At 35.7% G+C, this 230,686-nt stretch carries 248 protein-coding genes, 1 tRNA gene, 5 pseudogenes, 5 riboswitches and 5 other annotated features (2 of these 264 only partly in view); of the genes and pseudogenes, 169 read left to right on the forward strand and 85 right to left on the reverse strand.

Annotation, left to right across the window (positions count from 1 at the left end):
- Positions 1-195 carry the final stretch of an RluA family pseudouridine synthase gene (locus tag EGX95_RS04905; RefSeq protein ID WP_001079095.1) on the forward strand. 699 nt of this gene lie to the left of the window's left edge, so the window shows 195 of its 894 coding nt (coding positions 700-894); the start codon falls outside the window, past its left edge; the stop codon is at positions 193-195.
- Between the two features lie 47 nt (positions 196-242).
- On the opposite strand, the gene EGX95_RS04910 is transcribed toward EGX95_RS04905, so the two are convergent.
- From EGX95_RS04910 to EGX95_RS04940, 7 genes are all read right to left on the reverse strand, one after another.
- Positions 243-1,631 carry a peptidase G2 autoproteolytic cleavage domain-containing protein gene (locus tag EGX95_RS04910; protein ID WP_000730497.1) on the reverse strand — a complete coding sequence of 463 codons (1,389 nt, stop codon included), beginning with the start codon at positions 1,629-1,631 and terminating at the stop codon, positions 243-245.
- A 198-nt stretch (positions 1,632-1,829) separates the two neighbouring features.
- Entirely contained in the window at positions 1,830-2,570 is a 741-nt protein-coding gene (gene prpE / locus EGX95_RS04915; RefSeq protein ID WP_000872720.1) for a bis(5'-nucleosyl)-tetraphosphatase PrpE, read from the reverse strand.
- Between the two features lie 74 nt (positions 2,571-2,644).
- Positions 2,645-3,805 carry an FtsW/RodA/SpoVE family cell cycle protein gene (locus EGX95_RS04920; protein WP_000655329.1) on the reverse strand — a complete coding sequence of 387 codons (1,161 nt, stop codon included), beginning with the start codon at positions 3,803-3,805 and terminating at the stop codon, positions 2,645-2,647.
- 142 nt (positions 3,806-3,947) lie between these two features.
- Positions 3,948-4,883, reverse strand: a complete 936-nt coding sequence (locus EGX95_RS04925; protein ID WP_000427737.1) for a glycosyltransferase family 2 protein — start codon at positions 4,881-4,883, stop codon at positions 3,948-3,950.
- Positions 4,884-4,889: 6 nt separating this feature from the next.
- On the reverse strand, positions 4,890-5,648 hold the full coding sequence (locus tag EGX95_RS04930; protein WP_001004740.1) for a class I SAM-dependent methyltransferase: 759 nt from the start codon (positions 5,646-5,648) through the stop codon (positions 4,890-4,892).
- 136 nt (positions 5,649-5,784) lie between these two features.
- Positions 5,785-6,630 carry a TylF/MycF family methyltransferase gene (locus EGX95_RS04935; protein WP_000428846.1) on the reverse strand — a complete coding sequence of 282 codons (846 nt, stop codon included), beginning with the start codon at positions 6,628-6,630 and terminating at the stop codon, positions 5,785-5,787.
- 122 nt (positions 6,631-6,752) lie between these two features.
- On the reverse strand, positions 6,753-7,640 hold the full coding sequence (locus EGX95_RS04940; protein ID WP_000069694.1) for a BclA C-terminal domain-containing protein: 888 nt from the start codon (positions 7,638-7,640) through the stop codon (positions 6,753-6,755).
- Between the two features lie 165 nt (positions 7,641-7,805).
- Between EGX95_RS04940 and EGX95_RS04945 the strand changes: the two genes are divergently transcribed.
- The 10 genes from EGX95_RS04945 (at position 7,806) to EGX95_RS04990 (ending at position 15,842) form a co-directional block, all read left to right on the forward strand.
- Positions 7,806-8,906, forward strand: a complete 1,101-nt coding sequence (locus EGX95_RS04945; RefSeq protein ID WP_000932900.1) for a glycosyltransferase — start codon at positions 7,806-7,808, stop codon at positions 8,904-8,906.
- 151 nt (positions 8,907-9,057) lie between these two features.
- The gene (locus EGX95_RS04950; RefSeq protein WP_001087862.1) at positions 9,058-9,747 is read left to right on the forward strand and encodes a class I SAM-dependent methyltransferase; all 690 of its coding nucleotides are present in this window, start codon (positions 9,058-9,060) and stop codon (positions 9,745-9,747) included.
- Complete coding sequence (locus tag EGX95_RS04955; RefSeq protein WP_001272381.1) at positions 9,744-10,430, forward strand: glycosyltransferase family protein; 687 nt, start codon at positions 9,744-9,746, stop codon at positions 10,428-10,430. The genes EGX95_RS04950 and EGX95_RS04955 overlap by 4 nt, the downstream gene beginning before the upstream one ends.
- Positions 10,431-10,442: 12 nt before the next feature.
- Positions 10,443-11,123 (forward strand): glycosyltransferase family protein, encoded by a 681-nt coding sequence (locus EGX95_RS04960; RefSeq protein ID WP_000654997.1) that lies wholly within the window; start codon positions 10,443-10,445, stop codon positions 11,121-11,123.
- Positions 11,124-11,137: 14 nt separating this feature from the next.
- Entirely contained in the window at positions 11,138-11,875 is a 738-nt protein-coding gene (locus EGX95_RS04965; RefSeq protein WP_123805459.1) for a sugar phosphate nucleotidyltransferase, read from the forward strand.
- An 8-nt stretch (positions 11,876-11,883) separates the two neighbouring features.
- Positions 11,884-12,429, forward strand: a complete 546-nt coding sequence (gene rfbC / locus EGX95_RS04970) for a dTDP-4-dehydrorhamnose 3,5-epimerase (protein ID WP_000451992.1) — start codon at positions 11,884-11,886, stop codon at positions 12,427-12,429.
- Between the two features lie 15 nt (positions 12,430-12,444).
- Complete coding sequence (rfbB, locus tag EGX95_RS04975) at positions 12,445-13,413, forward strand: dTDP-glucose 4,6-dehydratase (RefSeq protein ID WP_001024158.1); 969 nt, start codon at positions 12,445-12,447, stop codon at positions 13,411-13,413.
- 11 nt (positions 13,414-13,424) lie between these two features.
- Positions 13,425-14,234 (forward strand): dTDP-4-dehydrorhamnose reductase, encoded by an 810-nt coding sequence (rfbD, locus tag EGX95_RS04980; protein WP_123805461.1) that lies wholly within the window; start codon positions 13,425-13,427, stop codon positions 14,232-14,234.
- A gap of 153 nt (positions 14,235-14,387) precedes the next feature.
- Entirely contained in the window at positions 14,388-15,158 is a 771-nt protein-coding gene (gene fabI, locus EGX95_RS04985) for an enoyl-ACP reductase FabI (RefSeq protein ID WP_000421886.1), read from the forward strand.
- 141 nt (positions 15,159-15,299) lie between these two features.
- The gene (locus tag EGX95_RS04990; protein WP_002027253.1) at positions 15,300-15,842 is read left to right on the forward strand and encodes a spore coat CotO family protein; all 543 of its coding nucleotides are present in this window, start codon (positions 15,300-15,302) and stop codon (positions 15,840-15,842) included.
- A gap of 60 nt (positions 15,843-15,902) precedes the next feature.
- Here EGX95_RS04990 and exsY read toward each other — a convergent pair whose 3' ends face one another.
- On the reverse strand, positions 15,903-16,361 hold the full coding sequence (gene exsY, locus EGX95_RS04995) for an exosporium assembly protein ExsY (RefSeq protein WP_001277733.1): 459 nt from the start codon (positions 16,359-16,361) through the stop codon (positions 15,903-15,905).
- 125 nt (positions 16,362-16,486) lie between these two features.
- Between exsY and EGX95_RS05000 the strand changes: the two genes are divergently transcribed.
- Positions 16,487-16,846, forward strand: coding sequence for a DUF1360 domain-containing protein (locus tag EGX95_RS05000; protein ID WP_000899663.1), 360 nt, complete (start codon positions 16,487-16,489; stop codon positions 16,844-16,846).
- Between the two features lie 101 nt (positions 16,847-16,947).
- Positions 16,948-17,133 (forward strand): hypothetical protein, encoded by a 186-nt coding sequence (locus EGX95_RS05005; protein WP_002194706.1) that lies wholly within the window; start codon positions 16,948-16,950, stop codon positions 17,131-17,133.
- A gap of 78 nt (positions 17,134-17,211) precedes the next feature.
- Here the strand turns inward: EGX95_RS05005 and exsF are convergent, their stop codons facing one another.
- The 6 genes from exsF to EGX95_RS05035 all read right to left on the reverse strand — a co-directional run bounded on the left by exsF (position 17,212) and on the right by EGX95_RS05035 (position 22,431).
- Positions 17,212-17,715 (reverse strand): exosporium protein ExsF, encoded by a 504-nt coding sequence (gene exsF / locus EGX95_RS05010; RefSeq protein WP_000492930.1) that lies wholly within the window; start codon positions 17,713-17,715, stop codon positions 17,212-17,214.
- 167 nt (positions 17,716-17,882) lie between these two features.
- Positions 17,883-18,356 carry a spore coat protein CotY gene (cotY, locus tag EGX95_RS05015; protein ID WP_001277709.1) on the reverse strand — a complete coding sequence of 158 codons (474 nt, stop codon included), beginning with the start codon at positions 18,354-18,356 and terminating at the stop codon, positions 17,883-17,885.
- Between the two features lie 142 nt (positions 18,357-18,498).
- A complete protein-coding gene (locus tag EGX95_RS05020; RefSeq protein WP_000191166.1) occupies positions 18,499-20,565 on the reverse strand; it encodes an ATP-dependent helicase in 2,067 nt (688 codons plus the stop codon).
- A gap of 99 nt (positions 20,566-20,664) precedes the next feature.
- The gene (locus EGX95_RS05025; RefSeq protein WP_000543275.1) at positions 20,665-21,087 is read right to left on the reverse strand and encodes a GNAT family N-acetyltransferase; all 423 of its coding nucleotides are present in this window, start codon (positions 21,085-21,087) and stop codon (positions 20,665-20,667) included.
- A 1-nt stretch (position 21,088) separates the two neighbouring features.
- On the reverse strand, positions 21,089-21,607 hold the full coding sequence (locus EGX95_RS05030) for a YjcG family protein (RefSeq protein WP_000765876.1): 519 nt from the start codon (positions 21,605-21,607) through the stop codon (positions 21,089-21,091).
- A gap of 92 nt (positions 21,608-21,699) precedes the next feature.
- Complete coding sequence (locus EGX95_RS05035; RefSeq protein ID WP_001076847.1) at positions 21,700-22,431, reverse strand: alpha/beta hydrolase; 732 nt, start codon at positions 22,429-22,431, stop codon at positions 21,700-21,702.
- A gap of 203 nt (positions 22,432-22,634) precedes the next feature.
- On the opposite strand from EGX95_RS05035, the gene EGX95_RS05040 reads away from it, so the two are divergent.
- Both EGX95_RS05040 and EGX95_RS05045 read left to right on the forward strand, forming a co-directional pair.
- A complete protein-coding gene (locus EGX95_RS05040) occupies positions 22,635-23,546 on the forward strand; it encodes a DMT family transporter (RefSeq protein ID WP_000808259.1) in 912 nt (303 codons plus the stop codon).
- 76 nt (positions 23,547-23,622) lie between these two features.
- A complete protein-coding gene (locus tag EGX95_RS05045) occupies positions 23,623-24,018 on the forward strand; it encodes a PH domain-containing protein (RefSeq protein ID WP_000395650.1) in 396 nt (131 codons plus the stop codon).
- A 24-nt stretch (positions 24,019-24,042) separates the two neighbouring features.
- On the opposite strand, the gene EGX95_RS05050 is transcribed toward EGX95_RS05045, so the two are convergent.
- Both EGX95_RS05050 and putP read right to left on the reverse strand, forming a co-directional pair.
- Positions 24,043-24,441: an Ig-like domain-containing protein gene (locus EGX95_RS05050; protein ID WP_000878719.1), complete on the reverse strand. Its 399-nt coding sequence runs from the start codon at positions 24,439-24,441 to the stop codon at positions 24,043-24,045.
- Positions 24,442-24,712: 271 nt separating this feature from the next.
- Positions 24,713-26,191, reverse strand: a complete 1,479-nt coding sequence (putP, locus tag EGX95_RS05055) for a sodium/proline symporter PutP (protein ID WP_000107220.1) — start codon at positions 26,189-26,191, stop codon at positions 24,713-24,715.
- A gap of 456 nt (positions 26,192-26,647) precedes the next feature.
- Positions 26,648-26,885, forward strand: a binding site (T-box leader).
- Between the two features lie 42 nt (positions 26,886-26,927).
- Positions 26,928-27,172: a binding site (T-box leader), on the forward strand.
- Between the two features lie 52 nt (positions 27,173-27,224).
- Between putP and trpE the strand changes: the two genes are divergently transcribed.
- From trpE to EGX95_RS05110, 10 genes are all read left to right on the forward strand, one after another.
- Complete coding sequence (gene trpE, locus EGX95_RS05065; RefSeq protein WP_002080924.1) at positions 27,225-28,643, forward strand: anthranilate synthase component I; 1,419 nt, start codon at positions 27,225-27,227, stop codon at positions 28,641-28,643.
- Positions 28,640-29,227: an aminodeoxychorismate/anthranilate synthase component II gene (locus EGX95_RS05070; RefSeq protein ID WP_000636343.1), complete on the forward strand. Its 588-nt coding sequence runs from the start codon at positions 28,640-28,642 to the stop codon at positions 29,225-29,227. The genes trpE and EGX95_RS05070 overlap by 4 nt, the downstream gene beginning before the upstream one ends.
- Positions 29,224-30,249, forward strand: a complete 1,026-nt coding sequence (gene trpD / locus EGX95_RS05075) for an anthranilate phosphoribosyltransferase (RefSeq protein ID WP_001067336.1) — start codon at positions 29,224-29,226, stop codon at positions 30,247-30,249. Before EGX95_RS05070 ends, trpD begins: the two co-directional genes overlap by 4 nt.
- A 1-nt stretch (position 30,250) precedes the next feature.
- Positions 30,251-31,012, forward strand: coding sequence for an indole-3-glycerol phosphate synthase TrpC (trpC, locus tag EGX95_RS05080; protein WP_000536686.1), 762 nt, complete (start codon positions 30,251-30,253; stop codon positions 31,010-31,012).
- Positions 31,009-31,623, forward strand: a complete 615-nt coding sequence (locus tag EGX95_RS05085; RefSeq protein WP_000865103.1) for a phosphoribosylanthranilate isomerase — start codon at positions 31,009-31,011, stop codon at positions 31,621-31,623. Before trpC ends, EGX95_RS05085 begins: the two co-directional genes overlap by 4 nt.
- A complete protein-coding gene (gene trpB, locus EGX95_RS05090; protein ID WP_001105011.1) occupies positions 31,620-32,813 on the forward strand; it encodes a tryptophan synthase subunit beta in 1,194 nt (397 codons plus the stop codon). The genes EGX95_RS05085 and trpB overlap by 4 nt, the downstream gene beginning before the upstream one ends.
- Before the next feature lie 3 nt (positions 32,814-32,816).
- Positions 32,817-33,593, forward strand: coding sequence for a tryptophan synthase subunit alpha (gene trpA, locus EGX95_RS05095; protein WP_000537854.1), 777 nt, complete (start codon positions 32,817-32,819; stop codon positions 33,591-33,593).
- A gap of 74 nt (positions 33,594-33,667) precedes the next feature.
- Positions 33,668-34,027 carry a DUF4029 domain-containing protein gene (locus tag EGX95_RS05100; RefSeq protein WP_000946149.1) on the forward strand — a complete coding sequence of 120 codons (360 nt, stop codon included), beginning with the start codon at positions 33,668-33,670 and terminating at the stop codon, positions 34,025-34,027.
- Positions 34,028-34,143: 116 nt separating this feature from the next.
- Positions 34,144-35,643 carry an L-lactate permease gene (locus EGX95_RS05105; RefSeq protein WP_063246628.1) on the forward strand — a complete coding sequence of 500 codons (1,500 nt, stop codon included), beginning with the start codon at positions 34,144-34,146 and terminating at the stop codon, positions 35,641-35,643.
- Between the two features lie 90 nt (positions 35,644-35,733).
- The gene (locus EGX95_RS05110) at positions 35,734-36,417 is read left to right on the forward strand and encodes a DUF2278 family protein (RefSeq protein WP_001128585.1); all 684 of its coding nucleotides are present in this window, start codon (positions 35,734-35,736) and stop codon (positions 36,415-36,417) included.
- Positions 36,418-36,484: 67 nt separating this feature from the next.
- Here EGX95_RS05110 and EGX95_RS05115 read toward each other — a convergent pair whose 3' ends face one another.
- The 4 genes from EGX95_RS05115 to EGX95_RS05130 all read right to left on the reverse strand — a co-directional run bounded on the left by EGX95_RS05115 (position 36,485) and on the right by EGX95_RS05130 (position 39,585).
- On the reverse strand, positions 36,485-36,916 hold the full coding sequence (locus EGX95_RS05115) for a thioredoxin family protein (protein ID WP_000738240.1): 432 nt from the start codon (positions 36,914-36,916) through the stop codon (positions 36,485-36,487).
- Between the two features lie 106 nt (positions 36,917-37,022).
- Complete coding sequence (locus EGX95_RS05120; RefSeq protein WP_000354355.1) at positions 37,023-37,319, reverse strand: hypothetical protein; 297 nt, start codon at positions 37,317-37,319, stop codon at positions 37,023-37,025.
- A 27-nt stretch (positions 37,320-37,346) separates the two neighbouring features.
- Complete coding sequence (locus EGX95_RS05125) at positions 37,347-38,228, reverse strand: DUF2599 domain-containing protein (RefSeq protein ID WP_000838660.1); 882 nt, start codon at positions 38,226-38,228, stop codon at positions 37,347-37,349.
- A 523-nt stretch (positions 38,229-38,751) separates the two neighbouring features.
- Positions 38,752-39,585 carry a hypothetical protein gene (locus tag EGX95_RS05130; RefSeq protein WP_000424506.1) on the reverse strand — a complete coding sequence of 278 codons (834 nt, stop codon included), beginning with the start codon at positions 39,583-39,585 and terminating at the stop codon, positions 38,752-38,754.
- A gap of 349 nt (positions 39,586-39,934) precedes the next feature.
- Here EGX95_RS05130 and EGX95_RS05135 point away from each other — a divergent pair, with 349 nt between their 5' ends.
- Positions 39,935-40,720: a zinc ribbon domain-containing protein gene (locus tag EGX95_RS05135; protein ID WP_000649879.1), complete on the forward strand. Its 786-nt coding sequence runs from the start codon at positions 39,935-39,937 to the stop codon at positions 40,718-40,720.
- Between the two features lie 76 nt (positions 40,721-40,796).
- Positions 40,797-41,023: pseudogene (locus tag EGX95_RS05140) on the forward strand (YARHG domain-containing protein); the annotation flags it as partial.
- A 42-nt stretch (positions 41,024-41,065) separates the two neighbouring features.
- Here the strand turns inward: EGX95_RS05140 and EGX95_RS05145 are convergent.
- Positions 41,066-41,497: a hypothetical protein gene (locus tag EGX95_RS05145; RefSeq protein ID WP_000332405.1), complete on the reverse strand. Its 432-nt coding sequence runs from the start codon at positions 41,495-41,497 to the stop codon at positions 41,066-41,068.
- Between the two features lie 199 nt (positions 41,498-41,696).
- On the opposite strand from EGX95_RS05145, the gene EGX95_RS05150 reads away from it, so the two are divergent.
- The 3 genes from EGX95_RS05150 (at position 41,697) to EGX95_RS05160 (ending at position 44,180) form a co-directional block, all read left to right on the forward strand.
- Positions 41,697-43,031 (forward strand): FAD-dependent oxidoreductase, encoded by a 1,335-nt coding sequence (locus EGX95_RS05150; protein ID WP_001110200.1) that lies wholly within the window; start codon positions 41,697-41,699, stop codon positions 43,029-43,031.
- A gap of 102 nt (positions 43,032-43,133) precedes the next feature.
- Positions 43,134-43,625 (forward strand): GNAT family N-acetyltransferase, encoded by a 492-nt coding sequence (locus tag EGX95_RS05155; RefSeq protein WP_000470981.1) that lies wholly within the window; start codon positions 43,134-43,136, stop codon positions 43,623-43,625.
- Between the two features lie 144 nt (positions 43,626-43,769).
- Positions 43,770-44,180, forward strand: coding sequence for a DUF3908 family protein (locus EGX95_RS05160; RefSeq protein WP_000996791.1), 411 nt, complete (start codon positions 43,770-43,772; stop codon positions 44,178-44,180).
- A 32-nt stretch (positions 44,181-44,212) separates the two neighbouring features.
- Here EGX95_RS05160 and EGX95_RS05165 read toward each other — a convergent pair whose 3' ends face one another.
- The 6 genes from EGX95_RS05165 to odhA form a co-directional block, all read right to left on the reverse strand.
- A complete protein-coding gene (locus EGX95_RS05165; protein WP_000025740.1) occupies positions 44,213-44,803 on the reverse strand; it encodes a class I SAM-dependent methyltransferase in 591 nt (196 codons plus the stop codon).
- A gap of 92 nt (positions 44,804-44,895) precedes the next feature.
- Positions 44,896-46,437, reverse strand: a complete 1,542-nt coding sequence (locus EGX95_RS05170; RefSeq protein ID WP_001175521.1) for a SagB family peptide dehydrogenase — start codon at positions 46,435-46,437, stop codon at positions 44,896-44,898.
- Positions 46,438-46,453: 16 nt separating this feature from the next.
- A complete protein-coding gene (locus tag EGX95_RS05175) occupies positions 46,454-48,403 on the reverse strand; it encodes a TOMM precursor leader peptide-binding protein (protein WP_000192959.1) in 1,950 nt (649 codons plus the stop codon).
- Positions 48,400-50,319, reverse strand: a complete 1,920-nt coding sequence (locus tag EGX95_RS05180; RefSeq protein WP_000067616.1) for a putative thiazole-containing bacteriocin maturation protein — start codon at positions 50,317-50,319, stop codon at positions 48,400-48,402. The genes EGX95_RS05175 and EGX95_RS05180 overlap by 4 nt, the downstream gene beginning before the upstream one ends.
- Positions 50,320-50,443: 124 nt before the next feature.
- On the reverse strand, positions 50,444-51,700 hold the full coding sequence (odhB, locus tag EGX95_RS05185) for a 2-oxoglutarate dehydrogenase complex dihydrolipoyllysine-residue succinyltransferase (protein ID WP_000569909.1): 1,257 nt from the start codon (positions 51,698-51,700) through the stop codon (positions 50,444-50,446).
- 133 nt (positions 51,701-51,833) lie between these two features.
- The gene (odhA, locus tag EGX95_RS05190) at positions 51,834-54,701 is read right to left on the reverse strand and encodes a 2-oxoglutarate dehydrogenase E1 component (protein ID WP_000197153.1); all 2,868 of its coding nucleotides are present in this window, start codon (positions 54,699-54,701) and stop codon (positions 51,834-51,836) included.
- A gap of 825 nt (positions 54,702-55,526) precedes the next feature.
- On the opposite strand from odhA, the gene EGX95_RS05195 reads away from it, so the two are divergent.
- The 7 genes from EGX95_RS05195 to EGX95_RS05225 all read left to right on the forward strand — a co-directional run bounded on the left by EGX95_RS05195 (position 55,527) and on the right by EGX95_RS05225 (position 58,491).
- Positions 55,527-55,736: a helix-turn-helix transcriptional regulator gene (locus EGX95_RS05195; protein WP_000428510.1), complete on the forward strand. Its 210-nt coding sequence runs from the start codon at positions 55,527-55,529 to the stop codon at positions 55,734-55,736.
- Positions 55,737-55,738: 2 nt separating this feature from the next.
- Positions 55,739-56,116, forward strand: coding sequence for a hypothetical protein (locus EGX95_RS05200; protein ID WP_001109916.1), 378 nt, complete (start codon positions 55,739-55,741; stop codon positions 56,114-56,116).
- 28 nt (positions 56,117-56,144) lie between these two features.
- Complete coding sequence (locus tag EGX95_RS05205) at positions 56,145-56,327, forward strand: DUF3976 domain-containing protein (RefSeq protein ID WP_001178301.1); 183 nt, start codon at positions 56,145-56,147, stop codon at positions 56,325-56,327.
- Between the two features lie 134 nt (positions 56,328-56,461).
- Positions 56,462-56,821 carry a hypothetical protein gene (locus tag EGX95_RS05210; RefSeq protein ID WP_001036570.1) on the forward strand — a complete coding sequence of 120 codons (360 nt, stop codon included), beginning with the start codon at positions 56,462-56,464 and terminating at the stop codon, positions 56,819-56,821.
- A gap of 18 nt (positions 56,822-56,839) precedes the next feature.
- A complete protein-coding gene (locus EGX95_RS05215) occupies positions 56,840-57,109 on the forward strand; it encodes a hypothetical protein (RefSeq protein WP_001195370.1) in 270 nt (89 codons plus the stop codon).
- 81 nt (positions 57,110-57,190) lie between these two features.
- A complete protein-coding gene (locus EGX95_RS05220) occupies positions 57,191-57,736 on the forward strand; it encodes a hypothetical protein (protein WP_001267340.1) in 546 nt (181 codons plus the stop codon).
- Positions 57,737-57,894: 158 nt separating this feature from the next.
- Positions 57,895-58,491, forward strand: coding sequence for a hypothetical protein (locus EGX95_RS05225; RefSeq protein ID WP_001169478.1), 597 nt, complete (start codon positions 57,895-57,897; stop codon positions 58,489-58,491).
- Positions 58,492-58,554: 63 nt separating this feature from the next.
- On the opposite strand, the gene EGX95_RS05230 is transcribed toward EGX95_RS05225, so the two are convergent.
- The 3 genes from EGX95_RS05230 to EGX95_RS05240 all read right to left on the reverse strand — a co-directional run bounded on the left by EGX95_RS05230 (position 58,555) and on the right by EGX95_RS05240 (position 60,017).
- Positions 58,555-58,627 (reverse strand) — tRNA-Val (locus EGX95_RS05230).
- Positions 58,628-58,816: 189 nt separating this feature from the next.
- Positions 58,817-59,041 (reverse strand): hypothetical protein, encoded by a 225-nt coding sequence (locus EGX95_RS05235; RefSeq protein ID WP_000929649.1) that lies wholly within the window; start codon positions 59,039-59,041, stop codon positions 58,817-58,819.
- 220 nt (positions 59,042-59,261) lie between these two features.
- Positions 59,262-60,017 (reverse strand): class I SAM-dependent methyltransferase, encoded by a 756-nt coding sequence (locus EGX95_RS05240; protein ID WP_000858636.1) that lies wholly within the window; start codon positions 60,015-60,017, stop codon positions 59,262-59,264.
- 365 nt (positions 60,018-60,382) lie between these two features.
- On the opposite strand from EGX95_RS05240, the gene EGX95_RS05245 reads away from it, so the two are divergent.
- The 6 genes from EGX95_RS05245 (at position 60,383) to calY (ending at position 65,385) form a co-directional block, all read left to right on the forward strand.
- A complete protein-coding gene (locus EGX95_RS05245) occupies positions 60,383-60,610 on the forward strand; it encodes a hypothetical protein (RefSeq protein WP_000251858.1) in 228 nt (75 codons plus the stop codon).
- A 155-nt stretch (positions 60,611-60,765) separates the two neighbouring features.
- A complete protein-coding gene (locus EGX95_RS05250; RefSeq protein ID WP_000247020.1) occupies positions 60,766-62,052 on the forward strand; it encodes a D-alanyl-D-alanine carboxypeptidase family protein in 1,287 nt (428 codons plus the stop codon).
- Positions 62,053-62,246: 194 nt separating this feature from the next.
- Positions 62,247-62,816, forward strand: a complete 570-nt coding sequence (sipW, locus tag EGX95_RS05255; protein WP_000767807.1) for a signal peptidase I SipW — start codon at positions 62,247-62,249, stop codon at positions 62,814-62,816.
- 60 nt (positions 62,817-62,876) lie between these two features.
- Entirely contained in the window at positions 62,877-63,467 is a 591-nt protein-coding gene (locus EGX95_RS05260; RefSeq protein ID WP_000172846.1) for a TasA family protein, read from the forward strand.
- A 157-nt stretch (positions 63,468-63,624) separates the two neighbouring features.
- The gene (locus tag EGX95_RS05265) at positions 63,625-64,365 is read left to right on the forward strand and encodes a DUF4047 domain-containing protein (RefSeq protein WP_000917718.1); all 741 of its coding nucleotides are present in this window, start codon (positions 63,625-63,627) and stop codon (positions 64,363-64,365) included.
- Between the two features lie 426 nt (positions 64,366-64,791).
- The gene (gene calY / locus EGX95_RS05270; protein ID WP_000053739.1) at positions 64,792-65,385 is read left to right on the forward strand and encodes a biofilm matrix protein CalY; all 594 of its coding nucleotides are present in this window, start codon (positions 64,792-64,794) and stop codon (positions 65,383-65,385) included.
- A 74-nt stretch (positions 65,386-65,459) separates the two neighbouring features.
- Here the strand turns inward: calY and EGX95_RS05275 are convergent, their stop codons facing one another.
- Positions 65,460-65,783, reverse strand: coding sequence for a helix-turn-helix domain-containing protein (locus EGX95_RS05275; RefSeq protein WP_000578882.1), 324 nt, complete (start codon positions 65,781-65,783; stop codon positions 65,460-65,462).
- Positions 65,784-65,862: 79 nt separating this feature from the next.
- A complete protein-coding gene (locus EGX95_RS05280) occupies positions 65,863-65,997 on the reverse strand; it encodes an anti-repressor SinI family protein (RefSeq protein ID WP_000276223.1) in 135 nt (44 codons plus the stop codon).
- A gap of 341 nt (positions 65,998-66,338) precedes the next feature.
- Here EGX95_RS05280 and inhA1 point away from each other — a divergent pair, with 341 nt between their 5' ends.
- From inhA1 to EGX95_RS05335, 11 genes are all read left to right on the forward strand, one after another.
- Positions 66,339-68,726 carry a M6 family metalloprotease immune inhibitor InhA1 gene (gene inhA1 / locus EGX95_RS05285; RefSeq protein ID WP_001035931.1) on the forward strand — a complete coding sequence of 796 codons (2,388 nt, stop codon included), beginning with the start codon at positions 66,339-66,341 and terminating at the stop codon, positions 68,724-68,726.
- Between the two features lie 171 nt (positions 68,727-68,897).
- Complete coding sequence (locus tag EGX95_RS05290) at positions 68,898-70,265, forward strand: aldehyde dehydrogenase (protein WP_000116810.1); 1,368 nt, start codon at positions 68,898-68,900, stop codon at positions 70,263-70,265.
- Positions 70,266-70,503: 238 nt separating this feature from the next.
- Positions 70,504-71,487 (forward strand): spermidine/putrescine ABC transporter ATP-binding protein PotA, encoded by a 984-nt coding sequence (gene potA / locus EGX95_RS05295; RefSeq protein WP_000720319.1) that lies wholly within the window; start codon positions 70,504-70,506, stop codon positions 71,485-71,487.
- The gene (gene potB / locus EGX95_RS05300) at positions 71,484-72,332 is read left to right on the forward strand and encodes a spermidine/putrescine ABC transporter permease PotB (RefSeq protein ID WP_000715498.1); all 849 of its coding nucleotides are present in this window, start codon (positions 71,484-71,486) and stop codon (positions 72,330-72,332) included. Before potA ends, potB begins: the two co-directional genes overlap by 4 nt.
- Before the next feature lie 6 nt (positions 72,333-72,338).
- The gene (potC, locus tag EGX95_RS05305; protein ID WP_000714204.1) at positions 72,339-73,139 is read left to right on the forward strand and encodes a spermidine/putrescine ABC transporter permease PotC; all 801 of its coding nucleotides are present in this window, start codon (positions 72,339-72,341) and stop codon (positions 73,137-73,139) included.
- Positions 73,140-73,178: 39 nt separating this feature from the next.
- Positions 73,179-74,228, forward strand: a complete 1,050-nt coding sequence (potD, locus tag EGX95_RS05310; RefSeq protein WP_000772494.1) for a spermidine/putrescine ABC transporter substrate-binding protein PotD — start codon at positions 73,179-73,181, stop codon at positions 74,226-74,228.
- Between the two features lie 86 nt (positions 74,229-74,314).
- A complete protein-coding gene (locus tag EGX95_RS05315; RefSeq protein ID WP_002027288.1) occupies positions 74,315-74,932 on the forward strand; it encodes a phosphatase PAP2 family protein in 618 nt (205 codons plus the stop codon).
- A gap of 109 nt (positions 74,933-75,041) precedes the next feature.
- Positions 75,042-77,234, forward strand: a complete 2,193-nt coding sequence (locus EGX95_RS05320; RefSeq protein ID WP_000856416.1) for an MMPL family transporter — start codon at positions 75,042-75,044, stop codon at positions 77,232-77,234.
- Positions 77,235-77,335: 101 nt separating this feature from the next.
- Positions 77,336-77,752, forward strand: a complete 417-nt coding sequence (locus tag EGX95_RS05325; RefSeq protein WP_000490288.1) for a hypothetical protein — start codon at positions 77,336-77,338, stop codon at positions 77,750-77,752.
- Positions 77,753-77,850: 98 nt separating this feature from the next.
- The gene (locus tag EGX95_RS05330) at positions 77,851-78,774 is read left to right on the forward strand and encodes an RluA family pseudouridine synthase (RefSeq protein WP_000448365.1); all 924 of its coding nucleotides are present in this window, start codon (positions 77,851-77,853) and stop codon (positions 78,772-78,774) included.
- 91 nt (positions 78,775-78,865) lie between these two features.
- Positions 78,866-79,471, forward strand: a complete 606-nt coding sequence (locus EGX95_RS05335; protein WP_000598981.1) for a DUF1648 domain-containing protein — start codon at positions 78,866-78,868, stop codon at positions 79,469-79,471.
- Positions 79,472-79,511: 40 nt separating this feature from the next.
- Here the strand turns inward: EGX95_RS05335 and EGX95_RS05340 are convergent, their stop codons facing one another.
- From EGX95_RS05340 to EGX95_RS05355, 4 genes are all read right to left on the reverse strand, one after another.
- Positions 79,512-80,339 carry a CAP domain-containing protein gene (locus EGX95_RS05340; RefSeq protein WP_000747604.1) on the reverse strand — a complete coding sequence of 276 codons (828 nt, stop codon included), beginning with the start codon at positions 80,337-80,339 and terminating at the stop codon, positions 79,512-79,514.
- Positions 80,340-80,804: 465 nt separating this feature from the next.
- On the reverse strand, positions 80,805-82,133 hold the full coding sequence (locus EGX95_RS05345; RefSeq protein WP_000209636.1) for a (Fe-S)-binding protein: 1,329 nt from the start codon (positions 82,131-82,133) through the stop codon (positions 80,805-80,807).
- On the reverse strand, positions 82,130-83,542 hold the full coding sequence (gene glcD / locus EGX95_RS05350) for a glycolate oxidase subunit GlcD (protein ID WP_000890742.1): 1,413 nt from the start codon (positions 83,540-83,542) through the stop codon (positions 82,130-82,132). The genes EGX95_RS05345 and glcD overlap by 4 nt, the downstream gene beginning before the upstream one ends.
- Before the next feature lie 117 nt (positions 83,543-83,659).
- Positions 83,660-84,775, reverse strand: a complete 1,116-nt coding sequence (locus EGX95_RS05355) for a CdaR family transcriptional regulator (RefSeq protein ID WP_000898630.1) — start codon at positions 84,773-84,775, stop codon at positions 83,660-83,662.
- Between the two features lie 136 nt (positions 84,776-84,911).
- On the opposite strand from EGX95_RS05355, the gene EGX95_RS05360 reads away from it, so the two are divergent.
- The 9 genes from EGX95_RS05360 (at position 84,912) to EGX95_RS05400 (ending at position 93,067) form a co-directional block, all read left to right on the forward strand.
- Positions 84,912-85,886 (forward strand): YncE family protein, encoded by a 975-nt coding sequence (locus EGX95_RS05360; RefSeq protein ID WP_001232397.1) that lies wholly within the window; start codon positions 84,912-84,914, stop codon positions 85,884-85,886.
- On the forward strand, positions 85,879-86,550 hold the full coding sequence (locus EGX95_RS05365) for a response regulator transcription factor (protein ID WP_000049881.1): 672 nt from the start codon (positions 85,879-85,881) through the stop codon (positions 86,548-86,550). The genes EGX95_RS05360 and EGX95_RS05365 overlap by 8 nt, the downstream gene beginning before the upstream one ends.
- A gap of 3 nt (positions 86,551-86,553) precedes the next feature.
- Positions 86,554-87,954, forward strand: a complete 1,401-nt coding sequence (locus EGX95_RS05370) for a sensor histidine kinase (RefSeq protein WP_000494834.1) — start codon at positions 86,554-86,556, stop codon at positions 87,952-87,954.
- Between the two features lie 226 nt (positions 87,955-88,180).
- Complete coding sequence (locus EGX95_RS05375; protein WP_255254326.1) at positions 88,181-88,870, forward strand: FadR/GntR family transcriptional regulator; 690 nt, start codon at positions 88,181-88,183, stop codon at positions 88,868-88,870.
- Positions 88,871-89,038: 168 nt separating this feature from the next.
- Positions 89,039-89,758, forward strand: coding sequence for a (Fe-S)-binding protein (locus tag EGX95_RS05380; protein ID WP_000869149.1), 720 nt, complete (start codon positions 89,039-89,041; stop codon positions 89,756-89,758).
- A gap of 16 nt (positions 89,759-89,774) precedes the next feature.
- Complete coding sequence (locus tag EGX95_RS05385) at positions 89,775-91,196, forward strand: LutB/LldF family L-lactate oxidation iron-sulfur protein (RefSeq protein ID WP_000061914.1); 1,422 nt, start codon at positions 89,775-89,777, stop codon at positions 91,194-91,196.
- Positions 91,196-91,906 (forward strand): LutC/YkgG family protein, encoded by a 711-nt coding sequence (locus EGX95_RS05390; RefSeq protein WP_000147208.1) that lies wholly within the window; start codon positions 91,196-91,198, stop codon positions 91,904-91,906. The genes EGX95_RS05385 and EGX95_RS05390 overlap by 1 nt, the downstream gene beginning before the upstream one ends.
- Positions 91,907-92,018: 112 nt before the next feature.
- Positions 92,019-92,741: a prepilin peptidase gene (locus EGX95_RS05395; protein ID WP_063246735.1), complete on the forward strand. Its 723-nt coding sequence runs from the start codon at positions 92,019-92,021 to the stop codon at positions 92,739-92,741.
- A gap of 14 nt (positions 92,742-92,755) precedes the next feature.
- Positions 92,756-93,067 (forward strand): cyclic-phosphate processing receiver domain-containing protein, encoded by a 312-nt coding sequence (locus EGX95_RS05400; RefSeq protein WP_001103779.1) that lies wholly within the window; start codon positions 92,756-92,758, stop codon positions 93,065-93,067.
- A 27-nt stretch (positions 93,068-93,094) separates the two neighbouring features.
- Here EGX95_RS05400 and EGX95_RS05405 read toward each other — a convergent pair whose 3' ends face one another.
- The 7 genes from EGX95_RS05405 to phaQ all read right to left on the reverse strand — a co-directional run bounded on the left by EGX95_RS05405 (position 93,095) and on the right by phaQ (position 98,570).
- Positions 93,095-93,946: a formate/nitrite transporter family protein gene (locus EGX95_RS05405; protein WP_000893050.1), complete on the reverse strand. Its 852-nt coding sequence runs from the start codon at positions 93,944-93,946 to the stop codon at positions 93,095-93,097.
- Positions 93,947-94,148: 202 nt separating this feature from the next.
- The gene (locus EGX95_RS05410) at positions 94,149-94,943 is read right to left on the reverse strand and encodes a TerC family protein (protein ID WP_000383318.1); all 795 of its coding nucleotides are present in this window, start codon (positions 94,941-94,943) and stop codon (positions 94,149-94,151) included.
- A 91-nt stretch (positions 94,944-95,034) separates the two neighbouring features.
- A riboswitch (yybP-ykoY riboswitch) is annotated at positions 95,035-95,199 on the reverse strand.
- 38 nt (positions 95,200-95,237) lie between these two features.
- Entirely contained in the window at positions 95,238-96,557 is a 1,320-nt protein-coding gene (locus EGX95_RS05415; protein ID WP_063246736.1) for a TrkH family potassium uptake protein, read from the reverse strand.
- 114 nt (positions 96,558-96,671) lie between these two features.
- Positions 96,672-96,857, reverse strand: coding sequence for an alpha/beta-type small acid-soluble spore protein (locus EGX95_RS05420; protein ID WP_001140707.1), 186 nt, complete (start codon positions 96,855-96,857; stop codon positions 96,672-96,674).
- A gap of 148 nt (positions 96,858-97,005) precedes the next feature.
- Entirely contained in the window at positions 97,006-97,449 is a 444-nt protein-coding gene (locus tag EGX95_RS05425; protein ID WP_001067916.1) for a MaoC family dehydratase, read from the reverse strand.
- Between the two features lie 101 nt (positions 97,450-97,550).
- Positions 97,551-98,075: a polyhydroxyalkanoic acid inclusion protein PhaP gene (phaP, locus tag EGX95_RS05430; RefSeq protein ID WP_000448589.1), complete on the reverse strand. Its 525-nt coding sequence runs from the start codon at positions 98,073-98,075 to the stop codon at positions 97,551-97,553.
- A 42-nt stretch (positions 98,076-98,117) separates the two neighbouring features.
- Positions 98,118-98,570: a poly-beta-hydroxybutyrate-responsive repressor gene (phaQ, locus tag EGX95_RS05435; RefSeq protein ID WP_000903020.1), complete on the reverse strand. Its 453-nt coding sequence runs from the start codon at positions 98,568-98,570 to the stop codon at positions 98,118-98,120.
- Between the two features lie 198 nt (positions 98,571-98,768).
- On the opposite strand from phaQ, the gene phaR reads away from it, so the two are divergent.
- The 5 genes from phaR (at position 98,769) to EGX95_RS05460 (ending at position 103,976) form a co-directional block, all read left to right on the forward strand.
- Complete coding sequence (phaR, locus tag EGX95_RS05440; RefSeq protein ID WP_000566940.1) at positions 98,769-99,251, forward strand: polyhydroxyalkanoic acid synthase subunit PhaR; 483 nt, start codon at positions 98,769-98,771, stop codon at positions 99,249-99,251.
- A gap of 151 nt (positions 99,252-99,402) precedes the next feature.
- On the forward strand, positions 99,403-100,146 hold the full coding sequence (locus EGX95_RS05445; RefSeq protein ID WP_000250412.1) for an acetoacetyl-CoA reductase: 744 nt from the start codon (positions 99,403-99,405) through the stop codon (positions 100,144-100,146).
- Between the two features lie 82 nt (positions 100,147-100,228).
- Positions 100,229-101,314, forward strand: coding sequence for a class III poly(R)-hydroxyalkanoic acid synthase subunit PhaC (gene phaC, locus EGX95_RS05450; protein ID WP_000206335.1), 1,086 nt, complete (start codon positions 100,229-100,231; stop codon positions 101,312-101,314).
- 95 nt (positions 101,315-101,409) lie between these two features.
- Positions 101,410-102,603 (forward strand): NAD(P)/FAD-dependent oxidoreductase, encoded by a 1,194-nt coding sequence (locus EGX95_RS05455; protein ID WP_000772475.1) that lies wholly within the window; start codon positions 101,410-101,412, stop codon positions 102,601-102,603.
- A gap of 23 nt (positions 102,604-102,626) precedes the next feature.
- Positions 102,627-103,976, forward strand: coding sequence for a TrkH family potassium uptake protein (locus tag EGX95_RS05460; RefSeq protein ID WP_001204709.1), 1,350 nt, complete (start codon positions 102,627-102,629; stop codon positions 103,974-103,976).
- 38 nt (positions 103,977-104,014) lie between these two features.
- Here EGX95_RS05460 and EGX95_RS05465 read toward each other — a convergent pair whose 3' ends face one another.
- Positions 104,015-104,350 carry a DUF3905 domain-containing protein gene (locus tag EGX95_RS05465; protein ID WP_000725962.1) on the reverse strand — a complete coding sequence of 112 codons (336 nt, stop codon included), beginning with the start codon at positions 104,348-104,350 and terminating at the stop codon, positions 104,015-104,017.
- 138 nt (positions 104,351-104,488) lie between these two features.
- On the opposite strand from EGX95_RS05465, the gene EGX95_RS30245 reads away from it, so the two are divergent.
- The 11 genes and pseudogenes from EGX95_RS30245 (at position 104,489) to cbpA (ending at position 117,027) form a co-directional block, all read left to right on the forward strand.
- Entirely contained in the window at positions 104,489-104,650 is a 162-nt protein-coding gene (locus tag EGX95_RS30245; RefSeq protein ID WP_001997002.1) for a hypothetical protein, read from the forward strand.
- Positions 104,651-104,878: 228 nt separating this feature from the next.
- Positions 104,879-105,955, forward strand: coding sequence for a putative 2-aminoethylphosphonate ABC transporter substrate-binding protein (locus EGX95_RS05475; protein ID WP_000750888.1), 1,077 nt, complete (start codon positions 104,879-104,881; stop codon positions 105,953-105,955).
- Between the two features lie 20 nt (positions 105,956-105,975).
- Complete coding sequence (locus EGX95_RS05480) at positions 105,976-106,977, forward strand: putative 2-aminoethylphosphonate ABC transporter ATP-binding protein (protein WP_000006183.1); 1,002 nt, start codon at positions 105,976-105,978, stop codon at positions 106,975-106,977.
- A pseudogene (locus tag EGX95_RS05485) lies at positions 106,978-108,735 on the forward strand (putative 2-aminoethylphosphonate ABC transporter permease subunit).
- Positions 108,736-108,756: 21 nt separating this feature from the next.
- A complete protein-coding gene (phnX, locus tag EGX95_RS05490; protein ID WP_000687359.1) occupies positions 108,757-109,551 on the forward strand; it encodes a phosphonoacetaldehyde hydrolase in 795 nt (264 codons plus the stop codon).
- A 15-nt stretch (positions 109,552-109,566) separates the two neighbouring features.
- Entirely contained in the window at positions 109,567-110,664 is a 1,098-nt protein-coding gene (phnW, locus tag EGX95_RS05495) for a 2-aminoethylphosphonate--pyruvate transaminase (protein ID WP_046952039.1), read from the forward strand.
- A complete protein-coding gene (locus tag EGX95_RS05500; protein WP_000862142.1) occupies positions 110,661-111,845 on the forward strand; it encodes a saccharopine dehydrogenase family protein in 1,185 nt (394 codons plus the stop codon). The genes phnW and EGX95_RS05500 overlap by 4 nt, the downstream gene beginning before the upstream one ends.
- A 40-nt stretch (positions 111,846-111,885) precedes the next feature.
- Positions 111,886-112,668, forward strand: coding sequence for a DeoR/GlpR family DNA-binding transcription regulator (locus EGX95_RS05505; protein ID WP_000117662.1), 783 nt, complete (start codon positions 111,886-111,888; stop codon positions 112,666-112,668).
- Positions 112,669-113,081: 413 nt separating this feature from the next.
- Positions 113,082-115,400, forward strand: coding sequence for an NEAT domain-containing leucine-rich repeat protein (locus EGX95_RS05510; protein WP_079993962.1), 2,319 nt, complete (start codon positions 113,082-113,084; stop codon positions 115,398-115,400).
- A 248-nt stretch (positions 115,401-115,648) separates the two neighbouring features.
- On the forward strand, positions 115,649-116,278 hold the full coding sequence (locus EGX95_RS05515; RefSeq protein ID WP_000895995.1) for a class II aldolase/adducin family protein: 630 nt from the start codon (positions 115,649-115,651) through the stop codon (positions 116,276-116,278).
- A 125-nt stretch (positions 116,279-116,403) separates the two neighbouring features.
- Positions 116,404-117,027: a cyclic di-AMP binding protein CbpA gene (gene cbpA / locus EGX95_RS05520; RefSeq protein ID WP_001264219.1), complete on the forward strand. Its 624-nt coding sequence runs from the start codon at positions 116,404-116,406 to the stop codon at positions 117,025-117,027.
- A gap of 67 nt (positions 117,028-117,094) precedes the next feature.
- Here cbpA and EGX95_RS05525 read toward each other — a convergent pair whose 3' ends face one another.
- Positions 117,095-117,865, reverse strand: coding sequence for a divergent polysaccharide deacetylase family protein (locus EGX95_RS05525; RefSeq protein WP_000549803.1), 771 nt, complete (start codon positions 117,863-117,865; stop codon positions 117,095-117,097).
- A gap of 336 nt (positions 117,866-118,201) precedes the next feature.
- Here EGX95_RS05525 and EGX95_RS05530 point away from each other — a divergent pair, with 336 nt between their 5' ends.
- Complete coding sequence (locus tag EGX95_RS05530) at positions 118,202-118,483, forward strand: aspartyl-phosphate phosphatase Spo0E family protein (protein ID WP_000495540.1); 282 nt, start codon at positions 118,202-118,204, stop codon at positions 118,481-118,483.
- 29 nt (positions 118,484-118,512) lie between these two features.
- On the opposite strand, the gene EGX95_RS05535 is transcribed toward EGX95_RS05530, so the two are convergent.
- The gene (locus EGX95_RS05535) at positions 118,513-120,009 is read right to left on the reverse strand and encodes a DUF3149 domain-containing protein (protein WP_000669150.1); all 1,497 of its coding nucleotides are present in this window, start codon (positions 120,007-120,009) and stop codon (positions 118,513-118,515) included.
- Between the two features lie 191 nt (positions 120,010-120,200).
- On the opposite strand from EGX95_RS05535, the gene EGX95_RS05540 reads away from it, so the two are divergent.
- The 4 genes from EGX95_RS05540 to EGX95_RS30685 all read left to right on the forward strand — a co-directional run bounded on the left by EGX95_RS05540 (position 120,201) and on the right by EGX95_RS30685 (position 123,391).
- Positions 120,201-120,647 carry a MarR family winged helix-turn-helix transcriptional regulator gene (locus EGX95_RS05540; RefSeq protein ID WP_000203341.1) on the forward strand — a complete coding sequence of 149 codons (447 nt, stop codon included), beginning with the start codon at positions 120,201-120,203 and terminating at the stop codon, positions 120,645-120,647.
- Positions 120,648-120,808: 161 nt separating this feature from the next.
- Positions 120,809-122,503 (forward strand): M3 family oligoendopeptidase, encoded by a 1,695-nt coding sequence (locus tag EGX95_RS05545; protein ID WP_000008563.1) that lies wholly within the window; start codon positions 120,809-120,811, stop codon positions 122,501-122,503.
- 138 nt (positions 122,504-122,641) lie between these two features.
- On the forward strand, positions 122,642-123,175 hold the full coding sequence (locus EGX95_RS05550) for a DinB family protein (protein WP_000941973.1): 534 nt from the start codon (positions 122,642-122,644) through the stop codon (positions 123,173-123,175).
- A 99-nt stretch (positions 123,176-123,274) separates the two neighbouring features.
- Positions 123,275-123,391 (forward strand): DUF6254 family protein, encoded by a 117-nt coding sequence (locus EGX95_RS30685; RefSeq protein WP_000066280.1) that lies wholly within the window; start codon positions 123,275-123,277, stop codon positions 123,389-123,391.
- A gap of 11 nt (positions 123,392-123,402) precedes the next feature.
- Here EGX95_RS30685 and kinB read toward each other — a convergent pair whose 3' ends face one another.
- Positions 123,403-124,611 (reverse strand): sporulation sensor histidine kinase KinB, encoded by a 1,209-nt coding sequence (kinB, locus tag EGX95_RS05560; RefSeq protein WP_123805463.1) that lies wholly within the window; start codon positions 124,609-124,611, stop codon positions 123,403-123,405.
- Positions 124,612-124,818: 207 nt separating this feature from the next.
- Positions 124,819-124,862, forward strand: a riboswitch (PreQ1 riboswitch).
- 93 nt (positions 124,863-124,955) lie between these two features.
- On the opposite strand from kinB, the gene queC reads away from it, so the two are divergent.
- From queC to queF, 4 genes are read left to right on the forward strand one after another with little or no spacing between them, the layout of a single operon-like run.
- On the forward strand, positions 124,956-125,618 hold the full coding sequence (gene queC, locus EGX95_RS05565; RefSeq protein WP_000711607.1) for a 7-cyano-7-deazaguanine synthase QueC: 663 nt from the start codon (positions 124,956-124,958) through the stop codon (positions 125,616-125,618).
- Positions 125,618-126,109, forward strand: a complete 492-nt coding sequence (gene queD, locus EGX95_RS05570) for a 6-carboxytetrahydropterin synthase QueD (protein WP_000368413.1) — start codon at positions 125,618-125,620, stop codon at positions 126,107-126,109. Before queC ends, queD begins: the two co-directional genes overlap by 1 nt.
- Positions 126,102-126,818, forward strand: a complete 717-nt coding sequence (queE, locus tag EGX95_RS05575) for a 7-carboxy-7-deazaguanine synthase QueE (RefSeq protein WP_000036284.1) — start codon at positions 126,102-126,104, stop codon at positions 126,816-126,818. The genes queD and queE overlap by 8 nt, the downstream gene beginning before the upstream one ends.
- An 18-nt stretch (positions 126,819-126,836) precedes the next feature.
- Positions 126,837-127,334: a preQ(1) synthase gene (queF, locus tag EGX95_RS05580; RefSeq protein WP_000918895.1), complete on the forward strand. Its 498-nt coding sequence runs from the start codon at positions 126,837-126,839 to the stop codon at positions 127,332-127,334.
- 55 nt (positions 127,335-127,389) lie between these two features.
- On the opposite strand, the gene EGX95_RS05585 is transcribed toward queF, so the two are convergent.
- Positions 127,390-127,575, reverse strand: coding sequence for a YkvS family protein (locus tag EGX95_RS05585; RefSeq protein ID WP_001165081.1), 186 nt, complete (start codon positions 127,573-127,575; stop codon positions 127,390-127,392).
- Between the two features lie 232 nt (positions 127,576-127,807).
- On the opposite strand from EGX95_RS05585, the gene EGX95_RS05590 reads away from it, so the two are divergent.
- Positions 127,808-127,990, forward strand: coding sequence for a hypothetical protein (locus tag EGX95_RS05590; protein ID WP_001997014.1), 183 nt, complete (start codon positions 127,808-127,810; stop codon positions 127,988-127,990).
- A gap of 88 nt (positions 127,991-128,078) precedes the next feature.
- The gene (locus EGX95_RS05595; protein ID WP_000703126.1) at positions 128,079-128,681 is read left to right on the forward strand and encodes a histidine phosphatase family protein; all 603 of its coding nucleotides are present in this window, start codon (positions 128,079-128,081) and stop codon (positions 128,679-128,681) included.
- A gap of 33 nt (positions 128,682-128,714) precedes the next feature.
- Here EGX95_RS05595 and EGX95_RS05600 read toward each other — a convergent pair whose 3' ends face one another.
- A complete protein-coding gene (locus EGX95_RS05600; protein WP_000619530.1) occupies positions 128,715-129,293 on the reverse strand; it encodes a GNAT family N-acetyltransferase in 579 nt (192 codons plus the stop codon).
- A gap of 245 nt (positions 129,294-129,538) precedes the next feature.
- On the opposite strand from EGX95_RS05600, the gene EGX95_RS05605 reads away from it, so the two are divergent.
- The 14 genes and pseudogenes from EGX95_RS05605 to EGX95_RS05675 all read left to right on the forward strand — a co-directional run bounded on the left by EGX95_RS05605 (position 129,539) and on the right by EGX95_RS05675 (position 139,906).
- Positions 129,539-129,733: a hypothetical protein gene (locus EGX95_RS05605; RefSeq protein ID WP_000356683.1), complete on the forward strand. Its 195-nt coding sequence runs from the start codon at positions 129,539-129,541 to the stop codon at positions 129,731-129,733.
- 25 nt (positions 129,734-129,758) lie between these two features.
- A complete protein-coding gene (locus EGX95_RS05610; protein ID WP_000502208.1) occupies positions 129,759-130,076 on the forward strand; it encodes a hypothetical protein in 318 nt (105 codons plus the stop codon).
- A 476-nt stretch (positions 130,077-130,552) separates the two neighbouring features.
- Complete coding sequence (gene nrdI, locus EGX95_RS05620; RefSeq protein WP_000959450.1) at positions 130,553-130,912, forward strand: class Ib ribonucleoside-diphosphate reductase assembly flavoprotein NrdI; 360 nt, start codon at positions 130,553-130,555, stop codon at positions 130,910-130,912.
- Positions 130,899-132,026 (forward strand): annotated as a pseudogene (locus EGX95_RS05625) (ribonucleotide reductase N-terminal alpha domain-containing protein); the annotation flags it as partial. The gene nrdI and the pseudogene EGX95_RS05625, both read left to right, overlap by 14 nt.
- A 382-nt stretch (positions 132,027-132,408) precedes the next feature.
- Complete coding sequence (locus tag EGX95_RS05630; RefSeq protein ID WP_074543497.1) at positions 132,409-133,359, forward strand: ribonucleotide reductase large subunit; 951 nt, start codon at positions 132,409-132,411, stop codon at positions 133,357-133,359.
- 154 nt (positions 133,360-133,513) lie between these two features.
- Positions 133,514-134,092: pseudogene (locus tag EGX95_RS05635) on the forward strand (ribonucleotide-diphosphate reductase subunit beta); the annotation flags it as partial.
- Between the two features lie 201 nt (positions 134,093-134,293).
- Positions 134,294-134,389: pseudogene (locus EGX95_RS31025) on the forward strand (nuclease); the annotation flags it as partial.
- Positions 134,390-134,518: 129 nt separating this feature from the next.
- Entirely contained in the window at positions 134,519-134,920 is a 402-nt protein-coding gene (locus EGX95_RS05645) for a ribonucleotide-diphosphate reductase subunit beta (RefSeq protein ID WP_000864955.1), read from the forward strand.
- Between the two features lie 216 nt (positions 134,921-135,136).
- Positions 135,137-135,517 (forward strand): GntR family transcriptional regulator, encoded by a 381-nt coding sequence (locus EGX95_RS05650; RefSeq protein ID WP_000687513.1) that lies wholly within the window; start codon positions 135,137-135,139, stop codon positions 135,515-135,517.
- The gene (locus EGX95_RS05655; RefSeq protein ID WP_000137735.1) at positions 135,514-136,212 is read left to right on the forward strand and encodes an ABC transporter ATP-binding protein; all 699 of its coding nucleotides are present in this window, start codon (positions 135,514-135,516) and stop codon (positions 136,210-136,212) included. The genes EGX95_RS05650 and EGX95_RS05655 overlap by 4 nt, the downstream gene beginning before the upstream one ends.
- Positions 136,209-136,997 carry a hypothetical protein gene (locus EGX95_RS05660; RefSeq protein WP_000804798.1) on the forward strand — a complete coding sequence of 263 codons (789 nt, stop codon included), beginning with the start codon at positions 136,209-136,211 and terminating at the stop codon, positions 136,995-136,997. The genes EGX95_RS05655 and EGX95_RS05660 overlap by 4 nt, the downstream gene beginning before the upstream one ends.
- Before the next feature lie 14 nt (positions 136,998-137,011).
- Entirely contained in the window at positions 137,012-137,914 is a 903-nt protein-coding gene (locus tag EGX95_RS05665; RefSeq protein WP_000528797.1) for an ABC transporter ATP-binding protein, read from the forward strand.
- Positions 137,914-138,690 carry an ABC transporter permease gene (locus tag EGX95_RS05670; RefSeq protein ID WP_123805465.1) on the forward strand — a complete coding sequence of 259 codons (777 nt, stop codon included), beginning with the start codon at positions 137,914-137,916 and terminating at the stop codon, positions 138,688-138,690. The genes EGX95_RS05665 and EGX95_RS05670 overlap by 1 nt, the downstream gene beginning before the upstream one ends.
- A gap of 202 nt (positions 138,691-138,892) precedes the next feature.
- A complete protein-coding gene (locus EGX95_RS05675; protein WP_000558790.1) occupies positions 138,893-139,906 on the forward strand; it encodes a CPBP family intramembrane glutamic endopeptidase in 1,014 nt (337 codons plus the stop codon).
- A gap of 29 nt (positions 139,907-139,935) precedes the next feature.
- On the opposite strand, the gene EGX95_RS05680 is transcribed toward EGX95_RS05675, so the two are convergent.
- Together EGX95_RS05680 and EGX95_RS05685 are read right to left on the reverse strand one after the other, a co-directional pair.
- Complete coding sequence (locus EGX95_RS05680) at positions 139,936-140,118, reverse strand: DUF3913 family protein (protein ID WP_000707103.1); 183 nt, start codon at positions 140,116-140,118, stop codon at positions 139,936-139,938.
- A 100-nt stretch (positions 140,119-140,218) separates the two neighbouring features.
- The gene (locus tag EGX95_RS05685) at positions 140,219-140,671 is read right to left on the reverse strand and encodes an Lrp/AsnC family transcriptional regulator (RefSeq protein WP_001175495.1); all 453 of its coding nucleotides are present in this window, start codon (positions 140,669-140,671) and stop codon (positions 140,219-140,221) included.
- A 63-nt stretch (positions 140,672-140,734) separates the two neighbouring features.
- On the opposite strand from EGX95_RS05685, the gene EGX95_RS05690 reads away from it, so the two are divergent.
- The 3 genes from EGX95_RS05690 (at position 140,735) to EGX95_RS05700 (ending at position 142,258) form a co-directional block, all read left to right on the forward strand.
- Positions 140,735-141,226 carry a carboxymuconolactone decarboxylase family protein gene (locus EGX95_RS05690; protein WP_002027309.1) on the forward strand — a complete coding sequence of 164 codons (492 nt, stop codon included), beginning with the start codon at positions 140,735-140,737 and terminating at the stop codon, positions 141,224-141,226.
- Positions 141,219-141,773 (forward strand): cysteine hydrolase family protein, encoded by a 555-nt coding sequence (locus EGX95_RS05695; protein ID WP_001064625.1) that lies wholly within the window; start codon positions 141,219-141,221, stop codon positions 141,771-141,773. Before EGX95_RS05690 ends, EGX95_RS05695 begins: the two co-directional genes overlap by 8 nt.
- Positions 141,774-141,859: 86 nt before the next feature.
- Complete coding sequence (locus EGX95_RS05700; RefSeq protein ID WP_000435206.1) at positions 141,860-142,258, forward strand: SseB family protein; 399 nt, start codon at positions 141,860-141,862, stop codon at positions 142,256-142,258.
- A gap of 182 nt (positions 142,259-142,440) precedes the next feature.
- On the opposite strand, the gene EGX95_RS05705 is transcribed toward EGX95_RS05700, so the two are convergent.
- Positions 142,441-143,361, reverse strand: coding sequence for a S66 peptidase family protein (locus EGX95_RS05705; protein ID WP_000640088.1), 921 nt, complete (start codon positions 143,359-143,361; stop codon positions 142,441-142,443).
- A gap of 115 nt (positions 143,362-143,476) precedes the next feature.
- On the opposite strand from EGX95_RS05705, the gene EGX95_RS05710 reads away from it, so the two are divergent.
- Positions 143,477-144,571, forward strand: a complete 1,095-nt coding sequence (locus tag EGX95_RS05710; RefSeq protein WP_000495259.1) for an NAD(P)H-dependent flavin oxidoreductase — start codon at positions 143,477-143,479, stop codon at positions 144,569-144,571.
- A gap of 17 nt (positions 144,572-144,588) precedes the next feature.
- Here the strand turns inward: EGX95_RS05710 and dltD are convergent, their stop codons facing one another.
- The 5 genes from dltD to EGX95_RS05735 all read right to left on the reverse strand — a co-directional run bounded on the left by dltD (position 144,589) and on the right by EGX95_RS05735 (position 148,905).
- On the reverse strand, positions 144,589-145,764 hold the full coding sequence (dltD, locus tag EGX95_RS05715) for a D-alanyl-lipoteichoic acid biosynthesis protein DltD (RefSeq protein WP_001030285.1): 1,176 nt from the start codon (positions 145,762-145,764) through the stop codon (positions 144,589-144,591).
- A complete protein-coding gene (gene dltC, locus EGX95_RS05720; protein WP_000807310.1) occupies positions 145,761-146,000 on the reverse strand; it encodes a D-alanine--poly(phosphoribitol) ligase subunit DltC in 240 nt (79 codons plus the stop codon). Before dltC ends, dltD begins: the two co-directional genes overlap by 4 nt.
- Before the next feature lie 68 nt (positions 146,001-146,068).
- Positions 146,069-147,235 carry a D-alanyl-lipoteichoic acid biosynthesis protein DltB gene (gene dltB, locus EGX95_RS05725; protein WP_000127951.1) on the reverse strand — a complete coding sequence of 389 codons (1,167 nt, stop codon included), beginning with the start codon at positions 147,233-147,235 and terminating at the stop codon, positions 146,069-146,071.
- Complete coding sequence (gene dltA, locus EGX95_RS05730; RefSeq protein WP_000770524.1) at positions 147,232-148,746, reverse strand: D-alanine--poly(phosphoribitol) ligase subunit DltA; 1,515 nt, start codon at positions 148,744-148,746, stop codon at positions 147,232-147,234. Before dltA ends, dltB begins: the two co-directional genes overlap by 4 nt.
- Before the next feature lie 12 nt (positions 148,747-148,758).
- Positions 148,759-148,905 (reverse strand): teichoic acid D-Ala incorporation-associated protein DltX, encoded by a 147-nt coding sequence (locus EGX95_RS05735; RefSeq protein WP_000440293.1) that lies wholly within the window; start codon positions 148,903-148,905, stop codon positions 148,759-148,761.
- Between the two features lie 337 nt (positions 148,906-149,242).
- On the opposite strand from EGX95_RS05735, the gene amaA reads away from it, so the two are divergent.
- The 4 genes from amaA to EGX95_RS30250 all read left to right on the forward strand — a co-directional run bounded on the left by amaA (position 149,243) and on the right by EGX95_RS30250 (position 152,311).
- Positions 149,243-150,412: an N-acyl-aliphatic-L-amino acid amidohydrolase gene (gene amaA, locus EGX95_RS05740; protein ID WP_001082801.1), complete on the forward strand. Its 1,170-nt coding sequence runs from the start codon at positions 149,243-149,245 to the stop codon at positions 150,410-150,412.
- A 394-nt stretch (positions 150,413-150,806) separates the two neighbouring features.
- Positions 150,807-151,253, forward strand: a complete 447-nt coding sequence (locus EGX95_RS05745) for a flavodoxin (protein WP_000041150.1) — start codon at positions 150,807-150,809, stop codon at positions 151,251-151,253.
- A 24-nt stretch (positions 151,254-151,277) separates the two neighbouring features.
- Positions 151,278-152,051: a hypothetical protein gene (locus EGX95_RS05750; RefSeq protein ID WP_000544556.1), complete on the forward strand. Its 774-nt coding sequence runs from the start codon at positions 151,278-151,280 to the stop codon at positions 152,049-152,051.
- 98 nt (positions 152,052-152,149) lie between these two features.
- On the forward strand, positions 152,150-152,311 hold the full coding sequence (locus EGX95_RS30250) for a hypothetical protein (RefSeq protein ID WP_000651089.1): 162 nt from the start codon (positions 152,150-152,152) through the stop codon (positions 152,309-152,311).
- Between the two features lie 2 nt (positions 152,312-152,313).
- On the opposite strand, the gene EGX95_RS05755 is transcribed toward EGX95_RS30250, so the two are convergent.
- Positions 152,314-153,216, reverse strand: coding sequence for an aminoglycoside phosphotransferase family protein (locus EGX95_RS05755; RefSeq protein ID WP_000378999.1), 903 nt, complete (start codon positions 153,214-153,216; stop codon positions 152,314-152,316).
- Positions 153,217-153,299: 83 nt separating this feature from the next.
- Between EGX95_RS05755 and EGX95_RS05760 the strand changes: the two genes are divergently transcribed.
- Positions 153,300-153,818, forward strand: coding sequence for a hypothetical protein (locus EGX95_RS05760; RefSeq protein WP_000410671.1), 519 nt, complete (start codon positions 153,300-153,302; stop codon positions 153,816-153,818).
- Positions 153,819-153,881: 63 nt separating this feature from the next.
- On the opposite strand, the gene EGX95_RS30255 is transcribed toward EGX95_RS05760, so the two are convergent.
- From EGX95_RS30255 to EGX95_RS05770, 3 genes are all read right to left on the reverse strand, one after another.
- Positions 153,882-154,031: a hypothetical protein gene (locus tag EGX95_RS30255; RefSeq protein ID WP_000744620.1), complete on the reverse strand. Its 150-nt coding sequence runs from the start codon at positions 154,029-154,031 to the stop codon at positions 153,882-153,884.
- Between the two features lie 18 nt (positions 154,032-154,049).
- A complete protein-coding gene (locus EGX95_RS05765; protein ID WP_000343560.1) occupies positions 154,050-154,223 on the reverse strand; it encodes a hypothetical protein in 174 nt (57 codons plus the stop codon).
- A gap of 73 nt (positions 154,224-154,296) precedes the next feature.
- Positions 154,297-155,658 carry an MATE family efflux transporter gene (locus EGX95_RS05770; protein WP_000665524.1) on the reverse strand — a complete coding sequence of 454 codons (1,362 nt, stop codon included), beginning with the start codon at positions 155,656-155,658 and terminating at the stop codon, positions 154,297-154,299.
- Between the two features lie 187 nt (positions 155,659-155,845).
- Between EGX95_RS05770 and uppP the strand changes: the two genes are divergently transcribed.
- Entirely contained in the window at positions 155,846-156,637 is a 792-nt protein-coding gene (gene uppP, locus EGX95_RS05775; protein WP_000796248.1) for a bacitracin resistance undecaprenyl-diphosphatase, read from the forward strand.
- Positions 156,638-156,665: 28 nt separating this feature from the next.
- Here uppP and EGX95_RS05780 read toward each other — a convergent pair whose 3' ends face one another.
- Together EGX95_RS05780 and EGX95_RS05785 are read right to left on the reverse strand one after the other, a co-directional pair.
- Positions 156,666-157,253 (reverse strand): thioredoxin family protein, encoded by a 588-nt coding sequence (locus EGX95_RS05780; RefSeq protein ID WP_002027315.1) that lies wholly within the window; start codon positions 157,251-157,253, stop codon positions 156,666-156,668.
- A 33-nt stretch (positions 157,254-157,286) separates the two neighbouring features.
- A complete protein-coding gene (locus tag EGX95_RS05785; RefSeq protein WP_000503433.1) occupies positions 157,287-157,718 on the reverse strand; it encodes a YrvL family regulatory protein in 432 nt (143 codons plus the stop codon).
- A 162-nt stretch (positions 157,719-157,880) separates the two neighbouring features.
- Here EGX95_RS05785 and EGX95_RS05790 point away from each other — a divergent pair, with 162 nt between their 5' ends.
- A complete protein-coding gene (locus EGX95_RS05790) occupies positions 157,881-158,300 on the forward strand; it encodes a MarR family winged helix-turn-helix transcriptional regulator (RefSeq protein ID WP_000081439.1) in 420 nt (139 codons plus the stop codon).
- A 136-nt stretch (positions 158,301-158,436) separates the two neighbouring features.
- Positions 158,437-158,592 (forward strand): hypothetical protein, encoded by a 156-nt coding sequence (locus EGX95_RS05795; protein ID WP_000184931.1) that lies wholly within the window; start codon positions 158,437-158,439, stop codon positions 158,590-158,592.
- 22 nt (positions 158,593-158,614) lie between these two features.
- Here the strand turns inward: EGX95_RS05795 and EGX95_RS05800 are convergent, their stop codons facing one another.
- The gene (locus tag EGX95_RS05800) at positions 158,615-159,850 is read right to left on the reverse strand and encodes a dicarboxylate/amino acid:cation symporter (RefSeq protein WP_000814796.1); all 1,236 of its coding nucleotides are present in this window, start codon (positions 159,848-159,850) and stop codon (positions 158,615-158,617) included.
- A 994-nt stretch (positions 159,851-160,844) separates the two neighbouring features.
- Between EGX95_RS05800 and EGX95_RS05805 the strand changes: the two genes are divergently transcribed.
- Positions 160,845-162,188: a TrkH family potassium uptake protein gene (locus EGX95_RS05805; protein WP_000454133.1), complete on the forward strand. Its 1,344-nt coding sequence runs from the start codon at positions 160,845-160,847 to the stop codon at positions 162,186-162,188.
- Positions 162,189-162,221: 33 nt separating this feature from the next.
- On the opposite strand, the gene EGX95_RS05810 is transcribed toward EGX95_RS05805, so the two are convergent.
- A complete protein-coding gene (locus tag EGX95_RS05810) occupies positions 162,222-162,614 on the reverse strand; it encodes an imidazole glycerol phosphate synthase (RefSeq protein ID WP_001997037.1) in 393 nt (130 codons plus the stop codon).
- A gap of 112 nt (positions 162,615-162,726) precedes the next feature.
- On the opposite strand from EGX95_RS05810, the gene ytfJ reads away from it, so the two are divergent.
- The gene (gene ytfJ / locus EGX95_RS05815) at positions 162,727-163,188 is read left to right on the forward strand and encodes a GerW family sporulation protein (protein ID WP_001993741.1); all 462 of its coding nucleotides are present in this window, start codon (positions 162,727-162,729) and stop codon (positions 163,186-163,188) included.
- A gap of 114 nt (positions 163,189-163,302) precedes the next feature.
- Entirely contained in the window at positions 163,303-163,392 is a 90-nt protein-coding gene (locus EGX95_RS05820; RefSeq protein ID WP_000608225.1) for a hypothetical protein, read from the forward strand.
- Positions 163,393-163,754: 362 nt separating this feature from the next.
- Here the strand turns inward: EGX95_RS05820 and EGX95_RS05825 are convergent, their stop codons facing one another.
- A complete protein-coding gene (locus tag EGX95_RS05825; RefSeq protein ID WP_001062580.1) occupies positions 163,755-163,994 on the reverse strand; it encodes a YkuS family protein in 240 nt (79 codons plus the stop codon).
- Positions 163,995-164,119: 125 nt separating this feature from the next.
- Positions 164,120-164,359: a DUF3911 family protein gene (locus EGX95_RS05830; protein ID WP_000752502.1), complete on the reverse strand. Its 240-nt coding sequence runs from the start codon at positions 164,357-164,359 to the stop codon at positions 164,120-164,122.
- Positions 164,360-164,774: 415 nt separating this feature from the next.
- On the opposite strand from EGX95_RS05830, the gene ilvE reads away from it, so the two are divergent.
- The 20 genes from ilvE to EGX95_RS05930 all read left to right on the forward strand — a co-directional run bounded on the left by ilvE (position 164,775) and on the right by EGX95_RS05930 (position 183,008).
- A complete protein-coding gene (gene ilvE / locus EGX95_RS05835; protein ID WP_001005497.1) occupies positions 164,775-165,671 on the forward strand; it encodes a branched-chain-amino-acid transaminase in 897 nt (298 codons plus the stop codon).
- Between the two features lie 16 nt (positions 165,672-165,687).
- Positions 165,688-165,916: a binding site (T-box leader), on the forward strand.
- A 72-nt stretch (positions 165,917-165,988) separates the two neighbouring features.
- Positions 165,989-167,689 carry an acetolactate synthase large subunit gene (gene ilvB, locus EGX95_RS05840; RefSeq protein WP_000095851.1) on the forward strand — a complete coding sequence of 567 codons (1,701 nt, stop codon included), beginning with the start codon at positions 165,989-165,991 and terminating at the stop codon, positions 167,687-167,689.
- Positions 167,686-168,195 carry an acetolactate synthase small subunit gene (gene ilvN, locus EGX95_RS05845; RefSeq protein ID WP_000822948.1) on the forward strand — a complete coding sequence of 170 codons (510 nt, stop codon included), beginning with the start codon at positions 167,686-167,688 and terminating at the stop codon, positions 168,193-168,195. The genes ilvB and ilvN overlap by 4 nt, the downstream gene beginning before the upstream one ends.
- A gap of 26 nt (positions 168,196-168,221) precedes the next feature.
- A complete protein-coding gene (gene ilvC / locus EGX95_RS05850; RefSeq protein WP_001151717.1) occupies positions 168,222-169,232 on the forward strand; it encodes a ketol-acid reductoisomerase in 1,011 nt (336 codons plus the stop codon).
- A 1-nt stretch (position 169,233) separates the two neighbouring features.
- On the forward strand, positions 169,234-170,754 hold the full coding sequence (gene leuA / locus EGX95_RS05855; RefSeq protein WP_000809579.1) for a 2-isopropylmalate synthase: 1,521 nt from the start codon (positions 169,234-169,236) through the stop codon (positions 170,752-170,754).
- A gap of 77 nt (positions 170,755-170,831) precedes the next feature.
- Complete coding sequence (leuB, locus tag EGX95_RS05860; protein WP_123805467.1) at positions 170,832-171,896, forward strand: 3-isopropylmalate dehydrogenase; 1,065 nt, start codon at positions 170,832-170,834, stop codon at positions 171,894-171,896.
- Entirely contained in the window at positions 171,896-173,290 is a 1,395-nt protein-coding gene (gene leuC / locus EGX95_RS05865) for a 3-isopropylmalate dehydratase large subunit (RefSeq protein WP_000518108.1), read from the forward strand. The genes leuB and leuC overlap by 1 nt, the downstream gene beginning before the upstream one ends.
- Entirely contained in the window at positions 173,268-173,849 is a 582-nt protein-coding gene (gene leuD / locus EGX95_RS05870; RefSeq protein WP_000433210.1) for a 3-isopropylmalate dehydratase small subunit, read from the forward strand. The genes leuC and leuD overlap by 23 nt, the downstream gene beginning before the upstream one ends.
- A gap of 310 nt (positions 173,850-174,159) precedes the next feature.
- Positions 174,160-175,422: an ATP phosphoribosyltransferase regulatory subunit gene (hisZ, locus tag EGX95_RS05875; RefSeq protein WP_000170314.1), complete on the forward strand. Its 1,263-nt coding sequence runs from the start codon at positions 174,160-174,162 to the stop codon at positions 175,420-175,422.
- Positions 175,398-176,033 carry an ATP phosphoribosyltransferase gene (gene hisG / locus EGX95_RS05880; RefSeq protein WP_001244470.1) on the forward strand — a complete coding sequence of 212 codons (636 nt, stop codon included), beginning with the start codon at positions 175,398-175,400 and terminating at the stop codon, positions 176,031-176,033. Before hisZ ends, hisG begins: the two co-directional genes overlap by 25 nt.
- A gap of 11 nt (positions 176,034-176,044) precedes the next feature.
- The gene (gene hisD, locus EGX95_RS05885; protein WP_000407006.1) at positions 176,045-177,334 is read left to right on the forward strand and encodes a histidinol dehydrogenase; all 1,290 of its coding nucleotides are present in this window, start codon (positions 176,045-176,047) and stop codon (positions 177,332-177,334) included.
- Entirely contained in the window at positions 177,334-177,918 is a 585-nt protein-coding gene (gene hisB / locus EGX95_RS05890) for an imidazoleglycerol-phosphate dehydratase HisB (RefSeq protein WP_001209290.1), read from the forward strand. The genes hisD and hisB overlap by 1 nt, the downstream gene beginning before the upstream one ends.
- Positions 177,919-178,548, forward strand: coding sequence for an imidazole glycerol phosphate synthase subunit HisH (gene hisH, locus EGX95_RS05895; RefSeq protein WP_000560333.1), 630 nt, complete (start codon positions 177,919-177,921; stop codon positions 178,546-178,548).
- Positions 178,521-179,240: a 1-(5-phosphoribosyl)-5-[(5-phosphoribosylamino)methylideneamino]imidazole-4-carboxamide isomerase gene (hisA, locus tag EGX95_RS05900; RefSeq protein ID WP_000402310.1), complete on the forward strand. Its 720-nt coding sequence runs from the start codon at positions 178,521-178,523 to the stop codon at positions 179,238-179,240. Before hisH ends, hisA begins: the two co-directional genes overlap by 28 nt.
- The gene (gene hisF / locus EGX95_RS05905; RefSeq protein ID WP_000880081.1) at positions 179,234-179,992 is read left to right on the forward strand and encodes an imidazoleglycerol phosphate synthase cyclase subunit; all 759 of its coding nucleotides are present in this window, start codon (positions 179,234-179,236) and stop codon (positions 179,990-179,992) included. Before hisA ends, hisF begins: the two co-directional genes overlap by 7 nt.
- Positions 179,989-180,294, forward strand: coding sequence for a phosphoribosyl-AMP cyclohydrolase (gene hisI, locus EGX95_RS05910; RefSeq protein WP_000803967.1), 306 nt, complete (start codon positions 179,989-179,991; stop codon positions 180,292-180,294). Before hisF ends, hisI begins: the two co-directional genes overlap by 4 nt.
- Positions 180,295-180,304: 10 nt before the next feature.
- A complete protein-coding gene (hisE, locus tag EGX95_RS05915; RefSeq protein WP_000786132.1) occupies positions 180,305-180,628 on the forward strand; it encodes a phosphoribosyl-ATP diphosphatase in 324 nt (107 codons plus the stop codon).
- A gap of 11 nt (positions 180,629-180,639) precedes the next feature.
- Positions 180,640-181,656 carry a histidinol phosphate phosphatase domain-containing protein gene (locus tag EGX95_RS05920; RefSeq protein ID WP_000861822.1) on the forward strand — a complete coding sequence of 339 codons (1,017 nt, stop codon included), beginning with the start codon at positions 180,640-180,642 and terminating at the stop codon, positions 181,654-181,656.
- Positions 181,657-181,723: 67 nt separating this feature from the next.
- Entirely contained in the window at positions 181,724-181,891 is a 168-nt protein-coding gene (locus EGX95_RS05925) for a YozQ family protein (RefSeq protein ID WP_000043572.1), read from the forward strand.
- Positions 181,892-182,036: 145 nt separating this feature from the next.
- The gene (locus EGX95_RS05930; protein WP_001062823.1) at positions 182,037-183,008 is read left to right on the forward strand and encodes an NAD(P)-dependent oxidoreductase; all 972 of its coding nucleotides are present in this window, start codon (positions 182,037-182,039) and stop codon (positions 183,006-183,008) included.
- Positions 183,009-183,040: 32 nt separating this feature from the next.
- Here the strand turns inward: EGX95_RS05930 and pssA are convergent, their stop codons facing one another.
- Together pssA and EGX95_RS05940 are read right to left on the reverse strand one after the other, a co-directional pair.
- On the reverse strand, positions 183,041-183,742 hold the full coding sequence (pssA, locus tag EGX95_RS05935) for a CDP-diacylglycerol--serine O-phosphatidyltransferase (protein ID WP_000285422.1): 702 nt from the start codon (positions 183,740-183,742) through the stop codon (positions 183,041-183,043).
- 294 nt (positions 183,743-184,036) lie between these two features.
- Positions 184,037-185,923, reverse strand: coding sequence for an LTA synthase family protein (locus EGX95_RS05940; protein ID WP_000941733.1), 1,887 nt, complete (start codon positions 185,921-185,923; stop codon positions 184,037-184,039).
- 200 nt (positions 185,924-186,123) lie between these two features.
- On the opposite strand from EGX95_RS05940, the gene EGX95_RS05945 reads away from it, so the two are divergent.
- The 12 genes from EGX95_RS05945 (at position 186,124) to EGX95_RS06000 (ending at position 197,189) form a co-directional block, all read left to right on the forward strand.
- On the forward strand, positions 186,124-186,573 hold the full coding sequence (locus tag EGX95_RS05945; RefSeq protein ID WP_002080902.1) for a DUF3888 domain-containing protein: 450 nt from the start codon (positions 186,124-186,126) through the stop codon (positions 186,571-186,573).
- 89 nt (positions 186,574-186,662) lie between these two features.
- A riboswitch (Lysine riboswitch) is annotated at positions 186,663-186,844 on the forward strand.
- Between the two features lie 180 nt (positions 186,845-187,024).
- A complete protein-coding gene (lysA, locus tag EGX95_RS05950; RefSeq protein ID WP_000280639.1) occupies positions 187,025-188,341 on the forward strand; it encodes a diaminopimelate decarboxylase in 1,317 nt (438 codons plus the stop codon).
- A 117-nt stretch (positions 188,342-188,458) separates the two neighbouring features.
- Positions 188,459-188,567: riboswitch (SAM riboswitch) on the forward strand.
- A gap of 72 nt (positions 188,568-188,639) precedes the next feature.
- Positions 188,640-188,783, forward strand: a complete 144-nt coding sequence (locus EGX95_RS05955; RefSeq protein ID WP_000116161.1) for a YezD family protein — start codon at positions 188,640-188,642, stop codon at positions 188,781-188,783.
- 86 nt (positions 188,784-188,869) lie between these two features.
- A complete protein-coding gene (cysH, locus tag EGX95_RS05960) occupies positions 188,870-189,574 on the forward strand; it encodes a phosphoadenylyl-sulfate reductase (RefSeq protein WP_000958985.1) in 705 nt (234 codons plus the stop codon).
- A gap of 38 nt (positions 189,575-189,612) precedes the next feature.
- Complete coding sequence (gene sat / locus EGX95_RS05965) at positions 189,613-190,749, forward strand: sulfate adenylyltransferase (protein WP_000108788.1); 1,137 nt, start codon at positions 189,613-189,615, stop codon at positions 190,747-190,749.
- Between the two features lie 12 nt (positions 190,750-190,761).
- Complete coding sequence (gene cysC, locus EGX95_RS05970; RefSeq protein WP_000380508.1) at positions 190,762-191,355, forward strand: adenylyl-sulfate kinase; 594 nt, start codon at positions 190,762-190,764, stop codon at positions 191,353-191,355.
- Positions 191,356-191,366: 11 nt separating this feature from the next.
- Positions 191,367-192,989, forward strand: coding sequence for a nitrite/sulfite reductase (locus EGX95_RS05975; RefSeq protein WP_000119629.1), 1,623 nt, complete (start codon positions 191,367-191,369; stop codon positions 192,987-192,989).
- A gap of 10 nt (positions 192,990-192,999) precedes the next feature.
- Entirely contained in the window at positions 193,000-193,200 is a 201-nt protein-coding gene (locus EGX95_RS05980; protein ID WP_000366909.1) for a DUF3906 family protein, read from the forward strand.
- 86 nt (positions 193,201-193,286) lie between these two features.
- On the forward strand, positions 193,287-194,063 hold the full coding sequence (gene cobA / locus EGX95_RS05985; protein WP_000521273.1) for a uroporphyrinogen-III C-methyltransferase: 777 nt from the start codon (positions 193,287-193,289) through the stop codon (positions 194,061-194,063).
- 1 nt (position 194,064) lies between these two features.
- Positions 194,065-194,820 (forward strand): sirohydrochlorin chelatase, encoded by a 756-nt coding sequence (locus tag EGX95_RS05990; RefSeq protein WP_000644366.1) that lies wholly within the window; start codon positions 194,065-194,067, stop codon positions 194,818-194,820.
- Positions 194,795-195,412, forward strand: coding sequence for an NAD(P)-binding protein (locus EGX95_RS05995; RefSeq protein ID WP_000283343.1), 618 nt, complete (start codon positions 194,795-194,797; stop codon positions 195,410-195,412). Before EGX95_RS05990 ends, EGX95_RS05995 begins: the two co-directional genes overlap by 26 nt.
- A gap of 61 nt (positions 195,413-195,473) precedes the next feature.
- Positions 195,474-195,722, forward strand: a binding site (T-box leader).
- A 111-nt stretch (positions 195,723-195,833) separates the two neighbouring features.
- On the forward strand, positions 195,834-197,189 hold the full coding sequence (locus EGX95_RS06000; RefSeq protein WP_000665448.1) for a sodium-dependent transporter: 1,356 nt from the start codon (positions 195,834-195,836) through the stop codon (positions 197,187-197,189).
- A 30-nt stretch (positions 197,190-197,219) separates the two neighbouring features.
- Here the strand turns inward: EGX95_RS06000 and EGX95_RS30260 are convergent, their stop codons facing one another.
- Positions 197,220-197,381: a hypothetical protein gene (locus EGX95_RS30260; RefSeq protein ID WP_001095993.1), complete on the reverse strand. Its 162-nt coding sequence runs from the start codon at positions 197,379-197,381 to the stop codon at positions 197,220-197,222.
- Positions 197,382-197,483: 102 nt separating this feature from the next.
- Entirely contained in the window at positions 197,484-198,755 is a 1,272-nt protein-coding gene (locus tag EGX95_RS06005; RefSeq protein WP_000726429.1) for a murein hydrolase activator EnvC family protein, read from the reverse strand.
- Between the two features lie 494 nt (positions 198,756-199,249).
- Here EGX95_RS06005 and gltP point away from each other — a divergent pair, with 494 nt between their 5' ends.
- The 9 genes from gltP to EGX95_RS06050 all read left to right on the forward strand — a co-directional run bounded on the left by gltP (position 199,250) and on the right by EGX95_RS06050 (position 206,961).
- Complete coding sequence (gene gltP / locus EGX95_RS06010; protein ID WP_123805469.1) at positions 199,250-200,521, forward strand: glutamate/aspartate:proton symporter GltP; 1,272 nt, start codon at positions 199,250-199,252, stop codon at positions 200,519-200,521.
- Positions 200,522-200,587: 66 nt separating this feature from the next.
- On the forward strand, positions 200,588-201,106 hold the full coding sequence (locus EGX95_RS06015) for a ribonuclease FAU-1 family protein (protein ID WP_000824633.1): 519 nt from the start codon (positions 200,588-200,590) through the stop codon (positions 201,104-201,106).
- A 120-nt stretch (positions 201,107-201,226) separates the two neighbouring features.
- Positions 201,227-201,332: riboswitch (SAM riboswitch) on the forward strand.
- A 94-nt stretch (positions 201,333-201,426) separates the two neighbouring features.
- Positions 201,427-202,743, forward strand: a complete 1,317-nt coding sequence (locus EGX95_RS06020; protein WP_000665478.1) for a Na+/H+ antiporter NhaC family protein — start codon at positions 201,427-201,429, stop codon at positions 202,741-202,743.
- 228 nt (positions 202,744-202,971) lie between these two features.
- Positions 202,972-203,328, forward strand: a complete 357-nt coding sequence (locus EGX95_RS06025) for a lmo0954 family membrane protein (protein ID WP_000808648.1) — start codon at positions 202,972-202,974, stop codon at positions 203,326-203,328.
- 45 nt (positions 203,329-203,373) lie between these two features.
- Complete coding sequence (locus EGX95_RS06030; RefSeq protein ID WP_000814144.1) at positions 203,374-204,036, forward strand: PspA/IM30 family protein; 663 nt, start codon at positions 203,374-203,376, stop codon at positions 204,034-204,036.
- A 106-nt stretch (positions 204,037-204,142) separates the two neighbouring features.
- On the forward strand, positions 204,143-204,883 hold the full coding sequence (gene liaF, locus EGX95_RS06035) for a cell wall-active antibiotics response protein LiaF (RefSeq protein ID WP_000716087.1): 741 nt from the start codon (positions 204,143-204,145) through the stop codon (positions 204,881-204,883).
- Positions 204,883-205,938: a sensor histidine kinase gene (locus tag EGX95_RS06040; RefSeq protein WP_000744320.1), complete on the forward strand. Its 1,056-nt coding sequence runs from the start codon at positions 204,883-204,885 to the stop codon at positions 205,936-205,938. Before liaF ends, EGX95_RS06040 begins: the two co-directional genes overlap by 1 nt.
- Positions 205,935-206,567 (forward strand): response regulator, encoded by a 633-nt coding sequence (locus EGX95_RS06045; RefSeq protein WP_000598709.1) that lies wholly within the window; start codon positions 205,935-205,937, stop codon positions 206,565-206,567. The genes EGX95_RS06040 and EGX95_RS06045 overlap by 4 nt, the downstream gene beginning before the upstream one ends.
- Before the next feature lie 124 nt (positions 206,568-206,691).
- Positions 206,692-206,961 (forward strand): DUF3992 domain-containing protein, encoded by a 270-nt coding sequence (locus EGX95_RS06050; RefSeq protein ID WP_001997062.1) that lies wholly within the window; start codon positions 206,692-206,694, stop codon positions 206,959-206,961.
- A gap of 23 nt (positions 206,962-206,984) precedes the next feature.
- Here EGX95_RS06050 and brnQ3 read toward each other — a convergent pair whose 3' ends face one another.
- Positions 206,985-208,340 carry a branched-chain amino acid transport system II carrier protein BrnQ3 gene (brnQ3, locus tag EGX95_RS06055; RefSeq protein WP_001099146.1) on the reverse strand — a complete coding sequence of 452 codons (1,356 nt, stop codon included), beginning with the start codon at positions 208,338-208,340 and terminating at the stop codon, positions 206,985-206,987.
- 57 nt (positions 208,341-208,397) lie between these two features.
- Positions 208,398-208,656: a binding site (T-box leader), on the reverse strand.
- A gap of 268 nt (positions 208,657-208,924) precedes the next feature.
- On the opposite strand from brnQ3, the gene EGX95_RS06060 reads away from it, so the two are divergent.
- A complete protein-coding gene (locus EGX95_RS06060; RefSeq protein ID WP_000880630.1) occupies positions 208,925-209,134 on the forward strand; it encodes a hypothetical protein in 210 nt (69 codons plus the stop codon).
- A 39-nt stretch (positions 209,135-209,173) separates the two neighbouring features.
- Here EGX95_RS06060 and EGX95_RS06065 read toward each other — a convergent pair whose 3' ends face one another.
- Entirely contained in the window at positions 209,174-209,950 is a 777-nt protein-coding gene (locus EGX95_RS06065) for a class I SAM-dependent methyltransferase (protein ID WP_001122122.1), read from the reverse strand.
- Positions 209,951-210,058: 108 nt separating this feature from the next.
- Between EGX95_RS06065 and EGX95_RS06070 the strand changes: the two genes are divergently transcribed.
- Complete coding sequence (locus tag EGX95_RS06070) at positions 210,059-210,910, forward strand: YhfM domain-containing protein (RefSeq protein WP_001253243.1); 852 nt, start codon at positions 210,059-210,061, stop codon at positions 210,908-210,910.
- A 104-nt stretch (positions 210,911-211,014) separates the two neighbouring features.
- On the opposite strand, the gene EGX95_RS06075 is transcribed toward EGX95_RS06070, so the two are convergent.
- A complete protein-coding gene (locus EGX95_RS06075; RefSeq protein ID WP_001053353.1) occupies positions 211,015-211,212 on the reverse strand; it encodes a hypothetical protein in 198 nt (65 codons plus the stop codon).
- A gap of 151 nt (positions 211,213-211,363) precedes the next feature.
- Between EGX95_RS06075 and EGX95_RS06080 the strand changes: the two genes are divergently transcribed.
- From EGX95_RS06080 to hmpA, 3 genes are all read left to right on the forward strand, one after another.
- Complete coding sequence (locus EGX95_RS06080) at positions 211,364-212,461, forward strand: site-2 protease family protein (protein ID WP_000794508.1); 1,098 nt, start codon at positions 211,364-211,366, stop codon at positions 212,459-212,461.
- Between the two features lie 114 nt (positions 212,462-212,575).
- A complete protein-coding gene (locus EGX95_RS06085) occupies positions 212,576-213,094 on the forward strand; it encodes a hypothetical protein (RefSeq protein WP_000735215.1) in 519 nt (172 codons plus the stop codon).
- A gap of 163 nt (positions 213,095-213,257) precedes the next feature.
- Positions 213,258-214,466 carry an NO-inducible flavohemoprotein gene (gene hmpA, locus EGX95_RS06090; RefSeq protein ID WP_000947712.1) on the forward strand — a complete coding sequence of 403 codons (1,209 nt, stop codon included), beginning with the start codon at positions 213,258-213,260 and terminating at the stop codon, positions 214,464-214,466.
- 32 nt (positions 214,467-214,498) lie between these two features.
- Here hmpA and EGX95_RS06095 read toward each other — a convergent pair whose 3' ends face one another.
- Positions 214,499-215,011, reverse strand: a complete 513-nt coding sequence (locus EGX95_RS06095; protein WP_000600590.1) for a Crp/Fnr family transcriptional regulator — start codon at positions 215,009-215,011, stop codon at positions 214,499-214,501.
- A 169-nt stretch (positions 215,012-215,180) separates the two neighbouring features.
- Here EGX95_RS06095 and EGX95_RS06100 point away from each other — a divergent pair, with 169 nt between their 5' ends.
- Positions 215,181-215,408: a hypothetical protein gene (locus tag EGX95_RS06100; protein WP_000882907.1), complete on the forward strand. Its 228-nt coding sequence runs from the start codon at positions 215,181-215,183 to the stop codon at positions 215,406-215,408.
- Between the two features lie 294 nt (positions 215,409-215,702).
- Here the strand turns inward: EGX95_RS06100 and EGX95_RS06105 are convergent, their stop codons facing one another.
- The 3 genes from EGX95_RS06105 to EGX95_RS06115 all read right to left on the reverse strand — a co-directional run bounded on the left by EGX95_RS06105 (position 215,703) and on the right by EGX95_RS06115 (position 218,251).
- Positions 215,703-216,503, reverse strand: a complete 801-nt coding sequence (locus EGX95_RS06105; RefSeq protein ID WP_000455755.1) for a sulfite exporter TauE/SafE family protein — start codon at positions 216,501-216,503, stop codon at positions 215,703-215,705.
- A gap of 117 nt (positions 216,504-216,620) precedes the next feature.
- Positions 216,621-217,619: an inorganic phosphate transporter gene (locus EGX95_RS06110; RefSeq protein WP_000380271.1), complete on the reverse strand. Its 999-nt coding sequence runs from the start codon at positions 217,617-217,619 to the stop codon at positions 216,621-216,623.
- Between the two features lie 11 nt (positions 217,620-217,630).
- Positions 217,631-218,251 (reverse strand): DUF47 domain-containing protein, encoded by a 621-nt coding sequence (locus EGX95_RS06115; protein WP_000231448.1) that lies wholly within the window; start codon positions 218,249-218,251, stop codon positions 217,631-217,633.
- Between the two features lie 312 nt (positions 218,252-218,563).
- On the opposite strand from EGX95_RS06115, the gene EGX95_RS06120 reads away from it, so the two are divergent.
- Positions 218,564-220,606 (forward strand): transglycosylase domain-containing protein, encoded by a 2,043-nt coding sequence (locus tag EGX95_RS06120; protein WP_000769281.1) that lies wholly within the window; start codon positions 218,564-218,566, stop codon positions 220,604-220,606.
- Positions 220,607-220,701: 95 nt separating this feature from the next.
- Here the strand turns inward: EGX95_RS06120 and EGX95_RS06125 are convergent, their stop codons facing one another.
- The 3 genes from EGX95_RS06125 to EGX95_RS06135 all read right to left on the reverse strand — a co-directional run bounded on the left by EGX95_RS06125 (position 220,702) and on the right by EGX95_RS06135 (position 224,709).
- Entirely contained in the window at positions 220,702-221,130 is a 429-nt protein-coding gene (locus EGX95_RS06125; RefSeq protein WP_001265566.1) for a hypothetical protein, read from the reverse strand.
- 195 nt (positions 221,131-221,325) lie between these two features.
- On the reverse strand, positions 221,326-223,194 hold the full coding sequence (locus EGX95_RS06130) for a Gly-Xaa-Xaa repeat protein (RefSeq protein ID WP_014297731.1): 1,869 nt from the start codon (positions 223,192-223,194) through the stop codon (positions 221,326-221,328).
- A 243-nt stretch (positions 223,195-223,437) separates the two neighbouring features.
- Positions 223,438-224,709, reverse strand: a complete 1,272-nt coding sequence (locus tag EGX95_RS06135) for a PAS domain-containing sensor histidine kinase (protein WP_000937008.1) — start codon at positions 224,707-224,709, stop codon at positions 223,438-223,440.
- A 160-nt stretch (positions 224,710-224,869) separates the two neighbouring features.
- Between EGX95_RS06135 and EGX95_RS06140 the strand changes: the two genes are divergently transcribed.
- Positions 224,870-225,715 (forward strand): DUF72 domain-containing protein, encoded by an 846-nt coding sequence (locus EGX95_RS06140; RefSeq protein ID WP_000897343.1) that lies wholly within the window; start codon positions 224,870-224,872, stop codon positions 225,713-225,715.
- Positions 225,716-226,147: 432 nt separating this feature from the next.
- Here EGX95_RS06140 and EGX95_RS06145 read toward each other — a convergent pair whose 3' ends face one another.
- From EGX95_RS06145 to deoD, 4 genes are all read right to left on the reverse strand, one after another.
- Positions 226,148-226,342 (reverse strand): DUF3924 family protein, encoded by a 195-nt coding sequence (locus EGX95_RS06145; protein WP_001094859.1) that lies wholly within the window; start codon positions 226,340-226,342, stop codon positions 226,148-226,150.
- Positions 226,343-226,461: 119 nt separating this feature from the next.
- Complete coding sequence (locus EGX95_RS06150) at positions 226,462-226,992, reverse strand: tyrosine-type recombinase/integrase (protein ID WP_000806236.1); 531 nt, start codon at positions 226,990-226,992, stop codon at positions 226,462-226,464.
- Between the two features lie 107 nt (positions 226,993-227,099).
- The gene (locus EGX95_RS06155) at positions 227,100-228,911 is read right to left on the reverse strand and encodes a sensor histidine kinase (protein ID WP_000797491.1); all 1,812 of its coding nucleotides are present in this window, start codon (positions 228,909-228,911) and stop codon (positions 227,100-227,102) included.
- Between the two features lie 156 nt (positions 228,912-229,067).
- Complete coding sequence (gene deoD, locus EGX95_RS06160) at positions 229,068-229,775, reverse strand: purine-nucleoside phosphorylase (protein ID WP_000110707.1); 708 nt, start codon at positions 229,773-229,775, stop codon at positions 229,068-229,070.
- Between the two features lie 176 nt (positions 229,776-229,951).
- Here deoD and EGX95_RS06165 point away from each other — a divergent pair, with 176 nt between their 5' ends.
- Positions 229,952-230,686: the 5' portion of a hypothetical protein gene (locus EGX95_RS06165; RefSeq protein ID WP_000232625.1), read on the forward strand. Its footprint extends 54 nt past the window's final position; the window shows 735 of its 789 coding nt (coding positions 1-735); its start codon is at positions 229,952-229,954; the stop codon falls past the right edge of the window.

The raw sequence follows: 230,686 nt of genomic DNA on the forward strand, positions 1-230,686 counted from the left end.
CAAATTCGTGTGCATATGGCGTACATAGGACATCCGCTACTTGGCGATAATTTATATGGTGGAAAAAGAGATGAAATGAAACGACAAGCGCTTCACAGTACATCCTTGACGTTTTATCATCCTATTTTAGAGAAAGAAATGTCTTTCACTACACCGATTCCAAGCGATATGCAAGCGGTATTAAGACATACTTAAAAAGGGAACAAAATTCTTATGTAACGAAGAATTTTGTTCCCTTTTTCTTAGCGGAATAATATTAAAATTTGATTGTCGCCCGTGCGCTTTATAACGAAAAAGCCACTTTCAGATTTTGTAGCAATGCCATCGTTATTTGGACGACAATATCCATGCGTTTCGCAAGTACCGTCATCACGTACTAACATTTGTCCAATTAATCCGACAGGAAGCCACTCGTTACGGTCTTTTCTTGCTATATATTTGCAAGCTGGATCCCATTCTGTATTTAAAAGAGGTTGTATGTCTTGCGATTCCGTACGTACATATTGACGTTTTCCGAAGCTATCTGTTTTATAGCGTTTTTGCCAACTTAAAGCACCGCTATTTCCTATAAGAGCGGGGGTGGCACTAGATATTCCTAAGATGAATGAATCGTTTGAAGTAGCGATTCGAATTTTTTCTTCGCTACTAAATGTAACGAAGTAACCTACATCAATAAAAGTATTGTCTACTGTTTCAAACATTTGTGCAAAATCAGTTCCGCTTGCATTGTAAGAAGCGCCCTCAATATACATTTCTCCATTATGAGCAAGCCACTTTGCACCGATATTATGATCGGTTTCATTTGTGCCGTTTGCAATAAACCAAGAATAAGATTCATCTGCTGTGCCGAAGCGCCCCATAATATGGCTACCTGCAAAATGAGCTGTTGATGTATGATTACCTTCCGCATGAGAAGAGAATCCGTTAGCGATAGTCGCGGTTCCTTCTGCATGTGCTGCTTCGCCTAAAGCGATTGTATGTTTACCTTCCGCATGAGAATAGGAGCCACCTGCTGTCGTTTCACTTCCTTCACTATGGGAACTATGTCCAGTTGCTTTTGTTTTTGATCCTTCTGCATGAGAGAAAGAACCTTTTGCATGTGTCAGAAGTCCTTCTGCATGTGAAGCTGTACCCTCTGCATGAGAGTGAAGACCCTCTGCATATGCATACCGCCCATCTTTTTTTACTTTTTTATTTTCAGATGTAGGGGTCTGAATGATAATCGTTTTTTCTGTTTGTATATCACCTGATGGTACTAATGCTTCTTTAATTTTTTTTACTTGATTTATAATAGCAGCTGGAATTTCTGCTTCCGCTTTTTTATTTATTGCTACAGGGCTGTTTTCTTCTGTATTCTTCTCTACTTGCTCAGAAGGCACAATCTGTTCAATATGAGTAGAGAGAGGTTTATTTTTTTGCTGCATCTTTGCTTTTCTATTATCAATTATGCGGCTCATTACAGCATTCTGTAATGAGACATATTTTGGTCTATCTTTGTTTTTTGTGGAAGCCTCTTGTTCTTCCAGTTCTTCTACAGCTGCAGCTCGAATGCTGCACCAGTTGTTAATTCCGTACATGGGCAGATAAAAAGGCGGGCATTTTCTTTTTTGTTTAGAAGATTTTTTCTTCATTCTGTCACCTCCTGCGACAGTATATGCCGTGTCATTAAAAAAAGATGCACTTTATTGCATCTTTTTTTAATGACTTTACCCAATTTTTATCCCACTTTAATGGGCGGGCTGCCCATTAAAGTGGGATTGGTGAGGGCTGATTAAAGTTTCACTTTATATGAGAGACGCCTAAAAGGTACGGTAATCCTTACATATGAGTTATGAAATTGGGCGGAATTTCTCAGGGACAAAAGGCAGGGAGGAAGGAACGGAAACAATCTCCATTTCAGGATAACGTAGCCCAGTTAGTTTACCACCAAATACAGCGCCAGTATCAATATTGACTGTATGATTTACAAAGCGAGGTTCTTTTACGGGTGTATGTCCATATACAATCCAAGTTGTTCCTTTATACTCCTTCGCCCAGTCGCGGCGGACAGGTGAGCCGTCAGCATGTTTTTCTCCAGTGATATCGCCATACAATACAAAGGTTTGTACTTTTTTATCTTGTCTTCCTATGTAATCTTGCCGAATGCCGGCGTGACACACGAGTAACCTTTTCTCATCGAGTACGTGATATAAAGGGGATTGCTCGTAAAGTGTGATGAACTTTTCTTTTATCATGTTTTGTTTATGAGAAGGCAGTGCTTCATATTCAGCAACAGTTGTTTCGAGTCCATGAGCGATTGTCACATTACGTCCAAGGAAAAATCGATATAGTTTATTACAGTGATTTCCCGGAGCGTAGTAAGCTACTTTTTTATGTATGACAAGTTCCCATACAATTTCAATCATACGTAATGAATGAGGGCCGCGATCTGTAATATCACCAACAAATGCAAGTTTGCGTTGATCAGGGTGAACCGGTAGACCGCTACTCCAGTTATACCCTAGCTTCTCTGTTAAATTTTGAAACTCTTGTAAGCATCCATGTATATCCCCTATAATGTCATATTTCATATTTAAACCTCCATCATATTTTTCATTAGTATATCTAAAAAAGGATAGAGATAAAAATATACGGTTTTTGTGCTTCAGTTAAACATAAAGATTTTCGTTCTTGAGCGGACATTTAAAACAAATCCAATCGCTATCATGTATGTGAGTAAGGAACTTCCTCCGTAGCTCATAAGGGGTAATGTGATTCCTGTAATAGGTAGTAGTCCGATTGTCATCCCGATATTTTGAAATACTTGAAAAGTAAACATTCCGATTGTACCAGCGCAGATGTAACTACCGAAAGGGTCATTACTTTCTATAGCGATATGAATCATGCGGAAAATAAGTAGGAAAAAAAGTGCAATAATGACGCTTGCGCCTAAAAATCCGAATTGCTCAGCGACATTCGTGAAAATAAAATCTGTATGTGGTTCTGGAAAGTATACTTGTCCATTTTCCCAACCTTTTCCTTGCATTTCTCCTGATCCAGTAGCTAAGAAAGCTTGTCTTAATTGATAGCCTTGCGCATCATATTTGTATGGAGCTAACCAGCCGTAGAAGCGATTTAATTGATATTCTTGTAAAATGTGTGCTTTAAAGAATTTTGTATGAGTAAAAAAAATATATGTTAATGTAACGCCAGCTGCAAAGATACCGGAAGCTAACCCGAAAATAAAACGCCAACGTATACCAGAAACTAATATCATTGCTGCGAGCATAGCTGAAATTACCATTGTGTTTCCTAAATCAGGTTCCTTTGCAATCAGTAGTAATGGCGGCAAACTTGTTGCGCATATTTTTCCGAGTAATAGAAAATCGTCTTGTATTGTTCGGTAAAAATATTTCTCATTATGATTAGCTATAATTCGTCCGATGACGATAATTAAAAACAATTTCATAATTTCGGAAGGCTGGAAATTTCCGATGCCTGGGAGCCTGTACCAAGCGGTCGCACCTTTAATTGTAACGGCACCTGGTACTTGAAATTCTAGTCCAATAAGTAGTACCAATGCAAAGCTATATAAATACCAAGCAATTTTTTGATAACGATCGAAATCGATAATCATAATGATACCAATGGCTATGAATCCAATGAAGTACCACTGGATTTGCTTTAATACAAAATTTACATGTTGTAAAAATGATGGTAAAGAGGCTTGTGCACTTGCTATTGCGAAACAACTAACAATCCCAATGGCAAATAAAATGAATAGCAATACGTAGTCTATTTGATATTGAGAATTTGAATCTTTCAATGTGTGTATTCCTTTCTATCGCCTAGTAAGTATATGGATCATGTCATGATAAAAATAATATACAAGCAGACTATGCATACATTTATTCCACTATTTGTGGGAAGTCATACATCACAAGGAAGGAATTCCCCCTTGTGATGGATTAGATTGCATGGAGTTCTTTTGTAACTATATTCAAACAATGAGAAAGGCGAGTATGTGTATCGGTCGTTGGAATGAGTTCTGGATATAGCTGATAAAATGTTGTAGCGTTTTTATACCATTCGCAAGCTTTTAACAGACTCGTTTTGTAATAGTCAGTCTCTTGTAGAAAACCATATTTTTTTGAATGTAAAACGAGATGTGAAAAATCTTCGCAACCTTCAAGGTATTTGTGATGTACTTGCTGTCCCGTATGAAGGCGGAAAGAACTTAAAGGTTCCGTAATATAGATTGCATCACCTTTGGAAAGTAAACTGATCCAAGAAGCCATATCCACACTACAATTATAATTTCTACCATTTAAAGTACCGAAAGGTTCTGTTAATAGGCGTTTTCGAAAAAGTACAGTCGTAGGTTCACCAATAATATTTTGCCCTAGTATAAGCATATGGTTTCCAAGATCTTTCCCATTTAATAGAGTATCTTCATCATATAATCTGTTCATGGAGGGGTGTTGTTCAATTATCTCTCCATCATCATTAATCCAAGTACGATAAGATGTAATAAGTGCGAGATTTTGATCTAAGTCTTTTTGGAAATAAAACATCATTTTTTCAATTTTATTATTATAAAATATATCATCGTCCATTAAGAAATTTATGTACTCTCCATTTGATTGTTCTAAAAGCATAAGGGCGTTATGAAATTGTCCTAAAGTAGAGGGGTTTCGAATGTACGTTATATGTTTATGCTTATGTAAATAATCTCTGTATATTAATTTTTCTGTTTCATTATTTGTGCTATCGTCTCCTACAATAATTTCAATATTTGAATACGTTTGTGCTAATGCACTTTCTAGAGCAATTTTAAAATAATGTGGCCGATTATAGGTAGGAATAAGGATGGAAACGAGAGGTACATTTTTTATGTTTTCCATATACAACTACCTTTCAGAAATTTTCTGTGTAAGAATAATATCTTGATAACTTGTGTGTTCAGTTCTGCCACACCATGAACCATAATGGGGAGGAGTCTGCATTTCTAGCCCATATTTATTTAATAGAGTACGAATATCTTCCTCAAGATAGGCAACTGCGAAATTCGGGATATCTTTATTTAGAACATAACAATTGTCAATTTGATGGTAAAAACCTAACGGACTTAGTCCTGCATTTAAGTAATAGGAAGATTCAGGATTAATTAAAAAGAAAGTAATAAAACATCTCCCATCTTTTTTCAGAACTCGTGCAATCTCGCGTACGTAATGTTCTAATTCTTTCGGAAGAAGATGGGTAAATACAGACGTTAAAAAAATAAAATCGAATGATTCATCTTCATATGGAAACTTGTATTGGGAAGCATCTTCTTTTCCATCGGGATTGTAGAATTGGTTATATATATCGACATGTTCAAAATGGAAATTGTTACGGCGTGTTGAAATGTTATTTTTGCACCATGTAATTCCCTTATTAAATAAGTCAAATCCATAATAATTACCATCATCGCTAAAATAGTTCATTAATGGAACCGCCATCCGGCCGATACCACAGCCTACATCTAACACTGTTTCATTTGATTTTAAATTGCCAATTTCAATAAAATACTGCATAAACTCTTTTCCAACTTCTTCAAAATGACCACCTACATATTGAACAAGTTCTGGAGGTGGGATTAATGTGATTTTTTTCTCATTTTCGTTCAAAAAATTCACACCTTTCTTATAGTAAAGTAGGAAATTTCTACTTTATATTGAGGGGAGCTTTGCTTTTATTCATTACAAGATTGGTTTTCATGAATTAGTAGTATAATAGTACCCCTCAACTAAATATTTTTTTGTTCTATTCTTTTCTCCAAAAAATACCGAAATCATCGATTTGAGTCATAGGAGTTTTTATGTTTCTTTCACTTCTGAAATCTGTTACAGCCTCTGCGCATGTTATCAGTCCATAATCATCAATAATAATAAAGCCACCTATTGAAACTTTATCGTATAAATTTACAAGACTATCCATCGTTGATTCATACATATCACCATCAAGGCGTGCAATTGCAATTTTTTCTATCGGTGCTGAAGGCAATGTATCTTTAAACCAACCCTTTAAAAATTTCACCTGATCATTTAATAAATCATATTTTCTAAAGTTTTCTTGCACTGTTTCTAAAGAAACTCGTAAGTAATCGAATGTGTGCAAATAATCACCGTAATCTTTCGGATATTGTTCTAAGTTAGGTGCGGGTAGACCTTCAAACGAATCGGCAACCCATACAGTACGATCCTTAATGTTGTTTGCTTGTAAAAACCCATTCATAAAAATGCATGATCCTCCGCGCCATACACCAGTTTCAATAAAATCACCTTCTATATTTTCCTTGACTACAGTTTCCATCGCCTCTTGTAATTGATTCATACGTTTTCGCCCAACCATACTATGTGCAGCTCTTGGCCAATCCTTGCCACCTTGACGCTCATTGTTTGAAACGTTAGGATTAACGATTTTTAAATTGTGATTTTCTATATACTGCTTAAGAAATAAAGGAAGGGGAACTGTAACGGGTTCATATGATAGTTCTTTAGATATATGTAACGAAGCAGGTAAGTATGGTTCGTATTCCAACCATATTTCAAATAAAATTGTTTTCTTTAATAACTCGAGATAGAGCTGGACAGCCGATTTATTTTCCATATAAGTGCCTCCTGAAGAATGTCATACAACATTATGACTATGTAGAAAAGAAGGATTTAATGATTGAATTTACCAATGAAAAAGCAGTAAAACTGATATCAGTTTTACTGCTAAGTAAAAAATTAAGCGATTTTTTCAATAATAATGGATGCACTCGTACCAAGAGCTAATGATAATCCAAGCCCTGTAACAATTACTTCAACTAATGATGGAGTTGTCGTAATTTGCGTAATTGCTTGAACAACGATAGGTGCTCCAACTGAGATTAAAGTAGCCCCAGTACCTGGTACAGATACCCCATTTACTTGGATTGTAAGCCCACCTAATACACTTAGTGCTGCAGTATATACGATAACAGTGATTTTATAGAATCCAGTTTCACTAATTACGAAAGTATCAGCATCTAATTGAGAAATTGCTGTACCAAACTGAGATCCAACAGTATTAAATGGTACAGGAGCATTAAGTCCAAGATCCAAAGAAATCCCAGCGGAGTTAAATGCATACAATCCTGCTGGAAGTCCTAGCCCTGATGGTCCAGTCGGTCCAGTCGGTCCAGTCGGTCCAGTTGGCCCAGTTGGTCCGGTAGCACCAGTGTCACCAGTTGGCCCAGTCGGTCCAGTAGTACCAGTGTCACCAGTTGGCCCGGTTGGTCCAGTAGTACCAGTTGGCCCAGTTGGTCCGGTAGCACCAGTGTCACCAGTTGGCCCAGTCGGTCCAGTTGGTCCAGTTGATCCAGTCGGCCCAGTTGGTCCAGTCGATCCAGTCGGCCCAGTTGGTACAGTTGGCCCAGTCGGCCCAGTTGGTCCAGTCGGTCCAGTCGGTCCAGTCGGCCCAGTTGGTACAGTTGGCCCAGTCGGCCCAGTTGGTCCAGTCGGCCCAGTTGGTCCGGTAGGAAGGGTAAACGGTGGTATTGGTGGTAATGTTGGTCCTACAAGATTAGGATCAAATGCACTAGCTGATAAAGATTCATCGGGATTCAATCCATCTGAATAATTATTATTTGACATAAATTCACCTCCATAAAGCGTTCATTATATAGTAGATGCAAAACCGGAAGAAAATGACACGGACATTTGAATTATTGAAAAGAAATCTTAAACTGCTTGTGCAAGTTAAAAAAGTGGAAAGTTTATTGTATGTATAACATATGATTGATTTGGAAGAGGGTGATTATGTTGAACAAGCAAGGAATTACAATTAGTTTATGTATGATTGTTCGAGATGAGGAAGATACAATAGGCCGATGTTTAGATGCAGTCGAAAAAATTGTTGATGAAATTATTATAGTTGATACAGGTTCCATTGATCGAACGAAAGAAATTGTAGCTCAATATACCTCTAACATATATGACTTTCCATGGATTAATGATTTTGCAGCAGCAAGAAATTTTTCTTTTTCAAAAGCAACGCAAGAGTATATATTGTGGCTAGATGCAGATGACGTATTATTAGAAGATGCTCAAGAAGCATTGAAACTTTTAAAAAGAGAATTAGATCCTAAAATTGATGCTGTTTCAATGCCTTATCATCTGGCATTGGATTCTAGCGGGAAACCTTTATATTGTACAAAAAGAAATCGACTTGTAAAGCGTGAAAAACAATTTCAATGGTTTGGAAAGGTTCATGAGTATTTAGCTATTTCTGGTGAAACTTTTAGTAGTAATGTTGCTATTACACATAAAAAAGAAAAAAAGGTAACAAATCGTAATTTGAAAATTTTTCAAAATGCTGTAGCTGCAGGAGAAGAATTGAGTCCGAGAGATTTATTTTATTACGCTAATGAATCTATGGATAACCAAAAATATGATGATGCAGTTATGCTATATGAAACATTTCTTAATCAAGATGAAGGATGGTATGAAGAGAAAATTTATGCATGTGGTAAGTTAGGAGATTGCTATGCAAAGCTTGGATCATGGGAAAAGGCAATTGAATCTTGCGTGAAGTCGTTTCGATATGATGTTCCTAGAGGGGAGAATTGTACAAGAATAGGATATATATATATGGAACAACAAAAATATAACGAAGCGATATTTTGGTTTAAACTTGCAACGGAAGTACCAATGGCGACGGAGAGTCCATTTCATAGTCCAGCGAGCTACACATGGCTTCCCTATTTACAAATGTGTATTTGTTATAGCAAGTTAGGAGATCAAGACAAAGCTTATTATTACAACGAATTAGCGGCTGCTTATGTTCCAAATAATGCTGCAATCGAATATAACCGCAAATATTTTCGGAGTGTTTTTGATAAACAATATAAATCGTTATAGGCAGCTTTTTTTAGAAATGGCTCATCGCGATTCTAACTCTAATAGATTGGCTATATAGTAAAGTATCGGCAATGTAACTAGTACAGGTTACATTTATAGACTTTAAATGAGATTTATATTTCAAATTCAATTTGCATAAGGAGTGTGTAAAATGAATTCCCCAAAAAATTCTTTATACGAAGAAAAGTCTGGGCATTATTATAATGCAGTGAATCCGAATTTATTAAAGCATATAAAAAAGGAATGGAAAGAAGTTCTTGATATCGGTTGCTCGAGTGGTGCATTGGGAGCTGCCATAAAAGAAAATGGCACACGTGTATCTGGAATTGAGGCATTCCCAGAGGCGGCAGAACAAGCAAAAGAAAAACTAGATCATGTCGTTTTAGGCGATATAGAAACAATGGATATGCCGTACGAGGAGGAGCAATTTGATTGCGTTATATTTGGTGACGTATTAGAGCATTTATTTGATCCTTGGGCTGTAATAGAAAAAGTAAAGCCATATATAAAAGAAAATGGTGTGATTTTAGCAAGTATACCAAACGTTGCTCACATTTCAGTATTAGCACCGTTACTTGCTGGAAATTGGACGTATACAGAATATGGTTTATTAGATAAAACGCATATTCGTTTCTTTACATTTAATGAAATGCTCCGAATGTTTTTAAAAGCAGGATATTCGATTAGTAAAGTAGATCGTGTATATATTGATCATAAAGTGTATGAACCGTTAATTGAGGAGTTATATGGAATTTGTAAGAAATATCGTCTTGGAAGTGGCTTCATGGCTGAGACGGTCGTATTTCAGTATATTATTGAAGCAGAAAAATCACAGTTATGAGTGCTGGTGAAAAAACAATATTATTTGTTACGTGTATAAATGATCGGAAAATGTATGCACAGTGTGTACGGCATATATTGAGATTGGCAGTGCCTCCAGGATATATTGTACAATTTATGCCAATTCGGAATGCGAAAAGTATGACGAGCGGATATAATCAAGCGATTTCGCATCCAGCGAAATATAAAGTATATATACACCAAGATGTTTTCATTATGAATGTGGCATTTTTATACGGATTACTTCAATTATTTAACGAACATGAACATCTTGGAATGATTGGAATGATTGGAGCCCAGTATGTTCCTCCAAACGGGATATGGAATGAAGGCAAGGGAGTTGTTGGGAAAGTAATTGGTTATATGAACGATTTATTTTATATGGCAACGCAAGAACAACCGTACCATGAGTCAAAAACATTTATGCCTGTGGAATGTATAGACGGTTTATTGATGGCAACGCAATACGATATTCCGTGGCGAGAAGACTTGTTTGATGGGTTTGACTATTATGATGTATCTCAGTCATTTGAATTTAGAAAAGCTGGCTATACAGTTGGGGTTCCTGTACAGCGTGATGCGTGGTGCATTCACTATCATATTGATGTAAATATGACCAACTATGACAAGTATAGAAAGATATTTGTGGAGAACTATATGTCAGATGTAAATCAAGACGAATAGAGGGGCTACAAAATGAAGGATCGTACAATATTAGTTGTTGTCTGTGTAAATAATGAAGAGCTATTTGAACAATGCGAGAGACAAATAAGAAACCTTTTTGTTCCCCCTGATTATGTCGTGCAAATTTTTCCGATACGAGATGCGAAAAGTATGGCAAGCGCATATAACCGAGCGCTTTCATATCCCGCGAAGTATAAGGTTTATATACATCAGGACACTTATCTTATTAATCGAGAGATGTTTTATACACTTATTTCTCTGTTTAAAGATAATGAAAAGCTCGGCTTAATTGGAGTAGCTGGAGCCCAATTTTTACCGAGTAACGGGATATGGTGGGAAGGGAAAAATTTAGTAGGGAAAGTGATTGAGTATAGAAGACGGAATTATCAACTATTAAATTTAGATCAGGGGTTTTATGGAAGCCAATCTTTTATGTCGGTGCAGGCAATTGATGGCTTATTCATGGCAACGCAGTATGATATTCCGTGGCGAGAAGATTTGTTTCAAGGGTTCCACTTTTATGATGTATCACAGTCTTTAGAGTTTCAAAGGGCTGGTTATTTAATTGGTATCCCAAATCAATCAAATTTATGGTGTATTCATTATAACGGAGATGAATTTGATGCGGATACATATGAGAAAGATCGAAAAGTGTTTGTAGAACAGTATAAAGATATATTATCTCCATCATAAGGGAGAGATGCAGAGTGAAAGGGATTATTTTAGCAGGCGGTACTGGATCGAGGTTATACCCAATAACGAAAGTAACGAATAAACATTTGCTTCCTGTTGGACGTTATCCAATGATTTATCATGCGGTATATAAGCTGAAACAATGCGAGATTACAGATATTATGATTATTACAGGTAAAGAGCATATGGGAGATGTTGTTAGTTTTTTAGGAAGCGGTCAAGAGTTTGGCGTGTCCTTTAGGTATCGTGTGCAAGATAAGGCTGGTGGAATTGCGCAAGCATTAGGGCTTTGTGAAGATTTCGTTGGGAATGATCGCATGGTAGTTATATTAGGTGATAATATTTTTTCGGATGATATTCGTCCGTATGTTGAAGAGTTTGCAAATCAAAAAGAAGGTGCGAAAGTACTGCTGCAATCTGTAGATGATCCGGAGAGATTTGGCGTAGCAAATATTCAAAACGGCAAAATAATTGAAATTGAAGAAAAGCCGAAAGAGCCGAAAAGTTCCTATGCAGTCACAGGAATTTATTTGTATGATTCGAAAGTCTTTTCTTATATAAAAGAATTAAAACCTTCCGCAAGGGGAGAGCTTGAAATTACAGATATCAATAATTGGTATTTAAAACGTGAGGTACTTACTTATAATGAAATGAGCGGTTGGTGGACTGATGCAGGAACTCATGTTTCTCTTCAAAGGGCGAATATGTTAGCGCGGGATATAAACTTTGGTAAACAGTTTAACGGAGAATAGGTGAGAATATGGAAGTTATAGAAACAAACTTTACCGACGCAAAATTGTTAGAACCGAGGTTATTTGGAGATGAGCGTGGCTTTTTTACTGAAAGTTATAATAAGAAGGTGCTAGAAACATTAGGAGTTACGTATTCATTTGTACAGGATAATGTTTCGTATTCGACAGAAGCGGGAACGATTCGGGGGTTACACTTTCAAAAAAATCCGAAAGCACAAACGAAACTTATTCAAGTTATGCAAGGAGCAATTTATGACGTTATCGTTGATTTGCGAAAAGATTCACCAACGTTTAAACAATGGAGAGGATATATTTTAAGCGCGGATAATCATCGGCAATTATTAGTGCCAAAAGGATTTGCACATGGTTTTTGTACACTTGTCCCGCATACTATTGTTATGTATAAAGTAGATGAGTATTATAGTGCTAATCATGACTCAGGGGTACTTTGGAATGATAAAGACTTAGCAATTCCATGGCCGGTAACAAGCCCTATTTTGTCTGATAAAGATCGAATATTACCATCGCTTCAGGAATGTGAAGATAGTTTTTGAGTAGGAGAGTTGTGTATGAATATATTAGTAACAGGTGGGGCCGGATTTATTGGAAGTAATTTTGTGCATTATATGTTACAAAGCTATGAAACATATAAAATTATTAATTTGGATGCATTAACATATAGTGGAAACTTAAATAATGTAAAGTCTATTCAAGATCATCCGAATTACTATTTTGTAAAAGGTGAAATTCAAAATGGAGAGCTGCTGGAGCATGTTATTAAGGAACGTGATGTGCAAGTCATTGTCAATTTCGCAGCTGAATCACATGTGGACCGTAGTATTGAAAATCCGCTTCCTTTTTATGATACAAATGTAATTGGGACAGTCACCTTATTAGAATTAGTAAAAAAATATCCGCATATTAAACTCGTGCAAGTATCAACGGATGAGGTGTATGGCTCTTTAGGAAAAACAGGGCGATTTACCGAGGAAACCCCGTTAGCTCCAAATAGTCCATATTCTTCAAGCAAAGCGAGCGCCGATATGATAGCTTTATCTTATTATAAAACATATCACTTACCAGTTATAGTAACGCGTTGTTCCAATAACTACGGGCCGTATCAATATCCTGAAAAATTAATTCCGTTAATGGTTACGAATGCGCTCGAAGGAAAAAAATTACCGTTATATGGCGATGGATTAAATGTAAGAGATTGGTTACATGTAACGGATCATTGTCGTGCGATTGACGTTGTTTTGCATAAGGGACGTATAGGAGAAGTATATAATATAGGTGGAAATAATGAAAAAACAAATATAGATGTTGTGGAACAAATTATTACTCTCTTAGGAAAAACGGAAAAGGATATTGAATATGTGACAGATCGTTTAGGACACGACCGCCGTTATGCGATTGATGCAGAGAAAATGAAGAATGAATTTGATTGGGAACCGAAGTATACGTTTGAGCAAGGGTTACAAGAAACGGTGCAATGGTATGAGAAGAATGAGGAATGGTGGAAACCATTAAAAAAGTAAGGGGCATATAAATGAAAGAACGGATTATCATAACAGGAGCAAATGGTCAATTGGGAAAGCAACTACAAGAAGAGTTAAATCCTGAAGAATATGACATATATCCATTTGATAAAAAGTTACTAGATATAACAAATATATCCCAAGTGCAGCAAGTGGTACAAAAAATAAGGCCACATATAATTATTCATTGTGCAGCGTATACGAAGGTTGATCATGCTGAGAAAGAACGAGATCTTGCTTATGTAATAAATGCAATAGGGGCTCGAAATGTAGCGGTTGCTTCACAATTAGTTGGGGCGAAGTTAGTTTATATTAGTACGGATTATGTATTTCAAGGCGACAGACCAGAGGGGTACGATGAATTTCATAATCCGGCGCCGATAAATATATACGGGGCTTCTAAATATGCGGGAGAGCAGTTCGTCAAAGAGTTACATAATAAATACTTTATCGTTCGTACATCATGGTTGTATGGTAAGTATGGAAATAATTTTGTGAAAACGATGATGCGATTAGGGAAAGAAAGAGAAGAAGTATCTGTTGTAGCGGATCAAATCGGTTCTCCTACGTATGTGGCGGATTTAAATATAATGATTAATAAGCTCATCCATACTTCTTTATACGGTACGTATCACGTATCCAATAGAGGATCATGTTCTTGGTTTGAATTTGCAAAGAAAATATTTTCGTATGCAAATATGAAAGTGGATGTATTACCGGTTTCAACTGAAGAATTTGGATCGGCGGCAGCGAGACCAAAATATTCTATTTTCCAACATAACATGCTGCGATTAAATGGTTTTTTACAAATGCCTTCTTGAGAAGAAGGATTAGAGCGTTTTTTTATAGAAACAAAAAGTCATTAACAATTTTAAGTTAATGACTTTTTTGTTTGCCTTTAAGAGGTTTTATGTTACTATAATTATAGTATCAGGTACTAATAACAAGTATAAGTATTTCTGGGAGGATATATCATGGAACTATTACAAGGGAAAACATTTGTTGTTATGGGCGTTGCGAACCAAAGAAGTATTGCATGGGGAATTGCTCGCTCTTTGCATAATGCAGGTGCAAAATTAATCTTCACATATGCAGGAGAACGTTTAGAGAGAAACGTTCGTGAATTAGCGGATACATTAGAAGGACAAGAGTCACTTGTATTACCTTGTGATGTAACAAATGATGAAGAACTTACAGCTTGCTTTGAAACAATCAAACAAGAAGTTGGTACAATTCACGGTGTAGCACATTGTATTGCTTTTGCAAATCGTGACGACTTAAAAGGTGAATTTGTAGATACTTCTCGCGATGGATTTTTACTTGCACAAAATATTAGTGCATTCTCCTTAACAGCTGTAGCAAGAGAAGCGAAGAAAGTAATGACAGAAGGCGGAAATATTTTAACGTTAACATATCTTGGCGGCGAGCGCGTTGTGAAAAACTATAACGTTATGGGTGTTGCGAAAGCTTCATTAGAAGCGAGCGTGAAGTATTTAGCTAACGATTTAGGTCAACATGGCATTCGTGTTAACGCTATTTCTGCAGGTCCAATTCGTACGTTATCTGCAAAAGGTGTAGGCGACTTTAACTCAATCTTAAGAGAAATTGAGGAGCGCGCACCACTTCGTCGTACAACAACGCAAGAAGAAGTTGGAGATACAGCAGTATTCTTATTCAGTGATTTAGCACGCGGCGTAACAGGAGAAAACATTCACGTTGATTCAGGGTATCATATCCTAGGTTAAATATAATATTAAATGTTAAAGGACAATCTCTATATGTTGAGATTGTCCTTTTTATTTGTTACTGGAAAGAACGATTTTTAACGAAAGTTCTTACCATGTAATGAATATAACTATAATAGTACACGATTTATTCAGCTACGTATGGAAGTGGGAGGGACGAGTGTGAAGAATAAAAATAAAAGTTCAACAGTTGGAAAACCGTTGTTATATATTGCGCAAGTAAGTTTGGAACTTGCCGCACCGAAAATAAAAAGAATTATCTTAACAAACTTTGAAAATGAGGATAGAAAAGAGGAAAGGAATAGAAACGAAAATGTTGTAAGTAGTGCTGTGGAAGAGGTAATAGAACAACAAGAACAACAAGAAGAAGAGCAACAAGAAGAACAAGTAGAAGAAAAAATAGAAGAAGAGGAACAAGTACAAGAACAGCAAGAGCCAGTGAGAACTGTTCCGTATAATAAATCATTTAAGGATATGAATAATGAAGAGAAAATTCATTTTTTATTAAATCGCCCTCATTATATTCCGAAAGTAAGGTGCAGAATAAAAACAGCTACAGTCTCATATGTTGGATCAATCATATCGTATCGTAATGGAATTGTAGCGATTATGCCGCCAAATAGTATGCGAGATATTAAATTATCTATAGAGGATATCCAATCAATTAGTATGGCCGGCTTTTAAATATGTAAAGGTGGTAGAAATTTTCTACCACCCCAATAGTTTTTTAGTTTACTTCACTTATTAGATAGAAACGTCGCGTAAGCATTGAATAGCACAGAAACAGCTTAAATCAACAGTAATACAAGTAGATGTCGATACTAGTCTTGCATTTGGTACAGCTAAAAACGTACAAATTGGGTCATCAGTAGGTGGTACAGGAGAGCTATCACCTAATACTACACTTAATACACGTAGTACAGCACAGCTATCATCATCTACACTTTCCACACGGAAAATTGGAGATCGGCAGCTAGTAAGGCTTGCGGATGGCGCGAATGCTTCAAATGGTGCTCCAGCTTTTGTGTATAAAATAAAAGGACGTGTATTTGCTACTGATGCAGTATTGTGTGCACCTAAAAATGGAATTTCACAACCAGATCCACACGTTGTTGTAGAACAATCTTGTAATTCATTGATGAATTTTACAACGTCAACTACACAATGAGAAGAGCCATGGTGTTTATTTTCGTTACAACTCATTAATGTCACTCCTTATCTTCTTGTTTGTATTTACATTAATAAGATATTGGAGTCGAGGAGATTTGGTCACAATCTCAAGACCTTTTTTTTTTAATAGGCGAAAGAGGATAAGGGAAGGTGGATTTATGCTGTTTACAAGTTGGCTTTTATTTTTTATTTTCGCGTTAGCTGCTTTTAGGCTCACCCGTTTAATTGTTTATGATAAAATTACAGCTTTTTTGCGAAGACCGTTTATTGACGAATTAGAGATTACAGAACCGGATGGAAGTGTATCAACTTTTACAAAAGTAAAAGGTAAAGGATTAAGAAAGTGGGTTGGCGAATTATTAAGCTGTTATTGGTGTACAGGTGTATGGGTTAGTGCTTTTTTATTAGTCTTATATAATTGGATTCCGATCGTTGCAGAGCCGTTACTTGCATTATTAGCTATTGCAGGAGCAGCAGCAATCATTGAAACGATTACAGGATATTTTATGGGAGAATAATATATTTCCATAATACGAGAAAAAGCGGAGTTTAAAAGAATGAGGGAACGGAAATAAAGAGTTGTTCATATAGTAAATAGACAGAATTGACAGTAGAGGAGATGTTTGCTGTGAGCAATAATCCAAGGCAAAATTCATATGACCTGCAGCAATGGTATAACATACAGCAACAGCACTATGCACAACAACAGGCATATCAAGAACAATTGCAACAACAAGGATTTGTGAAGAAAAAGGGATGTAATTGTGGGAAAAAGAAGAACACAATAAAACACTATGAAGAATGAAACACTCATGCTACTGTGAGTGTTTTTTATTATACATATAAAAAAGCGGTATTTCTGTATTAGAAATACCGCTTTTTACTAGCTAATTTGTGCAACTGTTAATGCTGCAGCACGGATGTCTACAGTTCCAATTAACTGGACTGGTACAATTTGAATTAAGTCACCAGGGTTTAAGTTAATCAGAATAACACCGCTGGATACGTCTACTTCACCAGTACCAATAACGTTAGAACGAACCGCTGTACCTGATCCAGGAATAATGTTAGCTGGTGTACCTAATGATAAGAAGAAACGACCAGCTTCTGGTGCAACAGGTGAGTTATCAAGACTAATTGTTAATGTATAACTGATTTGATAAATACCAGCTCGTAGAATTCGAATGCCATCTCCGACACTTACTGTATCATTTATTACAGGAACAGGAATATTTGGATTTGGGCTTACGCTAGGTAATAGTAGTGGTGTAAATAGTGAAGCGAACTGAGGTGCAGACGCGTTGAAAGCAAAACCGAAGGCAGGTAGTGTACTAGCTGGTTTTGCCTCGCAATCAATTTTCGTAAATTCGCAATCAGAAGAGAACATGTTTTTCACTCCTTTATCTGTTTCTACTTTCAGTTAATGAAAAGGACAGGTTCTATGTTCTAGACAAGTTCCCAATTTTAAGAAATTTACATAATAATACTCTTTAAGCATGGATTGGGTGGCAGATAATTCTGCCACCCAATCCATGCTTAACTCATTATTTAGTTTTAAATCGTAACATCACGTAAGCATTGAATAGCGCAGAAGCAACTTAAATCAACAGTAAGACAAGTGTTAGTCGATATTAATCTTGCATTTGGTACAGCTAAAAATGTACAGATTGGATCGTCAGTAGGTGGTACAGGAGAGGTATCACCTAATACTACACTTAATACACGTAGTACAGCACAATCATCATCATCTATACTCTCGACACGGAAAATTGGAGAGCGGCAGCTAGTAAGGCTAGCAGATGGCGCGAATGCTTCAAAAGGTACTCCAGCTTTTGTGTATAAAATAAAAGGACGTGTATTTGCTACGGATGCACTATTATGTGCACCTAAAAATGGAACTTCGCAACCCGATCCACATGTCGTGGTTGCGCATTCTTGTAATTCATGTATAAAACGAACGACATTTGATACACAGTTGAAATCACAATCGTGATGATGATGATGGTCTTCGTTACAATTGCAGCTCATTATGTTCACTCCTTCTCGTGAGTTCTGACATACACTATTACAATATGAATGAGATATGGTTGATATTACGTTAATTATCATGATGAAAACAGGGAATTTATATAGGAGGGATGTACATAATGCAATATAAAAAAAGACATCCTTATTTAGTGGATGTCTTTTCAGGTAAATCCTTTCGTACAGTGTACAAAAAACGAGATATATCTAATTTTTTTCCTCTGAAAAATTGCGGAGAGGAAATGTACAGTTCCTCTTTTGCGCGTGTAATTGCGACATAAAGTAGTCGGCGTTCTTCTTCTAAAGCTTCAGAAGTCTCTGTAACACGATCATTTGCATCTTTTAAAGAAGAAGTATGGGGCAGAATACCATCGCTTGCTCCCAGTAAAAAGACACATGGAAATTCAAGGCCCTTTGCGTTATGAATAGACATAAGTGAAACAGCATCTTTTTGCGGCATTGTTTTTAATGCTTCCATTTCTTTTTGCCCTTGAATTGCTTCATCAATAAATTGTAAATAAGCTGGAATGTCGGTGAAACGATTTGCTGACTCCATTAATTCTTCTAACATTTCTTCTTGTATATCTTTATGCATCGTAAAGGAAGAACGATCGTTACTTTGTAAGTACTCTAAATACTTTCCTTTACCATGAATAATTTCTTTTAAAGCTTTTTTCGGTTCTAATTCTTTTATAAATTTAATAAAATCGATACGCTCATTTACCTTTTTCACTTGAAAAGGTTTTAAGCTAGGATTTAATAATAAGAAATGAAGAAGAGAAGGGAAACGGCCTTCACCATATTTCCATTGTTCACGTTCAATAAATGAAATACAATCATCACGCCCGATATACATCGTTGGCAATATATTTGAAAGTGATTCCAATCGAAACGGATCAATTACGAGTCGTAAATGATCTAATACAGGCTTAATTAAAGAATGTTCATAAAATGACTGACTCGCACCGTGTTTAATGAACGGGATTTTATGAATGGTAAGCTGATCAAGTAACGAACGACTTACGGAATGTGTGCGATATAGTAAACAAAAATCTTTATAATTTCTTTCACCACTATCTACTTTTTCTTGAATGAGCTGCAAAATTTGATTTGCTTCATCAAGAGTCGTAGCCGGTCTTGCATAAAAAGGTTGTACACCTTCTTCACGAACAGAATATAGCTCTTTATCAAACCGTTCTTGATTTAGTTTGATAACTTCATTTCCAAGTCCGACAATAAAAGGATTGGATCGATAATTCGTATTAAGGGCGATAATCGTAGTGTTATCAAATTCTTTTGGAAAAGATAAAATAATTTGGTGACTTGCTCCTCGCCAACCGTATATAGCTTGATCGTCATCACCTGCGATAAATAAATTATTTCTTGGCGAAGCTAACAATTTTACAATTTCATATTGAGCATACGATGTATCTTGGAACTCATCTACTTCAATATAGTGGAAACGTTGTTGTAATTGGGTAAGCAAAGGAGCGTTATTTTCTAACATATAATATGTTTCTAATAAGATATCATCGAAGTCGATATAATTATATCGTTGTTTCACTTCTTCAAAACGCTCGTATACTTCTTTAAATTCTTGTTCAACGGGTGTTTTTGCTTTTACATCTTTCGGACGATTCAACTTGTTTTTCTCAAGTGAAATCATCGCGAGCATCGTTTCAGCATCATAAGCGTCTTTTAAACGCAATTCTTTTAAAATTTTCTTTATCATAATTTGTTTATGTTTTTCGTTTGCTAAAATTTGCTGATTATATCCTTGACTACGAAGCAATTTTAAAAAGACAGAGTGGAACGTACCAGCAACAACGTAGCTACTTGCCGCATGATTCATACCTGGTAAATTCGCTACACGATTTCGGATTTCTTCAGCCGCTTTTTGTGTAAATGTAAGCAATAAAATATTTCGCGGATGAACTTGTTTCACATTTACTAAATAACCTACGCGAGTTGTTAAAACAGATGTTTTCCCGCTTCCGGCACCAGCTAATGTAAGAACAGGACCTTCTGTCGTTCGAACGGCCTCTAATTGTTTTTCGTTTAAAAATACATTTTGTTGTTCGAGAGCGCGGAAATACGCCGCATCTGCATCTTCTTCCATAATTAAATGGGTAGATGTTTTCGGAATATGATATGTTGCACGTGGAATATCAGCGTGCGTTAATGATTTTTGTGAAAATTTTTCTTGTGTCATATATTCACCTTCAAAACTATAGCATCAACATTTAACTTTAGCGGAAGAAAAAGAAAATAGCAATGTAAAAAACAGGAGGGGATACCTCCTGTTTTCAAATTACAATTCTTTTATCATAACGATGTGAGGAATATTTGCTTCCATAAATACATCAGAACTCGTTACATATCCAAGTTTCTTATAGAAATCTTCTGCATGTGTTTGGGCATGCAGCTTCAATTTTGGTAGCGAGTTTTCCTTGGCATACGCTTCAAGTGCATCCATAACAATTTTTCCAATGCCTTTTTTACGATGGGAAGCTAGTACGCAAATGCGTTCCATTTTTCCTATTCCATCAATGGTGCGAAAACGTCCAGCACCAACGGGAACATCATTATCATATATAACAACGTGTATGGAAGTTTCTTCAAACTCATCATACTCTTCTTCGGCAGAAACTTGCTGTTCCTTCACAAATACTTGCTTACGTACAGAGAATGCATCTCTTAGTTGTTCGTCCGTTTGTACGATCTGTGCATGCAAATTAGTTGTTCCCCTTTCCAAGGCGGAATGTTTCGTGTACAGTCCATGTTCCATTTTCTAATTGATATAGAAGGTGGAAGCGGTCAATTGGTTGTTCGTAATAGAAATCTTTCATACGTAATCGACCTAGTACATCAGCATGCTCTGCATCTGATAAGCCTTGTCCAATTGTTAAATGAGGTACAAAAGCGTATTCGCGTTCTTGTGTAAAGAATCCGCTATGCATTTCCTCATTTAAGAAAGTAAGTTCAGGTGTTTTTTCTACTTTAAAATAAATAACATTATTAACAGGTGCGAATGAACCAACTTTTCCAACATGAAGGGTGAAAGGGTTCGTTTTACTTGCGATTGTATGTAACTCGTTTACAATCGATTCTAATTGTTCATCTTGCGTCTCAAAGGGTGTTTTCAATGTAATATGTGGCGGAACTAATGCGTAGTGCGGATCATAACGTTTACGCAATCCGTTCGCTTTATCTTGAATCATTTTAGATGGAAAAATTACAATGCCTAATTTCATGTTCCAATTCCTCCCTTTGTAAGTCTAGTTAGATTTTGAGAAAATAACTCTCTTACTCAATTATATCAAATTATTCTGAATACTGCTCTCTATTATTTCATTGATAGCATATGAGAGAAAGCTTTCGGTAAATCAGTTTGCCAATATTTCCACGTATGATTACCTTCAAACTCCTCGTAATGCGTGATGAAATTTCTATCTATCAGAAGCGTATGAAGCTCACGGTTCGGCCCTACGAAATCAGATACTTGTCCATCCGTGCGCTTTACAGCTGTTTCTTCTGTCCCAATAACGTGATAAAGCTCTAGTGCCTCCGGATTTTTGAAGTCTTTTGCTAAGTTCATTACTGTTTCATCCACAAATGGTGATTGCATAACAACTTTACCGAATGTATGCGGATACATAAGTGCAGTCATAAAGGAAACTGTTCCGCCAAGAGAGTCACCAATTAACACGCGACCTTTTCCCATTTGGTACGTTGGATAATTTTCATCGATATATGGCGCAAGTTCATGAGCAAGGAAACGAATATAAGCAGCGTTTTTTACTTCGTTTGGGAAATATTTTTCTTTACGATCGTGTACATTTTTATATGGAATACCGACAATAATTGTACGGTCAATTTCTTCAGTTTCACGAAGGCGCTCAATTACACGGTGTGCTTTACCAAGCTGAAAATAATCTCTGCCATCTTGTGCAATGACCACTGTATGTTTGTGCAGCGGTGTGTAATTTACCGGTAAGTAAACGAGAAGTGTAACATCTTCTTGAAGTGATGCACTATAAAATGAAATCTCTTCAATTCTCCCAATTGTTTGATTCATGTAGATCCCCCTAAATAAAAATTTACTGTAATAGTTGTAAGAGCGACGCTTGTAGTGAAAAAGAAAGAAATATTCACTAATAGGTGCTTTCGTTTCTATTTTACCATAATGGTACGAAGAATCTAAAAAATTAGTATTTAAGTTAGGGAAGAAAACGGATATAATGAAGTGGGATTTTTGACAGGTGAGAGGGGAGACGGAATTTGAAACAAGAAAGGTCAATCGCGCTACCATTAGCTATTTCCATTATAGCCATTTCATTCGCAGCAGTTTTTGTAAAGATGTCCTCGGCACCATCTTCCATATTAAGTATGTATCGATTATGGATTATTGTACTTCTTATGCTGCCTATCGTTTGGAAAAAACGGGAAGAGTTTAGTAAGATTCAAATAAAAGATTGGGGATTTTTAATTGGATCTGGTTTCTTTTTAGCACTTCATTTTCTTTTATGGTTTGAATCTTTAAAGCATACAACAGTTGCGAGTTCGACGATTATTTTAGCGCTTCAACCAATCGTATCTTTAGTTGGAGGTTTTTTCTTATTTAAAGAAAGAACAACATACTCAGCCATTGCGACAATGGGAATTGCGATATTAGGTGTAGTGTGTATTGGTTGGGGAGATTTAGGACTAAGTGAACAAGCAATTTATGGCGATATATTATCCTTTTTAAGTGTAATAGCAGTTGTCGGTTATTTATTTATCGGCCAAACGACAGTAAAGAAAGTATCACACTGGATTTACAGCTTTACAGTCTTTGCATTCGCCGGTATTTTTATGGGGATTTATAATATAGTATTGCAAGTGCCTTTTATAGGTTATACAAAGTGGGATTGGATCGTTTTTCTTTTACTTGCGGTCGTGCCGACAGTGTCACACGTCATTAATAATTGGTTATTAAACTACGTAAATGCAACAACAATTTCGATGAGTATTTTAGGGGAACCAGTTGGAGCATCTATACTAGCGTTCTTCTTACTTGGGGAAAGATTAAATGCTATGCAAATGATCGGTAGCATACTCGTATTGTTTGGTGTATCTGTTTTCTTATTGCAGCAACAAAAAAGAACAGCAAAAAATGTCGTAAACGAGCCTGTTTATACACAGGAATTATAATGTTAAGAGAGAAAAGAGAAGTTGTGATACTTCTCTTTTTGTTTTATAGAAATACGGGCGTAGAAGGGGGAGGGAAATGGAGTTTCCATCAAAAAAAGATACATGGTTATATCCGATTTTTTTCGTTGTCATGGGAGCGTGTTTTGCTCCCATATTTGCAGGAAGAGAATATTTTCTTTTGTTTTTCACAATCCCATTATCTATCTTATTGATGTGGAGTTGGTTTTCAACAAAATACATTGTTGGAGAAGAAACAATTACTATTAGATCCGGTTTCGTGAAAAAGTGCATATTGATACGAGATATAAAACAAATTTCAAATACGAAAAATCCAATAGCAGCTTATGCATTGTCACTTGATCGACTTGAAATTGTTTATGGATCACATCAAACAGAAATTATTTCTCCTAAAGATAAAGAGCAATTTATCAATCTCGTTACAAGTAAAAATCCACACATTGAAATAAAGTAAAAGAGTGGCTTCATAGCCACTCTTTTACTTTGGGTTTGTCATATAAGGTTGTACATGAATGATGCATAGGTCCCTGAACTTACCTTCAGCAGTTGTAACAATTACGACTGCTCTACCTGCACTTTTTCCAGTAATCGTTACTGTATCACCTTTTGGATACAGTGTGATAACATCAGCATTCATATTTGTCCAAATAAGTTCGTTATTGGTTGCTTGTACTGGCAAAACAGTGGCGGACAACTCAGTGCTTTGGCCAGTTCTTATTTTCAACTTATTTTTTTCCATATGAACACCGATGACTGAAATAACAGAAGGAGCGATTGAAATTTTAGGTGGATTAGGTTGTATGTTCAAACAAGACGCAGAAGTATTGGTGATAGGTGAAAATTTTCGTGTTTGTTGTTGCTGGAAAGCTGCTAACATGTTGGAGTCCCCTTTCTGTATAAGTGCTGATAGTATTACTATAAAGGAGTAGTGTTACGTTTAATTTAACGAAACATAAAGAAATTGTTAAATTCGAGCAGAAGATTGTCGAACATTGATAAATTGCAAATTTAATTAGTTCTTTACCAATCGGGCAGTTATTTCCCAACTAGCTCCTTCGTATTCGCCGAATTTTGAGGTGTGAGTCTTATTGCCAACAAATAGCGGGATAAAAAGAAAGCTCTGCTATCATAACAGCAGAGCTTTTCCTTTATAGATTATCACTATGTTGTTTTTCGAAATTCTCAAATTGCTCTTCAATTTCTTTTGAAGGCTGTGTTAGTAAACTAACAATTACGATTACTAGTAAACTAATAGTGAAACCAGGAATCATTTCATATAAGAATTCTTTTAAGAATTTGAATTGAGTCCAAATAATGACTGTAGCGGCACCAGAAATCATACCAGCAAGTGCGCCCCACTTCGTCATACGTTTCCAGTATAAGCTTAATAAAATAGCAGGTCCGAATGAAGAGCCAAATCCAGCCCAAGCGTATCCAACAAGAGCTAAAATCGTATCATTTTGTTTAAACGCTAATGCACATCCAACTAATGCAATAACAAGAACAGCCATACGGCCGACAAATACAAGCTCTTTATCAGAAGCAGAACGTTTAAAGAAAGTACGATATAAGTCTTCAGTTATGGCACTAGAAGTAACGAGTAACTGAGATGAGATTGTACTCATAATTGCTGCTAAAATAGCGGCTAATAAAAATCCAGTAATAAGCGGGTGGAATAAAATTTTTCCCAGTTCAAGGAAAATTGTCTCTGGATTGGATAGCTTTAATCCTTTGTCTGAGTAGTATGCAATACCGATAAGACCAGTAAACATAGCTCCAACAACAGAGAAAATCATCCAGCTCATACCAATTCGTCTTGCACTTTTAATTTCTTTTACAGAAGAAATTGCCATAAATCGTACGATAATATGTGGTTGTCCAACATAACCAAGGCCCCATGCGAATAATGAAATAATACCTAATACAGAAGTGCCTTTAAAAATGTCTAATAATGTTGGATCAATTGATTTAATTGTGCTAAATGCTGGACCAAGCCCATTTACATTCATAATTGTAACAGTAGGAACAAGAATAAGAGCAATTACCATAATGATTCCTTGCACGAAGTCTGTCCAACTTACTGCCAAGAAACCACCAAATAACGTGTAAGCAACAACAACGCCTGCAACAATGAATAATCCAACATGGTAGTTCATACCAAATGAATTTTCAAATAATACAGCGCCTGAAACTAATCCTGAAGCTACATAAAAAGTAAAGAAAATCATAATAACAAGTCCAGATACTAAGCGTAGCATATGGGATTTGTCTTGGAATCGGTGTTCCAAAAATTCTGGGATAGTAATAGAGTTGTTTGCAATTTCTGAGTAGGTACGTAAGCGAGGAGCGACATATAGCCAGTTTGCGTATGCGCCTAGTGTTAGGCCGATCGCAATCCAACTACTACTTAATCCAACGCTAAACATTGCACCCGGTAAGCCCATTAAAAGCCAACCACTCATATCGGATGCTCCAGCACTTAATGCTGTTACTGCGGGGCCTAGTGTACGCCCGCCAAGCATATAATCTGTTAAGTTGGATGTTCGTTTATAGGCGAAATAGCCAATCACTAACATCCCGAGCATGTAAATAGAGATAGAAGTTAAAGTTAACATCTGCGTACTCATGTAGTTCCCCTTCCTTTTGTCATGTCTTTTGATGCGTTATGCATATTTATCCCGCATTAACGGGCAGTAAAACTCCCACCTTAAAATCGGCTGGGCAAGGAAGTTAGGTGGGAGATCAACTGCCCGTAAATGCCCGATTGGTCCAACTAATAATCAGTGGGGGATGAACAAAATCCCCACTGATTAAAGTTTCACTTTATAATCTATCATGATTATTCTGAAAAATCCATACAGAAATATGAATTTTCAGAAATGTAAGCGTTTTTCGATGTCATTTTACTTTTTTAATATATAATATTCATACAAAAAACCTTATTTTTAATAGAGTATTTATTATATTTACATAAAAAGAGGTTGTTTTGTCAATATAATATTGAAAGGAGAGAAAAATAAAATTTTTTAAAAAGTATTGACTTGTGAAAAAAGTTAGGTCTATAATGAGTGCAACTTAAAAAAATGCAAGCGTTGATGAAGAAGAGTACACATGATGAACATGTCAGAGAGCTGATGGTTGGTGCGAATCAGTATGGAATTGATGTGGAATGGGCTTCGGAGCTTCCAAACCGAAACGAAAGAAGTAGGCTTTGGCGACATGATCTCATCGATACAAGAGACACGTATTGTTTTTGATACGGTAAAGTGCGTTACGTTCGTAACGAATTAAGGTGGCACCACGGGAGTACCCGTCCTTTCTATAGGATGAGTACTCCCTTTTTGTGTATAAAAAATTAAATAAATGAAATCGTTTAAGTAAGAAGAGTACGTATATTGGAGACGTTACAGAGAGCCGGGGATAGGTGGGAGCCCGGTGCGGTGCCATATACGGAATGGGCTTACGAGAGGTATGCTGAACAATTATTTTCAGTAGGCAACCCGGGTTCCGCCGTTACAAGGATAAGGTATAAATTTTGTACCTGAACAAAGCGGGATGCTTTTGCATCCAACACGAGGTGGTACCGCGGTATATTTATCGTCCTCTACATATTTTCGATATGTAGGGGACTTTTTTATTTTTCAGGATGAGGTGAAAGGCATGATGACAAAAGAGGAATTTATAAAACAGAAAGAACAAAGAAAAACATTTTTAGTAATTGTTGAAGAAGAAGGAGATAGCATTACGCCAATTTCTTTATATAGACGTATGAAAGGGAAGAAGAAATTTTTATTAGAAAGCTCACAGCTTCATCAAGATAAAGGGCGCTATTCTTACTTAGGTTGTAATCCGTATGGGGAAGTGAAAAGTGCTGGTACAGAAGTGGAACGAACGATTTACGACAGGTCAGAAAAGTTGCAAAGTAACGTACTACAAGTGTTAGAAGAAATAATCGCGTCAGCTCAGGTAGATAGTCCTTTTCTATTTTGCGGGGGAGCAGTTGGATATATTGGCTATGATGTCATTCGGCAATATGAAAACATTGGAGCAGATTTACATGATCCATTGAATATTCCAGAAGTACACCTTTTACTATACCGTGAGTTTATCGTGTATGACCACTTACGCCAAAAGTTGTCGTTTGTATATGTATGCAGGGAAGATGATTCAGCAGATTATGAAGAAGTATACGAAAGGCTGCAAGTATACAAAGAGGAAGTGCTACAGGGAGAAGAAGCGGAAGTAGCTGAAATAAGATCAACATTATCATTCACTTCTTCTATAACGGAAAGAGAATTTTGCGTGATGGTAGAAACGGCGAAAGAACATATCGGGGCCGGGGACATATTTCAAGTTGTATTATCTCAGCGTTTGCAAAGCGAATGTATTGGAGATCCATTCGCGTTATATCGAAAACTTCGAATTGCCAATCCATCACCATATATGTTTTATATCGATTTTCAAGATTATGTTGTACTCGGTTCTTCGCCAGAAAGTTTGTTATCGGTAAGGGAGGATAAAGTAATGACGAATCCAATTGCCGGTACGAGACCGAGAGGGAAAACGAAGGAGGAAGATACGGAGATTGAAAAAGAACTGTTAGAAAATGAGAAAGAGCGAGCGGAGCATATGATGCTTGTAGATCTAGGGCGAAATGATATTGGTAGAGTGAGTGAAATCGGCTCAGTTACGATAGATAAATATATGAAAGTAGAAAAATATTCTCACGTTATGCACATTGTATCTGAAGTTTACGGAACATTGCGAAAACGAATGAGCGGATTTGATGCATTAGCGTATTGCTTACCAGCGGGGACGGTATCAGGTGCTCCGAAAATTAGAGCGATGGAAATTATAAATGAGCTAGAGAATGAAAAAAGAAATGTGTACGCCGGTGCAGTTGGATATGTTAGTTTTTCAGGAGATATTGATATGGCGCTCGCCATTCGAACGATGGTCGTAAAGGATGAAAAAGCATACGTTCAGGCAGGAGCGGGTATCGTTTACGATTCAGATCCAGTAGCTGAATATGAAGAAACATTAAATAAAGCGAGAGCGCTATTGGAGGTAATGAAATGATTGTACTGATCGATAATTATGATTCATTCACATATAACTTGTATCAACTATTAGGCGAATACGAAGAAGAGATTGTTGTCGTAAGAAATGATCAAATAACGATAGAACAATTAGAAGAAATGAAGCCGAAAGGAATTGTGCTTTCACCAGGACCAGGAAAACCAGAGGATGCTGGCATTTGTATTGAAGTGATTCATCATTTTTATAAGAACGTTCCCATATTAGGTATTTGCCTTGGTCATCAAGCAATTATATCAGCGTTTGGAGGAGAGATTGTAAGAGCAGAGCGCATTAAACACGGAAAAACATCGCGTGTGAAACATAACGGAACGTCAATCTTTTCATATGTGACGCAGCCGCTAACAGCGATGCGCTACCATTCTCTTGTTGCAGCACAAACGAGCTTGCCACAGTGTTTTGACATATTAGCGACAGCGATGGACGATGGAGAAATAATGGCAGTTCGTCACAATTATTATCCGCTCTTCGGATTACAGTTTCATCCGGAATCAATCGCGACAGAAGAAGGCGGAAAGTTAATACGTGCCTTTTTAGGCGAAGTGAAAGAGGAGGAAAGAGTATGAATAACTATCTTCGTAAATTGGTGGAGGGACAACATTTAACAGAAGAGGAAATGTATAAAGCGGGGCTTCTTTTATTAAATGAAAACATATTGGAAAGTGAAATTGCAGCTTTCTTAGTCTTACTGAAAGCGAAAGGTGAAACGGCAGAAGAAATATACGGTCTCGTTCGAGCTCTTCGCGAAAAGGCATTACCGTTTTCGAATCATATACAAGGCGCGATGGACAATTGCGGGACAGGTGGTGACGGTGCCCAAACGTTTAATATTAGCACAACATCAGCATTTGTACTGGCAGGAGCTGACGTAAAGGTTGCAAAACATGGTAATCGTGCTGTTTCTAGTAAAACAGGAAGTGCAGATTTATTAGAAGAACTCGGTGTAAATATTAGTAGTACGCCAAACGAAATTGATTATTTATTAGAGCATGTCGGAATCGCATTTTTATTCGCACCAGCGATGCATCCAGCATTAAAGCGCATTATGAAAATAAGAAAAGAATTAAACGTTCCGACGATCTTTAACTTAATTGGACCGTTAACGAATCCGGTGAATTTAGAAACACAATTTGTCGGCATTTATAAACGAGATATGTTACTACCAGTTGCGCAAGTACTACAGAAACTAGGAAGAAAACAAGCACTTGTCGTAAACGGAAGTGGGTTTTTAGATGAAGCATCATTGCAAGGAGAAAATCATGTTGTCATTTTAAAAGATAATGAAATAGTAGAAACGAGTATTGAACCTGAGAAATATGGATTCTCAATAGTGAAAAACGAAGAGATTAGAGGAGGGAATTCGAAAGAAAATGCAAAGATTACGCTCGGAGTATTAAGCGGAGAAAAGAGTGTTTACCGTGATACTGTTTTATTCAATGCAGGGCTTGCTCTTTTCGCAAATGGAAAAGCAAAGACGATTGAAGAAGGAATAACACTCGCAGCACATAGCATTGACTCTGGAAAAGCATTAGCGAAACTAAACTTATTAATTGCAGCAAGTAACGAAAAATTAGAAAGGGTGAATTAAAGTGGGGACGATTTTAGACAAAATTGTAGATCAAAAGAAAAAGGAAGTTGCGGCATTATATGAAACATATACACCAGTAAAAGAAAAAAGAAAAACGCGCTCACTTGTAAAGGCTCTAGAGCAATTTACTGTCATTGCAGAAGTAAAGCGAGCATCACCATCAAAAGGAGATATTAATTTACATGTTGATGTACGAAAACAAGTGAAGGCATATGAAGAATGCGGCGCTGGTGCAGTTTCTGTTTTAACAGACGGTCAATTTTTTAAAGGATCATTTTATGATTTACAAACGGCAAGAGAAGAAAGTAGCATTCCGCTTTTATGTAAAGATTTCATAATCGATAAGATTCAAATTGATAGAGCGTATGAAGCTGGTGCAGATATTATTTTACTAATCGTAGCGGCGTTAACGAAAGAGAAATTAAAAGAGTTGTATAGCTACGTACTAGAAAAAGGGTTAGAAGCGATTGTTGAAGTTCATGATGAACAGGAATTAGAAATTGCAATTCAATTCAATCCGCACGTTATCGGTATTAACAACCGTAATTTAAAAACATTCGAAGTCGATTTAAGTCAAACAGAAAAGCTTGGAAAACGATTAAATGAGGAGAAATTACTTTGGATTAGTGAGAGCGGGGTTCATTCAAAAGAAGACATGATCCGCGTTAAACGAGCTGGGGCAAAAGGTGTACTAGTTGGAGAAGCGCTTATGACATCGTCTTCTATTCATACCTTTTTTGAAGATTGTAAGGTGAACATATGAAAGTGAAAATTTGCGGGATCACTGATATGGAAACAGCAAAACGTGCTTGCGAATACGGAGCTGATGCACTCGGATTTGTTTTTGCAGAAAGTAAGAGAAAAATTACTCCAGGGCTAGCGAAAGAAATCATTCAGGAACTTCCAGCCAACGTGTTAAAAATCGGTGTTTTCGTAAATGAATCAGTAGAAGTAATCCAGAAAATTACAGAGAATTGCGGGTTAACACATGTGCAACTACATGGGGACGAAGATAATCATCAGATTAGAAGATTGAATATTCCGTCTATAAAAGCGCTCGGAGTAACTTCAGAGATTGATATGAAAAATGCTCAAGCATATAAAACGGATTATATATTGTTTGATAGCCCAAAAGAAAGGTTTTACGGAGGAAATGGAAAGAAATTTTCATGGGAACTACTCGCACATATGTCAAAAAAGTTGCGAGAGAAAACGATATTAGCTGGTGGATTAAATGCTCTTAATATAGAAGAAGCAATTCGAACTGTTCGGCCATATATGGTCGATGTGAGCAGCGGAGTAGAGACAGAAGGAAAGAAAGATGTAGAGAAAATAAAACAATTTATTATAAAAGCGAAGGAGTGTTCTAAATGAACTACGCATATCCAGATGAAAAAGGTCACTACGGTATATACGGAGGACGATACGTTCCAGAAACGTTAATGCAATCTGTATTAGAACTAGAAGAAGCATATAAAGAGGCAATGGAAGATGAAGAGTTTCAAAAGGAATTAAATCATTATTTAAAAACGTATGTCGGAAGAGAAACGCCGCTTTATTTCGCTGAGAATATGACGGAGTATTGCGGTGGTGCAAAGATTTATTTAAAACGTGAAGATTTGAACCATACAGGAGCTCATAAAATTAATAATACAATCGGTCAGGCACTTCTTGCGGTGCGAATGGGCAAGAAAAAAGTTGTCGCTGAAACAGGAGCTGGACAACACGGAGTTGCAACAGCTACTGTATGTGCTCTACTCGGATTAGAATGCGTCATTTTTATGGGAGAAGAAGATGTAAGACGTCAAAAATTAAATGTGTTCCGAATGGAATTACTCGGAGCGAAAGTAGAAAGTGTAGCTGCAGGTAGCGGTACATTAAAAGATGCGGTAAACGAGGCACTTCGTTACTGGGTTTCACACGTGCATGATACGCACTATATTATGGGATCTGTTCTCGGACCACATCCATTCCCGCAAATTGTCCGTGATTTCCAAAGTGTAATTGGAAATGAAACGAAAAAACAATATGAAGCATTAGAAGGAAAGTTACCAGAAGCAGTCGTTGCTTGTATTGGCGGTGGTAGTAATGCGATGGGTATGTTTTATCCGTTCGTACACGATGAAGAAGTTGCTCTTTACGGCGTAGAAGCAGCTGGAAAAGGAGTTCATACAGAAAAGCATGCAGCTACTTTAACGAAAGGAAGCGTTGGCGTTCTCCACGGATCGATGATGTATCTTCTGCAAAATGAAGAAGGACAAATTCAAGAAGCTCACTCTATTTCGGCGGGACTTGATTACCCTGGTGTTGGGCCAGAACATAGCTTGCTAAAAGATATTGGCCGCGTTTCTTATCATTCCATTACTGATGATGAAGCGTTAGAAGCATTTCAATTATTAACGAAAAAAGAAGGAATTATCCCGGCGTTAGAAAGCTCGCATGCTGTCGCGTACGCTTTAAAATTAGCGCCGCAAATGAAGAAAGACGAAGGGCTTGTCATTTGTTTATCTGGCCGCGGTGATAAAGATGTAGAGAGTATAAAACGTTATATGGAAGAGGTGTAAACAATGGGAGTAGAAAAAATGAAAGCAGCATTTGAAAATGGCAAGAAAGCATTTATTCCGTACGTAATGGGCGGAGATGGTGGCCTTGAAAAATTAAAAGAAAGAATTCGTTTTCTTGATGAAGCAGGAGCAAGCATCGTTGAAATTGGTATCCCGTTTTCAGATCCAGTCGCAGATGGCCCAACGATTCAAAGAGCAGGGAAACGAGCGCTAGATGGCGGTGTAACATTAAAGGGCATTTTTCAAGCGTTAGCAGAAGTAAGAAAAGAAGTACAAATTCCTTTTGTACTCATGACATACTTAAATCCAGTACTTGCATTCGGAAAAGAACACTTCATTGAGAGATGCTTAGAAGCAGGTGTGGACGGTATTATCGTTCCAGACTTACCGTATGAAGAACAAGATATTATTGCACCGCTTCTCCGAACTGCAAATATCGCTTTAATCCCACTCGTTACCGTTACGAGCCCAATTGAGCGAATCGAGAAAATTACGAGTGAATCAGAAGGGTTCGTCTACGCTGTTACAGTAGCAGGCGTAACAGGCGTACGTCAAAACTTTAAAGAGGAGATTCATAGTTACTTAGAAAAAGTAAAATCACATACAAATTTACCGGTAGTAGCAGGGTTCGGTATTTCAACAAAGGAACATGTAGAAGAAATGATTACAATATGTGACGGGGTTGTCGTTGGAAGTAAAATTATTGAACTGTTAGAAAATGAAAAACGAGAAGAAATATGTGAATTCATACAGGCAACAAAACAAAAAGAAGAGGCATAAGTCTCTTCTTTTTGTTTTACGAAATAAATGTTAAAATATACAGAAAATACATATAATTTAAAGGGTGAGAAAGCATGCTAAGACGTAAACTACTATATCTTCTTTTAACTGTACCACTATACGCTTGGCTCATTAGCATGACGAAAATAGAATTGATGGCTCTATTTTTAGGATATGTATTCATCTTTTCCAACTTAAATCGCATTCAAGAGCAATCTATTTTAGAAATATGTATATTTTCGATTAGTATAGAATTATTTAGTGTCGTTTCGATTGTATTATTAAATGAATTATTCCGATGTATCCATTCATTTGAATTAATAAAATTTGGGAATGTTGTATTGCAAGTCATATGTGCTTATATTGTGTTTGTTGTGTTAGACAAAATAATCAGGCAGCAGAGGGTTTTTCAAGATAAGAGAAAATGGGACTGATTCAAAAAAGGAGCTAAATGGCTCCTTTTTTAAATCTGTTGCAAAAACAATTGAAATTTATGTCATCTGTTATATAATAGTTAAAAATTGTATTTTTAATGAAAAGAGATGATAACATGGCCATATTGTTGGCACTTATCCCAATTATGATGATTTTCATTTGTTTATTTTTATTTAAACAAACGTCATTAAGGTCCTCGTTAATTTCTTATGCTGTGTCTGTTGGAATCGTTTTACTCTCGCCAATGTTTCAATTAGGGATAAGTGAAACTGTGCACGCAACGATTAAAGGATGGTTAATTTGTTTTATTGTCGGGTACGTTTTATTTTTCGGTATTTTTTTATTTCACCTCATGAACAAAATGGGGTACATCGACCAAGTAGCGCGTTTTTTAGAAGAAGTGACGCAAGATCGTTTATTACAAATGCTTCTTATGTGCTTTGGTATTTGCCCACTAATTGAATCGGTAAGTGGATTCGGAATTGGTTTTATGGTTGCAGCACCTATTTTTCTTTCATTAGGTTATAAACCGTTCCAAGCTGTACTGCTCTCGTTTATCGGCTTACTAGCTAGTTCATGGGGGGCGATGGCAACTGGTACGATTATCGGTTCGCAGCTTATCAATATGCCTCTTACAACACTTGGTACAAATACAGCGCTATTAAGTATCCCGATATTTGCTTATTTCGTCATTCTTTCTTTACATGTTGTTGGTGGCTGGCAGGCTGTTATTGAAAAGTGGAAGGAAGGATTCGGTTTCTTTCTATTATTTTCTCTCGGAATCTATCTTTCTAACGCATACGTAAGTGTTGAACTAGCAGGTATACTAAGTTCTATCATTACGATTACATTTGGCTTTCTTATCATTAAATTAAAAGGAAAAAGTGGGCAAAATCTTATAACAGAGCATGCGGCTGCAACGGAGAGAGAAGTATCTATTATAAAAATTATTAGCCCTTATATATTTCTAACAGTTTGTATTTTACTTTCTCGCCTCGTTCCAGCATTACATGATTTGTTCAGATCATATGCGGTTCTTGATTTGAAATCATACTCTTACAAACTAGAGTTACTATATTCACCAGGATTTTGGCTCGGTATGACTTGCTTATTTACTATTATTTTCTTCCGCATCCCGTCTAATATTATTAAACAATCACTCTCACAAACGATCAAACAATGGATTCCTTTTGCGATTACGACGACAATGTTTATCGCCATTTCAGAATTAATGGGTGCATCTGGCATGCATTCATTACTTGCAAAAACGGCTGGTGAAACATTTGGAACATTTTTCGTTTTCGTTGCTCCGTTTATCGGTGGTATCGGTGGCTTTTTAACAGGTAGTAATGCAAGCTCAAATGCGATGTTCATAAAACTACAAATGCAAACGGCGCAAAATGTAGCACTCCCGTGGCAATACGTCACAACATTGCAAAACACCGCATCATCAGTAGCGACGATCGCTTGCCCGTCACGGATTACACTAGGTGCGTATTTATGTAACATTCCGTATCGTGAAAATGAACTATTAAAGAAGACGACGTTAATGATTTTTGGTGCGGTGTTGCTTATAGTGGTAGAGGTTGTTGTTTGGTATATGTTGAGAAATTAAAAATCCTCCTGACATAGGAGGATTTTTGTTATGAGTGGATAATGTTTTAAATATGAAAAGCTTCTACTAAATGAATAGGAGATGAAATGTATGCCCCTAAAAAACTACGGCGTGTTAAAAGGTACAGTTATACAATCTAAAATCGGAAAAGGGAAAACTCCTCATTATCAAGTTCATTTACAAGGTGAAGCAGAAGTAGATTATCGTATTGCAATTAACGTAAAGTCGCAAAGTTATCCGTCAGAAGTTTTATATTTTGCAAGCGACAATATTCGGTCAGAGGCGATTCATATTTTACCGACATTGCCATTTGGTTTTACAGAAATAAAAAACAATGAACCGAAAGTAGCTTTAGACTACGTAAGAGGTAATTTATTTGATTCCAAGCAAATGATTCCTTTACCTGCTGAAAAAGCAGGAGTGGATAATGATTTAAATGAAAAAATAGAACGTTATATAAAACAAGCAATAGAAGAAAAAGCAATTATTTACGCGTTCGGTGAAAGATGGGGACCAGAAGAAAATACACCCGATTCTTACTTTCATTTCGAACCAGGAAACGGGATACACGATATTCACATGAATCAAGGGAATGTAGAAAAATGGAAAGGTGATAATGGTATATGGCAAGACGGAGGAATACTCATTCACTTTGAAAAGGAAGAAGAATGGATTGGTATCTTTCTTGCATTCCAATCACAGTCATGGTGTACCGATGAAGAAGGGCATGCTCGTGTGCCTGTTGAGCATTGTGATTATAAGGGAAATAACTGATGAAAAGAGCTAGTTCGATATGAACTGGCTCTTTTCGTTGTAAATAAGATATATGGCAACCAGTATTTTATCTTATAATATTAAACCATTCTTTATAAGATGTTTCACTGTGCGCTCCCTCAATTCTATTTTTTTCTTTCCCGTTTCTATACTCAACGATTGTAGGGACTGCTTCTATCCTAAAATTATCCCATTCCTCTATAGGGTATTCCCCTAAATTTATTACTTTCATTGGGATATTTTTATCTTTTGCCATTGGTACAATAATTGGGCTAACTTGCTCACAGTATAGGCAACCTTCCTTATAAAAATATATAACATGCTTTTCATTATTAATTAGGTCTGCCTTTAGTTGTTTAATTGAAATCGAATTTTGATAATAATTCCCGTCCTGTATCTTACTAACTTCAAGTTCCTGATTTTTATTCCCTTTTTGCACAAAAAATATACCAGACAGAATTGAAATGATTACAAGACTAAACAGTATCATTTTTTTCATCGTTACACCACTTTTGCTAAATATATTGATTCCTTTTGAAAAATGAAGAGCCACCCATAAGTGAATTTCTAGGAAGCTCCTCATTTATTAATCATATATCATACATTCACTCACTTGTTCTATTTTTGAATATATAAAATAAAACATTTAAAACACCCAAAATAAATATAGTAAATATCATATATAAGCTTGTTCCATCTATCTCAACTTGGTATTCATCTACTATAAATCCAGACATTACATATAAGAGACCCGCTATCAATATACAAATCCCAGAAATACTAAATACATATAGAGTATTGATTTTTTTACAATTTATCAAAATTAAATACGAAAGAGCTATTAAGATACCAATCAGCACCTTAAATACGGGTCTTAATTCTGTGAAAATTTGAATATCCAAGTATATTCCTCCTAAAATAATATAGATTTAACTTGGATTGCAGGCTGCTAAAAGCGTCTGTGGATAACTTACATTTGGCCTACTTGGTTCAATATTCCAAGGGTTTTTCTTACTACCAATGGTATCATGATGACAATCATACTGTTTCTTTAATCCTGATTCATTCTTCCATTTACTATTTCCAGAATGAACAGCTTTTAACTTAACCCAACTATCATGCCTTCTAGAAAGAACTTCTGCATTGTTTTTTCCAGATGTTAAATATGGTTTATGCGTAATGCTTAGTGATATCATACCATCGCGCGTTATCCACTTAGCACCTGAGAAATAATCTTTGTAATATTTTACACTTGCTTTCATAGCCACTGTAACTGGTTCCTTTGCTTCACTAGCTTCCACATGTAACTGCAACACATTCCCTTTAGAAACTTCTGCATGGATTGTAGCACCTAGTTCAGATTTTATTTGTGGCGTATATAATAAAGCAATTGATTCATTTTCTTTATTATAAACGTTACCAGCCCCATTGAAGTTGCCATATTCATCTTTAATAAGTTGAATATACTCTCCATCTTGGAAGTCAAATGGAATTTCAATAGTAGCGTTCGTATCTTCAGGCGCTAAAGTAATTGTTTGCTCAATACTATTACCCTTCTTTTCGATCTTATAATCTAGTGTATCACCTTTAGAATAAGTATTTACTGATTTTTGTTGCAAACTAGGCTTTCCTACTCCAAATACATTTCCTTCCTCAGCTACTAATTGGTTTTCTCCAACCCATTTATCAATAGATTCTATATCGATAAATTTCTGATTTGTATTTTGTACTCCTGCATTTACTTCATTATTAAATGTTGCAAATGAAGTAGCCAATACAACACCTGTTGTAAAAACTTTTAAACTTTTCATACAATCACCTTCTCTTTTCTTTCTTGATTACATTTGTATATTATAATTAATGAATTTTAATTACAAGTCTAGTTATTTGTGCGTTTTTTCGATATAATTTTATTGTAAACATTTAGAAATTTAATGAGGTTTATAATTAGTTATATTTAAATAAGTGGTAAAACGAATATAGAGCGGAAGGCACCATAGGGTGTCTTTATTTGCATAAAAACCCTCATCATCCTATGGGAATGACGAGGTCTTTAATATATATCCAATCTCTTCAATAATTTGTATTTTGAAATTCAAGAAAGATATTGATGTGCTTTTACGTAAGTAAATAGTTTTCTCTTGAGCCTATTATTGGTGTATAGAATAGTATTTGAAAGGAAGAATTTAATATTTCCATTAGGTGAACAGCCCGTTTATTCTTAAGAATTTAGTTGGAATAGTTGCTCATGTACAAAAGCTAGTTATTAGTGGTGAAATAAAGAATATAGGAGAAAAATTCATTAATCATCTTGAGAGAATAAGAAGAGGGCGTTCAAAAAGAACGCCCTCTTCTTATTTTATAAAACGAAAAACTAACGAGTGTAGAAAGACAAGAGAACAGCAGTGCCACACTAGAAAACGCAATGAGATACATATTATATTTCATAACCTGTCCAATTAGCTGATTACTGTCGTATTGAAACAGTCCTGCTATTATGTTGAATAAAAATAACACGATAAACATGACGACAACACCGTCTATTGATCCTTTAATGTCTGGTTTACTTAAAGCGATATGTGCGGAAATGCAAATGGCGATAAATAAAAATAACCAAAAGGAAGGATTCAATAAATTGCCGATTGTAAATAAGCTTTTCAATAATACAAACGTCGACAAGAGCATGTTTTGAACCATTTCTACATTAATAGAAGTAGTAGCGATTGTTTTTTCGAGAGTTGTATGAAATAAAAAATATGATTCTGGTACGAAATAGCGCATTAAAAGGATTAATGCAGTAATACCAGAAATAATAGGCCCAATGCCGATAAAGAAATTCCCAATTCGTTGATACACACTTTTTTGATTGTATTGATGTTGTATATAACCTAAGGCCCCTTGACTTGTATCTGTTGGGAAGAACTGAGTCGCCACAATTTTATGACGGAACAGTACGCACATAATGGCATGTCCAAGTTCGTGAATCGGAACACCGATCCAAGCCGTTAATAGGAATCCTTTTCTTCCAAAAGCTCTCGACCAATACATGCGCGTAAGAGATTCTAAATAGCCTAATAGAAATCCAATTACAATGATAACGCCAATTAAGGAAAATAATTGGATTACGCTTGTAAGGAGTATTTGAAAAATTGAGTTTACCAATTCCATTGCCAGTCATCCAATCTGTTAGAAACATTATTTATCCGACTTTAATGGGCAGTAAGACCCCCACCTCAAAATTCAGCGAAAGCAAAGAAGTTAGATAGGGGATCAATTGCCCATAAAAGTCCGATTGGTTCAACTAATAATCAGTGGGGGATGAAGAAAACCCCCACTGATTAAAGTTTCACTTTATTCTGTTTCATAATAGCATTTTTTTTCAAGATTGCTAGCACATATATTTTCTTTCGGAAGGAGGATTTCAGAATCTTTTTCTTGTAGTCATGTTTTATGTACAAAGTCATATATTGAATTTGTAACACCCTATATGGTATCTGCTTAAGGGGGGAATGCGAGAATGAAATGTCTGGCGTGTCATACAGAAAATAGAGCAGAGGCAAAGTTTTGCGGGAATTGTGGACATTCGTTAACGGAGGGGGCAGTAGCGAGTAGTTCACAGGAAGAAGGTGAGCAACAAGTACGCATAGCACAAGCGAAGGAAACTCGTCCGAATGAAACGGTAGAGAAAGCGAAGCGATTTGTGGGTGGGTATTTTCAGTTTTTTAAACATGCTTTCAAAGCACCGACAGCGATTATGAAAAGCGGCAAGGTTGAAGTGCGAAATGGAATTGTAAGTCTTGTTCTTATTTGTTTTTTAGGAGCATGTATTTTTTATAGAATGATGAGCACAGCAGCTGCTGTTACGAGAACATTTGCACTAGATATAACGACTCCTAATTTCTTTTGGGACTCTGTAACGGTCTTTTTATTTTTACTAATTTTAACTTTATTTGTCGGATTTATTATTTTTGTAAGTGGAAAGATGATGAAATCTTCATTTTCATTTCTTGAAGTATTCGGTGTGTGGGGAACGATAGCGACACCAGCTATTGCTATATTAGTTCTTTCTTTTCTGTTTAGCTTTTTATTAATCTTTTTCTTACCAATCTTATTAGGGCTGGCTACAACGTATATGTCAATTAGTATAATTGTCGCTATAGTAAAGCTAGATAACGGCGGATTAGACCTTATTTATACACTTCTTATCGCAAATGTTTTAATTGGAATTGCAACATTCATTGTACTGTGGTCTTACATTAGCACGATAATTCAAACCTTTACACAGGGATTCACTGGCTTCTAACGAAAAGGTGGATGAATGTATGTACAAAGTGTGGCACTCATTTTGAAGATGGTGTTCAATTTTGTCAAAACCTCAGTATATATATAATGGCTTCATCTTTCCTGATATTGATATCCGAAAATTAACGAGTGGGGACTTAACATACTTATCGAAAGAACAATTGAAAATAGAGAGAAACGAAATATACGCAAGGCATGGACATATTTTTCAAAGCAGTCTTGGTATAGAGAAAACAAGTATTATACAGGAAAGCTAACGGATATTGAATCTTATAATGTTGAACGCATTAAATCAAGAGAATAAACACGATAAAAAGGTACAGTGCACAGCTGTACCTTTTTATCGTTATTTATCTGAACCAGGATCTCTTGAGAAAAAGATGTGAAAGAGAAATGTGACTTTACTGGATCCTCCTGATGTACTAGCTTGTATATGTGATAAAGGACCAGACGTTAGGGCTGCCTCGGAATGGGGTGGTACGACTATTTTGAGCGCATGATCTGATTCTGGTGAAGCAATAACAGTAATTGTATCATCAGAGAAGTTTATAATTTTAACAGAACCGACTGGAAAGATGGACTTGCCAGCATGTGATGCTGAAGCGAATTGGGTAGCTTTCCAAATATCTTGCGCAAATGTATCATCGTTAGATAACCAAGCACGAGCGCTATATATTGTTGCATTAATGGAAAATTCTTGGTCAAGTGAGACGGCGGGTTTCGGTTCTTTTGGTTCTTGCGGTTCATCTGGAAGCTGGGCGAGAAGGCCGGCGCACATGTATGTTTCACCTACTTTCAATTGTTACTGTTATAGCATATTAAACATGTTGTTTATAAGGCACGACGGTTACCTATTTAGGCATAGGTTTGTGCACTAAATTTGAAGATGAAATTCTCTTTCTTTACAATAGAAGTAGGTGTTATTTCTATAAAATATGGAAAACGTAAAGAGTATGTAAAAAAGAAGGAGTGGTAAAGTGAACTATGTCATTATTGGCGGAGATGCAGCTGGTATGAGTGCAGCGATGCAAATTGTTAGAAACGATGAAAATGCAAATGTTGTGACGTTAGAAAAAGGTGAAATTTATTCGTACGCGCAGTGTGGGTTACCGTATGTCATTAGTGGTGCTATCGCTTCAACGGAAAAGTTAATCGCGCGTAATGTAAAGATGTTTCGTGATAAATACGGAATTGATGCGAAAGTACGACATGAAGTAACGAAAGTAGATACGGAAAAGAAAATGGTATACGCAGAGCATACGAAGACGAAAGATATCTTTGAATTTTCGTATGACCGTTTATTAATTGCGACCGGAGTACGTCCTGTTATGCCAGAATGGGAAGGGCGAGATTTACAAGGCGTTCATCTTTTAAAAACAATTCCGGATGCTGAGCGCATATTAAAAACGCTAGAAACGAATAAAGTTGAAGATGTAACTATTATTGGCGGCGGTGCAATTGGGCTTGAGATGGCAGAAACATTCGTTGAACTTGGTAAAAAAGTAAGAATGATTGAGCGAAATGATCATATTGGTACCATTTATGATGCGGATATGGCGGAGTATATACATAAAGAAGCAGATAAACATCATATTGAAATTTTAACGAATGAAAATGTAAAAGCGTTTAAAGGGAATGAACGAGTAGAAGCAGTTGAAACGGATAAAGGTACGTATAAAGCGGATCTTGTTCTAGTATCTGTCGGAGTGAAGCCGAATACTGATTTTCTTGAAGGAACGAATATACGTACAAATCATAAAGGGGCAATCGAGGTAAATGCATATATGCAAACGAATGTGCAAGACGTATATGCAGCTGGTGATTGTGCGACACATTATCACGTTATAAAAGAAATTCATGATCATATTCCAATTGGAACAACTGCAAATAAACAAGGGCGACTTGCTGGACTGAATATGCTGGATAAACGAAGAGCTTTTAAAGGAACGTTGGGTACAGGCATTATTAAATTTATGAATTTGACGCTCGCAAGAACAGGCTTAAATGAAAAGGAAGCAAAAGGATTACATATCCCGTATAAAACAGTCAAAGTAGATTCCACAAATATGGCGGGCTATTATCCAAATGCGAAACCACTTTACTTGAAATTACTATACCGTTCTGACACGAAACAATTATTAGGTGGACAAGTAATTGGAGAAGAAGGTGTAGATAAACGGATTGATGTGATCGCAATGGCACTCTTCAATAAAATGAGCATTCACGATTTAGAAGATGTGGACTTAAGTTATGCACCACCATATAACAGCGTTTGGGATCCAATTCAGCAAGCGGCAAGACGAGCGGAATAGCACTTTTTAAGTGCTATTTTTTTCGTTAAAGGGTAATCATCATTTTTATCGAATGAAGAGGGTTGGGAAATAGTTACATATAGGGAAGGGGGATCATTAAAAATGTTTATAACACTTCAAGCAGTTCAAGAATCAGAAAAAGAGATATTACGTAATTTGTACGCACTATATCTACATGACCTCTCTAAGTTCACACCTAATATAACGATTGGAGCAAATGGATTTTTTGAATACGAAGATTTACATATGTTCTGGGAAAATGATGGAATCACTCCGTATTTTATTAAAAGTGATAATGAGATTGTAGGATTTTTATTACTACTGGAACGTCCGTTTTTGAAGAAGGAAAACGATTTTGGTATAAATGACATTTTCATATTGAATCAGTACAAAGGAAAAGGAATCGGTAAACAAGTTATTGAGAGTTTGCTAAAAGAGAAACGAGGACAATATTTCGTTATCGAACTTGTGAAAAATGTACCAGCCGTTTCTTTTTGGAAGAAAGTATATAGGGAACTAAACATCGAATTTGATGAGAAAATACAGTTAATCGATGAGGAAGAATGCCTCGTGCAAACGTTTAAAATACAATGAGATTGGTGCTCCTAGTATATTACTTTGAAATTTAACTTTATTTTGAATATACCGTTCACCCTTGAAAACATAGTACGTATCGCTTATATTGTCATATAGTATTTAGTTTTTAAACAAAGCAATGAACGAACCAGGGGGCACAGTATGGCAATTAACATGAAAACAATCGAAGAATGGATTGCTGAATCAAACGCAAGACAGGAAGAAGACTTTGGACACGTTATTGAAGAGATGAAAGAAGTATGCGTCGGACTTGATAATGCGACATTAATTTATACGAAAAATGTATTTTGTTTCGGTAAGAAAGTAGAAGTATTGTTCTTCTTCCAAGACCATGTCGTGATTGGACAAGAAAAAGAAGAGTATATTGAGATTGAAAAATTAAAGTATGATGCTATTACACATAGTAACTTAAAAACAAACGATAAAAATACAACGCTAGAATTAAAGTTTGCTAACGGACAATCTATCCATTTAGATAGTTTAAATGATAACTACGGTACGAAAAACTGGTTATTTGCGAGACAAATAAAGAGCATTTTCAAATTAATCTAGTAAAAAAAGCAGACCTCAAAGGGTCTGTTTTTTTACTTGGTCCCTATTACACAAAGGCATCCTCTTTCTTCATAACATTTCACGCTTGTAAATCCTGTTTTATAAAATAGGTTTACTAATTCTTCATTCGTTTTGCATTTCTCCATATGATATTGAATTTTGAAAGTTTCAGCCACTAATAAAAAGGATCCTTTCGGTTGCAAGACGCGAAATACTTCTTTTATATCTTGTTCCACATCAGGCCAGAAGTAGTGTGTTTGAAAAGCGGTAATGAGATCGAAGAAGTTTGTATGATAGGGAATAGAAGAAACGCTTGCTTGTTGAACAATGACTTTTTGTTTTTGAACATCTTTTATATTCGTCTGTATCGAATTTTTTACAGCTTGATAGGAGTAATCAATCCCGTATATTTTTCCAAGTGGAGTTCGTTTTGAAAGAGTGTGTATCGTTTTACCGCCGCCACAACCGATATCTAATATAATTGCCTCTTTCTTTATATATACTTTTTGTAATGCCCAATTAGTTAGTCTCGTATGTGCACTGTTCATAATACAAAGCATGGAAGAACCAATTGTCCCCCGAGGATTTTTTGCTTGCTGGATTAATCGTTGTAAAATGCTCAAGTTAAACTCTCCTTTTATGTAAGAATATATACTCACTTCTCTTTTTATTAAGTAAGTCCTTTAAAAAAAGCACGCCGATGAGTGGCGTGCTTTTAATTACGCAAATCCCCTTTTAACCAATTCCGCGCCCGATAAGCTCCAACAGGAATTTGAATAAGTGACGTTTCATTCCCAGCATCTATTCCGTACAACTGATCACATGAATTTGTATCAAAACTAAGTAAAGGATGCCCGCCCATCCCCATCGCAGTCGCTGCAAAAACGAGTTTGTGAACGAGTATACCTGTTTCCATTTGATGAATACGGTACCCTCTATAGCCTAATGCATTTGTATAATAATCTTTCTTTCCGACTACATGTAAGCAAAGCGGTACTTGAAAAAGGTTTATGTTATCCATCGTCATACTAGATTGAAGAGGATAACGAAGATCTCCATATCGAAGTGGTTGTATGGAATGTGTTTTACTGTTATAAGTGTAAGCCCCGTTTTCTATATCTTTTACATTATAGAAACATCCATATAATGAGACGCGCGCTTTTTCATTTACATACTGACCATCAAGGTCGTTGTAATAAGGGAAGGAGAGACTCGCTTCTTGTAGTAAAGTAGCGAGCTCGGCTGCATCCCATTTTGTTAAAATAAAGTCAGCATCAGGGGAATACCGTTTTCGGCAAAGTTGTAAGAAATCATAAGATAAACGCTCTACTTTCGGCAGTTGTACAGCGTGCGCATGATGTTGATAGTGCTCTTCATGAGCTAGTGTTTGGAACTGTGCTGTCGATTCGACCATAGAAGCCTCATTTATTTTTGTTATCATCGGATACTCATTTACATGCTTTGAGCGAACGAAATGTTCATGTGCTAAAGGCGGAATTTGTTGTAATAGCTCATGGGAAGTAATTGTTTTATTTTCACGGTAATCATTGTGAAACCAATCAGTTTGTGGTTCTGTACTGAAAGGAACGACAGCATACACGCTTTCTTCTCCTTCTGACAGTCCGAGTAAATGATTGATTGCACGGTCTAGAAACTGAAAATATACACCATTTGTGTAACAAAATTGTTTGGCACATTCCAGTAATTGGCCGATGAGAACACCGCTATCTAACCCTTGAAGCCGATACGAAAAGTTATTGTATTTAAAGTAGTTTTTCCAAAACATAGTGGATACGAATGCAGCACCAAAACAAGAATGTAAGTTACAACGATTGCCGAGTGCTTCTGTAAGGTAAGAATCAAAATTTCCTTCGCGAAGTAAGATAAGTCGGTGATGCGCGGCATCGTAATGGTAAATGCCGTCTGGATAATCGTCTATTTTTAAATATATATACAATTCATTTGGATATAAAGCGCCGCCGGAAGGGATAGATCTTCTAAATAAAATTTTCTCGCTATTTAGCTGACATAACTGGGTTAAACCAAATGAACACCAAAGGTAATGACCAATCTCTTTCAAAGTAGGTGTAGTAGAAGAGTTAGGTAAAGATAATGGGATTTCTAAAGAGAGAGGGATAATAGGTAAGTTTCGATATAATTTATAAGGAAGCGGTGCATCTTCCCAGTCTATTTCATGATTTGGCATAATTTCATCGATAGAGAAATGGAGATGATGTAAAAAAGTATCTAGTTGCATGAAATCCCCTCCTTTACTATGGAAACGGGTGCGGATGTGGATTTAATTGTTCAGTCGTTAAAGGTTCGTCTGTATATCCAAGTGTCATTGGTACGGTATACACTCGATCTAGCCCTGTAAGTCGAGTGAGATGGTGGCCGAACGTCATCGGTAGCATGCCTGGAATAATGACTTTTACACAATGTAATCCGTTTTTTTCTATAAGAGGCACTGTTTGATCTACAACGATTACTTCAAGTCCAAATTGCCCTAGACGGTCTAAAAGTTGATGAAGATCGGATGTTAAATCAAGATCAAATGATTGTAATCCGTTCATTTCTTGGAACGTTTGCATCGGAGCGTCGTCACGTAAAAGAAAGTGAAGGCGTTCTTCTGCTTCTTTCAATCCGTACAGCATACTATGGTCTTCCATTTTATTTACGAGATAAGCGTCTTGTAAGCAGTTTTCGTAGTACTCTCTTTTTTCCTCAAGTTCATCGTCCGTTATAAGTAACATGCCTGCTATTTCATGGATGGCACTCTTTAAAGCGCGGACTGGGTCCAAATGAGAGCCTCCAGCGCAAACAACGTTCATTCCATTTTCACGCGTATTTTTCGCAATTACCCATAAGCTTGGGATGCCGTGTTCCATCGTTGCATTAAAAGCATGTAATTCATAACCGGTAATCGTGTATAGCCGCTGGATCATTAATTGTAATTCCGTATCATTTGCTGAACTAAGATCAAGGCGGGGAAGAGGTAATTCAGCATACCAAGTGAGCAAAAAGGCGTCACGTTCTACAATTTCTAAAATGCCGTGAAAAATTGCTTCTTCTAAACTACCACCAATTGCACAGCCATTTGACGTTTCATATACGTAAGCATCTCGATGACCGAGGCTATAATAAGCGATTGATTCCGGAACTAAAATTGGCCGGTTTTGTGACAATGAATATCCCCATACCCAGTTTTGTTCATAGTCAGGATCAAACGGTTTAAATGGAAAACCATCACGATTATAATGTTCATTTGTATGTACACCGAGCGTAAGGGGATTTAGTGCATGATCCTCTAAATCATGGAAACTACCATGCACATTTGTCTTTTTCCCTCGAGGTGACATACCACAATATCGTTCTAAACCTTCTAAAATAGCAGTTGCTTCACTTATCGCAAATGAAAGAGTTCGGCCTGCAACCCCTTCATTTCCAAACATTAATGGCATGTTTATAATAACGTCAGCAAATGGTAATAAAGAATGCTGCATTTTTCCGTTCAACATACCGACTCGGTAATCTAAATAGTCCTTCGTTAAAAATGTGTTTAGTTCATGAATGGAACGACAGCGATATGTTGCATCACTTGTTTTTAAGCTTGGTTGTAACGAAATCGTTGCCGCATCAGCTGTATCATCAGGCAAATTACTACATACAGGACAGAGGGGGTCTGGAAGAAAAGAATGCCGCGTACATTGCATTGTTTGTAAGTTTAGTAAAATGAGTTCATTTTCTAAAGAAGAATAGTTATGAGTTAATATTTTTTCTGTTTCTGCGCAAATAAGATGGCACATTTGCAGAATGCCATTTTGGGTGGCACGTACATCACGCCTCGTTACGTTTTCTTCTTTTACCGCATATTTTCGTTGTAGCTCCCACATTTCTTTTTGATCAAATCCAGCGATAAAGCGTCGTCCATCGGCACAATGAGTACATCCCGCTGCAAGAGGATGAATATAAGGACCGATAATACCTTCACCAAATGAAGTAAAACCACGTAGCCACGGAATATGATTTGACCGGAAAGTTAGCTCAGCGTCATGATGAATCGTAGAAGGAGAGCCGTCGTGTAATACGAGAGCGAGGTCGATATTTTCAGGGAGTTCATCTGCAATTGTATGTTGGCGAATGATGGAATATTGTTTGCATAATTGATCATGTACATAGTCTGCAAGAATGCCATCTCCTATAAGCAATATATTTTGAGTCATAGACCGTCCTCCTTTGCAATTAATACCCCGTACACACCATCTAAGTTTTCTTTCAAAAATGATTCAATCGCTAAATCAAACACGAATGGATAAAAATGATGTTCTTCTAAATGTTGCAGGGCAAGCTGTAATGATTGCGCATCTGGAATTTCTTTTTCCGCTTGTATTTCCACTCTAAAAGAATCCGTGTCATATAAAATAATAGATGATTCAGGCAAAATATTAGTTCTGTAAGGCGTATCTTCATTTTGAATATGAAGAAGTGATAGTTGTAGTGCGTTTCGTAAGGCTAACGTCATATTAATATTAGATGCGCCATACCATCGATCATTTATACCGACCCAAACGACTGGAAAGCTGAGAATATCTTCACCCATTGCGATTTTAGGTGTTTCAAGAATTGTAGCGAGGGCATCATAATAAAATCTACAATGTTTATCATGAATTTCGGTTAAGTCGACCGTCGTAATTTCTTCTAGCATATGTGATTGTCGTTCATACAGTTTGTGGTTTAAATGTTGTTGTAGTGCCCGGTATACACCCTCTGTCATCGTTTCTCCAGCGCCAATACCGATATCGTTATGTTCAGGAATAAGGCGGTGCATAATTTCCGCTACATATGTTTCAATTCCTACTAAACCAGCTTCTCGGCGCGCTTCGTTATGAGTTAAACCACTGCAAGTTATAAGAGGCAGGAGGGAAGCTGGGCCATCTGATAGAGGTGTAGCCACTTGAATATTGCATTGTGATAATGGTAATTGATATAAATCTTGTTCATCCCATACATGGAATATACCAGTTTCTTTAGAAGTTAATGAATCGAAAAAACGGAATAAATCAGTTGAGGTATGTTGGTTAGACCGATGCTCAAGTTTTTCAGAAAGGTTTTCTATCGTATCAATTGTAAAACTTTCATCAGTGGCGAGAGGATGTTTTATAAAAGGATGCCATGCTCCTTCGAGTGTTTCATAATTTAATAAAAAGAATTGTGGATTCTTTTCTCGATGTGAATCATCAGCAACGTGTTTAAATAATTCAAAAACGATTATATTTGCTAGCATTGCAGATGTAATTGGTGAAAATGAAGCTGATGAATGTTCATTTTGTAAAGTTGTTTCATGTAGCCGATGCCATGCGGATTCCCAGCATTCTTCACGATTAGCCATTACGACAGGACCAGCTATACCAAGTGCTGATAAACAAACGGCTGGTATGAAGTTCTTTCCTACTTCCTTGCAAATCGTGTGAGCTGCTCTTAGGCCATCAATATCTCCATTTTGAGAAACGTACAAAATCCAGTCGAAGGGCTCGAACACTTCATGCAGGGGACGATCAATTGTTGTATCTATTTCTTGAACAAGTACAGCATCATCTACTTCATGCGCAAGTTCTACTAGCTCGTGAATACGGTCGTAATTCGTTTCTTCATAATCTGTCACAAGGTAATGAAAGGTAGGTAATCCGGATTCTAATAAAGAAGAAACTAAGGAAGTAAGCATATCTCCAGAGCCGATTATAAGTACATTTGCATTGCGGTACGTTTCGAATTTTAAAGCGCCTGAATGAGAATCTGCTTCTAGAAATTCAATTTGCGAAGCATATCTATCAAGTAATGCACTGTTTAATTCATGAGGTGCATCTTGACTTACATCACGGACAAACCCATTTTTATATAAAATCTCTCCAATTTCAAATACACGATTTTGATAGGGGAGAGGGAGACCATCCGTTATTTCTGCTAAAGAATAATTACCGTTAAACATTGGCATTAATTTTTCAATCCAGTTATAAATTCCGTCACCGTCCATACGAAATGAACTGGCGTTATTTCGAAAATAGACACCCCCGTTTGAGTCGGGGAGGAAGAAAGTATCTTTATTTGCTTTTAGTTTTGCATGTGCTGGAAGGTTACTCATTTTAATCCTCCTTACTTTTTAGGCATACATTATTACCTTATGTCATGCGATTTGTCCCGTATGAATGCAATAAAAAAAGCTGTAGAATGATATATTCTACAGCCTGTAATAGATTATGAATCCATCAACCTTCTAATAATAATGATTTTGGATCTTCAAGCATATCTTTAACAGCAACAAGGAAGCTAACTGCTTCTTTGCCATCAACAATACGGTGATCGTAAGATAAAGCGATGTACATCATTGGGCGGTTTTCCATACGTTCGTTATCGATTGCAACTGGACGTACTTGGATTTTATGCATTCCTAAAATACCAACTTGTGGGCTGTTTAGGATCGGTGTTGACATTAGAGAACCGAACACACCACCGTTTGTAATTGTAAATGTACCACCTTGTAGTTCTTTTAGTGAAAGTTTGTTATCACGTGCTTTTTTACCTAATTCACGAATTTCGCTTTCGATTTCAGCGAAGTTTAATTGGTTCGCATCGCGTACAACTGGAACAACTAATCCATCTGGAGCTGCTACTGCAATACCGATATCATAGAATTTTTTAATGATAAGCTCGTCGCCTTGAATTTCAGCATTTAATAATGGGAATTGTTTTAATGCTGCAACAACTGCTTTTGTGAAGAATGACATGAAACCAAGACGTACATCATGTTTTTTCTCGAAAGCATCTTTACGCTCTTTACGTAATTCCATGATTGCAGTCATATCAACTTCGTTAAATGTTGTTAACATTGCAGATGTTTGTTGAACTTCTACAAGACGTTTTGCAATTGTTTGACGGCGGCGGGACATTTTCACGCGCTCAACTGGTTTTTCGAATTCAGTTTTTGCAACTGGAGCAGGAGCTGGACTTTTTGGAGCAGCTGGTGCTTCTTTCGGTGCTGCAGCATGAGCTTGTACATCGTGTGGTCTCACACGGCCAAGTGGATCTGTGCTACGTACGTCGTTTAAGTCGATTCCTAATTCACGAGCCATTTTTCTAGCAGCTGGTGATGCGATAGGACGGTTTGTATTTGGTAAACCTTGTAAAGTTGCAGTTTGTTCAGCACTTGGTGCCGCAGCTTTTGGTGCTTCAGCTGTTTCTTGTTTCGGTTGCTCAGCCGGTGCAGGCGTACTTACTGCAACTGGTGCTCCGTTTGCATCTAAAATTGCGATAGTTGCGCCAACTTCAACTGTATCCCCAGGTTCGCCTAGTAACTTCGATACAATACCTGAATCTTCTGCAATGATTTCTACATTGACTTTATCAGTTTCAAGCTCAACAACGCTGCCACCTTTCTCAACTTTGTCGCCTACGTTGATAAGCCATTGTGAGATAGTTCCTTCAGTAATAGATTCTGCAAGCTCAGGTACTTTAATTTCGATCATTTTAAATGTCCTCCCCTTATTTGCCTAACGGTGTGTTTTTTCTTCTTTTGTCTTCGGTAATCTCCATTTGTTAGCCTGACCTTGGGCAGAATATCTGCCCAAGGAACAAGCTAGAAATCTTCATTGTTACTTTTTAGTTGCTGAAAACTTCAATTTCTAGTTTATCTTGACGGAAGTTATACTTCACGTCTAAAGCGTGTGAAACAATTAGTTCTTGCTCAGCTTTGTGAGCGAATGGATCGCCGCCAGATGGGCTAGAGCGATCTGGGCGTCCAATATAACCTGTTTTCACTTTATCTCCAGCTAGTTCGAACAGAATTGGAGCCATGTAATGCCATGCGCCCATATTACGAGGCTCTTCTTGAACCCAAATAATTTCTTCTAAGTTTTTAAAGCGTTTAATAATAGATTGAACTTTCTCAGCAGGGAATGGGTACAACTGTTCAATACGAACGATATGAATTTCATCTAAGTTGTACTCATGCTTACCAGACTCGATTTCTGCTGCTAAGTCAATCGCCATTTTACCTGTACTTAAAACAAGACGTTTTACTTTGTTTGGTTTCATGCCAAGGTTTTCTTGTTCTAAAGCAGGTTGGAAACGTCCTTCGCTTAACTGACTAGCAGTTGAAAGCGTAAGTGGGTGACGTAATAAACTTTTCGGCGTCATCAATACTAATGGTCGAACAGCTTCTGTTCCTAAGATAGATGCTTGACGACGCAGGATATGGAAGTATTGTGCTGCACTCGTTAAGTTTGCAACTGTCCAGTTGTTCTCAGCAGCTAACTGTAAGAATCGCTCTGGACGTGCACTAGAGTGCTCTGGCCCTTGACCTTCATAACCGTGTGGTAATAGAAGAACTAAACCAGATTTTTGACCCCATTTTGCTCTTCCAGCTGAAACATATTGATCAAATAATGCTTGCGCAGTATTTGAGAAGTCACCATATTGCGCTTCCCACATAACAAGCGTTTCCGGAGCGAATACGTTATAACCATACTCGTAACCAACAACAGCAGCTTCTGATAACGGACTGTTATGAACAGAGAATGAAGCGTTGATGTTTGGTAAGCGATGTAATGGTGAATATGTTTCATTTGTATCCGTATCGTGTAATACGATGTGACGATGTGCGAATGTACCACGCTGTGAATCTTGACCAGTTAAACGAATTGGTGTACCTTCTTGTAAAATAGAAGCGAATGCTAATGACTCAGCAAGTGCCCATTCAATTTTACCGTTCTCTTCAAGAGCGTCTTTACGGCGCTCAAGAATTTTCTTCACTTTCGGATATACGTTAAAGCCTTCTGGCCAAGAGAGTAGACCTTCATTAATTGCACGAAGTGAATCAAGCTCAACACCAGTATCAATTGACTGAATGCCCTTTGCAACAACATCTGGCACTTTAACGTGAATTGTTGCATCGCTCGTATCAGCTGGCGGTACTTGTGCATAGTCAGATTTTAATTGCTCTTGCGTAAACTGTGTAATTGTTTCAATTTCATCTGCATTTAGAACACCAGCAGCTTGTAATTGATCTGCATAAATTGCTCTTACAGTTGGGTGATTTTTAATCTTTTTGTACACTTGTGGTTGTGTAACTGCTGGATCATCCATTTCGTTATGACCGTAGCGGCGGTAACCAATTAAATCGATTAAGAAATCTTTTTTGAACAACATGCGATATTGAATCGCAAGATTAGCAGCAGCAAGACAAGCTTCCGGATCATCAGCATTGACGTGAACAATCGGAATATCGAAACCTTTTGCAAGGTCACTTGAATATTTCGTAGAACGAGAATCATAGCTATCAGTCGTAAAACCAACTGCATTGTTTGCGATAACATGAATTGTTCCGCCTGTTTGATATGCATTCAATCTGCTTAAGTTGAGTGTCTCAGATACAATACCTTGACCAGGGAATGCAGCATCACCGTGAACTAAAATTACGAATGATTTTGAAGTATCTTGTTCTGGAAGACCAGATTTTTTACGATTTTCTTGAGCCGCACGTGCGAAACCTTCTACAACAGGATTCACGAACTCAAGGTGACTTGGGTTATTTGCTAATGTAACGCGAGTACTAACTTCTTCGTTACTAACGACTTGTTCTCTACCTAAATGGTATTTTACGTCGCCAGTCCAACCAGAGTTTGCTACTGCGCCTTCTATTTTTGCATGTTTGAACTCAGCAAACATGTGACTATATGGTTTTTCTAATACGTGTGCAAGTACGCTTAGGCGACCGCGGTGAGCCATACCAATCATGACATCTTCTACGCCATTTTTAGCACCTTCTAGCACAATTTCATCTAGAACGGGTACAAGCATATCAACGCCCTCGATAGAGAAACGCTTTTGCCCAACGAATGTTTTATGCAAGAATTGCTCGAAACCTTCAACAGCTGTTAAACGTTTTAAAAGAGCAGTTCGTTTTTGATTTGATAGTGGTTGACGCAATGAATTTGATTCCACCATTTGATGCAACCACGCGCGTTCTTCACTATCTTGTATATGAGAAAATTCATAAGCTAAAGTTTGTGTATACACTTCTTTTAATCTATGAATTACATCAAGTGCAGTGTGAATACCTTCTGGTGCATCTTGCCATACTGTTTTTGCTGGAATCGCTTTCAAATCAGCGTCGCTCAGTTCGTTCATTGCTTTCTCAAGAAGAGATTGTCCATTTGCAGCATCTTCCATCGGATTGATGTGAGCCAACGTATGCCCGAAAGAACGAATCTGTTCAACAAGCTGAACGACTTTAAGAATTTTTTCAATGTTCCCTGTGTTTTGAGGAGAAAAATGTGTTGCTGTGTTGTCCCCTGTTACGACATCATCTTGAAACGAAGGAGCTCCAAAAATTTCAAAAAGCTCTTGTAATTCCGGATCAACAGAACCTGCTCCAGTTACGTAAAGATCATACTGTTCAATAACATAACCAAGGTTCGGACCGTGGAACTTGGCCCAAGGGTTTGTCGTTGTATTCTTCCTCGTCATTTGTTTAAACCTCCCAATGCATATAATCCTTTTTCCATACAAAAAGGTGCATTTTGCTCTTTTCAATAATTGATGAACCAATAATCAATGTAAATGTTTTTCTTTACTCTTATGTTATTACAATAATTTACATAATACCAAACACTATTACTTATCTGTTTTGTAAAAAAACATTCACAATAACTTATCACCCAAGTTAATCTTTCATGTTATAAAGTAATTTTACAGAAAAATAGGGTGGATATATTTGGTATACCTATACAAATAACTAAAATTGTAGCATGTAAATATAAGTATAATAGTTAGAATGTTTCGATAAAAATAAGTTCGAATTATGTATATTGAAATAATAAGCGCTTTCATTGATATTATACAACAATATAACGGAATATAGTATAAAAAATAAAAAATTATGAATTTATCGTAAACTTTATTTAGATAGTGTTAAATATTGAAAGGAAAGTGAAGGATTTCTACAAAAAAAGTTGCTAAACATAAAAAATGCTTTATAAACAGTTAGTTTCTATAAATATGACGAAAAACACCGTAAAACCAATAACACATTTCGCCGAATAAAGGGATAAATGAAATATTTTAAAAGGATAAAACAAATATGGAGATATTAAATTTTAAAAAAAGAGAGGAGGAGATATAGTAACTGTTAGTTACAGTGTTCCGTATTTTGTTTCAAAATAGACGTGCTGAAATTAAAAAGTTTCTTCTATATAAATAGAACGAAAAATAAACAAAACAGATGTAAAGTAAACTTGACGTAAAGTTTCCTTTACGTATATACTCGTTATAAGGAAGGAGGGAGAAATTTCCTTGGAAAATAAAATGGTCGAATACCGAAAAAAATTTGGACTATCTCAAGAAAAATTGGCTGAGAAACTTGGCGTTTCCAGACAAACCATCATTTCAATTGAAAAGGGAAAATACGATCCGTCACTTCCGTTAGCATTTGAAATCGCGAAAACATTTCAGACAACGATAGAACATGTATTTATTTATGAAGGAAAAGAAGGGGAGGAATAAAGATGAACTATTCACAAAAGTACTTCGTTATCATGGGAATTATTTTTCTATTCATGAGTGGATTTATGATATTAACAGGTATAATGACGCATTCCGTACCGCCAGAAGCAACTTATCCATTACTTGGTATGATGATTATGTGTTTTTGCCTAAGTTACCTGCACCCACAATTTAAAGAAAAAGACGAACGAATGAAACTCATTCGTTATAAAGGAATGTTCGTGACCTTTTTTGCATTAACAGCATATTATCTTCTTTTCTCTATCGGCTTAAACTTAAAAATACTTACACTATCTGCTACTGAATTATTGAACATACTAATGGCACTTACGATGAGTACTGTTTTCATCTCATTTGTTGTTTTATCGAAAAGATATTAAGATGGAAAAGAGAAAGGAAGATTAACATATGCAAATGATGTATGCTTTTGGCATTGGACTTGTATTATTTTTAGCTGTATTCTTATTTATTCGGAAAGACGTGCAAGGCGGGACGTTAACGAAAAGAGGCTTTTATAAAATGATCGGCTGTTTAGTTGTTATGTTTATAGCGATTATCGTAATGATCGTTTTAATAAATCGGTCACTATAGAATGTAAAAATGTAACCTTACTTGAGTAAGGTTTTTCTTTATAGTTTAAAATCCGAAAATTCCCATTAAATCCATTTACCACATATAATGGATATTATATAATTTAATAAAATGATGGATAGGGAGAATAGTATATGAATAAAAAAACTATCTTCTTTTTATTAACATGTCTACTACTTGTAGCTAGTACTACTTATATAATATGTAACAAACGAGAACAAGTGCCACCTATGTTAGTATGGGAAGGGCAAGAATATTATGTTACGAATGAACCTGCCAAAGCAGAAGAAGTCGGGCAAAGGCTAGGAGAAGTAACAAAGAAAATTGAAACAAGTGAAAAACCTATTAAAAATAGTGAATCCAACATAGTACAGGAAAAAACAGAAGTATTCACAATGATAGAAGAAGAAAAAGGTCCCCACCCACCTTTAATCATAAAGGAGCCTGATGGTGAAGAATATAGAATTGTGAGGCCAATGTTAAAAGTATTATAAAGTGAAAAGGAGATTCCTATGCAGACAGTAACTTCATATCCATGGTCGTTAAGAAAAATGTTTGTTTTTTTCCTTTGCTTTATCTTTCCACCAATCGGTGCAACCTACATTGTAATGAATAGAGGGGCGCTACAAAAGAGAGATTTCATTTTATATGTATTATTTGCTGCTATTAATATATCACTTTGGTTGTCGCTTATGATCTTTGATCGGAGTATGTGGATGGTAGTAGGGCATTATGTGCTTGGGACAATTGTGATTGTTTTTTCGAATATAAATAAGAGATAACCCAGCAATCTTAAAGTTGCTGGGTTTTATTTTGCTATTTATAATGAAGAAACAAATTTTTAATAGAGAGTAGTGGGCGTTATGAGATGGAAAGAGGGAACGTTTGAAAAAATAGAAACAAATGACTCAGCTATTGAGAAAATTTTAAACACGTTTAAGGAACAAAACTTAAATGGTGGCGCAATAATAAGCTGTTTTAAAGTACATAACGAAAATCTTTTCAAAGAAATACCACATTTGAAAGATGGATACGATCACTTCTTTAGAAGAATCTTCAACTCTTTAGATATAATGCATAACTTAGAAGAGTTAAAAATACATACGTCAGAAAAATATAAGTTTCAATTTCAATATAGAAGCGCAGTAATGCTTGATGGGAGTATTGCATTTCAAATCATAAGAGGAGGAGCATATAAGTGCTTTCCGGATAGAATGGTAATGGCGAAGCAATTAGCGAGCGATGTATGTCAATACATGTTCCAAGATCGTTATGAGGATATTATAGTGTTCGAAAGTCATGCTCCTTGGACAGATTGGTTTTATGATGTTGCGTGGGATGTTACTTGGATGGTGTTAGATAGTAAGGAGTGTAAAATGTGGCTCATTTGTGCTACGGATACGGATTGATAGAAGAGGGGCCTTGTAGGAAAGCTGCAAGGCCCTTAATATTTTGGGAATGAATAGAAAATAAATCATATAAATGCTATACCAAAAAATGTTTGTAATGTCAGTTTCATACTATTGTATAATGCTGACTTACTAGAAAAGATAAGAGGAGAATGAGCGTGCAAAAGATAAAGAAACTATTACTGTTAATTATGATAGTAGGATTAACAGTAGGTGTTTTAGCAGGGTGTGCAAATCCGAAAGATACGACAGAAGAATTTTTAACAGCTATACAAAAAGGTGATGTAGAAAAAGCTCGTACCTTTGTTGAAAGTGACAAAGAGTTTAATAAACTAAATGAAAAAACAGATGATGCGGAAGCGAAAGCAATGCTGAGCGCCATTACGAAAAACTTTAAATTTGAAAAGCTAGAAGAAGTATCGAAAAAGGATGACAAAGCAGAAGTGCAAGTGGAAATTACATCTGCTGATCTATCCGTTGCTTTAACAAAAGCAGTGGGAGAAGTTATGCCAATGACCTTTGCTAGCGCATTTAGCGAAGACAAAGAACAATCTGAAAAAGCAATCGAAAAAACAATGACATCAACTATCGTCAAAAACTTAGCGGATAAAGATGCAGCAATGGCAACTCGCAAAGTTACATTGAACTTAAAGAAAAACAAAGATGGTGACTATAAAATCGTTGCAGATGATAACTTGAAAGAAGTATTATTTGCAAATGTGAAGTCTTTGGAGAAGATGTTTGGCGGGAAGTGATTGATTTAGATAAAAAAGAGAAGCCATATCACGTAGAAAGTTGATATGGTTTCTCTTTTTTTATGACCCCGGAGAGGCTCGAACTCACGACCTCCACCCTGTCAAGGTGGCGCTCTCCCTGCTGAGCTACGGGATCTTCAAAAATGCTTATGTAACAGCATCTTTAATCATTATGTTAAAACAATTATATATAATTAACTGAAATTTTACAATATTTTTATAGTAATCTTTTGAACAGGAAGAATTTGGAGTCAATTTAGTAGTGTATTAAGGAATATATAGGTAGGGAATGTAATGAAAAGTGGGTTAAAATAGAGCGGTTATATTATTTTTTTTGATACCAATCTAAAGGACCTTCATCACTCAAATCAACAAGAAAAGGGAATAAGAAGTGTAAAGGTAAGCTTAAAAGTTCTGGCATAGCGTTTATTGTTTTCTTTGATAGGTATTGCCTTCCGAAACAATACGGACAATCTTTTTCAAATGTCACGAGTATCGACCATACATCTTTTACTTTCCATTTCGTTTTACAATACGTACAGTGCGCCATTTAGTTCCTCCTCATTTTAAGGTGTTTTCTAATATATTCTACTTTATTGTACGAAAGTCATTTGAATTTGATGTGGTAAAATGCAAGTTGTTTTGTTTTTTGTAAAAAGACAATAAAGTGATTATATTTCAACACGTAAAACAAGCCTAACCCCGTTCTACATTTAGGGAGGGGGTAGGCTTGTTTTAATTCCGATCAAAGTCTCTTTGTATCAGGCTGTTTACACATTGCCCAAATAACTTCGCGTTAAGTTTGGGAGAACAATTTTTCCATTCTTACTGTATTTTTCGAATAACTCTGATAGGAGAAGAACAAAGTTTTTATACTCTTCGTCATTTTCTTTCGGAGCATAGGACGCTGATAAATTCCTTCCTAAAAAACCTTCATAGTCAAAAAGTAAATCATTTTGATATTCTTTAAACTCATACTTTCCATCTTTAAAAAAGCTGTTAAACATTTCTGGAGTTTCATCTATTCCACCGCTAAAGCCTTTAAAGGTTGGACAGGTTTTCTGGCAAATTTCTGCGTTCTCTTGAATAAGTGGACTAGTTACATCTCTACTATTCCAAACAAGTGCAACATGTGCTTTTTGTTTCAAAATTCGTTGGCATTCGATTTTGAAAGCTTCTTTATCAAACCAATGAAATGCTTGAGCAACAGTCACTAAATCTACACTATTTTCTTTTAAAGTGGTATTTTCAGCAGTTGCTTTTATAGATTGAAAACGAGGATATTGGTTTAACGATTGTTCTGCCATTTTTCTCATGTCATCATTTGGCTCCACTCCAATAACATGTAAACCACTTTCAAGCAGCTGGTGGCTAAATATCCCTGTACCTGAACCAATATCGGCCACAATTTGATTCTCATTTAGTTCGTTAGCCGAAAGCAAATAATCAATATATTCATTAGGATAACTAGGGCGATATTTCGCATATATATCGGCCTTGTCAGTAAAATTTTCTGTTGTTTTCACCGTACTACCTTCTTTCCAAAGATATTATGTATAGAAATAGGAACCAAATAGTAATTTTCGCATCGGTCTCTAAGTCTACAACGAAAGAGTCCAGCTACATAGAGCTACCTTAGTTCTCTTGTTCAAATTATACTATTTTGCATGATATCTTCCAAAAGACCATGATTTCTTATTCATCTAAAGGGTTTAATTATTGAATAATATGACCATTTGTATATGGAACGAGAGGTATGTAGGATAAGCGATTTCCATTTTTAATATCTAAATTGGCCAATATATCCTTTTTACAATTTACTTAAAATCATGTATAACAGAGATACAAGATTATTTTATAAATATTCAAAAGCAAAGGGAGAATTATCGTAATGGTAAGGAAAACGTTCAAGATGCGCGTATCTAAAAATAGAACGATTTCAATTAATGGCTCAATTCTTGATGTGGATGTTACACATGATGAGTTTTTGCAAGAGTTTGTTGAGTGGGTCGATTCTAAAGGTTGGTCGTTTATGGGGATGACAGATGAGATTACACCTGAGGAAGCTAGTCAAAATTTAATAGATTCATTAATTGATGAGAAGGATAAGAAAGAATAATTCTTTCTTATTTTTTATTGTATATTTATGTTCTTTATCGTAAAAGTATGATATAGTAAAAAACAGTGAATATTCTTCCAATTTAATACAAATTACATATAGATTGGTAGATTCAGTTTTTAAGCTGTGAGAGTATAGTGAAAAGGGAGAGTCATATGGTAAATTTTAAGAAAATTTTGGTTTTTATTACCGTTATTTGTTTATTTTTTTTGACACCTATGACGTTACGTGCTGAGACGAATGTTGGAGTGAATCCAGAACAAGTGGCACCACCACCTAAGGAAGGGCCAAATGTTTTTAGTCAGTTTGCAACTACGATTGATGCGAAAACTGGAGATGTTTTGTATGATAAAAACGCACATCATCGTGCATTTCCGGCTAGTATGACGAAAGTACTAACGGCGATTTTACTTATGGAGCATACGAAACCAGAGGATCAATTTACGTTTTCACAATTAGCATTAGATCAAGAGAAGAGTAATTATCAAATTGAGTTTCAACCTGGTGAGACGATTAATAGAAATACTGCACTTATGATTTTAATGGTGCTGAGTGCAAATGATGTGTCGTATGCGATTGCGGAGCGTATTGGCGGAAGTGTTGAGAATTTCGCTAATATGATGAATGAGAGAGCGAAGCAATTAGGGGCTACCGATAGTCATTTTGTAACACCAAATGGATTGCATGATCCGAACCATTATACTACGCCATATGATATGGCTATGATTACGAGAGGTGTGCAAAAGTACCCTGAGATTTTGCAAGCGATGAATACGAAAAGGACGACAGTTACGACATCTAGGCAGACGGTGTCTATTTTTAATAAATCTATTTATTTTGAAAATCCATTTAGTATTGGCGGTAAGACAGGTTTTACAAATGAAGCGCGCAATACGCTCGTTCTATTAAATGAGAAGGATGGAAATCGTATTATAAATGTAGTAATGGCTTCTCAAAGACCTGAAATTTATGAAGATTTAAAGCAGATGGCGGACTATTCTTTTGGTCAATTTGTGAAGCAAACTGTACTGGATAAACATAGTTGGCATCAAAAGACAACGTATTTAAATAAAGATATTGATAGCGAGCTTGAAAAAAGTGCAGAAGTGATGCTTAAGAAAGATGAAGGAAAAAATGTGAGGACGATTTTCCGTGCGGCTTCATTAGATAAAGATTCTTTGTATCATAAAGGAATTCATCGTGGTGAGGTAGTTGGGGCAGTTGATATCACAAAGAATAATCAAACAATTGCGACGGTTAATGTTCTTTCTAAAGAAGATGTTACTTTTGCAATGCCTAAAAAAGATACGATCGAGCCTGAAGTAAACGAATCAAACGTGAAAATAATAAGCATTGGGATAGGTGCCGCCATATTATTTGGAGCCATTTTATTTGTAGTACTACGCCGAAATACAAAAGGAATGAAAGCAGAAGAAAAATAAATTACTAGTTTACAAGGACTGTGAAGAGACTTCTTCACAGTCCTTTTTTTATATTATAAATAACTAATAATTGTAAATTTTCTTATTGCATTTCTAATATGTTCGTTATATTATTTAATTGTGTTCTTGTTAAAGAACGAAACTGAATATTGCATACTTCAAATAATATAAAACAACGGAGAGGGAGAGAAACGATGAAATTAATTTGGAAGGTGATTAGCAACGTTATCTCATTTGTTTTATTTGCATTAATGATTTGCTTAGCTTTTGTAGTTATTTCTTCAAAAGCGAGCGGTGGGGATCCAACGGTGATGGGATATCAATTTAAATCAGTGTTATCAGGATCGATGGAACCAACATTTTTAACAGGGTCAATCATTGCGATAGAACCGACAAAAGATGGCTCTAAATATCAAAAAGGTGATGTTATTACTTTTAAAGAGAAAGATGAAAAAATTATCACTCACCGTATTATCGGTGTGAAAGATACAAATGGAAAAGTAATGTATGAAACAAAAGGGGATAACAACAATGGCCCTGATTTAGAACCAGTACTTGCGGATAATGTCATTGGGAAATATGCAGATATTACAGTTCCTTATGCAGGGTATGCATTAAATTATGCGAATTCAAAAGCTGGAGCTGCTTTACTTCTTATTATTCCAGGAATCTTTTTACTAGGCTATTCAGCGATTACTATCTTTAGTGCGATTCGTAGCATTGATGGAGAAAAGAAAGAGAAAAAAGTAGAACAATCCGTCTAGTTATTTTGGTTATAGTTTCCTATTAGGAAATTAACAAATATATATTAAGGGGATATGGACATGACTTTAAAGAAAAAATTAGGAATGGGTATCGCATCAGCAGTATTAGGGGCTGCATTAGTTGGTGGAGGAACATTTGCATACTTTAGTGATAAAGAAGTGTCAAATAATACATTTGCGTCTGGGACACTTGACTTAGCGCTGAACCCTTCAACAATTGTGAAAGTGGATAATTTAAAACCAGGTGATACAATTGAAAAAGAATTTAAATTAGAGAATAAAGGTACATTAGATATTAAAAAAGTATTATTAACTACAGAATATGATGTAGAAGATGTGAAGAAAGATAATAAGAGAGACTTTGGTGAAGACATTGAAGTAGTTTTCTTAAAAAATATTGATAAAAAAGATGAAGTAATTAAGAGAACGACATTAAAAGATTTGCAGAGTCAAACAGTGACTGCTGCAGAAAATGATATAGTAAGTTGGTTATGGCCTGAGAAAGGTATTAAAGCGGGAACTAACGATTCATTTAAAGTGAAATTCCGCTTTATTGAAAGAAATACATCTCAAAATGAATTCCAAGGCGATAAACTTCAATTAAAATGGACATTTGAAGCGCAACAAGGCGAAGGCGAAGTTAAAAAATAATGACAAGAAAAAGAGACTATCAAAAATGATAGTCTCTTTTTTGCTAAAAGTGAAATATAAAAAGAAACATAATTTTTATATCATTTTGTAATTCACTTTATTATAATAAAGATATAGTTCTTGATAAAGAACAAGTTGTTCGATAGGAGAGATTAAAATGCTGAAGCAACCGCGTAAATTCAAAAAGATGCTTATATTGCCATGTTTGTGTTCTATTACTTTTTATTTAGGCTCTCAAATGATGACTTATACAGAAGCAGCTTTCGTTCATGAAACGAAAGTAGCGGCTACTATTTCTACAGCAAGTATTTTTCCAAAAACAGTTGATCAATTAATAGAACAAGCTAAGCAGCATAAGGAAGTTATTTTGCATGAGTATAAAGAGATGAAATCAAAATTAAATGTTAGATCCACTCAGGAGATAGAACAGGCGCTTGTTATATGGAAGCAAGGACGCGAGAAGATAGCTGCTGAGAGAGAATCGTTACAAAAAGTATATAAATCAATAGAAGAACCTTATAATCAAGTACAAGAAGAGTTAAAAGGACATACAACTGAATCGAATAAGCAAGTATTCTCGTATGTGAATGCTGGCTTCCATATAGTAAAAGAAAACTGTGAGTATATTGATAAAGAAGTTAATTTACAAGTGATTGATAAACAAATTCAAGATTTTGAGAAGTTACTAGTAGATGAAACAGCAAAACAAGTGAGTGAGGCTGAGAAGCAAAAAGAACTAGAAGAGAAGAAACAAGAAGAAGCAAAAAAACTAGAAGAGAAGAAACAAGAGGAAGCGAAAAAGCTAGAAGAGAAGAAACAAGAGGAAACGAAAAAACTAGAAGAGAAGAAGAAACAAGAGGAAGCAAAAAATCAAGAAGAGAGTAAGAAACAAGAATAGCAAGTAAAATACAGCGACATATAGAGAGAATAGCGGTTATAAAGCCGAGTAGGTGAGAGAATATTGCGACTCACCTATTCGGCGTGTCTTCTTTATTTTAACAATCTACGTCAAAAAACAGATATGAGAAAATTAATTGGCAATATGATGGTGAAGATTAATAATTAGTATAGATAGGGAATATTAATTAAAGTTTTTCTCTATTTCTCGTTTTTTCGGAAATTTCAGAATAATATTGAGAAATAAAAATAACTGAAAATATTAATAAATATGTGTTGTATTTCTATAGTTATGTTCGTTATAATGAACATAAGGTTTTTAAAAAAGAACACATATTAGCTAAGCTAATATAGTTTTAGTTACATCTCTTATTGTAAATAAGAGATAGCAATAAAAAATATAAAAAACAGCTAGGGGGAATTGATTGTGAGTCTGAAAAAGAAATTAGGTATGGGAGTTGCATCAGCGGCATTGGGGTTATCTTTAATTGGTGGAGGAACATTCGCTTACTTTAGCGATAAAGAAGTATCAAATAACACATTTGCGGCTGGAACGTTAGATCTTACATTAGACCCTACAACGCTTGTAGATATTAAAGATTTAAAACCAGGGGATAAAGTAAAGAAAGAGTTCTTATTAAAGAATAGCGGTTCATTAGCAATTAAAGACGTACAATTAGCGACAAAGTATACTGTGAATGATTTAAAAAAGGATAACGCTGGTGAAGACTTTGGTGAGCACATTAAGGTGAATTTCATTTGGAATTGGGATAAACAGAGTGAGCCTGTATACGAAACAACATTAGCTGAGTTACAAAAAGAAAATCCAGATGTTTTAGCTAAAGCAATCTTTGCTCCTGAATGGGGAGAAAATGGTGGTTTAGCAGCTGGTACTGAAGATTACTTATGGGTAGAATTTGAATTTGAAGATAAAGGTGATCAAAATAAATTCCAAGGTGATTCATTGAACTTAGAATGGACATTCAATGCTCATCAAGGAGAAGGCGAAGCAAAAGAATAAACCAAAAAGCGGGGATTTCCCGCTTTTTTATAAAGAAAAAAGAAGTGCTGGTTGTAAGCACTTCTTTCTATTTATTATTTTTGATCTTGCTTCCATTTTGTAAATTCAAGAAATTCACGAAATTGTTCTTTGGAGACACCTGAGCTCATTGCATCTTTAACGAGTTGTGTCCATTCGGAGTCTAAGTGATTTTCCTTTGTTGTTTCATCATGAAGTAAAGTATCAACTGGAATTTGTAGAACTGCTGCGATCTTTTCAAGAAATTGAATGGAAGGGTTTTTTTGTAAATTTCGTTCTATAGAACTAATGTAAGATTTAGCAACACCAGCTTTTTCGGCAAGTTCAGTTAATGAAATACCTTTTTGTAAGCGAAGGCGTTTTATACGTTCTCCAATCATATTTGCGCACCTTTCTATCAATATGTCGTCGTCTTATGATGTCATTATTATAACATAAACTTCGCTAAAAAGAACAAACCTATTGAGCCTGGCTTGATGGTCTCATACGTTGGAAAAAATGTTCGATATCTTGCAAGGCGATACCAGCGTCTAGAGCTTCAAGTATTAAATCAATCCATTCTTGATCCAATGTGTCAGTCTTATCTTTGTACAAATGTAATTCCTCCCTAATTATCGGTCATAACTGCTGCTACAGAATACGTGATAATGCAATCGGATTTTGTATTTATGTAGTGAATTATCAAATATTTTGTAGATAAAACAAAGATAAAATCCCCATTAAATTCCCTCTATGGCGATTATAAAGTTTCTGACAAATATTTTCAATATTTTCAGAAAACATTGTTGAATTGTGATATACTCGTATGCTAACTATGAAATTTTTACAAATATATTAAAAACATTACATAATATGACTAAATATTGAAAAAATATTGAATTTTTAATAAAATTCAATTTGTAATACATATTATTTATTAGGGGAGGAAATAAGGGATGAACAAGAAACCGTTCAAAGTTTTATCATCAATTGCTTTGACAGCTGTATTAGGTCTTTCGTTCGGAGCTGGTACTCAATCTGCATATGCTGAAATGCCTGTTAATAAGACAGCTACGAGCCCAGTTGATGATCATTTAATTCCGGAAGAACGTTTAGCAGATGCGCTAAAAAAACGTGGGGTAATTGATTCGAAGGCTTCAGAGACAGAAACAAAGAAAGCTGTCGAAAAATACGTAGAGAACAAAAAGGGTGAAAATCCTGGGAAAGAAGTATCAAATGGGGACCCACTTACGAAAGAAGCATCGGACTTTTTAAAGAAAGTGAAAGATGCAAAAGCAGATACGAAAGAAAAGTTAGACAAACCAGCAACAGGAACACCTGCAGCGACAGGGCCAGTTAAGGGTGGTCTAAATGGTAAAGTACCAACTTCTCCAGCAAAGGGAAAAGAATATAACGGTGAAGTTCGTAAAGATAAAGTACTCGTTTTACTTGTAGAGTACGCTGACTTTAAACATAACAATATTGATAAAGAACCTGGTTATATGTATACTGATGATTTTAACAAAGAACATTATGAAAAAATGTTATTCGGTAATGAGCCATTCGCATTAGAAGATGGTAGCAAAATTGAAACGTTCAAACAATATTACGAAGAGCAATCTGGCGGTAGTTATACAGTAGACGGAACAGTTACAAAATGGTTAACAGTTCCTGGTAAAGCTGCTGATTACGGTGCAGATGCTGGTACAGGTCATGATAATAAAGGACCAAAAGGACCACGTGATTTAGTAAAAGATGCATTAAAAGCAGCTGTAGATAGCGGTATTGATTTATCAGAGTTTGACCAATTCGATCAATACGATGTAAATGGTGATGGAAATCAAAAACAACCGGATGGTTTAATCGATCATTTAATGATTATTCATGCGGGTGTTGGACAAGAAGCAGGCGGTGGTAAATTAGGTGACGATGCAATCTGGTCACATCGCTGGACTGTTGGACCAAAACCATTCCCAATTGAAGGCACACAAGCGAAAGTTCCATATTGGGGTGGAAAGATCGCAGCATTCGACTACACAATTGAACCGGAAGATGGCGCGGTTGGTGTATTCGCGCATGAATACGGTCATGATTTAGGTCTTCCAGATGAGTATGATACAGACTATACTGGTCATGGTGAGCCAATTCAAGCTTGGTCTGTTATGAGTGGCGGAAGCTGGGCTGGTAAGATTGCAGGAACAACGCCAACGAGTTTCTCACCACAAAATAAAGAGTTTTTCCAAAAAACAATTGGTGGTAACTGGGCAAATATTGTAGAAGTAGATTACGAGAAATTAAATAAAGGTATTGGTTTAGCAACATATTTAGACCAAAGTGTTACGAAATCAGCAAGACCAGGTATGATTCGTGTGAACTTACCTGATAAAGATATAAAAACGATTGCTCCAGCGTTTGGTAAGCAGTATTACTACAGCACAAAAGGTGACAATCTGCATACAACGTTAGAAACACCATTGTTCGATTTAACGAATGCAACGAATGCGAAATTTGATTTCAAATCGTTATATGAAATCGAAGCGGAATATGATTTCCTTGAAGTACATGCTGTAACAGAAGATGGTCAAAAAACGCTAATTGAAAAACTTGGTGAGAAAGCAAATAGTGGAAATGCCGATTCGACAAATGGAAAATGGATTGATAAATCATATGATTTAAGCCAATTCAAAGGTAAGAAAGTAAAATTAACATTTGAGTACATTACAGATGGTGGCTTAGCATTAAACGGTTTCTTACTTGATAATGCTTCATTAACAGTAGATGGTAAAGTAGTATTCTCTGATGATGCAGAAGGTACACCACAATTTAAATTAGATGGTTTTGTAGTTTCTAACGGAACTGAGAAGAAAAAACATAACTACTATGTAGAGTGGAGAAATCATACTGGATCAGATAGCGCATTGAAATTTGCTCGCGGTCCAGAATATAACTCTGGTATGGTTGTATGGTATGCAGACTCAGCTTACACAGATAACTGGGTTGGTTTACATCCAGGGCATGGTTTCCTTGGTGTAGTGGATTCTCATCCAGAAGCAATTGTAGGAACTTTAAATGGTAAACCGACAATTGAAAGTAGTACACGATTCCAAATCGCTGATGCGGCGTTCTCATTTGATAAAACGCCAGCATGGAAAGTTGTATCTCCAACGCGTGGAACGTATACGTATAATGGCTTAGCGGGTGTACCGAAGTTTGATGATTCGAAAACGTATATTAACCAACAGATTCCAGATGCAGGACGTATTTTGCCGAAGCTTGGTTTGAAATTTGAAGTAGTAGGACAAGCTGATGATAATTCTGCAGGTGCTGTTCGTTTATATCGTTAATACAGTAAAACTACCGAGAGATTTTCTTTCGGTAGTTTTTTTGTGAGCAATGAATTTTATATACAAAAAGAAATTATATATAATGTAACTTTACGAATAGAAATTTATTATATATGAAGTCTATATAAATAATGAAAGAATTGGATGAAAATAGTGGGAGAAGGTGAATGAATGAGTGTTTCTTCTATTGTAAATAAACAAAAAGAATATTTTTATAATGGCCATACGAGAAGTGTAGAAGTGAGAAAGAATAATTTGAAGAAGCTTTATGAAGGCGTTCAGCGTTTTGAACAAGAAATATTTCAGGCGTTAAAATTAGATTTAAATAAGTCAGTTCATGAGTCATTTACAACGGAAGTGGGATATGTATTAAAAGAAATCTCTTTTCAATTGAAGCATATTTCATCGTGGAGTAAACCGAAGCGTGTTCGAACAGCACTCACTCATTTTGGATCAAAGGGGAAAGTAGTGCCTGAACCGTACGGTGTGACACTTATTATTGCACCGTGGAACTATCCGTTTCAATTAGCAATTGCACCGCTTGTAGGAGCGCTAGCAGCCGGAAATACAATCGTTTTAAAACCGTCGGAGTTAACGCCAAACGTTTCCAAAGTGATTACGAGGATGTTAGAAGAATTATTCCAAGAAGAGCTTGTAGCGGTAGTAGAAGGCGGCGTCGAAGAGAGTACAGCTTTGCTGAAGGAACCATTTGATTATATTTTCTTCACAGGTAGTGTGGGCGTTGGGAAAGTTGTCATGGAAGCAGCAGCAAAACAGTTGACGCCGCTTACGTTAGAACTTGGCGGGAAAAGTCCATGTATTGTACATAAAGATGCAAAAATAGATGTAACAGCAAGAAGGATTGTGTGGGGAAAGTTTTTAAATGCAGGGCAAACGTGTGTAGCGCCTGATTATATGTATGTGCATGCTTCAGTGAAAGAACAGTTAATTGAAGCGTTGCGACATGAAATTGAGAAGCAGTACGGAAAAGAGCCGCTGCACAATGATAATTATGTACGAATTGTGAGTGAACGTCATTTTGAACGTTTATGTACGTTTTTGAAAGATGGTAAAACTGTAATTGGCGGGAACTATAAAAAAGAAACTTTACATATAGAACCAACAGTGTTAACTAATGTTACATGGGAAAGTGCTGTTATGGAAGACGAAATTTTTGGTCCGATTTTACCAATTATAGAATACGACAACATAGAAGATGTAATTGACACGATTCAGCAACACCCGAAGCCGTTAGCGTTATATGTATTTTCTGAAGATAAAGGAGTGCAAAAGAAAGTAACGAGTAATATTTCGTATGGCGGAGGCTGTATTAATGATGTCGTCTATCATCTTGCAACGCCATATTTACCTTTTGGGGGCGTCGGAAGTAGTGGATTAGGGAGTTATCATGGGGAAGAAAGTTTTCGGACTTTTTCACATTATAAAAGCATTTTAGCCCAATCTACGGCATTCGATATGAAAATTCGTTACTCTTCTACAAAAAGTGCTTTAAAATTCATACGAAAGTTGTTAAAATGATGATGGTGTTTATCAGTAGGCGTAGCCGTATGATAATAGCCCCTTCGGAATGGAAGGGGTTTTTCTGTTCGACATTATGTATCATGCGAAAATGAATCAAACATACTACATAAAGAATAGAAGTGAACGCTTGCTAAATAACCATTTTTGTTTGGATCGAAACAAAAAATAGTCTATAGAACATAAATATGTATTCATGAATATAAAAATTTAAATTTGAGGTAGATAGGACGGGAAAATGAAAAAGATTATTAAAGTTGAAGCAGTAGAAAAACATTTTGGAAATCAAGTGATTATCCCACCGCTTTCTTTAGATATTAAAGAAGGGGAATTTTTAACGATTTTAGGGCCGAGTGGTTGCGGGAAAACGACGTTACTTCGTATGATCGCAGGATTTGAAACGCCAACTAAAGGGAATCTTTTGTTAGATGATGAAAAGATTAACGATTTGCCACCATATAAGCGTCATATGAACCTAGTGTTCCAACATTATGCGCTATTCCCACATATGAATGTGGAGAAAAATATTTGTTTTGGTATGAAAATGCAGAAAGTACCGGCAGCAGAGCAGAAAGAGCGTGCTGAAGAGGCAATGCGTTTAACGCAGTTACTTGAGTTCCGTAATCGTAAACCTGCAAAGCTTTCTGGTGGACAGCAGCAGCGTGTAGCAATTGCGAGAGCGATTGTAAATAACCCGCGTGTATTATTACTAGACGAGCCACTTGGGGCGTTAGACTTTAAGTTAAGAAAAGACTTGCAACGTGAATTAAAAAACTTACAACGTAATTTAGGAATTACGTTCATATACGTAACGCACGATCAAGAAGAAGCGATGAGCATGAGTGATCGTATCGTTGTTATGAATAAAGGACATATTGAACAAATTGGAACGCCGAAAGAAATTTATAATAAGCCGAAAACGTTGTTCGTTGCGACATTTATCGGTGAAAATAATATTGTGAAAAACGGGGAAGGCTATGTAGCAATTCGTCCTGAAAATGTAAAAGTGCGTTCGGTTGAAGAGCCAATTTTAAAAGAATACCACCTTGGACATATTGAAGACATTGAGTTTGTTGGAAATATGGAGAAGCTTTATGTACGTGATGAGAAAACATCAGAATTACTAATGGCATATCAAACTGCTGAAGAAGCAGCACAGTGGAGCATTGGAGATAATGTATACGTAGGCTGGGAGCAAGAGGACGAGGTGACCTTAAATTGAAAAAAGGGAAATTACTCGCACTACCTACAGTCGCATGGCTGTTAATCTTCTTCCTAATTCCCCTTCTGTTTGTATTGGCATTTGCCTTCATGCAGCGCGGAGCATATGGGACAGTAGAAATGCAATTTACATTAGAGAACATAGAACGTGTATTTGATCCATTATATATGGGGACGTTATGGGAAACAGTAAAAATTGCGGTTATTACCACAGTAATATGTTTACTGATCGGTTATCCATTTGCATATACAATTACAATTGTCGATCGCAAATATCGTTCGATTCTTTTATTATTGGCAACGATCCCGTTTTGGATTAACTTCCTTGTTCGTTCTTACGCATGGATTGTTATTTTACGTTCACAAGGTCTTGTAAACACATTGCTATTGAAGCTAGGTATTATTAGTGAACCTTTAAATTTACTATATAATACACCTTCTGTCATACTCGGAATGGTATATTCTTTATTACCATTTATGATTTTACCAGTGTATGCAGCGATCGAGCAGCTTGATAAGCGTAAGCTAGAAGCAGCTTATGATTTAGGGGCAACACCAGTAAAGGCATTTTGGAATGTTACAGTACCAATGACGATGTCGGGGATTGCTACCGGTTCTATTTTAGTGTTTGTTTCTTCTATCGGAATGTTTGTTGTATCAGACGTTATGGGTGGATCGAAAGTAGCATTAATCGGAAACGTAATTCAAAATCAATTCTTAGGAGCGCGTGATTGGCCGTTTGGATCTGCGTTATCTATGATTGTTGTTCTATTCTCTGTTCTGTTAATTTACTTATATTATCGTGCAACGAAAGTATATAAATATGATGGGAACGGAGGGGAATAGGCAAAGATGAAGAAGTTTTTAGTTTCTTATTCTTGGTTAATTTTATTGTTCTTGTATTTTCCAATGATGGTTTTAATGGTGTATTCCTTCAATGATTCTCGCATTAATGCGGAATGGGAAGGATTCACATTCCATTGGTATACAGATTTATTTCAAAAACAAGATGTTATTGATGCGTTTGTAAATAGTATGACGATTGCGGTCGTAACGACGATTGTAACGACTGTTCTTGGTGTGATTTTCGCAATTGCATTACATCGTTATAAATATCGTTATGAAGGTGCGATTAACGGTCTTGTATATTTACCAATTTTAATTCCTGATATTTTAATGGGATTATCTTTACTTATTTTATTTAGTCAATTAGGTATGGAACTTGGTAAAACAACAATTATTATTGCACACATTACATTTAGTATTTCATTTGTTGTCGTTATTTTAGCAGCACGCCTTTCTGGTATGGGACGTGATTTAGAAGAGGCTGCGAACGATTTAGGAGCAACGCCGTGGCAAACGTTTCGTTTTGTAACGTTCCCAGCAATTGCACCTGGAGTTATTTCGGCTGCATTATTAACATTCACATTATCAATTGATGATTTTGTAATTAGTTTCTTCGTATCAGGACCAGGATCAACAACATTGCCATTATACATTTACAGTATGGTTAAGCGCGGAGTATCACCAGAAATTAATGCACTTTCTACAATTTTAATTGTGGCTATCGTAGGATTAATGGTTCTATCTGAAATCTTCCGTAACAAAGGTGCAGATGGTGAAGAAAACTCTGGAGGACACCTTCCTTTATAATACGAACGATATAGAAAGTACGAGGAGGTAATAAAACCGATGAAATTAATGAAAAGATTAGCCGGCGCAGCAATTAGCTTTAGCCTTATTGCTGGTGTACTTGCTGGTTGTGGTGAAAAAAAAGAAGAGTTAAACATTTATAGCTGGGCTGACAATTTTGATGAGCAAGTGCTAAGAGATTTTGAAAAGAAATATAACGTGAAAATTAACTATGATAAGTATGCAAGTAATGAAGAAATGCTTGCGAAATTACAAGCTGGTGGCGCAAAGTATGATTTAATTCAGCCATCTGATTACATGGTGAAAACAATGGCGAAAATGGATTTATTAGCGCCGTTAGATAAAAAGAATATCCCAAATATCGAAAACATGGTTTCTAATTTCAAAACACCTGCGTTTGATCCAGAGAATAAATATTCTTTAGTATATACTTGGGGCGTAACAGGTATTGCATACAATAAAAAGTATGTGAAGGAAGCACCTACAAGCTGGGCTGACTTATGGAATGAGAAATATAAAGGGCATGTAACTTTATTAAATGATTCTCGTGAAGTGTTAGGAATGGGTCTTAAGAAGCATGGATTCTCAAACAGTACGAAAGACGATGCACAGTTAAAGACAGCAGCAACTGATTTACAGAAGCTACTTCCAAACCTATTAGCATTTGATACAGATAATATTAAACAAAAATTCATTACAGAAGATGCTTGGATCGGAACAGTTTGGTCTGGAGATGCAGCATTTATCGCAAAAGATAATAAAGATGTAGAGTACGTTGTACCAAAAGAAGGCGGCACAATTTGGGCTGATACGTTAGCAATTCCAAAAGGTGCAAAAAACAAAGAGCTTGCAGAGAAGTTTATGAACTACTTATTAGATGAAAAAGTAAGTGTGAAAAACTACGAGTCAATTGGATACAGTAATCCAAATGAAAAAGCTCACCCTCTTCATAGTAAAGAATATCGTGATAACCACATGATCTTCTTAACGAAAGAAGAATTAGATCGTACAGAATGGCTTGTTGATGTAGACGATAAGCTAAAAGACTACGACCGTTACTGGACAGAGTTAAAAACAAAAGGTAAATAAGTAAGAAAATGCGGTTTCTACAGTAGAAATCGCATTTTTTCATAGTAGGAGGAAATCGTTTGAAGAAGTTGCATCAATATGAGGTAATGTGTATCGGTTTATTATTTGCTGTATTTGGCATTGTTGCTTGGCGAGTACATGCTGGCGGCGTTACAGTGATGGATACATATGTCCGAGGGGTAGTAAAAGGGTTACAAACAGAAAGTTCGCTTACATTTTTCTCACACTATACAAAATTAGGTTCTGCCATTGGGATTGTAACTGTGCTTATTATAAGTTTACTTGTTTTTTGGAGAAAACGTTATTATGCTGCGATGATCGTATATCCAATGGGCATTTTAACAACACATCTTGTGAATAAAGGAATAAAAGAAATTATGAAAAGGGATCGTCCGTCGTTAAATGAAACGTTGGATGCGCTTGGATATAGTTTCCCTAGTGGGCATGCAATGTTATCTATTATGACATTTGGATTTCTTACTTATATCATTGTGGCAAATTTGAAGAGTGTGACCGGAAAATATGTAATAACGCTTTTCATGGGAATAGTAATCGTATCGATTGGATTAAGTAGAGTCATTTTAAATGTACATTATCCAACTGATATTTTAGCAGGTTATTGTGTAGGTGGTATTTTATTAATTATGGCGATTTATTGCCATCGTTTACTTACCGAGAGATTGGGACTTAATAAAGAGAGATAAAAAACGTCTGGAAAAACTATCATTATAGTGTTTCCAGACGTTTTTTGTTTGCATGAAGATGTGATACATTATAAGTAACAATTGAATGATGTAAAGTAGGTGAAAATGTGTGAAAACAAATGTACATAAAGTAGATAAGTGGGGAAAATTAGGAGCTTTTTTGTATCAGTTCCGTTATACAGTAATAGTAGCATTATTATTGCTTGCGATAGCGCTCGGTATTTTCGCTCCAAAGCTACCGGGAGTATTAGGTGGTGATGGCTTTCAAACGGAAGGGGACTATCAAAAAACGAAAGAAATTTTAGATAAAGATTTTAAGAGGTCTCAAGATACGCTGTTACTCGTTTTTGAAAAAAATAAAGGCGTTTCAAATGAGGAATTTCAAAAGCAAGTAGAGGGAATTGTAAAAAATGTACAAGAAAAAGAGACATATGAATCTTTTCATCATCCAGTGCAAAATAAAGAATTGTTACAAGATGATATCGGCTATGCGACAATTTTATTTTCCGGGAAAACAAATAAAGAACGAATGGAAAAGACATTACAATTTGCTGATAAAATTGAAAAGGAAAGTAATACAGCATTAAAAGTAACACCTACAGGGTTTCCGAAAATTAATAAAGAGATTAATGAAAGAACGCAAAATGATTTAAAAGTGGCAGAGATGATTGGGTTACCAATTGCATTTCTCGTATTACTATTTTCATTCGGTAGCCTTTTGGCATCTATTTTACCAATTGTAAATGGGGCACTTAGTGTTATTAGTACGATGGGCATATTATATTTTATAGGTAGTGATAAGGAACTATCTATCTTTGTGCTAAATGTTGCACCGATGATCGGACTTGCGCTATCTATTGATTTTGCGCTATTATTTGTAAATCGTTTTCGAGAGGAAGTTGCAAAGCGAACGGTAAAAGAAGCAATAGCAATTACATATCAGACAGCAGGGCGGGCAATCGTATTTTCAGGATTATGTGTATTCGTTGGCCTATCCGGTTTGTTTTTCTTTAAAATCGATTATATTCAGTCTGTCGCAATTAGTGGAATGATTGTTGTGATTATGAGTATTGTATTCTCGCTCACACTTCTTCCAGCGTTATTATCATTAATTGGTAAACGAATATTAAAAAAGAATCAAGTAGCACATACGCCGGCAAAGGCATGGCGTACATTTGCACAATTTGTAATGAAACATCCAATTGCGATGATTATTGTTGTTACAACATTTATTGTGATTTGTTTATTACCATTACGTACAGCTAATTTACAGTTCCCTGACGTAGAAGCTTTACCTAAACAAAGTGATACAAGAATTGCATATGAGAAGTACGAAGAGGCATTTAATAAAACTGCAAAAACACATGCTGATGTTACGTTAGTCGTAGAGACGAAAAAAGATATGGAAGAAAAAGAAAGTTTACAAAAGGTAGAAGAAGTCGTTCAAAAGTTAAAAGATGATAAGAAAGTATATGAAGTAAGAAGTTTATACGACAGTTTAAATGGAATGAAATCAGAGCAAGTTGCGGGGATGTTACAGTCGCCAGAAGCTGCTAAAATAGCTCCGGTATTTGAATCGTATACGAAAGGAAATAAGACAACAATCGAAGTCTTTTTACATACAAAACCACGTACAGAAATTGGGAAACAGTGGGTGCGTGATTTTAAACAAAATTATAAAGAAACGAATGTTACGTATTATCTAGGCGGAATGACGACGTTCCAACAAGAGTTAGAAGATGAAATTAAAGATAAAGTTGCAATTGGTATGTCTGTTATATTTGGATCGACTTTTGTTATATTATTATTTGCATTTCGATCTATACTCATTCCAATTAAGGCGATTATTATGAATATACTTAGTTTAAGCGCAACAATTGGAATTGTTGTTTGGTTATTCGAAGGTGGTCATTTTGGTTTAGAAGCAAGTCCAGTTCTATTTGTTTTACCAATCTTCATTTTCGGCCTCGTCTTTGGGCTTAGCATGGATTATGAAGTCTTTCTTATTTCACGTATCCATGAATTATATGAAGAAACAGGAGATAACGATCAGGCGACGTTAGAAGGACTTGTGTCAACAAGTAGAATTATTACGTCAGCCGCTTTAATTATGATTGTTGTAACTGGTGCGTTTGCTTTTACTGATATTTTACCAGTACGACAAATGGGGCTTGGCGTTGCATTAGCGATATTTCTTGATGCAACAATTATTCGTCTTATGCTCGTACCAAGTTTAATGAAATTGTTTGGAGACTGGAATTGGTGGTTACCATTTCGAAAGAAGAGAGAAAAATCATCATAAAAAATACTCATCTATAAGATGAGTATTTTTTTATGAATAGCAAGACCTACATTTTGCAAATAGTATGTGATAAGAACATTACATATAAGTAGGTGAAGGCAATGTTTCGTTATTTTAAGTTTAAGCTAAATGATACAGTACAGTTTGCAGAAAACGATGGGCATTTGTATCGCATTGTCGGTTATCGGTTAGAAAAAGGGTTTTATCCAAAAGATGAATGGACTCATATCATTTATGAATTGCTTAGAGATTTTGATGGGTATACGATGGATGCGGAAGAAGAGGAACTTGTAAAGGTCATTCAAGTAGAGGATGAGTATTACAAAATACAAGAAGTATCGGGCTATCGTTATCCGGTAAAAATGAAGCAAAAACAACAAGTGATGAAAACAGAAAAGATGGATGACTTATTAGATACGTATAACGATTATAAGAGATTGGCGGATTTCTTTAAAGATTTATCGTATGAACAAAAAGCGGAAGAAGTGTTGCAGGAAATGAGAAGGCGTAGAGCGTGAAGGGCAGTCTATTATAAGACTGTCCTCTATTTTTGACGGTGCATCAAAGTGTATTTTCCGTTACAATGAGAGAATCAATAGAAATAAGGTGATACAGTATGGAAACGAAGAAGAAGGGCGAATGGTGCGAAATGACTGTGCCAGCGAAATGGAATGGTATAAGCATTGAGTCGCTATTAAAAATAGAATGGGAAATACCGAAAAAGTTGTTACATCAGCTTCGTATGGAAAAAGGTGTTACCGTTAATGGAGAACAGAGAAGATGGAATGAGCTTTTAAAAGAAGGCGATAAGTTGCAAGTTCATATGTTTATGGAGGAAGAATACGGTGTAGAGCCTGAATATGGTGAATTACATGTAGTATATGAAGACGATCATGTACTCATTGTCAATAAGCCTGAGAAGATGGATACGCACCCTTCTGAAAAAGGCGGGATGGGAACTCTTGCAAATCTTGTTGCCTTTCATTTTCAAATGCAAGGTTTAGAGACGAAGGTTCGTCATATTCATCGGTTAGATAAAGATACGACAGGTGGTGTCGTGTTTGCCAAACATAGAATTGCTGGTGCAATTATGGATCGTTTATTAATGGAACGAAAAATTAAAAGAACATATGCAGCTCTTGTAGAAGGCAAAGTGAAAAAGAAGCAAGGAACGATTGATGCGGCTATCGGAAGAGATCGCCATCATGCGACGAGACGACGTGTTTCTCCAAAGGGAGATCAAGCAATTACATATTATAAAGTAGAGAAGTATTTTAGAAAACAAAATGTTACGCTTGTAACGTTACAATTAGAAACTGGTAGAACCCATCAAATTCGTGTTCATATGAGCTATAATGGTAATCCGTTAGTTGGGGATGTTTTATATGGTGGAGGAACGAAATATATGTCTAGGCAAGCGTTACATGCGATGAAGATAAACTTTTTACATCCAATTACGAAAGAAGAGATTGAAGTGGATGTACCATTTCCTACAAAATTAAATGACACAATGAAAGAATTTCAAAGAGTAAATGCGTAAAGTGTAAGTTTAAAGTTGAGAAAAGTAGATTTTTGCAGGAATTTCTCTAAAAGAAGCGAAGCCGTTAAGAGAAAAGAGGGGTGAGAATCACTTGATCAAATATAAATATATACTAGGAATATTTTTCGCTTGTTTTTTAGTTACTCTATGTCTCTATCCATATTTACAAGAGCATTTGGCGGTACATTGGGATGGAAATGGTCGGCCAAACGAGTTTATGAGTAAACAAGTTGTTATAGCACTTATTCCTTGTCTTATTATTTTCTTACATGGATTGATGTATATTATTTCACATAATATATATAAGTTTAATGAAGACGAGCATGTCATTATAAGTGGATTTCTAAAGACGATTACTTTATTTATGTTGTTTATCCATATGCTCATTCTCTTTATTAATTTTGGAAGCATGATATCCTTTCAAACAGGACTAACAATAGGGATTAGTATGTTTCTCTTTATGCTTAGTAAGGCGTTTAAAAAAGTTCAGAGTACGGAAAAAGACCCAATCAAATTAAAAAAAATCCGTTTAGTGAGTAGACGGATTTTTCAAGTGATGGCATGTAGTATATTGTTTTCATTGTTTTTGAACTTGAAATGGGGATTTTATGTGTTACTTAGCGTAATAAGTGGTGGTTCTATTTTGTTTATGTTCTACGCTTTATACTCATACATAATAGAAAGTTATGAAACGTAAAAAAGAGTCTTCTCATAATGAGAAGACTCTTTTAATCTATTTACTTCGTAATAAATTGTTGTGTCCAGTAGTTGCCGCTTTCTACATAGCCAACACCGATGTGAGTGAAGCCATTATTTAAGATGTTTGCACGGTGTCCAGCACTGTTCATCCAAGCTTGTACTACTTCTTCAGGTGTACGTTGGCCTTGGGCGATGTTTTCACCTGCAGATGTATAAGAAATACCAAATTTCTTCATCATGTCAAACGGAGACCCGTATGTAGGGCTGTTATGATCAAAGTAGTTATTTTTTTGCATATCTTCAGATTTAATGCGTGCTACTTTGCTTAATTCAGTGTCGATTTTTAAAGCTGGTAAACCTTGTTTTGCACGCTCAGCGTTTGTTAATTCAACAACACGTTGTTCGAATTCGCTTAAAGATTTTGCTTCTTCAGCAGGCTTTTGCTCAGCTGGTTTTTGTTCAGCCGGTTTTTGCGTATTATTGTTTTCAGCAGGCTTTTGAGCTTCTGGTTTTTGAACTTCTTCAGCAGGCTTTTGCTCGGCAGGTTTTTGCTCAGCCGGCTTTTGAGTTTCTGGCTTAGCTGTCGGTTGCTCAGTTACAACATTTTCAGTAGGTTGTTGACCAGGAATAATGCAATTTGGTTGGAAGTTTCCTTGTTGCCATTGTGCTAATGACTCAACGCCCATAGATTGTAAGAATGCTTGTAATTCTTGTTGGCTCATTTGCTTCATCATCACTTTTGAATGCTGAATATTTTGAACCTTTACGTTAGATGGTTGTACTGTTGCAGCTTGTGCATCTAGAGAAGATACTCCTAAAGTAAGAGCCGTTGCAGCAGCTACAGATAATAAAACACGCTTTTTCATGATGTGTGTCCCCCTATATAAAGTTTTAATTTGTTTTCACACGATTTGTTTTTGACAGCCTGTCTGACTGACAAATTCATCGTAGCATAGATTTTGTGAGAAAAAAGATGGAAAAAAATTCATAGACTTAAAATTTACCTAATTTATCCTAAGAGGGGAAAAGGGGAAAAATAAGAGAAACATAGAGTATAAAAGGAATTTTCAGCATTTTTATACTTGGTTATAAGACGCGGTTTTTGGATAAATGTACCTATATTGAAAATGAAGAATCCTATTGTATCAATGGTTTGAGCGTTTTTTTGAGGAATATAATGGATTGATTTTTACAAAACTGTAATGTTTCTGTTGTTCTTTTTTATAATAAAGTAACATATTTTTAATGTTGTAGCGGACAAAAAAGCGGCTATCTCTTTACATAGACGAAGGAGATAGCCGTTTTCCTATTATTACGTATGTTACGAGTTATTACGAGTTGGTTTCAATTGCTTCTAATAATAAATCAACGATGTGAATTCCTCTCATTTTATGAGAAAGACCTTCTCGTTCAATGCCTAATTTCATTTGTAATAAACAACCTGGATTTGCAGTAACAATGGTTGCTGCTTCTGTTTCATGCACACGGTCCATTTTGTAATCTAGAAATTCCATAGATAGTTCTGAATGAACAATGTTATAAATACCAGCAGAACCACAGCAACGATCTGCATCTTTCATTTCGCGGTATGTTGCGCCTTGAATTGCTTCTAGTAACATACGAGGTTCTGAAGATGTTCGCATAACATTGCGTAAGTGACAAGAGTCTTGATACGTAATAACTTGCGGCGTGACTCGTAAGTCATTACGTTTATGGAAATCTAGTTCTACTAGAATAGCAGTAATATCTTTAATTTTAGAAACGAACTGCTTTGCACGTTCAGCCCACTGTGGATCATCTTTTAACAAGTAATCGTAGTCTACGAGGTAAGCTCCGCAACCACCAGCATTCGTAATAATATAGTCGATGTTTAAATCTTCGAATGCTTTTATATTGCGTTTTGCTAATTCCTTTGCCCCATTTTTCTCACCAGCATGTCCATGTAATGCCCCGCAGCAACTTTGTGTTTTCGGAATAACGATATCACAACCAGCTAACTGAAGCAGTTTCATCGTTGCGTTATTTGTTTCTAAAAACATTGTATCCATTAAACAACCTGTGAAGAATGCAACTTGTTTCTTCTTCGTACTTTCAGCATGTAAAAATTCAGGGCGATCTTTCATTGCTTTCATTTTAGGGACCTTAGGCAAAACGAGATCCATTGTTGCAAGTGTTTCAGGGAATAACTTCATAATCCCTGTTTTATGTGTTAGCGTTTGTAAGCCGGAACGTTGGTAAAATCCGATTAATCCTGTTAATGTTCTCATTCGATTTTGATGCGGGAAAAGTCCTTCAAAAACGACTTTACGAACAGCTCTCACTGGCATTGAAAACTTTTTGTTTTGATTTATAATATCACGAGCTTCTTCTAATAAATGTCCATAATTCACACCAGATGGACAAACAGGTTCACAAGCACGGCAGCCGAGGCAAACATTTAATGTGTTTTCAACATCTTCATCTGGCTCAATTAAGCCGTCAACGACCGCTTTCATTAATGCGATACGTCCACGCGGGGAATGTGATTCTTTATATCCAGATTGAATGTAAGTAGGGCAAGTTGGTAAGCAGAAACCGCATCGCATACAGTTTAGTAGTTCATCTTCACTTAATCGTTCTTTAAATTCCTTTTGAATGTTTTCTTTATTTAATGTTGTCATCGCTCAACCACCACTCTTTTACGAGTGTCCTTCGCGAACATCTTTCCTGGATTCATAATGTTATTTGGATCGAAGGCTTGTTTAATTCCTTGCATAGCAGCAATACCTTCTTTACCTAACTTCATTTCTAAATACGGAGCCTTCATCGCACCAACACCATGTTCACCAGTAATCGTGCCACCAAGTTCAATTGCTTTCGCAAATATTTCAGCAAAAGCTTGTTCAGCTCGGTGCATTTCTTCTTCGTTGCGAGCATCTGTCATACAAGTTGGGTGTAGGTTGCCATCGCCAGCATGGCCAAACGTACAAATAGGAATATTATATTTTTTGGCAATGGCATTAATCGCTTCAACCATCGGAGCAATCTGTGAGCGTGGTACCGTTGCATCTTCTAATATTGTAGTAGGTTTTAATCTTGCCAGTGCTGACAGTGCACTACGGCGAGCTGTCCGAAGCGCATCTGCTTCCGCTTCATCTTTTGCGACGCGAACATCAACTGCATTCATGGAACGACAAACGTTAGCCATTTTTTCAATATCTCGATTAACAACTTCAGGCGGACCGTCTTGTTCAATTAATAAAATTGCTTTTACGTCAGTTGGTAAACCGATTTGAGCAAACTCTTCTACTACTTCAATTGTCGGCTGGTCTAAAAACTCAAGTGTCGCTGGAATGATTTTATTTGCAATAATAGAAGAAACAGCACGTGCAGCTTCATTAATATCTTCATAGAGTGCAAGCATCGTTTTCTTCGTTTCAGGCATAGGAACAAGTTTTAATATTGCTTCTGTTACGACGCCAAGTGTTCCTTCAGAACCGATAAATAACCGAGTTAAATCGTAACCAGCTACATCTTTTGCTAATTTACCACCAGTGCGAATCATATCACCATTTGGTAAGACAAGTTCAAGCCCCATCACATAATCACGTGTTACGCCATATTTTAATCCACGTAATCCACCCGAGTTTTCATTAATGTTACCGCCAATTGTAGAAATTTTCATTGAGCTTGGATCTGGTGGATAAAATAAACCTTTTTCTTCTACTGCTTTAATAATATCAAGCGTAATAACACCAGCTTGTACAGTAATTGTTAAATTTTCTTCATCAATTTCTAAAATGTTATTCATATGGCGGAAGATAAGGACGATACCGCCTTCAAGTGGACATGTCCCTGCGCAAAGATTTGTTCCAGACCCGCGAACATATACAGGGATTTTGTGAGTGTTACATACTTTTAATACTTCAGCTACTTCATTTGTATTACGAGGAGCAATGACTGCATCAGGCATTGCTTGGAAGTTTGGAGTGGCATCATAACTATACGTTAAACGCCCCATATTGGATGTATCTACATTATCTTCGCCAACAATGGATACGAATGAATCAATAATTTGTTTTTCTAACATTGGAAATCCCCCTCAAACTGTTAACGTAATGAGTCATAATAAAAAACGTTGTCACAGTGCTTTCATTATAATGATAAAAAAGTCGGGGGATTCTTTCTATGTATAATCATCTAAAGATTAATCTGTTTTATCATTCTTTTTTGTTTGATTATCTAATAAGAGGAGCGAGAAATATAAAATATTTAAGTCTTTGAATTGTTTCGGATCAAGTCCTGTATACTCCTCAATTTTTTTAAGTCTATAATGCAATGTGTTAATGTGTATATGTAATTGCTCCGCTGTTTGTTTATAGGATTGGTTATAATCAATAAATAAACGTAAAGTGTGCATAAGTTCAGGCGATGATAGTAAGTTTTCGATGGTGCGCTTTAGAAATTGTTCCCGCGTTTCCGCAGAAATATCTTGTAAGCACATTTCTAAACGTAAATCTTCATTAAATACAATGTTTTTCGTTTCAAGTGATACGGAAAGAGCTTGTAATGCTTGTTCGTACGATAAATTCATATTGCTTGGCGTAACGGATTGGCCAATCCCGATATATAAAGGAATAGAAAACAAAGTTTCACAGTCTTGTTTTAATCGTTTTAAAAATTGATATGTTTGCTCTTTGGAGTTCGTGGCTGTAAATAAAATGAATCGATCATTTCCCCAGCGAACAAATAGATGCTCCTTTGTTAATAGATTGCGTACGTGTTGCCAAATCTTACGCTGAAGCATCGTGTCATTTTGATCGATAGAGAACAAAATAAGTTGTTTCTTCTTATATAAATCAATACCAAGTGTTTTGGCACGATCGAGAAAGCTTGGAGACCAGTCTGTATTTTGAAGCCAATCAAAGACAAATGCCTCATAAGAACGGTGTTCAAGTTCTAGTTGTTCTAAAAAGTAGTTTTCATGGATGAGTAGTTCGGTCATTTTACGTAATATTTCTCCGTATTGTGAAATATTTTCAGGTTCGCCTGTAATTCCAATGACACCAATTACTTCGTCATGGAATAGTAAAGGGAGATTCATACCTGCCTTTACGCCTTGCAAACGTCGTTCATCCTCTTTTGTAATAATGACAGTTTTCTTTTGTTTTGCGCAGCGGAGTGCGCCTTCATGAAATTGGCCGATTCTTTCTATATCTGTACTTGCGATAATAACGCCTTGTATATTAATGATAATAATATTTTCTTTAATTAGTCTGCGTACTTCTCGTACAATTTTATTTGCTAAATCAGGAAAAAGCATAATTGGCACACCTCAAATTCTATTTGTTGTACATTATATATGTAAATGAAGTAGGAAAGGGAAATTTCACACTTTCCACACATTTATTTGTTATTTTACAATTATAACGAAATCATCCGAAGATGGAGGGGATCTTTTGAGAAAGTCTGTTTTTCTTCTCTGTTTTTTATTTCTATTAGTAGGGTGTCAAGGAAGTTCCTATATATCGATTGCTAAAGATAAAAGCGTTATTATAACAACGAATATAAAAGAAGGTAGCCTTAGTTTTATTGATAAACATACTAAAAAGTTAATTACGACATGGGAACTTAACGAACCAATGGCAGGGATTGCACTACTTCCAAACGGTGAGGACATACTTGTATATGGTAAGCAGTTAGAGTACATGTATGTATATTCACTAGCAGAAGGAAGGCAAGTGGAAAAATATAAAACAGGAAAAGGCATTGTAAATGTAGTCGTATCAGAAGATAAAAAGCAATTATTTGCTGCCGATCAAAATGCCCAAAAGATAAGGTTCTTTACGATTAATGGAAAAGAAACAGGGAATGTTTCGACAGGAAAAGGACCAATAACGATGGTAGAGTACCATAACCAGTTATCTGTATTAAACTTTTATGATACGAAGCTAACGACAATTGATACAAAGAAAAAAGAAGTAATACAATCCTTTATGATTCCACCAGCGTCAACGGGGGCAACAATTAGTCCAGATGGGAAAGAAATATGGATTGGCGGACATGGTGATGGAAATCAGGTAAATGAGAAAGTATTAGTGTATTCTTTGCAGAGCGGAGAAATGGTACGTTCTTTACACGCTCCGTTTATGCCTGTGAATATTACGAAGGATCATAAGTACGTATATGCATTAAGTCACGGTTCGAATACGCTTAGAAAGTTTGATGTTAGCACGTATAAAGAGGTGGCTTCTGTAGAAGTAGGATCAAACCCATTTGCATTTTTGAAGAGCGGAGCAGAAGGATACGTAGCAAGCTATGATAGTGATGAAGTGTGCGTCATGGATATGAAGAACTTGAAAATAAAACAAACAATTAAAGTCGGAAAAGGACCGTTTCAACTCATAGAGAGAGAAGGGAAGGACAATGAGTAAATATAGGGTGCTAGTTGTAGATGATGAAAGTGATATGAGACAACTTGTCGGAATGTACTTAGATAATTTCGGATACGAGTGGGGAGAAGCTGAAAATGGAAAAGAAGCTCTAAAAAAATTAGAGACAAATCATTATGATTTCGTTGTACTAGATATTATGATGCCAGAGATGGATGGACTTTCAGTTTGTAAAGAAATTAGAAAAACGTCAGATGTACCAATAATATTTTTAACAGCAAAAGGTGAAGAGTGGAATAGGGTGAACGGCTTACGTATGGGAGCAGATGATTATATTGTAAAGCCATTTAGTCCTGGCGAATTAATTGCTCGTATGGAAGCTGTATTAAGGCGTTATACAAAGCAAGAGCAACAAGAGGAATTTCAGTTTGGACCGATCCTTATTAATGAAAAAAGTAGGAAAATTGAGGTGGATGGTGAGCCAATTTCTCTTACAGTAAAAGAGTTTGATTTACTCTATTTTCTTTGCCAACATACAGGACAAGTATTTAGCCGAGAACAATTGCTGGAAAAGGTATGGGGATATGATTATGCCGGAAGTACAAGAACCGTAGATACGCACGTGAAAACGATGCGTTTGAAGCTTGGAGAAAGTGGAAACTACATTCAAACTGTTTGGGGTGTAGGATATAAATTTGAGGTGTAACGTATGTTTACGATGGTACAGAAGCTTTGGCTGACAGTAGTATGTGCAGTATTTGTAACAGTTTCCTTTCTTTATTTTGTATCTTTATACTCGTATGAAAAGCTATACGTTGATAATTTAAAAGATTCATTAGTAATGGAAGGGAAGCGTCTTTCTGCGCAATATGATAAGCGCGAAGGAATATCAATTTTTGAAGAGAAAGTAAGAGCATTTGATCAAATATCTAGTTCAGACGTTCTTTTCGTATCGAACCCACGTGATTTAAGTGCATGTTTACCATTTGATGTGCACCATCATTCTCTTATAAGTGAAGGGGACAGGCAAGCATTATTAGATGGAAAAACTGTGACAAAGATAGGATACGAGGAACATTTTGACCGTAATATTATGGGGGTTGTCATCCCTGTTTTAGAAAATAAAAAATTAGTTGGTATTGTATATTCTTATATTCCTTTAAAAAGTATAAAAGACTTAATATATGATATGGGTCTTATTTTAGCACCGTTAGCACTTGCTATAACTTTACTGACAATATGGATTGGTAGAAAAATTATTATTGCTATTACGAAACCACTTTCGCAAATGGAACGAGTTGCCAATCATTTGGCTACGGGGGATTTCTCAGAACGAATTACAATTTCTTCTGAAGATGAAATTGGGCGATTAGGAAAAGCATTTAATAAAATGGCAAATTCTTTGGAGACAGAAGACGTAAAGCGTAAGGAGTTTTTAGCCAACGTTTCGCATGAACTAAGAACACCGCTTAGTTATATAAAAGGATATAGCGAGGCTATTTTAGACGGTGTAGCGAAGGGACCACAACAGGAAAAAGTAACACAGCTTATTCATAAAGAAGCAGATCGTATGCAGCGTCTCGTTCATGATTTATTAGATTTAGCACAATTAGAAGGTGAACATTTTCCGTTAAAGAAACAACCTATCGTTTTTTCACAACTAATTGAAGATGTGTTAGATACGTATGAGATTAAGTTTATAGAAAAGAAAATTCGTATTTCAACAAATTTAAATCCAGAAATCATTGTAATGATTGATGAGGATCGTATGCAACAGGTGCTTCATAACGTGTTAGATAATGCGATACGGTATACAAATCAAAACGGGGATATTATGGTAACGCTCAGACAGATAGATGATTACTGTGAATTGAACATAAAAGATACGGGGATCGGTATTGATACAGAGCATTTGGAAAACCTTGGCGAGCGTTTTTACCGAGTTGATAAAGCGAGAAGTCGTCAACATGGTGGAACAGGTTTAGGCCTGGCAATTGTAAGACAAATTGTTCATATACATGACGGACAGTGGCGAATTGAAAGTGAAAAAGGGAACGGTACGACGGTTAGTATTAAATTGAAAGTACAGGATGAGGAGAGCATGTTCTAATTTTTAGGGCATGCTCTTTATATGGAAGACAATAATTATACGTAAGATATAAATTAATATGTAATAAATATCGGAATTTTGACGATTTTATGAACAAAACATTTGTACTTCTTACCAATTCGTTCTAAAATAGTTATGATGCAAAGTTCTTATAAATCGTTTCAATTGTTGTTTGGAAGATACTGAGGTGATTTAACTGGAGTACAAATCTATTAAACCGAAAAAGATTTACGAAGAAGTATCTGAAGCTATTTTAACAATGATTAAAAATGGTACGTTAAAACCTGGTGACAAACTACTTCCTGTACATCAATTAGCTGAGCAGTTTCAAGTTGGTAGATCTGCTGTTCGTGAAGCGCTAAGTGCGCTAAGAGCAATGGGCTTAATTGAGATGAAACAAGGAGAAGGTACATATGTGAAGAACTTCGATTCTTCTTCATTAACAAAATCATTAAACAATAGATTATTGATGAAGAAAGAAGATATTTTGAATTTATTAGAAGTACGAAAGGTGCTTGAAGTGGGGGCAGTTCGAGCAGCTGCGGCAAAACGTACGGAAGATAATTTGCAAAATATGAAGCATTGGTTAGATGAAATGGCAAAGAGCGTTGGAGATGAAAAAGCTGGTGAAAAAGCAGATTTTCAGTTCCATATGGGAATTGCAGAGTCTTCGCATAACAACATTTTGCTTGAACTTATGAATCATGTTTCAGAGATGATTGCTGAAACGATTGGTGAATCAAGACGCATTATTTTATATGGTGAACAAACAACATCAGAACGACTTATAGAAGAGCATCAAGTTATATATGATGCAGTGTTAAAGCAAGATGTAGAATTAGCGCAGCAAGCAATGCTAGATCATTTAACAAATGTAGAACATATTGTCACAGGTAGCAACGATATAAATTCTTAATTTAATCTTTTAAAAATCTAATTTTCTGATAAAATAGAGAGAGATTAAGTAAGCGTTTTCTTTAGAAGAGGGAGAGGATAGGCCATGGTTGAGCCTATTTCTTCTCTCTTTAGTCATCTGATGACCATATGTTTGTTGGTGGAGTTGTAAAAAGGGGGAGTAATAATTATGAAAGTTACTTTATTTGTTACTTGTTTAGTCGATATGTTTGAAACAAATGTCGGCAAAGCAACAGTTGAGGTGTTGGAGCGTTTAGGTTGTGAAATTGAATTTCCAGAAGCACAAGTTTGTTGCGGTCAGCCTGCTTATAATAGCGGCCATGTAGAAGCTGCAAAAGAAGCGATGAAACATATGATTGAAACTTTTGAAGATGCAGAATATATCGTTACGCCATCTGGTTCTTGTGCGACAATGTTTCATGAGTATCCGCATGTTTTTAAAGATGATCCGAAGTGGGCTAAACGTGCACAAAAAGTTGCTGATAAAACATATGAATTTACACAATTTATTGTAGACGTTTTAAAGGTTACTGATGTTGGTGCAAGTTTACCAGGGATTGCTACTATTCATAAATCATGTCATATGACACGTATGCTTGGAGTAACAGAGGCACCAGGAATTTTATTATCAAATGTAAAAGGGTTAACTGTGAGAGAGTTACCAAATGTGCAAAATTGTTGCGGGTTTGGGGGAACGTTTTCAGTGAAGATGACTCCAATTTCTGAGCAAATGGTAGATGAAAAGGTAGATAGTGCAATGGAAACAGGCGCTGATTATTTAATCGGTGCAGATTGTGGGTGTTTGTTAAACATTGGCGGACGTATTGAGCGTTTAGGAAAAGAAATAAAAGTAATGCATATTGCTGAGGTACTGAATAGTCGCTCATGAAGGGGGAACATAAGCTATGTCTATGAAAATCAGTGAGAAAAAATTTAATGATCGCGTTGGCGATGGAATTCAAGATTCGTTTATGCGCGGAGCAGTATCTTCTGCACAAACACGCTTATATACGAATCGTTTAAAAGCAGCAGATGAATTAGGAAACTGGGAAGAATGGCGTGAACTCGGTGAAGAAATTCGTCAACATACGTTAGAAAATCTTGATTATTACTTAATGCAGTTAAGTGAAAATGTATCCAAAAGAGGCGGACATGTGTACTTTGCGAAAACGAAAGAGGAAGCAGCAAAGTATATTCAAGACGTTGCCAAAAAGAAGCAGGCAAAAAAGGTAGTAAAATCAAAGTCAATGGTAACAGAAGAAATTAGTATGAACCATGCGCTTGAAGAAATCGGTTGTGAAGTGTTAGAAAGTGATCTAGGAGAGTATATTCTGCAAGTAGATAACGATCCACCTTCACATATTATTGCGCCTGCTCTTCATAAAAATAGAACGCAAATTCGTGACGTATTTAAAGAAAAGCTTGGCTATGAAAATTCTGATGATCCATACGAAATGACAAAGTTTGTTCGTAAACAACTTCGTGAAAAATTTATGGATGCTGAAATTGGTGTGACAGGTTGTAACTTCGCTGTTGCAAATACTGGCTCTCTTTGTTTAGTAACAAATGAAGGTAATGCCGACCTTGTTATGTCGATTCCAAAAACACAAATTGCGGTTATGGGTATGGAACGTATGGTTCCGACAATGGAAGAATTAGATGTTTTAGTTGGTTTACTATGTCGTAGTGCAGTAGGTCAAAAGTTAACAAGTTATGTAACGGTAGCGGGACCAATTCAAGAAGAGGAAGTAGATGGCCCAGAAGAATTCCACTTAGTTGTGGTTGATAATGGTCGTTCTCAAATTCTTGGATCTGAATTCCGTCAAGTGTTGCAATGTATTCGTTGTGCTGCTTGTGTGAACGTATGCCCTGTATATCGACATGTTGGTGGACATTCATACGGCTCTATATACTCAGGACCAATTGGGGCGGTATTAACACCACTTTTAGGTGGATATGATGATTACAAAGAGCTTCCTTATGCTTCTAGTTTATGCGGAGCGTGTACAGAAGCTTGTCCAGTAAAAATCCCATTGCATGATTTATTATTAAAACATCGTCAAGTTATCGTTGAGCAAGAAGGTCGTGCTCCACTTGCAGAAAAATTAGCAATGAAAATGTTTAGTATGGGTGCATCTTCAGCAGCTTTATATAAAATGGGATCAAAGATGGCACCAGCAGCAATGAGTCCATTTACATCTGGTAACCGTGTATCAAAAGGTGTTGGGCCACTTAAAAACTGGACAGATATTCGTGAATTCCCGGCTCCAAGTAAAGAACGATTCCGTGATTGGTATAAAGATCATAAGAAAGGCGGGGACAAATAATGACAGGATTAATTCAAAACCGTGAGTCCTTTCTAGAAAATATTGCAAAAGAACTTGGACGCGCGCGTAAAACGGATGGTGTAAAACGTCCAGTATGGAAAAACAATGTGAATAAAGAAACGTTAAAAAATTATTCACAAGAAGAATTGTTAGAAGTATTTAAAAATCAATGTACAAACATTCATACAACTGTTGTGGAAACGACAAATGACCGTTTACGTGAAGATATTCAAAAAGTAATCGTTGAAAACGGCGGGGGACCTATTATGTTATCGGCAGATGAACGTTTTGATTCTTATGGATTGACTTCTTTATTTAAAGAAGAACTTCCAAAGCAAAATGTTGAAGTGAACGTATGGGATCCTGAGAAAAAAGAAGAGAATATGCGTATCGCGGAAAGAGCGAATATTGGAATTGCATTTAGTGATTATACTTTAGCCGAATCTGGTACGATCGTTGTACAAAGTCATAAAGGCCAAGGCCGTTCTTTACACTTTTTACCGACTGTATACCTTGCTATTATTCCACGTGAAACACTTGTACCTCGTATTACACAAGCAGTTGAGGATATGAACAAGCGTGTAGAAAATGGCGAGACAGTGGCATCTTGTATTAACTTTATTACAGGACCTAGTAACTCGGCAGATATAGAAATGAATCTTGTTGTCGGAGTACATGGACCATTAAAAGCAGTATATTTCATCGTATAAAATAGGGGAAAGCAGGCCAGAAAATGGCCTGCTTTTTTAATAGAATAGAGATAATATGAAGTAGAAGTTCTCTCCTTTTTTTGCTATGTTCTTTTGGAAAGGAGAGGAAGGGATGTTCACTTATGTATATGCATTGTTAGCGGGGATGGTGTTTGGTTCTTTTTTTATGGTAATTGCGATGAGAGTTCCGCTAGGGGAGTCTATCATAACCCCGCGTTCATATTGTCATTATTGTAAGTATGTGCTAAAGCCAAAAGAATTGATTCCAATCATTTCTTTTTGTATGCAAAGAGGGCGTTGTACGAATTGTAAGAGGAAAATTTCAATTTTGTACGTAGTATTTGAACTTGTAACTGGAATGATATGCCTTCTTACTGTATATATGATTGGGGTGGAACGAGAGCTTATTATCGTTTTATCACTTTTTTCGTTACTTCTTATTATTTCAGTTACAGATTACATATATATGTTAATTCCAAATCGTATTTTAGCTTGGTTTGCTTGTTTACTCATTTTAGAATGTGCTTTTATACCGTTAGTCACCTGGATAGATAGTATAGTTGGTAGTTGCGTTATATTCATTTTGTTATACTGCATGCAAAAGATATATCCAGAAGGGCTTGGGGGAGGGGATGTAAAATTACTTTCGTTACTTGGATTTATAGTGGGACTGAAAGGGATTTTTATCGTTTTATTTTTAGCATCTTGCTTTAGTCTTTGTTTCTTTGGAGCTGGTCTCGTATTAAAACGTATGAAAATGAGGATTCAAATACCGTTTGGTCCTTTTATTAGCCTCGGGGCAATATGTTACATGTTGGTCACGTATGCAAAATAGAGAGGGGATAGAAAATGAATGTATATATGGATGATCAAAGAAGTTGTCCGTACGGTTACGTGCTCGCAACTACAGTAGAATGTGCTTTGCAAATGGTACGAGATTATGAGGTGAATGTTCTTTCCCTTGATTTCAATATGGCATGGGGAGAAAAAAGTGGATTAGATTTTGTCGAAGCTTTTTGTAAAGAGGGTTTATATGTAAATGAAATACACTTTCATACGAATGATGTCATCGGTATGCATAAGATGAAACAGAGAATGAATAAGGGGAAGGAAGAAGGAGAGATTAATCCTAATCTTGTTGTTAAATATGTGGGGAGCTAAAAACTCCAAAGTAAAACTTTGGAGTTTTTAATGTTTCATATGCGCTTGCAACGGAATGATTTCTTCTTGTTGAGCTGCTCCTAATTCAGTTTCTTCTTGTTTCACGTCAGGTACTTTCTTTGTTAAGTAATGGTATACCATACCGACAAATACAGACCCACCAATAATGTTACCGATTGTAACTGGAATTAAGTTATGAATAGCACCTGCAAAAGAAATTGTCTCAGGATGCGGTGAAATTAAAGATAAAGCAAACAGTGATAAGTTTGCGATGCTATGCTCGTAACCAGATAAGAAGAATGTGAAAACGAGCATCATCATCATCATAATTTTTGCTGTATCACCTTTAACTTGAGAAGGTAAGAAACAAGCAAGACATACAAGCCAGTTACATAAAATTGCTTTAAAGAATAGTTGCATTGTAGGTGTATTCATTTTTCCTTCTACTACTTTATTCATGAAATGACCGTGATCAATTGCTTCAAAAATGCCAGTTGCGTAAAATAGTAAGGCAAAGAATAAAGCACCCGCTAAGTTACCTGCATAACAAGCAACCCAGTTACGAAGTGTATCAGATAGTGTTGTTTCTTTTCTTAATGTTGCTACAGTGAAGTACATTGTGTTTCCAGTAAACAATTCAGCACCACCATATATAATAAGTACGAGAGCAATTCCGAAAAACATAGAAGCAGCTAAATAAGTTGCTGGTGAATCTGCAATGTGAAAAAAGTTACCTAATTTAAAGCATAGAACAATAATAAAACCGATATAAATACCCGCAAGTGCTGCACGAATGAAATATTGCATCGGGTTTGTATCTAACATTTGTTTTTTGCTCTTAGCCAGTTTGACAACATAATCTAATCCTTGTTCTAGCATGAGTAATACGCTCCTTTAGTACATCATCTATAAATACTCCTTATATGAATAAAGTACATGGATTCTTTTATAGTTTCAATAAGTTTGTGCAATGTTTCACAAAAAGGACATACATATATTAAGAAAGCGTTTGCAGAAGATAGTATAATAGAATTTTTCTGGACATAGAGAGGGGACAAGGAAAAAAGAAAAAGCACTGTAATTACAGCGCTTTTTCGTCTAAATTCTTTTCTACTTTTGTTTCTACTTCTTTTGAGAAGAACCAACCACCAGCTGCGATTCCAACTAATACAATCCAGAATATAAGCTTCCATGGTGTAGATTCTGGGAATGAGTGCGGAATTACATTTAATGCAGGGTGTGCTAACGTATAAACTGCTAGTTTCACACCAACCCAACCTACAATTAAGAATGCCGCAGTTTCAAGTCCTGGTTTACGTTTTAAAATTTGTACGAAAGCAGTTGCCGCAAATCGCATAATGATTAATCCGATAAGTCCACCTACAAAGATAACAACGAATTGTCCAGTATCAAGACTACCAATTGTACCTAATCCTGTTTTTGGTAAAGTCATTGCTAATGCAACAGCAGCTAAAATAGAATCAACTGCGAAGGCGATATCTGCAACTTCAACTTTAAATACGGTCCACCAAAAGTTCTCTTGTTTTTTCTTTGCTTCTTTTTCTTCTGTTTCTTCATCTGTATTCTTTTTAACATACGTTTTAAATAAGTGATTACCAGCGATAAACATAAGGTAAATGGCACCGATTGCTTGCACTTGCCATACGTCGACTAGGAACGAAATCATAAATAACGATCCGAAACGGAAAACAAATGCCCCTGCTAATCCATAAAATAGTGCTTTCTTTCTTTTTTCTTCTGGTAAATGTTTTACCATAATTGCAAGAACAAGAGCGTTGTCAGCCGCTAAAATCCCCTCTAGTGCAATTAGGATGAGTAATACCCAACCATACTCCAATAATAATGATACATCCATGTACATTCTCCTCTCATTTCTATAAGTACTAAATAAGTGAAGAATTTCCCCACTATTTAGTTTCCCCATACTCCTGCCTATTAACTTTGGAAGAATTTGGTAATGAATGCAAAAAAGACCTCTGCCGTTAATAGGCAAAGGTCTTGCTAGACATATGTAATGAAAATGCCAACAAAGCCGGAAGAACTAAGTTCTACGTAATGACGACTTTGTTTCCAAGAAATATTCTTGGACGCTACTCCCCTTTGGAGATATGCTATTGTACTCTCATTATATGGATAATTTATACGGTTGTCAACCTGTTAAAATGTCTTCATTCGGATATTTTATTTTCCGGTTCTTTTTACGTGCAAATGAAAAAGCTAATGTTAAAGGCCCCATCTTCCCAAAAAACATCATAAAGATAATAATAGCTTTTCCAATCATCGTTAAGTGTGGTGTGAAATTCATACTGAGACCGACAGTCCCAAATGCTGAAAATACTTCGAAAGCACTCATCAATAGAGGAACTCGCTCAGTAATGCTTAAAATTAAAATAGCAAAAAAAATAAATGAAATAGAAATAATAGCGATGGTTAATGATTTGACAATGAGAGTATCTTTAATGGATTTTTTAAACACGACAATATCATCTTGCTCTTGTAAAAATTTAAATACCCCAAAAAACATGATTAAAAAGGTTGTTAATTTAATCCCACCGCCGGTTGAAGCACTACCGGCTCCGATAAACATTAGAAGCATCATTAATAAAAGGGAAGGCTTTGATAATGCGGAAATATCAACTGTATTAAACCCGGCAGTACGCGTTGAAATAGCTTGGAAATAAGCAGCCATGCCTTCTTCAAATGGGGTAAAGCCTCTCATAGAAAGAGAATTGTGAAACTCGAATATAAAAATAAAAACAGTCGCAATAATATTGATGATTAGAGTAGAAGAGAGCATAAGTTTTGAGTGTAATGTAAGGTTTTTAAAATTTTTCTTTCTTTTTATATCTACGATTACTGTAAAACCAATCCCACCTAAAATAATGAGGGAGGAAATGACGAGATTGACAAGAATGCTGTGAGAGTGGGACATTAAATTATCGCTCCAAACAGAAAAACCTGCATTGTTAAAAGCAGAGATGGAATGAAAAAAGCTATAATAGATCCCTTTAGCAATCCCATATTTCGGTACCCATTCAAAAGAAAGAATGAAAGCAGCGATACATTCGACTGTAAAAGAGAATAAAAATAATGCTTTGGCAAGACGAATGACACCGCCTATATTCGTTTGATTTAATGCTTGTTGCAATAAAATTCGGTTTTGAAGGCCAATTTTTCTGCCAAGCATAATCGCAATTAAAACGGCAAAGCTCATAATGCCAAGTCCGCCCACTTGTATAAGTATTAAAATGACACATTGGCCAAATATGGTAAATACTTTCCCAGTGTCCACAACACCAAGCCCTGTAACCGTACAAGCAGAAACGGTTGTAAATAAAGCATCGAGCCATGAAATAGACGTCGTTGTAGCAATTGGCAATTTTAATAAGCATGTACCGATAATTGATAACATAATAAAAGACAAAGTAAGAACACGGGGAGGACTCATGTGAATGTTAATCCGTTTCATGTTACATATCGTTCCTTTCAGTTTGCTTTTACTAGTATGTGAAAAAGCACCATTATGTATGTTAAAAATAGAAAGAGGCAGAGAATATCTGCCTCTAAGCCATATGTTATATTGTTATCCACGTAATTGTTGTTGAGCTAAAGAAACAAGACGTTTTGTTACTTCACCGCCAACTGATCCGTTAGAACGTGATGCAGTATTAGACCCTAAGCTTACGCCGAATTCTTGTGCAATTTCATATTTAAATTGATCAAGTGCTTGTTCAGCGCCTGGAACTAGTAATTTGTTTGTTTTTGCCATGATGATACACATCCTTATGAGTAATCCAGTTCAGCTAAGTATGTATCTGAACTGGTACCGTTATTTTATGTGGAACCGGCGTGCTCATACGCGGAAGTAATCGGTGTGATTAGAAGTTATTGGATAGAAAAAAGAGTAGCAATTTTTGCTACTCTTTTTTTAGTATTGTCGCTGTACCTTCCACGACAATATCATCCGATTGATTATATATATTTGTTTGCAACGTAATGATTTTTTTATCATCACGTTTTTTGATGACCTCTGCCACAACGCGAAGTGTATCGCCGATTTTGACAGGAGCGCGGAATGAAACGTTTTGAGATAAATAAATCGTATTTTTACCCGGGAGTTTCGTTCCAAGGATGGTAGAAATAAAACTTGAAACGAGCATACCATGAGCAATACGTTCTTTAAACATTGTCGTTTTTGCAAAAGAATCTAAAATATGAATAGGATTCACATCTCCAGTCAATTTTGCAAAATTGATAACGTCCTCATCCGTAATCGTTTTTGTAAGTGATGCTTGATCACCGACTTGAATCTCATCATAACGAAGCTCCGGGACGGTTTGTGCTTCTTGAAATGGATTCATTTTGTCCTCCTTCTTTTCCATATCGAAAAATGCTAGCCATCTTGATGTAGTAGGAGGAAGAAAGAGTTTTGTTTGTGCTGCAGTTAGCTCCCACATTTTTCTTACTTGATGGAAGTAAATAGATTTTTTGAGTTTTCCTCGAACTTTTTTGCGAGTTCCAACTGTTTTGTCTTGAAATCTTCCAAAAAACCTTCTAACTGTTTTTGAGCCTCTTCACGTTGTAATTGTTGTTGTTCAATAAATTGCTTCGTTGTTTCTTCAAATTGACCGCTTGTTTGAGTAAGGATAGACAAAGATGTTTTTGTAGGAGAAACAGTTAGCTGTTGCATATGAGCAGAAAGCTCTTTCCATTTGTCTTGCCACTCATTAATTTGATCATTTAAGGAGTTTCCAGTTAATTGCTTCACGTAATCTGTATACTGATTATTGAATTGAGTAGTAAATTGTTGCAGTTCTTTTTCTAGTTCATCTACTCCTGATGTTAATTTATGCAAAGCATCTTGTTGTTGTTTTAATGTTTCTAAAGTAAGTTGCTCTAATTGTTTCCCAGCTGAAGAGAAAAGGGAAAGTGATTGAGACCAGTTTTTCCAAAATGCATCGACTAATTCGTATGGTTTAGTTTCCATTGTTTGACCCCCAAATGTTTTTTTACATATTGTGAACGCAGATTACTCTGCTGTATCACCAGGTGAAGATGAAGAATCTTTTTCATCCTTTTCTGGAGAAGTAGAAAATGGAAAGAATGCATTGGTGTATAACGTGAAAAACGTCCGCAACATATTTTGATAATGCTCAAAAGAAGTCGCACATGTTGTTAAATATTGCTCTCCATATTCAGTTAAAGAATAAATTCTTTTGGCTGGCCCTCCGTCGCTTGTATCCCAAGTAGAAGAAATAAGGTTTTCTTTTTCTAATTTGCGTAGTGTTCTGTACACATTACCTTGGTCAACAGAAGAAAAGCCGATATCCATTAGCATTTGAATAAGTTTGTAACCATGAAGACTCCAGTCTTTAAGACAGAGAAGTAAGAAGGGAACTAAGAAGTTTTTTGGCATGGAGTTTGGTTGTTTTGCTTGGTTGTTCTCCAAACTTTCGCGTTGTTCTGGTTCATTATGTAGCATGATTGTGCATCACCTCATGAATCAGTTAGATGGAATTTTTTGCTTATAAGTGCAATTTACACCTATCTGTTTTTAAAGTCAATACATTTGTTAGAAAATAGAAAAAAATAAAATATAGACTTGAAGTTTTATTCAGAATATTAGAAAATAATGAATAGGTTGAATTGTTTCAAAAACGAAAAAGGGAGTGTAGGTAAAGTGATTGATCAAAAATTCGATCCACTACAAGCATGGAAAAATGCTTATGAACAAACCGAAACATTTTGGGGAAAAGCGCTCAATGAAACAATTAAAACAGAAGAATATTCTGCTTGGATGGGCAGCGTTCTAGATTTGAATTTGTTTTATCAAAAAGCATTAAATGATACGACAAAAAACTATTTAGAGCAGGTAAATGTGCCTACGAAAGAGGATATCGCTAGAGTGGCTACGCTTGTTATTAACTTAGAAAATAAAGTGGATAACATTGAGGAGTTTCTAGAAGATAAGGTAGAGTCAGTAGGACAAGCTCCTACATTAAAGCGCGATGTTACGAAAGTAAAACAAGATATTCGCACATTAGAAACGAAAGTTGATCAAATTTTAGAATTGCTAGAAAAGCAAAATGCAGTACTAGCAAAACTACAAGAACCTGTAAAAGAAGAAGTAAAACCTACGAATAAGCCAGAAAATAAAAAGTGATAATAGCGCTTGTTTATAACATATGAAAGAGAAAGGGAGAATCTCTTTTCTATGTATAAACAGCGAAACATAATTATATAGGGACTCCATAGTATGAGTACCAAAATGATTCATAATAGTCGTTCACAAATTCATTTAAGGGGGAAAAGAAATGGTTCAATTAAATGGCAAAGTAGCAATCGTAACAGGTGGGGCAAAAGGGATTGGAAAAGCAATCACAGTAGCGTTAGCACAAGAGGGCGCAAAAGTTGTTATTAACTATAACAGCAGTAAAGAAGCAGCTGAAAACTTAGTAAATGAACTAGGAAAAGAAGGACATGACGTTTATGCAGTTCAAGCAGATGTTTCTAAAGTAGAAGACGCAAACCGACTTGTAGAAGAAGCAGTGAATCATTTTGGTAAAGTTGATATTCTTGTTAATAATGCTGGTATTACAAGAGATCGTACATTCAAAAAGTTAAATCGTGAAGATTGGGAACGCGTAATTGACGTGAACTTAAGCAGTGTGTTTAATACGACAAGCGCGGTACTTCCATACATAACGGAAGCGGAAGAAGGTAGAATTATTAGCATTTCTTCTATTATTGGTCAAGCGGGTGGATTTGGACAAACAAACTACTCAGCAGCGAAAGCAGGTATGCTAGGATTTACAAAATCATTAGCATTAGAGCTTGCAAAAACAAATGTAACTGTAAACGCTATTTGCCCAGGGTTTATTGATACTGAAATGGTAGCAGAAGTACCAGAAGAAGTACGCCAAAAAATCGTTGCGAAAATCCCGAAAAAACGTTTTGGTCAAGCTGATGAAATTGCAAAAGGTGTAGTATACCTATGCCGTGACGGTGCTTATATCACAGGTCAGCAATTAAACATTAACGGCGGATTATATATGTAATGAAGTAAGAAAAAAGTGCATATCCATAGCAGGAATGCACTTCTTTTTTTAGAAGGAAATTGACCAAAAAGGAGATAGAAAAATGACTACATTCGCAACAGAATGGGAAAAGCAATTAGAGCTATACCCAGAAGAGTACCGAAAAGCATATCGCCGAGTGAAAAGGGCGAGTGAAATTTTATTACGTGAACCAGAGCCACAAGTAGGATTAACGCCGAAAGAGGTTATTTGGACGAAGAATAAGACGAAGCTTTATCGCTACATTCCAAAACAAGAAAAAACACAAAGAGTCCCAATTCTATTAATATATGCTCTTATTAATAAACCATATATTATGGATTTAACTCCTGGAAATAGTTTAGTGGAATATTTAGTGGACCGTGGTTTTGATGTGTATATGCTTGATTGGGGCACATTTGGTTTAGAAGATAGTCATTTGAAATTTGATGATTTTGTGTTTGATTATATTGCAAAAGCAGTGAAAAAAGTAATGCGAACTGCAAAATCGGACGAGATTTCTTTACTTGGTTATTGCATGGGGGGAACGCTAACTTCTATTTATGCGGCACTTCATCCGCACATGCCAATTCGTAACCTAATCTTTATGACAAGTCCTTTTGATTTCTCTGAAACAGGATTATATGGTCCTTTATTAGATGAGAAATACTTCAATCTAGATAAAGCGGTTGATACATTTGGAAATATTCCGCCAGAAATGATTGATTTCGGAAACAAAATGTTAAAACCAATTACGAACTTTGTTGGTCCATATGTTGCTTTAGTAGATCGTTCAGAGAATGAGCGCTTCGTTGAAAGCTGGAGGTTAGTTCAAAAGTGGGTTGGCGATGGCATTCCGTTCCCAGGTGAATCATACAGACAGTGGATTCGTGATTTTTATCAAAATAATAAATTGGTTAAGGGTGAACTCGTTATTCGCGGACAAAAGGTAGACCTTGCAAATATTAAGGCGAATGTCTTAAATATTTCAGGGAAACGTGATCATATCGCCCTGCCGTGCCAAGTAGAAGCGTTGCTAGATCATATTTCTAGCACAGATAAACAATATGTATGTTTACCAACGGGACATATGTCGATTGTTTACGGTGGAACAGCGGTAAAACAAACGTATCCGACGATTGGAGACTGGCTTGACGAGCGCTCTAAGTAAAAATAAAAAATCCAACTAGCATATGTTAGTTGGATTTTTTTTATGTAAAATAACAAAACATAGAAAGGAGAAATTTATATTTTAGGAGTATAATTATGAAGCTTATGATTGGTAAGTTGTTTTGGGATACAGGAGCTTCTATGCCTTGTTATCCATCGTTAGAAAATGATATGATATGTGATGTGCTTGTAGTTGGAAGTGGCGAAGCGGGTGCTCAAATAGCGTATTCGTTAGCGAAAATGGGAATGCGCGTTACACTTATTGAAAAAAATATGATTTCATGTGGCAGCACAGCTGCTAATACAGGGTTATTACAATTTCTTCATGATAAATCGTTAACCTCACTTATCCATACATTTGGAGAAGAAAAAGGGGTGCGAGCATATAAGCTTTGTTACGAAGCGTTACGAACAATGGAGAAAGTTGTACCGACTCTCGATATCGATCCCCAGTTTATTCCGCGAAACAGTTTATATTATGCAAGTAAAAGTGAAGATGTCCCATTTTTACAAGAGGAATACAAAACGTTACAGAATTATGAGTTTCCAGTTGAGTATTTTACAGCATCTGATATTAAGGAACGGTATCCTTTTACAAAACAAGCGGCATTATATACACACGGTGATGCTGAGGTAAATCCGTATTTATTAGCGCATAGCCTTTTGCATAAAGCAAATCAAATGGGTGCTACTATATATGAACATACAGAGGCCATACATATAAAAAAACGTCAAAATGATTTAATTTGTTATACGAAAACAGGAAATCAAATTGTAGCAAAGAATATTATTATGGCGACTGGTTATGAAGCACTTTTCGGAAAGAAAGAAAAAAATACAACAGTGGAAACATCATATGCAGTTGTGACAAATAAGGTAGATTCATTTGAAGGTTGGCATGAGCAATCATTAATTTGGGAAACAGCACGGCCGTATTTATATTTTCGAACGTATAAAAACCGTATTATTGTAGGTGGATTGGATGAAGCAATGAAAATTCAAACAATCGGTGATACGAAATTATTGCATAAGCGTGATGTCCTTATTAACATTATAAAAGAGATGTTCCCGCAGTATAAAACTATACAGGCAGACTACTATTGGGCGGCAGCATTTTGCGGTAGTCATGATGGTCTCCCTATTTTAAAAGAAGATAATAAGATACATAATTTATTTTATGCATTGCCATATGGAGGTAATGGAACTGTGTATGGAATGGTATTTGCTAAAATATTTGAGCAGTTATTTACAAATAAAGAAAGTAAAGATTTTTCTTTATTTAATCGATAGAAAAAAGGTAGCGAAGTGATGGAATGAGAGATATAAAAAAGTTTTTACAAAAATTACGCCCTGTACAACTCATTGTTCTGTTTTATTTATTAGCGGTAGTTGTATCGGTGATATTGCTTAGTTTACCGTTTGTTACGAAGCCTGGTGTCAAATGGACATTTATAGATGCACTTTTTACATCGGTTAGTGCGGTAAGTGTTACGGGCCTGTCTGTTGTTACGATTTCAGATACATTTACTACGGCAGGAATTATTATTTTAGCCCTTATTTTACAATTGGGCGGCTTAGGAATTATGGCGTTAGGTACATTCGTTTGGATTATAACAGGAAAAAAGATTGGTTTGCAGAGAAGAAGACTCATTATGGCAGACCATAATCAAGGGAATTTATCAGGTCTTGTAGAATTGATGCGTTCTATTTTAATTGTAATTATTTCAATAGAGCTTATTGGAGCAATATTATTAGGTACAAGATTCTTACTTTACTTTCCAACTTGGCAAGAAGCTTATTTTCACGGTTTTTTTGCAGCTGTTAGTGCAACTACGAACGGCGGATTTGATTTAACAGGACAATCGCTAATTCCGTATAAAAAAGATTACATTGTTCAAATGATTCATATGTTACTTATTATTTTAGGAGCAATCGGCTTCCCTGTATTAATGGAAGTGAAACAATTCCTTAGTAAAAGGAGACAGCAACTATTTCGTTTTTCGCTATTTACAAAATTGACGACAACAACATTTTTTGCGCTTGTGGTCGTTGGAACGATTATGATTTTTTTACTAGAACGAAATCATTTTTTAGCAGGAAAGTCATGGCATGAAACAGTTTTCTATACACTATTCCAATCTGTGACGACGCGAAGCGGGGGACTTGCTACAATGGATATACTTGAATTGTCACAACCGACGCTTTTATTTATGAGTATATTAATGTTTATAGGAGCATCTCCAAGTTCGGTTGGGGGCGGGATACGTACAACGACATTTGCTGTTAGTATATTGTCACTATACACTTTTGCAAGAGGCGGGAGAACGGTTAGAGTCTTCAAACGTCAGCTACATGAAGAGGACGTGCTGAAAGCATCTGTCGTTATGACAATGGGGATTTTATTATGTGCCACAGCACTATTTATTTTATCTATTACGGAAAATGTACCGCTTATGAGTTTAATTGTTGAAGTCTGTTCTGCTTTCGGGACGACAGGACTATCGACAGGTATTACGCCAGATTTAACAACTGTTGGTAAACTTGTACTCATTGTACTTATGTTTATCGGGCGTGTCGGTATTTTAACATTTATACTAGCTAGTGGCGGAAGAGAACAGCCACCTCGCTATAAATATCCGAAAGAGAGAATTATTATTGGATAGTATGAAACCATTCTACCTATGTTAGGTAGAATGGTTTTTTAGTCATTAATGCCAAATTGCGGATGCATAAAAGTATCCTTCTTATTATCTCCTTCTTTTTTTAGTAACTCTTGATTTTCTTCTGAAATCCACCCAATATCATTTGTAGGATGGATCCATTCTTCTCCAGCCATAATGGCAGGATCTACATCATCACTCCAATTGTGAAGTGGACTGTTCTCGGAATCATATTTACTGTCTCCGATTACGACGTCATATTGATTTATGAAAGGTTGTTGCATCTTCTTTCCTGTTCCTTTAAAAGATGGGAAATTCATTTGATGCGGGAGCGTTTCATCTAAAATGGGTGACTGGATTTTATCTTTCTTCTTCAAAATAAGAGCTCCTTTTTATTATGATTTCTTCATATGTAGTATTTCCATCTAGCAGTTCTTATGTACTTGTTAACACTTGCCAGTAATAATTATTTTAGCTTGCTTCAAACTAGAGTAGAAAGTGAATTTTGAGAGCAGGTGAATGTATTGGTAAAAAGAAAAGTGAAACAAAATGCGGCAATCAACAATAATAAAACTCCGAAAGAAAGCTTACCAGATGCAGAATTTGCATTAGAGTATGAAGGAGAAAATAGCGCGAAGTATGCAAATCGTAATTCAAAAAAAGGTAAACAAAAGTGAGGCGTTTTTTACAAACGCCTCATTTTTTTGTGGGATTATAAAGGTTTTTTTAATTATTTGTAAATTTAGTGTTCATTATTAGCAGAAAAATGCGAAAAAACATAGAAGTAGCAACGTATTACACAAAAACAAACAACAAACAAAAGATTAATGTTGGTTTAATACTGCTTTTACACTAGTTGTTTATATTTGAGTTGTACATAAGATTTGTAAAAGGAGAGAGAGACAGTGAAAAAAACAATCTTTAAAGCTGTAGCAACTGGAATGGTATTTTCGTTATTAATGGGGTGTGGTGCAAAGAAAGAAGAAAGTGCTGGGGCAAAAGTAAAAGATGATAAATTATCTGGATCATTAACTGTTTACACAGCAATTGAAGAAGAACTTGTACCAATTTATCTTGATTCTTTTAAAAAGAAATATCCAGATGTGAAGCTGAATATTGTTCGTGATTCAACTGGAGTTATTACAGCAAAATTGCTAGCTGAAGGGAAAAATACACAAGCAGATGTTGTATGGGGAACTGCAGCTTCAAGTCTATTAGCTTTAGATAAAAAAGATATGTTAAAAGGATACTCTCCAAAAGGAGCGGATCGCGTTTTACCGCAATTTAAAGATGATAAACAACCAGAAAAATGGGTAGGAAATACTGCATTTATGACGGGGATTGCTATAAATAAAGAAGAATTAAAGAAGAAAAATTTACCGATGCCAGAATCATACGAAGACTTAACGAAACCAGAGTATAAAGGAACGCTTGTTATGCCACATCCAGCATCTTCTGGAACAGGATTTTTAACAGTTTCTGCATGGTTACAAATTATGGGTGAAGATAAAGGCTGGGATTACATGAAGAAACTTCATGATAATATGGCAACTTATACTCATTCAGGTTCAAAACCAGCGAAATTAGCGGGGGCGGGTGAATATCCAGTTGGTGTATCGATGGTTTATAGTGCTTTGAAAGAGAAACAAAAAGGTGCACCAGTTGAAGTTGTATTGCCAAAAGAAGGATTAGGTTGGGAAGTAGAAGCGAACGCACTTATTAAAAAAGATAATGAAAAAAATGAAAAATTAGCGCAAGCATTTTTAGATTGGGCAATTACTGATGATGTAATGAAGTTATACTTCGAGAAAAATGGATTTGCGACAATTAAAAATGATTATAAACTTCCAGACGGATTCCCTAAAGATGTGACGGAAAAGTTATACAAAAAGAACGACTTTAAGTGGGCAGCAGAAAATCGTGACAAAATTTTAGAAAAATGGGAAAAAGAGTTTGGCCAAAAAGCAGAACCGAAAAAGTAAGTGAGTGGGAGAGAGAAAAAATGAGCGAATATTTATCAATTCAACACATTCAAAAACAGTTTGATGCATTTACAGCGTTAAAAGATATTTCTTTTACTGTGAAAAAAAATGAGTTTGTATGTTTATTAGGCCCAAGTGGTTGTGGGAAAACAACATTGCTTCGAATTTTAGCAGGGCTAGAAGAGGCGACAACAGGTAGTATAGCTGTGAATGGAAAAGATATTACAGCATTACCTCCTGGAAAGAGGAATTTCGGAATGGTGTTTCAATCCTATGCGTTATTTCCGAATTTAACAGCACTTGAAAACATTGAATACGGCTTAAAGACAAAAAAGTATGGAAAAGCAGAAGTAAAAGAGAAGGCGCTATCGGCGTTAGAACTAGTTGATTTACTGAATGTAAAAGATAAATATCCTGCTCAAATGTCTGGTGGACAACAGCAGCGAGTAGCACTTGCACGTGCACTCGCTCTGTCTCCGGATATTTTGTTACTCGATGAGCCGTTATCTGCTTTAGATGCAAAAGTACGTGAAAAGTTACGTAGAGAAATGCGTGATTTGCAAGAAAAAGTAGGAGTGACAACTATTATGGTCACGCATGATCAAGAAGAGGCATTAACGATGGCTGATAAAATTGTTGTAATGAATCATGCGGAAATTATGCAGATTGGCACACCAGAGGAGATTTACCAAAGACCAGCCAATCCGTTTGTGGCAGATTTTATTGGTTCTATTAATTTCTTTTCGAAAAATAACGAAGAACATGCAATTCGTCCTGAACATGTAACGATTGTACAAAATGATGGTATTAAAACGGTTGTGGAAAGTATGGAATTTCGTGGATCTGTATACCGGACAGAAGTGCGAGTTATAGATGAAAAAACGCATCTATATAATGAGAAAATCGTTGTAGATATATTGGCATCAGAAGTAGAAAAAACAGCTATTAGGAAAGGAAATCCGATTCAAATCTCTTTCTCAGAAAATCATATGTTGTCATATGGAAAGAAGGTTGTTGTATAGATGGAGATGTTAGAAGACTTAAAGGTAGAAAGTACGAAAAAAAAGATTAAGAGACGTATCGGTAAAGAAGAGTGGATACAAAGACTATTAATTATTGGTATGATTCTTGCTTTTTTGATTATGCTAGTATTGCCGCTATTACAATTGTTTACACAAGCTTTTTATGATAAAGATGGAGCTTTCATTGGTGTTGCGAATTTCAGTAAATATTTCACAACACCGACATTAGTTCAATCATTACAAAATACGGTATGGGTTTCGGGCGCGACAACAATTATTGCAGTAACACTTGCTTTTGCTTACGCCTATGCGATTGCTCGCACGAATGTGTTTGGGAAGCGTGTATTTCAATATGTCGCGTTGTTACCGCTATTCGCACCAACGATGATGCACGGTATTGCACTGACATATTTATTTGGTAATCAAGGATTAGTAACGAAAGGGATGTTTGGCTTGTTTGAAGGTATATAAATCCCTTTATATGGACCAGTAGGAATTGTAATGGCTGAAGTCATGTATACATTTCCGCAAGCCTTTCTTATATTATTAATTGCTTTCCAAGGCTCTGATTATCGTTTATATGAAGCTTCTAATATGTTGGGAGCGAGTAAAACAAAGCAATTTCTCACTGTTACTTTACCTAGTGTAAAGTACGGATTAATTAGTGCGATGTTCGTTGTGTTTACACTTAGTTTCACTGATTTTGGCGCACCAAAAATTGTTGGTGGGCAATATAATGTACTTGCTACTGATGTATACAAACAAGTAATTGGACAACAAAATATGCCGATGGGTGCAACTGTCGGAATGATTTTATTAATCCCGGCTATATTTGCATTTGCAGTTGATCGTATTACGCAAAGAAAGCAGGCGAATTTCTTATCTTCAAAAGCAGTGCCATATAGAATAACGGCTAATAAGAAAAGAGATGTAGTCTCATTCATATATTGTAGTGTGATTACACTTATGATTATTCTTTTATTTGTGGCAGTTGGTATTGCGGCAAGTGTGAAAGTATGGCCATATAATATGAGTTTTACATTTGAGCATTTTAATTTTTCGAGTTTAACAGGAGATGGACTTGAAGCATTTAAAAATAGTGTGATTGTCTCAGCAGTTACAGCAGTTATTGGGGCAATTTTAACATTTATGTTCGCATATGCGATTGAGAAAATAGATCAGCTAAAGTTTTTCCGAAAAACAGGCTACTTTTTCTCGATTGTCCCTTTAGCAATCCCAGGTTTAGTACTTGGATTGGGATACGTCTTTTTCTTTAGTCAACCAACGATTCAAATACTTGGACTTTCAGTAACGAATCCGTTTCATTCTTTATACGGAACAATTGCTGTGCTAGTACTAGTAAACATCATTCATTTTTATTCTGTAACATTCGTTACCGCAACGACTGCTTTAAAGAAATTAGACCGAGAGTTTGAGCTTGTTTCGCAGTCGATGGGCATTCCGTTTTATAAAACATTCTTTAGAGTAACAGTACCGATGTGTTTACCAGCAATTTTAGAAATGGTCATGTACTATTTCGTCAATTCGATGGTAACTGTGTCAGCGGTTGTATTCTTATACGCAGCTGATTTTAAACTAGCTGCCGTATCAATCGTAAATATGGATGATGCAGGAAATGTAGCGCCAGCAGCTGCAATGAGTGTACTTATTGTTGTTACAAATATTGTAGTAAGAGTTGTATATGAATGGGGAACGAAAGCACTTCGTAACCGAACTTCACAATGGCAAAAAAGATAAGTGAGAAGGGTGATGGATTGAATGAAAATAGAAGCAGTTATTTTTGATTGGGCAGGTACGACAGTTGATTACGGATGTTTTGCACCACTGGAAGTATTCATAAAAATTTTTCGTAAACGTGGTGTTAAAATTACAGATGAAGAAGCCCGTAAACCGATGGGATTATTAAAGATCGATCATGTAAGGGCACTAACAGAAATGCCTCGTATTGCGAATGAGTGGGAGCGTGTTTTCGGACATTTACCAACAGAAGCAGACATTCACGAGATGTATGAAGAGTTTGAAGAAATACTCTTTACTATTTTGCCACACTATGCCACGCCAATTGATGGGGTGAAAGAAGTGGTTGCTTCATTACGTAAAAGAGGCCTTAAAATTGGCTCAACAACTGGTTATACGAGAGAAATGATGGACATCGTTGCAAAAGAAGCAGAAATACAAGGATATAAACCTGATGTTCTTGTGACGCCAGATGATGTTTCAGCAGGCCGTCCGTACCCTTGGATGTGTTATAAAAATGCGATGGAACTTGGTGTGTATCCGATGAATCATATGATAAAAGTCGGGGACACAGTGTCAGATATGAAAGAGGGCAGAAATGCTGGTATGTGGACTGTGGGTGTAATTCTCGGTAGTAGTGAGCTCGGCTTAAGCGAGTGGGCAGCTGAAACTATGGATCCGGTAGAACTTCGTGAAAAAATGGAAGTAGTTCGAAAGCGTTTCGTTGAAAACGGGGCTCATTTTACAATTGAAACGATGCAGGGACTCGAAAACGTAATTGAACAGATTGAGAAACAAGAATTTATTATTTCATAAAAGGGGAATAGGATCATGACTGAAAATCACTACTTATTATTAACGCCAGGACCATTAACGACAACAAAAACAGTAAAAGAAGTTATGCTATACGATTGGTGTACGTGGGATGTTGAATATAACATGATGGTGCAACAGGTAAGAGCTAAACTTGTATCGTTAGCAACGAAGGAAGAAGAGAGATATATAACAGTATTAATGCAAGGAAGCGGTACTTTTTCAGTTGAAGCAGTAATCGGTTCTGTCATTCCAAAAAACGGAAAGATGCTTGTTTGTACAAATGGTGCGTATGGTAAGAGAATTGTACAAATGGCAGAGATGTTACATATAGATGTGGTGGTCAGTCAAACAGAAGAGTGGGAGCCTACTAATATTGTAGAAGTAGAAAAGATATTACAACAAGATAAAGAGATTACACATATTGCAGTTGTTCATTGTGAAACAACAACAGGTATTATCAATCCAATTGTAGATGTATGTAAATTAGGGAAGCAATACGGAAAAGTAACACTAGTTGATGCAATGAGTAGTTTTGGTGGTATTGAAATAGATATCGCTGAGTTGCAAATTGACTTTCTAATTAGTAGTGCGAATAAATGTATTCAAGGGGTTCCAGGGTTCGGATTTGTTATTGCAAAGCGCGATGAATTGTTGAAATGTAAAGGGCAGGCACGTTCATTATCTTTAGATTTATACGATCAATGGGAAACAATGGAAAATCAAAATGGGAAATGGCGTTTTACATCACCTACACATGTTGTACACGCTTTTTATCAAGCACTACTTGAATTAGAAAAAGAGGGCGGAGTAAAAGCACGTTACAATCGATATGATAACAATCAAAAACTATTAGTGAATCGAATGAGAGAAATCGGATTTAAGCCACTAGTAGATGAAAAATATCAATCGCCTATTATTACATCTTTCATTTATCCAGAAGAATGGTTTGATTTTGAGCAATTATACAATGAATTAAAGCGGGATGGATTTGTTATATATCCAGGTAAAATTTCAAAAGTAGATACATTCCGCATTGGAAATATCGGTGATGTACATGAGGCAGATATTCATCGCTTAGTTGATAGTATCGCTAAAGGAGTTGTTATAGGTTGAAAGTATTTTGCTTAGGTGGAGCAGGTAAAATTTGTCGTGAAGCAATTTTAGATTTAGTGCAATTTTCATCTTTTGAGACGATTACAGTAGCAGATTTTAACGAAGAAGAGGGGCTTAAAGTAATAGAATGGCTCAACGATCCTCGCGTTGATTTTGTGAAAGTAGATGTAACGAATCATGAGGATACGGTTGCAAAAATGAAGGGCTATGACATTGTAATGGATGGTACAACAATTAAGTTAAATGGATTATCTACTCGATGTATTGCAGAAGCAGGTTGTCACGGTGTGAATTTAAATGGATTTGGTGAAGAAAATGATTCGCATTCTATATTTGTTCAAAACGGAAAAACATGTTTACCTGGGTTTGGTATGACGCCAGGTGTAACGCAAATGATGGCGATGCATGCAGCAAATCAGTTACATACTGTAGAGTCAGTTCGTGTAAGTCATGGTTCGTATCGTCCCATTGCTTTTTCTGCATCCATTACAGAAACAACGACATATGAATATGATCCACATTTGCCATCGCGTACAGTGTATGAAGATGGTGAGTTTAAGCAAGTGCCTCCGTTTGCGCGTCCAAGAGAAATTGAATTACCGGCGCCTTATGGTAAGACAACGCAGTATATCATACCGCATTCTGAAACGATTACGTTAGCAAAAGCATTAGAAAATAAAGGCGTTAAACTAATAGAGACGAGAGGAACTTGGCCAAAGCAAAATATGCAGCTCGTACGTGCATTGTATGATTACGGTATATTGCGTAATGATCCAGTTGAAATAAATGGAAAAGAAATCGGCATAATGGATTGTATTGCGAAGTATTTATTGCAATCGAAAGAAGGACAAGAAACAGAGATTTACGGTTATGCACTTCATGTAGAAGTAATAGGTATGAAAAATAATGAGAAACAAAGACGTGTATTATATCATACACACCCGTTATCTGATGGATCTGTTGTAGGATGGGAAAAATTAAGAGCTTATACGAGAAACGTCGGTATTCCATTTGGGATTGCTACAGAGCTAATCGCAAATGGGAATGTAAATAAAGTTGGTGTTGTGACACCCGAGGAAGCTTTTGTCAAACCACAAATTATTTTTGATGAACTAAAAAAGCGTGGTATTCATATTCACGAGGAAGTTTTCGTTGAAAAGGAAAGTTATAACTTTGTATAAGTAAGGCAGTGTATGAGGTAGAAATCAATGGGGTGAGGTTATGTCTGTAGTAGGTGAAGAAAGAAAGCGAACCATTCTTGAGAAGGTAGAGTTTAAAGGGAAGGTAAAAGTTTCAGAATTAGCGAGAGAGTTTGCTGTATCAACAGAGACGATTCGTCGTTATTTAGAAGAATTGGATCGTGAAAAGAAGTTGAAGAAAGTGTATGGTGGAGCCGTCCAACTTCCGGGAGCTGGAATAGAGGCACCAATGTTAGAACGAGAGATGCTACATATAGAAGAGAAGAAGCGAATTGGGTATAAAGCAGCAACATTTGTAGAAGATGGAGATGTTATTGCGATTGATGACGGAAGTACACCACTTCAAATGGTACCATATCTTGTACATCGTAAAAATTTAACGATTGTAACAAGTTCATTTCCAGTAGCGACACAATTAATTTCTTCTATTAATAAAAAGATGTTTCACGGTGAAGTTTTATTTATTGGTGGAAAAGTATCTCCAAAACATTCACGCGTATCAGGATCTATTTCGCAGCAAGTTATCCAGCAATTTCATTTTCATAAAGCATTTGTTTCGATTGATGGATTATTACCTGGTTTTGGAGTTTCTAGTTTTGAATTAGAAAAGGCGAAACTGTCAGAAGCGATGATGAAATTAGCAGAGAAAACATATATTTTATGTGATCACACAAAGGTAGGCGTAAAAGGAAATTACCGAATAGCAGCGTTTTCGCGCATTCAACATGTAATTTGTGATAAGAAAATGCCCTATAGTTTTGAAGAGGAAGTTAAAAGGCATAATATTCAATGGACAATTTGTTAAATACGTAGAACTCCCACCTGATTGTGAGGTGGGAGTTTTACTGCCTGCAAATAGCGGGATAAAAGATTTGTATTTATGCAAAAAAAGTGGACACATTTTCCCATCTCTTTCATATAATTTACCAATACAAAAAAAGTTGGTCGAAGGAAAGAAGGGGAAGTATGTCAGAACGGATATATAATAAACTTGTATTGTATGCAAATATTTTGCAAAAAATTGGTGTCATCAATGAGAAGGAGAAAAATGAAATTCTTCATACGATAGGTAAAAAAGCTCTTTGAATAAAGGGCTTTTATATTTTTTGCCTTTAAAAATATAAATTTAATGTAATATTCTCGTTGACATCGATAATGATATTCATTATCATTTATTTATGAGTAATTGATAATGTTTATCAATTATAAAGATTATATATGATAGGGGATATTATTTTGAAAAAAAATTATATGAAGGCGCTAGTAGTAGCGACAACATTAGCAATTCCATTTGCTGCATACTCTACTCCAGCGTTAGCAGCAATAAAAATTGAAGCAAACCAATCGGTAGCGGCAGCTAGTGAACGTACATACGATACTGAGATTAAAATATATAAGGATCAAAAAGACGAGCCATCTATGGTTTCTCAATATATAAAAGATCCTAAAGTAACGATTGCGGATGGGAAAAAAATTGTAACTGTAACAATGCAAGATAGCGATTATTTTCAATACCTTAGAATAGAGGATAAAAACCAACCTGGCGTATTTCATGATGTGAAAGTTTTGTCAGAAGATAAGAGGAAGAATGGAACGAAAGTAGTTCAATTTGAAATTGGCGAGTTTGAGAAGAAGCACAATATGCAAATGCATATACTTATTCCGGCTATTGGATATGATCACAAATATCAAGTTCAATTTGAAATTAAAGATCCAACTGTAGGTGACAAAGAAACAGAGAAACGAGATGATAACTCTAATTCAGGCAATATGGAGACGGATCATCCAGTTGATAATCAAAATATGATAACAGATAATAAATTAAGAGAGCTTGTTAATAAAAAGGTATTTAATAGAAAAGATTTAAATACACCAATCACGAAAGAAGAGTTATTACAAGTAAAGGACTTGTTTTTAAATACGAATGAGATACTGGATTATAGTGCATTAAAATATATGCCAAATTTAAAATCTTTAACAGTTGCGAATGCGAAGATAAAAGATCCATCATTCTTTACGAGCTTAAAACAATTGAAACATTTAGCTTTACGTGGTAATGAATTTTCAGATGTAACACCACTTGTTAAGATGGATAATTTAGATTCTCTTGATTTAAGTAATAATAAAATTACGAACGTTGCACCACTAATTGAGATGAAAAATGTAAAAAGTTTATATTTATCAGGTAACCAAATAGAAGATGTAACAGCGTTAGCGAAAATGGAACAACTAGATTACTTGAATTTAGCAAATAATAAAATTACGAATGTTGCGCCATTAAGCGCGTTGAAAAATGTAACATATTTAACTTTAGCAGGTAATCAAATTGAAGATATTAAACCGTTATATTCATTACCTTTAAAAGACTTAGTATTAACACGTAATAAAGTAAAAGATTTATCCGGTATTGAGCAAATGAAGCAATTAGAAGAATTGTGGATCGGGAAAAATGAAATAAAAGATGTTACTCCTCTAAGTAAGATGACACAGTTAAAACAATTACACTTACCTAACAATGAGTTAAAGGATATTACTCCATTATCAAGTCTAGTAAACTTACAAAAGCTTGATTTAGAAGCGAATTATATTTCAGACTTAACACCAGCTAGCAATTTGAAAAAGTTAGTATTCTTAAGTTTTGTTGCAAATGAAATTCGTGATGTTCGACCAGTTATAGAACTAAGTAAAACAGCCTATATCAATGTTCAAAATCAAAAAGTATTTTTAGAGGAAACAGAAGTAAATAAAGAAGTAAAAGTACCTATATACGAGAAAGATGGTAAAATCTCTACAAAAATTCGTTTAAAGAGCGAAGGTGGTACGTATAGTAATGATGCAGTTAAGTGGAGTACACCGGGTGAGAAAGTATATGAATTTGGTGTAAAAGATCCATTTGCGGATACAGGAATCTTCTTCACAGGATCTGTGATTCAAAATGTGGTAGAAAGTAAAGAAGATAACACTTCTAAAGAAGACAATAATTCTAAAGAAGATGAAAAAGTAGGAGTAGTAGAATTTAAAGATGTACCAAAAGGACATTGGTCAGAGGAAGCAATTCATTATTTAGCGAAAGAAAATATTTTTAAGGGATATGGAAATGGACAATTTGGATTTGGGGATCGTATTACTCGTGGACAAGTTGCGTCTTTAGTACAAAGGTATTTGAAATTAGAAAATAAAGTAGAGCAGAAAGAGAGATTTACAGATACGAAGGGACATATGTTTGAGCAAGATATTGCTACAGTTGCGCAAGCTGGAATTATGCAAGGAGATGGTACTGGGGAGTTTCGTCCAGATGGAGTATTAACTCGATACGAAATGTCTGTAGTATTATATAAAGTATTTCAGCTAAAAGAAGATGAAAATAATAAAGTGAACTTTAATGATGTACCAACTGGTCATTGGGCAGAAGAATATGTGAAAGCGTTAGCGGACAATAACATATCAAAAGGTGATGGAAAAGGAAACTTTTTAGGTGATGATTTTGTAACACGTGAACAATATGCACAGTTCTTATATAACGCAATAATGAAATAAAAGATGAGAAAATACGTTATTCTTTGATTGAAAAAGAATAACGTATTTTTTATGTATAAAATGAAATAGTCAATATACAGGAGTATAGACATATGAATAGCCCTTTTTAAAGGAGAGACGTGAAACTATATTGACAAAAAGGCGTTCTCATGTGATAATTCAATTAAATTTTTAGAATAATCAAAAAATACTCCTTTTACATAGAAAGGATTCGAACATTATATAAATATTACGCCGGGGGTGACGAAATGTTATTTTTTCTAAAGAAATGGAATGAATTAAAAGATGTGAAATCTGAACTAGCACTTCGTGATTGGTTTTATGGTACAAAAATTAGCTTATCACTTTGTACGTCAAAAGAGCCGTTAACTTTTTTAGTAAATGTTGAAGGAAGAGATAAAGGGTTATTTTCAGAAGAAGATTTTATTGTTGTAAACTGTATGTGTGAACCAGTATTTGAAAATGAAGAAAAACCAGCTGCGGAATCATTTATGCATGCAGATATTTATAAAAAAAGTAGTGCAGAATGTATTTTACAAGTACAGACTGTAGATAGTCATTTAATATCAGAGTTGTATGGAGAAAAAGGGGAAGTAACATTCGATAAACGTAGCGTGGAACGTGTTTTTGGAAAAGAAGGTATAACAGAAATGACAATTCCCATTGTAGAAGATGAGAAAAAATTCGCAGATTTATTAGAGAATAATGTGCCGAATTTTATTGAAGGTGGAGGAGTAGTTCTCGTTCATAATTATGGCATGATTGTGTGGGGAAAAACTCCAGAATACGCGAAAAAATGGTTGGAGGGTATAGAATATTTAATGAACTACCATGTAAAATTGTTAATGATAAAAGGTGCAAAGAGCTCTGTTATATGAAATGTTTGTGATGTCGTTACAAGTCAATAAGTAAATGAAAGCGTTTTAAAAATAATTTTACTCATAAAATATAGGTCTCCTTATTATATATAGATTACATGTTGACATGTAAGGAGGAACATATTTTGCGAGTTAAATATCATTTTCTGCCAAAACAGCAAGTAACATTTTGCAAAATGAACGATTCAGGTAAGAAGGCTCTGCAAATTATGAATGAAACGGGATTTCGAGCAATCCCTGTATTAGCAGAAGATGAAAAGAAATTCATGGGGATTATTTATAAAGTGGATCTTTTAGAAAAGAAGTGTAATGGTGGATTAGAGGAATTAAGTACGGAACATATGTTGGAAGATTCCACTGCATTTATTTTTGAAAAGGACTCTTTTTTCAGAGCATTTTATGTTATTCGTCGTTTGCCGTTTTTAGCTGTATTAAATGATTATAATGAATTTGTTGGCATCTTAACTCATTCCAATATATTTGATGTTATTGAGGATTCATTTGGTATGCGGACGGGTGGTTATATATTAACAATTGCAACACAAGATTGTAAGGGAACGATTAAAGAACTTGGGACATTGTTGAAAGCATTTCATATCGGTGGACTATTTACGCTAGATAACGGCGATCAATATATTCGCCGCGTTATTGTCAATATAACAGATGAGTTAAATGAAAAAAGATTAAAGCAATTAATCGAAAAAATAGAGAAAAAAGGATTCAGGGTGAGTCATGTAGATTATATTTAAGATGAAAAGGAAAGGGAGCAATTTGCTATATGCAGATTGCTCTCTTTTTTAGTTTGAGTCATGAATCTTATTTTGAAACAGGAGGCGGAGATAATGCTAAATCGGATAAAAAAATAAAATCTGCATGTTCACGAATTTTAGGAATAGAGGTTTCTATAACACGTGATGTAATTTCACCTGGAGGCCCAACATGTCCGATAGCTACCATAATCGGTTTTTCTTGAAGTTTTTTAATGAGTAATTGGGCTTGTTTTGAAATATGTGCCGCTGTGTACACGTCATCAAAAAATAATTGATTTTCAATAATAGGTACTCCTAATTCTTTCCCGATTTTTGGGACGACGCTCTTAGGATTTGTTTTGCTATCTAAATAAAATAAACCGTGTTTTTTACAAGCTGCGAGTATAAGTCGTACAATTCTTTCGTCTGCAGTCACCTTTGATCCCATATGATTATTCATCCCAATTGCATGTGGTACTTCTTGAATCGCTTGTTCGAGTCGATTATTTATTTCTTCGTCGCTTAAATCAGTTGTAATTGCTTTTGGTCCAAGCCATTCTTTTTTACCTTTAATCGGTTCCATTGGCATATGTATAATAACTTCGTGTCCTTTCTTATGAGCCGCTATCGCATCTTCCTTTGTAGAAGGAAGAAAAGGCATAACAGCAACAGTTAGTGGAATAGGAAGTGATAACATTTTATCAGTTCCTTTCATATTATTGCCGAAGTCATCAATGACAATAGCTACTTTATTTGTATGGGCCTTGGCTTCAACAGGAAACAAGAAGGATGGTAAAAACATAGTCAAAATAAGCAATGCAATCGTATATTTGTGCATATAACTATTTCCTTTCTATATTATCAATCACCATTATGGTTTGCGTTTTTATATAAATTAAACAAAAAATGTCGAAGAAAAGTATATGGAAAATAGGGAATCCGCTATTTAATTGGTGTTTGTAAAAAAAGGAGATAAAAAAATTGTCTATTATTGCGAATGTATTTACAAAGATAGAATAATTTGTAATAATTCTCAAAGTGAGGGTAAAGATTTGTAAATTACAGGGAGAAAATGTTTAATTTTCTGATTCTTCAAATTCAAATATGATAAGCAGTTAAAAGTTCAATGGAGAAGTGAAGTAGAGAGCATGGAAGTATAATAAGGGGGATATGAATGTTTACTGTAAAAAGGAAGTACACATTAGAAAAGCTTTCACGTGATATTCATATGAAACGTGAAGAGATGATTCAATTAGGTTTAACGAGTGGGTTAAATAGTACGGAGACGATTCAAGTTAGTCAAGAATTGGACAAGCTTATTTTACAGTACCAGTGTTATAAAGAAAAACAAACACCAAAATGGTTATCAATTATAAAGGTACCTATTTTTCAAATTGGGTATGAAGGAAAATCAAGTAATTTTTGGCGAATGCTTGTGGCTGGTTTTATGAAATAAGTATAATTACCCTTTAGGGATAAGGATAATTATACTATGTGTAACGGAATTTCGATATGAACTGTCGTTCCTTCGTTTTCTATACTGTTAATAAAAATATGCCCGTTGTACATCTCTATAATTCGTTTACATATGACAAGTCCAAGACCTGTTCCAGTATCTTTATTAGTAAAGAACGGATGAAAGAGGTGTTTTTGAATATGTTTTGGAATCCCTTTTCCAGTATCTGTAATTTGCAATTGTGCGTGTGTTTCATTGTTTGTTACGAAAATAGTTAGTGTATCGCCAAAAGTCATAGCTTCAATTGCATTTTTTGTAATGTTTAAAACCACTTGTTTCATATGGTCTTTCGAGCATCGGATATGAACAGGACGGTCTGGCAAATGTAAATGGAATACAATATTATGTAGATTCGCCTCAGATTGAATAATTAATGCTACCTCATTTAGAATGGTTCTCACATCATATGTTTGTTCAATGATTGCAGTTGGCTTTCCCAGAATAAGAAATTCACTTACAATTTCATTAATTCGTTCTATTTCTTGTTCGATGATGGAAAAATAGAACTGATCTTGTTCATCTTTATATTTCTCTTTTAATAGAGCGACGAGCCCTTTAATTCCGGTAAGTGGATTACGGATTTCGTGGGCGGTACTAGCTGCAAAAGTTCCAACTAATTCAATTTTTTGTAGTTCATTTTGTTGTCTTTCTAGTTTTGTTTGTCGTTTTAACAACATATATTGAGCGAGTAAAAATAAAATTGACATTAAAAATAAAGTAGCTATACATTCTACGGCAACCCACTGATTTAAAGTTTTTTGATGAATAGGTAACGGAGAAACAGAGACCTTCCAATCTAATCTTTGGAGTGGAGTAGTAAGCATATTAGAATGTGCATCACTTGTTTCGTTATTATCATCGGTTAGAAAAACTACATCATACTTATCAGTTACTTCAAAATGGTATTGTGGCTTAATGGCATTTAAAGATGATGAAATGTAGTCAAAGCGTAAACTTGCTAACAATAAGCCTGAGAGCTCCTTCTGTTTATTAAAAATGGGGGAAGCAATCATAATAGCTTGATGGCCAAGAACACGATCTGTAATGACGGATGATACAGTTGTTTTCTTAGTTTGTAATGCGTTTTGAATATATTTACGATCTGAGACATCAACAGGTGGTCGGTCACCTTCCGATGCGATTGTAATGATACCTTCTGGTGTAGCGTAATATAGACCAGAAAAACGTGCATCGTTTCCATCTGTATCATGTACAATTTCTTTCATCCCATTAATATTTCCAGTCTCGGTTCCTACGACCTTTGTGAGCATTTCTAGGGCAGAAATTGCTTCGCCAAGGTGGTGATCTAAATAGTCTCTATATAAAAAGAGAACCGTATGGGCAACTTGTTTATTTTCTTGTTTCATTTTATACGAATGATATGAATAAAATGTAGCACCAATCCCTGTTGTTGGTAGGATAACAAGCAATATATATAAAACTATGCTGTGGAATTTGAATTTCAAATTTGGTACTCCTTCTTTTTTATTATCATTATATATAAACTATGTTAAAATTGTCATGTTTTTATTCAAGAATCATTCATAATATATTTGGGGGAGAGATAATGAATGAGTGAATACTCATTCGGAATTTATATGAAGTACTATTTTGTTCTTTTTATTACTGAGAATTTAAATGAAGGGTTGAAAGTTGTATGACATCAAATAATGAACGAGAAGATATTTCTCAATCTTTAAAAGTATTTATTGCATTATCTCGTGTACATCGTTCTGTTATGGATACGACAAATAAGTCTATACAAAGTAACGGTTTAAATCCAACTGAGTTTGCTGTATTAGAACTGCTATATCATAAAGGCGGTCAACCACTTCAGCAAATTGGTGAGCGTATTTTAATAGCTAGTGGCAGCATTACATATGTTGTAGATAAGTTAGAGAAAAAGGGACTAGTAAAGAGAATTCCATGCCCGAATGACCGACGTGTTATTTATGCACAATTAACTGAATCTGGAGAGAACTTTATTTCTTCTATTTTTCCAGGGCATGAGCAAGTTATTCATCAGTCTTTTGAAATGTTAACGAAAGAGGAAAAGGACGAATTACTGGATCTATTAAAAAAGATTGGAAAGTATGAAAAGTAATAATATGTTCCAAAGGAGCTTTGGATAAAGAAATCCAAAGCTTTTTTGTTTACATGTAATGATGGCAGTATATGCCGTATTTTGTTGAAGAATAAGAGGAGATTTGGAAGTAAGTATTGAATTATAGTAAAGGATGCATTTAATGGAGAGGAGGCTCGTTCATGTCATTTAAAGACTATGAATATAAAAGGCCAAATATTGAAGAATTAAAAGAGAAGTTTACAGCTGCTTTAGAGAGGTTTGATAACGCAAAAACTGTAGAGGAACAAAAACAAGTCATTCATTCAATTAACGAAATTCGTAACGATTTTGGTACAATGGGGAATCTTTGTTACATTCGTCATTCTGTTGATACAACAGATGCTTTTTATAAGAAAGAGCAAGATTTCTTTGATGAATTCTCTCCAGTTGTACAAGGATATGGTACAAAATATTATAATGCGTTAATTCATTCTCCATTCCGTGAAGAATTAGAAGCGTATTATGGGAAGCAATTATTTGCTCTTGCGGAGTGTGATTTAAAAACATATTCTGATGAAGTCGTGAAGGATTTACAATTAGAGAATAAATTGTCTTCACAATATACACAATTATTAGCATCTGCAAAAATTGATTTTGCAGGAGAAGAAAGAACTTTATCACAGCTTATTCCATTTATGCAAGGGAAAGAGAGAAGTGAACGTAAAGCAGCAAGTGAGGCGTATTACGGATTTTTAGCTGAGAATGAAGAAGAGTTAGATCGTATTTATGACGAGCTTGTTAAAGTGAGAACGAAAATCGCCAAATCTTTAGGTTTCAAAAACTTTGTTGAACTTGGATATGCAAGAATGTACCGTACAGATTATAATGCGGAAATGGTAGCAAATTATCGTCAGCAAGTGCTAGATTATATCGTTCCCGTTACAACGGAATTAAGAAAACGTCAACAAGCACGTATCGGTGTAGAGAAGTTAGCATATTACGACGAAAACTTTGAATTCCCTACAGGTAACCCAACTCCAAAAGGAGATGCGGATTGGATTGTTAATCATGGAAAAACGATGTATAAAGAGTTATCGGCTGAAACAGATGAATTTTTCAATTTCATGTTAGATAATGATTTATTAGATTTAGTTGCGAAAAAAGGAAAAGCTGGCGGTGGATATTGTACATATATTGAGAATTATAAAGCGCCGTTTATCTTCTCGAATTTTAACGGAACGTCTGGTGATATTGACGTATTAACACATGAAGCAGGCCATGCTTTCCAAGTATACGAAAGTCGTAAATTTGAAATTCCAGAATATAATTGGCCAACATATGAAGCGTGTGAAATTCACTCTATGAGTATGGAATTCTTCACATGGCCATGGATGAAGTTATTCTTTGAAGAAGATGCAGATAAATATTACTTCTCTCACTTAAGTTCAGCACTTCTGTTTTTACCGTATGGTGTATCTGTTGATGAATATCAACATTATGTATATGAAAACCCTGAAGCATCACCAGAAGATCGTAAGACAGCATGGCGTAATATAGAGAAAAAGTATTTACCGCATCGTGATTATGAAGATAATGATTATTTAGAGCGCGGTGGATTCTGGCAACGTCAAGGACATATTTATAGCTCGCCGTTCTACTATATTGACTACACGTTAGCACAAATTTGTGCACTGCAATTTTGGAAACGTGCAAGAGATAATAGACAAGAGGCGTGGGAAGATTATGTGAATCTGTGCCAACAAGGTGGAAGTAAATCATTCTTGGAATTAGTAGAAGTTGCCAATTTAACATCACCATTTACTGAAGGCTGTGTGAAAAGTGTTATTACAGAAATTGAAGCATGGCTACAAGCAATTGACGACACAAAATTGTAAAAAACATGCGCTTTTTTTCACATGTTTAACATCGACATAATGAGAAAATGATGAGATAATAAAAGAAAATTCAGAATACTAAAGAGGTGTTTCTAATAAGGAGCGCCTCTTTTCACCAACAAAAGGGGGGAAAGAAGTATGCTTCAATCTAATATGGATGTGAGTTTAGAAAGTTTAGTGAACTCATTACAGTCTACCCGAAGCACGCTATTGTCAGAAATTGAAATGTTAAATGATACAGAAGTGAATGTAAAGCCACGTCGTGATAAATGGAGTATTATTCAAATTTTGCATCACTTGCATTTAGTTGAACAATCTGTCACGTCTGCCCTTGTATATGCCTTACAAAAAAATGAAAGAAACACGACTCCATTTAAAGACCTCCAACTTACGCTGGATCGCACACATAAACGAGAAGCTCCTCAGCAAATGAAACCAACAGAAACGCTAATGAAAAAACAGCAAGGAATCCAATTACTAGAACATTCACGACAAGAATTATTACATGCGCTTCATAGCGTTATAGATGAAAAAGACCTATTTGAAAATGGGTTAAAGCATCCTGTTTTTAATGATCTGAATTTATATCAGTGGGTTCAATTTCTTGATTTGCATGAACAAAGACATCTTACGCAGTTAAAAGAAGCGAAACACGCAATTTTACAGCGATAATTAGGAAGAAGTGGGAGACCACTTCTTTTTCATATGTGCATAGTTTTTCTTCTTATTTTGGAATACTACAGAGAGAAAGAAAAGAAGGAGTTGAAAAGTATGTCCAATAAAAAGAAAGAAGAAGAGCGCGCTTGGAAAGCACGTAAAGAAAATCAAAAACCACATGGAAAAGTGAAAGCTTTTGCTGAATTAGTTGAAGGAACAGAAAAAACGTGATGAGTATTTCATCACGTTTTTTGTATGAGTGGAAAAGTTAATAAGAAAGTTGTACCTGTACCTTTTTCACTTATAATATCAATTTTTCCGTTCATAGCTTGCACAACACTGAATACGACCATCATTCCAAGACCAGTACCTTTTTCTTTTGTTGAATAGAAAGGGGATCCAAGACGTTTTACTTGTTCTTGATCCATACCAACTCCTGTATCTTTTATATATAATTGAATATGTTTATGATCAGGAACTAATGTGAAATAAAGATCACCGCCTTTTGGCATGGCCTCAATGCAGTTTTTTAAAATATTTAACAAACATTGATTTAGTTTTTGTTTTTCTCCCGCGATAAAAAAAGAAGTACTTTGCTTTATATAATGTGTACGCACATTTGTTAAATTAGCAAGCGGTGTAATTAACGATAATGCATGCAGTAGTTCTTCTTCTAACTGTAATATTTGTTCTTTTTCAATACTTGGTTTTGCAAAGGTTAAATAATCTGTAAGAACGTGATTTGCTTGTTCGATTCCGTTGATGGCTATGTCAATATATAATTTTCGCTCTTGCTCAGTGCATGTACCTGACTGCAAAAGTTGTAAAAATCCTTTTGTTGAAGTTAACGGATTGCGAATCTCATGAGAGATGGACGCTGCCATTTCGCCAATTAAATGAAATTTTTCAGCATTCATAAGTTCGTTTTGGAGACGAACTTGAGTTTGTAATATGTGTAGTAAATATAAAATAAGAATCGTACCAAGTATCGTACATAACTCATACACAATAATATGTGGTATATAATCAGTCTTATTTGTAACCTTTGAAAGGAAGAAAGGTATCCAACTCAATCCGTATGTGAGACTGTATATAATAGCGAGTATTATTTTTATACGATTAGAAGTTCGATTGAAAAATTTATATGTAAATAGTAGAACAATAAATAGAAGGATAGAACCGATAAGCGATGGGAAAACACCTATTCCTCCTAATAAGAAGCGATATATATTTAATACAACTAATATTGATCCACCAGCAATAGGACCTCCGGTTAATGTACCGACAACTAATACGATATGACGCATATCAAATTGAAATCCATAATTTGTTTTTGCTGCGAAAGTGATACATAGTATAGTAACGAGGCAGCATAATACAATAAATATAGCTGAATTTAATTTAGGAGAGCGTTTCCCTTTTTGATTCCAAAATAAATGGTATACGAGCATTGTAACAAGGATGAATAATATATTTAGAAAGAGATAAATAATAAAGGATTTCAGTGGGATGCCTCCTCTCTTCTTATAGTAAATTAATCATACTATAAAATGAAAGAAATGAAATGAGAAATAGCGGAAAAATCAGAAATTTTTTCTGGTAGTATACAATATGTTACAATAAGCTTTGTCAATGAAAGAAGGAATTCCGTGCAATGCACGGGAGAGGTTCGCGAACTCCCTCTATAAAAAACTATGGAAACAACAATATCTTTAGGTATTGTTTTGTTTTTTTATTGTGACAGTTCAAGAACGTTCTTTCTTCTTATTCGTAGTAGAGAAGGAGAATGAGTGAAATGAAAAAAGAAAAGGCAGTTGTTGTTTTTAGTGGAGGACAAGATAGTACGACATGTTTATTTTGGGCAATGGAGCAGTTTGCAGAAGTAGAGGCTGTAACGTTTAATTACAATCAACGTCATAAGTTAGAAATTGATTGTGCAGCGGAAATTGCAAAAGAGCTAGGAATTAAACATACAGTACTAGATATGAGTCTATTAAATCAACTTGCTCCAAATGCGTTAACGAGAACGGATATGGAGATTACACATGAAGAAGGGGAATTACCATCGACGTTTGTAGATGGACGAAATTTACTATTCTTATCATTTGCTGCTGTATTAGCAAAACAAGTTGGAGCACGTCATATTGTAACGGGTGTATGTGAAACTGATTTTAGTGGTTATCCAGATTGCCGTGACGTGTTTGTGAAATCGTTAAACGTTACTTTAAATTTATCCATGGATTATCCGTTTGTGATTCATACACCACTTATGTGGATTGATAAAGCGGAAACATGGAAATTATCAGATGAACTTGGAGCATTCGAGTTTGTTCGAGAAAAAACATTAACATGTTATAACGGAATCATTGGTGATGGTTGCGGTGAATGTCCAGCATGTCAACTTCGTAAAGCAGGATTAGATACGTACCTACAAGAACGCGAAGGAGCGAGTAACTAATGGATAATTTCTTTGGATTTCGCATCGTAGAAAATTTGCAAAAAATGGACAAGGATATTCAGCGTAAACAGCTCAAATATCATAATAAACGAGTAATGGTCAGCAAGGAATTTACATTTGATGCAGCACACCATTTACACTGTTATGAAGGGAAATGTAAAAACTTACATGGTCACACATATAAAGTTGTATTTGGGATTAGTGGATATGTAAATGAAATCGGTCTTGCAATTGACTTTGGAGATATAAAAGAAATTTGGAAGAATGAAATAGAAATTTATTTAGATCATCGTTATTTAAACGAAACGTTACCAGCGATGAATACAACTGCTGAAAATATGGTCGTTTGGATTTATGAAAAGATGGCAGAAGCGTTAACAAAAGATAATCGTGTGAATGAATATAAAGGAGCTCGTGTTGAATTTGTTCGTCTATTTGAGACTCCGACTAGTTATGCAGAAGTAAGACGGGAGTGGATGCTCGATGAGTAAAATCCCTGTCTTAGAAATATTTGGTCCGACTATTCAAGGTGAAGGAATGGTTGTAGGACAAAAGACGATGTTTATCCGTACAGCTGGCTGTGATTATAGCTGCGCTTGGTGTGATTCTGCTTTTACGTGGGATGGATCGGCTAAAGATCAAATTAGACAGATGACAGCAGAAGACGTTTGGAATGAGCTTGTAGAAATTGGCGGCGAAAATTTTTCTCATGTTACGATTTCAGGTGGAAATCCGGTATTGTTGAAAAATATTGAGTTTCTTCTTTCTATATTAAAAGAGAATGGAATGCGAACGGCAATCGAAACGCAAGGGAGCAAATGGCAAGATTGGTTACTTGAAATTGATGAAATAACGATTTCTCCGAAGCCGCCAAGCTCGACGATGAATACTGATTTTCAGAAGTTAGATGATGTAATTCAGAAGCTAGCAGGAAAAGATATTAGCTTAAAGGTAGTAGTATTTGACGATTATGATTTTGAGTATGCAGTTAAGATGCACGAACGTTATCCAGAGGTACCATTTTTCTTACAAGTAGGAAATGATGATACAAAAACTGTGGATGATGCGATGTTGATTAAAAAGCTATTAGATAAGTATGAGTGGCTTATTGAAAAAGCGGTTAACTGCAAAGAAATGAATAATGCAAAAGTATTGCCGCAGCTTCATGCGTTAGTATGGGGAAATAAACGCGGAGTATAATGAGAAGGGATGTTTAAAATGGCAGGAAGATTAGATGAAGATTTAAAAGATGTAACATTATTAGGAAATCAAAATACAAAATATTTATTTGAATATAGCCCAGAAATTTTAGAGGTTTTTGATAATAATCATCCAAACCGTGATTATTTTGTAAAATTCAATTGTCCTGAATTTACAAGCTTATGTCCGAAAACAGGCCAACCGGATTTTGCAACAATTTATATTAGCTACATTCCAGAACAAAGAATGGTAGAGAGTAAATCTTTAAAACTATATTTATTTAGTTTCCGCAATCATGGTGACTTCCACGAAGATTGTATGAACGTTATTATGAATGACTTAATTAAATTAATGGATCCACGTTACATCGAGGTATGGGGTAAATTCACACCACGTGGAGGGATTTCAATTGATCCTTACTGTAACTACGGTCGCCCAGGAACAAAGTATGAACAAATGGCTGACTACCGCATGATGAACCATGATTTATATCCAGAAACAATTGATAATCGTTAATATATAATAGAAAGAAAGGATCTGTATGTTATACAGATCCTTTCTTTCTATTATATTATGCATTTTGATTAATGACAGTATAGTTTTTATGACTAACAACTGTAAGAGGTTCCATATCTAGTTCTCTAAAATTCTCCATAATTGTTATATCTACAATAACAGAGTTTTGATTTACTTTTTGAACACGGCCTTGCATTCCACCTTTAAATTCAATGATATCTCCAGTTTCTGCGATCTGCATAAGCAACTCTCCTTGTTACAGTTTTTCCAAAAAAGAATAATTTGGGATTTTTTATTTTCCTTTATTTTGAACTATGTTTCCTGTTTTGTAAATGTTTTCAAAGTAAAAATTCGAAAAATATTCACTTTTTGTAAGAAAATATGTAGAAAAGCCATGTTTTTTGAGAAGAAATAGGAGAAATGCAAAAATCTTTATATAGAGTTATAATAAAGAAATACAATAACCTATTAAAGTGGGAGAAATTAGAGGCGGTAAAATGATGTTTGAATTTGTGGGGAGTGTTATAGCATTAATTTTATTTGTATTTTCTTATATACATTTAAAAAAGATTCGTCATCATGAAACGACTACATATTTTGATGGGATGGATGGTATACATGCTGGGGTCACACATGAGAGTGGCGGGGATATGTAAAGGTGTATAACTTTCTTTTTTTGCGTGGTATGATATGTAAAAATAGTACATAATAGAGTTCGTAAGTGATGAATGGAGAGTGGAAAGAATGAAGATTTCTTTTATTCGTCATGGTCGCTTAAATCGTACTATAGAACCAATGACGGTTACATCCTTTCATGAATGGATGAAAGGATATGACTTACATACTATAACAGAAAAAGCACCTATACCAATGGAAACAAGAGAAGTGGTTGAGGCAGCAAAATTGATTGTATCAAGTGATCAACGGTGTGCTGTACAATCAGCAGCTGAATTAGTGGATTCTTTATCTTTTATCCAAAATTCTCTTTTTAGGGAAGCTGAAATTCCGACGAGTTTTTATGCTCCAAAATGGTTGAAGTGTAAACCTAACGTATGGATGTTTATCGGACGAACAGTATGGATACTTGGTTACCATAAAGATGTTGAGTCTTATAAGGAAGCAAGAGAAAGGGCAAAGCAGGCGGCTTACGTATTACACCGTTACGCTCTCGTACATGGAAGTATTGCTCTTGTAGGTCATAATTATGTGAATGGAATGATTGGTGCCGAACTGAGAGCGATGGGATGGTCTGGTTCTCCTATCTTGCACAGAGAGCCATGGGGATGTACAACATATACGTTTCATGAGGCGATGAATGGAAATGTATTAAATACGAATTTAACATAAAAGCACACGATTTATATAAATCGTGTGCTTTTTTTAAGATATAGAAATTTTGATGTTTAATGGTTTTACGAGATGTGCATAAGGTTCGCCTACAAGCATAACGATTTGATCTTTTTTATAACCTAGTTTTTCGTATAGTGAATAGGCACGTTTGTTTTCTAAATTAACAAGTAATGCGATTTTTTCATACTCCTTTTCAGTTGCATGTATTTCAGCAGCTTCAATTAATTTAGAACCAATTCCTTTTCCGCCATATACACTTGAAACGGATAAAGTATCAATGTAATATTCATCAAGCTCGGCTTCTTTTTCTAACGTAATCGATTCATCTTTATGTAATTCTCTTAAGTGATGTACGATTGGTGCATCAAGCATTGTTGCTTCACTACCGTGATAAGCGACAATAACTCCAACTGCATCCCCGTCTTGTTCATATACAAAACAGTTTTCATAGCTCAGTCGATTTTTCTCTTTTGAGAACCATGTTTCAAGTCCTAGTAATACTTCTGTCTCAACTGTGCTACCTGTGATTTTTTCAGCAATTTCGTGCAGAGCGTTATACAATAAAGGTGCTACCAGTTTCGCATCTGTCTTTTTTGCTTTCCGAATCATAGTATCCCTCCTAGTTCTATTTATATATTGTAGCATAGTGGTATGGAACTTTGCATAATTGAATGTCGAAATGTTTGATATAGAGAAGTAGCTATGTTAGTATATGATATTTAGTGGACATATAATTAAGAGATATCTTTTGAAAAATAATGAAAATGAAATGAAGGTATAGCATCTGGATAATTTTACAGTTGTTGACCTATAGAATATAAGTTAAAATAAAATATTGCATAGAGGTGAAATACATGGATAAAGAATTAGCAAATACAATTTTGGATCAGCTGAAAAATGGTGAAATAAAGGAGTATGTTGTTACGAAAGATGTATTTTATACGTTCAGAGAAGTTTTAGTAAATCGAGAAGACTTTAAACATTTCATTGGTAACGCACAGCGCGGCGGACAGGTCATTTATACATACTCAGAAACGCCACGTTCGTAACTAGAAGAATATAGGGAGGAGACTTATGGGCGATTTTAAACAAGGCATATTACCGCATTGGGATTATATGTGGAAAGATAGAGCCGGCAACCGATTTATGGGAATGGTCATGTATCCAGAGAAAAGAAAGTGTTCGACAAAAATGCTTCAGAAAATAAAAAGAGCATATGAAGAGGCTGTAGAAATTAAAATAACTGTACAAGTTCAACATACGTATCAGTACATAGAAGGAATGATTGTATACTTTGATGAAGAAGCTCCTGTATGTACAATGATTGATAAAGATGAAAATCCACATCATATATTTGTAAAAGATATTTTGCGTATTGAGCACTCTGCATAATCTTTTCATAAATAAGCTGCATTTCCATAATAATAATCTTTTTCTATAATAGTTATCTTTTAGTATGTAACGCGAATCGAAAGTATATGTATAATATTTAATAAAGTAAAATTGATAAATGTAATCGTTTTTTAGAACAGATTATCGTTTCATGTCTGTTCTTTTTTGCGTGATGCTGGAGAAATATATTCCTCCAGCATTTGCCGTTTTATGACAAAATATATTGGTAACTTTTTTAAAAATAAGGTTAAATTCGTTGACAACTTTTTTGAAAAGCACTTTATTGACATGAGTTTTAGAATGTTGTTTCATAGTCATTGTATTGAAAAAAATCGACGGTCTTGTCGAAAAGTAAAAGTTAAAAAAAGAAAGAATTTATACATATATCTTGTGTCTTATTTTGAAACGTAATACAATATATAGAGAAATCAAGAAACAACATACAGAGAGTATAGATTGAAAAGGGAGGGTCGGAAATGTTAGTTGCATATGATTCTATGACAGGAAACGTGAAGCGTTTCATTCACAAATTAAATATGCCGGCCGTTCAAATTGGTGAAGATCTAGTAATAGATGAAGACTTTATTTTAATTACGTATACAACAGGTTTTGGCAATGTACCAGAACGTGTTTTAGAATTTTTAGAGCGCAATAATGAAAAATTAAAAGGCGTATCTGCAAGCGGCAATCGTAACTGGGGAGACATGTTCGGTGCAAGTGCTGACAAAATTTCTGCTAAATATGAAGTGCCTATTGTATCAAAATTTGAGTTATCAGGAACAAATAACGATGTAGAATATTTTAAGGAAAGGGTGCGGGAGATTGCGACACATTGAACTGAATAATGAAATCACGCAAATGCAGGACGGTTTTTATCAGCTTCATAAAGATAAAGAGGCATTAGAAGTCTTTATGGAAGAAGCTAGAGAGAATACCGTTCATTTTAATAGCGTGGCAGAGCGAATGGAGTATATGAAAGAACATGATTACTATTACAACGTTCTGGACGAGTATAACTTGGAGGAAGTAGAAGAGGTATATAACATCGCTTATGGTGAAAACTTCGAGTTCCAATCTTATATGGCAGCATCTAAGTTCTACAAAGATTATGCGTTAAAAACAAATGATCAAAAACAATACTTAGAAAGCTATGAAGATCGTGTAGCAATTGTGTCATTATACTTAGGACGCGGTGATGTTGCGAAGGCAAAACAATTCGCAAGCATGATTGTCAAACAAAACTACCAACCAGCGACACCAACCTTTTTAAATGCGGGAAGAAGCAGAAGAGGAGAAATGGTGTCTTGTTTCTTGTTAGAGATGGATGATAGCTTAAATTCAATCGGCTTTAACATTAATACTGCAATGCAATTATCAAAAATCGGTGGTGGAGTAGCTTTAAACTTATCTAAGCTACGCGCACGCGGTGAGCAAATTAAAGGTATCGACAACGCTGCAAGTGGTGTAGTACCTGTTATGAAATTACTTGAAGATTCGTTTTCATATGCGAATCAACTTGGCCAACGAAAAGGTGCTGGCGCAGTATACTTAAACATTTTCCATTGGGATATTATTGAATTCCTTGATACAAAAAAAATAAATGCCGATGAGAAGAGCCGTATTCAGTCTCTATCAATCGGAATTATCGTTCCAAGTAAGTTCTTTGAGCTTGCTGAGAAAAACGAACCTTTCCATGTTTTCGCGCCTTATACGGTGTATAAAGAATACGGAAAGCATTTAGATGACATTGATATCGATGAAATGTACGATGAATTAATGAGCAATCCGAAAGTGAAGAAGAAGCCGCTAGATATTAGTGCACGTGATATGCTTATTAAAATTGCTATGATCCAGCTTGAGTCTGGTTATCCGTACTTAATGTTTAAATCAAATGCAAATAACCAACATCCATTGAAGGATATTGGAACTGTGAAGATGTCGAACTTGTGTTAAATATGTAGCACCTTCTAGTAGAAATGCTAGTCGAAAACTCCGTTAAACGGGGAAAGCCTCAAATTTGAGGTAACCTACCGTGCTAAATCTTATCTTAGAATGAAAATATAAAAGTTCAGAATGTATCTTATTATTTTGTATAGCAGAGTTATGGGACAACATAAAGTAATAAGAGACTTTCTGAAAGATTAAGATAAGTAAAAGCCTAACGACTATCCCTTATGGGAGTAGAGCGCAAGCGATTGGCGTTCGAAAAGCGGAGCACCTAATCAGGTAATGCTGTAGGTGATGATATAGTCTGTCCTGTATGGTGACATACAGCAGTTGCATGAGCAACGGACTGAGGAGTAGCGAACTCGGTTGAACATTCGAGACAGAAATCTTCCAGCTTCAAGAAACTTCTGAAATTAACGATTACGGTACAGATGACATTATCCGTCGTGATATTAACTGTAACTTAGGATCGTTAAATATCGTAAATGTAATGGAAAATAAAGAAATTCGTGAAGCAGTTCATGCGGGAATGGAAGCTTTAACAGCTGTTTCTGATATGACGATCATTCCGAATGCACCAACTGTGAAAAAAGCAAATGATGAGCTTCATTCAGTAGGGCTTGGCGCAATGAACTTACACGGATATTTAGCAAAAAATAAAATCGCTTATGAAAGTGCAGAAGCGAAAGAGTTCGCTCGTACATTCTTTATGATGTTAAATTACTACTCTATTGAGAAAAGTATGGAAATCGCTAAAGAAAAAGGCGAAACATTTAAAGACTTCGATAAATCTGATTATGCGAATGGCACATACTTTGAAAAGTATGAAACGACAGATTACAGCCCAGTAACTGAAAAAGTTCAGCAATTATTTGAAGGAATTCATATTCCAACAAAAGAAGATTGGACAAGTTTAAAAGAGCAAGTGCAGAAGAATGGTTTATACAACTCATATCGTCTTGCTATCGCTCCGACACAATCAATCAGTTACGTTCAAAATGCAACTTCAAGCGTAATGCCGATCGTAAGTCAAATCGAATCAAGAACGTATGCGAATGCGACAACATATTATCCAATGCCGTATTTATCAAAAGATACGTTCTGGTACTATAAATCTTCTTACGATATGAATCAGTTTAAATTAATTGATTTAATCGCAGAAATTCAAGAACATATTGACCAAGGTATTAGTACAATTCTTTACGTTAATAGTGATATTTCAACACGTGAATTAGCACGTTACTACATCTATGCACATAAAAAAGGCTTAAAGAGTCTGTATTATACGAGAACACGTAAATTAAGCGTGGAAGAGTGTGTGGCTTGTACCGTTTAATGGCATATTGCCATACTAAATGAATAACCCAAAAGTATGAGCAGGGTTATGAACCCTGCTCATACTTGGTTTGTTCTACTAAACGGTTAGCTTTTCATTATTAGATGGAAATTTAACCGTTCAGTAGAACAATAATAGATATAGGGGTGATTCAATGCGCGCTGTTAACTGGAATAAAAAAGAAGACGATTTCAGTTTAATGTTTTGGAAGCAAAACATCGCTCAGTTTTGGACAGAAGAAGAAATTGCGGTTTCGTCTGACAAAAATACTTGGGTGCAATTATCGAAAGAAGAGCAAATTGCTTATAAGCGTGTATTAGGTGGTTTAACACTTTTAGATACGAAACAAGGTGGCGAAGGAATGCCTCTTGTACTTGTTCATCTTGAAAATTTACAAGCAAAAAGTGTATTAGCTTTCATGGGTGCTATGGAAGAAGTACATGCGAAGAGTTACAGTCATATTTTCACAACGTTAGCTACTGAAGAAGAAATCGATGATATTTTCGAATGGGTAGACAACCATCCGTTACTTGAGAAAAAGGCTGGTATTATTACAAGTTACTATCGTCGTTTATTAAAGCCTGAAGTAACGAAAAAAGAGTTATACATGGCAATGGTAGCAAGTGTGTTCTTAGAAAGTTACCTATTCTATAGTGGATTCTTCTATCCACTTTACTTAGCTGGTCAAGGAAAACTAACAGCAAGTGGTGAGATTATTAACCTTATTATCCGTTAACTAATAGCGGCTTTTGGTAGAGATACCAATTGAAAAACCCTTTTAATTGCTGGGAACCCCTATTGTAAATTTATCTGTTATATTATTGATGAATACATACATTCAGGTTATTCTCTAACTATCAATGGATGGAAAGGAGAATAGCTGATAGGGCAATCAGCAGCGAAGCCTTTATCTAGCGATAACATGTACGGAAGTATTAGACACCGAAAGCTGTATAAACAGTGGTGGGTGCGATACGTAGATAAAGGAACGTTCAACGACTATCCCAATGGCGGTGAAATTCCGCAATAGGAGTAGGGCCAAGCGGTGGGTGAGAATCCCTTAAATCGAAATGGAGGGCTACCTGAGAAGGTAGATGATATAGTCTCTTCTTACAGGAAACTGTAAGCTGTATAAACGGCATAGGAGTAGCGAATCTATGTGAAGGTAAAGGATGAGTCAATTCACGGCGTATTCGTCGGTATTTTAGCACAACAAATCTTCGCGGAACTTTCTGCAGAAGATCAACAAGAAGTGCAAAAAGAAACGCAAGAGTTATTAATGGAACTATATGAAATTGAAATGGCATACACAGAAGAAATTTACACTTCTATTGGCCTTGTAGAGGATGTAAATCGTTTCGTTCGTTACAATGCGAATAAAGGACTTATGAACTTAGGACTTGAGCCGAAGTTTGAAGAAGAAGAAATTAACCCAATCGTTTTAAATGGTTTGCGTACAGATACGAAAAACCATGATTTCTTCTCTGTAAAAGGAAATGGTTACGTAAAAGCGACGAACGTTGAAAAGTTATCTGATGATGACTTCGTGTTTAATTTTTAATATATGATCATAAAGAAAAGCTGTCTTATCAATGAATAAGACAGCTTTTCTTTATGGTTTTGTTTACATAACACTATTATTTTCGTATAACGATTTCTGTTTGAAAAATTCTATCCAGCTAACGGACAGAATTTTTTTGTAAGTAAATGGGTATTTACAATCCTTTTGTATCGGTGTATTATTTAACTAGTACACCGATACAAAAGGAGGGAAGAAATGAAAATAGAGTTTTCTCCAAATACACCAATTTACATTCAGGTAATGGAATACATAAAAAAAGAAATCGTAACAGGACATTTATTGCCTGGTGATAAAATTCCCTCTGTACGTGAATTAGCGAGTGAATTACAAGTAAATCCAAATACGATCCAGCGTACATTTCAAGAGCTAGAACGAGATGGGGTTGTTGTAACACGTAGGGGAATGGGACGATATGTAACGAATGAAGGGGAGAAAATTATGGAGCTGCGAAAAGAGATGGCGAAAGAATTACTTCATTCTTTTATAGATGGAATGGACAATTTAGGTTTTTCAGAAGAAGAAATTCTTACAATCCTTCGTTCTTCATTACATGAGAAAAGGGAGGAGAGCGAATGACAGAGCTATTAAAAATAGAAAACTTATGGAAGAGATACGGATTAAAAGCAGTGATTCGTGAATTAAACATAGAGATTACCGAAGGGAAAATTGTTGGGCTTGTTGGAGATAACGGAAGCGGGAAAACGACGTTATTGAAAATGATTGCTGGTCTGCAGCATCCTTCTGAAGGTAGTATTACAATCGCTGGTAAAAAGGTAGGATTAGAAACGAAAGAAATTGTTTCTTTTATGTCTGATAAACCAGTATTTGATGATTGGATGACGGTAAAAGATTCTATATTTTTCTACCGTGATTTTTATAAAGACTTTGACATTCAAAAAGCGGTAGATACGGTTGTGGAGTTTAAAATACCGTTAGAAGAAAAAATTACAGCTTTATCAAAAGGGATGGTTGAAAAGCTACAAATCATTTTAACATTTTCGAGGAAAGCGAAGTTATACGTACTAGATGAACCGTTGGGCGGGATTGATCTCATTTCTAGGGAACACGTACTGGAACTTATTCTACAATTTTATAGAGAAGATTGTACAATCCTAATCTCGACTCATTTAATAAATGAAGTTGAAAATATTTTTGATGAAGTAATCTTTTTAAAAGATGGAGAAATTGTATTGTATGAAAATGTAGAAGAATTACGTTTTCAAAGAGGGAAAGCGGTCACAGATGTGTTTAAGGAGGTGTTTAGTAGATGAAGCCGAGCTTAATATACATGTACAATATAAATAAAAAGCAAATTATTATTTCGTTGCTATCATTTATATTCGTTATCGCTGTAGCTTTCGTAAGTTTGGGGAATTATATTAAGCAAGAATCAGGAGAAGTAAGACAAACAATTATAGTTAGTTTCGTTATTCTAGTATATATAACTTTTTTAGCAATGATAGTTATTCAGGCGGTGTCTGCATTTGGAAAAATGACTGAAAGCACATTATTTCGGTTAACATCGATATCGGGTAAAAAGATTGTTTTAGCAATATTGTTATACGTTGTAATTTATTTACTTATTTTTGAATTAATGGGTTCTATTTTTTTATATGGTATTTCTATGAAAATAATAAAAGGTACAGAGCTCTATGAAGTATTATTTACTCAAAGTGTATTCAATCCACTAAAGCACCTCTTTAGTACTATGTTATATGTATTTAATTTATCTAGCATATTGCTAGTATTACTTTTTTCAGTAGCAAGCGTTAAAGTGTTTTCTTTGAAAAAGAAGAAGTTAAAATATCCAATGGTATTTTTCTTATTTTTACTAGTAACAAAATTATTAGGTACTATATATGGAATGTTGGGCGGTCTTGCACCTGCTGCACCTTTAATAAAAAAATTAGTATATATAGATGAATCATCAGGAGCGGATGTGTTTCTCTATCCGGAAAAACTTATGAATTTATATAGCCTTAGTTTTTCTATAGGAATATTTATTCTACTTGTTTATATAACAGGTCGCATAATCGATAAAAAACTAGAAGTCTAAAGGAGGAATCGGCATTGGGAAACGTAGTAGTAAAATTAGAGAATGTTCGAAAAAAAATTGGTGGAACGGAAATTATTCGTGGTTTATCATTTGAAGTTCGTGAAGGGGAAGTATACGGGTTCCTTGGACCAAACGGTAGCGGTAAGACAACGACGATCCGTATGATGACAGGTCTTATTTCAATGACAGAGGGCGATATTACAATTTGCGGTCATAGTATTCGCACGGAGCGTGAAAAGGCGCTAGAGCAAATTGGAGCGATTGTAGAAAATCCTGAACTATATGATTATATGACAGGAATGCAAAACTTAAAGCATTTTGCGAACATGGCAATTACACCAATTAGTAAAGAGCGCATTGCTGAAATTGTAAAACTGGTTGAATTAGAGCATGCGATTCATAAAAAGGTGAAAACATATTCACTTGGTATGAAACAACGTTTAGGAATTGCACAGGCATTACTTCATCAGCCGAAAATTTTAATTTTAGATGAACCGACAAATGGATTAGATCCAGCTGGTATTCGTCAAATTCGTGATTATTTACAACGTTTAGCGAAAGAAGAGAATATTGCTGTAATCGTATCAAGTCACTTATTAAGTGAAATTGAACTCATGTGTGATCGCGTCGTTATTATTAAGCAAGGTGAGTTTGTACAAGAGTACAACTTACATGAACAAGCAAAACATGATGAGACAGTAGTTGTAGCGTTTGAAGTAGATCAAGTACAGAAAGCAAATGAAATCATTAAAGGGAAGGCACAAAGAAATGTCATTGTAGTATCTGTAACGAAAGAAGAAATTCCACAACTTGTAAAGAAACTTGTGAATGACGATGTGCTTGTATACGGAGTTACTGTTCAAAATAAAACGTTAGAGGATGAGTTCTTAGCGATTACAGGGGGAGTGAAAGCGTAATGTTTAAATTAATTCAAAATGAATTTTTAAAGCTGCATGCGAAAAAAGGAATGTATATTTTAATTGGTGTTATTGCAGTATTGGAGATTTTGGGAGTTTTAGTGATGCTGAAATGGGGAGAAGGAACTGAATTTAAAGGATCATATTTAGATTTTGCAAGTTCAGATATTGGTTTAATTACTTTGTTTACAACGATATTTGGAATTACAATTGCTTCTCGTATGATTACTGATGAGTTTCAAAAAGGTACAATTAAGCAGTTATTAATCCGTCCAAGAAAACGAATGACAGTTTTATTCTCTAAATATATTACAGTGTTACTTACTATAGTATTTATCATATTTGCTAGCACGTTAATTGCAATGATTATTGGCGGAATTGTAATGGATGGTAGCAAAACAGAATTAACGGTAGGAATCGTAATGAAATCTACTTTATACCAAGTACTTTCACTGTTCTTCTTTGCGACGCTTGCATTTTTCTTAGCAAACGTATTTAGAAAATCTGTATTACCATTAATTATCACGATGTTCTTCTTCTTTTTACAAGGAGCAATTAATATGGCATTAATGATGTTTGCAAAAGGTGTAGCGAAGTTTGTAGTATTCTTCCATTTGGATTTAAGAGCTTACGACAGTAATAAATTAATTAGTGGCGGAGCAGAACCACCATTCACAGAATTTACGTTTACAACTTCATTATTACTTGTAGCTGCATACTTTGTTGTATTGCTTGTAGCATCAAGTGCATTATTCCAAAAACGTGACGTATTATAATAAAAGAAATCCCCGCTTGTAAAAACGGGGATTTTTATTACATAACTTGCTCAGGTAGTGCAACTTGAAGAGCAGTAATATAGTATTTTAAGAGATATGTTGTTTGAAAGTAATTGAGAAAAATAGGAAGAGTTTCAACTATATTCATATTATAATGTAGTTATCTGACCATTTACTTTTACTATCTTTGGAGGTGTTCTATATGCATTATGCATTTTCACGTATAAGGCTACGTAGCTTTTTTGGATGGATGATTATAGGGTTGTTCCTTACGATGATCCCATTAGGTCTATCAAATGTTTCTGAGAATACGATGGAGGTTATTTCACAAATAACTGTGTTTTTTGTATTTCCATTATTTTGGTTATACGTAAAAACCAATAAAAATAATGTTGTATTTAATAGTTTTTTTGATAAGCCAGGACGTTTACCGTGGGGATTAATTGTATTAGCAACGATAATGGGAATGATTTTTTCAGTCGGTATATCTCATATTCAATTTTACATATTAGCACATACGTTACCGAATTTCTTAGTTACTATGTTAGAAGACGGAACTGTTATTAATACGAGTAACATATATATGACGATATTTACTTTCGTTTCAGCATGTGTATTAGCACCAATTATGGAAGAGGTTATTTTTAGGGGCTTCTTTTTACAGCGAATGGCTTATAAATGGGGGATTAAAAAAGCTGTCATTATATCTTCCATTATTTTTGGCTTAGGACATTTTGATGTCATTGGTGCGTTCATGTTTGGTGTTGTTATGTGTCTTTTATACATAAAGACACAAAATATATGGACGAATATCGCTGTACACGCTCTAAATAATTTAATTGCAACAAGTATGCAATTTGTTGGCGGAGAAGAGAGTAGCGCAATTTCAATTCCTGAATTACAAGCGCAAAGTAATTTATGGATTGGTATCGGTCTTACAGTTGTTGGATTACTTTGGTTAATTCCTTACGTTTGGAAACAATGGCGTACGGTAAAAGAAGTGGGTGTGCCACCAGTGCGCTTCATAAATGAGGAAAAAGTAGTGAGTGCATCACAAGAAAATAAAGTGTATAGTCAAGTGATTGTAACAGATAGATTGATGGCTGTAGAGCTACCAGATGAGGCTGTAAATAAGCTCGGGTTAGAAGAAAATGATTATGTAACAGTATCTGTAGAAGACGATAAAATCGTTATAAAGAAAGCGCATGATAGATAAGTAAAAAGTAGCTCCTTGTGAGCTACTTTTTACTTTGTAATAATTTCCACACGAAAATTATTGCCGTTCTTTACATATTTAATATCTGTAACAGTGCGCACTGCTTTTAAAATCTCAACTTTTTCACCAATTCGAGGGATAGTCGGAACATTGTCCCAAATGCCAAGCAAGTCATCTAATTGTGCCGTTTTTTCATAAAACCAGATTTTCAATGTAAAGCCCCTTTCTCGAACTTTATGTATTTTAATACATAATATATTATTTTTATTCTTATTGTAAGGGGTTTTTATATATTTTATGAATAAAAATTAATTAATCTTCTGGAAAGATATGTTCAATATCAGGAGTAAGAGATATTTCTGATAATACGATATGAGAAACAGTCGTTGCATATGAAGAAACATCATTGATAAATTCTTCAAGTTCAACGAGTGAAGGAACAGAAATTTTTACAATGTAGCATAAGCTTCCTGTTACGCGGTAACAAAAACTTGCAGATGGATAGGACTGAATAAACTGTTGCATACGTGTTGTATCACCGTTTTTTAAAGTGATTTCTAAAATACAGTCTAAAACAAGTCCTGCTTTTTTATAATCGATATCGATTGTGTATTTTTGGATAACGCCTTCACTTTCGAGCTTACGAACACGTTCTGCAGTAGACGGAGCAGATAAGTTTACTCGTTTCGCCAATTCACGCATGGAAAGGCGACTATCATTATATAATTCATTTAAAATTTTTCGATCAACACGGTCTAGTTGCATTTGTAAATATACCTCCAGTAAAATGATAATTTTTGTAAAGGAAAAATATAAATTAAGATTCATATGAAATGTAAAGAGAACTTTATTTATTTTACAATAAAACTGAAGGGAATAGGAGGAAAAATAATGGAGAGAATTTCATTATCAAATGTAGGAGATACAAAGTTTCAAAGGTTATTAGGTCATAATCCGGAAATATTACATTCGTGGAGTACATTAGAAAATACATTATACAATAAAGGAACTCTTTCAGCAGAGTTAAAGGAGCAAGTGAGAAGAACATTAGCGTATGGGAATGAATGCCCGTACTGTATGGCGAAGGGAAGGCCTGATGATATGCAAAAGGTAGAAGAAATTGGTGTAGCAGTTACTTTTGCGCATACATTTATTCATGACAAAAAGGCGATAGATGATACTATGTTTCATGTATTGAAACAATATTGGACGGAAAAAGAAATTGTAGAGCTTTGCGCTTATATTTGTTTTATTACTGCGTCACAACAATTGGGTTTTCTGTTTCAATTACAGCCGAAAGAAGGAGAAAATGATGAATAATCAAATAGCACTTATCATAATTGATGTACAAAAAGCATTTCAATTACCATACTGGGGTGAGAGAAATAATCTTTTGGCTGAAGAAAATATGAGAATTTTGTTAGCAGAATGGAGAAAAAGGAAACGACCAGTTTTTCATATTCAACACGTAAATAAAGAAAATGATCAGTCGATGTTTTATGAGGGAGCAGAAACGATTAACTTTAAAGAAGAAGTGAAACCACTGTCAGGTGAAGTGGTTATTCAGAAAACCGTTAACAGCGCGTTCATTGGAACAAATTTAGAAGAGCAATTAAGAGAAAACAAATGTAATGCAGTAGTGATTGTAGGATTAACGACAAATCACTGTGTGGAGACTACGACACGAATGGCAGGTAATTTAGGATTTACAACGTATGTAGTGCGTGATGCGACGGCTACTTTTAACCGTAAAGGTCTAGATGGTAAAGAGTATAGCTCAGAAGAAATTCACAATATGACACTTGTAAATTTACATGAAGAGTTTGCTACGATTGTGACGACAAAAGAAGTGTTAAAATTATTTTAAGAAAATAATTGCGAATTATGTAGAAAAAAATAAGAATATTTCGTATAATTTAAGTACAATCATTTTGAAAATAGGGGTGGCATCATATGGAGCAAATTCCGGTAAAGAGAATAGAAGAAGTACTTGTTGTAGCAGGGGATGACAAACAAAAGCAAAAGGAATTTTATGAATTGCTCTTATCTACTGAGTTTTATGTTGCTGGCTCACTAGAAGCAGAGGAAGGGGCAACAGAAGGGATACTTCGTTTGCGTCATTTCCAAGGAGAGGGTAGATGGATCGTTCCGTTCTTTACACAAATGGATTTTGTAAAAGATGTGTTGCCAGAAGGAACACCCCTTATTACGATACGTGGGAAAGAATTATTTGGTAGCATTGAAAAAGATGCTACAGCAGTATTAAATGTCGGTACTGATATAAGTAAAACATTTATTCCAGAAGAAATTGCAGATATCGCATCTGGACGAATTTTTAACTATTATAAATAAAGTGAAACTTTAATCAGTGGGGGGCTTTCTTCATCCCCCCACTGATTATCAGCCCTCACCAATCGGGCTTTAATGGGCAGCCCGACCCCCACCTAACTTCTTTGCTTTCGCTGAATTTTGATGTGGGGGTCTTACTGCCCATTAAAGCGGGATAAAAGGAAAAGCTGAATTGCTTTTCCTTTTTAATTTGAACACGGAGTAGCTATGCCAGAAGAAATAGAGAGTGTTTTATTATTTGTATTTATTGTCGCTGTAGCTCCAAGAGGGATTCCGATGTTTGGGCTTATATGTCCAATCGGTAAACCGAATAGGACAGGTATAGCATATGAAGTGAAATATTCATATAGTATTGTTTGCAATGATTGAGATGGTTTAGAAGGAGTGCAGTCATGACAACTTGTAAAAATAACACCACTACATTCATGAAACTTTCCAGATAAAAGTAGCTGATTTAACATACGATCAACGCGATACGGTTCTTCCCCAATGTCTTCAAGCAATAAAAGTTTATTGGCTGTATTTATCTCGTAGGAGGAGCCAATGATACTCGTTAACACCGCTAAATTGCCTCCAACTAACTGACCTGTAACTGTACGGGAAGAGCTAGGTACGATACATTCTGAAGCAGATAAGATGGTTGAATACGGATGAAATAGTTGGTTGAAAGAAGATAAAGAAAGAGAATCTACACCTTTCCCTAATTCTTCAACCATTGGGCCATGAAAAGTAATAAGCTTTGCATAACGTGAAAAGGCAGTATGTAAAGCTGTAATATCGCTATATCCCCAAAAGATTTTTGGATTTTGCCGAATGATTTCATATTGAATGTGAGGGAGGAGACGAGCGCTACCGTAACCACCTCGTGCACAGAAAACGGCCTTTACTTCATGATTTGAAAATGCTTCATGTATATCATCAAGCCGGACTTGATCCCTTCCAGCTAAATACCCATATTTCTCATAAACACTCTTCCCGATTACTACAGATAAACCCATTTCTTGTAATACCTTTACACCTTTTAATACATTTTCAATTGTTGGTGGCCCGGACGGTGCAATAATCATTACTGTATCACCTTGTTGTAATGCATTTGGATATATCATTGTTTTCAGCCTCCTTCACTTTCAATATATTCGCTTCGTAGGAAGTTCAATCCTTGTAAAAGAAGGGAAAAGTTTGTCAAATAAAGAAGATATAAAGAGAATAGGAGGAGAAACAATGTTTACAAGTCGAGTCATAGATACATTACAAATTAAGTATCCCATCATTCAAGCCGGTATGGCGGGTGCGATTACGACACCAGAACTCGTTGCAGCTGTGAGTAATAGCGGAGGATTAGGAACGCTTGGAGCAGGCTATATGAGCCCAGAACAAATTCGTGAAGCAATTTATACAATAAGGGAGCTAACAGATAAGCCCTTCGGTGTTAATTTACTTTTAACAAAAGAGATACAGATAGAAGAAGAGAAGATAAACTTGGCAAAGAGATTACTTAGCGGAGTGAATAGAGAATTCGGTATAGAGGAAGAAGAGCAGGTAAAGCTTCCAAAAAGTTATAAAGAACAATTACAAGTGTTAGTAGAAGAAAAAGTACCAGTCGTTAGCTTTGCGTTTCAAACGTTAGAAAAAGAAGAGATAAATGATTTGAAAAGAAGTGGAATAAAAGTCATCGGCACAGCTACTCATGTGGCAGAGGCGAAAGTGCTTGCTGAATTAGGAGTAGACATTATTGTCGGTCAAGGTAGCGAGGCAGGAGGGCATAGAGGAACGTTTATCGGGAAAGAACAGGACGCTATGATTGGTACGTTTGCATTAATTCCGCAGCTAGTAGCAGCAGTTCCGCATATCCCGATTGTTGCAGCAGGTGGTGTAATGAACGGGCAAGGGCTTGTTGCGGCATTTACACTGGGAGCAGAAGCTGTTCAAATGGGATCAGCCTTTTTAACGAGTGAAGAGAGTATTACGCATGACGTGTATAAAAAAGCGGTTTTACGTAGTACAGATACGAGTACAACTGTGACTCGTGCGTTTTCCGGGAAATATGCACGAGGTATTCGTAATGAATTTATAGAGAAGCATGAAGGGAAAGAAGAAGACCTTCCGATGTATCCGGTGCAAAATGTATTAACCTCTAAAATACGCCAACAAGCAGCAAAGCAAAATAATGGAGAATATATGTCACTTTGGGCAGGACAAGCGTCATCATTAGCACGAATAGAATCAGCTCAGCATGTAGTGGAGAGAGTGATGAAAGAAGCAGATAACGCAATTGAACAATTGCAAAATGTATATAGAAAAAGACCACTTGAATAATTCAAGCGGTCTTTTCATTAGTTTGCTTTATAAAATTGTTGGATGGCCTCATCGATATAAACCCAGCCTTTCCAACCTAAGTGCATGTGATCTTTTAAGAAGTATTTATCATACTCATGATTTGAGAAGTCAGCAATTGGATAGCCAGCTTTCTCAATTTGCTCATGAACTTTCTTATAGTACAATTCTCGGCGTTCTTTCGGGAAGCCAGCGTAATCGTACCAAGGACCTTTTACAGGAACAGAAATGAAGAGTGGTTTTGCACCAGATTGTTTTAATAAATCAAGTGCAATTTGTAAATCTTCATATTCTGGCGATTGATCATAAGCATCATTTTTTAAGTAGCCTTCACGTTGCTTTAATTTCTTCTTGATTTTGCTGTTGAAGTAACCATCTTCAATACCGTAATTGTTAGATCCAGATTCTGCTGCACCTGTTTGATCTGCATGTTTACGAGCCTCTTCCCAGCTCATTTGTTTTAATGAAGGGTCAAGTTTTTCTTTATGCGGTTTAATATTAAACATAGCTGTAAATAAATCTTTACGATCTAAAATGTTACGATAAATATAAGCGAAAGGTTTAGCAGCAAGTGCTTTTACTTTATGCTTTGTATCATCGTAAACGATACCTTCAAGCGAAATTTTTAATAAAGTTTCTTTCTTAACGATCTCAAAGTTCAATAAACGCTTTGCAATTTGCTTTTTCATTTCAGGTTTTACATCATCGTTGAAAATGAAGTGGTAACCTTGTTGCTTTGAAAAGTTAGGTGCAAAGTGTGTTTCATCAATACCTTGTGGCACAAACCATTGCGGAGAAAGAACGAATACCATTTTCTTATCCTTCAATTGATCCATCGTAGATGCAAAGTTTAATACATGTACAAGGTCTTGTGTTCCGCCACGTCCAAGTAGGAATGGTGTGAATCCTTCAGGCTTTACTTTGAAATAATTTGATGGATGGTAAGCATCCATACGTGCGAATTCCGATGAACCATACATCGGAAGGTATTTCGAGTCTGCTAACATCTTTTGCTGTAAAATCATACTTTGAATCTTTTCTTCTTTTAAAGAAGTTGCAGCTTGTTCTACTTTTTCGTCACTTAAAAGCGGGAGTAGAAAGCGCGTCGGAATAAGTAGGAATACAGCAAAAAGGGCCAATGCTAAAAGCATCGGACCAAATTTTGCTTTGTTCATCGGATTTCTTCCAACTTCTTAATAACCATGTTTGGAGTAGCCCACTCGTCACGATCAAAATCAGAAATAGAAACTTCAATATCTAAACGCTCTTGGAATTCAACTAATAAAGATACTACAGCGAAAGAATCAAGAATACCTTCTTCAAATAATTGAACATCTAAGTTTTCTTTTACAATATCGTTTTCACATACTTCTTCTAAAATATCTAATACTTGCTCTTTAAATTCTGCCATTTTTAAAATCTCCTTTATATCCGAAATATATTATATGTGCAACTTCTTAATGGTATAAGAAGGGTGCATTAAAAGTATCTGTTAAGGTGTCCAGAGAAAATTAGGAAACCGAAACATACAACGTGGAACGTAATTACGATCGCAAGGACGTGTGTAAATTTGTTGTTTGGCCAAAACTTATGCTTTTTGTTTTTTCGTTCGAAAATATCGAATAGAATAAACAGTGCGGCATGATAAAGACCATAAATAATGTATTGATACACATGCTCACCAGTAATATGCCAAATTCCCATAATGAAGAAGTTTAAAAACGCCCCGATATACGAAATAGTGTAACGGTTCTTAATTAACTTTTTCTTCGTTGCAAAAAAGACGAAACGCATGTAAATAAAATCACGGAACCAGAATGATAAACTCATGTGCCAGCGGTTCCAGAAGTCTTTAATATTACGACTAATGAACGGTTTATTAAAGTTTTCTGGCGTTTTAATACCCATCATATAACTCACACCAATTACAAATGAGCTATAACCAGCAAAGTCGAAGAATAAATATAAGCTATAGCTATACATGTAAATCATATTGGATAGGATTGTATCTTGCTGTGCAAATGCCGGATCCATAAAATATTGCTTTATTAAGTAAGCGATAATAAATTTATACAAGAAACCTTGGAAAATACGGTTTAATCCAGTATATAGTAAATTTTGATATTCTTCTGCACTAGGTGGCTTTTGAATATCTTTTTGGAATCTACGGTAACGATCGATAGGTCCTGTTGAAATTGCTGGGAAGAATAAAACGAATTCCCAAAAATTAAAGAAGGATAGTTCTTTAATTAAACCATCACGAACTTCAAATACCATTTGTACTGCCCTAAATGTTACATAAGACATACCTAAAAATACAATAAACTTTAGGTCAGGTGCAAATGGTGCGATTTTTGCCAAAATAAGTGGCAAAATTGATAAAATAACAGCTATACAAAACGTGAATGTACTATTATTTTGTTTTCTTAAAAGTAAATAGCCTTTAATTAGGGTATATTGCCAAATAATAAATGCGGCTAACATAATCGCTTGCTTCGGTTTATCTGAGAAGATAATAGCAAGCATGACTAATGTTAAAACGGCATTATATTTACGCAACATTTTACCTTTTAATCCAGCTATGATAGTAGGTATTAATAAAATGCCCACTATAGCGAAAAAATAAAATGATCCATATGCGGTCATGCTGTAACCTCACTCAATAATTTTTTGCGATCTACCTTTCCATTTGGTGTCATTGGAATAGAAGATTGATACATGAATTTACGTGGAATCATGTAGTTTGGTAATCGCTCATTGAGTTCTTTTTTGATTGCAGATGTTAATTTGAATTCTTTTTCAAATGAATGTTCTCCAGGAACAACAACCGCTAATAAATAATCGTATTTCTCACCTTTTTTAATTGGAACGATAACTGCTCCTTCTACGTAAGAACACGCACGAAGGTGATGCTCAATTTCTTCTAATTCCATTCGATAACCATGCAGCTTAATTTGGAAATCAAGACGACCATTATAGAATAGAAGACCATTTTCAACATAGCCAGCATCGCCTGTTTTATAGGCGCGCTCACCGTCAATCATAGTAAATGCTTTTTCTGTTAATTCAGGGCTTCCTAAATATCCAACGCTTACGCTTGGACCAACAATTACGATTTCACCTTTTTCACCATCAGGCGCAATCGTACCATCTTCTTTCATAATAAGAAGGCGGCAGTCTGATTTACAGTAGCCAACTGGAAGTGATTTGTATTGATTAAGCACTTCTTCTGTAACGTGAATACCTGTTACAGCGACAGTAGCTTCAGTTGGACCGTACGTATTCATAATTGTTGCTTTTGGGAAACGCTCAATTAATTTTCTAGCTACTTCATTTGGTAACACTTCACCGCAGAATAAGAATGTTTTCATGTTTGGTAGCATACTCTCAGAGAAAGATGCTTCCATTAAACACATCTCTGCGAAAGATGGTGTGGAAGTCCATACTTGTATATCCGATTGCTCTAAAGAAGCAAACAAGTCTTTTGGACGTGCAATCATATCTTTATCAATTGCCCAAAGTGTACCACCTGTTACTAATGATGGGTAAATATCCATGACAGATAAATCAAATGAGAAAGGTGCTTGGTTTAAGAATACTTGCCCCGTTTGTAAGTTGAAATCTTCTACAGCCCATTTTGTAAAACTTACAAGGCAGTTATAAGTAATCTGAACCCCTTTCGGATTACCTGTGCTTCCTGATGTGTAAATAATGTAGAAGTTTTCATCACCTTTTACCGCATGTTCAGGATTTGGAGTTTTCCCTTTATGAGTAAAGAAAATATCTTTTAAGTTGTCCTCACTTACAATGCGAACTGGTAAATCAGTTACAGTTACTTCAGTTCCTGATAAAAGTAGTTTCGCACCAGAATTTTCAGCGATACGTTGTACACGATCAGCTGGGATAGATAAATCTACAGGAATATAAGCATGTCCAGCTTTTACACATCCTAAAAAGTTAATAATCATTTCAGGTTGCATATGGCCATACACCATAATTGGTGAACGATCATCTGGATACTCAGAAGAAATCCAATGTGCTAACGCATCAGAATCTTCCTTTAATTGTTTGTACGTAATTTTCGCATCTCGCCAAACAAAAGCAGTTTGATCAGGCGTTTCAATAGCCCACTTTTCAATTTGTTCTAATAACTTCATAACGTTCCCACCCTAGAATTCATTGTAAATAAATGTACTTGTGTTTGTATCATGGAATCCATACAACCAAAGTAATGCAAATAAAATTGCAAGGTAATAAACCGTCTTTGCAACCCATTGTGTGAGTGGTCGAGACCATATCTCTTTTAATCTTTCCATGTCTTTCCCTCTCTTAATGAAATAATAGCTCTTTGTAGGTATCATGTCCTACATTATTGTGAAAAAAACAAAATTCCACATTTTAGGTAAAAATAAGTCAAAAGGCTCTTTTCTGATATTAGCACTAAATACTAAAAAAGAAAATCCCTAACTTAGCAATTATATTACATTCAGCATCAATTTGTAATGGATTTGATATGTAAATAGGAAGTGGATTGTGTGAATACATAAAAGTGGACTATAAGAATGCGAAAAAATAGAGTATTTGTTTTTATTAATCACTCGAGACAGAGTAAAGTTTACAATTTCTATCTCTTTTGAAAAGGAGGAAATTATCATGAATAGAGTATGGAAGAGTTTAATTGCGGAAGAAAATATCGTGAAATGGAGAAGACATTTTCATAAGTATCCGGAATTATCGTTTCATGAGAAAGAAACTTCACAATTTATATATGATACATTATGCACATTTTCTTCTTTTGAAGTAACGAGACCGACGAAGTATAGTGTACTAGCAATTAAAAGAGGAACGGAACAAGGGAAAGTAGTTGCGATTCGTGCTGATATAGATGCTCTGCCAATTCAAGAGGAGACGAGTAAATCTTATACGTCTGTGAATAAAGGAATGATGCATGCATGTGGACATGATGCTCACGCAGCTATTTTGTTGGGGACAGCAGAAGTACTGTCAAATATAAAGGAAGATTTTGCAGGGGAGATTCGTCTATTTTTTCAGCACGCAGAAGAGGTATATCCCGGCGGGGGACAAGAAATGGTTGAGGCAGGTGTAATGGACGGTGTTGATTATGTAATAGGTTTACATGTTATGTCAGGACTTGAGAGCGGAAAGATAGGAATTGTGTATGGACCGATGATGGCGGCACCAGACGTATTTACAGTTGAAATTCAAGGGAAAGGGGGACATGCGGCGAGGCCGGAGGAAACGATAGATCCTATTGCTATCGGAGCGCAGATTATTACAAATCTACAACATATTGTATCAAGAAATACAAGTGCTTTCATGCAAAGAGTCGTTTCAATTACGCAGTTTCATGGGGGAATGGCTGATAATATTATTCCTAGTGCAGCAACTTTAATGGGCACTGTTCGTTCATTTAATCAAGCATTAAGGTTGGAAGCAGAAGAGAAAATTGAGAAAATCGTGAAAGGAATTACAGAAGCACATGGAGGGTCGTATACATATTCGTATCGATATGGATATGATCCGGTTATTAATGATGAATATATTACGAAAGTAGTAGAAGAAAGTGCACTACATTTGTTTGGAAATGAGCGTGTTGTGAAGCTTGAACCTTCTATGGGAGGAGAAGATTTTTCAGCATATTTAAGAAAAGCACCGGGTTGCTTCATTAAATTGGGGACGGGGAGTGAAAAGATAGATACTTGCTATCCTCATCATCATCCCAAATTTGATGTAGATGAATCAGCTCTCATTTATGGAGTGGAATTATTTTTAGAAACAACGATGAGGTTACTGAAATCATAGAAAAGTATAAAAAAAGGCAACTGCGCTCTATCGCAGTTGCTTTTATTTCTTTCCGTCAGAGAGGGCTGAGAAAGAACTATGCTCATTTATAGTATATGAATAGCTAACGGACAAGCTTGTACATTTTAATCATTTTTTAAAAAAAGTTGTTGACAGTGATAATCAATATCAATTAATCTAAAAATAGTTGAAATTGATAATTATTATCAATAGGATGGATGCGACATGTTAATGAGAAAAAAATTTCACCTTCTACGGAGGGGATTAAAAGATAAAAATAAAGAAGTTGATCAGCATATGGAATGGCAACGAAATGTAATTCGTTCTGAATATGTAGATGAGAAGAAGAGCATTCAAACAGAAAAAGAGATACAAAGTAAGGGGAGAGGTTCAGTTGAGTAAGTTAGTAATGATTTTTGCAAGTATGAGTGGAAATACAGAGGAAATGGCTGATCATATTGCCGGCGTGATTCGTGAAACTGAAAATGAAATTGAAGTGATTGATATTATGGATTCACCAGAAGCTTCTATATTAGAACAGTATGATGGAATTATATTAGGTGCATACACTTGGGGAGATGGTGACCTTCCGGATGATTTCTTAGATTTTTATGACGCAATGGATTCTATTGATTTAACTGGGAAAAAAGCGGCAGTATTCGGATCATGTGATTCGGCTTATCCAAAATATGGCGTGGCAGTTGACATTTTAATAGAAAAGCTAAAAGAACGCGGGGCAGAAGTTGTGTTAGAAGGATTAAAAGTAGAATTAACGCCAGAAGATGAAGATGTAGAAAAATGTTTACAGTTTGGAGCTGAATTTGTAAAACACCTTTCTTAATGGCAGAAGGGAGATGAAGAGCAAGTGCATGAGAAAATCGCAATTAAAACGATGACAGATTATCATTTGTATGATTTTATGCGTTGTCCACATAAATTTTATTTTCGTCATATCAAAAGAAGAGAACCTTCTTCGTTTGAATGGCAACAAATCGCACAAATGATTGTGAATCGAATTATTAACGAATATTACACATTACCGGCAGGCCAACAAACGAAAATTGTACTTTTAATATTAATAGAAAAGTATTGGAAAAAAGTAAGGGTTAATATGTTTGCTTCGAAGATGGAGTATTACATTGTGTTAGCGAAGCTAACGGATCACTTATTACAGTTTGTTGAAAGAGATGATAGTCAGACACCACCGTTATTTTTATATGAAAAATTTCAAACATATATGGAAGAGTTAGGTGTCCACATGTCATTGACATTAGAAGTTGGTGAGTGGAGTACTGAGTCGTTTGTAATTAAAAAGTATGTTGTCGATGCGGATGAGGAAATGCTTGCTCTTTGTCAAAAGCTAATGACAGTATTTAGTTATAAAGCTTTCGGCATTCTTCCAGGGAAAATTGAAGTTATTAATTTAATAGAAGGAACTAAGTATGACTACACTCCGAAACAGGAAGATATTATAACTGGAATGGCTCATTTATCTAGAATGAAAGAAATGTTACAGCAACCTGAGCATTATACAGAGCGTCATTTTCGTTCTGAGTGTATAAGTTGTGCATTTCGTAGTGAATGCCAAGGGGAAGAAGTAAAGAAAGAAGCGAAACAGAAGAAAAATATCGTACATTAAAGGATGCAAATTTGCATCCTTTTTTGTTGTTGACATGAAAAGCTTTTCATCATGTACCGTATATTTGTAGCAGATTTTAATAAAGGGAGGAATAATCAATGAAAGATGAAACGAAAGTATTTCAATGGTTAAAAGAACAGAATGCCCCTTTTGGAATTCAACTGCAAATTTTACAGGCATTTCAACTGTATAAAGTCATTGTTGAAATGGATAAAAAGTTAATGTTATATGAGGAGAGAGAATATAGGGAGAGAATGTAATCTCATCCCTGTAGTATTGCTTTCAGTTGTTCTATACCAGCTAAAAACTCAAGTTCATTCTTTGTTTCAAAGTTATAAATTATATTATGTAGTAAAGGACTGTATTGATAAAAATTTGTGATACGGTGAGTGAGTAATGGATCATGGTGTGAAGTAAGTGTACAGTATTGTTCATATACTGATGTAGTAAATTCATGTCCGAAATCATCATATAGCCCAGCAAAGTCAAAGGCAGGATCTCCAATTTGAGCATCACCAAAATCAATGATTCCTGAAATGGTTTTATTTTGTTTATCAAATAAAATGTGATGATGTGTAAAATCAGCGTGAATGATTGTATTTTGAAATTTGGATGTAGCTAGACAGGCAAAGAAATTCTCGAATAAACGGTTTAAGGTTGATTTCTGGAACGAAGTTAGACTGTTAGTAACATACTCATTTAATTTAGTTTGTAGCTCTTTCCAGTAGGTAAGTGTTTTTTCGGTAGGGAACCCTAACGCTGTAACACTTTTTAGAGGAATGCTATGTAGAGCCGCAAGGAAAGTAGCTAATTGTGTAATAATTATTTTTCGTTCTTTTTCATCTAAGTTCGCAACTATTTCTGTTTTTAATGGTTCACCATGAATGAGAGTATAGTAGCTACAAAGAGGAACCTCATCAGATTCATTTGTATAAATTAGGTGATATTGTGGAACTTCGATTTCTTGTAGTGATTGAGTGAGAATTGTGCACAGTTCTTTTTCTAACGGAATTCGCATTGCATATTCCTGTTTTCGCGGGAAACGAAACAGTAGTTCATCATTTACTATAATCGCTACATTATCCCATCCTTCTTCATTTTGTTTATATGAGTGTATAGAAAGATTAGGCAAAGCTTCTTTTATATATTGTTTGTAGGAGTCCATACTTGTTCCTCGTTTCTAATTTAAGTTATTCCACTTTATGATATCAGAATTTTCTTTTTATATGTTAAAATATACCTATCATTATGGAGAAGGGTGAGAGTATTACGAAGAAAAGAATAGTAATCATTTCTCTATGTATCGTTTTTGGACTGTTTTGGTCATATAAAGAAGAAGTTTTTGCTAGCTATAAACCAATTGATCAGTACGGATTAAATAAGGAATTAAAGAACAAAAGTATAGAAACTTTAACTCATAATGAAATGAAAAAGGTAGGAGAACATTTTGTGACCGAGCAACTATCAGTTTTTGAGTTTACTAATAAAGAAGATGTGAAACGAAAAGGTGAAGAACTATTTTTAAATAGAGGGTATGAACAATTAATGAAAAATTATTATCCAAATCGTTTTCAGGATTTAGAGTATAAATTTATAAACGGAGAGATACGTGAAGTGACGGATGGAAGTTTTCTCTATCAAACTGTAGTGTACGTGGCGGGTACTGAAAATGGTAAGAGAAGCGAAATGAAATTGAATTATGAAATGAAAATTGTAAAGGTTAATTATACATTTAAGGTATTAGAACAAAAACAGTACGTACAATAAAGAGAAATATGAACCAGTACCGTAAATAGCGGTATAAAAAATCCCCCAGTTCTTTGAGGGATTTTAAAGATTTTCATTTTGTTGACCAAGTTCTTTTTGAGCAATATATAAATTTCCTTGCTCGACTTGTTTCTGAGTAAGAACCGAATCACCTGCATACCCTTTTTCTGTTTTCACAATTCTTTTTGAACGATTGGAATTTTGTTTCTTCATATAATAAATCACCTTCCATCAAAAATAAACGAAAATGATAAGCACAAGCAATACAGCGGCAAAAATGGTAATCCCCATTAAAAACGAAGTGTTTTTATATTTAGGTTGTTTATGTACATCTTGCCGATATCCAGGTGAAATTTCAGGGGCGAATTCTTCGTCGAATGATTGCTTTTTTTCTTTTTCGTCCATATGTATCCACCTTTCTTTTTCATTATGTTATACGTTACAAGAAAAAATATGCATAAAGAAAACAACCGCTATATTATGAGCGGCTGTTTTGCGTTGTATATTTTCTCTGAACTTGAAAGAGACGGATAAGGAGGAAGGTTGCTCCAAATGCTAGACCGATAATAAGACCGATCCAATATCCTTTTGCTGCCCAATCAGTATAGGTTGCTAATATGTAACCGAGAGGGAGACCAATTACCCAATAGGCGATTAATGTCATAATTAAGGCGACATTTACATCTTTATAACCACGTAGTGCCCCTTGTACAGGAGTTGCAATTGCATCTGAGATTTGAAATAAAATCGCAAATATAAGAAATTCTTTTGCTAAATGATGAACTTGTATATCTGTCGTATAAATAGAAGCAATTTCATCATCAAAGAAGTAAAGAAGAATGGAATATAATAGGGCGAATGCAAGTGCTAAGCCAATCCCGATAAATCCATATTGTTTTGCATTATTATATCGTTTCGCTCCAACTTCAAATCCAACAGAGATGGTCATGGCCATTGCTAAACTTAAAGGAGTCATATATAGCAAGGAAGCGAAGTTCATAGCTGCTTGATGAGCTGCGATTGTTGTCGTACTAAAATTACTCATCATAAGTGTTACTGCAGCGAAAATACTCGTTTCAAAAAAGATAGCAAATCCGATAGGGACGCCAAGTTTTAAGAATTCTTTCCAACTAGAAAGAGAAGGGTGATATAACTGTTTAAAAATATGGAAAGATGCAAAAGGCTCTTTCGTACGAATAATCATAACGGTAATAATTAAAATGCACCAATAGGTTGCTGCAGAAGCAATTGCTGCTCCGACACCACCGAGTTTTGGAAAACCGAAGTTACCGAAAATTAATACATAATTTAATACTACATTAATTGGTAATGATAGTAATGTAATGATCATCGTTGTACGAGTTTTTCCTAATGCATCAATAAATCCGCGTAAAACTGTGTAAGTAAATAAAGGGATAATTCCAATTGCAATAATACTTAAAAATTGTGCTGCAATACGTTCTACCGGTTCTTCTAATCGCATGCCATTTAAAATAGGTGTAACAGTAAAGAAACCGATAAGGATAACAACGAGGCTAGCGAAAATGGCTAAATATACTGCCTGTATGACAACGTGAGGAACATCTTCTTTTTTCTTGGATCCAACGAGTTGCGCAACAATTGGAGTTGTAGCCATCAAAATACCTGTTAATCCCGTACTAACTGGAATCCATATACTCGTTCCGATAGCAACCCCTGCTAAATCAATAGGGCTTGCATGTCCTGACATTGTTGTATCAAAAAAGCTCATTGCAAATAATGACATTTGCGTAACAAAAATCGGGAAAAATAGTAATACAAATTGCTTTAATTTTTGTGAGAATGTACTAGTTTCTTTCATAAAATCCCCTTTCTACGTAAAAAAGAAAACTCTTACTATCATACAATTTAATCAAAAAATAGAAAAGGAATAAGCTTATTAAAACTACGGTTTGACTATAAAAAAGGATGCACTTTGAAAGGGGATAAGGTATTATGGTAAGGTATGAAAAAATTACATATTATTAGTTATTAAGGAGGCACTACTCGTGGCTGATTGGTTAATTGGAATAATCATGGGTGCTGTTGAAGGTTTAACAGAGTTTTTACCAGTTTCATCAACAGGGCATATGATTTTAACAGGTCATTTACTTGGATTTGACGATGAGAGAGCGAAAGTTTTCGAAGTTGTTATTCAATTGGGATCGATTTTAGCAGTTGTAGTTATATTTTGGAAGCGTCTATGGTCTTTAGTAGGTATAGGGAAAGTAACAGACGGACCATCGTTAAATTTATTACATATTATTATCGGAATGATTCCTGCCGGCGTACTTGGCGTATTGTTCCATAGTGCGATTAAAGAAGTTTTATTTGGGCCAGGCCCAGTTGTCATTAGTTTAGTAGCCGGTGGTATTTTAATGATTGTTGCTGAGAAGTTTTCAAAACCAAGTACAGCAAGAACATTAGATGAAATCACATATAAGCAAGCATTTACAATCGGAATGTTCCAATGTTTAGCACTTTGGCCAGGATTTTCTCGTTCTGGTTCTACAATAAGCGGTGGTTTATTAGCTCGCGTGTCACATACAGCGGCAGCTGAATATACATTCATTTTAGCAGTACCAATGATGGTAGCTGCAAGTGGCTTAGATTTAATTAAAAGCTGGGATATATTAAGTGCGGCTGATATACCGCTATTTGCAACGGGATTTATTACGGCGTTCGTCGTTGCAATGCTTGCAATTGTTTCATTCTTAAAATTATTATCTCGTGTAAAACTAACACCGTTTGCTTACTACCGTTTCATTTTAGCTGCGGTATTCTATTTCTTCATTATGTAATAAAAAACTGCCGAGTTCGGCAGTTTTTTTATTTTACTAATTTTTCCATCATGCTTTCCATTACATGTTCCCAAAGAGAAGTGTCATCAGCTAATGTGGCACGGAAATTAGCGTACATTTCTTTTTGTTTCTCTTCGAATGTTGGATCTTCTTTTTCAGGCAATGTAGCGCGCATTGAAGTTACTAACTCTTGTACTTTTGGAGCACGTGGTCCCCAAACGGCTTGTTCGTTTCCATCTTTATCAATGAAAATAAAGATTGGAATCGCACGTGCTGTTCCGTTTGTTAAATATTGATCCATTAATTCTAAGTTTTCATCGCGAATTAATAATGACATATCAATATTTGCAACTTCAGAAATTCGTTTCATAACAGGTACGCATAAAAGAGCATCGCCACACCAATCAGCTGTTAATACGATAACACGCCAGCCATCATTTTGACGTTCTTCTAATACAGGAAGTAATTCATTTGGAATTAAAAAATTATTGTAAATGTGAAGTAACTCGTATTGATTTACTTTCATTTCATTCACATATGTATCAAAGGACATACCTTTATCAGCCCATTTTTGTAAGTTCATAAGTAACACCTCTTTAGTATGATTTGTTTTCATTGTACCAATTTTTATATAGAAAAGCTTGTATTCTTACTCTTTCTTGTCACTTAATAATTTACTTAATAGGAAAAAGAATAGTACGACACATAATTCAGCTATGTTGGATAGTTGCACGCTCTCTATCCAATCGTCAGCGGTATGAATGACGAACCAATCTAGCGTAATTTCAATGATTGCGAAAAGAGTAATAGAAAGCCAATTTGGCATGTTTTGTGTCATTGGATATAGCAGTGCCTTGAAAAAACCGAAGATGAAAAATATAATACCGTCTAAGAAAGTAATTAATAAAAAAAATAGAAGTAAGGCAGTGCGCGACCGATACTCTACACCAGTAATATGAAAGATTCCTACATATATAAAAAATATAAATGCAAAAATTACAATGAGGAACAGAATAACAAAACCAATGATCAAAGTTTTATCTTTTAGATTGAAATTCGAAAATTTGTCTTCTTCACCCACTATCCCAACTCCTTTTTTTGGAAATTTAACTTCATTTTATCATGAAATATCTATTAAAAAACTACGAATTATGGGGAAATAAGGTGACAAAAAGTAAGATTTCATGTAAAATTATTAATAAGGTTTTTATTTAATCAAATGAAATAAAAGGGGCTGTCAAAGTTGTCTCAAAATCGAGAGCAATTAATGGAAGAACTATCGACAAATGTTTTTGCTATGTTCCGCACGTTGCGTAATGATATTGGAAAAATATTTGGTGGTTACATACCGTGGAATGAGTTCATCGTCCTTAGAATATTGAATCGTACGAATAAAGAAATGGTATCACGTGTGGCGAATGAGTTAAATGTGTCGAATAGTCATATTACAGCTGTTACAGAAAAATTAATTAATAAAGGTTTTGTAACTCGTTCACGTTCTACGTCAGATCGCCGAGTTGTATACTTGGAGATTACTGAACAAGGAAAAGATTTAGTTGCAAAAATGGAAGGTGCAAAAAAACAATATTTGCAAGAAAGATTTTCTACGCTCTCAGAAGAAGAAATGAATATAATGATATCTATTTCTAAAAAACTTATTTAAGTCATTACAAGTAAGAAAACGCTTACACCTCGAAAAAGAAGACTTTCCTTATATGAGGAAGGTCTTTTTTCGTATGTAAAAGATTATAAAAAAGAAAATATGTAACATACTACTAATAAAGGAAGGGGGCAGAAATATGACAAATCGAAATGGTAGTAAAGGGAGCGGAAATCAAGGCTCACCGAAATCAGGGCAATTTCAACAAGAGTTTAGTGCAGAATTTGAAACTGGTAACGATAATAAAGGAAAAGAATATCGTTCGAAAAAGGGAAGTAAATCAAAAAAGGAGTGAATCATTTCACTCCTTTTTTGATTTAAGATGCGGCAGATTGATCTGTATTATATTTTTCTTCTGATTTTGCGACAATCATTGCGCAAATTGCATCACCAGAAATATTTACAGCTGTTCTTGACATATCTAGAATGCGGTCAATACCGATAATTAAGGCAATACCTTCTACCGGTAGATTTACTTGATTTAAAACCATCGTCAGCATTACAAGCCCAACACCTGGTACACCAGCAGTGCCGATACTAGCTAGTACAGCAGTTAATACGACTACAGCTAGTTGGGAAATAGTAAGTTCAACGCCGTATACTTGAGCGATAAATACAGTTGCTACACCTTGCATAATGGCAGTACCATCCATATTAATTGTTGCACCTAGTGGTTGTACAAAAGAGCTAATTGCTTTTGGAACACCAAGCTTCTCTTGTGCGGTTTTCATTGCAAATGGAAGAGATGCATTAGAACTAGATGTACTAAATCCAATCGCCATTACTGGTCCGAAATGTTTAAAGAAACGGACAATGCTTTCTTTTGCCAATACTTTTAATAAGCCACCATATACGAAGACACCGTGAATAATAAGTACTAGCATAACGACAATCATATACTTGAACATCGCAGCGACGCCTGCAAGACCCATTTTACCAACGGATGAAGCAAGCAACCCAAATGTTCCGATTGGAGCTAATTTCATAACGAGATTAACGAGATACATCATTAATTCGTTGCCCTGTTCAAGTAATGAATGAATACCTTGGACACGATTTCCTAAAATAGCTATACCAAGTCCAATTAATACGGCAAAGGCAATAATTTGTAACATGTTTCCATCAGCCATCGCTTTTGCTGGATTATCTGGTACGATATTTAGCAATGTATCGACGAAAGATGTTTCGGTTTTTGCACCTTCATATTTAAGCCCTTCGGTTTTAAAATTACCACCAGATCCTGGTTGTATAATCAGTGCAAATGTAACTGCAATAGAGATGGCAACGGCTGTAGTTACAAGAAAGAATGAAATTGATTTTAAACCGATTCTTCCAAGTTGCTTCGGGTCCCCAAGACCAGCAGCTCCAAGTACGATAGAAATGAATACAACAGGGACAACTAGCATTTTAATGAGGCGAATAAACAATTGACCAAGTGGATTGAACACATATTGATTTAATGGTTCAAAAATGGATGGTGCAGCTAAATTTAAAGTGAGTCCGACAATTAAACCGAGAAATAATGCAATTAAGATTGCTTTTGTTTGTTTCAATAAAACCCCCTCCTTATCTTTGTGAAATTACTTTCTACATTAATTGTACCGAAAAACTACCTATTTTGACAATATTTTCTGAATATTTCGTACAAAAAGTATCTATTTAAATATAGATTGCTTTTACTAAAGTAAGCAGAAAAAGCTAAATAAACTATTTAGAAAACAAAATAGACCATCACATAGGATGGTCTAGGGAAGGGGACAATTTATGTCAATTTAATTAGGGATGGAAGTTGTTCAAGACACTGGGGAATGTCTTATAAATTAGGGAGGAACAACTTCGATACATATACTATAAAATGTGGATGTGACGCCCGTGTGAACATAGAGTGAAAGAGAGAGGGAGTTTTAAATAGAAGATAGAAAGACAAAAAATAAGACCATCACATATGATGGCCTAAGGAAGGGGACAATTTATGTCAATTTAATTAGGGATGGAAGTTGTTCAAGACACTGGGGAATGTCTTATAAATTAGGGAGGAACAACTTCGATACATATACTATAAAAGATAGATGTGACCGGGGTGTGAACATAGAGTGAAAGAGAGAGGGAGTTTTAAATAGAAGATAGAAAGACAAAAAATAAGACCATCACATATGATGGCCTAAGGAAGGGGACAATTTATGTCAATTTAATTAGGGATGGAAAGCTGTTCAAGACACTGGGGAATGTCTTATAAATTAGGGAGGAACAGCTCCGATACATATACTATAAAAGATAGATGTGACCCCTATGTGAACATAGAGTGAAAGGTATGAGGATTTAAGCAATGATACATATAAAATGATTGTTGTGAGAGTTATAGAGTAAGGGTACTTATAATAGAAAGAGTCTTTTCATAAATGAAGTGAAGTTCGAGTATAAATAAAAGTTGAAAACTATGAAAAAAAGGATTATGCTCAACTATATTATAAGAATATAAGGTTTATCCTGCTATTTAAGGTTTTTTATAAGCCTTTAGTTATGAGGGGAAAAAGGGAGCTAGTGAATATGGAAGTAACAAAAAGACAAAGGCTGTATAATCGTATTATACGATTAAATCCACCACAAATATTAGCATTAGGTTTTTTCTGCTTAATTGTGGTTGGTGGTTTGTTATTAAAGTTACCATTCGCAACGAAAGTACATATTAGTTGGGTAGATGCTTTCTTTACGGCAACATCAGCAGCAACTGTAACGGGGTTGGGAGTAGTAGATACTGCAAGTACGTTTACGATGTTTGGCGAAATTGTAATTATGTTTTTAATTCAAACGGGCGGTTTAGGTCTTATGACAATTGCCATTTTAATTGTTTGGGTATTAGGTAAAAAAATCGGATTACGTCATCGCTTATTAATTGGAGAGGCATTTAATCAGACAAATATAGGTGGTCTCGTAAAATTAGTAAAACGTGTCTTTATATTTTCAATTTGTATTGAGTTTATTGGAGTCATCTTTTTATCATTTCGTTTTATTCCAGAGTTTGGCTTTGGAAAAGGTGTATACTATAGTATTTTTCACGTAATCGCATCTTATAATAATGCTGGATTTGCTCTATGGCCGGATAATTTAACAAGGTATGTAGGCGATCCGATTATTAATATTGGGATTTGCTCTTTAATCGTAATAGGCGGTCTCGGATTTACCGTACTAATTGATATATGGTATAGCCGGAGTTTTCGAAAACTATCGCTTCATTCCAAAATCATGATTATTGGAACGGTAGCGCTAAATGTGATAGCGATGATTGTGATTTTTGTATTGGAATATAATAATGTGAAGACGTTAGGGAATTTACCGTTAAATGAAAAGTTATGGGCTTCTTTTTTCCAAGGGATTACTCCTCGTACGGCTGGATTTAATACAGTTGACTACGGGGGAATGGAAGAATCATCTATATTATTTACGATGGTTTTAATGTTTATTGGTGCAGGAAGTGTATCAACAGGTGGAGGGATTAAATTAACAACGTTTGTTATTTTAGTTACATCTGTTCTTTCTTTCTTTAGAAAGAAAGAGGAAATCGTATTATTTCAGCGCACAATTAAAATGTCGACAGTAACGAGAGCATTAGCAATTGCCGTTGCTAGTCAAATCCTTATTTTTGCAGCAGTATTTATGTTAATGCTTACAGAAGACTTCAGTTTTATTCAGTTACTATTTGAAACAATTTCAGCGTTTGGAACAGTAGGATTAACGATGGGAATTACTGCAAAGTTATCAGCGTTTGGAAAATGTATGATTATGTTTGTTATGTTTTGTGGATTAATCGGACCGTTAACACTTGTATTTTCTTTAGCGCGACCAGCAAAACAAAAAATTAAATATCCGTCAGAAGATGTATTTACAGGATAAGGTATCTCGCATAAGCGAGATACCTTTTTCTTTTTAAAAGAGGGAGAACAATAAGCCGATAAGCGCTACTCGGAATAAAATTGCAATGAGTGCTGCAATTCCACCGACAATCGCAGCGATACCACCAGTTACAGTAGCTCCGCGGTTATAAGCGTAAATACCTAGTAGTACAGAAACAAGACCGAATAATGTTGGGAAGGTGAAAAGTGATAAGATAGATAAGGCAAGAGCGATAAAGCCAGCCGTTGATCCAGCAGCAGACGATCTTACATCATCTTTATGTTCCTTCTCATCGTAATCATAATCAATGCGCTGTGGTGCAACCTCAGCTGCATATTCTTCTTTATAGTCACTATAATCACTATCTATTCTATCTCTTTTTTTATACTCATCAAATTTCTCAGTCAAAGTCATGACTCCTTTCATAACAAGGTTCAATAGTAGTATGTATCTCTTTTTCCTTTTTATCCGAGTATGTACAGGGAGTAATATCCATTTAAAAGGTGAAGATTGTTTTTTTGAAATAGGAAAAGTTAGTATGACTTCCTCTATTTTGGAAAGTATAAAAAAGAATAATGAGGAAAGGGTGCAATACATAATGGAACATCCAATTGAAAATTTAATGAAAACAGCAATGACAAATTTAAAAGAGATGGTAGATGTAAATACGATTGTTGGAAGTCCAGTTTCAACAGCTGATGGAAATGTAGTATTAACAGTATCTCAAGTGGCTTTTGGTTTTGGTGCCGGTGGAAGTGACTTTAAAGGTGATTTTATTTCCGAAAAACATAATAACGGACAAGGGCAGCATAAAGAGAAAAAGCAAGCTCATCCGTTTGGAGGCGGAAGCGGGGCTGGGGTTTCTATTAGCCCAGTTGCTTTTTTAGTAGTTGGTTCTAACGGTGTGCAAGTATTGCATCTCAATAGTAGTACACATTTAATTGAAAAAGCTTTAAATACCGTACCAAGCACTGTAGATAAATTTGTAAATGGTCGCTAAAGGTGAACTTGCATTTTTTAGGAATTATGATATATTAGAAAAAGTGCGCTTTAGGATGATCGGAATAATTGAACTGTAAATATATATGATGTGTGGAATAAGGGAGAGGAATTTATGATTAATATCAAAAACTTAGTGGTTGGCTTATGTATGTTAGTAAGCGGCTTTGTTGTATATGTAATAAAAGAAAAAGCTCCATTCTAAAACAGACAAACCGTTACTGTCTGTTTTTAATTTGTGAAAAATGTTGACAAGTTATTGTATCGGTGTTAAAATTTTAATTCGTGTCTCGGTTACAGCTAGTGTAAAGTAAATAAATCTTATAAATATAATACGAAAAGTTTGCGAAAGATCGGGTAGTTTTACCAACAACTTTTGTGAACAAACCCTATAAATTATAATTATAGGCTTTATAGGTATACTAGTGAATCAAGGAGCGGTCAGTGGAACCGTAATGATGAGAGAGAGGTAGGGCTTTCATCCAGTATATGTTACTTTCCCGTTAGGTGAATATAAAAAAGAGGACTCCTTTTCAAAAGGAGTCCTCTTTCTTTTTTGTATTGAATTTAAATGCGGCTCTCAACTTGCTGGCAAATTTCATCTGTTGTTAAACCGTGGGCGTTAATTACCGATCCTTTTATTGATGTATCTGCAATACCCATCATATTAGAATCTTGCCCAGTTACAACGCAACAGTCGCATCCTTGTGCGTCATGTTCCGAGTTAATTGTAATGACTTCATGCCCCTGTTGCTGAAGAGCTTGTTGGACATCTGTTAACGAATTTTCAACACCAATTTTAGCCATAATTCTCACCTCCTACCATCTAGTTGTTAGTATGCTCAAGTTCATCGTATATATTTATATAAAGACGGTAGGAAGCGTATATTTATCTGTTATTTACGGGTAGTCTGATTAAAGTACGACTTTATTTAGTCGTTATATACACCAGTAAGCATTTGGCTTACGAATTGATCGTTTAAAGTATCTTGGGCGGAAGAAGTATTTGAATGGATGTCGATTGAAGCAATAAAATTATTATGTTCTTTATGATTTGGTTCTACCTCTACATAATTATCAAATTTACAAAAACCTTTCGTATCCATTAGATCAAATAGTTGAAGCATCTCTACTACCTCTTGTCTCGTTCCTTTAATTTGTACACACGCCATATTGATTTCCTCCTTCATTTTGACAAATTGTTTTTTTTAAATAGGATTATGATTCCGAAATGAAAAATATGAATGTTATTTTTAGACAGCGTTATTTTTATTATTTTCCCCCTTTTTCAGCAAAAGTCGTTATATATTCCCGAATTTATAAAAACGGACGTCCGTTTATTGAATACAATAGATTCGTATCAATTGACGAAAATCCTTCTTTTAAACAAATATTTTTTTAATGGAAATTGACGAAAAAATTTTTTTGACTTTTTGTAAACGTTAACAATGTTGTTAAATCAATATAATTAAAGATGTACGTACGAATAAAAATTATAAATTTTCTAAAAATTCACTTGATTTATTTAGAAAGGAGAGTAAACTAGGAAACAATAAAAAATTCATAGAACATAGGAGGCGCTTTCCAGTGAACGAGCAATGGATTTTCTTAAATGGAGAATTTGTTCCAAAAGACGAGGCAAAAGTATCAGTATATGATCATGGTTATTTATATGGAGATGGAGTATTTGAAGGAATTAGAGTTTATAGCGGTAATGTTTTCCGTTTGAGAGAGCATCTTGTCCGGTTATATGAATCAGCAAAATCCATCATGTTAGAAATTCCATATTCTTTAGATGAAGTAACGAATATTGTTGTTGAGACGATTCGACAAAATAAATTATCTAATGGATACATTCGCCTAGTTGTATCGAGAGGAGCAGGAAATCTTGGGTTAGATCCTGATTCTTGTAAAAAACCGAATGTAGTAGTAATTGCAGAGCAACTATCTTTATTCCCACAAGAATATTATGAAAAAGGGATTCCAGTTGTAACAGTTGCAACGCGCCGAAACCGTCCAGATGTATTGTCGCCTCAAGTAAAATCTTTAAATTACTTAAACAATATTTTAGTTCGCATCGAAGCGAAATTGGCTGGAGTACAAGAAGCGCTTATGTTAAATGATCAAGGATACGTAGCTGAAGGCTCAGGGGATAACGTATTTATTGTAAAAGGAAATAAATTAATTACACCACCAAGTTCTGCTGGAGCGTTAGAAGGCATTACACGAAATGCTATTTTAGAAATTGGTGAAAAACTTGGATATGACGTTAGAGAAGAGTTATTTACAAGACATGACGTATATGTAGCTGATGAAGTATTTTTAACAGGAACAGCAGCGGAAGTAATTGCTGTTACGACAGTAGATGGTAGAACGATTGGTTTAGGGCAAACGGGTCCACATACGAATCGTTTATTAGAAGAATTCCGAAAGTTAGTTATAGAAGATGGAGAGAAAATTTACGAAGAAAATAAAGTTGGATAACAACTTTTTATAACATAAGAAAGCGTTGATAGGGAGGAGTAGTTGATTGTGAAGCCTCACAGAGAGTCGGTGGTTGCTGGAAACCGATGGTTCACGTCGACGAACATCGCCCTTGAGTGCTAAGCTGAAGCATTTGTCTAGGCTTAGACGGTAGCTCCGTTATTAGCTAGACTCATTTTATGGGTCACTGAGGCAAGAGTATTCTTGCAAAGAAGGGTGGTACCGCGAAATCTTTCGTCCCTTCAGCACATAGCTGGAGTGTGGACGTAGGATTTTTTTTATTGATAAAAGTTTTTAAAAGGGGGCTTATAAGAACAATGTCTTCAAAAACGGAAGAGAAACTGGCAACTGGTGCACAGCTATTGTTAGAAGCGCTAGAAAAGGAAGGAGTAGAAGTGATTTTCGGTTATCCTGGTGGTGCTGTTTTACCTCTTTATGATGCACTCTATGACTGTGAAATTCCGCATATTTTAACGAGGCATGAACAAGGTGCTATTCACGCTGCTGAAGGGTATGCCAGAATTACTGGCAATCCAGGGGTTGTCATTGCAACGAGTGGACCAGGTGCTACAAATGTGATTACTGGTCTAGCAGATGCGATGATTGATTCATTGCCACTTGTTGTATTTACAGGGCAAGTAGCAACAACGTTAATTGGAAGCGATGCTTTCCAAGAAGCGGATATTATGGGGCTTACGATGCCAGTGACAAAACATAACTATCAAGTGCGAAAGGCTTCAGATTTACCTCGAATTATTAAAGAGGCATTTCATATTGCTAGAACAGGAAGACCAGGCCCAGTCGTTATTGACCTTCCGAAAGATATGGTAGTAGAGCAAGGCGAACGATGTAGTGATGTGCAAATGGATTTACCAGGATACAACCCTAATTATGAACCGAATCTACTGCAAATAAACAAATTATTACAAGCAATTCAGATTGCAAACAAGCCATTAATTTTAGCTGGAGCAGGTGTATTGCATGCGAAAGCTTCAAAGGAATTAACAAGTTTTGCTCGTAAATATGAAATTCCTGTTGTGCATACATTACTTGGTCTTGGTGGGTTTCCACCAGATGATGAACTATTTCTAGGGATGGGAGGAATGCATGGTTCTTACACAGCTAATATGGCGTTATATGAATGTGACTTACTCATTAATATAGGCGCTAGATTCGATGATCGTCTTACTGGAAATTTAGCTTATTTTGCGAAAGAGGCGACTGTCGCGCATATCGATATTGATCCAGCAGAAATCGGGAAAAATGTACCGACTGAAATTCCTATTGTTGCAAGTGCTAAGCAAGCGCTCCAAGTATTACTTCAACCAGAAGGAAGGAAAGAAAATCATCATGAGTGGATCTCTTTATTAAAGAATAGAAAAGAAAAGTATCCATTCTCTTATAAACGAAATTCTGAAAGTATTAAGCCTCAATATGCAATTGATATGTTATATGAAATTACGAAGGGAGAAGCGATTGTAACAACAGATGTGGGGCAACATCAAATGTGGGCAGCCCAATATTATCCGCTGAAAACTCCAGATAAATGGGTAACTTCAGGAGGACTAGGAACGATGGGCTTCGGATTTCCAGCAGCAATTGGTGCCCAAATTGCAAAGCCTGATGAATTAGTTATTGCAATTGTTGGTGACGCTGGATTTCAAATGACTCTGCAAGAATTAAGTGTGTTAAAAGAACACTCTTTACCTGTTAAAGTATTTATTTTAAATAATGAAGCTTTAGGAATGGTAAGACAATGGCAAGATGAATTTTATAACAAAAGATATTCGCACTCTTTACTATCGTGTCAACCAGATTTCGTTGCTCTTGCGAATGCGTATGGCATAAAAGGGGTTCGCATAGATGATCCACTTCTTGCAAAGAAACAATTGCAGCATGCAATTCAATTACAAGAGCCAGTTGTAATTGATTGCCGTGTACTTCAATCAGAAAAGGTAATGCCGATGGTTGCGCCAGGGAAAGGTGTTCACCAAATGGAGGGAGTGGAAAAAAGGTGAAGAGAATTGTTACAGCAACAGTTCGAAATCAAAGTGGTGTGTTAAACCGAATTACAGGTGTTATGACACGAAGACATTTTAATATTGAAAGTATTTCAGTAGGTCATACGGAATCATCGGACATATCGCGGATGACGATTGTTGTACACGTTGAAAATGAACAGCAAGTAGAGCAGTTAATTAAACAACTTCATAAGCAAATTGATGTTTTGAAAGTATCAGATATTACAGAAGAAGCGATGATTGCAAGAGAACTCGCACTTATTAAAGTAGCAACATCAGTAGCAAGAGCAGAATTATACAGTTTAATTGAACCGTTTCGAGCCGCTGTAATAGATGTTGGGAAGGATTCCATAGTTGTGCAAGTAACAGGTACGCAGGAAAAAGTAGAAGCATTAATTGAATTACTTCGTCCATACGGTTTGAAAGAAATTGCAAGAACAGGGGTAACAGCCTTTACGCGTAGTATGAAAAAACAAGATAAGCAAGTTATGTTAATTCAATAATCATTTAAATATAGGGGGAAATGAAAATGGCAAAAGTTTATTATGAAAAAGATGTAACGGTAAATGTATTAAAGGAAAAAAAAGTAGCAATCATTGGATATGGCTCGCAAGGTCATGCGCATGCGCAAAACTTACGTGATAAAGGATTTGATGTAGTAGTAGGTTTAAGAAAAGGGAAGTCTTGGGATAAAGCGAAAGAAGATGGATTTTCTGTATATACAGTAGCAGAAGCAGCAAAGCAGGCTGATGTAGTAATGATTTTACTGCCAGATGAACTGCAACCAGAAGTATATGAAGCGGAAATTGCGCCAAATTTACAGGCAGGAAATTCTCTCGTTTTTGCACACGGATTTAACGTTCACTTTGATCAAGTGAAACCACCAGCGAATGTAGATGTATTTTTAGTAGCACCAAAAGGGCCGGGACATCTTGTGCGCCGTACGTTTGTTGAAGGAGGAGCTGTTCCTGCATTATTTGCAGTATATCAAGATGCAACAGGAGTTGCGACTGAAAAGGCACTTTCTTATGCCGATGGAATTGGAGCGACGAGAGCTGGTGTATTAGAAACGACATTTAAAGAAGAAACAGAAACAGACTTATTTGGAGAGCAAGCTGTACTTTGCGGCGGAGTAACTGCGCTAGTAAAAGCTGGATTTGAAACGTTAGTTGATGCGGGATATCAGCCGGAACTTGCATATTTTGAATGTTTACATGAACTGAAACTTATTGTTGACCTTATGTATGAAGGTGGACTTGAAAATATGAGATATTCAGTTTCAGATACAGCGCAGTGGGGCGACTTCGTATCAGGGCCACGCGTTGTAACGGAAGATACGAAGAAAGCGATGGGTACAGTGCTAGCAGAAATTCAAGATGGTACATTTGCAAGAGGTTGGATTGCAGAGCATAAAGCAGGAAGACCGAATTTCCATGCGACAAATGAGAAAGAGAATGACCACGAAATCGAAGTAGTTGGACGTAAATTACGTGAAATGATGCCTTTCGTACAGCCGCGAGTAAAGGTAGGGATGAAATAATATGAAGCAGATTTTGTTCATGGATACGACGCTACGTGATGGCGAACAATCACCAGGAGTGAATTTAAATGAACAAGAGAAATTGCAAATTGCAAGGCAATTAGAAAGACTAGGGATTCATGTTATGGAAGCTGGCTTTGCAGCAGCTTCCGAAGGGGATTTTCAATCGGTAAAACGTATCGCGAATACAATTCAAAATGCTACAGTTATGAGTTTAGCTAGAGCGAAAGAAAGCGATATTCGAAGAGCATATGAAGCTGTGAAAGGTGCGGTATCTCCTCGTTTACACGTATTTTTAGCTACGAGTGATATTCATATGAAATATAAACTTTGTATGTCAAAAGAGGATGTGTTAGATAGTATTCATCGTTCTGTTACACTTGGAAAATCATTATTTCCAACAGTACAATTTTCTGCAGAAGATGCGACAAGAACAGCAAGAGATTTTTTAGCTGAGGCAGTAGAAGTTGCGATTCGTGCAGGAGCCAATGTAATTAACATTCCAGATACAGTTGGATATACGAATCCAGAAGAATATTATTCTCTTTTTAAGTACTTACAAGAATCCGTTCCTTCATATGAAAAAGCAATTTTCTCTTGTCATTGTCACGATGACCTTGGAATGGCTGTAGCAAATTCGTTAGCTGCAGTTGAAGGGGGAGCATTGCAAGTAGAAGGAACAATTAATGGAATTGGAGAGAGAGCAGGGAATGCGGCATTAGAAGAAGTCGCAGTTGCTCTTCATATTAGAAAAGATTTCTATCAAGCAGAGCCTTCTATGACGCTAAAAGAAATTAAAGCGACAAGTACATTAGTAAGCAGATTAACAGGTATGGTTGTACCGAAAAATAAAGCAATCGTGGGAGCGAATGCATTCGCTCATGAATCCGGAATTCATCAAGACGGCGTTCTAAAAGAAGTGACAACGTATGAAATTATTGAACCAGAGTTAGTAGGCGAATCTCAAAACCTATTTGTACTTGGAAAACATTCTGGACGTCACGCGTTTACAGAAAAAATGAAAGAGCTTGGCTATGAATTTACAACGGAAGAACGAGATGCAGTGTTTGAAGCGTTTAAAAAATTAGCTGATCGTAAGAAGGAAATTACTGAGGAAGATTTACGAGCACTTATGCTTGGTGAAGCAGCATTTGCGGCTCAGCAATATAACATTACGCAATTGCAAGTACATTTCGTATCAAATAGTACACAATGCGCGACAGTTGTACTAAAAGATGAGGAAGGAAATGTATTCGAAGATGCAGCTACTGGCTCTGGTAGTATTGAAGCGATTTACAATGCAATCCAAAGAATTTTAGGATTAGAATGTGAATTAGCGGATTATCGCATACAATCCATTACACAAGGTCAAGATGCACTGGCTCATGTTCATGTTGAATTAAAAGAAGGAACACATCAAGTATCAGGTTTTGGTGTTGCACAAGACGTATTGGAAGCGTCGGCAAGAGCATATGTCCACGCAGCGGGGAAATTGAAATCTTTTATCCAGCTTGTGAAATAAGTGTTTGATAGGTGAGAGGAGTTATTCTCACCTATCAAATTAAAGTTCTGAAAATTCAGTTAAAAGGAGTGTTGAAATTGGAAAAACGTATCGTTTGTTTAGCTGGTGATGGTGTTGGACCGGAAGTTATGGAAAGCGCGAAGGAAGTATTGCATATGGTAGAAAGGCTATATGGTCATCATTTTCATTTGCAAGATGAGTACTTTGGCGGGAGTGCTATCGATTTAAATGGGCAACCATTACCACAACGAACACTTGCCGCTTGTTTAGCAAGTGATGCGGTTTTACTAGGAGCAGTTGGTGGACCAAGGTGGGATAGTGCGAAAGAAAGACCAGAGAAAGGATTATTAGCTTTAAGAAAAGGACTCGGTGTATTTGCAAACGTTCGCCCTGTAACGGTAGAAAGTGCAACGGCACATTTATCGCCATTAAAAAAGGCTGATGAAATTGATTTCGTTGTCGTTCGTGAATTAACAGGTGGGATTTATTTTTCTTATCCGAAAGAACGAACCGACGAAGTAGCAACGGATACACTTACGTATCATCGCCATGAAATTGAACTTATCGTTTCTTATGCTTTTCAATTAGCGAGTAAACGGAAGAAAAAAGTAACATCTATTGATAAGGCGAATGTTTTAGAATCTAGTAAACTATGGAGAACTGTAACAGAAGAAGTAGCACTTCGTTATCCAAATGTTGAACTAGAACATATTTTAGTAGATGCAGCTGCTATGGAGTTAATTCGGAATCCAGGACGGTTTGATGTAATTGTAACAGAAAATTTATTTGGGGATATTTTAAGTGACGAAGCTTCCGTATTAGCTGGATCATTAGGAATGCTGCCGTCAGCAAGTCACGCGGAAAAGGGCCCTTCATTATACGAGCCTATTCACGGATCGGCACCGGATATTGCCGGGAAAAATAAGGCGAATCCAATTGCGATGATGCGCTCTGTTGCCATGATGCTTGGACAATCGTTCGGATTAACGAGAGAAGGGTGTGCAATTGAAGAAGCGATTTCAGCAGTCCTTAAATTAGGAAAATGTACAGCAGATATCGGGGGGACTGAAACGACAACTTCATTTACGAAGGCAGTAATGCAAGAAATGGAAGAGCAAGCGCTAGTAGGGAGAGGAAGATAATGGGGAAAAGGTTGCTAGATAAACTTTGGGAAAGACACGTAGTTGCGACAAATGAAAATGGATTAGATTTATTATATATCGATCTGCACCTTGTTCATGAAGTAACGTCACCGCAAGCCTTTGAAGGCTTGCGGCTTACAAATCGAACGGTACGCAGACCAGATTTAACATTCGCAACGATGGATCATAATATTCCAACGAAAGATGTTTGGAATATTACCGATCGCATTGCGAAGCAGCAACTAGATACACTTCGGGAAAATTGTAAACAATTTCAGGTGCCGTTAGCAGATATCGGAGATGAAGAGCAAGGGATCGTTCATGTTATCGGACCAGAACTTGGGCTCACGCAGCCAGGAAAAACAATTGTTTGTGGTGATAGTCATACAGCAACGCACGGTGCGTTTGGCGCGCTAGCATTTGGTATTGGTACGAGTGAAGTGGAACATGTATTGGCAACGCAAACGTTATGGCAAAGAAAACCGAAAGCGATGGGAATTGAGTTAAAAGGAAAATTACAGAAAGGCGTTTACGCAAAAGATATTATTTTGCATCTCCTTTCAAAGTACGGTGTAGCAGTTGGAACTGGATACGTAATGGAATTTTACGGAGAGACGATTCAGGCTATGGAGATGGAAGAGAGAATGACGCTTTGTAATATGGCGATTGAAGGCGGAGCAAAAGCGGGTATTATCGCGCCGGATGAAAAAACAGTTGCTTATGTAAAAGGACGTAAATATGCACCGAGAGACTATGAAACTTTCGAGAAGAAATGGTTTGAACTTTATACAGATGCAGATGCAATTTATGATTTACATATTTCGATAGATGTTACAGATTTAGCGCCATACGTTACGTGGGGAACAAATCCGAGTATGGGAGTTCGTATTGATGAGAAATTGCCAGAAAAACATGATGTAAATGACGAAAGAGCATTTTCTTATATGGGATTAAGCCCTGGACAAAGTACGTATGATATTCCAGTTCAGCATGTTTTCATTGGATCTTGTACAAATTCCAGGCTATCTGATTTAGAAATTGCTGCAGCTGTTGTGAAAGGGAGAAAGGTAAAAGAAGGTGTGCGAGCACTCGTTGTACCTGGATCGAAAAGAGTAAGGGACGCGGCGATGCAAAAAGGACTACATCACATATTTGAAGAAGCAGGATTTGAATGGAGAGAACCTGGATGTTCCATGTGTCTTGGAATGAATCCAGATCAAGTACCTGAAGGAGAGCATTGCGCTTCAACTTCAAATCGTAATTTTGAAGGAAGACAAGGAAAAGGAGCACGAACGCATTTAGTTAGCCCAGCAATGGCGGCAGCAGCTGCGTTATATGGTCATTTTGTTGATACAAGAAAGGAGAGTTATGATGGAGCCATTTCGTATTCATAAAGGTACTGCCGCAGTACTTATGAATAATAACATTGATACGGATCAAATTATTCCGAAGCAATATTTAAAGAGAATTGAAAGAACTGGGTTTGGAAAGTTTTTATTTGATGAGTGGCGATATGATAATGAACGACACGAAAACCCTAATTTCCCACTAAATGCACCAGATAGAAAAGGAGCAAGTATATTAATTACAGGTGATAATTTTGGATGTGGTTCTTCAAGAGAACACGCACCGTGGGCACTTGCTGATTATGGTTTCCGCGTAATTATCGCGGGAGGGTTTGCAGATATTTTTTATATGAATTGTATGAAGAACGGTATGTTACCAATTGTAATGGATAAAGAAATGCGAGAAAAGCTTGCCAAAACGGATGCAAGAGAACAAATAGAAGTAGATTTAGAGAATGAAGTAATTACAACAAGTACGCACAGGTTTCATTTTACAATCGAGAAAATGTGGAAAGAGAAATTATTAAATGGTTTAGATGAAATTAGTATTACAATGCAATATGAACAAGAAATAAAAGAGTATGAAAGAAGGATAGCTGTATATTAAAAGATAACGGAATATTTAAAATGTATTTACATTCAGAATTAAGTATTATATACTATGTAAAAATTAGAGGAGAAAGGGAGTAAGTATTATGAAAACAATGCAATCTATTAAAATGCTTACACAACTACATCATCATACATAAAGCCCTTGAACCTAGCGTGAAAACGTGTAGGTGCAAGGGTTATTCCCGTTGTACCTACACGCTACTAAAGAGCCTTGTAGGTATATTTTATCTACAAGGCTCTTTTTATTTTCGGTTTAGGTGCATGAAATAAGCATACATTAGAAAGGGAAAGGTGTGAGAATTTCGATGACAAAATGGAAACGGGCAAATCCAAATGGAACGAGAGATTATTTATTCGAAGAATGTACGTTAATTGAAGAAGTGGAGCAAAAATTAAGGCGTACTTTTTTAGAGAGAGGTTATGAAGAAATAAGGACACCAACAATTGAATTTTATGATGTGTTCGCCTTTCAAAGCAGGCCGATAGATGAAGAAAAGATGTATAAATTTTTTGATGAAAAGGGGAGGATTATCGTATTGCGTCCAGATATGACAATTCCTTTAGCGAGAGTGATCGGAACGCAGAGGTGTGATACACCACTTAAAGTGACGTATAGCGGAAATGTATTTCGAGCGAATGAGTCCCTTACTGGAAAATATAATGAGATCGTGCAAAGTGGTATTGAAATTATCGGTATTGATAATGTAAGAGCTGAAATTGAATGTGTTATAAGCGTCATTCAATCACTTCAAAAGTTGAAGGTGCAATCTTTTACAATAGAGATTGGGCAAGTACAGTTATATAAATGTATTGTCAAAAAGCTCTCCATTCATGAGGAAGAAGAGAAAGTTCTTAGAACATATATTGAAAGTAAAAATTATGCCGCTTTATCCAATTTTATTAGAGATAAGAAATTAGATCGATGTGATGAAACAGTAAAGTTACTGGAGAAATTACCGAGGTTATTTGGGAATTTAGAAGTGATTGAGGAAGCAGAAAAACTCGCCTCCAGTAATGAAATGAAAATGGCCATTACAAGAGTGAAAGAAATATATGAAGCAATTGACAAGCTAGGCTATGGATCGTACATATCCATTGATTTAGGTATGATTCAACATTTGGACTATTATACAGGTGTTATTTTCAAAGGGTATATATATGAAATTGGGGAAGAAATTGTTAGTGGCGGAAGATATGATGAGTTAATTGGAAATTTTGGAGAAATGTTACCGGCTGTTGGACTCGCGGTGCAAGTTAATCAAATTGTAAAGGCGCTGCAAGAGCAGCAAAAGCCATATGAACGAAAGAGAATAGATATTATGATTCATTACGAGTTAAATAGATTAGCAGAAGCGGAACGATTACGAAATTTACTTCAAAAGGACGGGAAAAAAGTAGCGCTATCTTTATTCTCTAATTTAAATGATACTTTTCAATTTGCTAGAAAAAATCAAATTGTAACGGTCGTTGAGGCAAAGAACGAATCATTAGTGGAATATGTATGGAAAGAGAAATGGGTCGTCCAGAAAGAAGGAGAAACTTCATGCGTAACATTCAAATTGCGTTAACGAAAGGGAGATTAGAAAAACATGTGATTCCGCTCTTTGAGCAGATTGGAATTGATTGTTCAGAGCTCAAAAATAAAGGAAGAAAACTTGTCTTTCAAAGTAAAAATACGGATATCTCATTTATTTTAGTGAAAGCAGTAGATGTTGCTACTTATGTAGAACATGGAGTAGCGGATATCGGAGTCGTTGGAAAAGATATTTTAATGGAAAACGAGAAAGATATTTATGAAATGTTAGATTTAGGAGTAGGCGTGTGTAAGTTTTGTGTCGCTTCTATTCCTACTTATAATCCGAAGAGCTACCGGAAGAAATGCATTGCGACGAAATATCCACATATTACTTCTAACTATTTTCATGATAAAGGAGAGGATGTAGAAATTATTAAAATAGAAGGTTCTGTAGAAATTGCTCCTATTCTTGGATTGGCAGATGCGATTGTTGATATTGTTGAAACAGGAAAAACATTACAAGAAAATGGACTCATTGTATTTGAGGAAATGTATTCTATATCTGCTCGAATGATTGTAAATAAGGCTGCATTAAAAACTAAAAAAGACGAAATATTCAGTATTATAAATATGATGGAGCAAGAAATTTTGTCAGGAAAATAGGGGGACTTGTAATGGAGATCGTTTTTGAAGATTTTCAAAAGGCGTTATCGAAAATAAAATTGCTACGAGAAAACGCTAATATAATAGAAGAAACTGTTCAAAGAAATGTAAGTGAAATCGTTCAAAATGTAAGGGAGAGTAGAGATGAGGCCTTATCTTTTTATACAAAAAAGTTTGATGGTGTAAAGATGAAAGAGTTTCGTGTAAGTGAAGAAGAAATAAAACGAGCGAGTATGTTTGTAGAGAATTCATTTTTAGAAGCGTTACAAGAGGCGAAGAAAAACATTATTTCGTACCATGAAAAGCAAAAAAGACAATCGATGTTCGATTGCGCGAGTAAAGGCATCATTAGAGGACAAATCATTCGGCCATTAGAGAATGTAGGCGTATATGTGCCAGGCGGAACTGCTTCGTATCCTTCGTCAGTATTAATGAATGTATTGCCAGCAAAACTCGCTGGTGTGAAAAAGATTGTAATGGTAACACCGCCAAGAGAAGGAGGAATTGATCCACATATTTTAGTTGCTGCAAGTCTTGCAGGAGTAGATGAAATTTATACGATAGGTGGTGCGCAAGCAATTGCTGCTTTAGCATACGGGACGGAATCGATTCCGAAAGTGGATAAAATAGTTGGACCAGGAAATTTGTACGTCGCTCTAGCGAAACGAGAAGTATATGGAATAGTAAATATTGATATGATTGCTGGACCGTCAGAAATTGTAGTTATTGCAGATGAAACCGGCAATGCAAAATATATTGCTGCTGATTTATTATCACAAGCAGAACATGACGAGAGAGCGACAGCAATTTGTATTACAACAAATATAGAGTTAGCAAAAGAAGTAGAAAAAGAGATAGAAAGGCAGTTAGAAACATTACCAAGAAGCGAAATTGCACGTGAATCAATAAAGAGAAATGGGGCCATTTTTATCGTTCCTTCTTTAGATGAGGCGCTAAATTTATCGAATGAAGTTGCCCCGGAACATTTAGAGTTACATATAAAAGAACCGATGAATGCTCTAGCTTATGTGAAACATGCAGGATCTATCTTTCTTGGACCATATGCACCAGAACCGCTCGGGGATTATTTAGCAGGACCGAATCACGTGTTACCGACAAGTGGAACGGCAAGGTTTTTCTCACCGTTATCAGTCGATGATTTTGTGAAAAAATCAAGCTTTCTGTCTTATACAGAGGAAGCATTAAGAGATGTAAAACATCATATTGTAGAGCTTGCCAGTAAAGAAGGGTTACATGCGCATGCGAGAGCAATTCAAATAAGATTTGAGGAGGAAGAATAATGCGTGAGTCTAGTCAAATACGTGAGACGACAGAGACAAAAATAAAATTAAGTTTACAGCTTGATGATGGGAAGAACGTTTCTGTACGAACGGGAGTTGGTTTTTTTGATCATATGCTAACTTTATTTGCAAGGCATGGAAGATTCGGTTTGCAAGTGGAGGCAGAAGGGGATGTATTCGTTGATGCACATCATACAGTTGAGGATGTTGGGATTGTACTCGGAAATTGTTTGAAAGAAGCCTTGCACAGTAAAGAGGGGATTAACAGGTACGGCTCAGCATATGTACCGATGGATGAGTCTTTAGGCTTTGTTGCAATTGATATAAGTGGACGCTCATATATTGTATTTCAAGGAGAATTAACGAATCCGAAGCTTGGGGATTTTGATACAGAACTAACGGAAGAATTTTTTAGAGCAGTTGCTCATGCTGCCAATATTACATTACATGCTCGTATTTTATACGGAAGCAATACACATCACAAAATTGAAGCGTTATTTAAAGCGTTTGGTAGAGCGCTTAGAGAAGCAGTCGAAAGAAATGCCAATATTACTGGTGTAAATTCAACGAAAGGGATGTTGTAATTGATTGCCATTATAGATTATGGAATGGGAAACATTCGTAGTGTAGAACAAGCATTAAAGCATATTGGAGCAGCGTACATTGTAACGAGTGATAAAGAAGAGATTTTTAGAAGTGATGGAGTGATTTTACCAGGAGTAGGTGCATTTCCAAAAGCGATGGATGTATTGGAAGAAAAAGATTTAGTACGTGTGTTACAAGAAATTGGGCGTTCCAGAAAACCACTTCTAGGTATTTGCCTAGGAATGCAGCTTTTATTTGAAAAAAGTGAGGAACTACAAGACTGTAACGGGTTAAGTTTATTGCCAGGCGTTATTCGAAAGTTAAAGGTTCCTTATAAAATTCCTCATATGGGATGGAATGAGTTAAAGAAAGAAGGAGAAATAGCGCTTTGGAATGGAGTAGAGGACGGTTCTTTCGTATATTATGTCCACTCTTATTACGCAGATTGTCCAAATGAAATTGTATATGGAATAAGTGAATATGGAGTGAAAGTACCTGGTTTTGTAGCAAAAGGAAATATATACGGTGCGCAGTTTCATCCTGAAAAAAGTGGTGACATTGGCATGCAAATGTTGAAAAATTTTAAAGGAGTGGTAGAAACATGGAAATCTTCCCAGCTATCGATTTAAAAGAAGGGAGATGCGTTAGACTGTATCAAGGAGAATTTAGTAAAGAAACAGTAATGAATGAAGACCCAGTTGCGCAAGCGATTATATTTGAAACATTTGGAGCGAAACGGTTGCACATTGTTGATTTAGATGGTGCAGTTGCTGGTGAGTCGTTAAACTTGTCCGTCATTGAAAGAATTTGCAAGGCAGTACGTATTCCAGTGCAAGTTGGCGGAGGAATTCGATCACTTGTATCCGTAGAGAAATTATTTTCAGTAGGGGTAGATAAAGTGATTTTAGGAACAGCCGCTCTTTATGATAAGCCATTTTTAGAAGAGACAGTTCGTCTATATAAAGAAAAAATCATCGTCGGAATTGATGCGAAAAATGGTTTTGTAGCAACGAGAGGCTGGCTTGATGTGTCTGAAATTTCTTACATTGATTTAGCAAAACAAATGGAGAAGATAGGTGTTCAAACGATTGTGTTTACAGACATTTCGAAAGACGGAACACTTGCAGGACCGAATGTAGAGCAATTGGAGTTACTACAAAAGAACGTTGCTACTCGACTTATTGCTTCTGGAGGAATTGCATCTATACAAGATGTGAAAAAGTTAAATGATATGAACATATACGGCGTCATAATTGGTAAGGCTCTTTACGAGAAAACGATTGATTTAGAAGAAGTGCTAGAGGTAACAAAGTTATGTTAGCGAAACGCATTATTCCATGTCTAGATGTGAAAGAAGGGCGAGTCGTAAAGGGTGTAAATTTTATAGGACTACAAGATGTCGGGGATCCTGTTGAAATAGCAGCTTTATATAATGATGCGGGAGCAGATGAAATAGTATTTTTAGATATTACGGCAACGCATGAAGGACGAAAAACAATTATAGATGTTGTAGAAAAAACGGCTTCAAAAGTATTTATTCCTCTTACAGTTGGCGGAGGAATTTCAAGTGTGAAAGATATGTACAATTTACTAAGAGCGGGAGCAGATAAAGTTTCAATTAACTCAGCAGCAGTGCGAAATCCAAAATTAATCGAAGAAGGGGCAGAGCATTTTGGCTCACAATGTATTGTCGTCGCAATTGATGCTAGAAAAGTAGCGGAGGATAAGTGGAATGTATATGTGAACGGCGGAAGAGTTGATACGGGAATTGATGCAATCGGGTGGGCAAAGTGCGTTACAGAGCTAGGCGCAGGCGAAATTTTATTAACGAGTATGGATGCAGACGGAACGAAAAACGGATATGACCTTCGTTTAACAGAAGAAATTTCAAAAAGTGTTTCCGTACCAGTCATCGCGTCAGGTGGATGTGGTCATGCTAATCACATTATAGAAGTGTTTCAAAAGACAACAGTTGATGCAGCATTAGCGGCATCAATCTTTCATTACGGTGAGGCGACAATAGGGGACGTAAAGAGAAAGTTAAGAAATGCAAACGTTGAGGTGCGGCTATGAAACCTAACTTTTCAAAAGGACTATTACCAGCAATTGTAATTGAAGAAGGTACAAAAGAAGTTTTAATGCTAGCTTATATGAATGAAGAAGCGTATGAAAAAACGCTAAAAACGAAAAGAACGTGGTTTTATTCTCGTTCAAGAAGGTCGTTATGGAATAAAGGAGAAACATCAGGTAATGTCCAACATGTGCAATCTCTTTATTTAGATTGTGATCAAGATGCAATTGTTGTTGTCGTAAAGCAAGTAGGGCCTGCTTGCCATACGGGAGAAAAAACGTGTTTTCATTACAAAATTATATAGGGGGATACATATGAAAAACGCCTTTACATTACTATTCGAAACAATTAAAGAACGAAAGAGAAATCCACTTTCTGAATCATATACAAATTACTTGTTTTCAAAAGGAGAAGATAAAATTTTAAAGAAAATTGGTGAGGAATGTACGGAAGTAATTATTGCATCCAAAAATAATGATAACGAAGAGCTAGTGAAAGAAATGGTTGATGTAATGTATCACTGCTTCGTTTTATTAGCCGAAAAAAATATATCATTAGAAGATATTATGGAGGAAGTGACAGAAAGAAATGGGAAGCTTTCGAGAGTAGGGGACAGAAGAGAAATAGATACATTATAGGGGGAATATGTATGAAGGTGGATTATCACATTCATTTAGAAGAAGGGCCATATTCAATAGGATGGCTAGCTAAAATAAATGAATCATTACAACATTATGAACCGCTAAAAGAAGAAAAACATTCTATGGAATGGCTTGTGAAAACACAAGAACGCCTGCAAAGACGTGTGAATGAAGGGCCATTTACAACGAAATGGATTGATTTATATTTAGAAGAAGCTTTGCGAAAAGGGATAAAAGAAGTTGGTATTGTCGATCATTTATATCGTTTTTATGAAGCGAAAGAATACTATGAAACATATGTTGATATTAGTGATTCGGGGCTTGGACGTTTACAAAAGGAATGGTTAGACCAAGTAAGGGTAGCTTCACTACATGATTTTACAAAGGCAATTGAAGAGGCGAAAGAACGGTGGAGTAAAAGAGGTGTTACGCTTAAACTTGGAATTGAAGCAGATTATTTTATTGGTGGTGAACAACAATTACAATCTTTACTCGCATTAGGAGATTTTGATTATGTAATTGGTTCTGTTCATTTTTTAAATGGCTGGGGATTTGATAATCCAGATACGAAAGAATATTTTAAGGAACATGACTTATATGTTTTATATGATACGTTTTTCAAAACGGTTGAGTGCGCAGTTCGTTCTGAGTTATTTGATATTATTGCTCATCTTGACAACATAAAAGTATTTAATTATCGATTAGATGAGAATGAACAACTTTCTTATTATAAGAAAATTGCGCGTGCATTAGTAGAAACAAATACAGCAACGGAAATAAATGCGGGATTGTACTATCGCTATCCTGTGCGCGAAATGTGTCCGAGTCCGCTATATTTACAAGTATTAGCTAAACACGAAGTTCCGATCACACTCTCTTCAGATGCTCATTATCCGAATGATTTAGGAAAATATGTGGAAGAGAATATAAAGACGTTACGTAATCATGATATTGCTCACTTAGCTACATTTACGAAACGAGTTAGAACGATGAGATTACTAGAAGAAGTAACAATTTCAAAATGATCACGATTTTTTGATGAAAACCCATCTTTTTGTTCAAAATAAGAAAGAATAAAAAGGAGGGTAAGAAATGTCGAAACAGCAAAATAAACAAAATGTACAAGGTGCACAGCAACAAGCGTATACTTCTGAAACGAATGCTACATCTCAATCCGTTATTGAGGAACAAATTAGTGATACAGTTGCAGAAGGAACGATCGATGTGAAGCTTGGAAAACAATCGCAAGAAAAAGCATAAGAAGAGGGGGAGACTTGCATCTCCTCTTTTTTTGTGGAAAAGTGTCGATTTTCAAAACTATAATCAAATTCCTTGGTTTTTATATGTGGATTTCTTACAATGAAAGATAAGAGAGATCTTATTTTCTATAGAAGAGGTGTTAGTAGTGGCAAAAATATTAGTAGCAGGGAAAATTCCAGCAATCGGATTAGAACTATTAAAGGATCATGATGTAGAAATGTACGATAAAGAGGAGTTAATTTCTTTAGATGAATTAACAGAGCGTGTAAAAGACAAAGATGCATTGTTAAGCCTACTTTCTACAAAGGTGACAAAAGAAGTGATTGATGCGGCACCTAATTTGAAGATTGTTGCAAACTACGGTGCTGGTTACGATAATATTGATTACTCATATGCCGAAAAAAAAGGGATTGCGGTAACGAATACACCGAAAGTATCAACGGAAGCTACTGCAGAACTAACATTTGCACTTCTTTTAGCAGCGGCACGTAGAATTCCTGAAGGTGATACGCTATGTCGTACAACTGGATTTAACGGATGGGCACCGTTATTTTTCTTAGGCCGCGAAGTACATGGTAAGACAATTGGAATTATCGGCCTTGGAGAAATCGGAAAGGCAGTTGCAAAGCGTGCGAAAGCGTTTGGAATGAATGTTTTATATACAGGACCAAATCGAAAGCCTGAAGCTGAAAGTGAACTGGAAGCAACATATGTAACATTGGAAGAATTATTACAAACAGCAGACTTTATTACAATTAACTGTGCGTATAATCCGAAATTGCACCATATGATTGATGAAGAACAGTTCAAAATGATGAAGAAAACAGCGTATATTATAAATGCTTCACGCGGACCAATTATGCATGAAGCGGCACTTGCTCATGCTTTAAAAACAAATGAAATTGAAGGGGCAGCTCTTGACGTGTTTGAATTTGAGCCGAAAATTACTGAAGAGCTAAAAGGATTAAAGAATGTGGTACTTGCTCCTCACGTAGGAAATGCAACATTCGAAACGCGTGATGCGATGGCCGAAACGGCGGTAAGAAATATTTTAGCTGTATTAAATGGCGAAGAAGCTGTAACGCCTGTCAATCAAAAAGTATTCGTTACAAAATAAAAAGAAACCTTCCGGAATCGGAAGGTTTCTTTTTATTTTTCTTTATTTGCTCTTTTTGATGGTCTTTGTCTAAGGAATTGAGATAGCATGTACAAAATATATAGTGGAATAGCAATGAATAAGAAAACAGAAAAATTACCGAACCCTGTTTGGTACATTGTGATAATGATGCCCACTAAAAATAGTGTAATAATGATGCTATATCGTGGAATTGGTACATCTTTTAAACTTGGGATACGAATGCGGCTCACCATTAAAAATGCGAACGTTACAAATACTGTAATAAGAACGATTTTTGGAATGGTATGTGAAAATAATGTTAAGAAAGCAACAAGCCCTCCCGCTGCTGTAATCGGTACCCCAGTGAAATATTTCATTGAAGTAGAAGATGGTGTTACATTAAATCGTGCTAAACGATATGCTCCGAAAAGAGGGAATAGCCCCGCTATGTATAGTCCGATGATTCCATAATTAGAGAAAGATGTGTAATACATGAGAACAGCAGGTGCTGCACCAAATGTTACGACATCCGCAAGCGAGTCAAGCTCTTTTCCCATTTGTGAATCAACACGTAATAAACGAGCAACACGCCCATCAAGACTATCTAACATCATCCCGATAAGTACTAAAATAGCAGCTGATTTATAATATCCTAAAGATGCATAGCCGATTGACAAGAATCCACTATATAAATTTCCGAGCGTAAATAAGTTTGGAATAGCTGCTCTATACAAAATCTGATCCCTTGCTTTCTGTAATAAATTCTTAATTAGTGTATGAAAGTTTACTTATTTTATCATACCATAAATTTCTTCTTCACACGAAAGAAATTCCCAATTTGTGAAAGATTTCATATCAGAATGATTTGAAAAATAAGTGAAAAAAGAAGGGGCTGTCTCATAAGTCTCTTTCGAAGTAAGATCACATGAAATTGAAAAGGCAGAAACGTTATAAAATTAACATTTCTGCCCTTCACTTTTTATTCGATTTTGGCTAAAAAGCACTTTTTGGGACAGCCTCTTCTTGTATTATTCAAAGTTCGTTATCATAGTTCCAGTTTTATACCGATTGTTAGGATCGAAACGTAACAAATCTCCATAAATGAGTTTGTCGGAAAGTTTCAATTCTGTTTTTGCTTTTTCAATATTCGGTTGACATAATGAGATGTCTGCTTCTTCACCTGTGTTTCGTTTATAGCACATGTTTTTTGTATACACATAATCTTCCGAAACGAAGCTACCATCACGCATTACCATAAGTGGATCTTCTTCTTTAATAAATAAGTCAGTTCCAAATTCAACTGATTTATTTGTTTTAATACCAAGTAAATGAAGTAGCGTTGGTTTAATATCAATTTGACCAGACACTTTAGAAATGACTTTTCCTTCTTGACCAGGTACATGAATAATGAGAGGGACGCGTTGTAATTGCATAGAATCAAATGGTGTAATAGCGTCTTTCCCAAGGAACTGAGCCATAGCTGCGTTATGGTTTTCAGAAATACCGTAATGATCTCCGTAAATGACAATAACAGAGTTGTCATACAGTCCTTCTGCTTTTAATTGTTTAATAAATTGTTTAAGAGCTTCATCCGTATAACGAACGGTTGGGAAGTAACGGTTTACAACGCCACTTTCCGAATTAAACTCATCAACATATTGATCTTCTGGATTTAGAAGAAATGGAAAATGATTTGTTAAAGTAATGAATTTTGTATAGAACGGCTGTGGTAAGGATTTTAACTTTGGAATAGATTGTTCAAAGAACTCTTTATCTTTTAATCCCCAACCGACAGACATTTGTTCTGTGCCTACGTAATCATTCAAATTAAAGTAACGATCATATCCAAGTGCAGGATACATTACATCACGATTCCAAAACGCTTTATCGTTTGAATGGAAGACAGCAGAAGAATATCCGTATTTTTTTAATTGTTCGGGTGTAGCTGTATATTCATTTGTTGCGTGAGTAAAGAATACAGAACCGCGATCTAACGGATAAAGTGAATTTTCAACGATAAATTCAGCATCAGAAGTTTTACCTTGTCCTGTTTGATGATAGAAGTTATCGAAATAAAAACTATCTTTAATAAATTCGTTTAAAAATGGAGTAATTTCTTTTCCATTTATTTTTTTATTAATAACAAAACTTTGTGTAGATTCCATTGAAATCAAAATGACATTTTTACCTTTTGCAGATCCAAATAAGTTCTTATCAACTTGCTTATCTTTTGAGTCTGTATAGTTTTTAATTTCAGAGAACCCGTCCCCACTTGCAAATACACGTTCAGCTGAAGATTTTGATTGCAGTGTAATATCAAATAGATGATATGTGTATAAACCTAAATTTTTCACGACAGTTTGACGATCGAATGAGCGTGAGAACATTTGTGGTTTATAAATAACAGAAACAACAATTTGTAGTGCTAATAGAGCTGTTACACCGCTAAAGAAAGTTCTCTTCTCAGAGCGAGAAAGCGGCGTTTTGTCGCAAAATGATGGGAATTTACGCGAAAGAAACATTAAGATGATCGCATCTGCGAATAACAGTAATGTTTTATACGTAAAGAGTTCTTTTATACTCGTCCCTAAATCAGCCATATTATTTGTTTGAAATAATACTGGGAACGTAACGAAATCGTTATAAAACCCATAAAACATTGCATTTCCAAATAAAATGAATGACAGTATAAAACTAATTCCAACTATAATGCGATTTCGGTGTTTAGATGCAAATAATGCAAAACCGAAAAATAAAAGTAACGCAGCTAGTGGATTCATAAAAAGCATAAATTCTTCAAAGAAATTATCAATTTTAATATCAAACGCTAGCTTGTACACAATATATGTTTTTATCCATAATAAAACGACTGCAACGAGTGCGAATCGCAGTTTTGGAAACAGACGTTGTAGCATAATATACTCCTCTCCTAAAAAGCATGACGGTTCTTGTGGGCCTATTTGATTAGCTCCTCATTTTATATATACGAACAGTCCTTTATTATTATGTTTATTATACTATGAGTATCATTATACGAAAATAAAAGAGAGTTGTGGACTTTTTTATAACAATTGAGTAGAAAAAGGGCAGTAGGAGACAATAAAATGGAGTGTCTATGTATGATTATTATCGTGCGCGGAAAGAATCGTGTAACAATACGGAGGTTATAATGCGAAAATTATTATATTTTATAGTATGCAGTAGTGTTATACTTTTTGCTTCACCAAGTGTGTCGGTAGCAGAGTATGATGCACCTCTTATGGAAGATGCCCTTTATTCTGTGTTATTTCCGAAAATAAATAAAGCAATCGAAAAACAATATGGGAGCTTGAAGCCTTATCAATGCCCGAAAATTATTAGTTTAAAAAAAGTGTATAGCGGTACATATTTATTTCAAGCGAGTATTGAAGTGACTAAGTATGAACGTGTTGCAGGGAAAATTGCGCCACCATTTGAGAAGGTAACGATTACATTTAATAACGAAGAAGGTGAATGGGAAGTGACAAAGGTTTCAGTAAAGCGCTTACCAAACGATACTGAACTAAACTGTCAAAAAGCAATATAAAAAATTGTTTGACAAATAAAATGGTCCTTTGGTATTGTTAATAGCAACAATTAGATGTTTGAAAATTAAATAGACTTACCTCATCTACTCTCAAAGGTAGAGGCCGCGATAGGAAAGAGTAAGCTATGGGAGATTTAATGGAATCTGTGATCATAGGTTGAAAGGGACTATTGCCGAAATATAAGAATAACCATCTTATTCATATATTGGGACTGCATTGAATAAATGTAGTACTGTCATAAGATTTATTTTATGGAGAGCTATTTGGAGATGTTGATGCGGTTTCTTATTTTGAGGAGATAACAACTCGTTTATTTTTTCAATATATATTTTTCCTAATAAGAAACGCGTGTGAACATTGTTCCGCGCGTTTTTTGTCTATCTAAAAGCGTGCTGCAATGAATAGAAGATTGGGGTTATGAGTTTTAGAGGAAATAAGGGAGGAATTCAAATGTATTTACACGGCACAAGCCGAATCAATGGGCAAGGACACTTAGAAATTGGAGGGTGCGACACGACGCAGCTAGCAAAACAATATGGAACACCACTTTATGTATACGATGAAGAGTCAATTCGAGGAAAGTGCCGCGCGTTTCATCGTGCTTTTAAAGAAAGTGGGTTCTCTTATCAAGTAGCATATGCAAGCAAGGCGTTCTTGTGCATGGAGATGTGCCGAGTAGCTCGTGAAGAGAATATGTCATTAGATGTTGTTTCTGGAGGAGAATTATATACTGCACTACAAGCAGGATTTCCTGCATCGCGCATTCATTTTCATGGCAATAACAAAACAGATGAAGAAATTGTGATGGCTCTTCAGGCGAATATTGGTTGTTTTGTCGTAGATAACTTCTTAGAATTAGAAATTTTGCATGATTTAGCAGTGCAACATGGGAAATTTGTGAACATATTAATTCGTGTAACGCCCGGAGTAGAGGCGCACACACATGAATATATTACAACAGGTCAAGATGATTCAAAATTTGGATTTGGCGTGTCAAATGGTCAAGCGATGCAGGCAATTGAGCTTGCTTTACAAAAATCAAATTATAACGTGTTAGGAATTCATTCACATATCGGATCACAAATATTTGAAACGGCTGGCTTTGTGCGAGCGATTGAAGTTCTTCGTCAATTTTTAGAAGCAGTGAGAGAGCGAACAAACTATGTAGTAAAAGTGCTAAATGTAGGGGGAGGATTCGGAATACGCTACACAGAGTCCGATACACCATTAACTCTTGAGACGTATGTGCGAGCTGTAACAAGTGCGGTGAGAGAACAATTTACGTTATGTAATTATCCATTGCCAGAAATATGGGTTGAACCAGGCCGTAGCATTGTAGGTGATGCTGGAACGACACTTTATACAGTCGGATCTGTGAAGGACATTCCGGGTATTCGGAAATATGTATCAGTGGATGGTGGGATGACTGATAATTTAAGACCTGCTTTATATAACGCTCGTTATGAAGCGATGTTAGCGAATCGAGGGAATGATGAGAACGAGGAAGTTGTTTCGATTGCAGGGAAATGCTGTGAGAGTGGAGATATGTTAATTTGGGATATTACTTTACCGAAAGTTGCCTCTGCCGATTTACTAGCGATTTCTTGTACAGGGGCATACGGGTACTCGATGGCGAATAATTATAATCGGATTCGTAGACCAGCTGTCGTCTTCGTGAAAGGCGGTACATCACAAATTGTTGTAGAGCGCGAAACATATGAAAATATTATTGGGAACGATCGCATACGTATTAAAGAACTTGTTTAAATGAGGAAAAAGGAGTTGTTCGGATGGGCAATTCCTTTTTTGTAAAATAAAATAATTAAAATATATCGGAAAACTAGGATTGAAAAAAATCAGAATTGTGATAAAATACAAATACAAAGCTTATCAAGAGAAGCGGAGGGAACTGGCCCGGCGAAGCTCGGCAACCTGCTTATAGAAAGCAAGGTGCTAAATCCAGCAAAATGGAATCCATTTTGAAAGATAAGGTAAAATATATTACCGAACAGTCTTTTCGAAATGGGAAAGATTTTTTTTATGAATAAAAAGGGGGGCTGTTCGCGTGAGCGTACGGGAACATTTTGAGGAAGTATCTGAGAAAATTGAAGCGATGCTTGCTGATATGAAATATGGTTCAATTACAATTGTTGTGCAAGATGGAAAAGTCATTCAATTAGAGAAAAGTGAAAAAGTACGTTTAAAGTAAAAAGCGCTGACTAGAAAAACTAGAGGCGGTTTTAACCTATTTTATTAGGTTAAAACCGTCTTTTTGCTTTTACAGGGGGAAAAAACATGTTGACGTATGAAACGTGGGAAGAAAATGATGTTTCATTTTCAGAAGAAGATGAAACGAAAGGCGCGCTATCAGTATTAAGTTGGGCGTATAAAGAATATGAAAATGAAATTGTATACGCATGTAGCTTCGGAGTGGAAGGGATGGTACTGCTGCATCTTATTAACCAAGTAAATCCATCTGCTAAAGTTGTTTTTTTAGATACTAACGTACATTTTCAAGAAACGTATGAATTAATTCAAAAAGTGCGGGAACGATTTCCTTCATTAAATATTATAGAAAAACAGCCAAAACTTACACTTGATGAACAAGCCAAATTGCATGGTAACAAGCTATGGGAAAGCAATCCTAATCTTTGTTGTAAGATTAGGAAAATTTTACCGTTAGAAGAATCATTAGCGAATGAAAAAGCGTGGATCTCGGGGTTGAGGAGGGAACAATCAGAAACGCGTAAGCATACAAAGTTTATAAATCAAGATCATCGCTTTCAATCTATTAAAGTTTGTCCGCTCATTCATTGGACGTGGAAAGAGGTATGGCGATATGTATACAAGCATAGCTTGCCGTATAACCCATTACATGATATTGGATATCCAAGTATTGGGTGTGAGAAGTGTACGTTGCCTGTAGGAGAGGGTGGCGATTCAAGAGATGGTAGATGGGCTGGGAAAGTGAAAACTGAATGTGGTCTTCATTATCAATAAGATGAATCTTGAAATAAAACTAAGAGGGGATATAGAACATGAGTACAGTAAACGAATTAGTAAACCGTGTAGACGAGACATATGACGTATTACAAATTGAAAAAGAAATTGGGCTAGATAACATTGCGTTAAGTGATTTAGAACTATTAGCAACAGGGGGATATAGCCCGCTTACTGGTTTTTTAGGAAAGAAAGATTATGATTCGGTTGTAGAAACGCTTCGTTTAGCTAATGGGAGCGTTTGGAGTATACCAATTACATTACCAGTAACAGAAGAAGTAGCAGAGACGCTAAAAGTTGGAGAGGAAGTAAAACTTGTTAACGGTGGAAACGTATATGGTGTCATTCAAATAGAAGATATTTTTGTGCCTGATAAGGAAAAAGAAGCGTTACTAGTATATAAAACGACGGATGAGGCTCATCCGGGAGTGAAAAAATTATATGAACGACCGAATGTTTATGTCGGTGGGGCTATTGTTCTTACGAAACGCTTTGAAAATAATCCGTTTCCTTCTTATCATTTAGACCCAATTGAAACGAGAGAAGAATTTAAAAAACGTGGTTGGAAAACAGTAGTAGGATTTCAAACGAGGAACCCGGTGCATCGTGCCCATGAATACATTCAAAAATCTGCTCTTGAAATTGTAGATGGACTCTTTTTAAATCCACTCGTTGGGGAAACGAAGTCGGATGATATTCCAGCTGATGTAAGGATGGAAAGCTATGAAGTATTACTTCAAAACTATTATCCGAAAGATCGTGTCTTTTTAAGTGTATTTCCTGCGGCAATGCGTTACGCAGGACCGAGGGAAGCAATATTCCATGCGTTAGTTAGAAAGAATTTTGGATGTACCCACTTTATTGTAGGGCGCGATCATGCTGGGGTAGGAGATTATTACGGAACTTATGAAGCACAAGAAATTTTTACAAACTTTACAGTGGAAGAGTTAGGGATTACACCATTATTTTTTGAACATAGTTTTTACTGTACGAAATGTGAAGCGATGGCTTCGACAAAAACATGCCCGCACGGAAAAGAAGATCATGTTATTTTATCGGGTACGAAAGTAAGAGAACTATTAAGAAACGGTGAGATTCCTCCAAGTACATTTAGTCGTAAAGAGGTAGTAGAGGTACTAATTAAAGGTTTGAAAAAAGAAGTAGTAACAGAATAGGGAGAGAATGAAATGGATACGAATATTACTTGGCATACAGCTTCTGTTTCAAAAGATGAGAGAAGAGTGAAGAATGGGCATCATAGTTTTGTAATTTGGTTTACTGGTTTATCAGCGTCGGGTAAATCTACAGTAGCAAACGCGGTTGCTCGTAAACTATTTGAAAAGAATATTGGAAACTATGTACTAGATGGAGATAATATACGCCACGGTTTAAATAAAGACTTAGGCTTTTCTGAAAGTGATCGTATGGAAAATATAAGACGGATTGGCGAAGTGGCGAAGTTATTTGTAGATCAAGGGACTGTTGTTCTTACAGCGTTTATTTCACCGTTTCGAGTAGACCGAAAACAAGTTAGAGATCTATTAGCTGCAGATGAATTTATAGAAGTGTTTGTAAAATGTCCAATTGAAGAGTGTGAGAAACGTGATCCGAAAGGGCTTTATAAAAAAGCAAGAAAAGGTGATATTAAAGACTTTACAGGTATCGATTCACCGTATGAGGAACCAGAGAAAGCGGAATTAATTGTACAAACGCACAAGTATTCTATTGAAGAATGTGCAGAACAAATCGTGAAATACTTACAAGAGCGTAGTTTTATATAGGGGGATAAAAAATGAGTTATGAAAAAGTATGGGCTAACAATGAAAAATTAAATCAAACTGAGAAAAATAAATTAAAAAAAGATGGATTGGAAATCTTTGATGATATTCCTTACTATGCAGAGAATGGCTTCGAATCTATTCCGAAAGAAGAGTGGGACGCATTCAAATGGGCAGGGTTGTATTTACAAAGACCGAAAGAAGCGGGTTATTTTATGATGCGCGTAAATATTCCTTCTGGAATTATTACGAATGCACAGGCAGAAGTGCTTGCTTCTATCGCTGAGGATTATGGACGTGACGTAATCGATATTACGACAAGACAGGCGATTCAGTTTCATTGGTTAGAAATTCATCAAATTCCAGATATTTTTAAAAGATTAGCAAGAGTTGGGTTATCTTCAGCTGGGGCGTGTGGTGATATAACGCGTAATATTACGGGAAATCCACTTGCTGGCATTGATGCAAATGAATTATTTGATACAACGCATATTGTGAAAGAGGTATATGACTACTTCCAACATAATGAAGAGTTTTCTAACTTACCGCGTAAATTTAAAATGTCTATTAGTTCTAACATTTATAACGCAGCAAACGCAGAGATTAACTGTGTTGCATTTACACCTGCTACGAAAGAAATAGATGGTGAGAAAAAAGTTGGTTTTCATATAAAAGTAGGCGGTGGGTTATCGGCTCGTCCATATTTAGCTGATGAATTAGATGTATTCGTTTTGCCAGAAGAAGTGAAGGCGGTAGCGATTGCAATTGCTACGATATTCCGTGATTTTGGATATCGTGAAAAACGTCATTTAGCTCGTTTGAAATTTCTTGTTGCAGACTGGGGAGCAGAGAAGTTTAAAGAGAAACTAATAGAATATACAGGACCATTACAAAGTAAAGGAGAAAGTGCTCTTAAAGGCTGGAATGCGGGATACTTTTATGGTGTCCAAGACCAAAAACAAGAGGGACTAAAATATGTAGGTTTTAATGTGCCGGTAGGACGCCTACATGCAGAAGAAATGTTTGAGATTGCAAGAATTGCTAAACAATATGGAAATGGACAAATTCGTACATGTAATTCACAAAACTTCATTATTCCGAATGTTCCGCCAGAAAATGTAACTGGCTTGCTAAATGAGCCGTTGTTTGAAGCGATATCAGCAAATCCGAAATCGTTTATTGGTCACGCGGTTTCTTGTACTGGTATTGAATATTGCAATCTTGCATTAGTAGAAACGAAAGAAAGATTACGAAAAATTGCCGAATACTTAGATACACAAATTGCACTCGATGTTCCAGTTCGTATTCATATGGTAGGATGCCCAAATTCATGTGGTCAACGTCAAATTGCTGACATTGGATTACAAGGTGTAAAAATGAAAACGAAGGAAAAAGGAATTGTTGAAGCCTTTGAAATATATGTAGGTGGAACGCTGTTAGATGGTGGTGCTTATAATCAAAAGTTAAAAGGAAAAATAGATGGCGAGGATCTACCTGATGTACTCGTATCATTTATAAGTTATTTCAAAGAAAATAAATTACCAGCTGAAACATTTTATGATTTTGTAGGCCGTGTTGGTGTAGAGACATTACAAACAGCGTTAAATAACGTGTTAGAAGAAGTAATAGCGTCTTAGGAGGGGCAATATGGATTTATATCGATTTGAAGCGGTATTAGAGAATAGTATTGTTCCAATTGTTGTTGTTGCCGAAAGTGAAGAAAAGGCATTTAAGATGGCGGAGATTGAGCTTGAAAAACATTTTTTACCGTTACCAGAAGTAAAGGAGATTGCTTTATTTGAAAAAAAGAAGATTCGAAAAAGCGCAGCCTTTGTTATTCATGAGTAAGGAACATTGAAATATGAAGAAATGAAAACTTCCATTCCTATATAAGGATGGAAGTTTCACTTTAATAGTAGAAATGAGGAGAGATGATGGGAAAAGTATATATCGTTGGAGCGGGCCCTGGTGATCCAGATTTAATTACTGTAAAAGGATTGAAATGCATTGAGAAAGCAGATGTTATTTTATACGACCGTCTCGTGAATAAAGAATTGCTTTCTTATGCAAAGCCTGAAGCGGATTTAATTTATTGCGGAAAACTACCAAATTATCACACGATGAAGCAAGAGACAATTAACACGTTTCTTATTAAATATGCGAAAAAAGGAAAAGTTGTAACGAGGCTAAAAGGTGGGGATCCATTTGTATTTGGTAGAGGAGGAGAAGAAGCTGAAGCGTTAGCAAAGCAAGGTGTACCGTTTGAAATCGTTCCTGGTATTTCAGCTGGAATAGCTGCTCCTGCTTATGCAGGCATTCCAGTGACACATCGTGATGCAAGTGCAAGTTTTGCTATTGTGACAGGGCATAGAAAAGAAGATGCTGAAGAGGAAGTGAAGTGGGAAAATTTAGCGAAAGGTGTAGAGACTTTAGCTGTATATATGGGGGTTAGCAATTTACCCTACATATGTGAACAACTGATAAAGCATGGAAAAGATAAAAGTACGCCTGCTGCTATTATTGAGCGGGGAACGACATCTATGCAGCGCACAGTTGTTGGGACGTTAGGAACAATTGTAGATGTTGCGAAAAAAGAACAAATTCAAAATCCAAGCATGATTGTAATTGGAGAAGTCGTCCGTTTTAGAGAAAAAATTCATTGGTTTGAGAAACAGACAGAAAGTACGTATCAAGTAAGTGGAGTGTTATAAAATGAAAGCCATCTTATATATATGTCATGGAAGTCGCTTGAAAGCAGCGAAAGAAGAAGCGGTTGCATTTATTACGTCATGTATGAACCGTGTAGAGGCAAGTATTCAAGAAATTTGTTTTTTAGAGTTAGCGAGTCCAACTATTGATGAAGGGTTCCGTACATGTGTGAAGCGTGGTGCTACAGAGATTATTGTTATTCCCGTTTTTTTATTAGCGGCAGGTCATGTGAAAAAAGATATCCCGTTTGAATTGGAAAAGTTAACTAATCAATTTTTGAATGTTAAAGTGACCTATGGTAATCCGTTTGGTGTATCAGAAACACTTGTTAAATCGGTGTATAGCGGAAGTGGCATTGAACAGGAAGATAAGAATGAAGTGACGTTACTTCTCGTTGCAAGAGGGAGCAGTGATCCTGAAGTACTAAAAGATATAAACTGGATCGCTTCTTTATTTCAAACGGAAGAGAAAATTAAAAAAGTAGAAGTTTGTTATTTAGCAGCTGCCGAGCCGAAATTTGAGGAGAAGTTAAAGGAAGTTGTAGAACGAAAAGAAAAGAATATCGTTGTACTGCCTTACTTGTTATTTACAGGTTTGCTTATGAAGCATATTGAAAAAGAAGTACGCCAATATGAGCTAGATGAGATAAAAATAAGTCCATATTTAGGGAAGAATGAAGCGTTTCAGTATATGTTAATTCAGAAAACGAAGAAATTATTGAAGGGAGATCAATATGTATCCACTTACAGTGCGAGTTGAGAAGAAACGTGTTGTTGTCATTGGTGGAGGGAAAGTCGCGGGATTCAAAATTATTCCTTTACTCAAACAAGGTGCAGATATAGTCGTGGTAAGTCCTGAATTGGATGCAAATTTAGTGAAACTTGTAGAAGAAAAGAAAATTCGTTGGTATCAAAGGGAGTATGAAAAAAGTGATATTAAAGACGCCTTTTTAGTTGTTGCAGCGAGTAGTGATGCTGTATTGAATGAACAAATTGCTGAAGATGTCGCAGAGAATCAATTAGTAAATGTTATTACGAATCCGGAAAGTGGTAATGTTCATTTTCCGGCAGCGATTCATCGTGGATTACTGAATGTGGCTGTTTCTACTGGCGGAGCGAGCCCAAAACTTGCAAAAAAAATTCGAGATGATATCGCAAATAAATATGATGAGACGTATGAATCGTATCTTGATTTTTTATACGAAGTTAGAATAAAGGTGAAAGAATTACAAATAGAGAAAAGAGAGAAAAATATATTGTTGCAAGAGGTATTGAAGTCGATATATGTTCAAAATGAACAAAAAAGAGAATTGTTTTTACAAGAATTAGAGAGAAGAGTTCATATAGGATAATGAGTAAATTGTACTTTACAACTATAAAAATATAATTTATAATCACAAGTAACTTCAATAGATGAAATCGATGAGCAAGAAGAGTATGTATATTTGATACGTTCAGAGAGCTGGGGTAAGGTGTGAGCCCGGTACGATAAGATATACAGAATGGGCTTGCGAGAGGTATGTTGAACATTGTAGTAGGCAACCCGGGTTCCGCCGTTAAAAGGATAGAGTATCGGAGTTTTTCCTGTACTTGAACAAGTGGGATTTATCAATCCAATTGAGGTGGTACCACGGTATTAACATTACATATATCGTCCTCTACATGCATATTTGCGTGTAGGGGACTTTTTTATTTTCTAAAGGAGGTGTGCGAGTATGAAATGAAAGTGTATAATTAATAAAAGTTTAAATATTCAGAAAAGGGGAATTTATGATGAAAGAAACACAGCAATGGACGTCGAAAATAGGCTTTGTACTCGCAGCAGCCGGAGCCGCAGTAGGTCTTGGTGCAATATGGAAATTTCCATATGTTGCAGGTAATGGCGGGGGAGGCGCATTCTTCCTTGTATTTTTACTATTAACTTTATTTATAGGTATGCCACTCCTCTTAGCTGAATTTGTTATTGGACGTAGTACGCAAAAAGAGGCAGTTACAGCGTATAAAGTATTGGTGCCAAATAGCAAGTTATATCCTTGGATTGGTCGTATGGGAGTTGTTACTTGTTTTAGTGTACTATCTTTTTATAGTGTTGTAGGTGGATGGATTTTACTTTACTTATACTATAGTGTGACAGGAAGTTTCTGGAATGGAGTGACTGATTATGGGCAATTATTCGGTGAGACGATTTCAAATCCAGTAAGCGCGATTGGAGCGCAATTTGTCTTTATGCTTTGTACGATTTTTGTTGTAAGTAAAGGTGTAGAGAAAGGGATAGAAAAAGCAAGTAAGTATATGATGCCGCTATTATTTATTTTGTTTATTGCAATTATTGTTCGTGCGTTAACACTGGATGGTGCTTTTGCTGGGGTAGAGTTCTTCTTAAAACCAGATTTTTCAAAGCTGACAGCAGATACGATTTTATACGCGATGGGACAATCATTCTTCTCGCTAACAGTTGGGGCCTCGGTAATGGTCACGTATAGTTCTTATTTGAAGAAAGAAGAACATTTAGCAAAATCAGCAACATCTATTGTAAGTTTAACTGTTTTTATTACAGTACTTGCAGGATTAGCGATTTTTCCAGCGATTTTCGCATTAGGTGTTAAGCCGACTGAAGGACCGGGGTTACTATTTATCGTCCTTCCAGCGGTATTTGCGAAAATACCATTTGGACAATTTTTCTTCATTATGTTTTTGGTGTTATTCTTCTTTGCAACGCTAACATCTGCGATTTCCATGCTTGAAATTGTAGTAGCATCTGTTGCGAAAGATAATGAGAAAAAGCGTCCGTCAGCATCATTATTAATTGGTATTCTAATTTTTGCGGTTGGAATTCCGTCAGCGTTATCGTTTGGTATTATGAGTGATGTGAAAATATTTGGGAAAACATTCTTTGACTTAGTCGACTTCTCAGTAAGTAACGTATTGCTGCCGTTAGGGGTACTAGCTATTTCGCTATTCGTACCAAATAAAATGAGTAAAGAAATGTTAATGAAAGAATTAGAAGTTACGGAAACGAAAGGGAAAACATTATTTAATATTTGGTTCTTCTTACTTCGTTATGTTATTCCAGTAACTGTAATTATTGTATTTTTAAATGTGATAGGTGTATTTAAAATGTTTGCATAATAAAAAGACGGAGATTTCTCCGTCTTTTTATTATGTTGTAGGTGTATTTAGTAAGCGATTATATGCTTTGTAGGCTGTGATGACTGCGAGGAATGATCCGATTAAAAATAAAACTGAGCCACCAAATGTAAATATCCGGCCAATAAAAGTCTCTCTAGCTTCTTGTATTTCTTGCTGTAATTGTGTATTCATATAATTCACCCCGTAAACTATAGGCATTTAGTTATAGTCTATGTAGAATGCCTATAGTGTGTGAAGTGGAAATAAAAGAACTCGGTATGCACCGAGTTTTTTTTATAATCCGATATAAGGAGATGGATCAACTGCGTTTGTCTTGCCGACATTCCATTCTCCCAGATGAAGTTCGAAGTGTAAATGTTGTCCGTATGATTGGCCAGTATTCCCCATAAATCCAAGTTGAGTTCCTTGTTTTACAGTTTGTCCATTTGATACAGAACGGCTACTCATATGAGCATATACTGTTGTATATGTTTTTCCGTTAATACGGTGAGATAAGTACACAACATTTCCGTAACTAGATGATAATTCTGAGCGAATAACAACGCCATCTGCAGCGGCAATAATTGGAACAGTTCCTGAAGCAGCAATATCGATTCCTTTATGGTTATCTATAGAGCGTACGCCAAAACCAGAAGTTTTTGATCCAGCTGCTGGTTTAATAAATCCTCCGATGTTTGTATCGTGTGGTGTTGGGGCCGCTTGAGCTGTTTGAGCAGATGTAGCAGCTTGTTTACGAGCTTCTTCCGCCTTGCGAGCTTCCTCAGCTTTACGAGCTTCTTCTGCGCGTTTTTCTTCTTCAATTGCCTTTTGAATAGCTTGACGCTGATTTTCTAAAATGCCTTTAGATTCTTCTAATCCTTCAATCTCTGAATCTACTTTTGCTACTTTCGTATGTAGATCGCTAATAAGAGTTTGTTGCTGTTGTTGGTTGTTTTGTAATTCTTGTTGTTTTTGTTCTAATTTTTGCTCGGATTCTTTCAGTTGTTGCTCTTTTTTCTCAACAGCCTCTTTTTCTTTCGTCACAGCATCTTGGTCATTTGTTTGTTTTTTCACAATATCAGTATCATTATTTAAAATTAAACTGACAGAGTACATATTATCAACAAGATCAGCAATGTTTGCAGAATTTGTTAATACTTCCGTAATGATATTTGTGCGAGGTTTTTCTTGCATAGATTGCAGTCGTTGCTTAATAACTTCCTGACGCGTATCTATGTTTGTTTGTAATTGCTCTATATGTTTCTTTTTTTCAGTAATTACTTGTTGTGTCTTACTAATTTCTTTTTTTGTATCGTTTAATTCAGCTTCGTTTTTATTAATAGAAGTAGTTAAATCGTCGATTTTCTTTTGTAATTCTTGAATTTCTTTTTCTATTTGTTCTTTCTCGGCTGATTTATTTTGTAAGTCATTTTGTTTTCCTTCTAATTCAGATTGAATATTAGATAATTTATCTTGATTCGTTTCAGCGTATGCGGGTGAAAGTAACGGGGAAGCAAAAATCGTTCCTGCTGCTAAAACGCTGAACGCTACAAATTTCTTTTTCATGGTTGTCTGGCTCCTTTCCCTATGAATGTTATATATCATAAGAAGAAGAGTGTCTATCGTTGTAACCATAATGTAAAGAAAATTTTATAAAATTACTAAGTTTTGTCGGAATTTATCATTTTTTTACGGTAATTGTAATGGTGATTCTCTTTCTTAATTTGTGTAACAAAGGTGTGTTCTGGATTACGTTTTGTTAAATAAAGGAATAAATAGGTCTATTTTATGTAGTGAAATTTAATTTGGAAACTCAATAAAATACTAGTAAGGAATCGTTCTCATGTTAGGTTTTCTGACATGGGTTTTGTTTTTGTCAAGAAAATTATTTGCGTTCAGGCAAACTTATTTTGTTGTCAGATTTTAAATTTTGATTTATGATTTTTAACAGGGACAAAATGTAGTGAATTGTCGAATAATATGTAATACTCTTAATTTCAAGTTTTATAGATATAGAATGAGAGGTAGAGTGACACATCGAAGAGGGGGTTACAACAAATATGAAAAGAATAGGACTTGCATGGCAAATATTAATAGGACTTGTGCTTGGTATTGCGGTTGGTGCGATTTTCTTTGGCAATCCAGCAGTGGTGAGTTACTTACAACCAATTGGTGATATTTTCATCCGACTAATTAAAATGATTGTAGTACCGATTGTTGTAGCAAGTATTGTTGTTGGGGTTGCTGGTGTTGGCGATGTTAAAAAATTAGGTCGACTAGGCGGAAAAACAATTATTTACTTTGAAATTATTACAACAATTGCAATTATTGTCGGTCTATTAATTGCGAATATTTTCCAACCAGGAAAAGGCGTAAATATGGAGCAGTTAACAAAGACAGATATTTCGAAATATACACATACGACAGAGCAAGTACAAAGTCATTCGTTTGCAGATACATTTGTAAATATTGTTCCAACAAACATTGTAAAGTCATTAGCTGACGGAGATATGCTTGCTATTATCTTCTTCTCTGTATTATTTGGTTTAGGTGTAGCAGCAATTGGTGAAAGAGGAAGACCGGTTCTTCAATTTTTCCAAGGTGTAGCTGATACGATGTTTTACGTAACAAATCAAGTTATGAAATTTGCACCATTTGGTGTGTTTGCACTAATTGGAGTTACAGTTTCTACATTTGGTCTTGCTTCGTTAATTCCATTAGGGAAATTATTAATTGTAGTATACGGGGCAATGATTTTCTTCGTTGTAGTTGTCTTAGGACTTACAGCGAAAATATTTGGAATTAACATTTTCCAATTCTTTAAGATTTTAAAAGACGAGCTGATCTTAGCATATTCTACAGCGAGTTCAGAAACAGTTTTACCGAAAATCATGGAGAAGATGGAGAAGTTCGGTTGTCCGAAAGCAATTACATCTTTCGTTATTCCGACAGGTTATTCATTTAACTTAGATGGATCAACTTTATATCAAGCAATTGCGGCTATTTTCTTAGCGCAAATGTACGGTATTGATTTATCCATTACACAACAAATTACATTATTGCTTGTATTAATGGTTACATCAAAAGGTATCGCAGGTGTACCAGGCGTATCGTTCGTTGTATTATTAGCGACACTTGGTACAGTAGGTATTCCACCTGAAGGTTTAGCGTTTATTGCAGGTATTGACCGTATTCTAGATATGGCTCGTACAGCAGTTAACGTTGTAGGTAACTCTTTAGCAGCTGTAGTTATGTCTAAATGGGAAGGTCAATATGACGCTGAAAAAGGACAAGCCTACTTGAAAGAAATTTCTAATAAGCAAGCAGCGTAATTATAATTTGAACAAGCTCTCACATAATATGTGGGGGCTTTTCTATATAGAAGGGGAGCAGACGTAATGAAACGTAAATATGGTGACGGTTCTTCGTGGGAGCGACTACTAGAGAAGGATTATACGGTTAAGCAAATAGAAGAAGGAATGCTAGGAATACTGGAAATAAAAAAGGTGAGAGAACCTAGTTGTAAAGAATATGACGGTAAAGAGCTATGTATTGCTGGCAATCAGTATACGTGGATTCAATATTTCATAGACAAGAAAAACTTTGCGATTACCGCTATGTTAGATGATCAAAAGGAATTAGTGCAATATTATATCGATGTGGCGAAAGACTATGAAATAGACGAGCGTGGTTTACCGTATTTTGATGATTTATATTTAGATGTAGTATTATTACCGAATGGTAAAATCTATGTATTGGATGAAGATGAGTTAGAGGATGCTTATAAAAGTGGTGATGTTACAAAAGAAGAGTATGAGTTAGCTTGGTACACTACAAAGTGGATTATAGCTGCAATAAAAAATAATGAATTTTATTGGATTTCAATATTGGAAGAAGAAATCAAAAAGTTAAAATGATTATTGTATTCAAATTTTTGTATAATTACCAAAAAAATCTATACAAAAAATAATTGACTTTTGTTTTGTAAGCGAGTAAAGTTAGGGAAGAAATTATTATTAAAAAATAAATATGAAACCTTCTTATAAAGAGAGGCGGAGGGACTGGCCCTACGATGCCTCGGCAGCGGACTCGATTTCAGAGTGCTGTGCCAAATCCAGCAAGCATATGCTTGAAAGATGAGAAGAGCGTTTCTTATAGATGTATAAGACCTCTTCTCGTTGGAAGAGGTCTTTTGTTATTCATTAGAAAAAGGTTGAAACTAGGGAGAGATGGTACTTTGAAAGAAACGAGAGGAAATGGTTTGGCATTATTACCACTTGGGATATTTTTGGCGCTATTTATTGGTTCTGGAATTATTACAGGTGATTTCTATAAATTGCCGATACTTGTAGCAATTTCAATTGCTGTAGGAGTCGCTTTAGCAATGAATCGTAAAGAAAGTTTTCATGTAAAAGTGGAACGATTTGCTAAAGGTGCAGGGAACCCAGACATTATGATTATGGTTCTAATTTTTGTACTGGCAGGAGCATTTTCTGAAACAGCAAAAGGGATGGGTGGCGTTGATTCTACAGTTAACTTAGCGTTATCAATTTTACCACAAGGATTTATCGTAGCTGGCATTTTCGTTATAGGAGCATTTATTTCATTAGCGATGGGAACTTCAATGGGAACAATTGCTGCATTAGCACCAATTGCTGTAGGTATTAGTGGGCAAACTGATATCTCAATTGCACTTACGATGGCTACTGTTGTTGGCGGAGCGATGTTTGGTGATAATTTATCATTTATTTCAGATACAACAATCGCAGCTGTACGTTCACAAGGAACAGAAATGAAAGATAAGTTTAAAACGAACTTTTTAATTGTATTACCAGCGGCTATTATTACAATCGTACTATTAGTAATCATTACTTTAGGAAGTGATACGCAGATTAAAACGCATAGCTTTGACTGGATAAAGATTTTACCGTATGCAGGAGTACTTATTACAGCGCTACTTGGTTGGAATGTACTTATCGTGTTAACTGGTGGAACTGTACTATCTGGGGTTATCGGTCTTTTAGATGGAAGTTATACGTTAGAGAGTTTCTTTAAAAGTGTAACGACTGGAATGGGCGGTATGATGGAGTTAGTATTACTCGCTATTTTAATTGGCGGTATGGTCGAATTGATTCAATATAATGGTGGCATTCAATATTTAATGAATATTTTAACGCGTAACATTCGTTCAAAAAAAGGAGCAGAGTTCGGTATAGCTGGTTTAGTAGGTATGACGAATATGTGTACAGCGAATAATACCATTTCTATTATCTTTACAGGTCCGCTTGCGAAAAACATTGCAGATCAATATGAAATTGATCCTCGTAAATCAGCGAGTGTATTAGATCTTTTCTCGTGCTGTGTGCAAGGGTTAATTCCGTATGGTGCGCAAATGTTAACAGCAGCAGGATTTGCGGCGTTATCTCCAATTGAACTGTTACCATATGCGTTTTATCCAATCTTAGTTGGAGTATGTGGAATCATTTCTATATTAATTGGTTTCCCGAGGTTTTCTAAAGTAGCGGAAAAGAAAGAGTATCATAAAACAGCATAATGAAAATGAAGTGTATGAAAAGTAACGAAAGCCGTACAGAGAATGTTCTCTGTACGGCTTTTTATGTGCGGGAAAAGAGTGAATGATCCCATGCTACCGTATGTTTTTACAAAAGGCTGAATGCAACTCGGTCTTAAGTCTGAGTTAAAAACGGTTCTTAAGCTCGTTATGGAAAAAAGAAAAAATAGTTAAGATAAGAGTATCAAATCGAAGGGAGGCAAGCACAAGATGAAACAATTTCTAGCGTTTATCGCGGCTGGTATTTTAGCTTTAATTGCTCTTGGTAGTCTTGCTGGTATTGTAGGATTCGCAATCGGAGCAGGAGTTGTGTACTGGAGCTATAAATCATTTGTGCGAGCACAATCATTTTTTGGAAAGTTAGCTTGGGGTATTGTTGGTTTGATCGGCTTGTCCATCGCCCTTTCTCATTCCCCAGCATTAATTGGTATTGCAGCATTAGTAGTTTTATACTACGGATACCGTGAGTGGAAAAAAGAAAAAGATGTAGTTGTTGATTCTGCTCCAGAAAGTTCTAAACCATATAGCAACTTTGAAGATGAGTGGAACAAGTTAATGAAAAACTAATATAAAATCAATCAAATTTATAAAGTAGAAGAGAGGAAGATTATAATGAAACAATCTTTATTCGGACGTGTACGCGATGCAATTTTAGCAGATTTTCATAATGTGTTAGATGAGAAAGAAAGAAAAAATCCAATTGCTATGTTAAATCAATATTTACGTGATAGTGAGCGTGAAATAACAAAAATTGAGAAGTTAATTCAGCGTCATAAAACATTAAAATCTAACTTTGCTCGTGAGCTTGAGCAAGCACGTTATTTCGTGAATAAAAGATCTAAGCAAGCGATCATCGCTCAAGAAGCAGGCGAATTACAACTACATGAGCGTGCATTAGAAGAAGTAGCTTATTATGAAGGGCAAGTAACTCGATTAGAAGAAATGTATACAGGTGTTGTAGAACAAATTGATGAGTTAGAGCGTCGTCTTTCTGAAATGAAAAATAAATTAAAAGAAATGCACGCAAAACGTATGGAATTAATGGCACGTGAAAATATGGCACATGCAAATCGTCGTATGAATACTGCGATGCATAAAATGGATGAAAATAATCCATTCTTACGCTTTGAAGAAATTGAAGATCATATTCGCGACTTAGAAACTCGTATGAACGAGGAGCATGAACGTGATACATTTGATATGAAGATTGCAAAGCTTGAGCGTGAAATGAAAGAAAAGAATGATGTATCGTTAACGAAAGAGTTAACAAAATAATAGTAGTATATTATAAAACAGGCTTATGATATAGTGATAGGAGAAAAGGTGTTGGAAAGCAATGCCTTTTCTTCTATGTATATGTGACAAGAAGGGGGGAGCTGAAATGAAGAAACATTTTTCAAAGACACAATTAATGGGGATGCTCCTCATCATATTTGGATTCGGTCTTTTTCTTGATATGATACTTGGACATTTTGAACCAGGTGGTCTCATTTTTGCATTTATTATGCTTATGTTTGGAAGACATTATCGTAAAAAGAATCGTTATGTACGGGGAAATGTATTTTTATTTATTGGTGGTATCGTATTTTTATTCTTCTTATTTTCATCAGCAGCATTTGTTCTTGTCGTATTTGCTTGTTTAGCTTTAATTGGTTATCAATTGATTCAACAAGGACATAAGCAAAAGGCAATGAAGGTTGAAATTAAAGAAAAAGGGATTATAGACGAAGAGAAGCAAATATATCGTACAGAACCATATTTGAAAAATATGTTTGTAGGCAATGTACGAATGATGGATCATATTTATGAACTTGAGGATATAAATGTTCAATATGGTGCTTGTGATGTGGAAATAGATTTAACAACTGCCATGATTCCAGAAGGAGAAACGGTAATTGTTATTCGGGGTGTCGTTGGTAATATTCGTTTATATGTGCCATATGATATTGAACTGTCTTTAAATCATTCTGTTATTGTCGGACGTGTGCTCTTGCCAGGTCATGAGGAGACAGGGTTTAACCGCAATGTTACATTTAGAACAGAGCAGTATAAAGAGGCACCTCGTCGTATTAAAATTATTTCTTCGCTTGTCGTAGGCGATACGGAAGTGAGGAAAGTATAATGAAGAAACAAAAAAATATTTCGTGGATGTATATTCGTTATTCTATGTTGTCCTCAGTTAGTATCGCACTCATTTGTACAATTGTATATGTATGGAAAAGTGAGCAACAAGTATATGATTTATTATGGAAGGAATCCATCGCTTCTGTTCCAATTGGCTTGTTTATTATGACTACAAGTTTACTTATCGGGGGAATTGTAGGATATGCAATCGGTTACTATATAGAGCAGCGTATACAAGGGTTAAATACGTTTCTATTTGAAGTGGAGCGAGGGAATTTTCCAAGCGATGTTTCGTTTACTGCAGATGATGAATTTCATGAAGTGGAACGAAAAGTAATCGGTCTGGCTCGTCGATTAGAGGAGCAAGCTGGACTCTTTCAAAAAGTAACGAATGAACGAGCTCATTGGAATGAAGAGATGAGACAAGAAGCGATTTCCCAAGAAAGGCATCGATTGGCGAGGGAGCTGCATGATTCTGTAAGTCAGCAGCTTTTTGCAATGTCGATGATGATGTCGGCTATTAATGAACAAGTAGCTGAATTTCCAGAAACGACGAAAAAGCAGTTACAGCTCGTTGAAAATATGGTTGTAAATGCACAGTCAGAAATGAGAGCATTGCTTCTTCATTTACGCCCAGTACAGTTAGAAGGTAAGAAACTAACAGAAGGTATAGAAGAATTATTAACAGAACTATCTAGAAAGCAACATATGAAAATTGAATGGTTAATTGAACCGATTCAATTAAAAAAAGGTGTAGAAGATCACTTATTCCGCATTGTACAAGAGGCGCTATCTAACACTTTACGTCATGCGAAGGCAAAGAAAACGGAAGTGCGTCTTCGAAAAATTGATCAATATGCAATATTGAAAATTATTGATGATGGTGTAGGTTTTAAAGTAGGAGTGAATAAGGCTGGTTCTTACGGATTAAGGTCAATACAAGAGCGTGTTCATGAAATTGGTGGGACATTAAAGGTACTTAGTTTTCCAAATAAAGGTACACAAATAGAAGTAAAAGTACCGATTATGATTGAGAGAGGGGGAGAATCATGATTAAAGTATTACTAGTGGATGATCATGAAATGGTTCGAATGGGTGTATCAGCATATTTATCAACGCAGCCAGATATTGAAGTAGTTGGAGAAGCTGAAAATGGAAGAAAAGGTTCAGAGTTAGCTTTGCAATTAAGGCCGGATATTATTTTGATGGACCTTGTCATGGATGAGATGGATGGTGTTGAAGCAACACGTGCTATTATTCAAGAATGGCCAGAAGCAAAAATTGTAGTTGTAACGAGCTTTTTAGATGATGAGAAATTGTATCCTGTTATTGAGGCCGGAGCGACAAGTTATTTATTAAAAACATCAAGAGCGAGTGATATAGCAGACGCTGTACGAGCTACTTATGATGGAGAAACGGTATTAGAGCCGAAAGTTACTGGTAAAATGATGTCTCGTATGCGTCAGAAGAAAGAACAACCTTTGCATGAGGAGTTAACAGAAAGAGAGTCTGAAATTTTGTTATTAATTGCAGAGGGGAAAAGTAATCAAGAGATTGCAGACGAGTTGTTTATTGCCCTCAAAACAGTAAAGACACATGTGAGCAATATATTAAATAAGCTAAATGTAAGTGACCGGACACAGGCAGTTATTTATGCGTTTCGACATCAATTGACGAAATGAGAAAGTGAAATTTTAACCAGTGGGGTGGTCCCCACTGGTTATTAGTTTGTACAAAATCTTTTTATTGACGCTAATAAATGTAAGCGTTATCATTTAGTTGTTAACAGTACATACAAAGGGGAGAATGTATATGCTAGTTCAAACGATATTTGGCATGGATAAATCAAAAAAATTAGGGGATTATGTGAATGCATTACAAGCGCTTTGTGAACAATATAATGTTGAAACAGATAAAATTGCAATTGTTGAGGCGACAGAAGAGTACTATTTATTTTTAATAAAGCAAGAAGAGTGCTACGATGTTGTCAAAGTAGAAACAGTGGATACAAATATTGACTATTATACGAAAGCGTATAAAATAAGCAGTTTTAATCATACTGCTTATCAAAAGTAAAAAACTCCCTTTTGGGAGTTTTTTTAGGATGCTTTTACTTCACGAGATTCGGTTAGTAAGGGAACTTTTTTCGCGCCACTTAGCTTAGCGATTGCAAGGCCAATAAGAGCTCCGGCTAATGCAGGTACTAGCCAACCTATTCCTTCATTATATAAAGGGATAAATTCAAAATATGATGTGATAAATGAAACTGAAATACCACCTTGTTTTAATCCATCAAATACGCTTACAATTGCAGCTCCAATTAAAGCACCTACATAAACAGAGCGATATCCACCAAAATATTTATGAAGTAACGATAGTAGAACAAGTACAATCGCAACTGGATATACAACAAGTAGAATTGGAACAGAGATGGAAATGATTTTTGTTAAACCTAAGTTGGCAACTAATAATCCCAATACACAAATGATACTTGCGAACGTTTTGTATGAAAATTTAGTCAATAATGTCGAGAAATATTGACTACATGCAGATACAAGTCCAACACATGTTGTTAAGCAAGCGAGTGTAACGATAAGAGATAATAAAAGTAGACCATATGGACCGAATAATTGTTGTACGATCACAGTAAGTAATTGTCCACCATTCTTTGCATATCCGAGCGAGACGCTAGTTGCACCGAGCCAGCCAAGCGCACCATATACAAGTACGAGGCCAGTAGCAGCAATAAGTCCAGCTTTGGCTGTTGCGATGGCAATGGATTTACGATCCTTTACACCTTTAGAGCGAATGGTATTTACAACGATAATTCCAAATGCAAGTGCTGAAATGGTATCCATCGTTAAGTATCCTTCCATAAAGCCTTTGAAAATCGGAGAAGTTTGATACTCTTGCATTGCAGGCCCTGATTGTCCAAGTGGTGTAAAGACACTTTTAACAAACAATAAGAAAATAGAGAGTAATAAAATAGGTGTTAATATATTTCCAATACGATCTACAAGTTTAGATGGATTCAAACTCAGCCAATATACGATAGCAAAGAAGATGATTGTATATACAAAAAGTACGAGGTTGCTAGAGCGAATCGTTTCTGGTAAAAAAGAACTAGCGCCCATTTCATAAGCGACATTTGCAACGCGTGGAATACCCATAGAAGGGCCAATGGCGATGTATACAACTACCGTAAAGAATATTCCGAATAATGGGTGAACATGACTTGCAAGTTGTTGCATACCATTTCCTGATAAAGAAATTGCGATAACTGTTAGTAGTGGTAAACCGACTCCTGTTAGTAAAAATCCAATCATTGCCGGCCAAAAGTTTTCACCTGCATTTTGTCCAAGCATGGGAGGGAAAATTAAATTACCTGCCCCAAAAAATAAAGAAAATAGCATAAGACCCGTGAAAAAAATATGTTTTTTTGATACAGTGTTCATTGTTTTTCCTCCTTTTTTAAAATTCATTTGTAAGAACACAAAAAACTCGTCCCTAAAGAAAGGGACGAGTTATATTTACCCGCGATACCACCCTAATTTATACATGTAGAAATAATTCTATATGTATACGGCTTTGCAACGTACAACATGATACGTGTTCCTTGTAACGGGGGACAGCCGGTAAGAACTTACTATAACATTCGGTTCTACTTCTCGGAGATGATTTTCGGCTACGCACTGAACGTTGGCTTTCAGCAAATCGCCAACTCTCTGGGGAACAGTTCTATAACGTACTCGTTCTCGTCAATGAATTTTTATTCAAGTATTCTGACAGTATTGTTACATTTTTTTTTTAGAAAGTCAATATATTTTTTAATAAAATATATATGCGGAAATGTTATTTGTTTTGAAATGAATAGTTGATGTAAATTGAATTGTAAAACAGAAGTAAAAATTTGCGGAGAATTGTAAAAATTATAGAGAAAGTTGATATTTATAAGAGTAAAGAAGGGATTATTTGAATTTACAGAGAATAATACAACAATCCACTTGCTGGAAAGAACAAACCAAAAGAGGTGACTGGAATGCTTGCGATGGGAGTATTATTTGGCATTATTGCTATAATTGGTTTTATGTGGTTATATTATTCGCGTTCGTTTAAACAAGCAGAAGTTTTACTCTTTCAAAAAGGTAGTTTGTTGACAAATCAGTCTAGATATTTAGTATGTCCGAAGTGTGGAAGTGCACAGGCCAGAAGTGGAGGGTATCAAGAGTGTTGCAAAATTAGATTATGAAAGGAGGAAGCCTCACATTATTTTGTGAGGCTTCCTTCCTTACAACTTCATGGCGCTCCAAATGGTCCACCGATCCCTTTCGATAATAGGAGAGACGTTTTGTAAGGCAGTCTGTACTTGTTGTAGAAGTTGAGAAAGTTCATAATCTGTTAATTCGTATAGAATGGATCGACCTGTTCGGGGGGATAAATCTTGCAATAATGCTTCGACAGACTCATGTATTTTTCGTACTTCCCATTGTGTTTGAGTGGGGAACACGTGAAGAAAATATTTTTGTAATTCTTGTTGTATCGTGGTGGTTTTTGGTCGTCTTTTTGATTCTATTTCGATAAGTTTCGGAAATATAGAGAAAAAATATCCACGAATGTGTTCAGGGCTTCCAGGAATTGTACAATCTTCAATGGTTCGGTCTTGTACAATAAGTACACCGTTTTTCTTTAATATACGAGAAGCTTCACGTAGAAATGTAGGAATGTCTTGCAAATGATGAATAACCGCACGCGAAATAACAATGTCGAATGTATCGTTAGGATATGGAGTACTATGTGCATCACCGTGAATGAATGAAATATTTGAAAATCCACTACAGTTTTCTTTTGCAGCTTGTAATATTTCTTTTGAAAAATCAAGCCCAACAACACTTTTTGCTCCCATAAGAGCAAGTTCTTTCGTATAAATCCCGCCACCACAGCCGATATCAATTATTCGTTTGTTTTGTATGTCTGTAATATTTTTTATCATTTCTCTCCAAGAAATATGGGCGTTTCGCTGTGCGTATGTGTATTTATTATTTGCATCGTGAAAATTAATGGGCATGAAAAAGACCTCCTTTCAATGCTTAGTATAGCGTATTTTATAGTGTGTCACGTTTTTGTTTTTTATATGAAGATTATAAGAGTTTCTTATTGTAAAAGGAGGATTAAGGTGAGAAGGAAATATGTAGTGCTATTATTTGCTATGTTACTAGCATCTTGTAGTCAAGTTGAGCAAAAAAAAGAAACAAAAAAAGTGGAAGAGACGGTGAATGAAGTGAAAGAAACAATAGAGGTAACCGTTATACAAAAAAAAGATAAAGAGAAAAAGTTACAGGAATCTGAAGCTAATGTAGTAATAGACATTATAGATAAAGCTGAGAAACAAGAAATAACAGGTAGCTTCGGTGAACCTGAATATGAAATACAAATTAGTAGAGGTGGGAAAAAGGAAACATATTATGCATGGCTAAGAGGAGAGGACAGAAAAGGATGGATACAACATAAGAAAGCTATGTATATGCTGAATAAAAAGGATACAGAAAAGCTTTTGGCTATATTTCCAAATGTATCAGAACAAAAAGAAGATGAGATACAAGTAGGTCCTTTAACGGAAGTAACGAAAAAAGATTTGCAGATTACCGCGTTTCATATTAAAGCGGGCGATCAAAAAGTGAATTATACAGTACGGTATACGATTTCACAATCACTATACAACAAGTTAGAGAAGGAACAAAAATACTATTTGCAGGTTATTTTTCCAGAAAAAGTTCAAAAATTAATTGGAGCAAAAGAGAGTGAAAAAATCTTAGGAGAAAAGGTAAAGGAAGGATATAAACAGTATGAATTGCATGCTACTGTTCCGGTACAAGGTGCTTCAGAATCACAATTAAAGTCATTAGAAACATATTATGAAAATTATGATTTAAAAATATTAAATAGTAAACAAGAAAAAATAGGTGTTTTTCAAAATATTATTCAAATTGTTAAAGAGTATGGTGAAAAAATGAATTTACAAAGGTAAAGTGAATCTTTATTTAGTCCTTACGGATTGGGGTGAATAAAAATTTGTCAATTTTATATGTACTTTCCTAGGAAATGATAATAGAGAGGGGACGCCCCTCTCTATTACTTTGCTTTTGCAGATGGCTCATTCATTGATTTTCGTGTAATAAGGAAAGAAATCATAAGAGCGGAAAGGATGATAAGGGCAATAAATACGTGATTGGGCAACAAATCTAATAATAATACGTAACTAACGGTATAAAAAATAAGAGTTGAAGCTAAAAACGATAGAGCGCCTATTATGAGAGATTGTAAATTCAATTGTGCACACCTCCTTTTATTTATATTTTTGGCTAAAAATGGATTATATAAACATTATTTCTAACAATAGAAAAAAATATGTCATAATAGAGAAAAGAACAAGCTTTGATGAATGTATATGATTCATTAATGAAAGATAAAGGAGAGGAATATGAAAAATAATAAAAAAGGATTATGGGGAATTCTTGTTGCAATAGGGCTATTTTTACTTTCTAAGTTAAAGTGGGTATTTGCAATTTTTAAATTAGCAAAGTTTTCAACGGTATTTAGTATGTTTCTATCACTTGGTGCGTACGCGGTTATATATGGTTGGAAATTTGGGGTAGCGCTCATTTATTTGTTGTTTATTCATGAAATGGGCCATTTATGGGCTGCGAAAAGAAAAGGTATACCAACATCGCCAGCAATATTTATTCCATTTATGGGCGCTCTTATTGGGATGAAAGAGATGCCTAAAAATGCAAAAGATGAAGCATATATTGCCTATATGGGACCTCTTTTCGGATTACTTTCATTTTTACCGGCTATTCCACTTTATATGATAACGAAAGAGCCGTTTTGGGCGCTCATTATTTTACTCGGAAGTATGATTAATTTCTTTAATTTAATTCCGGTTTCTCCGTTAGACGGGGGACGGATTATTTCAGTTGTAAGTACGAAAATTTGGGGAGCGGGGCTTGTTTTATTACTTGGGTATTCAATTTATTTTAAAAGTATTTTGGGAGGATTTATTGTTATTATCGGCTGTATGGAATTGTATAGAGTAATAAAAAGAGATGAGCCAATTAAGGAATTAGGATATAAAATTGATGGAATGAAAGAATATGTTGCAAGGCTTGAAGAGGAGTTAAAAGAAACTGGTGCTGTGCATCGAAATATATATATGATGCAACATGAAATAAATGTATTAAGGCAAAAAGAAAGAGAGAAAGAATTAAAAACAGGAGAATTTCAAAAGATTGAAGTGTTAGAGTATTTGTTACCGAAGTTTGAGCCACTGGATTACGTCCCGTATGAAGATGAAAAAGAAACACATACCATTCATATAAGAGAAGCATTTGAAATGTCAGAAAGAAAATTAGAGGAATGGGATGCGGAAAAGAGACAACAGGAAAACTACTATAAAGTGGATACAAAAACGAAATGGACGGTATTTGCTTGTTATATCGGATTAATGGCTATACTTGGCTACGTAGCTTATGAAGGATATATTGTTTTACAAGAACATTTGCCAACGAGAAATGTATAAAAGAATATTGTCGAAATGATAGGAAGAATTTATACAGGAATTATATTTCTACGAGAGAATGTTACAAGTATAGTCATACATTGTAATATCTTTAGTAGAGAAGGAGTTCTGTATATGAAGAAATTGTTAAATGTATTCGTGATTATTATCGTAATGATCATTGCGAGCTATAGTCTTATGAAAGTATTATTACATTATGCGAATAAGCCCGCTGAGATAAGTACAACAGCTGAAATAGAAGATGTGCAAGAAGAGACAAAAGTACTAGATTTTATTCGTATGACACATGAAAGTTATAATAATTTCTTAAATTATGGTAAAGCAGAGAATTATACAGAAGGGGACTGGAACCAATTTAAACAATGGTTTCAACAACAAGAATCATCGTTAAAAAATATACATACAGACATAAAGAATGAAAAAATAAAACGTGATGTAAATAGAAGCTATGAAATTGTAAAAAAAGGTGTGGAGCTCCAAAATATTGAGTATGTAGTGTATGCACATCGCGTATACCATGACTTAGACATTATTGTAAATAAATATAGGGGTGAAACGAACATCTGGGGGTATACAGAAGTTGGAGATGGGAAAGATATAAGGGTAATTGAACAAGCGATACAGTCTAAATAATAAGCGAGCTAGCTAGCATTCTAGTTGGCTTATTTTATTTTGTAAGTTCAATGTTCATATATTTTTCACAAAAACACCGTGTTAATAGTGATTAAAATCACAATCTGTATTATACAATTCAGTTAAACTAAAAACAGTTAAGGAAATAGAGGAGTGGGATACAATGTTAAGTGAAAAAACAATTGAAATCGTAAAGTCAACAGTACCATTATTACAGGAAAAAGGTGTTGAAATTACAACGAGATTTTATGAAATTTTATTTTCGGAACATCCGGAGTTATTGAATATTTTCAACCATACAAATCAGAAAAAGGGAAGACAACAACAAGCGTTAGCGAATGCTGTTTATGCAGCTGCAACGTACATTGATAATTTAGAAGCTATTATTCCAGTTGTAAAACAAATTGGTCATAAGCATAGAAGTTTAGGTATTAAAGCAGAGCATTATCCGATTGTAGGTACATGTTTATTACGTGCAATTAAAGAGGTCGCAGGTGCACCTGATGAAGTATTAAACGCATGGGGAGAAGCGTATGGTGTCATTGCTGATGCATTCATTAGCATTGAAGCAGAGATGTATGAAGAAGCGGCACATAAAGAAGGTGGATGGAAAGATTTCCGTAACTTTGTAGTTGTTAAAAAAGTGAAGGAAAGCGATGTTATTACGTCATTTTATTTAAAACCTGAAGATGGAGGGAAAGTTTCTTCATTCATTCCAGGACAATATGTAACGGTTCAAATAAATATTGAAGGTGAAACATATACACATAATCGTCAATATAGCTTATCAGATGCTCCTGGAAAAGAATATTATCGTATTAGTGTCAAGAAAGAAAAAGGTGTAGATACGCCGGATGGTAAAGTATCTAATTACTTACATGAACATGTAAAAGAAGGCGATATGTTACCAGTAAGTGCACCAGCAGGAGATTTCGTATTAAATATGGATTCAACTTTACCAGTTGTCTTAATTAGTGGTGGAGTAGGTATTACACCAATGATGAGTATGCTAAATACGTTAATTGAACAAGATTCAAAACGTAATGTATGTTTTGTTCATGCAGCGATAAATAGTAATACACATGCAATGAAAGAACACGTTGAGGCAGTAGATAATGAATATGAACAAGTTAAAGCATATACTTGTTATTCTGCACCAACTGAAAAAGATTTAGAAATGAAGAACTTTGATAAAGAAGGTTTTGTTGAAAGAGAATGGTTACAAACTATTATTCCGACAACTGAAGCAGAGTTTTATTTCTGTGGTCCAATACCATTTATGAAACATATAAATGCTGTACTAACTGATTTAGGTGTGAAACAAGAACATATTCATTATGAATTTTTCGGTCCAGCAGCAAGTTTACAATAAATTGAGCTTTAAGAAGCAAAAAAAACGAGGTGTTATTTTACCTCGTTTTTTATTTGTTCTCGTAATAGTCGATTTACTGTTTCACGGCGTATACCGATCAGTTGACCAATTTCAGTTTGCGTTAATATTTCATATATAGGAATGTCACCTAAATATAGTGTGAACCATTCTTGTAAGCGATGAAGGCGTTCTTTCGGAGAGACGGTCGTCAATTGGTCGATACGTTGCTGCATCATTCTTAATTTTGACTGTAATTGCATAGCGATATTTGCATATGATGCAGGATCCGCTTGAAGTTGATCATACCATTCATTACTCATTATAGGTTCAACTTCTGTTTTCATTAAAGCGATTGCTGTACCGTGATATTCCTTCGGTGAAATTAAAGAATGGTGAGGTATCGTTTCTCCTGGAACGATAATATTGAATAGAAATGGTGTTCCATTTTCTTCTAACCTTACTACTTTTAATAAACCTGTTTTTATAAAATATAAAGGACCGTCCTCACCTTGACGGAATAGTACATCTCCTTTGTGTAAAATCAATGTTAGCCCCCCATTTAAACATCTCTATTTCTTTTATGTTAGCGTATATGTATAAAGATAATATACTTTACAACAGCAATTTCATTGACGAAATATATGCTATTACAGTAGTATACTATTTAGTGTGTAATAGTACTAGCAATGAATACGCTGTAGGGGGTTTAGTATATTGTTAGATGCGATAAAAATGACGGATATGAGAATTCCAGCGAATGCCATCATTCATGTAGAAGAGATGAAAGGTGGAGTCGTGTTATCCGTTGAAGTAGACGGCCAAATTATTTATACGATGGCTTATGATGAAGAAACAGATAGTTATGCTGAATTATATGATCGAAACGATAAGAGGGCGTGCCAAGTACATGAAGATTTTATGGGATGGTCACTTCTTCATTAAAAAAGATGTCAATATGACATCTTTTTTTATTAAACCGATAGAATATACAAAGAAATGAAATATAAGGATAAAATTTGTAATAAATGATTTTGCATTGTTAGCACTTTGTAACTGCAACTGAATTATTTTTTCGCTATCATAAAGATAACAGTCGCAGTCATAGGAGTGGTCAACGTGAAGAAAGTACATATTTCCAATTACATGTTATTATGTGTTTGTCTAATTTTATTTGTTCTCTTAGGAGGATTTTTATATTCATGTGTATAAGAAAAAACGCATTCTAAAAAGAACGCGTTATAAAAAAGAAGTAATGATTAATCTAGTCCCAAGAATAATTAATGTGATACGCAATAAATTAATTACGGCGTTACCGCTTAATTTTGTATTAATATATGCCCCGATTTTTCCACCAATCCATGCACCAGGAATAAGAATTAATGCGTAAATCCAGCTGACATTTCCAAGGGAGATGTGAGTTGCAGAACTTACAATTGCTGATAGAAATACGATAAACATCGAAGTTGCTACAGCAATATGTGCTGGGAATGCAAAAAGTAGCATCATTGCTGGAACAAGTAAAGCACCGCCACCAATTCCAAATAATCCAGATATAAAACCAACTATAAAGGCGATAAAGATAGCGAGAAGCGGTGGGAATTGATAGTGTACAGTGTTTCCTTCGTTATCTGTAAAAGAGCGCTTGATTACAGTCATATTTGATAAAGAAAGGGGTTTTAATTTGTCTCGTAACATAAGAAGAATGGAGACAAAAATAAGAAAAATCCCAAAATATAAAGAAAATGTATCTTGTTTTAAAAATTTATTCGCCCACGAGCCGATGATACCACCAGGGCCACTCCCGATAAATAAAATAAGTCCACTTTTGTAATCTACTCGTTTATGCTTCATATAAGTAAGGGTGGAAGATAGTCCCGTAAAAACGACTGTTACCATTGAAGTTCCTACTGCAAGTTGTGGTGACAGGCTATGTAATCCGATTAATAACGGAACAATAATAATTCCGCCGCCAAGTCCGACTAGACTCCCGACTGTCCCGGCGATTAGCCCGATGAAAAGTAACATGATGTATTCCAAAATTGCCAACTCCTCTATATAACTTATCCACCAATTATTATACACGCTTTTTCATGAGAAAAAGCTTTGTTCACAAAAAAGTCGTCTTCCTAGAAAAATAAGGAAGACGACTTTTAATTAAAAGATTAAGTGTAATAAAGAATAAAATAAAGCAGCTAATGAAGCTGAAATAGGAAGTGTAATAACCCAAGTAATCAACATGCGTTTTGCAGTTCCCCATTTTACACCTTTTACACGATGAGAAGCACCAACCCCTAAAATAGAAGAGGAGATAACGTGCGTCGTACTAACTGGTAAGTGAATGAATGTTGCCCCGAAAATAACAAGAGATGATGATAAATCAGCAGCTACACCATTTACAGGACGAATTTTCATAATTTGTCCACCGACAGTTTTAATAATTTTCCATCCGCCGACAGAAGTACCAAGACCCATTGCAATGGCACAAGATAATTGTACCCAGAACGGGATGTCGCTAGAAGTATGATAACTATTCGCCATAAGAGCCATTGTAATAATTCCCATTGCTTTTTGCGCATCATTCGTACCATGTGTATAAGCTTGTAATGCAGCAGTGAAAATCTGGAATATACGGAAGTTTTTGTTCGTCTTCGTTAAATTAAAGTTTTTAAAGACGACTTTAAAAATACTGTATACGATATAACCAATAACAAATGCGATAATTGGTGAAATGATTAAAGCTTCAATAATTTTTATGAATCCTTTAAAGTTTAATGAACTAAAACCAGCAGCAGCGATAGCTGCACCTGCGATGGAGCCAATGATTGCATGCGAAGAACTACTTGGAATACCGTAGTACCAAGTAATCAAATTCCATGCTATTGCCGCAAGTAAAGCGGCTAAAATTACAAGAGAACCATTTTGTAAAGCGAACGGATCAACGATATCTTTCGTAATCGTTTTTGCTACACCTGTAAATGTCATCGCACCTAAAAAGTTCATAATAGCTGCCATAATAATTGCATGTCTAGGCTTTAGAGCTTTCGTTGAAACAGCCGTTGCAATAGCGTTTGCTGTATCGTGAAATCCATTAATAAAGTCAAAAGCTAAAGCGCAAATGACTACTAAAACGGTCAGTATCAAGAGTGTATCCATGATCAAACTCCTTACGCGTTCTTCATAATAATTGTTTCTAATACGTTTGCAACGCTTTGGCAGCTATCCGCTACTTCTTCAAGCTCTTCGTAAATCTCTTTGTATTGAATGATCTTAATTGGATCTTTTTCACGAGAGAATAAGTGCTTAATCGCGTGACGGCGAATATCATCACATTGTGATTCATAATCTTTAATCTTAATCGCATTTGTACGAATGTCGACTAATTTTTTGTTAGACATTAATTCAACAGAGTTTGCAATTTCAATCGCACATTGATTAATTGCTTCTACGAATTTAATCATGTATTCATCAGCTTCTGTAATAGAATACATTTCGAATAGACCAGCACTATGATCTAATCCGTCTAATACATCATCCATACTCATTGCAAGCTGTAGGATGTCCTCACGTTCAATAGGAGTAATAAACGCTTTGTTTAGCTCCATAATGATTTCGTGAATAAATGAGTCACCTTTTGACTCATACTCTTTCATGCGCATAGAAAACTCTTTTAAATCGCTAGCATTTTTAATTTTATACTCCACGAAAAACTGCGCGCCTTCTTTTAAATTTTCGGAAACATTCATTAACATTTCAGAAAATTTATCTTTTTTTGATTTAAAGACCATTATTAGTTACCCCCACAAAAGTAATATATGTAAAATATATTGGCTAGTCAATTCTAACAAAAAACTGTCGTTTTTTAAAACATTTTATCGAAAAGTTTACAAAAACTTAACATAACTCTTATTGTTGTATTAATAATATTAATAATCAATATTGAATATCTTACTTGTAGAATGTCCTTTTCTTGCAAAAAGTATGAATGTGAAAGAAAAGCTTTACACTACAGGAAAGACTACGTTATTATAATAAATTTAAAAGGAGGTATATTCTTCCTTTTGAAAAGAAGAGTGTAAACAAACGAAGGAAGTGAACGAATGAAATTGAAGAACACTCACTTAAAAAAAATGCAGGAGTGGTTCAACAAGAGGAAGAAGCTTCGTAATTCATTAATTGTATTGGGAAGTTTGCTCGCTACTCTATTTATTGCTATAAATATAATAATTTCTATTCAAGACATATCTGAATTAAAGCAAGCTGTTCCGCAGCCGACCTTAATTTATGATGCAAACAATGAAGTTGCGACTAAATTAGCTTCTTCTAAAACAGAAGGCGTAAAAAAGAAAGATATTCCTGATATTATGGTTCAGGCCATTGTTGCAGTAGAAGATAAGGAATTTTTTAACCATCACGGGATTTACTATAGTGGAATTATAAGTGCAGTTTTTAAAAATATTACAGCAGGAGAAGTTGTAGCAGGTGGAAGTACAATTACACAACAACTTGCGAAAAATGTATTTCTGACACAAGACCGCACATACTCTCGAAAAATTAAGGAATATTTTTTAACAAAAAAAATAGAGCGTACGTATACGAAAGATGAAATCATTGAAATGTATATGAACCAAATTTATTTTGGTGAAGGTGCTTGGGGTATAAAAAGAGCAGCTAAATCTTATTTTGATAAAGATGTAAAAGATTTAACAATTTCAGAAGCAGCAACGATTGCGGGCTTGATTAAAGCACCATCTGCGTATTCACCTTATAAAAACTTTAACAAGTCAATTGAAAGACGTAATGTCGTATTAAGTTTAATGAAAGAGCAAGGGTATATTTCGGACGAACAGTATAATAAAGAAAAAGAGAGTGGACTTGTGTTAAAACGTGGCGTTGATGATAAATACAAGGGAAAATACTCTCAATATGTAGACTATATTGTTAGAGAGGCGATGGACAAGTACGAATTAACACAAAATGAAATTTTAGCAGGTGGTTATCGTATTTATACAGAGCTTGACCCGAAAAAACAACAGGCCGTAGAAGACGTTGTGAATAATGATAGTTATTTCAAAGATAGTGGCTCAGACCAACTCATGCAAACGGGTGTAGTTCTTATGAATCCCAAAACAGGTGGTATACCAGCTTTAGTTGGAGGCAGAGGGCCGTATCAGTTTTTACAGTTTAACCATGCAACCCAATTAAAAAGACAACCGGGCTCAACGTTAAAACCTTTGGCTGTATATGTACCAGCGTTAGAACAAGGATATGAAGTATACGATATATTAAAAGATGAACCATTTAACATTAAAGAATATAAACCACAAAATAGCGATCATACTTTTCACGGTGATGTGACAATGTATGAAGCCGTAGCAAAGTCGTATAATGTTTCAGCTGTGTGGCTATTAGAACAAATTGGATTAGATAAAGGATTGAAATCTTTAGAGCGATTTGGTATTCCATTAGTGCCAGAAGATCGTACGTATCCGATTGCTTTAGGCGGTATGCATGTGGGGACATCTCCATTTGTAATGGCTCAAGCATACAGTACATTTGCAAATGACGGAGTCCAAGTGGAAGCTCATGCAATTAGGGAGATACAAAATGCTGAAGGTGAAACGCTTGGAAAGTGGTATAAGAAAGAGACACGAGTGACGAGTGAGAAAGTTTCTCAAAAAATGACATATTTATTAAAAGGTGTTGTCGAAAAGGGCACGGGCGAAAAGGCAAAAGTTAATAATGTTGATACGGCAGGTAAGACAGGAACTACTCAAATTGTAAATGGCCCGAGCACCGGTGCAAAGGATTCATGGTTTGTTGGATACACACCAGATTTGGTAGGTGCGATTTGGGTAGGATATGATAAAACCGATAGCGATCATTATGTTCCGGGTGGTAGTCAAATTACGACGACAATGTTCCGGGATATTATGAAAAAAGCGAACGCAAATCCAGCTCAAAAAGCATTTCAGTTATCGCTCATTTCTGAGGCTGATTATAAAAAACAATTGACTACAATAGAAGAAGAAAAACGAAGAAAAGAAGAAGAGAAGAGAAGGAAAGAAGAAGAACAACAACGAAAACAAGAGCAACAAGAGTGGCTTGATAAAGTGAAAGAATGGATTCCTTCATTTTGGTAAAAGAAAGAGGCGAATAACGAAATTCGCCTCTTTTTTGTATGAAAAACAAAATGAAACTTTAAATGATAGAGATTTTCATCTATCCTTATTAGCTATTATTCGTTAAGTATAATGTTCGTACTGCCATAGGATTCGGAATCGTATGTGACACTTATTCTACCTTTGCTTATAGGTTCATAAGGTAATTCTTCTTCGTAATTACCGTTATTCTCATTGTGGATAGAAAGTGTAATTTCATCGATTTTTTTATTTGTATACTGATTTTTAATCGTTTCAGCAATTTGGAGTAACGCCTCGGAACTAGAAGCTTTCGTAATAAGCATTCCTTTTATAACCCTTTTTTCATTATTTGTGGAATTGGAATAAGGGATGTTGCTTTGTTTTGTATACAAAAGTTTGTATGGAGCAGTTTTTCTCTCTGCTTTTGATATAGTGGAATATTTTAGAGTTAAAAAAAATCCTACACATAAAATAATGCATACCATAAGTGCAAACCAAATGCGTATTAGTGACATAACTCTCATTTGCATCCCTCTTTCATATCTTTGACTTCACTATTTATCATACAAAATAAGGATTAAGATAGAGTAAATTTGAGGTAAAGAAACGTAAAGAAGGAGCACTTATCCTCCCAAATAAGTGCTCCTTTCTATATAAAGAGAGATTTAATGCACGGTTAAACGATACATATTATTTTAAATATACTTTTTAAGCGAAAATTAGTAAATTCGGAATACAGATAGTGTTGCTGTTGTATCGCCTGTGTTAGGAATAGAAATAGTGTTTGCTGTAGGCTGTATAGAAATCGTTGTACCAGCTTGTAAAGTAACAATTGTAGAGAAAGAAACAGCACTACCGATAACGTTAGTTGAGAAATTACGAGTAGGTGGTTGACCATTGAATGAAATACCGAATCCAAATGGTGAAGACCCTGGGAAAGTTGTAGACGCTGAGAAACTAATATCATATACGCCTGTTTCTAAAATCGTTAAAGTATCTGAAGTATCATTGAAAGAGATATTAGTTAATTCAAACACTTGATTGAATTGAAGGTTTGTTCCAGGTGATATAGTTTGTGGATTTGAGTTTCCGATTGCCGCGATCGTTACAGGAATTGGTGTACCCGCTGGTCCGGTTGCACCAGTAGCACCTGTTGCGCCTGCCGGTCCTTGAGCACCAGTAGCGCCAGTAGCCCCTGCAGGCCCTTGAACACCTTGAGGCCCAGTAGCACCGGTAGCCCCTGCTGGTCCTTGAACGCCTTGAGGTCCTTGAGCACCAGTAGCCCCTGTTGCGCCTGCTGGTCCTTGAGGCCCAGTAGCCCCCGCTGGCCCTTGAACGCCTTGAGGTCCTTGAGCACCAGTAGCCCCTGCAGGCCCTTGAGCACCAGTAGCGCCAGTAGCCCCTGCAGGCCCTTGAACACCTTGAGGTCCTTGAGCACCAGTAGCACCAGTAGCGCCAGTAGCCCCTGCCGGCCCTTGAACACCTTGAGGTCCTTGAGCACCAGTAGCCCCCGCTGGCCCTTGAACGCCTTGAGGTCCTTGAGCACCAGTAGCCCCTGCAGGCCCTTGAACACCTTGAGGTCCTTGAGGCCCAGTAGCCCCCGCTGGCCCTTGAACACCTTGAGGTCCTTGAGCACCAGTAGCCCCTGTTGCGCCTGCTGGTCCTTGAGGCCCAGTAGCCCCCGCTGGCCCTTGAACACCTTGAGGTCCTTGAGCACCAGTAGCGCCAGTAGCCCCTGCAGGCCCTTGAACGCCTTGAGGTCCTTGAGCACCAGTAGCGCCAGTAGCCCCTGCAGGCCCTTGAACACCTTGAGGTCCTTGAGCACCAGTAGCGCCAGTAGCCCCTGCAGGCCCTTGAACGCCTTGAGCACCAGTAGCGCCAGTAGCCCCTGCTGGTCCTTGAACACCTTGAGCACCAGTAGCACCGGTAGCCCCTGCAGGTCCTTGAATACCTTGAGGCCCTTGAGGTCCAGTAGCGCCTTGAACACCTGCAGGTCCTTGAGCGCCTTGAGGTCCTTGAGGTCCAGTGGCACCTTGAGCGCCCGCTGGTCCTTGAGGCCCAGTAGCACCCGTAGCCCCCGCCGGTCCTTGAGGCCCAGTAGCGCCAGTAGCCCCTGTTGCGCCTCCGCCTCCAAGACAACCTGATCCGTATTGAACTAGGATAGCTTGGATCTCTGTTATAAGTTTAACTAGTTTGTCGGTCGTACAACAATCTACTTTGAATAACTTAGCGATATACAATAAATAATTAAGCAGGCTTTGTAGTTCAACGTACAACGCTCCGCATGAGAAAGGTGTTGTTCTTAAAATAGTTAATAGATTAGCAATGATAGAATTTCCAATTTGTTTTTGTGCTGGAGATAAATCTAAGCAATTGAGAAATTTTTGTAAGTTATTTAGAGCAGCGATTAAGTTATCGATATTATTTTGAGAAGGGTTTTGAAAGACAGCTTGAATAGCTTGGCCAAGAGCTTGAAGAAGTCTTACAAATTCTGTAAGTTCGGACTTAGAGATGTTAATATGACTACAAGCTCTGACTTCGCAACAGTCATTACCATAAAATACTTTTCCTTTATTTTTATTGTTCATCTTTTCATTCCTTTCTTTCATAGAATCAATAGTCATTACTATATATTAAAATGAAATTTATACTAAATCCGTGATGGACAAACTACCATTTCTAAAAAAATAAGAAATTGGCCCGCTTGGCAAACAAATAAGTAAGATATAGAGAAGGTTTCATATAATGTAAAGAAGAAAAGTTCAACATAAAAAACTGCATGTCGATTGTTAAGGGATTTAACAATTGACATGCAGTTCGTGAATTGAATTTTATTTGTCTTGATTTAATCTTTCAAGGGCTGTTTTAGGTAAGATTGGAATTGAAATAGTAAAAGTAGTACCATCTTCATTACTAGTCATTTTTAATGTACCGTTATGATTTTGAATAATTTTTTTCGTTACTGCCAAGCCGAGTCCTGTACCGGAATCTTTTGTTGAGAAGAATGGATCAAAGATATATTCTTGAATCGCTGATGGAATACCAGTCCCATTATCAGTGAAAGTAATACGAACAAAATTATCTAGGCGGTAACTAGTAATTTGGATAGAAAGTTTTTTTTCCCCTTGAGCATCGACAGCGTTCTGGAATAAGTTTAAAAAAACTTGCACAAGTTCATGACGATCAATATGAACTAAAATATCATCTAATTCGGTAGAAAAATTATAATTAATTGAAATGTTATGTAAAAAGACTTCGCTAGCTAGTAACTGTTGAATATACTCACGTAAAAATGTATTAATTGGAAAGGGTTCTCTTGTAAATTCACGTGTTTTTGAAATAGATAAAAATTTTGTAATGATACTATTTGCGCGATCTAATTCAGGAATAAGTAAGTTTTTAAATAGTTCTTTATTAGATGGAGAAACAGTTTCTTGTAAAAATTGTAAATAACCTCGTACGGTTGTAAGAGGATTACGGACTTCATGTGCAATACCAGCTGCGATTCGCCCTGCTAACGAAAATTTTTCTGCATCACGTTCTGTGTTTAAATAATGAAAGACACTAATAACTCTAAAAATTTCTCCGTTATAATCACGAATAATTCGGTTATTTAAAATACCATAGTTTTTGTCTAAAACTTCTTCATTATATATTTCTGTGCCTGTTCTTAATGTTTCAAGAGCTTTAATTTTTTCTTCAGGTAATTTTAGTAATTGTTGAATTGGCTTTCCGATTATATCATTTCGTACTACACCAAAATCATCTGCCGCAGCCTGATTACATAAAGTTATATTTCCCTTATTATCAACAAAGGTTACATGATGTGAAAAAGCATCAAAAATATGAACAAAGTATGTTTCAAGTTGTTTAAATAAAAATAATGAATCGCAAGTAAGCTGAAAATCAGCCTCTTTATTCTCTTTTTGTATGTTTTGAATAGAATGAGTTGATCTCGTTTTCTTTATTTGTAAACCAATCTGTGGATTTTTATATGTAAAATGATGTGGTAATTGATTCACAAGTTCTTCATAAAAACGTACTTTATTTTCTAATTCGTCTATTCGTTTTTCATGAGACACAATATCATCTTTTGGAAGCATAAATAAATAACCCCTCAATTTAAAAATTCTTCCATCTAGTATATCATATTTTTATACGGATACTCTTAAAGAAGGGACTACTTAATGAAATTGATTGGTCGAAGTGTTCAGGAAGTGAGTAGAATGGATAGTAGGTGAAGTTAAAAAGGGAGGAATATATTTGCTTTTCATTGGAGTAACAGGGTGGGGAGATCATGATTCTTTATATATAGACCCCTATGAAAATAGAAATAAATTACGAACATATAGTGAGTATTTCCCTATAGTAGAAGTGGATAGTTCATTTTATGCGATGCAACCTGCACGAAACTATACAAAATGGGCAATGGAAACACCGAAAGATTTTTCTTTTATCGTCAAAGCATATCAAGGAATGACAGGACATATGAAAGGTGAAGTTCCTTTTTCTACGTTCGATGAGATGTTTGATGTATATAAACAATCTATTCTTCCTTTAATTGAAGCTGGTAAATTAAAAACCATTTTATTTCAATATCCACCATGGTTTGATTGTAAAAAGAAAAATGTAGATTTTCTTCGATATACGAAAGAAAAAATGGAAGGTTTGCCGTGTGCAATAGAATTTCGAAATCAAACATGGTTTTATCCAGAAATGAGAGATAAGACGTTACAGTTTCTAGAGCAAGAAAAATGGATTCATACAATTTGTGATGAGCCACAGGCAGGGATGGGTTCAGTACCACTCGTATTAGAAGTGACGAATGCAGAGATGGTGTTAATCCGTTTTCATGGCCGAAATGTTCATGGCTGGCTTGATAAAGGGGAAAATTGGAGAGCGGTTCGTTGCTTATATCGCTACAACAATAAAGAATTAGAAGAATGGGTAGAAAGACTAGAACAATTAAAAAAGCAGACAAAGGACATATACGTATTATTTAACAATAATTCAGGCGGAGATGCAGCTGATAATGCGAAACAGCTTATGAAAATGATGAACATTACATATGGTGAGCCAAAGCCTGAGCAATTAAATTTGTTTGAGTGATAATAAACAAGAAAGGCACTGTACAAACAGGGGGAATGTACAGTGCCTTTCTATATGAAAAAGAGGGGTAACAATGTTACTGAGCGTTTGGTTGATTCATCAATTGTTGGCTTCGTAATAAATGATAATGGTTATCATTATCATTGTCAATGGTTTTCCTGAAAATAAATAAAAAATTTTTTATGGGATAGTAACGATAGGGAGATCCCTAATAGGAGTTTGGCTAAAGTAAAGAATTGTTTCGAGGTAGATTTCCTGCAAACCCCTGATAATCAGTGAGGTTTTGTTCATCCCCCACTGATTATCAGCCCTCACCAATCGGGCTTTTACGGGCAGCCCGACCTCCATCTAACTTCTTTACTTCCGCTGAATTTTGAGGTGGGGGTCTTACTGCCCGTTAATGCGGGATAAAGTATAAAAAAAGAACAGCAATTAATGCTGTTCTTTGCTAGTGATGAATTGTTGTAAATCAAAAGGAGTTATCGCTTGGATAAATTCTTTTGAGATAAGTGTTTGAACAAGAGTACTCTCAGAAATAGAAGCACCTGTTTTCTTTTCATAAGCTTGTTTCAATAAATCAAGTTTTTCAGCCGTTTCTTTCGGTAATTCAATTGTTAAAGTGTTCATAATTTCTCCCCCTTACTATTAGAGTACCACTACAATATAGGAGAGACAAGAAAAGAGAATGTGAAACATAAAAAAGGTTACCATTTATAAATGGTAACCTTTTTTATGTATAAGAGTTATTAAGCAATACCGATATACTTTAAAGTTTTTGATGGAGTACTATGATCAAAGAAGTGTTGTAAAAATGCGATATCAACACCTGATTTGTATGCACAATATCCCCAAGTTTTTCGAAGTGTATGTGAGCTAATCCCTTCTAATCCAACTTCTTTTGCAGCTTTGTTTAAAATGTACCACGCATGTTGTCTCGTAATAGATTTTGTTCCTTTTTGAGACTTTAATAATGGTTCATTACGTTTCCAAGTTTTACGTTCTTTCATGTAGTCTTCGATTGCGTGCTGTAAGTCTTCATTTACAGCGAACCATTTATGTTTCTTTACTTTTTCATTGTAAAATAAAATGGAATGGCGAACATTTTCATTTTCATCGATTACATCACTAACTTTTAATTGTAAGATTTCACTTACTTTTAAGCCAGAATTTACAGCTAATACGAATAATAAGCCATCACGTTTCGAAGATTGTAAAAGTATATTTTTGATAGTTTCTAATTGTTTTTCATTTTGAATAGGTTGTCCTGCTTGTTTCATTTCACGCACTCTCCTCTTTTATATGTGTAAAGGAAAGGATTAACTTGTTTCTAACTATAAAGGGAGAGTGTGAATTTCATGTGAACTCCTAGTGAAATTAAGACAAATTATTTGACTTCTTTTACTTTTTGTAAATTAAAGTAGAATACAACACTATTAGTCGTATTATATACACCATACTCGGCATGGTGGAGGTCTAAAATATTTTTAACAATAGATAATCCAAGACCAGTACCACCAGTATGACGGCTACGCGATGCATCTAAACGGTAGAAACGATCCCAAATTTTTTCAAGACTGTCTTCTGGAATAGGGTTTCCTGTGTTTTCGATTTCAACTTTTACTGTATCTTCCATTTCTATAACGGAGACTTGTATTTTTTCTCCATCTGGCGTATAGCGAATTGCATTGCTAAGTAAGTTCACAACTACTTGTTCAATTCGACTACGATTCGCTTTCACAAATATAGAAGGGTCTACATCTATATTCACTTGTAAATGTTTTTCCTCCATGCTAAATAATAACTTTGTATAGACTTGTTGAATTAGTTCACCGATTGAGAATGTCGTCATATCTAGCTTGTACGTACCTGATTCTAATTTTGCTAATTCTAACATTTCAACAATAAGTCTGTTCATGTTTTCGGTTTCTTCTAAAATAACATCTGTGTAATACGTCGTATCTTTACTAACGCCATCTTTAATTCCTTCTGCGAAACTTCTAATTACACTAAGTGGTGTTTTTAATTCGTGTGATACACCAGAAATGAATTCTTTTCGCGTTTTCTCTAATTGACGTTCACGTTCAATATCTTGTTGTAATTTTGTATTGGCAACATTTAATCGATCAATTCGGTCTTTTAAATTTACAGATAACGTATTAATACTACCGGAAAGCCCTCCAATTTCATCGTCTGCTGTTACAGGTAATTTCTCGCTAAAATCAAAATTGGCCATTTTTTTTGTAACACGATTCATTTTAATTAATGGTTTCACAATAATTTTTGAGTAGTAGAAGGATAACAAAATAATTACGAGAAATACGATGATTAAGGCATAGACATAATAATCTTTCAAAACGAGCATCGCTTCATTAACAGGTTGCAAGGATGCTATCGCAAAAGCATATTCTGTAATCTTTCCATTTTCCATAATAGGCTTTACAAAGATGCTATTTTTTATATTCTCTTCACTATCTAGTAGAAAATAGCTTAATTGATGCGAGTTAGCAGTACCATTTCTAATAATATCTGCAAAATATTGAACGGCTTGTAATGTTTCAAAATCATTTGCAAGACGAACATCCGCTTTGGATGGAAGCTGTAACTTAGAAACAATACCAGTAAACTCAATTTGAGTCACAGGTTTGTATCGGCTTGTAATTCTATTTTTAGAAGGATTGCCATTAATGGATGAAAAATCTGAATTGATACGTTCGTTTTGCCATCGATTATAACTTGTTGTCAATTCTAGTGGTGTTATTATTTTCCCTCGTACCCAACCGACGACGTTGATCATGTCATCTTTTTTCAATCCTAAGTTTTCAAATTTTTTATATTCTTCGGGCGTTAAAAGATTATTGAGCGGAATGGAATATGCTTCACTATTTTTAGGATTAATTACATCAATATAGTAATTGTTGTCACTTTTAATAATGCCTTCAGGAGATAGAAATTGCATATCAGCATTTGTTTTATCATGAAATTCTTGTTTTAGTTTTCGAATTTCTTCATAACTTTTCCCACTTTTTTCGTACGTATCTACGAAATCCTCAAAAGCAGTTTGAACTGTTTTTACTTTTTTATTAATATAAAATTTCTCTAAAAATAGAGATTGTCCTAGGAAAAATAGGAGGAATATGATTGTAAATAATGTCGATGTTAATAAGAATAGTTTAAAGACGATACTTCTGTTTTTCACTGCGTCACCTCTTGTGAGAAATACTGTAAATGATTTCTTAATTATAACAAACGTTACAAAAAAGTAGAGGAGAAAATCTGTCTCTTCTGAAAGTAGTTTTTAATAAAAAGTCACATAAAAAGAACTCGACAGACGTATGACGAGTTCTTTAATGTATTATTGTTGAATTGCTGCATCTAAAGCGATTTCAATCATTTCGTTAAATGTAGTTTGACGCTCTTCAGATGTTGTTTCTTCACCAGTGAAGATGTGATCACTTACTGTTAAGACAGATAATGCATTTACACCGTATTTCGCTGCTAATGTGTAAAGCGCAGTTGTTTCCATTTCTACTGCTAGTACACCGTAATCTCCAAGCTTTTTCACCATGTCCATGCTCTCACGGTAAAATACATCTGCTGTTAAAACGTTACCAACACGAACGTGTAGGCCTTTTTCAGTTCCAGCATCGTAAGCTTTCTTTAGAAGGTCGAAGTTTGCAGCTGGTGCAAAATCAAATCCTGGGAATGTTAAACGGTTCATATTAGAATCCGTACAAGCTGTCATTGCAATAATAACGTCACGTACTTTTACGTCTTTTTGAATAGCACCGCAAGTTCCAACACGAATTAAATTTTTAACTCCGTAGCTTTGGATTAATTCGTTTACATAAATAGAAATAGAAGGAACACCCATACCTGTACCTTGCACAGATACACGTTTTCCTTTATAAGTTCCAGTGAATCCTAACATTCCACGAACGTTATTATAGCAAGTAACGTCCTCTAGAAATGTTTCAGCAATATATTTTGCACGCAATGGATCACCAGGTAATAGAATAGATTCAGCGATTTCACCTTGTTTTGCTTCAATATGTACACTCATGAAAAGTCCTCCTTATAATGTATTGATAGAAATCAATATCATTTGCATTATACACTATGAATCCTTTCAATTAAAATCTTTTTTATCCTTTGTAATATGTGCAAAACAGAAGGATTTCATAAATCATAATCTAGAATATATATGAAAGAAGTTTTGTATGAATAGAGACTATAAAAATGGTAGGTGATGTTTTGAAAAATCTTGTCATTGGACTTGTTGCTTTGTTATTTGTTGTAGTAGGCGGATTTTACATAAAAAAGTATCAAGAAACAACAGAGACTGTAGGTGATGTTCAGGAAGTAAAATGGGATGTGTCAAATGGAAAAGGAAATGAGAAAGCAGATATTTTGTTTCAATTATTAAATAATAAAAATAGCGAAGTACGTGGTGTGAATGATCAAATTCGGGCAGTTATTGTAGACGGACAATTAAAACATGTACAACAAATGAAACCTGCATTTGCAGGAAATGGATCATATAAGGTATCTTCTAAAATAGCGAAAGATGAAGGCTATACAATATTTTTATATGAAGACAAAAATAAGTCTGTGCAATCATTTGCGAAGAAAGATTTTGGGAAGGAAATAGAGGAGAAAAATAAGAAAAAAGTAAAGTTTCCAATTGATAGTGTACTTACAAAAAAAATAGGGGAGTATGAAGTTTCTCTTTTATTCGGTGCACTGCATCCGAATGAGCCAGTGACGTTAACATTTCAATTTCAAGCGAAAAAGGGTGAGAAATTGAAATTACATGCAGAGAGAGGAGAAGTGGAGGCGCTCTATATTGTGGATGAAACGAGAGAAAATTTTTTATATGCAATCCCTGTTGATACAGAGGGGCAATTACAATACCGTATTACATTTCCCGTTGAAGGAACGTACAAAATATGGGGAGATTTCTATATAAATGGT

This window comes from Bacillus sp. FDAARGOS_527, from assembly GCF_003812125.1.
Classification (GTDB): Bacteria; Bacillota; Bacilli; order Bacillales; family Bacillaceae_G; genus Bacillus_A; species Bacillus_A paranthracis.

What these genes read in the sequence shown, in the direction of transcription:
- hisF (WP_000880081.1), top strand. Translation starts at nt 179,234, where the DNA reads ATGTTAGCGAAACGCATTATTCCATGTCTAGATGTGAAAGAAGGGCGA.
- EGX95_RS05975 (WP_000119629.1), top strand. Translation starts at nt 191,367, where the DNA reads ATGAGTTATGAAAAAGTATGGGCTAACAATGAAAAATTAAATCAAACT.
- EGX95_RS05130 (WP_000424506.1), bottom strand. Translation starts at nt 39,585, where the DNA reads ATGGAATTGGTAAACTCAATTTTTCAAATACTCCTTACAAGCGTAATC.
- EGX95_RS05330 (WP_000448365.1), top strand. Translation starts at nt 77,851, where the DNA reads ATGGAAACGAAGAAGAAGGGCGAATGGTGCGAAATGACTGTGCCAGCG.
- EGX95_RS05425 (WP_001067916.1), bottom strand. Translation starts at nt 97,449, where the DNA reads ATGAATCCATTTCAAGAAGCACAAACCGTCCCGGAGCTTCGTTATGAT.
- EGX95_RS05035 (WP_001076847.1), bottom strand. Translation starts at nt 22,431, where the DNA reads ATGAATCAAACAATTGGGAGAATTGAAGAGATTTCATTTTATAGTGCA.
- EGX95_RS06130 (WP_014297731.1), bottom strand. Translation starts at nt 223,194, where the DNA reads ATGAACAATAAAAATAAAGGAAAAGTATTTTATGGTAATGACTGTTGC.
- EGX95_RS05610 (WP_000502208.1), top strand. Translation starts at nt 129,759, where the DNA reads ATGGGCGATTTTAAACAAGGCATATTACCGCATTGGGATTATATGTGG.
- EGX95_RS06060 (WP_000880630.1), top strand. Translation starts at nt 208,925, where the DNA reads ATGCTTGCGATGGGAGTATTATTTGGCATTATTGCTATAATTGGTTTT.
- EGX95_RS05595 (WP_000703126.1), top strand. Translation starts at nt 128,079, where the DNA reads ATGAAGATTTCTTTTATTCGTCATGGTCGCTTAAATCGTACTATAGAA.
- EGX95_RS05155 (WP_000470981.1), top strand. Translation starts at nt 43,134, where the DNA reads ATGTTTATAACACTTCAAGCAGTTCAAGAATCAGAAAAAGAGATATTA.
- EGX95_RS05100 (WP_000946149.1), top strand. Translation starts at nt 33,668, where the DNA reads ATGCTAAGACGTAAACTACTATATCTTCTTTTAACTGTACCACTATAC.
- potC (WP_000714204.1), top strand. Translation starts at nt 72,339, where the DNA reads ATGAAGAAGTTTTTAGTTTCTTATTCTTGGTTAATTTTATTGTTCTTG.
- EGX95_RS04945 (WP_000932900.1), top strand. Translation starts at nt 7,806, where the DNA reads ATGTTGAACAAGCAAGGAATTACAATTAGTTTATGTATGATTGTTCGA.
- EGX95_RS05050 (WP_000878719.1), bottom strand. Translation starts at nt 24,441, where the DNA reads ATGTTAGCAGCTTTCCAGCAACAACAAACACGAAAATTTTCACCTATC.
- EGX95_RS05515 (WP_000895995.1), top strand. Translation starts at nt 115,649, where the DNA reads ATGTTATTTTTTCTAAAGAAATGGAATGAATTAAAAGATGTGAAATCT.
- EGX95_RS06145 (WP_001094859.1), bottom strand. Translation starts at nt 226,342, where the DNA reads ATGAACACTTTAACAATTGAATTACCGAAAGAAACGGCTGAAAAACTT.
- hisZ (WP_000170314.1), top strand. Translation starts at nt 174,160, where the DNA reads ATGACAAAATGGAAACGGGCAAATCCAAATGGAACGAGAGATTATTTA.
- EGX95_RS05685 (WP_001175495.1), bottom strand. Translation starts at nt 140,671, where the DNA reads ATGCAACTAGACCGTGTTGATCGAAAAATTTTAAATGAATTATATAAT.
- EGX95_RS05990 (WP_000644366.1), top strand. Translation starts at nt 194,065, where the DNA reads ATGAAAGCCATCTTATATATATGTCATGGAAGTCGCTTGAAAGCAGCG.
- EGX95_RS04910 (WP_000730497.1), bottom strand. Translation starts at nt 1,631, where the DNA reads ATGAAGAAAAAATCTTCTAAACAAAAAAGAAAATGCCCGCCTTTTTAT.
- dltB (WP_000127951.1), bottom strand. Translation starts at nt 147,235, where the DNA reads ATGACCGCATATGGATCATTTTATTTTTTCGCTATAGTGGGCATTTTA.
- exsF (WP_000492930.1), bottom strand. Translation starts at nt 17,715, where the DNA reads ATGTTCTCTTCTGATTGCGAATTTACGAAAATTGATTGCGAGGCAAAA.
- EGX95_RS05765 (WP_000343560.1), bottom strand. Translation starts at nt 154,223, where the DNA reads ATGGACGAAAAAGAAAAAAAGCAATCATTCGACGAAGAATTCGCCCCT.
- queE (WP_000036284.1), top strand. Translation starts at nt 126,102, where the DNA reads ATGAGTAAAATCCCTGTCTTAGAAATATTTGGTCCGACTATTCAAGGT.
- EGX95_RS05705 (WP_000640088.1), bottom strand. Translation starts at nt 143,361, where the DNA reads ATGATATATCCAAATGCATTACAACAAGGTGATACAGTAATGATTATT.
- leuA (WP_000809579.1), top strand. Translation starts at nt 169,234, where the DNA reads ATGAAGCAGATTTTGTTCATGGATACGACGCTACGTGATGGCGAACAA.
- hisE (WP_000786132.1), top strand. Translation starts at nt 180,305, where the DNA reads ATGAAAAACGCCTTTACATTACTATTCGAAACAATTAAAGAACGAAAG.
- EGX95_RS05365 (WP_000049881.1), top strand. Translation starts at nt 85,879, where the DNA reads ATGAGTAAATATAGGGTGCTAGTTGTAGATGATGAAAGTGATATGAGA.
- EGX95_RS05980 (WP_000366909.1), top strand. Translation starts at nt 193,000, where the DNA reads ATGGATTTATATCGATTTGAAGCGGTATTAGAGAATAGTATTGTTCCA.
- cysH (WP_000958985.1), top strand. Translation starts at nt 188,870, where the DNA reads ATGTTGACGTATGAAACGTGGGAAGAAAATGATGTTTCATTTTCAGAA.
- EGX95_RS05260 (WP_000172846.1), top strand. Translation starts at nt 62,877, where the DNA reads ATGACTTTAAAGAAAAAATTAGGAATGGGTATCGCATCAGCAGTATTA.
- EGX95_RS05795 (WP_000184931.1), top strand. Translation starts at nt 158,437, where the DNA reads ATGACAAATCGAAATGGTAGTAAAGGGAGCGGAAATCAAGGCTCACCG.
- prpE (WP_000872720.1), bottom strand. Translation starts at nt 2,570, where the DNA reads ATGAAATATGACATTATAGGGGATATACATGGATGCTTACAAGAGTTT.
- EGX95_RS05390 (WP_000147208.1), top strand. Translation starts at nt 91,196, where the DNA reads ATGACAGGATTAATTCAAAACCGTGAGTCCTTTCTAGAAAATATTGCA.
- EGX95_RS05650 (WP_000687513.1), top strand. Translation starts at nt 135,137, where the DNA reads ATGAAAATAGAGTTTTCTCCAAATACACCAATTTACATTCAGGTAATG.
- EGX95_RS05415 (WP_063246736.1), bottom strand. Translation starts at nt 96,557, where the DNA reads ATGAAACGGATTAACATTCACATGAGTCCTCCCCGTGTTCTTACTTTG.
- queC (WP_000711607.1), top strand. Translation starts at nt 124,956, where the DNA reads ATGAAAAAAGAAAAGGCAGTTGTTGTTTTTAGTGGAGGACAAGATAGT.
- EGX95_RS05145 (WP_000332405.1), bottom strand. Translation starts at nt 41,497, where the DNA reads ATGTGCGCCGGCCTTCTCGCCCAGCTTCCAGATGAACCGCAAGAACCA.
- EGX95_RS05250 (WP_000247020.1), top strand. Translation starts at nt 60,766, where the DNA reads ATGGTAAATTTTAAGAAAATTTTGGTTTTTATTACCGTTATTTGTTTA.
- EGX95_RS06025 (WP_000808648.1), top strand. Translation starts at nt 202,972, where the DNA reads ATGAAACAATTTCTAGCGTTTATCGCGGCTGGTATTTTAGCTTTAATT.
- EGX95_RS05825 (WP_001062580.1), bottom strand. Translation starts at nt 163,994, where the DNA reads ATGGCTAAAATTGGTGTTGAAAATTCGTTAACAGATGTCCAACAAGCT.
- EGX95_RS05400 (WP_001103779.1), top strand. Translation starts at nt 92,756, where the DNA reads ATGAATGTATATATGGATGATCAAAGAAGTTGTCCGTACGGTTACGTG.
- EGX95_RS06015 (WP_000824633.1), top strand. Translation starts at nt 200,588, where the DNA reads ATGAAACGTAAATATGGTGACGGTTCTTCGTGGGAGCGACTACTAGAG.
- odhB (WP_000569909.1), bottom strand. Translation starts at nt 51,700, where the DNA reads ATGATCGAAATTAAAGTACCTGAGCTTGCAGAATCTATTACTGAAGGA.
- hisG (WP_001244470.1), top strand. Translation starts at nt 175,398, where the DNA reads ATGCGTAACATTCAAATTGCGTTAACGAAAGGGAGATTAGAAAAACAT.
- EGX95_RS05760 (WP_000410671.1), top strand. Translation starts at nt 153,300, where the DNA reads ATGGAGAAGGGTGAGAGTATTACGAAGAAAAGAATAGTAATCATTTCT.
- EGX95_RS05920 (WP_000861822.1), top strand. Translation starts at nt 180,640, where the DNA reads ATGAAGGTGGATTATCACATTCATTTAGAAGAAGGGCCATATTCAATA.
- EGX95_RS05275 (WP_000578882.1), bottom strand. Translation starts at nt 65,783, where the DNA reads ATGATTGGAGAACGTATAAAACGCCTTCGCTTACAAAAAGGTATTTCA.
- EGX95_RS06000 (WP_000665448.1), top strand. Translation starts at nt 195,834, where the DNA reads ATGAAAGAAACACAGCAATGGACGTCGAAAATAGGCTTTGTACTCGCA.
- EGX95_RS05700 (WP_000435206.1), top strand. Translation starts at nt 141,860, where the DNA reads ATGGAGCAAATTCCGGTAAAGAGAATAGAAGAAGTACTTGTTGTAGCA.
- EGX95_RS05530 (WP_000495540.1), top strand. Translation starts at nt 118,202, where the DNA reads ATGTTTACTGTAAAAAGGAAGTACACATTAGAAAAGCTTTCACGTGAT.
- phnW (WP_046952039.1), top strand. Translation starts at nt 109,567, where the DNA reads ATGACTGAAAATCACTACTTATTATTAACGCCAGGACCATTAACGACA.
- EGX95_RS05380 (WP_000869149.1), top strand. Translation starts at nt 89,039, where the DNA reads ATGAAAGTTACTTTATTTGTTACTTGTTTAGTCGATATGTTTGAAACA.
- EGX95_RS04950 (WP_001087862.1), top strand. Translation starts at nt 9,058, where the DNA reads ATGAATTCCCCAAAAAATTCTTTATACGAAGAAAAGTCTGGGCATTAT.
- trpD (WP_001067336.1), top strand. Translation starts at nt 29,224, where the DNA reads ATGAATAACTATCTTCGTAAATTGGTGGAGGGACAACATTTAACAGAA.
- EGX95_RS04990 (WP_002027253.1), top strand. Translation starts at nt 15,300, where the DNA reads ATGGAAGTGGGAGGGACGAGTGTGAAGAATAAAAATAAAAGTTCAACA.
- EGX95_RS05265 (WP_000917718.1), top strand. Translation starts at nt 63,625, where the DNA reads ATGCTGAAGCAACCGCGTAAATTCAAAAAGATGCTTATATTGCCATGT.
- EGX95_RS04940 (WP_000069694.1), bottom strand. Translation starts at nt 7,640, where the DNA reads ATGTCAAATAATAATTATTCAGATGGATTGAATCCCGATGAATCTTTA.
- EGX95_RS05940 (WP_000941733.1), bottom strand. Translation starts at nt 185,923, where the DNA reads ATGCTACAACGTCTGTTTCCAAAACTGCGATTCGCACTCGTTGCAGTC.
- cysC (WP_000380508.1), top strand. Translation starts at nt 190,762, where the DNA reads ATGGATACGAATATTACTTGGCATACAGCTTCTGTTTCAAAAGATGAG.
- EGX95_RS05605 (WP_000356683.1), top strand. Translation starts at nt 129,539, where the DNA reads ATGGATAAAGAATTAGCAAATACAATTTTGGATCAGCTGAAAAATGGT.
- EGX95_RS05510 (WP_079993962.1), top strand. Translation starts at nt 113,082, where the DNA reads ATGATAGGGGATATTATTTTGAAAAAAAATTATATGAAGGCGCTAGTA.
- gltP (WP_123805469.1), top strand. Translation starts at nt 199,250, where the DNA reads ATGAAAAGAATAGGACTTGCATGGCAAATATTAATAGGACTTGTGCTT.
- EGX95_RS05820 (WP_000608225.1), top strand. Translation starts at nt 163,303, where the DNA reads ATGATTAATATCAAAAACTTAGTGGTTGGCTTATGTATGTTAGTAAGC.
- EGX95_RS05585 (WP_001165081.1), bottom strand. Translation starts at nt 127,575, where the DNA reads ATGCAGATCGCAGAAACTGGAGATATCATTGAATTTAAAGGTGGAATG.
- EGX95_RS05005 (WP_002194706.1), top strand. Translation starts at nt 16,948, where the DNA reads ATGTTTGCTGTGAGCAATAATCCAAGGCAAAATTCATATGACCTGCAG.
- amaA (WP_001082801.1), top strand. Translation starts at nt 149,243, where the DNA reads ATGAATAGAGTATGGAAGAGTTTAATTGCGGAAGAAAATATCGTGAAA.
- EGX95_RS05340 (WP_000747604.1), bottom strand. Translation starts at nt 80,339, where the DNA reads ATGAAAAAGCGTGTTTTATTATCTGTAGCTGCTGCAACGGCTCTTACT.
- EGX95_RS05115 (WP_000738240.1), bottom strand. Translation starts at nt 36,916, where the DNA reads ATGAAAAAAATGATACTGTTTAGTCTTGTAATCATTTCAATTCTGTCT.
- phnX (WP_000687359.1), top strand. Translation starts at nt 108,757, where the DNA reads ATGAAAATAGAAGCAGTTATTTTTGATTGGGCAGGTACGACAGTTGAT.
- EGX95_RS05325 (WP_000490288.1), top strand. Translation starts at nt 77,336, where the DNA reads ATGTTTCGTTATTTTAAGTTTAAGCTAAATGATACAGTACAGTTTGCA.
- EGX95_RS30255 (WP_000744620.1), bottom strand. Translation starts at nt 154,031, where the DNA reads ATGAAGAAACAAAATTCCAATCGTTCAAAAAGAATTGTGAAAACAGAA.
- EGX95_RS05170 (WP_001175521.1), bottom strand. Translation starts at nt 46,437, where the DNA reads ATGCAACTAGATACTTTTTTACATCATCTCCATTTCTCTATCGATGAA.
- EGX95_RS05235 (WP_000929649.1), bottom strand. Translation starts at nt 59,041, where the DNA reads ATGGCGCACTGTACGTATTGTAAAACGAAATGGAAAGTAAAAGATGTA.
- EGX95_RS05445 (WP_000250412.1), top strand. Translation starts at nt 99,403, where the DNA reads ATGGTTCAATTAAATGGCAAAGTAGCAATCGTAACAGGTGGGGCAAAA.
- potA (WP_000720319.1), top strand. Translation starts at nt 70,504, where the DNA reads ATGAAAAAGATTATTAAAGTTGAAGCAGTAGAAAAACATTTTGGAAAT.
- EGX95_RS05070 (WP_000636343.1), top strand. Translation starts at nt 28,640, where the DNA reads ATGATTGTACTGATCGATAATTATGATTCATTCACATATAACTTGTAT.
- EGX95_RS04960 (WP_000654997.1), top strand. Translation starts at nt 10,443, where the DNA reads ATGAAGGATCGTACAATATTAGTTGTTGTCTGTGTAAATAATGAAGAG.
- EGX95_RS05000 (WP_000899663.1), top strand. Translation starts at nt 16,487, where the DNA reads ATGCTGTTTACAAGTTGGCTTTTATTTTTTATTTTCGCGTTAGCTGCT.
- EGX95_RS05780 (WP_002027315.1), bottom strand. Translation starts at nt 157,253, where the DNA reads ATGAAAACAAATCATACTAAAGAGGTGTTACTTATGAACTTACAAAAA.
- EGX95_RS05525 (WP_000549803.1), bottom strand. Translation starts at nt 117,865, where the DNA reads ATGCACAAATATACGATTGCATTGCTTATTTTGACTATGTTTTTACCA.
- EGX95_RS05045 (WP_000395650.1), top strand. Translation starts at nt 23,623, where the DNA reads ATGGAGTTTCCATCAAAAAAAGATACATGGTTATATCCGATTTTTTTC.
- EGX95_RS05675 (WP_000558790.1), top strand. Translation starts at nt 138,893, where the DNA reads ATGCATTATGCATTTTCACGTATAAGGCTACGTAGCTTTTTTGGATGG.
- potD (WP_000772494.1), top strand. Translation starts at nt 73,179, where the DNA reads ATGAAATTAATGAAAAGATTAGCCGGCGCAGCAATTAGCTTTAGCCTT.
- EGX95_RS30260 (WP_001095993.1), bottom strand. Translation starts at nt 197,381, where the DNA reads ATGAATACACAATTACAGCAAGAAATACAAGAAGCTAGAGAGACTTTT.
- ilvB (WP_000095851.1), top strand. Translation starts at nt 165,989, where the DNA reads ATGTCTTCAAAAACGGAAGAGAAACTGGCAACTGGTGCACAGCTATTG.
- fabI (WP_000421886.1), top strand. Translation starts at nt 14,388, where the DNA reads ATGGAACTATTACAAGGGAAAACATTTGTTGTTATGGGCGTTGCGAAC.
- rfbB (WP_001024158.1), top strand. Translation starts at nt 12,445, where the DNA reads ATGAATATATTAGTAACAGGTGGGGCCGGATTTATTGGAAGTAATTTT.
- EGX95_RS06110 (WP_000380271.1), bottom strand. Translation starts at nt 217,619, where the DNA reads ATGGATACACTCTTGATACTGACCGTTTTAGTAGTCATTTGCGCTTTA.
- hisB (WP_001209290.1), top strand. Translation starts at nt 177,334, where the DNA reads ATGCGTGAGTCTAGTCAAATACGTGAGACGACAGAGACAAAAATAAAA.
- EGX95_RS05695 (WP_001064625.1), top strand. Translation starts at nt 141,219, where the DNA reads ATGAATAATCAAATAGCACTTATCATAATTGATGTACAAAAAGCATTT.
- EGX95_RS05315 (WP_002027288.1), top strand. Translation starts at nt 74,315, where the DNA reads ATGTGTATCGGTTTATTATTTGCTGTATTTGGCATTGTTGCTTGGCGA.
- trpA (WP_000537854.1), top strand. Translation starts at nt 32,817, where the DNA reads ATGGGAGTAGAAAAAATGAAAGCAGCATTTGAAAATGGCAAGAAAGCA.
- hmpA (WP_000947712.1), top strand. Translation starts at nt 213,258, where the DNA reads ATGTTAAGTGAAAAAACAATTGAAATCGTAAAGTCAACAGTACCATTA.
- EGX95_RS06065 (WP_001122122.1), bottom strand. Translation starts at nt 209,950, where the DNA reads ATGCCCATTAATTTTCACGATGCAAATAATAAATACACATACGCACAG.
- EGX95_RS05205 (WP_001178301.1), top strand. Translation starts at nt 56,145, where the DNA reads ATGCAAATGATGTATGCTTTTGGCATTGGACTTGTATTATTTTTAGCT.
- EGX95_RS05810 (WP_001997037.1), bottom strand. Translation starts at nt 162,614, where the DNA reads ATGAAAGGAGTCATGACTTTGACTGAGAAATTTGATGAGTATAAAAAA.
- EGX95_RS05550 (WP_000941973.1), top strand. Translation starts at nt 122,642, where the DNA reads ATGCTTCAATCTAATATGGATGTGAGTTTAGAAAGTTTAGTGAACTCA.
- trpE (WP_002080924.1), top strand. Translation starts at nt 27,225, where the DNA reads ATGATGACAAAAGAGGAATTTATAAAACAGAAAGAACAAAGAAAAACA.
- rfbD (WP_123805461.1), top strand. Translation starts at nt 13,425, where the DNA reads ATGAAAGAACGGATTATCATAACAGGAGCAAATGGTCAATTGGGAAAG.
- EGX95_RS06040 (WP_000744320.1), top strand. Translation starts at nt 204,883, where the DNA reads ATGAAGAAACAAAAAAATATTTCGTGGATGTATATTCGTTATTCTATG.
- phaC (WP_000206335.1), top strand. Translation starts at nt 100,229, where the DNA reads ATGACTACATTCGCAACAGAATGGGAAAAGCAATTAGAGCTATACCCA.
- nrdI (WP_000959450.1), top strand. Translation starts at nt 130,553, where the DNA reads ATGTTAGTTGCATATGATTCTATGACAGGAAACGTGAAGCGTTTCATT.
- putP (WP_000107220.1), bottom strand. Translation starts at nt 26,191, where the DNA reads ATGAGTACGCAGATGTTAACTTTAACTTCTATCTCTATTTACATGCTC.
- queF (WP_000918895.1), top strand. Translation starts at nt 126,837, where the DNA reads ATGGCAGGAAGATTAGATGAAGATTTAAAAGATGTAACATTATTAGGA.
- EGX95_RS05805 (WP_000454133.1), top strand. Translation starts at nt 160,845, where the DNA reads ATGGAAGTAACAAAAAGACAAAGGCTGTATAATCGTATTATACGATTA.
- EGX95_RS05355 (WP_000898630.1), bottom strand. Translation starts at nt 84,775, where the DNA reads ATGCTTTTTCCTGATTTAGCAAATAAAATTGTACGAGAAGTACGCAGA.
- EGX95_RS05125 (WP_000838660.1), bottom strand. Translation starts at nt 38,228, where the DNA reads ATGAAAAGTTTAAAAGTTTTTACAACAGGTGTTGTATTGGCTACTTCA.
- liaF (WP_000716087.1), top strand. Translation starts at nt 204,143, where the DNA reads ATGAAGAAACATTTTTCAAAGACACAATTAATGGGGATGCTCCTCATC.
- EGX95_RS05480 (WP_000006183.1), top strand. Translation starts at nt 105,976, where the DNA reads ATGAGCGAATATTTATCAATTCAACACATTCAAAAACAGTTTGATGCA.
- EGX95_RS05660 (WP_000804798.1), top strand. Translation starts at nt 136,209, where the DNA reads ATGAAGCCGAGCTTAATATACATGTACAATATAAATAAAAAGCAAATT.
- EGX95_RS05420 (WP_001140707.1), bottom strand. Translation starts at nt 96,857, where the DNA reads ATGGCAAAAACAAACAAATTACTAGTTCCAGGCGCTGAACAAGCACTT.
- EGX95_RS05135 (WP_000649879.1), top strand. Translation starts at nt 39,935, where the DNA reads ATGAAATGTCTGGCGTGTCATACAGAAAATAGAGCAGAGGCAAAGTTT.
- EGX95_RS05460 (WP_001204709.1), top strand. Translation starts at nt 102,627, where the DNA reads ATGAGAGATATAAAAAAGTTTTTACAAAAATTACGCCCTGTACAACTC.
- queD (WP_000368413.1), top strand. Translation starts at nt 125,618, where the DNA reads ATGGATAATTTCTTTGGATTTCGCATCGTAGAAAATTTGCAAAAAATG.
- EGX95_RS05180 (WP_000067616.1), bottom strand. Translation starts at nt 50,319, where the DNA reads ATGAGTAACCTTCCAGCACATGCAAAACTAAAAGCAAATAAAGATACT.
- EGX95_RS30250 (WP_000651089.1), top strand. Translation starts at nt 152,150, where the DNA reads ATGAAAGATGAAACGAAAGTATTTCAATGGTTAAAAGAACAGAATGCC.
- deoD (WP_000110707.1), bottom strand. Translation starts at nt 229,775, where the DNA reads ATGAGTGTACATATTGAAGCAAAACAAGGTGAAATCGCTGAATCTATT.
- inhA1 (WP_001035931.1), top strand. Translation starts at nt 66,339, where the DNA reads ATGAACAAGAAACCGTTCAAAGTTTTATCATCAATTGCTTTGACAGCT.
- EGX95_RS05175 (WP_000192959.1), bottom strand. Translation starts at nt 48,403, where the DNA reads ATGACTCAAAATATATTGCTTATAGGAGATGGCATTCTTGCAGACTAT.
- EGX95_RS05200 (WP_001109916.1), top strand. Translation starts at nt 55,739, where the DNA reads ATGAACTATTCACAAAAGTACTTCGTTATCATGGGAATTATTTTTCTA.
- sipW (WP_000767807.1), top strand. Translation starts at nt 62,247, where the DNA reads ATGAAATTAATTTGGAAGGTGATTAGCAACGTTATCTCATTTGTTTTA.
- EGX95_RS05290 (WP_000116810.1), top strand. Translation starts at nt 68,898, where the DNA reads ATGAGTGTTTCTTCTATTGTAAATAAACAAAAAGAATATTTTTATAAT.
- EGX95_RS30685 (WP_000066280.1), top strand. Translation starts at nt 123,275, where the DNA reads ATGTCCAATAAAAAGAAAGAAGAAGAGCGCGCTTGGAAAGCACGTAAA.
- EGX95_RS05385 (WP_000061914.1), top strand. Translation starts at nt 89,775, where the DNA reads ATGTCTATGAAAATCAGTGAGAAAAAATTTAATGATCGCGTTGGCGAT.
- dltD (WP_001030285.1), bottom strand. Translation starts at nt 145,764, where the DNA reads ATGAACAAAGCAAAATTTGGTCCGATGCTTTTAGCATTGGCCCTTTTT.
- rfbC (WP_000451992.1), top strand. Translation starts at nt 11,884, where the DNA reads ATGGAAGTTATAGAAACAAACTTTACCGACGCAAAATTGTTAGAACCG.
- leuD (WP_000433210.1), top strand. Translation starts at nt 173,268, where the DNA reads ATGGAGCCATTTCGTATTCATAAAGGTACTGCCGCAGTACTTATGAAT.
- lysA (WP_000280639.1), top strand. Translation starts at nt 187,025, where the DNA reads ATGTATTTACACGGCACAAGCCGAATCAATGGGCAAGGACACTTAGAA.
- EGX95_RS04955 (WP_001272381.1), top strand. Translation starts at nt 9,744, where the DNA reads ATGAGTGCTGGTGAAAAAACAATATTATTTGTTACGTGTATAAATGAT.
- glcD (WP_000890742.1), bottom strand. Translation starts at nt 83,542, where the DNA reads ATGTTAGAAAAACAAATTATTGATTCATTCGTATCCATTGTTGGCGAA.
- EGX95_RS05545 (WP_000008563.1), top strand. Translation starts at nt 120,809, where the DNA reads ATGTCATTTAAAGACTATGAATATAAAAGGCCAAATATTGAAGAATTA.
- EGX95_RS06135 (WP_000937008.1), bottom strand. Translation starts at nt 224,709, where the DNA reads ATGCTTCCAAAAGATGATATTGTGTCTCATGAAAAACGAATAGACGAA.
- EGX95_RS05995 (WP_000283343.1), top strand. Translation starts at nt 194,795, where the DNA reads ATGTATCCACTTACAGTGCGAGTTGAGAAGAAACGTGTTGTTGTCATT.
- EGX95_RS05690 (WP_002027309.1), top strand. Translation starts at nt 140,735, where the DNA reads ATGAAATGTAAAGAGAACTTTATTTATTTTACAATAAAACTGAAGGGA.
- EGX95_RS05220 (WP_001267340.1), top strand. Translation starts at nt 57,191, where the DNA reads ATGAGATGGAAAGAGGGAACGTTTGAAAAAATAGAAACAAATGACTCA.
- EGX95_RS05395 (WP_063246735.1), top strand. Translation starts at nt 92,019, where the DNA reads ATGTTCACTTATGTATATGCATTGTTAGCGGGGATGGTGTTTGGTTCT.
- odhA (WP_000197153.1), bottom strand. Translation starts at nt 54,701, where the DNA reads ATGACGAGGAAGAATACAACGACAAACCCTTGGGCCAAGTTCCACGGT.
- EGX95_RS04935 (WP_000428846.1), bottom strand. Translation starts at nt 6,630, where the DNA reads ATGGAAAATAAATCGGCTGTCCAGCTCTATCTCGAGTTATTAAAGAAA.
- kinB (WP_123805463.1), bottom strand. Translation starts at nt 124,611, where the DNA reads ATGCTCGTATACCATTTATTTTGGAATCAAAAAGGGAAACGCTCTCCT.
- phaQ (WP_000903020.1), bottom strand. Translation starts at nt 98,570, where the DNA reads ATGCTACATAATGAACCAGAACAACGCGAAAGTTTGGAGAACAACCAA.
- brnQ3 (WP_001099146.1), bottom strand. Translation starts at nt 208,340, where the DNA reads ATGAACACTGTATCAAAAAAACATATTTTTTTCACGGGTCTTATGCTA.
- EGX95_RS05085 (WP_000865103.1), top strand. Translation starts at nt 31,009, where the DNA reads ATGAAAGTGAAAATTTGCGGGATCACTGATATGGAAACAGCAAAACGT.
- EGX95_RS05600 (WP_000619530.1), bottom strand. Translation starts at nt 129,293, where the DNA reads ATGATTCGGAAAGCAAAAAAGACAGATGCGAAACTGGTAGCACCTTTA.
- EGX95_RS05655 (WP_000137735.1), top strand. Translation starts at nt 135,514, where the DNA reads ATGACAGAGCTATTAAAAATAGAAAACTTATGGAAGAGATACGGATTA.
- EGX95_RS06125 (WP_001265566.1), bottom strand. Translation starts at nt 221,130, where the DNA reads ATGAGAGTTATGTCACTAATACGCATTTGGTTTGCACTTATGGTATGC.
- EGX95_RS05505 (WP_000117662.1), top strand. Translation starts at nt 111,886, where the DNA reads ATGTCTGTAGTAGGTGAAGAAAGAAAGCGAACCATTCTTGAGAAGGTA.
- EGX95_RS05455 (WP_000772475.1), top strand. Translation starts at nt 101,410, where the DNA reads ATGAAGCTTATGATTGGTAAGTTGTTTTGGGATACAGGAGCTTCTATG.
- EGX95_RS05020 (WP_000191166.1), bottom strand. Translation starts at nt 20,565, where the DNA reads ATGACACAAGAAAAATTTTCACAAAAATCATTAACGCACGCTGATATT.
- EGX95_RS06150 (WP_000806236.1), bottom strand. Translation starts at nt 226,992, where the DNA reads ATGAAACAAGCAGGACAACCTATTCAAAATGAAAAACAATTAGAAACT.
- EGX95_RS05755 (WP_000378999.1), bottom strand. Translation starts at nt 153,216, where the DNA reads ATGGACTCCTACAAACAATATATAAAAGAAGCTTTGCCTAATCTTTCT.
- ilvC (WP_001151717.1), top strand. Translation starts at nt 168,222, where the DNA reads ATGGCAAAAGTTTATTATGAAAAAGATGTAACGGTAAATGTATTAAAG.
- EGX95_RS05245 (WP_000251858.1), top strand. Translation starts at nt 60,383, where the DNA reads ATGGTAAGGAAAACGTTCAAGATGCGCGTATCTAAAAATAGAACGATT.
- EGX95_RS05770 (WP_000665524.1), bottom strand. Translation starts at nt 155,658, where the DNA reads ATGAAAGAAACTAGTACATTCTCACAAAAATTAAAGCAATTTGTATTA.
- EGX95_RS05925 (WP_000043572.1), top strand. Translation starts at nt 181,724, where the DNA reads ATGTCGAAACAGCAAAATAAACAAAATGTACAAGGTGCACAGCAACAA.
- EGX95_RS06120 (WP_000769281.1), top strand. Translation starts at nt 218,564, where the DNA reads ATGAAATTGAAGAACACTCACTTAAAAAAAATGCAGGAGTGGTTCAAC.
- EGX95_RS06050 (WP_001997062.1), top strand. Translation starts at nt 206,692, where the DNA reads ATGTATATGCTAGTTCAAACGATATTTGGCATGGATAAATCAAAAAAA.
- EGX95_RS05215 (WP_001195370.1), top strand. Translation starts at nt 56,840, where the DNA reads ATGCAGACAGTAACTTCATATCCATGGTCGTTAAGAAAAATGTTTGTT.
- ytfJ (WP_001993741.1), top strand. Translation starts at nt 162,727, where the DNA reads ATGACTTCCTCTATTTTGGAAAGTATAAAAAAGAATAATGAGGAAAGG.
- EGX95_RS05670 (WP_123805465.1), top strand. Translation starts at nt 137,914, where the DNA reads ATGTTTAAATTAATTCAAAATGAATTTTTAAAGCTGCATGCGAAAAAA.
- EGX95_RS05210 (WP_001036570.1), top strand. Translation starts at nt 56,462, where the DNA reads ATGAATAAAAAAACTATCTTCTTTTTATTAACATGTCTACTACTTGTA.
- EGX95_RS06030 (WP_000814144.1), top strand. Translation starts at nt 203,374, where the DNA reads ATGAAACAATCTTTATTCGGACGTGTACGCGATGCAATTTTAGCAGAT.
- EGX95_RS06005 (WP_000726429.1), bottom strand. Translation starts at nt 198,755, where the DNA reads ATGAAAAAGAAATTTGTAGCGTTCAGCGTTTTAGCAGCAGGAACGATT.
- EGX95_RS05345 (WP_000209636.1), bottom strand. Translation starts at nt 82,133, where the DNA reads ATGACAACATTAAATAAAGAAAACATTCAAAAGGAATTTAAAGAACGA.
- EGX95_RS05540 (WP_000203341.1), top strand. Translation starts at nt 120,201, where the DNA reads ATGACATCAAATAATGAACGAGAAGATATTTCTCAATCTTTAAAAGTA.
- cobA (WP_000521273.1), top strand. Translation starts at nt 193,287, where the DNA reads ATGGGAAAAGTATATATCGTTGGAGCGGGCCCTGGTGATCCAGATTTA.
- hisD (WP_000407006.1), top strand. Translation starts at nt 176,045, where the DNA reads ATGGAGATCGTTTTTGAAGATTTTCAAAAGGCGTTATCGAAAATAAAA.
- EGX95_RS05110 (WP_001128585.1), top strand. Translation starts at nt 35,734, where the DNA reads ATGCCCCTAAAAAACTACGGCGTGTTAAAAGGTACAGTTATACAATCT.
- sat (WP_000108788.1), top strand. Translation starts at nt 189,613, where the DNA reads ATGAGTACAGTAAACGAATTAGTAAACCGTGTAGACGAGACATATGAC.
- EGX95_RS06115 (WP_000231448.1), bottom strand. Translation starts at nt 218,251, where the DNA reads ATGGTCTTTAAATCAAAAAAAGATAAATTTTCTGAAATGTTAATGAAT.
- phaP (WP_000448589.1), bottom strand. Translation starts at nt 98,075, where the DNA reads ATGGAAACTAAACCATACGAATTAGTCGATGCATTTTGGAAAAACTGG.
- EGX95_RS05370 (WP_000494834.1), top strand. Translation starts at nt 86,554, where the DNA reads ATGTTTACGATGGTACAGAAGCTTTGGCTGACAGTAGTATGTGCAGTA.
- EGX95_RS05405 (WP_000893050.1), bottom strand. Translation starts at nt 93,946, where the DNA reads ATGCTAGAACAAGGATTAGATTATGTTGTCAAACTGGCTAAGAGCAAA.
- EGX95_RS05030 (WP_000765876.1), bottom strand. Translation starts at nt 21,607, where the DNA reads ATGAAATTAGGCATTGTAATTTTTCCATCTAAAATGATTCAAGATAAA.
- EGX95_RS05945 (WP_002080902.1), top strand. Translation starts at nt 186,124, where the DNA reads ATGTATGATTATTATCGTGCGCGGAAAGAATCGTGTAACAATACGGAG.
- EGX95_RS05710 (WP_000495259.1), top strand. Translation starts at nt 143,477, where the DNA reads ATGTTTACAAGTCGAGTCATAGATACATTACAAATTAAGTATCCCATC.
- dltA (WP_000770524.1), bottom strand. Translation starts at nt 148,746, where the DNA reads ATGAAGTTATTAGAACAAATTGAAAAGTGGGCTATTGAAACGCCTGAT.
- EGX95_RS06045 (WP_000598709.1), top strand. Translation starts at nt 205,935, where the DNA reads ATGATTAAAGTATTACTAGTGGATGATCATGAAATGGTTCGAATGGGT.
- hisA (WP_000402310.1), top strand. Translation starts at nt 178,521, where the DNA reads ATGGAAATCTTCCCAGCTATCGATTTAAAAGAAGGGAGATGCGTTAGA.
- EGX95_RS05410 (WP_000383318.1), bottom strand. Translation starts at nt 94,943, where the DNA reads ATGGATGTATCATTATTATTGGAGTATGGTTGGGTATTACTCATCCTA.
- EGX95_RS05735 (WP_000440293.1), bottom strand. Translation starts at nt 148,905, where the DNA reads ATGGAAAGATTAAAAGAGATATGGTCTCGACCACTCACACAATGGGTT.
- hisI (WP_000803967.1), top strand. Translation starts at nt 179,989, where the DNA reads ATGAAACCTAACTTTTCAAAAGGACTATTACCAGCAATTGTAATTGAA.
- trpB (WP_001105011.1), top strand. Translation starts at nt 31,620, where the DNA reads ATGAACTACGCATATCCAGATGAAAAAGGTCACTACGGTATATACGGA.
- dltC (WP_000807310.1), bottom strand. Translation starts at nt 146,000, where the DNA reads ATGGCAGAATTTAAAGAGCAAGTATTAGATATTTTAGAAGAAGTATGT.
- EGX95_RS04925 (WP_000427737.1), bottom strand. Translation starts at nt 4,883, where the DNA reads ATGGAAAACATAAAAAATGTACCTCTCGTTTCCATCCTTATTCCTACC.
- cotY (WP_001277709.1), bottom strand. Translation starts at nt 18,356, where the DNA reads ATGAGCTGCAATTGTAACGAAGACCATCATCATCATCACGATTGTGAT.
- EGX95_RS05830 (WP_000752502.1), bottom strand. Translation starts at nt 164,359, where the DNA reads ATGGCGTGTGTACAAATTAAAGGAACGAGACAAGAGGTAGTAGAGATG.
- EGX95_RS06085 (WP_000735215.1), top strand. Translation starts at nt 212,576, where the DNA reads ATGAAGAAATTGTTAAATGTATTCGTGATTATTATCGTAATGATCATT.
- EGX95_RS05105 (WP_063246628.1), top strand. Translation starts at nt 34,144, where the DNA reads ATGGCCATATTGTTGGCACTTATCCCAATTATGATGATTTTCATTTGT.
- EGX95_RS06080 (WP_000794508.1), top strand. Translation starts at nt 211,364, where the DNA reads ATGAAAAATAATAAAAAAGGATTATGGGGAATTCTTGTTGCAATAGGG.
- exsY (WP_001277733.1), bottom strand. Translation starts at nt 16,361, where the DNA reads ATGAGTTGTAACGAAAATAAACACCATGGCTCTTCTCATTGTGTAGTT.
- EGX95_RS05160 (WP_000996791.1), top strand. Translation starts at nt 43,770, where the DNA reads ATGGCAATTAACATGAAAACAATCGAAGAATGGATTGCTGAATCAAAC.
- leuC (WP_000518108.1), top strand. Translation starts at nt 171,896, where the DNA reads ATGGGGAAAAGGTTGCTAGATAAACTTTGGGAAAGACACGTAGTTGCG.